The following is a 229,492-nucleotide window of genomic DNA, read 5'->3' as shown; positions in this document are numbered from 1 at the left end:
GGGGCCATGACTTCCGTCGTGAATATCTGCAACTGGGGCAATTGGCCGAGCTGTTTCCCGACGTGCCGCGCATCGCCCTGACCGCCACCGCCGACAAACGTACCCGCGAAGAAATCGTCGAGCGCCTGCACCTGCAGAACGCCGAGCGGTTCCTCTCCAGCTTCGACCGCCCGAACATTTTTTACCGCATCGTGCCCAAGGAACAGCCGCGCAAGCAACTGCTGGCGTTCCTCGCCGAGCGCCGCAGCGACGCGGGTATCGTCTATTGCCTGTCGCGCAAGAAAGTCGAGGAGGTGGCGGCGTTTCTCAGCGAGCAAGGTTTCCCGGCATTGCCCTACCATGCTGGGCTGCCCAACGATTTGCGGGCCTATCACCAGAAGCGCTTTCTCAACGAGGAAGGCCTGATCATGGTCGCCACCGTGGCGTTCGGCATGGGTATCGACAAGCCCAACGTACGGTTCGTCGCGCATTTGGATCTGCCCAAGTCCCTGGAGGCCTATTACCAGGAAACCGGCCGTGCCGGTCGTGACGGTTTGCCGGCCGATGCCTGGATGGCCTACGGCCTGCAGGACGTGGTGATGCTCAAGCAGATGCTGCAGAACTCCGAGGGCGATGAGCGCCACAAACGCCTGGAACAACACAAGCTCGACGCGATGCTATCGCTCTGCGAAGAAACCCGTTGCCGCCGCCAGACCTTGCTGGCCTATTTCGATGAGGACATGCCCGAACCTTGCGGGCACTGCGACAACTGCGTCGACGGCGTGGAGACCTGGGACGCCACCGAGCCGGCCCGCCAGGCGCTGTCGGCCATCTATCGCACGGGCCAGCGTTATGGCGTGGGGCATCTGGTGGACGTGCTGCTGGGCAAGGACAACGAAAAGGTCCGCAGCTTTGGCCATCAGCACCTTTCGGTGTTCGGCGTGGGCAAGGCCCGCACCGAGAGCGAATGGCGCTCGCTGTTCCGGCAACTGGTGGCGCGCGGCCTGGCCGACATCGACCTGGAAGGTTATGGCGGCCTGCGCCTGAGCGCGACCTGCCGGCCCTTGCTCAAAGGCGAGGTCAGCCTGGAACTGCGTCGCGACCTCAAGCCCGCAACAGCGATCAAGAGCAGCAAGAGCCAGGCCAGCCAACTGGTGCGTGGCGAGGAGCGCGATCAGTGGGAGGCCTTGCGCGCCTTGCGGCGCAAGCTGGCGGAGGAGCATGGCGTGCCGCCCTACGTCATTTTCCCCGACTCGACGTTGCTGGAAATGCTCCGCAGCCAACCGACTTCCCTCGCGGAAATGGCCCGGGTCAGTGGCGTTGGCGCGCGCAAGCTGGAGCGTTACGGCGAGGCTTTCCTCCAGGTGCTCGGCGGCGAAGCCGAAGCGCCAAAAGCCGTGGCCGATGTACGCCACGAACTGATCACGCTGGCTCGTGCCGGCATGACCCCGCTACAGATCGCCGGGCAACTGCAGTGTTCGGAAAAGAATGTCTACACGATGCTGGCCGAGGCGATCGGTCAACAGCAGCTATCCCTGGAGCAGGCGCTGGATTTGCCCGAAGAACTGATGGGCGAAATCCAGGACGCGTTTCTCGACGGCGAGGGTGAATTGCCCGCGGTATCTGACGTTGCCGCGCTGTTTGCAGGCCGCGTTCCGGAAGGCGTCCTGTATTGCGTAAGAGCTGCATTGCAATCGGAATTTGAAGTCTGATCAGACAGTTACGCTCCTTTAACGATTCACTACAGTGCCAGCCTTGCTTGAATCCGAAGCTCATGCTTAGCTGACTAATAATTAGTATTTCTCTATTTAGATTCTGATGAGTTTTTTATGCCTCTAACCGATCAACACCGCTTTGGCATGCAGTTGGCGCAAATGTCCCGGGGCTGGCGAGCCGAGCTGGACCGTCGCCTCGCCGGGCTGGGCCTGTCCCAGGCGCGTTGGCTGGTGCTGCTGCACCTGGCCCGCTTCGAACAGGCGCCGACCCAGCGTGAGCTGGCCCAGAGCGTCGCCGTTGAGGGCCCGACCCTGGCCCGCTTGCTCGATAGCCTGGAAACCCAGGGACTGGTGCAGCGCCAGGCCGTGGCCGAGGACCGCCGCGCCAAGAAAATCGTGCTCTGCGCGCCGGCCTTGCCGCTGATTGAACAGATCGAAACCATTGCCACGCAGCTGCGTCGGGAGTTGTTTGAAGGCGTTGACGAAGAGGATATGCGGGTGTGCATGCGGGTTCACGGCAGAATCCTGGCCAACCTGGAAAAATCCTGAGGCACATCCCTGACACCAGGTTTTTGAGATTCGCCGGTTAGCGAACTATAACCAGTAGTAAGCGTTCCTAATGGAAGCGTTTACGCCGAGGTTGGTTCTGGTAATCGAAAGGGATGCCCATGCTTGAAAGTCTGCAGTCCACGTTGCGCAACTGGGTCAACGTGTTGATAGTCGTGGGTGCCCTGGGCTTTCCGGCCCTGGCGTCGGCGCTGGGGCTGGGAGAGATCACGCTTCATTCCGCGCTGAACCAGCCGTTGCGCGCCGATATTGCTTTGGTCGATGCGGCCGGCCTGGGCGAGGGGGATTTGTCGGCCAGCCTGGCGAGTCCGGACGATTTCACTCGCGCCGGGGTGGAGCGGGTGTTTTTTCTCAACAGCTTGCGTTTCACGCCGGTGTTGCGCGGCGAGCGCAGCTTCATCCGGGTGACTTCCAGCAAGCCGGTGGAAGAACCCTTCCTCAATTTCCTGGTACAGCTCAACCAGCCTAACGGCCGGGTGCTGCGCGAATATACCGTGCTGATCGATCCGCCGGGCACGCCAGGGATTGTGCCGGCCGTGGACGAGCCTTCCGCTGCGGCCGAAGCGACACCCGCGATCAAGCCACCACCGGCCATACAAGGCAAGCGCTACACCGTCGTGCAGGGCGACAACCCCTGGATCATCGCCAAGCGCCTGCATGACGCCGGCAGCAATGCCTCTGTCAATGAGCTCATGCAGGGCATCCAGGCGCTGAACCCTGGCAGCGAGCGGCTTTCCATCGGTCAGCGCCTGTTGCTGCCCGACTCGGCCATATTGCCGCCTCCCGCCGCAACCCCTTCAACGCCGGCCTCTGTCGCCCCCGACAGCAACGCCGAGCAACTCGCCGCCACGGTGCTGCAAAACCAGCAACAACAGAAAACCATCGACGAACTTCAAGCCCGGCTTCAGGCCCAGGACGCGGAAATCGCCGGCCAGCGCCAGCAGATCAGCGAGTTGCAGGCGCAACTGGCCCAGGAGCCGCCGGATGCCGTTGCCGCGACAGCGGCGCCAGCGGAAGACGTCGAGCCCACTCCGGTGGTCGAGGCGACGCCGACCGACGAGGCAGAGGGCATCGATTGGGTGTGGGTGGCGGGGCTGGTGGGGCTGCTGGGGTTGCTCGTCGTGTTGCTGTTCCTTCGCCGTCGGCAACAGCAGGAGCTGGCGGATCCGCAGCCGATGTCCGAGCCTCGCGAATTGATCCTGGACGATGACGAACCCGAAACCTACGGGCAATCGGACGCCGAACGCCCTGAAGTCGCCGCGTCGTTCAATAACGGCGATGCGCCCCTCGGCGATGTGCTCGAAGGGGTGGGAATCTACCTGACCTATGGCCGCTTCACCGAAGCGGCGGGCTTGTTGCGCGCCGCGTTGCTGGCGGAGCCGGAGCGTACCGACCTGGGCCTCAAGTTGCTCGACGTGCTGGGCAAGCAGGGCGATGTCATCGGTTTCCAGGCCCAGGAGAACCACCTGCTGGCCCAGGGTATCGATCGCCAGGCGCTGGAAGAAGTCCGCGGGCGCTACCCGAGGATCTCCATGGTTACCGCGCCCGTTGAGACCTCCCTTGATACGCCGCGTGATACGCCGCGTGATACGCCACTTGATGCGCCTGCGCCGACAGAACCCCTGGCACGCATTCCAGAGCCCGAACCGCCCAGTCCCCCCAGCGACGAATTCGAGCTGAAGCTCGATAGCTTGTCCATGGAGAACAGCTGGGACCTGACCGACACCCCGCAGGCAGCCGCTGAACCGAAACCCCTGGAAACCTTCGAAACCGGCACCTTGTCGCTCTCGGGGTTCGATGAGCCCGACCTGCAATGGGGCGCGCCTCTGGAAACCGAGTCGTTGGACGATGATTTTCTCGACGGGTTTGCCGACGAAGAGCAGTCGCTGGAGTTGGAGCCGCTGACCGCCGAACCGGAATTCGACTCCCTGTCGCTCGAACCGGTGTCCTTTGAGGCGCAACCCTCGCAGCATTCGGAAAAGCTCGAAGAAGCCCAGAATCGTATCGATGAGGGTGACCTCAAGAGCGCCATCACGCTGCTGGAGGAACTGGTGGAAGAGGGCGACGAGCCGCTCAAGGAAACGGCCCGGGTGCTGCTGGCCGGGATTCGTTGATTACCCCTGTGGGAGCGAGCCTGCTCGCGAAATGGCGGTACAGGGGATCTCCATGGCTGAACCATCTCTTCGCGAGCAGGCTCGCTCCCACAGTTTGAACAGCGCTAGAACGTCTGCCCCAGATTCAGATACACCGCCTGCTCATCATCGTCGTTGAAGCCATAACTGAAGTTGAGTGGCCCCAGCGGCGTGTCGAACCCGAGGAAAATACTGGCGGCGTTGATGTAGCCGCTGTCGAATTCATTGTCGTTGTTCCAGGCCCGGCCGCGCTCCAGCGAACCGCCGACATACAACGGGAAATCCAGCGGCAGGTAGGCGCGCGGCGTGAGCCTGCGGTAGTACACGGCGCGCATCAGGCTCATGTTCTGGCCGGATACCCCGTCTTCACGAAAACCCGACAGCTGTCGGGCGCCGCCGAGGACGAAACTCGACGTCACGACCTCGGCGGTGTCCAGGGTCCGGCCATAACGACCGCCGAGGATGAGGGTATCCGGGCCGCTGCTCAGGGCCTTGTCCAACCTGAATTCCCACTGGCGATAACGCTGGTCGGAACCTAATCCGGGTTCGTACTGGCGCCAGGACAAGCCGATGTCTTCCCCTTCGTGGGGGAAGTAGACGTTGTCCAGCGAGTCGAATGAATACTTGAGCTCGTAGAAGCCTTCGTTGAAGTTTTCGCTGGGCTGGTCGTGATCGCCGATGCGCACGTCCGCCTTGCCCCAGGCCTGGCCGACACCGAAGCGGATTTCCCCGCTGTTGCCGATCTGGCGGCCCAGGTTCAGGCCGAAGCCATAGCGCTCGACCCGATACTGGGCGACCGGGTCGTTATCGAGGATCGACTCGACGTTGCGCGATTCGAATTGTCCGTAGGGCGCGATGAAGTAGCGCGAGCCGACGTCCAGCGGCTGGTAGAACTCGCTGTACAGCTCCTGCTTGTCGCCGATCTGCACCCGTGTCAGCCATTCGGCGCCGAGGCGATTGATACCATTGACCCGGTAGCTGGCACCGAGGTTGAAAGCGCTGTCGCCGCGCATGTCGTCCGACAGGCTCAGGCCCAGGCGCAGGTAGTCCGTGCCGGTGCGTCGGCCCCGGGCGCTGATCACCAGGGTGTTGTCCGCGCCCTTGTGTACTACGCGGTATTGCACCTGCTCGAAATAATCCAGGCCGTACAAGGTGCCCATGTCGGTTTGCAGCCGACCCAGGTCCAACGGCTCGCCGATCTGTTGACGAACGTAATAGCGGATCACGTCGTCGCCGACTTTCGAATCGTTTTCCACCCGTATCGCGGTGATGACCGGCGTGCGTTCGCTGGGGGTGCGCGCCGCCATCAGCTCGGCGTCGGCCGGTTCAGGGCGACGCAGGTGCGCCAGGCGCGCCTCGAGTATCCGGGTGGCGCGGTAACCGGCGTCGATTATTTCCGTGGCGCGGCCGAAATCGGTGGAGCCAAAGCTCGCCAGGGCGGGCTGGATCAGCACGTCGTTGTTTTTCAGCGTCGCCAGTTGTTCCTCCGAGTTGCGGCGGGTCATCAGGGTGGTCGACTGATTCAGCACATCCACCACCGTGACCAATTGCTTGCGGTTGCGCAGCGGCGTGCCGATATCGACGACGATGGCCATGTCCACGCCCATTTCCCGGGCCACGTCCAAGGGAATGTTGTCGCTCATGCCGCCGTCCACCAGCAGCCGCCCGTCCAGTTCCACCGGGGCGAACACCGCCGGGATCGACATGCTGGCACGGATCACCTTGGGCAGGTGGCCCTTGCGGAACACGACTTTTTCGCCAGTGGCGATGTCGGTCGCCACGGCGCGGAAGGGGATTGGCAGCTTGTCGAAATCCCGGGTATCGCTGGCGTGGGCCAGCAGGCTTTCCAGGAGCAGGGCCAGGTTCTGTCCCTGGATCACGCCCAATGGCAGGCCGAGGCTGCCGTCGTCGCGAAAGCTCAGCTTCTGCTTCACCAGAAAATCCCGGTCATCCTGCTTGCGCCGGAAGGGCACGTCCTTGCGCGGCGGGGCATCGGACAGCGCCTGCTGCCAGTCGATGCCCAGGGCAAGTTTCTCCAGCTCGTCGATCTTGTACCCGGAGGCGTATAGACCGCCGATCACCGCGCCCATGCTGGTGCCGGCGATCGCGTCGATCTTGATGCCTTGTTCTTCCAGGGCTTTGAGCACGCCAATATGCGCCAGCCCACGGGCCGCGCCGCCGGAAAGTACCAGGCCGATCTTCGGTCGCGGCGCTTCGACCGCGTCGGCGAACAGGGGCAGCAGTAACAGGAGCAGGCATGGCAGCAGGCGGCGCATTGTCAATCTCGGGGCAGGCGGTCAAAGGCGAGTAGTATAACGACGCCTTTGACCGCAGGAGCTCACCCGCAATGACCGCTCACAAACCGGAAGTCGTCATCACTTACTGCACGCAGTGCCAATGGTTGCTGCGCGCCGCCTGGCTGGCCCAGGAGTTGCTCAGCACGTTTGGCGACGATTTGGGCAAGGTGTCCCTGGTGCCGGGCACCGGCGGGGTGTTCCATATCAGCTGTGACGGTACGCAGGTCTGGGAGCGCAAGGCTGACGGCGGTTTTCCCGAGGCCAAGGTCCTCAAGCAGCGGGTCCGCGACCGGATCGACCCGGAGCGCGACCTGGGGCACAACGACCGGGTTCAGTGACTCGTTTCAGTCACCTGGCTCAGTGAGACGAGGCCTGGGCGCCGGCGCTGGATTTTTTCGTGCCGTCGAGCTGGCTCGACACCACAATCGCAACGATGATCAGCACGCCACCGAGCAGCATGCGCAGCGTCGGGTTTTCATCGAACAGCAGCCAGGCAATGGTAATGCCGTAGACTGGTTCCATGGCGAACACTACCGCCGCGGTGCGCGCCTTGATCACCGCGAGGCTGGCGACGAACAGGCTGTGGGCCAGGCCGGTGCAGAACACCCCGAGCAGGCCGATCCACAACCAGTCGATGGGGCGCACATCGCTCAGTTGTGGCGCGGCCATCGGCAACAGGCATAACCCCACGACCACGTTCTGGCACAGCGCGGCCTGCACCGGCGGTACGTGTGCGGAGCCGGCGCGATTGGTCAGCGACAACAGCGAGAACAATAGACCCGAAGCCACGGCCCAGAGCAAACCGGTGGTGGCGCCGCTGGCCAGTTCGAAATCCGGTGTGACCAGCACCAGGCCGACGCTCACCAGCACCACCAGGAGAATTTCGTTGGCGCGGATCCGCTCGCGGAAAATCAGCCCTTCGAGCAATACGGTGAAGGCCGGGAAACTGGCGAACCCCAGCGTGGCGATGGCCACCCCGGCGACTTTTACCGAGATGAAAAAACTGACCCAGTGTCCGGCCAGCAACAGCCCGCCGAGCAGCAACCGGCGAGCGTCGCGGCCGCGCAGTTTTTGCCAGCGGGTGCGGCTGGCGAACCGGGCAAACACCGCCAGGGCCAGCACGGCGAACACCGCACGGCCAAACACAATGACCGCCGGCGAGGCGGCGGCCAGTTTGCCGAACACGCCGGTCAGGCCAAACATGAGCGCGCCGATGTGCAAGGCGCCGAGGGCGGTACGGGGAGTCATTGCAATCCTTGTTGAGCGATTGAGCGTCCGGCTATTGAACCCTTTGCCAGCCGCTTCTGTCTGTCGCGAACCTAGCGATTTTTAGCGCGGATCTAGCGCCGAAGCTTGCCCGGCGAAACACCGAACTCGCGCAGCACCGCCGCCGCGAAGGCGCTTTGCGAACTGTAGCCAACCTGATGGGCGATTTCGCCGATAGGCAGGTTTGAGTCTCGCAACAGTCCCACGGCTTTGTGCAGGCGGCGGCTGCGGATGTATTCCATTGGCGTCTGCCCGCATTCAGCGACAAAACGCGCATGCAGGCGCGCGCTGGAAAGCCCGGCGACCCGCGCCAGGTCCGCCACTTGCAGCGGATAGGCCGCGTGCTGGTCGATATGAGCGTCCAGCGCGGCATAGGGCAGGCGCCGGCTGCCGCTCGTTTGCTGGCGGGCGCCGTTGAGGCTGGCCAACAGCAGCACCGCGCCTTGCTGGGCGATCAGCGGATCGTCCACCGGACTGCCCGCGAGCCAACTTACCAACTGGCTCTGCCCCGTATCCAGGGGCAAGCGGATATTGCGGTCGAGCAAGCGCCGGCTGGCATCGGCGTGATCGCCCAGGCATTGCCCGACCCAGTCATCATCAGGCACATCCAGCACCAGGCAACGGCTGCCCTGGGGGCTGCCGCAGGCGTGATGGGCGCCGGCGGGTACCACCACGAAACTCTGCTGCACCACCTGGCTGCCACGCCCTTCGACTTCGAAGTCCAGCGCGCCGGACAAGCCGAACACCAGCTGCGCATGGTCGTGGCTGTGGACAATCAGATCGTGGCTGTAGTGGCGTAGCGTGAGGATCGGTCTCATCGCGGTCTCCCGTGGCAGGCGGCCAGTCTACACCGAGGGCGCGCCGCCTCGCGCTGTCATGCAACCGACGCATTATTGTCATGGGCCATTAACCGCTGGGGTGCACTGTGGTGAAAATGATCAGAGGGTTGCCCAATGACCAGCGCCGAGCTCGCCAGGCCCAGCCGCAAACAGCGTGTCCGCACCCTGTGGATTTCCGACGTTCACCTGGGTACGCGAGATTGCCAGGCCGAGCACCTGTCGCACTTTCTCAAGGGCTATCACGCCGACAAGGTCTACCTGGTGGGCGATATCATCGACGGCTGGAAACTGCGCAGTGGCATGTATTGGCCCCAGGCCCATACCAACGTCATTCGTCGCTTGCTGACCATGAGCAAGCGCGGCACCGAGGTGATCTATGTCACCGGCAACCATGACGAATTCCTGCGACGCTATTCGAAGCTGATCCTGGGCAACATTCAATTGGTCGACGAAGCGGTGCATGTCACCGCCGATGGTCGACACCTGCTGGTGATCCATGGCGACCAGTTCGATGTGATTACCCGTTATCACCGTTGGTTGGCCTTTCTTGGGGATTCGGCCTACGAATTCACCCTGACGCTCAATCGCTGGCTCAATCATTGGCGGGCCCGTTACGGCTACGGTTACTGGTCGCTGTCGGCGTACCTCAAGCACAAGGTCAAGACCGCCGTCAGCTTCATCAGCGACTTTGAAGAAGCCATCGCCCATGAATGCGTGAAGCGTGAACTGCATGGCGTGGTGTGCGGGCACATCCACCATGCCGAGATTCGCACGGTGGGCGGGGTGGAGTACCTCAACTGCGGCGATTGGGTCGAGTCGTGCACGGCGCTGATCGAGCATTGGGACGGCTCGATCGAGCTCTATCGCCTGGCGGACGCCCAGGCGCGCGAAGCGCTGGTCAAGGCTGAGTTGAAAGTGACTGAGCCTGCCTGAATTTTAAACGTTTAGTGGAGAGGAGCTTTTGTGGCGAGGGGATTTATCCCCGCTGGGCTGCGAAGCAGTCCTGAAAATAGTCACTGGATCCGCGATCATTCAGGCACACCGAGAGGGGCTGCTGCGCAGCCCAGCGGGGATAAATCCCCTCGCCACGGAGGGTCCCCTGTCTTATCTCTCGGCCATCGCCGCCTTGTAGATCGATTGCTTCGGTGCCGCAAACAGTCTTTCCAGCATTGGCTCGAAGAAACTCAGCGGCAGCGTGTCGTACTCGGGATCGAACGCCGCGGCGTCGTATTCTGCACAGAAATCGATCGTCGCCTGGTACTGCGGGTGCTCCCTAAACTGCTCGCGCAGGTGCCGGTCCATGCCCAGGTGATGGAAGAAGTAGTAGCCCTGGAATATCCCGTGTTTTTCCACCATCCACAGGTTCTCGGCGCTGACGAACGGCTTGAGGATCGCCGCCGCGATGTCCGGATGGTTGTACGAACCCAGTGTGTCGCCAATATCGTGGAGCAGGGCGCAGACCACGTACTCCTCGTCTCGCCCGTCGCGGTAGGCACGGGTGGCGGTTTGCAGGGAGTGGGTCAGGCGATCCACGGGGAAACCGCCGAAGTCGCCATCGAGCAATCTCAGGTGGGTCAGAATCCGGCCCGGCAACTGCCGCGCGTAAGCGCTGAAGTCGGCGGCGATGATTGCCCAGTCTTCCCGGCTGCCGTCCTGCATGTGGGTGAAGCGCGCGTGAGACGTCATCGGCAATCTCCTTAGAACGCCACCTTGCCCAGCAGCATGTCGCGGTACATGACGAAGTCGCCGAGCAGACTGTAGAGAGGGTGTTGGAAAGTCGCAGGGCGGTTTTTTTCGAAGAAGAAGTGCCCGACCCAGGCGAAGCCGTAGCCGGCCACCGGCAGCGCAACCCACAGCCACCAGGCGCCGACGACGAGGGCCAGGGCGAAAACCAGGACGACCAGGGAGGTGCCGATGAAGTGCAGGCGCCGGCAGGTGCTGTTGCTGTGTTCGCTGAGGTAATACGGGTAGAACTCGGCGAACGTGTTGAATCGTTTGGTGTTTTCCAAGAATGCAGGCTCTTTGGTTATTGTTCTGATATTTGAAGTCTAGAGCTACCAAACGCAACAGCCAGTGACAATCAGCGCCACTTTAGTATCCTTCGCAAATCCAGCCGTACCCTGCGGCTCGTCATGCAAGCAAATGCCATGAGCGAACGAACGACTTCTTCAAGCTGGGCGATGGGGATTGTCAAGGCGTTGGAAATGGACGGCCTGGACTGTAGGGCGCTGTTCAAGCAACTGGCGCTGGATTTTGCTGCGCTGGAAGATCCCGACGCGCGCTTTACCCAGGACTCGATGACGCGGCTCTGGCAATTGGCGGTGGCTCGTTCCGGCAATCCGGCCATCGGCCTGAACATGGGCAAGGTGGTACGCCCGGCATCGTTCCATGTGGTCGGTTACGCATTGATGTCCAGTCGCACGCTGGTCGAAGGCTTCCAGCGGCTGGTGCGCTACCAGCGGATCATTGCCGAAAGCGCCGACTTGAGTTTTCGTCATCTGGAGGAGAGCTATGGGCTGATTCTCACCGTGCATGGCGATCACCTTCCGCCGACCCGGCAAAGTGCCGAAGCCTCCCTGGCCTGCGCGCTGTCCTTGTGCAGTTGGTTGACCGGACGCACCTTGCATCCGGTAAAGGTACTGTTCCAGGGTTCCGAACCCGTTGACCTGGCACCTTATCAACAGGCTTTTGGCGCGCCACTGGTGTTCGATGCTCCCTATGACGCGCTGATTTTCCAGCAGGAGGACATGGAGGCGCCGCTGCCCACGGCCAACGAGGCCATGGCGCAGCTCCACGATCGGTTTGCCGGCGAATACCTCGCGCGTTTTTCCGGAAGCCGCGTGACCCACCAGGCGCGGCAGGTGCTCTGCCGGCTGCTGCCCCGGGGCGAGCCCAAGCGGGACGTGGTCGCGCAGACCCTGCATTTGTCGCAACGTACCTTGCAGCGGCGCTTGCAGGATGAGGGCACGAGTTTCCAGAACTTGCTGGACGATACGCGCCGCGAACTGGCCGAGCAGTACCTGGCGCAGCCGACCATGACGCTGCTGGAAGTGGCTTATCTGTTGGGGTTTGCCGACCCGAGCAATTTTTTCCGGGCCTTTCGGCGCTGGTTCGGCACCACGCCCGGCGAATACCGGGCGCGGGCTGTAGCGACGCCGGTCAGTGACGCCAGAACGCCGGAATACACAGCACGAACACCGTAATGATCTCCAGCCGGCCGAGCAGCATGCCGCCGGAAAGAATCCACTTGGCCGCATCCGGCAGCGGAGCGAAGTTGCCGGCCGGGCCGATGGTCTCGCCAAGCCCCGGGCCGACGCCGGACACGGTACTGGCCGCGCCGGTCAGTGCCGTCATCCATTCGACGCCCAGCAGCGATAGCAGCAGCGCGATCACGCAGATGGTAATGGCGAAGAAGAACGAGAATGTCAGGATCGACCGGACGATTTCTTCGTCGAGGCGGTGACCGTTGTATTTCTGCTTGATCACCGCGCGCGGGTGAATCAGTTGGTTAAGGTTGGCCCGAAGCAGGATGTAGGCAACCTGGAAGCGGAAAATCTTGATCCCGCCGGCGGTCGAACCCGAGCAGCCGCCGACAAAACCCAGGTAGAAGAACAACATCAGCGAGAAATTGCCCCACAGGCTGTAGTCGCCCAAGGCAAAACCGGTGGTGGTGACGATGGACGTCACGTTCAGCGCCACGTGCCGCAGGGCGTCGAGCCAATGCAGGTCGGTGGTGGCCCAGTACCAGGTGCCGAGCACCAGCCAGGTGACCAGCAGCACGCCGATCAGCCCCTGGACTTGCTGGTCCTTGATCAGCGCCCGGCGGTTGCCGCGCAGGGTCGAGACGTAGAGGGCAAACGGCAGGCTGCCGAGGATCATGATGACAATGGCGACCCAATGCACGGCCGGTTGCGTCCATTTGGCCAGGGACAGGTCGGAGGTGGAAAAACCGCCGGTGGAAATGGCTGACATCGAATGGTTGATCGCATCGAACAGACTCATCCCGGCCCACCACAGTGCCAGCGTGCCGAGAATGGTGATGCCGACGTAGGAGGCCACGATCAGCCGCGCCACCATGTGCGAGCGAGGCATGACTTTCTCCGAGCGATCGGATGATTCGGTCTGGAACAGCCGCATGCCGCCGATGCGCAGCAACGGCAGAATCGCCACCGCCATGCCGATGAAGCCGATACCGCCGAGCCAGTGCAGCAGCGAGCGCCACATCAGGATCCCCGGCGACATCGTGTCCAGGCCGCTGAGGACCGTTGCGCCAGTGGCGGTGATGCCCGACATGCTTTCGAAAAAAGAATCGGTGTAGCTGATGTGCTGAGTTAGCAAGAACGGCAGCGCGGCAAAGACACACACCACCAGCCAACTGCTGACTGTCAGCAGGTACATGTCCCGGGGGCGCAGATGGATGTGCTCGGGGCGTCCGGGAAGAATCAACGCGAGGCCGGCGACAAAAGTAATCATGCTCGACCAGAGGAATGATGGCAGGTCGCTGGTGCGTTCGTAGATCAGCAACGTGGCCATCGGCACGATCATGAAGATCGCCAGGGTGATCAGGAAGATGCCGATGATGAAACCAATGATCCGCAGGGTCGGCAACGCCATGAAGTCCGCTCGGGCTGATAGGGGAAAGGGCGCCATTCTACCTGTGACAAGCGGCATGTAAACCGGCGCCCGGCGCTGCTTGCAACTGAATTTGCACTAACGAACTGGCGGCACAAGCCACTAGAATAGCCGAACATTTTTCCAGGAGGTCGCCGATGCAGGCTCTCGACGCTTTGCTCAACCGTGTTTCCGTTCCGCGTCTGGTGGACCCTGCGCCCACGCCCGAACAACGCCAGGTCATGTTCGCCGCAGCGATGCGTGCGCCGGATCATGGCCAACTGCGCCCGTGGCGTTTCCTGACCGTCGAAGGCGAAGCACGTCACCGCATGGGTGAGCTGCTGGCCGAGGCGGCACGCTTCAATGATCCGCTGGTGCCGGAAGCCGTGGTGGAGAAGGCCCTCAACGGCCCATTGCGCGCGCCCTTGGTCGTGGTGGTGATCGCGCGATTGCAGGACCATTTCAAGATTCCCAAGCCTGAGCAATTGCTGGCAGCCGGCTGCGCGGCCCATGGGATTTTGCTGGCCGCTTATGCCCAGGGCGTTGGCGGGGTGTGGCGTACCGGGGAATTGGCCTATTCGCCCCACGTCGCGCGGGGGCTGGGCTTGGAAGAAGGGGAGGAGGTTATCGGCTTCCTTTACCTGGGTACACCGCAGAAAGAGGCGCGCGCGGCGCCGCAGGAAGATATCGGGCCGTTTGTTCAGGAATGGACCGGCGCCTAGAAAACCAGCCTGGCCCTTGGCGGAGGGAATTTATCTGTGGCGAGGGGATTTATCCCCGTTGGGCTGCGAAGCAGCCCTTAAAGCTGACGCCTCGGGATATCAAGTGGCTCGATACAAAATCTTGGGGCTGCTACGCAACCCAGCGGGGATAAATCCCCTCGCCACAACGGATGTCTAGCCACAGACGTTGCTTACTTGCAAACATCCGCAATCGCCAGCGCCAGCGCATCCAGGCGCGTCGCGTCGATGCCGGCCACGTTGGCCCGGCCGGTGCCGACCATGTAGACGCTATGGCGCTCGCGCAGTTGCCCGACCTGTTCCGGCGAGAGTCCGGTGTAGGAAAACATACCGCGTTGCACCCCCATATGGGCGAAGCGTTCGCGCAGACCGTGGGGTTCGAGCGCTTCCAGCAGGCCGCTGCGCAACTGCGCGATGCGCAGGCGCATGGCTTCCACTTCGTCGGCCCACAGGCCTTTCAACTGCGGATCGCCAAGGATCGTCGCAACCACCGCCGCACCATGGTCCGGTGGCGTCGACCACAAGTTGCGAGCGATGTTCGCCAGTTGACTGCGGATGTCGATCAGTTTCTCCCCATCGCGCGCGCAGACGATCAGCGCACCGGTGCGGTCGCGATAAAGACCGAAGTTCTTCGAGCATGAGCTGGTGATCAGTACTTCGGGCAGCGCTTCGGCGAACAACCGCACAGCCCAGGCGTCCTGCTCCAGCCCGTCGCCAAAGCCCTGGTAGGCGAAGTCGATCAGCGGCAGCAGGTCGCGGCTGCGCATTACGTCGAGCACCTGGCGCCATTGCTCATGGGTCAGGTCGAAACCGGTGGGGTTGTGGCAACAGGCGTGCAGCAGTACCACGTCACCCTTTGGCACCTGGCTCAGGGTTGCCAGCATTGCCTCGAAATCCAGGCGGTTGTCGGCACCGACGTAGGGGTAGTGGCTGGCCTTGACGCCGGCGGCGGCGAAAATGGTCTCGTGGATCGGCCAGGTCGGGTTGCTCAGCCAGACGCCACGGCCCGGCAGGCACTGGGCGATGAAGTCGGCGCTCAAGCGCAGGGCGCCGGTACCGCCCGGCGTCTGGGTGGCGCCGGCGCGTTTATCGGCGAGCAGCGGCGAGTCTGCTCCGAGCACCAGTTCATTGATCAACCGGCCGAACGCGGCGTCACCATGGCCACCGATGTAAGTCTTGGTGAACTGACGGTCTACCAGTTGCTGTTCGGCCTGTTTCACTGACTGGAGAATCGGCGTCAGGCCCTGGGCATCCTTGTAGACACCCACGCCCAGGTCGAACTTGCCAGGATTGCTGTCCGCCCCGTAGGCCTCCATCAGGCCGAGGATCGGGTCGCCGGGCACGCGGCCGATGGCATCGAAATGCATTACTTGCGGCCCTCGGCGGTCTTGGCGACGTCGTCGGTACGGGCGGCCATGATGAAGTCGTTGCGGTGCAGACCCTTGATGGAGTGGCTCCACCAGGTCACGGTGACTTTGCCCCACTCGGTGAGCAGGCCGGGGTGATGCCCTTCAGCCTCGGAGATTTCGCCGACCGCGTTGGTGAACGCCAGGGCATGCTTGAAATTCTTGAACAGGAAAACCTTTTCCAGCTGCATCACGCCGTCGCGCACTTCGATGTTCCAGTCGGGGATCTGCTTGATCAGGATCGGCAGTTCTTCGTCGCTGACTTGCGGGGCATCGGCGCGGCAGGCTTCGCAATGGGCTTGGTTCAGAGTGTTCATGGTGTGTTCCCGGATCGAATATTTGGAAAACGTCGATGCGCCCACGCTAAAGCAAAGCCGCGTGGCGCAACAGACTCAATTGAAAGCAAAAGTAGCGGTTCACGCCGCTTTCGGTGGAAATTTCGGCGCGTGCAGGCCCAGTTCCCGGCCGCGCCCGACCATGCCCATGATGTCCTCGTGGGCCAGGTCGAACAGGCGCTTGAGCTCGGGCAGGACGAAATACACCGGCTGCAGGATGTCGATGCGATACGGCGTGCGCATGGCCTCCAGCGGGTCGAAGGCTTGATGCTCCGGCTCGTCCGACAGGCAATAAACGGTTTCCTTGGGGGACGACAGGATGCCGCCGCCGTAGATGCGCCGACCGTGCGGGGTGTCCACCAGGCCGAACTCGATGGTCATCCAATAGAGGCGCGCCAGGTAAACGCGTTCTTCCTTGGAAGCCTGTAGGCCAAGTTTGCCGTAGGTGTGGGTAAATTCAGCGAACCACGGGTTGGTCAGCAGCGGACAGTGGCCGAAGATCTCGTGGAAAATATCCGGCTCTTGCAGGTAATCGAGTTCTTCACGGGTACGAATAAACGTCGCGACCGGAAACTGTTTGCTGGCGAGCAGTTCGAAGAACGTCTGGAACGGAATCAGCGCCGGTACCCGGGCGACTTGCCAGCCCGTGGTTTCGCCGAGCACCTTGTTGATTTCCCCCAGTTGTGGAATGCGGTCGTGGGGCAGGCCAAGCTTGTCGATGCCGTCCAGGTATTCCTGGCACGCACGGCCTTCAATGACTTTCAGCTGGCGGGTGATCAGCGTGTTCCACACCGCGTGTTCTTCGGCGGGGTAGTCGATAAAACCTTGCGCATCGGGCTCGCGGGCCACGTATTGCGTCTGCTTCATGCTGCTCTCCTGCTGTTATCCCTCAAGGGAAGACTTGTTTTTTGTTATGTCCAGCGATGGATTAGAGATAACTCGAAGCAGGAGCGGGTGCAGCAGGTCGATTCAAGATTGAAGGGCTTATCTGCGGCAATTTTGTAAACTTTTCGTTACGTATTGGCGGGTATCGCCGCTTTGAAGGGATATCAGGCTATAAAAGCTCCTACAACTGTCACATAATCTTGACGACTATTTGCGCTGTTGCGCCGAAAAAACTTGTGGCGAGGGAGCTTGCTCCCGCTGGGGCGCGAAGCGGCCCCTGTTTTGGGTCTGCTGCGCAGCCCAGCGGGAGCAAGCTCCCTCGCCACAGAGGGGCTGGAATGGCGCGCTTTTCTACTCATATGCACCTGGGCCCTTTTATGCGCATCAAAGTCCACTGCCAGAATCGCATCGGCATCCTGCGGGACATCCTCAACCTGCTGGTGGAATACGGCATCAACGTCGCCCGTGGCGAAGTGGGGGGCGAGCACGGCAATGCGATCTACCTGCACTGTCCGAACCTGATCAATATCCAGTTTCAGGCGTTGCGTCCCAAGTTCGAAGGGATCGCCGGGGTATTCGGCGTCAAGCGGGTAGGGCTGATGCCCAGCGAGCGTCGGCACATGGAGCTCAACGCCTTGCTCGGCGCCCTCGAGTTTCCGGTGCTGTCCATCGACATGGGCGGCTCTATTGTCGCGGCCAACCGGGCGGCGGCGCAGTTGCTCGGGGTGCGGGTCGACGAAGTGCCCGGCATCCCGCTGTCCCGCTACGCCGAGGACTTCGACTTGCCGGAGCTGGTGCGCGCCAACCAGTCGCGTATCAACGGGCTGCGGGTCAAGGTCAAGGGCGATGTGTTCCTGGCCGACATCGCCCCGCTGCAATCGGAGCACGACGACAGCGAAGCCATGGCCGGTGCGGTACTGACCCTGCACCGCGCCGACCGGGTCGGCGAGCGTATCTACAATGTGCGCAAGCAGGAGCTGCGCGGCTTCGACAGTATTTTCCAGAGTTCGAAAGTGATGGCGGCAGTGGTTCGCGAGGCGCGGCGCATGGCCCCGCTGGACGCGCCGCTGTTGATAGAAGGCGAAACCGGTACCGGCAAGGAACTGCTGGCCCGCGCCTGTCACCTGGCCAGTCCGCGCGGGCAGTCACCGCTGATGGCGCTCAACTGCGCCGGGCTGCCGGAGTCCATGGCCGAGACCGAGTTGTTCGGCTACGGCCCCGGTGCCTTTGAAGGCGCCCGGGCCGAAGGCAAGCTCGGCCTGTTGGAGCTGACTGCGGGAGGCACGCTGTTCCTCGACGGCGTTGGGGAAATGAGCCCGCGCCTGCAAGTGAAGTTGCTGCGCTTTTTGCAGGACGGTTGCTTTCGTCGCGTCGGCAGTGACGAAGAGGTCTACCTGGATGTCCGGGTGATCTGCGCGACCCAGGTCGACTTGTCCGAACTCTGCGCCCGAGGGGAATTCCGTCAGGATCTGTACCACCGCTTGAACGTGCTTTCCTTGCATATCCCACCGTTGCGCGAATGCCTCGATGGGCTGGAGCCATTGGTGGAGCATTTTCTCGACCAGGCCAGCCGCCAGATCGGCTGTCCGCTGCCAAGGCTTGCCCCGGCGGCGATGGAACGTCTCAGCCACTACCATTGGCCGGGCAACGTCCGGCAGTTGGAAAACGTGCTGTTCCAGGCCGTTTCCCTGTGCGACGGCGCAAAGGTCAAGGCCGAGCACATCCGCCTGCCGGACTACGGCGTGCGCCAACCCCTTGGCGACTTTTCCCTGGAGGGTGGGCTGGACGAGATCGTCGGGCGTTTCGAGAAAGCGGTGCTGGAGCGCCTGTACTCCGAACACCCCAGCAGCCGGCAACTGGGCAAGCGGTTGGGGGTTTCCCATACGACTATTGCCAATAAGCTGCGCGAGTATGAAGTCGGTAAAACCGAGTCATAGCTATTTATCTATTGTGTTTGTGCCGGCCTCATCGCGAGCAAGCTCGCTCCCACTGGGTTTTCCAAATGCACCCCAACCCGCAGAGCGCTGAAGATCCAATGTGGGAGCGAGCTTGCTCGCGATGGCGGCAGTGGCCATCAGCCGGGGACAAGCATTGCCACCCACCGGCATGCCACCGCCGGTTTTTCGTCTCCGGTCTTGCTCCAGTATCCCTTCCACAATTCTCCAGCCCTTTGTTTACCGGGCCCGGGCCCGTCAGAAAAAAGTTGGTCTGCTAATTGCTTAAGGCTCTGCAACACAGCAGTGGACGGCAAACGTCCGGCATGCAGAGGAACGACAGTGGACAAGTACCTTTATGTGGCAATGACCGGCGCCAGCCAGAACGCACTGGCGCAGCGGGCCCATGCCAACAACCTGGCGAACATCTCCACCAACGGTTTTCAGAAAGACCTGGAGCAGGCACGTTCGATGCCGGTGTTCGGCGACAGCTTTCCGGCGCGGGCGTTTGCCATGTCCGAACGGCCTGCTACCGATTTCACCCCGGGTGCGCTGATTGAAACCGGCCGTGAACTGGACGTGGCGGTCAGCGGGCCGGGCTGGATGGCCGTGCAGAACCCCGACGGTGGCGAAAGCTACGTGCGCACCGGCAGCCTCAACGTCGACGCCCTAGGCGTGCTGCGCGCCGGCAACGGCATGCCGGTGATGGGCAACGGCGGTCCGATTGCCGTGCCGCCAGAGCAGAAAATCGAAATCGGCCAGGACGGCACCATCAGCATCCGCGCCATGGGTGAAGGCCCACGGGTGATGGCTGAGGTGGACCGCATCAAGCTGGTCAACCCGGACCTCAAGACCATGACCAAGGGCCTGGATGGCTCGATCCGTTCCAAGGACGGCCAGCCGGCGCCCATCGATGGCAACGTGCAGCTGGTGTCGGGGTTCCAGGAGGCGAGCAACGTCAATGCCGTGGATGAGATGACTTCGGTGCTGGCCCTGGCCAAGCAGTTCGAGCTTCACGTCAAGATGATGACCACCGCCAAAGAAGGCGATGAGGCCATGGCTCGGGTCTTGCAGATCTAATCATTAATTACAGCGCTGCGCCGAAAAACAGGCGTATGAGGAGAATCGAATGCTTCCGGCTCTTTGGGTTGCCAAAACAGGTCTGTCCGCCCAGGACACCAACCTTTCCACTATTTCCAACAACCTGGCGAACGTTTCGACCACGGGTTTCAAACGTGATCGCGCCGAGTTCCAGGACCTGCTCTATCAGGTAAAACGCCAGCCAGGCGCCCAGTCGACCCAGGACAGCGAATTGCCGTCGGGCCTGCAAGTGGGTACCGGTGTGCGCATTGTCGGCACCCAGAAGAACTTCAACGCCGGTAGCCTGCAAACCACCGAGCAGCCGCTGGACATGGCCATCGACGGTCGCGGTTTCTTCCAGATCCTGCAGCCGGACGGCACCACGTCCTACACCCGTGACGGTACCTTCCACCTCGACTCCAACGGCCAGATCGTCAACGCCAGCGGTTTCGCCCTGGAGCCGGCCATCGTCATCCCGAACGATGCGCAGACATTCACCGTGGGCCGTGACGGCACCGTGTCCATCACCATCGCGGGCAATCCGGCTGCGCAGGTGATCGGTAACCTGCAGACCGCTGACTTCATCAACCCGGCCGGCCTGCAGGCGGTGGGTAACAACCTGTTCCTGGAAACCGCCGCCAGCGGCGCGCCGCAAGTCGGCACCCCGGGCCTGAACGGTTTCGGCACTACGCTGCAGAACACCCTGGAAACCTCCAACGTGAGCACCGTCGAGGAAATGGTCAACATGATCACTACTCAGCGTGCCTACGAGATGAACTCCAAGGTGATCTCCACCGCCGACCAGATGCTCTCGTTCGTCACGCAGAACCTGTAATACGTCGCTAAATCCGTCATTAGGTAGATAGGGTGGCCCCAGGGTCGCCTGCAACACCAAGAGGTAGGGTCATGAATCGCTTTGTATCTGTTCTGGCATTGAGTGGGGTTACCGCGCTGGCGGGCTGTGTCGCGCCAACGCCCAAGCCCAATGACCCGTATTACGCTCCGGTGTTGCCACGCACGCCGTTGCCGGCTGCCGCCAATAACGGCTCGATCTACCAGGCTGGCTTCGAACAGAACCTGTACAGCGACCGCAAGGCTTTCCGGGTCGGTGACATCATCACCATCACCTTGAACGAGCGGACCCAGGCCAGCAAGAACGCCAACTCGCAGATCGACAAGACCAGCCAGACCAGCGTCGGCCTGACGTCGTTGTTCGGCTCCAGCCTGACCACCAACAACCCGATCGGTGGCGGCGACCTGAGCCTCAACGCCGGCTACGGTTCCGACCGCGCCTCCAAGGGCGACAGCCAGTCTGGCCAGAGCAACAGCCTGACCGGTTCGATCACCGTGACCGTCGCCGATGTACTGCCCAACGGCATCATCGCCGTGCGCGGCGAGAAGTGGCTGACGCTCAATACCGGTGACGAACTGGTGCGCATCGCTGGCATGGTCCGCGCCGATGACATCTCCACCGACAACACTGTTCCGTCGACCCGCGTGGCCGATGCGCGCATCACCTATTCGGGCACTGGTGCCTTTGCCGATGCGAGTCAGCCAGGTTGGTTCGACCGTTTCTTCCTCAGCCCGAAGTTCCCTTTCTAGGTGATCAAGTTGAATCTTAAACAGCTGTTGATCGGTGCCCTGGTGATGTCGGCAGCCTTCACCGCTCAAGCCGAGCGCCTGAAGGACATCGCCAGCATTTCCGGCGTGCGTTCCAACCAGTTGATCGGTTACGGCCTGGTCGTGGGCCTGAACGGTACCGGTGACCAGACCACCCAGACTCCGTTCACCCTGCAGACCTTCAACAACATGCTGTCGCAGTTCGGCATCAAGGTGCCGGCCGGCTCCGGCAACGTGCAGTTGAAGAACGTCGCGGCGGTGTCGATCAGTGCCGACCTGCCGCCGTTCGCCAAGCCCGGCCAGCAAGTGGATATCACTGTCTCGTCCATCGGTAACTCCAAGAGCCTGCGTGGCGGCACCTTGCTGCTGACCCCGCTCAAGGGTATCGACGGCAACGTCTACGCCATCGCCCAGGGCAACCTGGTGGTGGGCGGGTTCGATGCCGAGGGGCGTGACGGTTCGAAGATCACCGTCAACGTTCCGTCGGCCGGCCGTATTCCCGGCGGTGCGTCGGTTGAACGTGCCGTGCCGAGCGGCTTCAATCAGGGCAACAGCCTGACCTTGAACCTCAACCGTTCCGACTTCACCACGGCCAAGCGCATCGTCGACAAGATCAACGACATGCTCGGCCCAGGCGTGGCCCAGGCCATCGACGGTGGCTCGATTCGTGTCACCGCGCCACTGGACCCGAGCCAGCGCGTCGACTACCTGTCGATCCTCGAAAACCTTGAGGTCGATCCGGGCCAGGCGGTGGCGAAAGTCATCATCAATTCGCGCACCGGCACCATCGTGATCGGCCAGAACGTCAAGGTTTCGCCGGCCGCCGTGACCCACGGCAGCCTGACCGTGACCATCACCGAAGACCCGATCGTCAGCCAGCCGGGGCCATTGTCCAACGGCCAGACCGCCGTGGTTCCGCGCTCGCGGGTCAATGCCGAACAGGAAGCCAAGCCGATGTTCAAGTTCGGCCCGGGCACCACCCTGGATGAGATCGTCCGGGCGGTAAACCAGGTCGGCGCGGCACCGGGCGACCTGATGGCGATTCTCGAAGCCTTGAAGCAGGCCGGCGCGTTGCAAGCCGACCTGATCGTGATTTAAGGAACGAGCCATGGATATGCGCAAGGGCGCTTTGATCAGCGGCGATTCGGGGTCCTACTCGGACCTCAACCGCCTGAACCAGCTCAAGGTCGGCGACAAGAACAGCGACGGCAACCTGCGCAAGGTGGCGCAGGAGTTCGAGTCGCTGTTCCTTGGCGAGATGCTCAAGTCCATGCGTTCGGCCACCGAAGCGATGGGCAAGGACAATCCGATGAATACTGCCGAAGCCAAGCAGTATCAGGAAATGTACGACCAGCAGCTGGCCGTTTCGATGTCCCGCGAGGGCGGCGGTATCGGCCTGGCCGACGTGCTGCTGCGCCAGATGTCGAAGAACAAACCGACGGCGCCAGGTGAGGCGGCTACGTTGTCCGCCGCCAAGCAGCAAGAGGCGCTGGACAAGGTGACCAAGCCGGTTGTAACGCCGGTGGCCGCCGGAACGCTGCCCACCGACGGGCCTTTGTCGCGCACCAATGGCCAGCGCCCGCTGTGGGCTTCGCGAGCCGTGAACGCGCCGCAAGGTGCAGGCGAGGGCGTGCACCGCAACGATATGGAATTGCTCAACCAGCGTCGCCTGGCGCTGCCGCCGAAACTGGCCGACCGCCTGCTCGCCGGGCTGGTGCCTGCGGCTGCGGCCTCGACCGAGGCGCCCGCACAGAACATCCTGCCTGACCGCGCCGTTGCCGCCGTCAAGCCGGCCACCGGCGAATTGGGCAATGGTGACTGGCTGGCCGCGCTCAAGGATTCCGAGGCCAAAGGGCAGGTACAGGTTTATGGGCGCGCCGTGGCACAACCGCCACTGGCGCCGGCCCGCAAGGCGTTCCGCGATGCTGATGAATTCGTCAATGCGATGTTGCCGATGGCCAAGGAAGCCGCCGAGCGCATCGGTGTCGATCCGCGTTACCTGGTGGCCCAGGCCGCCCTGGAAACCGGTTGGGGTAAATCGGTCATGCGTCAGCCTGATGGCAGCAGCAGTCACAACCTGTTCGGCATCAAGGCCAGCAAGAACTGGACGGGCGATTCGGCGCGGGCAATCACCAGCGAATTCCGCAACGGTGAGATGGTCAAGGAAACCGCCGAGTTCCGCTCCTACGCATCGTACCGCGACAGCTTCCATGACCTGGTCAATCTGCTGCAAAGCAACAGTCGCTATCAAGCTGTGCTGAAGTCGGCCGATAACCCGGAACAGTTTGTACGCGAGTTGCAGAAGGCCGGTTACGCCACCGACCCGAACTACGCCAGCAAGATTTCGCAGATAGCTCGGCAGATGACGAGTCCACAAAACTTCGCTTCGGCAAGCGCTACCACGATTTTATAAGGATTGAACCATGAGTCTGCTCAACATAGGGATGTCGGGCCTGTCGGCCAGTCAGTTCGCCCTGTTAACCACGGGTAACAACATTGCCAACGTCGATACCGATGGGTATTCGCGCCAGCAGACCGTGCAGGGCACCAAGGCTTCCAATCAATACGGCAACGTGTTCATCGGTTCCGGCACCACCCTGGCCGACGTGCGGCGGGTATACAACGCCTATCTCGAAGCGCAGTTGAAGACCACCACCTCGCTCAACAGTGACGCGGCGGCCTACCAGTCGCAGATTTCCCCGCTCGATGCGCTGTTGTCGGACACCGGCACCGGTCTCAATGGTGCCCTGACCAAGTTCTTCGCCTCGGTGCAGAACGTCAACGCCAAGCCGGGCGACGATGCGTCCCGCCAGTTGCTGCTCAGCGATGCCCAGGCCATGAGCGCCCGGTTCAATTCCGTCGCCAGCGAGCTGAACAAACAGAGCGAGACCATCAACGGCAACCTCAAGACCATGGTCGAGCAGGTCAACAGCCTGGCTAACACCGTGGCTCAGTTGAACAAGAAAATCGCCGAGGTTTCCAACAGCGGTGGCGCACCCAACGACTTGCTCGATACCCGCGGCGAAGTCATTCGGCAGATTTCCAGCCTGACCGGTACCCAGGTCGTGGAAAATGGCAGCAGCCTGGACATCTACCTGGGCTCCGGCCAGCCCTTGGTGCTGGGCACCACGGTCAACAAGCTGGAAACCGTGCCGGACAAGAACGATCCGGGGCGCCTGGGCATCCAGCTCAACAGTGGTTCCAGTGTCATGGACCTCACTCAGGTCCTCTCGGGCGGCGAGATCGGCGGCCTGATGCGCTACCGCAGCACCGTGCTCGACCCGGCCATGAACGAGCTGGGGCGCGTGGCCCTGGTCGTTGCCGACCAGATGAATGCCATCCAGGCCTCGGGCATCGACCGCAACGGTGATTTTGGCTCCAACCTGTTCTCCAATATCAACAGCGCCGCGCAGGTAAGCCAGCGCAGCGTGGCGTCGCTGAACAACAGCACCGGGTCCGGCAACTTCGAAGTGGCCATCAAGGACACCGGCAAGCTGAGCACCAATGACTACAAGGTCACCTTCACCAGCGGCACCGACTACACCGTGCAGCGCCTGCCTGACGGCACGTCGATGGGCAGCTTCAGCACCACGACCAATCCGCCGCCGGAAATCGACGGTTTCTCGATGAAATTCGTCAACGGCACGGCGGCAACCGGCGACTCGTTCAAGCTGACCCCGACCCGCAACGCGGCGGCCAGCATCAAGACCGAGATGACCGACTCCAAGCGGCTGGCGATCGCCGCGCCGCTGGGCGCTGCCATCGCACCCGGCGGCAGCGGCACGCTGACCATTCCGGCCAGCGGCCAGCCGACCCTGACGACCAAGCTGGACATCTACGACGCCGCCACCACCACCATCATCCAGAATGGCATCAAGACGTCCACGCCGGTCAAGGTGGTGTTCGGTGATCCGTCCGCCGATGGCACCAGCCAGCCGTATCAGTTGCTCGATGCCCAGGGCAACGAGATCAGTACCGGTTCGATCAAGCCCGGCGAAAGCAACACCCTGAACCTGACCATTCCGCTCAAGGATGCCAATGGCAACCCGATCACGGATGGCGCGACCCCGCCGGTACAACGCACGGTCGCTTTTGAAATGAGCATCGCCGGCGCACCGACCAAAGGTGCCGCCATCAACGTCACGCTTACCCAGCCCGGCAGCCTGGACAACCGTAACGGCACCGCCCTGGCCGACCTGCAGACAGGCAAGACCGTCGACACCAACAGCAACAGCAAAGGTATTTCCCTGAGCGATGCCTACGGCAAGCTGGTCGAAGGCGTCGGTGCCAAGGCCGCTCAGGGCAAGCTCGACAGCGCCGCCACTGGCGCGATCCTGAAAAACGCCTCGGACGCCCGCGACTCGCTGTCCGGCGTGGACCTGGACGAAGAGACCGGGAACCTGGTGAAGTTCCAGCAGTACTACACCGCGTCCTCGCAGATCATCAAGGCGGCGCAGGAAATCTTCAGCACTTTGATCAACAGTCTTTAAGGAGTCGTAGCCCATGCGAATTTCCACCAATCAGTTTTATGACACCTCGGCTGCGAACTATCAGAAGAACTTCGCAAAAGTCCTCAAGACCATGGAAGAGAGCTCAAGCCAGGTTCGCGTGAACACCGCGGCCGATGATCCGGTGGGCGCTTCGCGTCTGCTGCAGTTGGGTACCCAGGCGGCGTTGCTCGACCAGTACGAAACCAACACCAAGACCATCAGGGCGACCCTGGGCACTACTGAAGCGGTCATGGAGAGCATTGGTAACGTGCTGCAGCGCGCCAGGGAACTGTCCGTGAGTGCCGGTAACGCCGGCTACACCGATGCTGACCGTCAAGCCACTGCCTCGGAGCTGGGCCAGATCGAAGAGCAGTTGCTGAGCCTGATGAACTCCAAGGACGAAAACGGCAAGTACATATTCGCCGGGTCCAAGGGCGACACCATCCCGTTCACCCGCAACGACGATGGCACCTACAGCTATAACGGTGATCAGGTCACCCTCGACCTGCCGATCGGCGATACCATGTCCATGGCCACCAACAGCACCGGCTGGGAAGTGTTCCAGCAAGCCGTCAATACCAGCCGCAGCCAGGTCACCATGACCGCGCCGGCAGTCAATGACGGTCGTGTCGTGCTGTCCGACGGCCAGGTGTCGTCCAGTGTCAGCTACAACAGCAAGTTTCGCAGCGGCGAGCCGTACACCGTGGAATTCGTCAGCGGTACGCAGCTGAAAATCACCGACTCGCTCGGTAATGACGTGACGGCGGAAGCCAGCCAGGGCGGCAGTTTCGACCCTGCCAGCAAGAGTGGTCAGGCAGTCAATTTCCGTGGCGTGGAGCTGACCCTGAACATCAATCTGCAAACGGGTGACGACCCCGCCACGGTGTTGCCAGGGCGCACCTTCACGCTGGCTGCCAAGCCGGACACCTTTGTTCCGACACGCAGCCCCGGCAACCCGACAGCGGTGCAGATCACCGGCAGTGAGATCACCGACCCGGTGGCGTACCACGCCAGTTTCCCTACCGGTTCGGCAGTGCTGAAGTTCACCAGCGCTACCGATTTCGAACTTTATGCCGCGCCGCTGACCGCTGACAGCCGGCCGGTTTCCAGCGGTACCCTCGCCGGTAACGTGGCAACAGCTTCGGGCGTCAGCTTCACCTTGAACGGCGCGCCCGCCGCGGACGATCAGTTCAGCGTCGCAATCAACACCCACGAAACCCAGAATATCCTGGACACCGTGAGCCAGTTGAAGAAGGCGTTGAACACCCCTACCAATGGTGACCCTCTCGAGGTACAGAAACTTCAGGCTTCGTTGGCTTCCGGTATCGGTAACCTGGCGAGCGGCACCGATCAACTCTCCAGTGCCCGGAGTTCGGTCGGCGGTCGGGGTCAGTCGCTGGATACCCAAAGCGGCACCAACCAGAGTCTGGTCCTGGCCAACAGCCAGACCCAATCGTCGATTCGTGATTCCGACTCAGCCGAAGTATTGATCCGCCTGACGATGCAAAGCACCATGCTGCAAGCCTCGCAACTGGCCTTCAGCAAAATCGCGCAGTTGGGTCTGTTCAACAAGATCTGAGCCGGTATCGACCGAGCCGCCAACCGTCTTTTTTAAGCGGTTTCGGGGCTCCGGCCTGAAAAGGCCGGAGCCCGCCGCTCGAGAGTTTTAACCGTGAATTCACTTCCGCTTGTAAGCATCGTCATCCCCGCGTACAACCCTCGGTTCTTCGACCAGGCACTGCTCAGCGCCTTGGCGCAGACTTACGAAAACATTGAGATCATCGTTTGCGACGATTCGCCTGGCGATGAAATCCGCCATATCGTCACATCCTTCACAGAACCGGCCCATCCGGTCCGTTATCTGAAAAACTCACAACGGCTGGGGCTTCAGGGCAACCTGTTGCGCTGTGTCGAAGAGGCGCAGGGCGAGTTCATCAAGGTGTTGTGCGATGACGATCGACTGTTTGCGCCGAGCATTGCGATGCAGGCTCAGGCGTTGGTGGACCATGCTGACGTGAGCGTTGTGTTCGCGCTTCGATTGTTGTGTGACGCAGGTAACTTCATCCTGCCACCCCGCGTGGACAATTGCCGTTTCTCGCCAAACGACGCTTTGCTCAAGGGCGACGACATGCTGGCGATTTTCGAGAGCACGCCAACCAATTTCATCGGCAATTTCAGTTCGGCCCTGATGCGTCGCGCCGATGTGCTGGAATTGTTGCCTGCGTTGATCCAGGACGGTGCTGGTTTTGTCGCGGTGCTCGATTTTGCCTTGTTTGTCTGCCTGATGCGCCGCGGCAATCTAATTGCCTTGAACACCGTGTTGAGTGTCGAACGTCTGTACCCGGAGCGTTTGAGCAAGACCCCGGAGATGCTCAAGGCCGCAAAAACAGAGTGGGAATGGCTGGCGCAGATGCTGGTTGCGCGCAGTGGTGAAGCGGCTCCGGCCTCGGGTTGGGTGCGCTGCATCGATTTGAATAAGATCACTGAACAGCCTCATGCGTGGCAGGAGCTCTGCGTAACCCGCGTATTGGGCAACCGCAATACCGTCGTCAATGGTCGAGTGGGCGCGCAAAGTGAGAGTTATGCGGACTTCTATCGCGAATGGCTGGCCGTGCGTCGGTTCAGTGAGGTGGAGCGACGCGTCATGCCCGCGCGGGTGGACAGTTGGCCGTTTCGGCCGAATATCGTGCCTTTGATCATCGACGCTCTCGGCGATGCGCCGTCAGTTGCGGCGACGTTACGTAGCATCAAGGACCAGTTATATCCAGCACAGGCCGTGGTAGTGCTTTCCGATGCCCATTGCGAAGTGGACGGGCGAGTGCTGCAACTGCCTTATCAGGCCGATTGGCCGAGCCAGTTCAATGCCATCGTTCCACAGCTGGAAGGTGCGCACTGGTTCTACGTGCTGCGAGCGGGCGACGTGCTGCGCGAGTCGGCGTTGCTGATCCTGGCCGAGCGCGTCGCCGGGAAACAGGGCATCCTATGCGTCTACAGTGATGAAGGCGCGTTGGTGGACGGCGAGTCCTTCGAACCGGTGTTCAAGCCGGATTTCAACCTGGACCTGATGCGCGCCTATCCCTATGTGGGTCGGACCCTGGCTTTCGAGCGTGAACGATTCATGGCCCTTGGTGGTTTTGAACCGGATCACGGTGAACTGGCGCCCCATGATCTGCTCTGGCGCCTGGTGGAAGAGGCTGGCCCTCAGACCATAGAACACATCGCGGAAATCCAGGTCGAGTCGGTCCTGAGCTTCGCTCAATGGTTATCGCTGCCCGAGGTCATCGAGGGCAATGCCCGATTGGTTGGCGCACATCTGAATCGTATCGGCATCGATCATCAGATTTCTCCGGACACATTGCCGTTGATCAACCGCATCAACTATCGACACGGTGGACGCCCGCTGGTATCGATTATCCTGCGTACCGGTGACTCGCTTGCAGCCTTGCAGCGTTGCGCCGAGAGCCTGATCGAACGCACGGCTTACACCCACTATGAAATCCTGATCGTGGACAGCGGCGTCCGGGATCCGGCCATGCTTGATTGGCTTGAGAACATGTCGCTGCTGGGCGCTAGCATGTTGCGGGTACTGCGTCATGTCGGTGAGGGAAATGATGCAGCGGTGTGTAATTTCGCCGCTGCTCAGGCCCGGGGCGAGTACCTTCTATTGCTGAGTCCGCACCTGGCTGTTTGCGAAAGTGACTGGCTGGACGAGATGGTCAATCATGCCCAGCGTCCTGAGGTGGCGGTGGTCGGTGCGAGGATTCTCAGTCCTCAAGGCACGATTGTTGCCGGGGGGCAGATTCTCGGGTTGGCTGGGCCTGTGGGCACGCCGTTCTACGGGGAGCCAGCGGCTTCGCGCGGCTACATGCAACGTTTGCATACGACCCAGAACTGGAGTTCAGTCAGCAGTGACTGTCTGATGGTGCGCAAGCAGGTTTTCGATGAGCTCGGCTGCCTGGACGATGCGTCTTTCACCTTCGGCCTCAGCGATGTCGACCTGTGCCTGCGCGCAGGCAAAAACGGCTATCTGGTGGTCTGGACGCCTTACGCCACGGTCATTAAAAATCACCCTCAATCGACCGCAGCCCAGCCAGAAGAAAACACGTTGGTAGAACGCGAGCGCGAAGTTTTCTTTCGCAAATGGCTGCCGCAGATCGCCCGGGATCCGGGCTACAACCCTGCGCTGAGCCTCGGGGCGTCCAGCTTCAGCCTGGAACCTTCGTTGCGCAACAATTGGAACCCGTTCTGCACCCGCGCCCTGCCATTGATACTTGGCTTGCCGGTCAACGCCACCGCAGTCGGTCATTATCGTGTTACGGCCCCGTTGGCCGAATTGGAGGCCGCGGGGCGGGTAATCGCCCGGGTCGCCTACGAGTCGCCTTCCACCGTTGAGATCGAGCGTCTGTCGCCGGACACGATCGTATTGCAGGGGCGCTACAGCGAAGGGGCCGCCGGCGATATTCTCAGAATGAAGAAATATTCCGGTGCGTTGCGGATTTTCGAACTCGACGATTACGTCGTCCAGGCGCCCAAGAAAAACACGCATGCGCGCAACAAGCCGGCCAACATTGAACAGATGCTGCGCGAAGGAATAGGATTGTGTGATCGCGTGGTGGTGACGACACCTTCGCTCGCGGATGCCTTGTCCAGCATGCACAATGAAATCCGCATCGTACCCAATATGTTGCCGCCCGAGCCGTGGGCGAAGCTGACCAGCCGGCGTGGCGCCTCCTCCAAGCCTCGGGTGGGCTGGGGGGGAGGGACCAGCCACAGTGGCGACCTGGAAATCATTGCAGACGTGGTTCGCGAGCTGGCAAATGAAGTGGAGTGGGTATTCTTCGGCATGTGCCCGGATGCGCTGCGGCCATACATCCATGAGTTCCACGGCTCGGTCGCCCTGAGTACCTATCCATTCAAGCTGGCCAGCTTGAACCTTGACCTGGCCCTGGCCCCGCTGGAGTTCCATATCTTCAACGATTGCAAGAGCAATCTGCGCTTGCTGGAATACGGAGCGTGTGGCTATCCGGTCATCTGCACCGACACCAAGGCCTACGACGGTTTTCTGCCTTGCACCAAAGTGCGCAGCAACAGCACCGAGGAATGGATCGCGGCAATCCGCATGCACCTGGCCGATCCGGACGCCAGCTACCGCATGGGTGACGAACTGCGCGAAGCGGTATTGCGCGACTACATGCTCAGCGGCAAAAACCTGCAGCATTGGTTGTGGGGGTGGTTGCCGGATTGACCCGGGCAAAAGGCGACTTCAGTAGCCTTTGTGTTCTTACCTGAATTGCCAAACTTATAGGCTGGTAAACGCTTTTTTTGATCACAAGTGGCGCTGAACTGTCGCTTGGACGGCACCCGCTTTCTAAACGGAGCAAGGAAGAGGCAAATGGCAGTGATTAATGGAACAAGCGGCGTAGATACGCTGGCCGGAACCAGCGGCGATGATGAAATTTATGGTTTAGGTTCGAATGATGTTCTCTTGAGCAGTGCTGGGGCGGACAAACTGGATGGGGGGACAGGAGTCGATACGGCGGATTATTCAGCGTCGACGGCTGCTATTAACATCGATATTCGCAACGGTGTCGGCAGGGCTGGCATCGGTGGCGACGCAGAAGGCGACACGTTATCGGCGGTGGAAAAGGTCATCGGGACGGCTTTCGATGACACTTTCACCAGCGCGATTGGTAACGTGACCTTTGAAGGCGGCTCCGGTAACGATATCTACAACGTTGCTACAACCGGTGTGAAGATCATCGAACAGGACAACGGCGGTTTCGACGAACTGCGCACCAGAGCCGCAACGACCACCATGGACGTGTTCGTCGAAAAAATGGTGTACACGGGCACGGGCTCTTTTACCGGTTACGGCAACGCCGGTGACAACATCATTATTGGCGGTGCAGGCAACGACGTTTTGTTTGGTGGTGACGGCGCTGATCAGTTCTTCGGCGGTGCGGGGCTTGATGTGGTCGGTTATATCGACAGTAAAGTGGCCGTGAACATCAATCTCAAAACTGGTGTCCATTCTGGTATCGCAGCAGGCGATACTTTCACCGACATTGAAGTCATTCGTGGCACAGGTGCTGCTGATACCGTGGTGGCTGATGACCGGGCCATCGGTTTTGATGGTGGGGCAGGTGTCGACACCATGGATTATTCTGCTTCTTCTGCCGCCATTGACATAGATATCCGCAACGGTGTGGGCAGGGCTGGCATCGGTGGTGACGCAGAGGGCGACACGTTATCGGCGGTGGAAAAGGTCATCGGGACGGCTTTCGATGACACTTTCACCAGCGCGATTGGTAACGTGACCTTTGAAGGCGGCTCCGGTAACGATATCTACAACGTTGCTACAACCGGTGTGAAGATCATCGAACAGGACAACGGCGGTTTCGACGAACTGCGCACCATAGCCGCAACGACCACCATGGACGTGTTCGTCGAAAAAATGGTGTACACGGGCACGGGCTCTTTTACCGGTTACGGCAACGCCGGTGACAACATCATTATTGGCGGTGCAGGCAACGACGTTTTGTTTGGTGGTGACGGCGCTGATCAGTTCTTCGGCGGTGCGGGGCTTGATGTGGTCGGTTATATCGACAGTAAAGTGGCCGTGAACATCAATCTCAAAACTGGTGTCCATTCTGGTATCGCAGCAGGCGATACTTTCACCGACATTGAAGTCATTCGTGGCACAGGTGCTGCTGATACCGTGGTGGCTGATGACCGGGCCATCGGTTTTGATGGTGGGGCAGGTGTCGACACCGTGGATTATTCTGCTTCTTCTGCCGCCATTGACATAGATATCCGCAACGGTGTGGGCAGGGCTGGCATCGGTGGTGACGCAGAGGGCGACACGTTATCGGCGGTGGAAAAGGTCATCGGGACGGCTTTCGATGACACTTTCACCAGCGCGATTGGTAACGTGACCTTTGAAGGCGGCTCCGGTAACGATATCTACAACGTTGCTACAACCGGTGTGAAGATCATCGAACAGGACAACGGCGGTTTCGACGAACTGCGCACCAGAGCCGCAACGACCACCATGGACGTGTTCGTCGAAAAAATGGTGTACACGGGCACGGGCTCTTTTACCGGTTACGGCAACGCCGGTGACAACATCATTATTGGCGGTGCAGGCAACGACGTTTTGTTTGGTGGTGACGGCGCTGATCAGTTCTTCGGCGGTGCGGGGCTTGATGTGGTCGGTTATATCGACAGTAAAGTGGCCGTGAACATCAATCTCAAAACTGGTGTCCATTCTGGTATCGCAGCAGGCGATACTTTCACCGACATTGAAGTCATTCGTGGCACAGGTGCTGCTGATACCGTGGTGGCTGATGACCGGGCCATCGGTTTTGATGGTGGGGCAGGTGTCGACACCATGGATTATTCTGCTTCTTCTGCCGCCATTGACATAGATATCCGCAACGGTGGGGGCAGGGCTGGCATCGGTGGTGACGCAGAGGGCGACACGTTATCGGCGGTGGAAAAGGTCATCGGGACGGCTTTCGATGACACTTTCACCAGCGCGATTGGTAACGTGACCTTTGAAGGCGGCTCCGGTAACGATATCTACAACGTTGCTACAACCGGTGTGAAGATCATCGAACAGGACAACGGCGGTTTCGACGAACTGCGCACCAGCGCCGCAACGACCACCATGGACATATTCGTCGAAAAAATGGTGTACACGGGCACGGGCTCTTTTACCGGTTACGGCAACGCCGGTGACAACATCATTAATGGCGGTGCAGGCAACGATGTTTTGTTTGGTGGTGACGGCGCTGATCAGTTCTTCGGCGGTGCGGGGCTTGATGTGGTCGGTTATATCGACAGTAAAGTGGCCGTGAACATCAATCTCAAGACTGGTGTCCATTCTGGTATCGCAGCAGGCGATACTTTCACCGACATTGAAGTCATTCGTGGCACAGGTGCTGCCGACACCTTCATCGGCGGCTCACAAGCGATGGGACTCGATGGAGCGCTGGGTACAGACTTGGCCAGCTATGAACAATCCACGAGCGCGGTGACCATCGACCTGACAACGAATGTGAACGCAGGTGATGCTGCGGGTGATACGTTTACCGCGATCGAGATATATCAGGGTTCTAGCTTCAATGACACGCTGTTGGGTTCTGCTAAAGCCGACATTTTTATCGGCGGTGCGGGTGCCGATGTCATTGATGGCCGCGATGGCGTGGACCAGGTTTGGTATGTCAACAGTGCCGCCGCTGTGGATATCAACCTTCATACGGGTGTTCACCAAGGAGGCGACGCCCAGGGTGATGTGCTGACTAACATCGAGCGGGTCATAGGCAGCCAGTTCAATGACTCCATGACTGGAGACGGCCAGGCTAACTGGTTGGAGGGTGGGTTGGGCGGCGACACCATTTATGGGGGCGATGGGGACGATTACATTTATGGCGGCTTGTACACGGCTACAGGTCCGATGCTTCTCGGTAGCTCTACCGACGTTACCCAGGCCGATCAGCTCTATGGTGGCCTCGGCAATGATTCGATCACCACGGCCAGCCTGGACACCGGAGCAGTGGCTTACGGCGAAGTTGGCAACGATGGTATTTTGGTGTTCAGCGGCACCGCTGATGGTGGGGTCGGTAACGATACTCTGTTGGGCAAAGGGGATGGTTTCCGCTTATTGGGCGGGGCAGGCAATGACACTTTGACTGTCGCCGAAGGTGGTCGGGGGTTCCTAAATGGAGGTCAGGATGATGATACCTACGTCATAGATACCTACGGCCAAGTCACGATCAAGGATGATGGTACAGGAGGATTTGACCGGGTTCTGCTTAAGAGCATGGAATCTATGGATACCATAACGACCGTGCGAAACGGCAATGACGCCTATATCTTCAATACCTCCAACTACCATTTAGGCCAGTCTCTGTCGGAGACGGGCGTGAAGCTGCAAGATTGGTACGCAGGTTCCAACACCATCGAGCAATTCCAAACCTCCAATGGGGATGTCTTTACGATTCCTGCATAACACTGCGCTGCGCCTTGTCCCGGGGAGCCCGGGCAAAAGGAGTGCTACAGAAAACGCCTCTGAGTCTCATTGAACCAGAGGCGTTTTTATGTGCCCCTAGGATGGGCACACCTTGCGGATGTAGGTCCGGCCGTAGGCAGAGTGTCTGGTGCGGAACTTGCAGCCCAACGTAAATCGCTTATTGAGCGTCAAGTTTCCATACGAATTCTGTCATCAAGTCAGTATTGACTGGCGACACGGATGTTCTGAAACCAAGGGATGGATACAGTTGAAAACCGACAACGCTGTCAGTGCGCCTGTTGTTGCGCCTTCATTAAAATCGCTGTTGCGCCGCGGGCTGATTGGCGCCGCGCTGTTCTCTGGGGTGATCAATATTCTGGCATTGATCGGCCCGGTGTTCATGCTGGAGGTCTACGACCGCGTCATTCCCAGCCAGAGCGTCCCGACCCTGGTCGCCCTGGGGCTGCTGGCGCTAGGGGTTTATGCGCTTTCGGGGCTGCTGGATATTATTCGTTCACGGGTCATGGTGCGCATTGCCTCCTCGCTGGACCTGGCGCTGTCATCCAAGGTCTTCAAAGTCATCGCCGGCGCATCACTGAAGACACCCATTACCGGCGACGCCTTGAAACCGGCCCAGGAGCTGGACCAGATTCGCGGTTTTATTGGCGGACCGGGCCTGGTGGCTTTTTTCGATTTGCCCTGGATGCCGGTCTATCTCGCCGTCTGCTTTTATATCCATCCGCTGTTTGGCCTTTTGACCGTCGGCCTGATGGTCATCCTTATCGGCCTGACCCTGATCACCGACCGCCAGACCCGCAAGCTGATGCAGGCTTCGGTCGATGCGTTGAACAAGCGCAACCACCTCGGTCAGCAAGCTCACCAGAACGCCGAAGCGCTGATGGCCATGGGCATGTTGGCCAACACGTCGAATATCTGGCAGAAGAGCCACGGTACCTTCATCACCCTGCAGCGACGCTCGATCGACATCGGCGGTTTTTACGGTGGTATCTCCAAGACCTTGCGCCAGATCGTGCAGTCGGCCGCCCTAGCCCTGGGGGCATGGCTGGTGATCAAAGGTGACTTGAGCGGTGGCACTATGATCGCGGCGTCGATCATCGTGGCGCGGACCCTGGCACCGGCTGAGCAAGTGATTGCCACGTGGCGCAGCCTGTTGGGTGCCCAGATTGCCTGGAAGAAGCTGGTGGAAGTGTTCGCCCTGTTCCCTGATGTCCAGAGCAAAACCGAGCTACCCGCTGCTCATCGCAGTTTGCAGGTCGAAAACGTTTTTGCGGCGCCGCCCGGCGCGCAGCGCCTGACTTTGCAAAATATCAACTTCATGGTCGCCGCGGGCACCGCCGTAGGCGTGGTAGGGCCGAGCGCATCGGGCAAGTCATCACTGGCGCGCGTGCTGGTCAACGCCTGGACGCCGGCCCGCGGGCATGTGCGGCTCGATGGTGCGCCGCTCGATCTGCTGACCGAACAGGCGCGAGGCAAGTTGATCGGCTACGTGCCTCAAAGCGTCGGTCTGTTCACTGGAACCGTCGCCCAGAACATCGCCCGGTTGGACCCTGCTGCACAGGACAGCGCAATTGTCAGCGCTGCGCAATTGGCCGGCGTGCATGAGCTGATCCTGCAATTGCCCCAGGGCTATGAAACCCAAGTGGGCGAGGGCGGGGTCAACCTCTCGGCAGGCCAACGGCAACGGGTGGCGCTGGCCAGGGCGCTGTTTGGTGATCCGTTCCTGGTGGTGTTGGACGAGCCGAATTCAAACCTCGATGCCGAAGGCGAGCAGGCGCTGGCCAAGGCCATCCTGGCGCTCAAGGCCCGGGGTGCAATCGTGATAGTGATTGCCCACCGCACCAATATCCTGTCGGTGATCGATCAGGTGCTGATCCTCGAACAGGGCGTGCAGGCCGCTTACGGCCCGAGGGATGTCGTCCTTAAGCGCCCTCCCGCAGCGCCTCCCCGGCCCTCCAGCAATGTTGTGGAACTGGGAGCGTCGAACTGATGCATACCGATCAAGAAGTCACTCTGACCGATTCCTTGTCCCGTCATCTGCGTTGGGGCGCTATCTCGTTGCTGGTGCTGCTCGGCGGAGGGCTGACCTGGGCGGTATTCACCAATCTGTCCGGCGCAGTCATTGCCACCGGTGTGGTAGCGGTGGAGGGCAGCGTCAAGACCGTCCAGCATCCTACCGGTGGCATCGTCGCCGAATTGCTGGTCAAGGAGGGACAGGCCGTCGCCGCCGGAGACGTGCTGTTGCGCCTCGATGCCACACTGCCCGCCGCCAGCCAGGCCATCGTCAGTAAATCATTGAACCAGGCCTGGGCTCGACTGGCTCGCCTGGAGGCCGAGCGCGACAATGCCGGCGAAGTCGCAATACCCAAAGAGTTGTTGACCCGCATGAGCCTGGAAGAGGCCAAGGCGGTCATGGCTATCGAGCAGCAATTGTTCTTCGACCGTCGAGCGTCCCGTGAAGGCCAGAAAAAACAGCTTCGCGAGCGCGTTCAGCAACTCAACGAAACCATTGCCGGCCATGACATCCAGCAGAAAACCAAGCTGGAAGAAATCGAGCTTATCGACTCGGAATATCAGGCGGTCAAGACGCTGTTCGACAAAGGCATGATGACCCTTGACCGGGTCAATGCCCTGGCTCGGGGGATTGCCCGGCTGCGCGGCGAACGCGGTCAATTGATGGCCTCCATCGCCGAGGCGCGGGGCAAGATCGCCGAAACCGAGTTGCAACGACTCCAGGTCGATCAGACTTTCCGCAGTGAAGTGTCCCAGGAACTGCGCGATCTGCTGGCCCGCCAGGGCGAACTGATCGAGCGGGAAATCACTGCCAGCGACCAACTCAAACGCATCGACATCACCGCGCCTATCGCCGGGCGCGTGCAGCAATTGGCGGTACATACCGTCGGTGGCGTCATCTCACCGGCCGAAGGGCTCATGCAGATCGTGCCGGCAGACGATGAATTGTTGGTGGAGGCGAAGATCAGTGCGCAGGACATTGATCAATTAACTGTCGGGCAATCCGCGACCTTGCGCTTGAGCGCGTTCAACCGCAGCACCACCCCAGAACTGACCGGCACTGTGGTGCGGCTGTCGGCGGATCTGATCGAGGATCAGCGTACCGGAGTGGGGTTTTATCGGGCAGGCATTCGTATCCCCAAAGAACAGGTCGAGCGGATATCCGGCCTTACACTGGTGCCGGGCATGCCGGTCGAGTCGCTTATAAAAACGGGCGACAGAACGGTGTTGTCTTATTTACTCAAGCCTATTGGAGATCATGCCCAGCGGGCATTCAGGGAAGGCTAGTTCTTTTACGGCCGAAGGGAGTAACAGGGTAACTCTCGCAAAGGGCGATGGACTTCGCCGTGTGCTGGCGCGTTTCCTGCAAGTCCCCCTCATATCGCCATAAAACGAGCGCTCGCGGCCCCGTCGCAGCGCCCGGATCGGCATCGCAGGTGTAATCCCGGCGCTCGCAAGCAAAACAACGCTTGGCCGAGCCCGGTGATGAACAAGAGGGGAGACGATGAAGGCAGTTATCTTGGCAGGTGGTCTCGGCACGCGGATCAGCGAGGAGTCGCACCTCAAGCCCAAGCCGATGATCGAAATCGGTGGCAAGCCAATTCTTTGGCACATCATGAAGCAGTATTCCGCCCATGGAATTCATGACTTCGTTATTTGCCTAGGCTACAAGGGCTATGCCATCAAGGATTTCTTCGCCAATTACTTCCTGCACACCTCCGATGTTACTTTCGATATGTGCAACAACCGCATGGACGTTCACCAGAACTACAGCGAGCCGTGGCGCGTGACCCTGATCGATACGGGCGAAGAGACCATGACCGGCGGACGGCTGCGTCGGGCGGCCCGTTACCTGGAAAATGAAGAGGCGTTCTGCTTCACCTATGGCGATGGTGTTTCGGACCTCAATATCGGTGCGCTGGTGGATTTTCACCTGGCGCACGGCAAGCTCGCCACGGTCACCGCAGTCCAGCCGCCGGGACGCTACGGCGCGCTAGAGCGCGATGGCGATACGGTCCTGGGTTTTACTGAAAAACCTCGGGGTGACGGTGGCTGGATCAACGGTGGTTTCTTTGTACTCTCGCCGCAGGTCCTGCCTTATATCGCTGACGACCAGACTTCCTGGGAAGCCGAGCCGCTGGCGGCATTGGCGACCGAGCAGCAGCTTCAGGCGTTTCAGCACGACGGTTTCTGGCATCCAATGGACACCCTGCGGGATAAAAACCACCTCGAAGCCCTGTGGCAAAGCGGGGAGGCCCCATGGAAGCAATGGGACTGAGCGCGGAATTCTGGCGCGGTAAGCGGGTGCTGGTTACCGGTCATACCGGTTTCAAGGGCAGTTGGCTGACGCTGTGGCTGCAAAGCCTGGGGGCCAAGGTCAGTGGTTTTTCCCTTGACCCGGCCACCCAGCCGAACCTGTACGAACTGGCCCGCGTGGGCGAGGGCATCGATGACCGACGCGGCGACTTGCGCGACCTCGGTGCCTTGCTGGAAATCCTGGCGGACGCGCAGCCGGAAATAGTCCTGCATCTGGCAGCCCAGCCGTTAGTGCGCGAAGGTTATCGAGACCCGTTGGGCACGTATTCCAGCAACGTCATGGGCACTCTCAACCTGCTGGAAGCGGTTCGCCAGGTGGGCGGCGTCAAGGCGTGCGTACTGGTTACTACCGACAAGGTCTACGCCAACCAGGAATGGTTATGGCCCTACCGCGAAAACGAGGCCCTGGGCGGTCACGATCCCTATAGCAGCAGCAAGGCCTGCTGCGAGTTGCTGGCACAATCTTACGCTGCCTCGTTCTTTTCGGTTGAGCGCTATGCCGAGCATGGTCTGGCCCTGGCCACTGCGCGGGCAGGCAACGTGCTGGGCGGCGGTGATTTCGCTCCCGAGCGCCTGATTCCTGATGTGCTTAAGGCCTGGTCGGCAGACGAGCCGGTGACGCTGCGTTATCCACAAGCCGTGCGTCCATGGCAGCACGCCCTCGAACCGTTGGCCGGTTACTTGCAGTTGGCTGAGTGCCTGTATCAGCAGGGACCAGAGTTCGCCGGGGCCTGGAACTTCGGCCCGGGTGAGGCTGACATGTGCAGCGTTGGCGAAGTAGTCCAGTTGCTGGCCGAGCGCTGGCCGCAAGCGCCGGGCTTGCGCATCGAGCCGAGCGACTTGCATGAGGCCGGCCTGTTGCGCCTGGACAGCAGCCGCGCCCGGCAACTGCTGGGCTGGCAGCCGCGCTGGTCGCTGCAACAGTGTCTGGGCCAGACCCTGGATTGGCACTTGGCATGGCAGAACGGTGACGACATGCGTCAAGTCACCCTCGGCCAACTGAACCTGTACCGAGGCGGGTTGTGAGCGAATTTTATTTGAAGACATTGCCGCTGGACGGTCTGTTCAGCGTCCAGCACAAACGCTTCGAAGACCAGCGCGGACATTTCGCCCGGCTGTTCTGTGAAGGTAGCTTGAGTGCCTTCGGCCAGCCGTTCCATATCCGCCAGATCAATCATTCCTGCACCCGTGAGCGGGGTAGTGTGCGCGGTTTGCATTATCAGAACGCAGCGCAGCCGGAAGCCAAACTGATCACCTGTCTGCGTGGCGAAGTCTGGGATGTGGCCGTGGATTTGCGACCCGAGTCCGAGACCTTCCTGCGATGGCATGCCGAGCACCTGAAGGCTGGTGATGGCCGCAGTCTGTTGATCCCGGCCGGGTTTGCCCATGGGTTCCAGACCCTGACCGACGACGCTGAGCTGCTTTACTTGCACAGTGCCGACTACGCTCCGGAGCATGAGGGTGGCCTGTCTGTGAATGACCCGCGGCTGGCGATTGCCTGGCCGCTGTCTGTCAATAATCTGTCGAGCCGGGATAGCAACCATCCTTTACTCGACGAACGTTTTGCTGGAGTGCGTCTATGAACTGCCGAGGTTGCGGGACTGCCCTGGCTTTGCCACTGATCGACCTCGGTACTTCGCCGCCGTCGAACGCATATGTGCGGGCCGAACAATTGGATCAGGCCGAGCAGTGGGTGCCGCTTAAAGTTGCAGTGTGCCAGCAATGCTGGCTGGTGCAGACCGAGGATTACACCAGCGCGGATGCGCTGTTCGACGCCGAGTACGCCTATTTCAGTTCTTTTTCCAGCACCTGGCTGGCCCACGCCGAGCGTTATGTTGCCGAGATGGTCGAGCGCTTCGACCTGAGCGCTGACAGTCGCGTGGTGGAAATTGCCGCCAACGACGGCTACCTGTTGCAGTTCGTGGCCAAGCGCGGTATCCCGTGCCTGGGGGTCGAGCCGACGCGCAGCACCGCCGAGGCCGCCCGTGCCAAAGGTCTGGAGATCCGCGAGTTGTTCTTTGGTCGCGAAACGGCCGCGCAGCTGGAGGGCGAAGGCTGGGCAGCGGATTTGATGGCGGCCAACAACGTATTGGCCCACGTGCCGGACATCAATGATTTCCTCGCCGGGTTTGCCACCCTGCTCAAGCCGACCGGTGTCGCCACGTTCGAGTTTCCGCAACTGCTCACATTAATGGCCGGGCAGCAGTTCGACACGCTCTATCACGAACATTTTTCTTACTTGTCGCTGACGTCCGTGCAAACCCTGTGCGAGCGCAATGGGCTTGAAGTCTTCGATGTCAGCCAGCTGTCGACCCATGGCGGTTCGTTGCGAGTCTTCGTCCAGCGTGTCGACGGCATTCGACGCCCGGTCCAGTCCTCGGTGCAACAACAGTTACAGGCCGAACTGGATGCCGGCGTGAAAACCGCCGCGTACTACGCCACCCTGGCGCCGGCTGCCGAAGCGATCAAGCATGGCCTGTTGCGCTTTTTGTTGCAGGCCAAGGCCGATGGTAAGCACGTGGTCGGTTACGGCGCGGCCGCCAAGGGCAACACCTTGCTCAACTACGCCGGGGTCAAGCCTGATCTGCTGGCGTGGGTGGCGGATGCCAATCCGCACAAGCAGGGTAAATATTTGCCGGGCAGTCGGATTCCTGTCGTGTCGCCTGAGCGTATCGCAATAGAGAAACCCGACTACGTTGTCGTCCTGCCCTGGAACTTGCTGAGCGAAGTCAGCCAGCAGCTGGTTGAGGTTCGTCAATGGGGCGGGCAATTCGTCATCGCGGTGCCTGAGCTGACGCTGCTATGAAGGTGTTAGTGACTGGCGCCACCGGGTTTGTCGGCCGTCATCTGGTCGCGGCCCTGCTCGCTCGCGGTTGTCAGGTCAGGGCCGTTGCGCGCCGGGAGGAGCCTGCCAAGGCATTGCCCTGGTTCGACCGGGTTGAATTCGTCGCGGCCGATGTCCATGCCGAAGAACTGGACGTTGCTGCATTGGTCGAGGATGTCGATGCCTTGGCGCATCTGGCGTGGCCGGGATTGCCGAATTACCAGGCACTGTTTCATTTCGAACATAACCTGATGGCCGATTATCAGTTCATCAAAAAGGCGGTCATGGCGGGAGTGGGCCAGGTGCTGGTCACGGGGACCTGTTTCGAATATGGCCTGCAGAGCGGACCGCTCGATGAGCAGACTGCGCCGCAACCGGCCAACCCTTACGGCTTGGCAAAAAACACCTTGCGCCTGTTCCTTGAACACCTGCAACGCGAGCACCCGTTCACCTTGCAGTGGGCACGTTTGTTCTATCTGCACGGCGCTGGTCAGAACCCCACCAGCCTGCTCGCGGCGCTGGACCGGGCCATTGATGCCCAGGCGCCGGTATTCGATATGTCGGGTGGCGAGCAGTTGCGCGATTACCTGGCAATCGAAACAGCGAGTGCTTATCTGGCGGGGCTGCTGTCGCGGCGCGAATTCAATGGTGTCGTCAATTGCTCAAGTGGCGAGCCGGTGTCGGTTCGTGCGCTGGTAGAAGCAAGGTTACGTGAGCGTGGCGCGGCCATTCGCCTGAACCTCGGTCATTATCCGTATCCGACTCACGAACCCATGGCGTTCTGGGGCGTGGCCGAACGTTTGCATACTTTGTTGGGAGCCGAACATGACGCGTGAGCTATACCGGGCCACCGGCCTTCCGGTTCTGCAGAACCGTACCTTCGCCAACGAGCAGTCGGCCAGAGCCTCGGCGAGCGCCGACATGGTGTTGGTCCAGGACGACGTGAGCGGGTTGGTTTTCAATCAGGCGTTCGATGCTGACAAGCTCAGCTATGACAGCGATTACCAGAATGAACAGGCCTATTCCGGTCAGTTCCAGAAGCATCTTGCTGACGTGGAAGGCATCATCGCCCGGCATTTCAGCGGCCAGGAATTGATCGAGGTCGGTTGCGGCAAAGGCTATTTTCTGGAACTGCTCAAGGAGCGTGGCTACACGATCACGGGTATCGATCCCGCCTATGAGGGCGACAGCGCAGGCGTGATCAAGGCGCCGTTCACTCGCGAACTGGGCCTGTCCGCCGATGCGGTGGTGTTGCGTCATGTGCTGGAGCATATCCAGGACCCGGTGGCTTTTCTTGCTGAGATCGCGGCGGCCAACCAGGGCGGACAGATTTACATCGAGGTGCCGTGCCTGGACTGGATCCTCGAACATCGTGCCTGGTTCGACCTGTTCTACGAACATGTCAACTATTTCCGCCTCGCTGACCTGCACCGGATGTTTGGCACGGTACATGAGGCCGGGCACCTGTTCGGCGGTCAGTACCTGTATATCGTTGCTGATCTGGCCACGTTGCGCCTGAAGCCGGATCAGCCCGTTCCAGCCTTGCAATTGCCCAACGGATTCACCGCCAGTCTCGGTCACGCCGTGCAGATTGTTCAGGCTGCGCCGCGGCAAGGCTCGGCGATCTGGGGGGCGTCGTCCAAGGGCGTGATCTACTCGCTATTCCTGCAACGAGCCGGTGTTGCAGTGGACTGCGTGGTGGATATCAACCCGGCCAAGCAGGGGCGATACCTGCCGTTGAGTGGGGTGCGGGTTTCCTCCCCCGAGGAGGCGATGGCTGCTCTACCTGAAGGGGCGCATGTATTTGTCATGAATTCTAATTACCTCGAAGAGATCAAGCGGATGACCGGTGGGCGCTACGTCTACCACGCCGTTGACAGCGCTTCGTTTCAATAACCACGAGATTCGAAAATGACCGACAACACTATCCATAAAGCATTCGAAGCCCAATGCCAGACCGAAATCGCCGGTCAAGGCCAAGATCAGAAACTCGTCGGCCTGGCCAAGGCGTTTTTCAACGAATCGGCCCGCCACAAGTACAGCTACCATTTTTCATGGATGGGGCGGCCGATCATCCAACTGCCACAGGACATGATGGCCATGCAGGAACTGATCTGGCAGATCAAGCCTGACCTGATCATTGAATGCGGTATCGCCCACGGCGGTTCGATCATCTATTACGCTTCGTTGCTGGAGTTGCAAGGCCACGGCGAAGTGCTGGGTATCGACCTGGATATTCGCCCGCACAATCGCGAAGCCATCGAGAGCCATCCGATGAGCAAACGCATCTCGATGATCGAAGGTTCGAGTATCGATCCGGCCATCGCCGAGCAGGTGCGTGCAGCGGCCAAAGGCAAGAAAGTCATTCTGGTACTCGATTCCAACCACACCCATGACCATGTACTTGAAGAGCTGCGTCTGTATGCGCCGTTGGTTTCGGTGGGCAGCTACTGCGTGGTGATGGACACGGTGGTGGAAGACATGCCGGCGGACTTCTTCCCGGATCGCCCATGGGGGCCGGGCGACAACCCTAAAACCGCGGTGTGGAAATACCTCGAAGAAAACGACAGCTTCGAAATCGACCAGCAACTGCAGAACAAACTCCTGATCACCGTTGCCCCGGATGGTTATCTGCGTCGGGTTCGTTAATCCATCCGTTTCAAGTCATTGGCGTCTGGCAGGTTGTGGGGACTAGGAAATATGCAGGTTCGAAATATGCTTCAAAACAACGTGGCACCGCTGAACGAGCGGTTCACCGTGGTGGTCATTTCCCACAACCGCAGCGCATTCCTGCGCCGCACATTGCATTACTACAGCAGCTATCCGTGCTCGGTGCTGGTGCTGGATTCCTCGGTGGAGCGGGATGATCAGATCGCCCGGGATTTTCCATCGGTCGATTACCGCCACTTGCCTCAATTCACCTACAAAGGGCTTCAGGAAAAATTGACCTATGGTGTCAACCAGGTCAAAACGCCTTATATGGTGTTCGCCGCCGATGACGATTTCCTGCTGCATGATGCCTTGACCGAGTCGGTGGAGTTTCTCGAAGCCAACCCCGACTACGGCCTTTGCCACGGCTACGGCATCATGTATTTGTCCTGCGCGACAGAAGTCTGCTACTTCCGCCGAGACCGCAAGGTGCACGAGGACTACGACAGCGAACTGGCCGAGGACCGGGTGATCCGCTTCATGGATCAGTTCCTGCCGCCGTTCTACGCCGTTACCCGCACTGACCTGCTGCAACAGTGGTACGGCATGCTGCCGCCAGGCACCAGTTTCGAGTGGCAGGAAATCGGCCATAGCTTTTACCTATTGGCTTGTGCCAAGGCACGGATCCTGCCGATTCCGTTCGCCGTGCGCGAACTCAACTACGGCGGCTCCGAACACAACACCAACGTGCTGACGGTGCTGAGTTACAAAGACGCCAAAAGCGTCGCCGAGCGTGAGCAGTTCGCCGAGTTCCTGGCGTCTCTCCCTACGCCTCTGCGCGAGCAGGCGCCGGGGCGCGTCAAGCAGATTGCCCTGGACAGCTTCGCGGCCATGGCTGACTGCCTGCTGCAGGGGCGCTCACTCAAAGGCACGCAGATCATCCGCTCGACATGGCTGGAGGCGGGGGGCGAGCCGGTCCGTTCGTTTGGCCCACAGCAATTTGTCGAAATGCCGTTCTACAATCAGCGGGTCTTCGACCTGCTCACTCAATTTGAGTTCCTGCTGCATGCAATGCCGGCCGGTCGCCTTCAGCTTCAGCAGTTGGAAGGCATCCTGCTGCGTCAGCATGAACTGATGCGGCTGCAACCTAACGACAACGAGCGCACGATACGCAGCCGGTTATGGGAGGCCCAGAGCCTTTACGCATTCAACCGCACAGTGGTCAAGCGCCTGGCCGAGTCGTTGAAAAACAGCGACGAACCAGACGAAGCGGTGAAATTGCAGGCCTGGGCCGAGCGGCTGGATTCGGTGCCGGGCCAGCAGGATCGCCGGTTGCTGGATAACATGCACTCCGGCCGTCTGTTGAGCTGGCTTGAAGCACGCAGCCCCAACGCCCAACAGCTCACATCCATTGCAGCCCATCTGGTCGAGCATCAGGGCGGACCGCGCTTTGGCATTCTGCTGCTGGACCTGGACGCTGACATGTTCAAGCTACAGGCCACCTTCGACAGTCTGGTCAATGGCCACTGCAAGGCGTTCAACGTGGTGGTCTTCACCACCGGCGACCTGCCGGCGACCACCACCGTGCGCGACACCGTGCACTTCGTCAAAGTCAGCACCTCCAATTATGTTGAGCGCGTCAATCAGATCATCGGGCAATCGACTGCTGACTGGATGGTGCTTGCCGAGACCGGTGACCAGTTCACCCCGAGTGGCCTGTTGCGCGCGAGCCTCGAGCTGATCGATGCCGACGGCGTTCGCGCGGTGGCCATGGATGAAATCCAGCGTAAGGCTGATGGCAGCCTCATCGATGTGTTCCGCCCTGGCGTCAATCTCGATTTCCTGCAATCGGTGCCTTCGCTGATGGCGCGGCATTGGCTGATTAATCGCCAAGTGCTGGCCCAGGCCCGAGGATTCACGCCCGAATACACCCAGGCCCTGGAGCAGGATCTGCTGTTGCGCCTGATTGAAGACGCAGGGCTGGCCGGCCTGGCGCACCTGGCCGAGCCGTTGCTGATCTGCGACGCCCCGCCGGAAGAGGAAAAGCCCCAGGAGCGTCAGGTACTGACGCGCCACCTGGCCGCCCGCGGCTATCGCGCCCAGGTCATCTCGGCGCTACCGCTGACATACCAGATCGATTACCAGCATGCCGAGCGGCCACTGGTGTCGATCATTCTCGAAAGTCGAGACAATTTCGAGCAGGTACAGCAGGCGCTGGTCAGCGTGCTGCAACGCACCCGCTACCATCGGCACGAAATATTGGTTGCCGATAACCACAGCCGATCCGAGGAACTGGCTCAGTGGCTCGATAGCCTGGAAGGCAAGGGCGAGCGGATCCGCGTTCTGCGCAGCGACAGTCGCCTCAGTGCGTCGGCTCTGTACAACTGGGCGAGCTCGCAAGCCAAGGGCGAGTATCTGGTGCTATTGTCGGCCGAAGTGCAGGTGATCAATGCCAACTGGCTCGACAGCCTGCTCAATCAGGCCCAGCGGCCCGAGGTGGGGATTGTCGGCAGTAAGCAAATGGATAACCGTGGTATCACTACCCAGGCAGGGCTGGTACTGAAGCCCGATGGGAGGGTGGCCTCGGTGTTCGTTGGCGAACGCAAGGACGCCAAGGGCTATCTTAACGGCCATCAGGCGGAACAGAACTACTCGGCGGTGTCCGGCGCGTGCCTGATGATCCGCAAAGACTTGTTCGAAGCCGTTGGCGGCCTGGACGAGGAACATTTCGGTGAAGCGTTTGCCGACGTCGACCTGTGCCTGAAAGCGGCGGATGCGGGTTATCTCACCGTCTGGACTCCCCAGGCCCAAATGCTGCACTCCGGTACGTTCCCTGATGCACCGGAGGCGACCAAGGTCTTGCGCAACAAGTGGGAGGCGCGCTTCAGCCATGACGCGGTGCGTAACCCAAACCTGGCCTTGACCGGAACCGGCTTTGCGCTGGGCACCGCTGCGGCAGTGGATTGGGCAAGGTTGCTCGCATAGGCCTGGTAATCAGGCAAAGGACTCAAGGTATGTTCAACGGTAAATCGATCTTCATCTCAGGCGGCACCGGCTCGTTCGGGCGTAATTTCATCCGCCGGTTGCTGGAGCAGTACCAGCCCAAGCGCGTGGTGGTGTTTTCCCGCGATGAGCTCAAGCAGTACGAGATGCAACAAACCTTCAATGCTCCCTGCATGCGTTATTTCCTGGGAGACGTGCGTGACGCCGATCGTCTGCGCCAGGCCATGCGCGGGATTGATTATGTGGTGCATGCAGCAGCGCTCAAACAAGTGCCCGCGGCTGAATACAATCCCACCGAATGCATTCGCACCAACGTCAATGGCGCAGAAAATATCATCGCAGCGGCGATCGAGAACGGTGTGAAAAAAGTCGTTGCACTGTCCACTGACAAAGCGGCCAGCCCAATCAACCTGTATGGCGCGACCAAGTTGCTGTCGGACAAATTGTTCGTGGCGGCCAACAATATCGCGGGTGAACAGCAGACCCGGTTCGCCGTCGTGCGCTATGGCAATGTTGCCGGCTCCCGGGGTTCGGTGGTGCCGTTCTTCAGCAAGCTCATCGCCGAGGGCGCGACGGAGCTGCCAATTACCGATGAACGTATGACTCGCTTCTGGATCACCCTCGATCACGGTGTGCAATTCGTGCTGGACAGCTTCGCCCGCATGCACGGCGGCGAAGTGTTCGTGCCGAAGATTCCATCGATTCGCATCATCGATTTGGCGTCGGGCATGGCTGGACATTTGCCGCGCAAGAACGTGGGCATACGCCCCGGTGAAAAACTACATGAGTTGATGGTGCCGCTGGATGATGCACGCATGACGATCGAGTTCACAGACCATTACACAATCCAGCCGTCGATTCGCTTCACCAACGTGGATGTGGATTTCGCTATGGACAACCTGGGCGAACGAGGCACTCCCGTCGCGGAGGACTTCGAGTATCGTTCTGACACCAATCCTCACTTTTTATCGGTGGAACAGATCGCCGATCTGCACGCCCGGCTATCGGTATGATTCCCTACGGTCGGCAAAGCCTCGATCAGGCTGACATCGATGCCGTCGTCGCCGTGTTGCAGTCCGATTGGCTGACGCAAGGGCCGGCGATTGAATGTTTTGAACAGGCCATGGCCCGTCGCTGCCGGGCCGGTTATGCCGTGGCGGTGTGCAACGCGACCGCCGCGCTGCACATCGCTTGCCTGGCTGCGGGGCTTGGGCCTGGGGATCGCTTGTGGACCACGCCAAACACTTTTCTGGCCTCAGCCAATTGCGGCCGTTATTGCGGCGCGCAGGTGGATTTCGTCGATATCGATCCGCTGACCTGGAATCTCGATGCCGTTGCCTTGGCCATAAAACTCGACAGGGCCGAGTGTGACGGGACCCTGCCAAAGGTCTTGGTGGCGGTAGCCTTCTCCGGGCAAAGCTGTGACATGCGTGAGATCTCTCGCCTGTCCGAGCGATACGGCTTCACGGTCATTGAGGACGCCTCTCATGCCGTGGGCGCGTCTTATGCCGACAGGCCAGTGGGGTGTGGCGAATTCGCGGACATGACGGTGTTCAGTTTCCATCCGGTGAAAATCATTACCAGCGCTGAAGGCGGGATGGTCCTGACCAATCGCCCGGAGCTGGCGCAGCGCCTGCAACGTCTGCGCAGCCATGGGATGACCCGTGACGCCGCGCAGATGAGCGAGCCCAGCCATGGGCCCTGGTACTATCAGCAGGTGGAGCTGGGTTTCAATTACCGTATCACGGATCTTCAAGCTGCCCTGGGGCTTTCCCAGTTGGACAAGCTCGATGGGTTTGTCGCCCGGCGTCGTGGTTTGGCGGCGCGCTATAATCAGTTGCTGGGTGGTTCGCCGCTGACCTTGCCCGGCGTGCAAGCCGACGCCGAATCGGCCTGGCATTTGTATGTGGTGCGCTTGCGACTTGATGAGATTTCCCTCAGTCATCGTCAGGTTTTCGAAGGCTTGCGCGCGGCCAAGATCGGCGTGAACCTGCATTACATACCGGTCCATTTGCAACCGTATTACCGCGATCTGGGATTTGCCCAAGGTGATTATCCACAGGCTGAACGTTATTACGCCGAGGCCATCAGCCTACCGATGTTTCCTTCCCTCAGCGACGAACAGCAGGACTATGTGGTTGGGCAACTGAAACGATTGCTTGAGGAGTAACGACGCGTGAGCGCAATCGCGATCATTCCTGCCCGTGGCGGCAGCAAGCGCATTCCCCGCAAGAACCTCAAGCCATTCGATGGCGTGCCGATGGTTGTCCGCTCGATTCGCACGGCGCTGGAGTCGACGTTGTTCGACGCGGTGTTCATCAGCACCGATGACGAAGAAATCGCCGAAGTGGCGAAGGCTCACGGTGCGCAGGTGCCATTCCTGCGACCGGCAGCGTTAGCGGATGATTTCACCGGAACGGCGACGGTGATTGTCCATGCCCTGAATGAATTGCGTGCGCGTTCGTTCGACTTTGTCTGTTGCATTTATGCCACCGCCCCCTTGTTGCAACCGCGGTTTCTACGTGAAGGTTTTGACTTACTGCGCGAGCATCCCGAGAAGTCGTTCGCGTTTTCCGTGACCGGTTTTGGCTTTCCGGTGCAACGTGCATTGACACTGGACGAACAGGGCGCGTTGACGCCTCTGTACCCGCAATTTCGCGACACCCGCTCCCAGGACCTGGCCGAAGCTTTTCAGGATGCTGGCCAATTCTATTGGGGGCGCCGGGACGCCTGGTTGCGTGGCGATGCATTGTTTTCGCCGAAAAGCCTGCCGGTAGTGCTGCCTCGTCATCTGGTGCAAGACATCGATACAGCCGAAGACTGGAAGCGCGCCGAGTATCTCTACGCCGCTTTGAAAGCAGGCGGTGAATTGCAATGAGAGTGCTGATCCGCGCCGACGCTTCACCCAGCATCGGCAGCGGGCACATCGCCCGTTGCCTGACCTTGGCGCGAGTCCTGCGCGGGCAGGGCGCGCACGTCGCGTTCGCCTGTCGGTTGCTCATCGGGCATCGTCTGCACGCCTTGGAGGCCGAGGGCTTCGAGACGTTCTCCCTGCCGGACTTTTATCCCGGAGAAGATCCGCAACAGTCCATCGAGTCATTGTTGCCCTGGCAAGCGGATATCGAGGCGTTGGAGCAGGCGCTGGCCGATAGGCCCGGTTTCGACTGGATCATCGTTGACCACTATGGTCTGGATCATAATTGGCAGACCGCTGCCCGGCGCCTTGCGCCAAGGATCATGGCGGTGGATGACCTGGCGACCCGGACTTATAGCGTCGACCTCCTGCTTAATCAGAATCTGTCCGGTACCCAAGCTGCGTATGAAGGGTTGCTGCCCGAGCATTGCCGTACGCTGCTGGGACCGCGTTACGCGTTGTTGCGCGATGAGTTTCGTTGCGGGGCGATCGAGATAAAACCGAAGGTCAGGCGCGTGCTTGTCAATTTCGGCGGTTTTGATGCGGCGATGCAGACTCATCACGCAATGCTGGCGCTGGCGGATTACCCTGAGCTGGAAGTGGATTTTGTTGCCGGTGCGGATAACCCGGCGTGGGCTCGCATGCAACGGATGGCGGCAAGTCGTCCCCATTGGCGATTGCACAGTTTCGTCAGTCATTTTCATCGGCTCATGCTGGAGGCCGACCTGTTCATTGGTGCCGGTGGTGGAACCAGTTGGGAGCGGGCCGCCATGGGGTTGCCCACGATTTGTATCGCGGTATCGAACAATCAGCAGGCCAACAGCGAGATGATGGCGACATTCGGGGCTCATGTTTATCTGGGACCCAAAGAGGACGTTACGATGGAGCAGTTGCGCCAAGCCATCGGATTCCTCGTCGGCAACCAAGGGTTGCGCCAAAGTTTGGCCCAGCGTTCCCTGCAGTTGGTCGATGGCTTGGGCGCATCCAGGGTCGCTGTAGCCATGGCCGGCGCGTTGCTGCAGGTTCGACCGGCCACGCAAGCTGACACCCATCTGCTTTTCGAGGGGCGTAATGCCGACGCCGTGCGCCGTGTATCGCTGGATCGTTCACCCGTCGACTGGGATCGCCATTGCCAATGGCTGCAAGGCAGCCTGGTCAATCCACAGCGTTTATTGCTGGTTGGCGATGCGTCCGACGGACCTGTCGGCGTATTGCGTTATGACCTGCAAGGCAGCGAAGCGCTGGTATCGATCTATTTATTCGAGAACCGCCTGGGGCTGGGGTGGGGCAGGGCATTGCTGGCCCATGGTGAGGCGTTTGCTACCGTCCACTGGCCGCAATTGAGCCGCTTTACCGCTCAGGTTCTGCCCGCTAACCAAGCGTCTCTGGACCTGTTCCGCCAAGCCGGTTTCAGTCAAGGCACATGCGTGTTCACGCGCGTATTGAAGGATCATCCTCATGAGTAGTTTCAAGATCGGTCAGCGCAGTATCGGGGCTGACGCGCCGCCTTTCATCATTGCGGAGATGAGCGGCAACCATAACCAATCGCTGGAAGTGGCCTTGCAGATCGTCGAAGCCGCCGCCCATGCCGGCGCTCACGCTTTGAAGCTGCAGACCTACACTGCCGATACCATGACGCTGGATCTGAGCGAAGGGGAATTCTTCATCAAGGACCCCAGCAGCCTTTGGGCGGGTACATCGCTCTATGACTTGTACGAAAAGGCCCATACGCCCTGGGAATGGCACGCTCCGATTTTCGCCCGGGCCAAGGCGCTGGGCATGCTCGCGTTCTCGACGCCGTTCGACGAGACCGCTGTGGATTTCCTCGAAAGCCTGGACGTGCCCGCCTATAAGATCGCCAGTTTTGAAAACACGGACTTGCCGCTGATTCGTCGGGTCGCTGCGACGGGCAAACCGCTGATCATTTCCACCGGCATGGCGAGCATCGCTGAGCTCGATGAAACCGTGCGTGCCGCCCGCGAGGCCGGTTGCAAGGATCTGGTGTTGCTCAAATGCACCAGTACGTATCCCGCCACACCAGCCAACAGCAACGTGCGCACCATCCCCCATCTGCGGGAGTTGTTTGGTTGCGAGGTGGGCTTGTCGGATCACTCCATGGGAGTCGGCGTGTCCGTTGCTGCGGTGGCGATAGGGGCGACTGTCGTTGAAAAACATTTCACCCTTGATCGCGCCGCTGGCGGGGTGGATGCCGGTTTTTCCCTGGAACCTGCAGAATTGGCAGCGCTGGTGATCGAAACCGAGCGTGCCTGGCAGGCCATGGGGCAGGTGCTTTACGGCGTGACCGAGGCCGAGCGCAAATCTTTGGTCTACCGTCGTTCGTTGTACGTAACGCAAGACATGGCCCCCGGCGAAGCGTTTACGTCGCAGAACGTCCGTGCCATCCGCCCGGGCCTTGGACTCGCGCCCAAACACCAGGATTCATTGATGGGCCGTCGCGCTCGGCAGGCTATCAAGCGTGGCACTCCGCTGTCCTGGTTGTTGGTTGAATAGCTTTTTGATGGGGCCTATTCAGCATTTAGCGTGACCTGCGAGTCATAACGCGCATCTTCACTGTATTGTATTGACCGGGAAGATGGCGCCTGGGCCTTATCAGGACCAGTGATAGCCCTTTACACTTCCCGTTTGTCGGCGCCCCTCGATTCCTTGCGAGCGGTGGTATTGGGCTGTTTTTGATTGGGAAGCCGTAATGATTGGCATAAAGAGCATTGCGAGCTACGTTCCTGTAGCCGGCGTGGACAATTACGCACAAGGTGCAAAATTTGAAAAGGATGAAGAATTCATCCTTGGCAAGATTGGTTCCGCCTTCTTGCCACGCAAGGATGACGGGCAGGAAACCTCCGATCTGTGCGTCGAAGCAGCTAATGCGCTGTTTGCCAATAATCCCGATCTGAAGCGCGAATCCATTGACGTGCTGATTGTCGTCACCCAGAACGGTGACGAAGAAGGCTTGCCCCACACTGCGGCAATCGTCCAGGACAAACTCGGCCTGCCCACCAGTGTGGCAGCGTTCGACATCTCCCTGGGTTGCTCGGGTTATGTCTACGGTATCTACGCCATCAAGGGTTTCATGGAAGCCGCCGGCCTGAAGAACGGCCTGCTGGTGACTGCCGACCCTTACTCGAAGATTGTCGATCCGGAAGACCGCAACACTACGATGCTGTTCGGCGACGCCGCCACCGTTACATGGATGGGCGAAGATGCGCCGTGGCAATTGGGCAAGGCCAAGTTCGGCACCGACGGTTCCGGTGCGCCGCACCTGAAGGTCAGTGATGGCGTATTCTTCATGAACGGTCGCCAGGTATTCAACTTCGCCTTGCTCAAGGTGCCGGCACATCTGCACGAGTTGCTTGCCGATTCCGACCTGCAACCCAGTGACATCGATGCGTTCTGCATCCATCAGGGCAGTGCCGCGATTGTCGACGCTGTGGCGCGTCGTTTCGAAGGCGAGCCGGAAAAGTTCATCAAGGATATGGTCGAGACCGGCAACACCGTGTCGTCGAGCATTCCACTGCTGCTGGAGAGACACGTGCTCAACTCCGAATGGAAGCGTGTGGCGTTGAGTGGCTTCGGCGTAGGTCTGTCATGGGGTTCGGCGATCATCTATCGCCCCTAAGCCCATAAAACCCGGGCACAAAAATAGCGTCCAAGGTGTAACCTTGAACGCTATTTTTTTGCCTGACGCAAAAGCGAGACGCCATGAGCGAGTACTTTGAACGCAACCTCCAGGTGATCCAGCATCGTTGGCCGGCCTTGGCCGAGCGTCTGTTGCTTGAGGATGTCAGTGAATTGCAGGCTGATCTTGTAGAGGGTCTTGGGTCGACACTGAGTGTCAATGGCATTCAACTGACCAGTCGACACGACCGTCTTGCCGAGGCCGGCCTGCAAGCCGCCACGCTTCCGCTGGACGCTCCCGTGGTGCATGTATACGGCACCGGGCTGGGCGATCTGCAGAACCGCTTGCTGGAGCGAGCAGGGCTCGAAAGGTTGTGCGTGCATATTCTCAACGGTTCGGTGTTTGCCCTGGTGTTGCAGGTGCTGGATCAATCACAGTGGCTGTGCGACCCGAGAGTGGTATTGCTTCATGCCGGTGATCTGGCGGAGATCCAGTTGCCATTTTTTGCATTGCCCGCCGAGCTGGTGTTGGCCGACGATTACAATGCCAAGATTCGTGATCGATTGATCAGTGAAATCCATCTGGCTTTCACTAATCGTGAGTTCGATCCGCAGTCCCCTGAGATTGTTGAACGCCTGCAATCTACCTTCAGCCTCGCGAGCGAAGATCGGGATGTCGCCGAGCTGTTCGGCGCCTTCACGGGCCGTAAGGCGTTCGTCTTGGCCACCGGCCCCAGCCTTGAGCGACATTTCGAAAGACTGCGCCACCTTAGCGAGCAAGCCGAGCGACCATTGTTGATTTGTGTCGATACGGCATACCGGCCGTTGATCAATCACGGCATTCGTCCCGACATCGTGGTCAGCATCGACCAGCGTATCTCGGCGCGTCATCTTCCCTCTGAAAACACCGACGGCATCGCGCTGGTTTATCTGCCGATGGCCGACCCCTTGGTGATTGAGGCGTGGCAAGGGCCTCGCTACGTCGCTTACTCCTCCAGCCCGGTCTATCGCCAGATGCGTGAGCAACTGCACCGGGCCGAACTCCATGTAGGCGGAAGCGTGATTCATCCGGCGGTCGACCTGGCGGTGCAAATGGGCGCTGCGCACATCACGCTTTTTGGTGCTGATTTTGCCTTTCCCAATGACAAGACCCATGCAGGATGGGGCGATGGCGACTTGGGACCGCAGTTAGGGGCGTCCAGGCATTGGGTGCTTGATGGGCACGGCCGGCGAGTCAAGACCCAGCTCAACTTCCGCAGCTACCTCTGTGAGCTGGAGCGTTTTATCGCCAGGCATCCCCAGGTGCGGTTCTATAACAGCAGTCGAGACGGAGCGTTGATTGTGGGCACCGATTTTGATCCGGAATATGTGCAATGACCGAGCTACAGGTAGTGATCGATGATGCCCGTGAGTGCGCGCGTCTGTTTCGCCTTGGACGAGATGTCGAGGCGGGGCTGGCGATGGTCGCGCTGATCGAATCGGTGCAGCCTTTAGTCGAATTGATGCCAGGCGACGTCCCTGCGTCGTGGAACAGGCTGCTTGCCTTGATGCTGGTTGATCAGCAGGCGCAGAACTGGATTTCGTTGGCCGATTATCTTGAGTATGAATGGGCTCAATTGTTGACTGCCGGTCGGCCGAAATAACCTCTTTCGCTCCACTCAACGCTGTCCTCCGCCTTCGGCTCCGTCACCGGCGTTTCCCTGACGTCATTTTTCCACCCTCCAGCCGCAGCCAAGTCCTTGATTTATGAGGGGTGGCACCCTGATGGCAAAATTTTTGAAAATTCTGCTAAAGCAAGTTCCAATTACGACGATAACTATTACGAAGGTTCTCTAGGCCACACCCGGCGGTTGCCAGGGCCGGAAGCCGCAGTACCCAACCAACGAGGAATTCGTCATGGCTTTAACAGTAAACACTAACGTCACATCGTTGAACGTTCAGAAGAACCTGAACAAGGCTTCCGATGCTCTGTCCACTTCGATGACCCGTCTGTCGTCCGGCCTGAAAATCAACAGCGCCAAAGACGACGCCGCCGGCCTGCAAATCTCCACTCGTATGACTTCGCAAATCCGCGGTCAGACTGTTGCGATCAAGAACGCCAACGATGGTATCTCCATCGCTCAGACCGCTGAAGGCGCTCTGCAGGAATCCACCAACATTCTGCAGCGTATGCGTGAACTGGCCGTACAGGCACGAAACGACAACAACGGTACAGCTGACCGTGATGCTCTGAACAAAGAATTTGCTCAGATGTCCGACGAGCTGACTCGTATCGCTGATTCGACCAACCTCAACGGCAAGAACCTGATCGACGGTTCCGCTGGCACCATGACCTTCCAGGTCGGTTCCAACACCGGTGCTACCAACCAGATCACTCTGACCCTGAGCGACAGCTTCGACGCTGCTACCCTGAGCGTTGACTCTGGTGCCATCGCGATCAGTGCTGCCGACAGCGCCGAAGCTGAAACCAACACCTCTGCTGCAATCGACGCGATCGACGCTGCTTTGGCGACCATCAACGCCAGTCGTGCGGACCTCGGTGCTGCCCAGAACCGTCTGACCAGCACTATCTCCAACCTGCAGAACATCAACGAAAACGCTGCTGCTGCACTGGGTCGCGTACAAGACACCGACTTCGCTGCTGAAACTGCACAACTGACCAAGCAGCAGACTCTGCAACAGGCTTCCACTTCGGTTCTGGCCCAGGCCAACCAACTGCCGTCCGCTGTACTGAAGCTGCTTCAGTAATAGCCGGATGAGTTTTAGCGGGGGAGTGCGCTTGCGTGCTCTCTCGCTTTTTCCGTTCAAGAGGTGATGGACATGGATATGAGCGTGAAGCTGAACTTGTCTTATCCAGCGGCGAAGCCGGCGCCTACAGTGGTCGACAAGCCAGTGGAGAAGCCTCAGGCTGACGTGGCTATTTTGACACCGGTCAAGGAAACTCCGAAAGACGCTGCCGCCGAACAGGACAAACTGAAGAAAGCTGTCCAAGAAATCGAGAAGTTCGTCCAGTCGGTCAAGCGTAACCTGGAGTTCTCTATTGATGAGCCTTCTGGCAAAGTAATCGTCAAAGTGATTGCCAGTGGTTCCGGTGAAGTGATTCGTCAGATCCCGAACGAAGAAGTTCTGAAACTGGCCCACAGCTTAAATGATGCAAACAGCTTGTTGTTCAGCGCTGAAGCCTGACAGCTGGCACGAATTTTGTTGCTCTATTCTTTTGGGCGTTGTATTGGCCAAAAGGCCGGCGACACACTGAAGGGAGTATCACAATGGCAAGTCCAATTCTTCCGGGTCTGGGTCTAGGCTCAGGCCTTGATACCGGTGCAATCGTCAAGGCGCTGGTGGATTCTGACAAAGCGGCCAAGCAAGGCCAGATTGACCGGGCAACCAAGACCAATGCCTCCAATATCTCCGGGATTGGCACCCTGAGATCCTTATTGGCTACCTTTCAGTCCACGCTGAAGGCCTTAGGCAGCACGACCACTCCCCAATTTACCGGCGTCGCCGCCACTTCCGCCAACACCAGTGCATTGACGGTGACGGCAGGCAACTCTGCAGTAGCTGGTATCTACACGGTAGACGTCACTCAACTGGCAACTTCTTCAAAAGTTGCGACGGCTGCTTTCGCCGGTGGAGCTTCCAGCGCTGTGGCGAGCGGTACGCTGACGATTAGTCAGGGTGGCACGGATTATGCCCTTGATATCCCGGCGGATTCGACGTTGCAGTCGGTGCGGGATGCCATTAACAGTAAGTACTCCTCCAGCGGACTCACCGCCAACATCGTGACCGACGGCTTCGGTTCACGCCTGGTGGTTGGCTCGACTAAAACCGGTGCGGGCAACGATATTTCCCTTAGTGGCATTGCCAGTCTTGCCGCTGATGGCTCCGTAGCGATGGCTTCGCCACCCACTGCGGCTTCTTCAGGTTCGCTGGGATTTGCCAAGGACGCCATTTTCAAAGTTGACGGCCTGGAAATGACCAGCGCAACCAATAAGCTGGACAACGTGGTCTCGGGCTTGAGCATGACGCTACTCGTTGCGGGCACAGGCCCGACAACCGTTACGGTCGCTACTAACACTGACGGTCTGAAGGCTTCGATCCAGAAGTTCGTCGATGCCTATAACGCCGTTGCGAAGGCTGTGACATCCCTGACCAAGCCATCGATAGACGCCGAGGGGAATTCGGTCCCTGCGGCATTGACGGGCGACTCGTTGCCTCGCTCGCTGTTGGCGGCCATTCGCACGCCTTTATCTGAGGCCGGTTCAGGCGACAAGCTGACCGTTCTTTCTCAGTTGGGGATCACCACCAACCAGACGACTGGCGCTCTGGATTTCGACAGTGGGAAATTTACTGCGGCACTCAATGACAAACAATTGGGTGGGGAAGTCCAGACGCTGTTCGCTGGTGAAAATGGCCTGCTTGAGCGCATGAATAATGCCATCAAGCCGTACACTGAAGGCAAGACTGGTGCGGGTGGTGTTGGAGGCTCAGAGGCCATCCTGACCACTCGCTCCAAGAACCTGGATCTTCTCAAGGCGAAACTGAGCGAAGAGCAGTTGGCCCTGGACCGTCGCATCGAAACCCTTACCGCGGTACTGACTAAAAAGTACAACGACATGGACACCCTGGTTGGCAAGTTGAAAGCCACCGCCAACAACATCACCTCCATGTTCGAAGCGATGACGGCACAGCAGAAAAACAGCTGATTGTCGACCGATACAAAAAGCCCGGCAACGTGTCGACTACGTTCCGGGCTTTTGGCTTTTCCGACCTAAAGTTTTCTGACGCAGCGTCGATATGCTGTTTATACGAACCGAAGTTTTTTTGATGAGGTAGAACATGAATCCGATGTTAGCCCTTCGCCAATACCAGAAGATTGGCGCCCAGGCGCAAACCTCCGAAGCAAGTCCCCATCGCCTTGTGCAAATGCTCATGGAAGGCGGGCTGGACCGTATCGCCCAAGCCAGAGGCGCGATGGAGCGCAAGGATATTCCAAACAAAGGCATTCTGATCGGCAAGGCCATCGGCATCGTCGGCGGTCTGCGTGAAGGCCTGGACCTGGAAAACCAGGCCGAGTCGGTCGCCGAGCTGGATGCGCTCTACACCTACATGATGAAACGCCTGGCCGAAGCCAACGCCAAGACCGATCCGAAGATCCTCGACGAAGTCGCCGATCTGCTTCGCACGGTCAAGGAAGGCTGGGATGCCATCGCCACGCCTGGTCCGCAATTCTAAGGAGTGCTCTCATGAGTCTTGTCCTGCAGCGAATCGAACAAACCCGTGATGCCCTGGTTGGCGCCTTGGCTGAGCGTAATTGGGAAGCCATTGGTCAACTGGACCTGGCGTGCCGTTCCTGCATGGAGGACGTCTTGAGCGAGTCCGAGGTGGACGAGGCGGCGTTGCGTAATAATCTGGAAGAGCTGCTGGGGGTCTATCGCCAGTTGCTGGAAGCGGCAACGGGCGAGCGTCAGGCAATCGTGAGCGAAATGTCGCAGATTCATCAGGCACAGAACGCGGCGAAGGTTTATCACTTGTTCGGCTGATTTAATTTTCAGTTAATCCGAACAAAGTGCGCCATAAATTTGACTGTGCACGATTTTTTGACTTAACTAGTGGCTGTTTACAGATTTCAGGCGTCTACAGGCATGACAAGTCTGCAAGCGTCTAGCTTGCCCCCAAATCCGGGCACTGAGTTGACTAGGGAAGTTGCTATTGCATGTGGCGTGAAACCAAAATTCTCCTGATCGATGACGATAGCGTCCGCCGCCGCGACCTGGCGGTGATCCTGAATTTTCTTGGCGAAGAAAATTTGCCCTGCGGTAGCCATGATTGGCAGCAGGCTGTCGGCTCTCTGTCGTCCAGTCGGGAAGTCATTTGCGTCCTTATCGGGACGGTAAATGCTCCCGCTTCGCTTTTGGGCTTGCTAAAGACACTCTCGACCTGGGATGAGTTCCTTCCAGTTTTGCTGATGGGCGAAAATTCTTCCCTCGACCTGCCGGAAGACCAGCGCCGCCGGGTGCTTTCCACCCTGGAAATGCCGCCGAGCTACAGCAAACTGCTCGATTCGCTGCACCGCGCCCAGGTTTATCGCGAAATGTACGACCAGGCGCGTGAGCGCGGCCGGCATCGCGAACCCAACCTTTTCCGCAGCCTCGTCGGCACCAGCCGTGCCATCCAGCACGTGCGCCAGATGATGCAGCAGGTGGCCGACACCGACGCCAGCGTGCTGATTCTCGGCGAATCCGGTACCGGCAAGGAAGTGGTCGCGCGCAACCTGCATTACCATTCCAAGCGCCGCGAAGCGCCATTCGTGCCGGTCAACTGCGGGGCGATTCCCGCCGAGCTGCTCGAAAGCGAATTGTTCGGTCACGAGAAGGGCGCGTTCACCGGTGCAATCACCAGCCGCGCCGGACGTTTCGAGTTGGCCAATGGCGGCACGCTGTTCCTCGATGAAATCGGCGACATGCCGCTGCCGATGCAGGTCAAGCTGCTGCGCGTCTTGCAGGAGCGTACCTTCGAGCGCGTGGGCAGCAACAAGACCCAGAGCGTCGACGTACGGATCATCGCCGCGACCCACAAGAACCTCGAGACCATGATCGAGGTCGGCAGCTTCCGCGAAGACCTTTATTACCGTCTCAATGTTTTCCCGATCGAAATGGCGCCGTTGCGCGAGCGGGTCGAAGACATCCCGCTGTTGATGAACGAGCTGATCTCGCGCATGGAGCATGAGAAGCGTGGTTCGATCCGCTTCAACTCGGCGGCGATCATGTCCCTCTGCCGTCACGGTTGGCCGGGCAACGTCCGCGAGCTGGCCAACCTGGTGGAGCGCATGGCGATCATGCACCCCTACGGTGTGATCGGCGTGAATGAGCTGCCGAAGAAATTCCGCTACGTCGATGACGAAGACGAGCAAATGGTCGACAGCCTGCGCAGCGACCTGGAAGAGCGGGTGGCGATCAACGGCCATACGCCGGATTTCACCACCAATGCCTTGCTGCCGCCGGAAGGCCTGGACCTCAAGGATTACCTGGGCGGCCTGGAGCAAGGGCTTATCCAGCAGGCGCTGGACGACGCCAATGGCATCGTCGCCCGCGCGGCAGAGCGCTTGCGCATTCGTCGAACCACCCTGGTGGAAAAGATGCGCAAGTACGGCATGAGCCGCCGTGAAGGAGATGAACAGGCGGATGATTGACGCCTGTTTTGCAACCGCCTGATTTTCAGGCGGTTTTTTTTCGGCACGGGTATTGCTACAGCTCTCGCAACGTTCCGTTTAACTGACGGTCAGCCAAGCGAGAGAGCACGATGACCCAAGCCGCCCTGATGTCTTCTGTCCCCGAGCCGGGACATATGCCGTCCGCCGAACAGGCTGGCCGGCTTGGACTTGAACAGGCGTTTTCGCTGTTCAGCCAGATGTCCAGCCAGTTGACCGACTCCTACAGCCTGCTTGAAGCGCGGGTTACCGAGCTCAAGGGTGAGCTGGCGGTGGTCAGTGCCCAACGCATGCAGGAGCTGGCGGAAAAAGAACGCCTGGCCAACCGGCTGCAGAACCTGCTCGACCTCCTGCCCGGCGGCGTCATTGTCATCGATGCCCACGGCTTTGTGCGCGAAGCCAACCCGGCGGCATGTGAGCTGCTTGGCCTGCCTCTGGAGGGCCAGCTCTGGCGGCACGTCATCGCTCGCTGCTTCGCGCCCCGCGAAGACGACGGCCACGAAGTTTCCCTGAAGGATGGTCGGCGGTTGTCCATTTCGACCCGTTCGCTGGATGCCGAGCCCGGACAGTTGGTGCTGCTCAACGACCTGACCGAAACCCGTCACTTGCAGGACCAGTTGGCCCGTCACGAGCGTCTGTCTTCCCTTGGGCGGATGGTCGCGTCGCTGGCCCATCAGATCCGTACGCCGCTGTCTGCCGCGTTGCTGTACGCCAGTCATCTGACCGAACAGCAACTGCCGATGGAGACCCAGCAGCGTTTTGCCGGCCGCTTGAAGGAGCGCTTGCATGAGCTGGAACACCAGGTGCGCGACATGCTGGTGTTCGCCCGTGGCGAGTTGCCGCTGACCGACCGCGTCGCGCCCAAGGTGCTGCTGCAGTCTTTGCAGGCTGCAGCACTGACCCATGTGCAGGGCGTGTCGATCCGCTGGCAGTGCGACAGCCATGCGGGCGAGGTGCTGTGCAACCGTGACACGCTGGTGGGCGCGGTATTAAATCTTATTGAAAACGCGATTCAGGCCAGTGACGTTGATGTCCGTCTGAAAGTGCACCTGTATACCCGCGACAACACCCTGCGCCTGTGTGTCAGCGACAGCGGCAGCGGTATCGAGCCGTCCGTGCTTGCACGTCTGGGCGAGCCATTTTTTACCACCAAGACCACTGGAACCGGCCTGGGCCTGACCGTGGTCAAGGCGGTGGCGCGTGCCCATCAGGGCGAATTGCGGCTGCGCTCGCGGCTGGGGCGCGGTACGTGCGCGACGGTGTGCTTGCCGCTGTTTTCCAGCGCGCCAGGGGTGGAGTGAGCAAATGGCGACCAAGGTTCTACTGGTTGAAGATGATCGCGCGCTACGCGAAGCACTCGCCGATACGCTGCTGTTGGCCGGGCATGATTATGCCGCTGTCGGTTCGGCGGAAGAGGCATTGCTCGCAGTGGCCCGTGAGCCATTCAGCCTGGTGGTCAGTGACGTCAATATGCCGGGCATGGACGGCCATCAATTGCTCGGCCTGCTGCGCGCACGCCAGCCGCAACTGCCAGTCCTGTTGATGACCGCCCACGGCGCCGTCGAGCGGGCGGTGGATGCCATGCGCCAAGGGGCGGCGGATTATCTGGTCAAGCCGTTCGAGCCCAAGGCCCTGTTGGATCTGGTGGCTCGCCACGCCTTGGGCAGCCCCGCGGTCGAGGGCGAGGGACCGGTGGCCCTCGAGCCGGCCAGCGCGCAGTTGCTGGAATTGGCCGCGCGGGTGGCTCGCAGCGATTCAACCGTGTTGATTTCCGGTGAGTCCGGCACGGGCAAGGAAGTCCTGGCCCGCTATATTCATCAGCAATCCCGGCGCGCCAGCGAACCGTTCGTTGCCATCAACTGCGCGGCGATTCCCGACAACATGCTCGAGGCGACTCTGTTCGGCCACGAGAAAGGTTCGTTTACCGGCGCCATCGCGGCCCAGCCTGGCAAGTTCGAGCAGGCTGATGGCGGGACCATTCTGCTGGATGAAATTTCCGAGATGCCGTTGGGCCTGCAAGCCAAGCTGCTGCGCGTATTGCAGGAGCGGGAAGTGGAGCGGGTGGGGGCGCGCAAGCCCATCAGCCTGGACATTCGCGTGGTGGCGACGACCAACCGCGACCTGGCCGGAGAAGTGGCGGCGGGGCGCTTTCGTGAAGACCTTTATTACCGGCTGTCGGTTTTCCCGCTGGCCTGGCGTCCACTTCGTGAGCGCACCGCCGATATCCTGCCGCTGGCCGAGCGCCTGCTGGCCAAACACGTCAATAAAATGAAGCACGCGGCGGCGCGGTTGTCCGCCGAGGCGCAGGCCTGCCTGATTGCCTATCCCTGGCCGGGCAATGTCCGGGAACTGGACAACGCTATCCAGCGGGCGTTGATCCTGCAGCAGGGCGGCTTGATCCAGCCGGAAGATTTCTGCCTGGCCGGCCCGGTGGCCTGCGCGCCTTTGCCGGTGTTGCAGTCCGCCCCGGCGCAGATTCCTCCCGGGGAAATGATGGGGGAAACCGCCGGCGCCCTGGAAGATGACCTGCGCCGTCGCGAATTCCAGATGATCATCGACACCCTGCGCGCCGAACGCGGCCGACGCAAGGAGGCGGCTGAACGCCTCGGTATCAGCCCGCGGACCCTGCGCTACAAACTGGCGCAGATGCGTGATGCCGGGATGGATGTAGAGGCTTATCTCTTCGCCAGTTGAAGTATTAAACAAACCCTGTGGGAGCGGGCCTGCTCGCGAAGACAATGGTCCTCGCGACGTGGGCGCCGGCTGACACACCGCTATCGCGAGCAGGCTTGCTTTCACAGAAGCCTGGAAGGATCCGCGCGCGCATTTGTTTCCGACGGCCACGGAGCTGGCACCCTTGTTGCTACTACCTACGTACCCGCTGAGTAAGTGTCAAAAAAATGCGGGCCGCCAGAGAGAATAGATCATGAGCCAAGGTATTGAATTTAATCGGTTGATGCTGGACATGCGCTCCATGCAGATGGACGCCATGGCCCAGCCTAAATCGGTCGCGGTGCCCCAAGTGGCCGGCAGCAGCTTTTCCGACATGCTCGGTCAGGCCGTCAATAAAGTGAACGATACCCAGCAGGCTTCGAACCAGTTGGCCAGTGCTTTCGAGATTGGCAAAAGTGGCGTCGACCTGACGGACGTAATGATCTCTTCGCAGAAAGCCAGTGTCTCGTTTCAGGCGTTGACCCAGGTACGCAACAAGCTGGTTCAAGCCTATCAAGACATCATGCAGATGCCGGTCTAAGGAAACTATTGAGTCATGGCAGAAGCAGCCGTTGATAACGTTCCAGCCAAGGCAACTCCGGTAGACGGCAAACCGCCGTTGTTCGGCCTGTCTTTCCTGGAAAACCTCTCCGAGATGACCATGCTGCGTCAGGTTGGCCTGTTGGTCGGCCTGGCTGCCAGCGTGGCGATTGGTTTTGCCGTGGTCCTCTGGTCCCAGCAGCCGGACTACCGTCCGCTGTACGGCAGCCTGGAGGGCATGGATGCCAAACAAGTCATGGAAACACTGGCTTCCGCCGACATTCCTTATACCGTCGAACCCAATTCCGGCGCCTTGCTGGTCAAGGCGGACGACGTCGCTCGCGCGCGCCTCAAGCTCGCTGCCGCCGGCGTGACGCCGACCGATGGCAACATCGGATTCGAGATCCTCGACAAGGACCAGGGCCTGGGCACCAGCCAGTTCATGGAAGCGACTCGTTATCGTCGCGGCCTGGAAGGCGAATTGGCGCGGACCATTTCCAGCCTCAACAACGTCAAGGGTGCCCGCGTGCACCTGGCGATTCCGAAAAGCTCGGTATTTGTGCGCGATGAGCGCAAGCCGAGTGCCTCGGTACTGGTCGAACTGTATTCCGGCCGCTCGCTTGAGCCAGGCCAGGTCGTTGCCATTATCAACCTGGTGGCGACCAGCGTTCCCGAGTTGAGCAAGTCGCAGATCACCGTGGTCGACCAGAAGGGCAACCTGTTGTCCGACCAGGCGGAAAATTCCGAACTGACCATGGCCGGCAAGCAATACGATTACAGCCGCCGCATGGAAGGCATGTTTACCCAGCGGGTGCACAACATCCTGCAACCGATCCTCGGCAACGGCCGCTACAAGGCCGAAGTTTCGGCGGACGTGGACTTCAGCGCCGTCGAATCGACTTCCGAGCAGTTCAACCCGGATCAACCGGCGTTGCGCAGCGAGCAGTCGGTGAACGAACAACGTACCGCCAGCAATGGCCCGCAAGGTGTGCCGGGTGCCCTGAGCAACCAGCCACCAGCACCGGCCAGCGCGCCGCAAACCACCGGTGGCGCTACCGCCGCCGCAGGCATGGTGCAGCCAGGCCAGCCGCTGATCGACGCCAATGGCCAGCAGATCATGGATCCGGCCACCGGCCAACCGATGCTTGCACCGTACCCGGCCGACAAGCGTCAACAATCGACCAAGAATTTCGAGCTCGACCGTTCCATCAGCCACACCAAGCAGCAGCAGGGCCGTTTGAATCGCCTGTCGGTCGCGGTGGTGGTGGACGATCAGGTCAAGGTCAACCCGGCCAACGGCGAAACCAGCCGCGCGCCATGGACCGCCGACGAATTGGCGCGCTTCACTCGCCTGGTGCAGGACGCCGTCGGTTTCGACGCCAGCCGTGGCGACAGCGTCAGCGTGATCAACGTACCGTTCTCCCTGGAGCGCGGTGAAGAAATCGCCGATATCCCGTTTTATTCGCAACCCTGGTTCTGGGATGTGGTCAAGCAGGTATTGGGTGTGTTGTTCATCCTGATACTGGTATTTGGAGTGCTGCGTCCGGTGCTCAACAACATCACCGGTGGCGGCAAGAACAAGCAGCTGGCAGGCTTGGGCGATGTAGAGCTGGGAGGCATGGGCGGCCTGGATGGCGAATTGGCCAACGATCGCGTCAGCCTCGGCGGGCCGCAGAGCATCCTGCTGCCAAGCCCGAGCGAAGGCTATGACGCTCAGTTGAACGCCATCAAGAGTCTGGTGGCAGAGGATCCGGGTCGTGTGGCCCAGGTCGTGAAAGAGTGGATTAACGCAGATGAGTGATAATCGAGCCGCTGTTGCCAAATTGTCCCGGGTCGACAAAGCCGCGATCCTGCTGCTGTCCCTGGGTTCGACGGACGCCGCCCAGGTGCTGCGCCACATGGGACCCAAAGAGGTCCAGCGCGTCGGCGTGGCCATGGCGCAGATGGGCAATGTGCACCGCGAGCAGGTCGAGCAGGTGATGAGCGAGTTCGTCGACATCGTCGGCGATCAGACCAGCCTGGGCGTCGGTTCCGACGACTACGTGCGCAAGATGCTCACCCAGGCCCTGGGCGAGGACAAGGCCAACGGCCTGATCGACCGGATTCTGCTGGGTGGCAACACCAGCGGCCTGGACAGCCTGAAGTGGATGGAGCCGCGCGCGGTCGCCGACGTGATCCGTTACGAGCACCCGCAGATCCAGGCGATCGTCGTCGCGTACCTCGATCCGGACCAGGCCGGTGAGGTGCTCGGCAACTTCGACCATAAAGTGCGCCTCGACATCATCCTGCGGGTTTCGTCGTTGAATACCGTGCAGCCGGCGGCCCTGAAAGAATTGAACCAGATTCTCGAGAAGCAGTTCTCGGGCAACTCCAATGCTTCGCGCACCACCCTGGGCGGTATCAAGCGCGCGGCGGACATCATGAACTTCCTCGACAGTTCGATCGAAGGTCAACTGATGGACTCGATCCGCGAAGTCGACGAAGACCTGTCCGGTCAGATCGAAGACCTCATGTTCGTGTTCAACAACCTGGCCGATGTCGACGACCGCGGTATCCAGGCACTGTTGCGCGAAGTGTCCTCCGATGTGCTGGTGCTGGCCCTCAAGGGTTCGGACGAAGGCGTCAAGGAGAAGATCTTCAAGAACATGTCCAAACGGGCGGCCGAACTGTTGCGCGACGACCTCGAGGCCAAGGGCCCGGTGCGCGTCAGCGATGTGGAAACCGCACAGAAGGAAATCCTCACCATCGCCCGCCGTATGGCCGAAGCCGGAGAAATCGTGCTCGGTGGCAAGGGCGGCGAAGAGATGATCTAAGGTCGTTATGTCTGCCAAGAGCGATGATTCACCCAGCGACCTGATCCGCGCCCGCGACGTCGGTGGTTTCGACGTCTGGTCGCTGCCCAGCTTCGATCCCCACGTGCCCGAGCCTGAGCCAGAACCGGTGGAAGAGTTGCCGGAGATGGAAGAGGTGCCGCTGGAGGAAGTCCAGCCGCTGACCCTCGAAGAAGTCGAGAGCATTCGCCAGGAGGCCTACAACGAAGGCTTCGCCATCGGCGAAAAGGAAGGCTTCCACAGCACCACGATCAAGGTCCGCCGGGAAGCCGACGTGGCGCTGACGGCCAAGCTGCGGGCGCTGGAATCGCTGATGCTGAACCTGTTCGAACCCATCGCCGAGCAGGACACCCAGATCGAGAAATCCCTGGTCGGGCTGGTGCAGCACATCACCCGACAAGTGATCCAGCGCGAGCTGGCCATCGATTCGAGCCAGATCGAGCACGTCATGCGCGAGGCCCTCAAGCTGCTGCCCCTGGGCGTCGGCAATGTGCGGCTGTACATCAATCCGCAGGACTTCGAGCTGGTCAAGGCCTTGCGCGAGCGTCATGAGGAAAGCTGGCGCATCGTCGAGGATGAGACCTTGCTGCCGGGCGGTTGCCGGGTGGAAACCGAGCACAGCCGCATTGATGCGACAATCGAAACACGCATCAGCCAGGTCATGGCCAAGCTGTTCGACCAATTGCACGAGCAGGCCCTGCATCCGGCTCCGGCCGACCTCAGCCTTGAGTTGCCGGACGAACCGGAGGCCGCCGTTATCGCCGATCCGGACGCGGCCGAACTGATTGCTGCCGAAGTGGAAGGTCGCAATGCGCCTTGACCGAACCAGCTTCGGCAAGCGCCTGGGCAGCTACGCCGAGGCCACTGAGCTGGCCGGCCAGCCGATCCTGGAAGGGCGCCTGTTGCGTATGGTTGGCCTGACCCTAGAAGCGGAAGGCCTGCGCGCCGCGATGGGCAGCCGGTGCCTGGTGATCAACGATGACAGTTATCACCCGGTGCAGGTCGAAGCCGAAGTGATGGGCTTCTCCGGCAGCAAAGTATTTCTGATGCCGGTGGGCAGTGTCGCCGGTATAGCCCCTGGTGCCCGCGTGGTTCCGCTGGCCGATACCGGTCGGCTGCCCATGGGCATGAGCATGCTCGGCCGTGTGCTGGACGGGGCCGGGCGGGCCTTGGACGGCAAGGGCGGAATGAAAGCTGAAGATTGGGTGCCGATGGACGGCCCGACAATCAACCCGCTCAAGCGCGACCCCATCAGCGTGCCGCTGGACGTCGGCATCCGTTGCATCAACGGGTTGTTGACGGTCGGTCGCGGTCAGCGCCTGGGCCTGTTCGCCGGTACCGGGGTGGGCAAGAGTGTGCTGCTGGGCATGATGACCCGCTTTACCGAAGCCGACATCATCGTGGTCGGGCTGATCGGCGAGCGGGGCCGCGAGGTGAAGGAATTCATCGAGCACATTCTCGGCGAAGAAGGGCTCAAGCGTTCCGTGGTGGTGGCTTCGCCCGCGGACGATGCGCCGTTGATGCGCCTGCGGGCCGCGATGTATTGCACGCGTATCGCCGAATATTTTCGCGACAAGGGCAAGAACGTCCTGTTGCTGATGGATTCGCTGACCCGTTTCGCCCAGGCCCAGCGGGAAATCGCCCTGGCCATCGGCGAGCCTCCGGCGACCAAGGGTTATCCGCCTTCGGTGTTTGCCAAGTTGCCGAAACTGGTGGAGCGGGCCGGTAACGCGGAGAAGGGTGGCGGTTCCATCACCGCTTTTTACACCGTGCTGTCCGAGGGTGACGATCAGCAAGACCCGATCGCCGACTCGGCCCGAGGCGTACTCGACGGTCACATCGTGCTGTCCCGGCGCCTGGCCGAAGAAGGGCATTATCCCGCCATTGATATCGAAGCGTCGATCAGCCGGGTCATGCCGTCGGTCATCAGCGCCGAGCACATGAAACGCGCCCAGCAATTCAAGCAATACTGGTCACGTTACCAGCAGAGTCGCGACCTGATCAGCGTGGGCGCCTACGTGCCCGGCGGTGATCGTGAGACCGACATGGCCATCAATCTTTATCCGGCCATGGCGGTCTACCTGCGCCAAGGCCTGAACGACAACATCGGCATGGGCGCGAGCGAAGCGCACCTGCAGACCATCTTCACCCCCGTCTCGGGCGGATAACCGGTCATGGCCACGAGTCGTGCGGCGCGCCTGGCGCCGGTGGTGGACATGGCGGAAAAAGCCGAGAAGACCGCCGTTCAGCGGCTGGCTTATTTCCAGGGACAAGTGGTCGTGGCCGAGAGCAAGCTGGCCGACCTGGAGAATTTTCGTCTCGAATACCAGGAGCAGTGGATCGCCCGCGGCAGCCATGGCGTTTCCGGGCAATGGCTGTTGGGCTACCAGGGGTTCCTCGCACAACTGGGCACCGCGATCGATCAGCAGCGCCAAAGCCTCGTCTGGCACCAGAACAACCTGGAAAAGGCCCGCCAGAGCTGGCAGGAAGCCTTCGCCCGGGTCGAAGGGCTGCGCAAACTTGTACAGCGTTATATCGATGAAGCTCGGCAGCTGGAAGACAAGCGCGAGCAGAAGTTGCTTGATGAACTGTCTCAGCGTCTGCCGCGCCATGATCCGTATTGATCATGAAAGCGGAATTCTGTCGGTTGGAGGGTTTGATTCCTTGCTCAGACCTCTACCTGATGCTACACCTTGTACACATATGTCCACGACAAGGAAGTGAATATGTCTGTCGTAACTGAAGTGTCCGAAGATGGGAAAAAATTGACGATTGCGATTGAAGGTCGCTTCGATTTCGGGCGGCATCAGGAGTTTCGTGAATCCTACGAGAGACTCGTTAGTAAGCCCGAGTCTATCGTGGTGGATTTGAAGAAGGCCACCTACCTCGACAGCTCTGCCTTGGGCATGCTCCTGCTGTTGCGCGATCATGCCGGTGGCGACGAGTCGGATATCCGTGTGGTCAACAGCAGCAGCGACGTCAAGAAAATCCTCGCGATTTCCAATTTCGACAAGTTGTTCGATATCAGTTGATTACCATGCAATCGTCGCCGGAGCCGCTGACGATCCTGATTGCCGAAGACAGCGCCGCCGACCGGCTGCTGTTGTCGACCATCGTCCGCCGTCAAGGCCATCAGGTGCTCACCGCAGCGGATGGCGCCGAGGCGGTCGAAGTCTACCGGGAGCAGCGTCCGCACCTGGTGCTGATGGACGCGATGATGCCGGTCATGGATGGCTTCGAAGCCGCGCAGCAGATCAAGCAACTGGCCGGGGACCAACTGGTTCCGATCATTTTCCTCACCTCGTTGACTGAAAGCGAAGGGCTGGCCCGTTGCCTGGAGGCTGGCGGTGACGATTTCCTCGCCAAGCCCTATAACCAAGTGATCCTGGCTGCCAAGATCAAGGCCATGGACCGCTTGCGTCGGTTGCAGGCCACGGTGGTCGAGCAACGTGACCAGATCGCCCGGCACCACGACTACCTGCTTAACGAGCAGCGGGTTGCCAAGGCGGTGTTCGACAAGATTGCCCACTCCGGTTGCCTGAGCGCGCCGAATATCCGTTACCTGCAATCGCCCTATGCCTTGTTCAATGGCGATCTGCTGCTGGCCGCCTTCAACCCGGCTGGTGACATGCACATCCTGCTTGGGGATTTTACCGGCCACGGCTTGCCGGCGGCTGTCGGGGCGATGCCACTGGCTGAAGTGTTCTACGGGATGACCGCGAAAGGCTACGGCCTGGCGCAGATCCTGCGAGAAATGAATGCCAAGCTCAAGCGCATCCTGCCAGTGGACATGTTCTGTTGCGCAACGCTGCTGTGCCTGAGCTTCCAGCGCTGCACTGTCGAAGTCTGGAACGGCGGCATGCCCGATGGTTACCTGCATGACAGCCTCAGCGGCGTGCGTACACCGTTGCCGGCGCGCCACTTGCCGTTGGGCGTGCTCACGCCGCAACTGTTTGATGATCGCACTGAGGTGCATCCGATGTCGGTGGGTGACCGGGTATTCCTGTTGTCTGACGGCGTCATCGAAGCCAGCGACCGCGATGATCAGCCGTTTGGCGTGGAAAGGTTGCAGCAGGTGTTTGCGGCCAACCGCGAGCCCGATCGACTGTTCGAAGATATCCAGCAGGCCCTCGGTGATTTTCGCGGCGAGGCCCGCGACGACTTCAGCATGGTCGAGGTGCGGCTGGTCGCGCCGACGCAACTCAGCCCGCCACCACCGGTCTATTCCGATAGCGGCCAGTCGAGCCCGCTGGATTGGTCGGTGAGCTTCGAGTTCCGTGGGCAGACGCTCAAGCGCTTCAACCCGATGCCTTACCTGTTGCAGTTATTGCTTGAGGTCCATGGGCTCAGGGGCCAGAGTGGCGCTTTGTACAGTGTCCTGACGGAGCTTTATTCCAACGCGCTGGAACACGGCGTACTGGGGCTCGATTCGAGTCTCAAGCGTGATGCGGCGGGGTTTGCCCGCTACTATACGGAGCGCGGCATCCGTCTGGATGAGCTGGACAGCGGCCATATCCGCGTGCATCTGCACGTGACTCCCCAAGGGGAGGGTGGGCGCCTGGTCATTGAGGTCGAGGACAGCGGCCAGGGGTTCGATGTCAGCCGGGTGCTGGCCCGGCCTGTGGATCGTGACCGGTTATCCGGGCGCGGTGTCAGCCTGGTGCGCCAGCTATGCCACGAGGCCAGTTGGTCCGACGATGGTCGTAGTGCGCGCGTGGAGTTTTTCTGGGAGGCTCTGGCATAATCGGGGCCATTCTTGATCAAGGAGCGAACAAGTGAGCGAGATTCATCTGGATCGGGACGTGCTCAGCACGTTGAAGGAAGTCATGGAGGAAGGGTATCCGGAATTGCTGGATACGTTCCTCAACGATTCCGAGGCACGCCTGCGTGTGTTGCTTGAGGCCAAGGACGCCGAGCAATTGAGCGCCACCGCCCACAGTTTCAAGGGCAGTAGCAGCAATATGGGCGCCATCCGCCTGGCTGAACTGTGCGGCGAGCTGGAACAACGCGCCAAGCAGCCCTCGCTGCGTGGAATCGAAAAATTGGTCAGCGAGATCAACAGCGAATTTACCTACGTTCGAAAGCTTTGCAAGGAAGAGCGCGAAGGCTTTCACTGTTAAAAAGGTTGTTGTTCGGCGCGTTGGCCCATCCCTTGCATTGTCCTGTCTCGACTGCATCAAAGATCCCAGTGCAGCGGAGACCATTTCATGCCCGTTACGCCTAATACACTCCTTCAGGCCGTTACCCAGTCCAAGCCGCAGGCCGCCGTCAATCCGTTGGCGGCTGGCCCGGACGCCGGGACTAAAGCCTCCAGTTTCGCCCAGGTCTTCGCCAAGCAGGCCCCCGTCAAACCCTCGACGGCCCTTGAGCCGGAGATTAAGCCTGTGCGCGACAAGGCTTCCGACAACACCGTCAAAAAGGATGCAGGCAGCGACACGGCTGCCGCTCCTGAGCCGGCGGTTGCCGATAGCGGCAAACCCTTGCCCGCCGACAAGCCGGCCACGGCCGACGACAAGCCCACGCAGGACGATAGCGATACGGCCGAGACGCCTGTAGCCGACGCCGCCCCAGTCGATCCGACACTCGACCCGGCTTTGCTGCCCGGGGTCATCGTGCCTGAAGTCATTGCCGAGGCGCTGCCCGCGCCTGTGGTGAGCCCGACCGAGGCGCCAGTCGTCGCGGCAGTCGCGGCGCCGGTGGTGGCCTCGGCCACGTCGGCTACGCCGACACCGGTGACCGATCCGGAATTCGACCCGCAGGCCGATCCGCTCGACGCCTTGCCGGCGTTGCGATTGGCGATGGAGCAGAGCGGCCATGTGTCCGCTTCCAGCCAGGCGCAGCCCAAGGCAACAGCGCCAGCGTCCGTCGATGGCGAGCCGACGTCGGCCCAGACGTTCGCGGCCGGCATGGCGAGCATGCTCAATGTACAAGCCGACCAGGACAGTACCAGTGCCGGCAGCCAGGGCGGTGAGAAGGCGTTCAGTGGCTTGCTCAACGAAGGCCTCAAGGATCTGACCGCCGCCTCCAGCGACACGCGGGTAGATGATTTCGCCAACCGCCTGGCGGCATTGACCCAGGCGGCTACGCCAAAAACCGCCAACGCGGTCCCGGTCAACCAGCCCATCGCCATGAACCAGAGCGGCTGGACCGAAGAAGTGGTCAACCGGGTGATGTACCTGTCGAGCGTCAATCTCAAGGCGGCTGATATCCAACTGCAGCCGGCCGAGCTGGGGCGCCTGGATATTCGCGTGAACATGGTCCCCGACCAGCAGACCCAGGTCACGTTCATGAGCGCCCATTCCGGCGTCCGTGAAGCCCTCGAAGGCCAGATGCATCGCCTGCGCGACAGCTTTGCCCAGCAGGGCATGGGCCAGGTCGACGTCAGCGTGTCGGATCAGTCGCGTGGCTCCCAGGGTCAGGAACAGCAAGCCCAGCAGCAGGCCCAGGCTGGTCGCACGAGCTCTTCCTCTGGCGGCCGAGTGGATTCGGTGGACGAAGAGTTGCCGGTCAGCGTTGCCGAAGTGGCGGCCAACACCACCAGCGTCATCGGCACCAGCGCGGTCGACTACTACGCCTGATCCAACGTGGTATTTTCCTGTGGGAGCGAGCCTGCTCGCGAAAGCGCACTGTCACCCACCCTTGCGGGGCTGACCCGGCGCCATCGCGAGCAGGCTCGCTCCCACATTGGTTTATGCGGTGCCGAAGAGCGCAAGCGACCATCATCCTTAGCCCTGACACACTTCTGGCATAACACTTGCTCCAGCCAAGCCGTGCAACAGTGAAACCCCCGATTAGCGACGGATTATTGGCATGGCGAAGAGTGAAGCAGCAGCTGTAAAAGACCCCGCAACCAAAGGCAAACTCAAGCTGATCATCATGATCGTGGTGGGTTTGCTCCTGGCGATGGGCGTTTCCGTGGGGGCGACCTGGTATTTCATGCACAGCGCTCAAAGCAAGCCGGCAGAAGTGGTGGAGACCGCGCCGGTGGGCAAGCAGCCGGCGATTTTCGAGCCGATGGCTCCCGCATTTGTGGCCAACTACACCCAGAACGGTCGCCAGCGCTACATGCAGGTGAGCATCACCCTGCTGGGCCGCAACCAGGCTGACCTGGAAGCGCTGCGGGTGCACATGCCGCTGATTCGCAATAACCTGGTGATGCTGTTCTCTGGACAGAGTTTCGACACCCTGGCCACTCCGGTCGGCCAGGAAATGCTGCGTCAGAAAGCCACGGCCAGCGTTCAGGAAGTGGCTCAGAAAGAGCTTGGCAAAGTGGTGATCGAACAGTTGCTCTTCACTAACTTCGTATTGCAGTAGGAACACGACATGGCCGTGCAGGACTTGTTGTCCCAGGACGAAATCGACGCGCTGTTGCATGGTGTCGACGACGGCCTGGTGCAGACCGAAAACGCTGCTGAACCGGGCAGCGTCAAAAGCTACGACCTGACCAGCCAGGATCGCATCGTTCGCGGACGCATGCCGACCCTGGAAATGATCAACGAGCGTTTTGCCCGTTACACCCGCATCAGCATGTTCAACATGCTGCGCCGTTCGGCCGACGTGGCCGTCGGTGGCGTGCAGGTGATGAAATTCGGCGAATATGTGCACTCGCTGTACGTGCCCACCAGTCTCAACCTGGTGAAGATCAAGCCGTTGCGCGGCACTGCACTGTTCATCCTTGACGCCAAGCTGGTGTTCAAGCTGGTGGATAACTTCTTCGGCGGTGACGGCCGTCACGCCAAGATCGAAGGCCGCGAATTCACGCCGACCGAGCTGCGCGTCGTGCGCATGGTGCTGGAGCAGGCTTTCATCGACTTGAAGGAAGCCTGGCAGGCGATCATGGAAGTCAACTTCGAGTACATCAACTCGGAAGTGAACCCGGCCATGGCCAACATCGTCGGTCCGAGCGAAGCCATTGTCGTGTCGACTTTCCACATCGAACTCGACGGTGGCGGCGGCGACCTGCACGTGACCATGCCGTACTCGATGATCGAGCCGGTGCGCGAAATGCTCGACGCCGGTTTCCAGTCGGACCTCGACGACCAGGACGAGCGCTGGATCAATGCGTTGCGCCAGGACGTGCTGGACGTCGACGTGCCGATCGGCGCGACGGTTGCCCGGCGCCAGCTGCGCCTGCGGGACATCCTGCATATGCAGCCGGGGGACATCATCCCCGTCGAGATGCCGGAAGACATGATCATGCGCGCCAATGGCGTGCCGGCCTTCAAGGTCAAGATGGGCTCTCACAAAGGCAACCTCGCGTTGCAAGTGATCGAGCCGATCGAACGCCGCTGAGTGCTGTCAATCGCTTAAGTTTGTAACGGATTTCTAGTTTTTTACCGCTTCTTGCCCGCCGAGGAAACATGATGGCTGACGATATGAATACCCAGGATGACCAGGCGCTGGCCGACGAATGGGCTGCGGCCCTGGAAGAAACCGGCGACGCCGGGCAGGCCGATATCGATGCGCTGCTGGCCGCCGATACCGGCAACCACGCTTCCAATCGCATGCAGATGGAAGAGTTTGGCAGCGTGCCGAAAAGCAATGAGCAAGTCACCCTCGACGGGCCGAACCTGGACGTGATTCTCGACATCCCGGTGTCGATTTCCATGGAAGTGGGCAGCACCGACATCAACATCCGCAACCTGTTGCAGCTCAACCAGGGCTCGGTGATCGAACTGGATCGCCTGGCCGGTGAACCGCTGGACGTACTGGTCAACGGTACCCTGATCGCCCATGGCGAAGTGGTGGTGGTCAACGAGAAGTTCGGCATTCGCCTGACGGACGTGATCAGCCCGAGCGAACGCATCAAGAAGCTGCGCTGAATGAAAGGCTTTCTCGCCGCAGCCTTGATGCTGCCGTTCAGCGTGCTGGCGGCCGAGCCCGCGGCCACGGCGGCGGTTGCGCCGGCAAGTGGCGGCAGCATGGCCGGGCAATTGGCGCAGTTGGTGCTGGGCCTGCTCGTGGTGCTCGGGTTGATTTTTTTCCTCGCGTGGATGCTGCGGCGGGTGCAACAGGCGGGGCCTGCCGGCAAAGGCCAGGTCATCGACATCATCAGTTCCCGCGCGCTCGGCCCGCGGGATCGGCTGGTGCTGGTGCAAGTTGGCAACGAGCAGATCCTGCTCGGCCTGAGCCCTGGCACGATCACCGCTTTGCACGTTCTCAAGGAGCCGGTGCAGGTGCCCGCCACCGAGCAGGCCGCCCCCGAATTTGCCCAGCGGCTCATGGAACTGCTGGGTAAAGATCAGAAGGATAAAAAGTAATGCCGTTGCGCATTCTGTTGGCGCTGGCCCTGTTGCTGGCTGCACCGTTGGCGTTTGCCGCCGACCCGTTGTCGATTCCGGCGATCACGTTGGGCACCAACGCCGAAGGGGCTCAGGAGTATTCGGTCAGCCTGCAGATTCTGCTGATCATGACCGCGCTGAGTTTCATCCCGGCGTTCGTCATGCTGATGACCAGTTTCACCCGGATCATCATTGTCTTTTCGATCCTGCGCCAGGCCCTGGGTTTGCAGCAGACGCCGTCGAACCAGATCCTCACGGGCATGGCGTTGTTCCTCACCATGTTCATCATGGCGCCAGTCTTCGACCGGGTGAACCGTGATGCGCTGCAACCCTACCTGGCCGAAACCCTCAGCGCCCAGGACGCGGTGGCCAGGGCCCAGGTGCCGATCAAGGATTTCATGCTCGCCCAGACTCGCAGCAGCGACTTGGAGTTGTTCATGCGCCTGTCCAAGCGCACCGACATCGCCAGCCCCGACCAGGCCCCATTGACCATCCTGGTGCCAGCGTTCGTGACGTCCGAGCTGAAAACGGCGTTCCAGATCGGTTTCATGATCTTCATCCCGTTCCTGATCATCGACCTGGTGGTCGCCAGTATCCTCATGGCGATGGGTATGATGATGCTGTCACCGCTGATCATTTCGCTGCCGTTCAAGATCATGCTGTTCGTGCTGGTGGATGGCTGGGCCTTGATCATCGGCACGCTGGCGGGCAGTTTCGGCGGTGTTTAGACCACTTGCGCGGGTAGCACGACATGACGCCTGAAGTAGCGGTAGACCTGTTCCGCGAAGCACTCTGGCTGACCACCGTGATGGTTGCCATCCTGGTGATTCCGAGCCTGCTGGTGGGCTTGCTGGTGGCGATGTTCCAGGCCGCCACGCAGATCAACGAACAGACCCTGAGCTTCCTGCCGCGCCTGCTGGTGATGCTGGTAACGCTGATCGTCGCCGGCCCGTGGCTGGTGCAAACCTTCATGGAATACATCCTGCAGCTGTACGGCAGTATTCCCCAGTTGATCGGCTGACCCGATGTCGATGCTCGAACTGACGGACACCCAGATCAGCAGCTGGGTGGCGTCGTTTATCCTGCCGCTGTTTCGCGTCACCGCCGTTCTGATGAGCATGCCGGTCTTCGGCACGACCCTGGTGCCAGGCCGTGTGCGCCTGTACCTGGCTGTGGCAATCACCGTGGTCATCGCGCCCGGACTGCCGCCGATGCCGCCGGTCAATGCCCTTGACCTCAGTGCGCTGATGCTGGTGGCCGAGCAGATCCTCATTGGTGTCCTGCTGGGGTTTTCACTGCAGCTGTTCTTCCAGGCGTTCGTGGTGGCCGGGCAAATCATTTCGATCCAGATGGGCATGGCGTTCGCCTCCATGATCGACCCCACCAACGGCGTCAACACCGCGGTCATCGGGCAGTTCCTGACGATGCTGGTGACGTTGCTGTTCCTCGCCATGAACGGGCATCTGGTGGTGTTTGAAGTGCTCACCGAGAGCTTCACCACAATGCCGGTGGGCAGTGCGATGCTGGTCAATCATTTCTGGGACATCGCCGGCAAGCTCGGCTGGGTCCTGGGGGCGGCGATGCTGCTGGTATTGCCAGCCATCACCGCGCTGCTGGTGGTCAACATCGCTTTTGGCGTGATGACCCGCGCGGCGCCGCAGCTGAACATTTTTTCCATCGGCTTCCCCCTCACGCTGGTGCTGGGCATGGTGATCTTCTGGGTCAGCCTGGGGGATATTCTCAACCAGTATCAGCCGTTGGCGACTCAGGCCTTGCAGCTGCTACGCGACATGGCACAGGCGCGCTGAACCATGGCTGAGAGCGAAAGCGGTCAGGACAAGACAGAAGACCCCACGGAGAAACGCACCAGGGAGTCCCGCGAGAAGGGTGAGATCGCCCGTTCCAAGGAGCTCAACACCCTGGCGATCATGCTCGCCGGCGCTGGCGGCTTGCTGATCTATGGCGGCGGGCTGGCGCTGGAACTGCTGGAAATCATGCGCCTGAATTTTTCCTTGCCTCGGGAAGTATTGCTGACCCCTGGCGCCATGACGCAGTACCTGCTGCATTCGGGCAAGATCGCGCTTCTGGCGATGCAGCCCGTGCTGATTTTTTTATTGTTGGCGGCATTCATCGGCCCGATTTCCCTGGGCGGATGGCTCTTCGCCGCCGGCAGCCTGGCACCTAAGTTCAGCCGGATGAACCCGGCCGCCGGCATCAAGCGCATGTTTTCCACCACGGCGCTGGTGGAGCTGCTCAAGGCTTTCGGCAAGTTCCTGCTGGTCCTGTCCGTCGCGTTGGTGGTGCTGGAGGGCGACATCGACGATCTGCTGCGCATCGCCCATCAACCGCTGGAACAGGCCATCATTCATAGCGTGCAGCTGGTGGGATGGAGCACGTTGTGGATGTCTTGCGGCCTGATCCTGATCGCTGCCATCGATGTGCCGATCCAGCTCTATCAGAGCAAGCAGAAGCTGATGATGACCAAGCAGGAAGTGCGCGACGAGCACAAGGACGCGGAGGGCAAGCCGGAGGTCAAGCAGCGGATTCGCCAATTGCAGCGCGACGCCTCCCAGCGGCGCATGATGGCGGCGATTCCCGATGCCGACGTGGTCATCACCAACCCGACCCACTATGCGGTGGCGCTCAAATACGATCCTGAAAAAGGCAATGCGCCGGTGCTGCTGGCCAAGGGCAGTGATTTCCTGGCGTTGAAAATCCGCGAAATCGCCGTTGCCAACGAAGTGATGCTGCTCGAATCGCCGGCGCTGGCGCGCTCGATCTACTACTCCACCGAACTCGATCAGGAAATTCCCGGAGGTCTGTACCTGGCTGTGGCCCAGGTGCTGGCCTACGTCTACCAGATCCGCCAGCACCGCGCCGGCAAGGGCAAGCGTCCCGAACCGCTCAAGGACCTGCCGATCCCGCCGGATTTGCGGCGTGACTCCTGAGTCAGGCGATGCTATTCCCTTAAGGCATCGACAAACCCGTGGCGAGCGAGCTTGCTCCCGCTGGGCCGCGAAGCGGCCCCAAAACCCGCCAGATGCGGGGCATCAGACACGCCGCACCCGCCGGTTTGCGACTGCTTCGCAGCCGAGCGGGAGCAAGCTCCCTCGCCACGGATACATCATTTCTCAATCGAACCGCATTTACCCTGTGGGAGCGAGCCTGCTCGCGAATGCGGCCATCCATTTGATACAGGCGTCGATTGACAAACCGCTTTCGCGAGCAGGCTCGCTCCTACAGGGTTGAAGTCGCTTCGGCCTTTCTATTTCAAGCTTTTGCAAAAGTTGGAAAGCTTCTTGCAATACCCCGTCTGCGCCCCCTCCGGGCGTCAAAAACTTGCTTCACAGGAACGGGGAATATTGGTGGATCGCTCTCAGTTATTCAGCACCGCACGCAGCAACGTAGCCGACCTCAGCCGGGGGAATCTGGGTGTGCCGCTGTTGCTGCTGGTCATGCTCGCCATGATGATGCTGCCGATACCCCCGTTCCTGCTCGACGTGTTCTTCACGTTCAACATTGCGCTGTCCATCGTGGTACTGCTGGTCTGCGTATACGCCTTGCGGCCGCTGGATTTCGCGGTGTTCCCGACCATCCTGCTGGTGGCGACGCTGATGCGCCTGGCGCTGAACGTGGCGTCCACTCGCGTGGTCATGCTCCACGGCCAGGACGGCCACGCTGCCGCCGGTAAGGTGATCCAGGCCTTCGGTGAAGTGGTGATCGGCGGTAACTACGTGGTCGGTATCGTGGTTTTCGCCATCCTGATGATCATCAACTTCGTCGTGGTGACCAAGGGTGCCGGGCGGATTTCCGAGGTGAGCGCACGTTTCACCCTCGATGCGATGCCCGGCAAGCAGATGGCGATCGACGCTGACCTCAACGCCGGCCTGATCGATCAGAACCAGGCCAAGGCTCGTCGTCTTGACGTGGCTCAGGAGGCCGAGTTCTACGGTTCCATGGACGGTGCGAGCAAGTTCGTGCGTGGCGACGCCATCGCCGGCCTGCTGATCCTGTTCATCAACCTCATCGGCGGCATGGCCGTCGGTATCTTCCAGCACGGTATGACGTTCGGTGACGCTGGCAGGGTTTACGCCTTGCTGACCATCGGTGACGGTTTGGTGGCGCAATTGCCATCACTGTTGTTATCCACAGCTGCCGCGATCATGGTGACCCGTGCTTCGGGCTCCGAAGACATGGGCAAGCAAATCAATCGCCAGATGTTCGCTTCGCCCAAGGCCCTGGCCGTGGCGGCCGGCCTGATGGCGGTGATGGGTATCGTGCCGGGCATGCCCCACGTGTCGTTCCTGAGCATGGCTGCCCTGGCTGCTGGTGGCGCCTACCTGTTCTGGAAAAAGCAGAACGGGCAAAAGGTCCAGGCGCTGGAGGAGGTCAAGCGTCAGCAGGAACTGCTGCCATCGCCGGCGCGGGCCATGGAAACCAAGGAGTTGGGTTGGGACGATGTGACGCCGATCGACATGATCGGCCTGGAAGTCGGCTACCGCCTGATCCCGCTGGTCGACCGCAACCAGGGTGGTCAACTGCTGGCCCGGATCAAGGGCGTGCGCAAGAAGCTGTCCCAGGACCTGGGCTTCCTGATGCCCACCGTGCATATCCGCGACAACCTCGATCTGGCCCCGAGCGCCTATCGCCTGACGCTCATGGGCGTGATCCTGGCCGAAGCGGAGATCTATCCCGACCGCGAGCTGGCGATCAACCCAGGACAGGTCTACGGTTCGCTCAACGGTATTACCGCCAAGGATCCGGCTTTCGGCCTGGAAGCGGTGTGGATCGAAATCAGCCAGCGGGCCCAGGCGCAATCGCTCGGTTATACCGTGGTAGACGCCAGCACCGTGGTGGCGACCCACTTGAACCAGATTTTGTACAAGCACTCCAGCGAGCTGATCGGTCACGAGGAAGTCCAGCAATTGCTGCAAGTACTGGCCAAAGGCTCGCCAAAACTGGCCGAGGAGCTGGTGCCGGGCGTGGTGTCGCTGTCGCAGTTGCTCAAGGTGTTGCAGGCGCTGTTGGCCGAACAGGTCCCGGTGCGCGACATTCGCAGTATCGCCGAAGCCATCGCCAACAACGCTTCGAAGAGTCAAGATACCGCCGCGTTGGTCGCTGCGGTGCGGGTCGGCGTATCCCGCGCAATCGTCCAAAGCATTGTAGGCACTGAGTCTGAGCTGCCTGTGATCACTCTGGAGCCAAGGTTGGAACAGATATTGCTCAATAGTCTGCAGAAGGCAGGACAAGGCTCGGAAGAGGGTGTTCTGCTGGAGCCAAGCATGGCCGAGAAGCTGCAGCGTTCGTTGATCGACGCAGCCCAGCGGCAAGAGATGCAAGGCCAACCGGTGATCCTGCTGGTGGCCGGTCCGATTCGCGCGATGCTCTCGCGATTCGGTCGCCTCGCGGTCCCGGGGCTGCATGTGCTGGCGTACCAGGAAATACCGGACAACAAGCAAGTGACCATCGTTGCGACAGTAGGGCCCAACGGCTGAGGTAGTGGTTTATGCAAGTGAAGCGTTTTTTTGCCGCCGATATGCGTCAGGCCATGAAGCTGGTACGTGACGAGCTGGGCGCTGAAGCAGCCATCATCGGTAATCGCCGGATCGCCGGCGGTGTCGAGCTGACGGCTGCCCTGGATTACAAATTGTCGGCGCTGGCCCCGCGGGTTCCGAACATGGAGCTTGAGGATGAGCTGCGCAAGACCCAGTCGCGCATCGCCAGCGCCCAGGCCGAACTGAGCCTGCGCAGCAGCGAAGGCGAAGGCAGCGCGGGGACCAATCGTCAATTGTTCGCCGGCCAGCCACTGACGGCCGGCCTGCCGCTGACCGCTGCCGAACCGCTGATCGAGCCAGCCCAGGCCGAGCCGCGTCGTCCGGCACCGGCGCCAGCCGCGCCAGCCGCGGGTGTCGACCCACGTGCCCTGGACTCGATGCGCTTTGAACTCAACAGCCTGCGTGAGCTGATGGAAGTCCAGCTTGGCTCGTTGGCCTGGAACCAGCTGCAAGGCAGCCGTCCGGCCCAGGCCAACCTGTGGCGTCGCCTGCAACGCATCGGCTTGTCCGGCCCGTTGTCCCGCGACCTGCTGGCACTGATCAACGATATCGAAGAGCCTCGCCAGGCCTGGCGCATGTTGTTGGCGCACCTGGCGCGGATGATCGCCACGCCGGAAGTCGAGCCGCTGGAAGAGGGCGGGGTAATTGCCATGGTCGGCCCGGCCGGCATGGGCAAGACCACCACCCTGGCCAAGCTCGCCGCCCGTTATGTACTCAAGTACGGCGCCCAGAGCATCGCCCTGGTGAGCATGGACAGTTTCCGCATCGGCGCCCAGGAGCAACTCAAGACCCTGGGCCGGATCCTCAATGTGTCGGTGACCCATGTGGATCCGGGCCAATCGCTGGCCCAGGCGCTGGAACCACTGCTGCGCAAGCGCGTCGTGCTGATCGACACCGCCGGCCTGCAAGCCAGCGATCCGGCCCTGCGCATGCAGCTGGAAAGCCTGGCCGGGCGTGGCATCAAGTCAAAAAATTATCTCGTGTTGGCAACCACCAGCCAGAAACAGGTTCTAACCGCCGCATACCACAGCTACAAACGCTGCGGGCTGGCCGGTTGCATCCTGACCAAGCTGGACGAAACGGCAAGCCTGGGCGAGGTGTTGAGCCTGGCGATCGGTCATGAACTACCGGTGGCCTACCTGACCGACGGGCCGCGGATCCCGGATGATTTGCATCTGCCGCGCCGTCATCAACTGGTCAGTCGTGCCGTGAGTGTGCAAATGCAGGAAGAACCCAGCGACGAAGCCATGGCTGACATGTTCGCTGACATCTACCACAGCCCGACCAAGCAGGTCGGCTGAGGTAATCATGAATATTTTTTGTACCTACATCGATGGTCTGCCATGCATTGTTCCGTATGCGAACGCGCAGCCAGTAATGTGGCCTCCGTCTAAGTAAGACAAGGTAAAGAACGAACATGGGCAGCATGCATCCCGTACAGGTGATCGCGGTGACCGGCGGCAAAGGTGGCGTCGGGAAGACTAACGTGTCAGTGAACTTGTCCCTGGCTCTGGCAGAGCTTGGCCGACGGGTCATGCTGCTGGACGCCGACCTGGGCCTGGCGAACGTCGACGTGCTGCTGGGGCTCACTCCCAAGCGCACGCTGGCGGACGTGATCGAAGGCCGCTGCGAACTGCGCGACGTGCTCCTGCAGGGGCCTGGCGGGATTCGCATCGTGCCGGCCGCCTCCGGTACCCAAAGCATGGTTCACCTGACGCCGGCGCAGCACGCCGGCCTGATCCAGGCTTTCAGCGACATCGGCGACAACCTCGATGTGCTGGTGATCGACACGGCCGCCGGTATCGGTGACTCGGTGGTCAGTTTTGTCCGCGCCGCCCAGGAAGTCCTGCTGGTGGTCTGTGACGAACCGACCTCCATCACCGATGCCTACGCCCTGATCAAACTGCTCAACCGCGACTATGGCATGAACCGCTTCCGCGTCCTGGCCAACATGGCCCAGAGCCCGCAGGAAGGACGCAACCTGTTCGCCAAGTTGACGAAGGTCACGGATCGCTTCCTGGACGTCGCCCTACAATATGTCGGCGCAGTGCCTTACGACGAAAGTGTACGCAAGGCTGTCCAGAAGCAACGTGCCGTCTATGAAGCTTTTCCACGTTCCAAATGCGCGCTGGCGTTCAAGGCTATCGCCCAGAAGGTCGATACCTGGCCGCTGCCGGCCAACCCTCGCGGGCATCTGGAATTTTTCGTCGAGCGTCTCGTGCAACAAACGGCAGGGCCCGTGTTATGACAGCCAGCGGTTACAACCATCTCTACAAAAAATCGGCACGGGACGCCCAGTACGAACTGATCGAGCGTTATGCGCCGTTGGTCAAGCGCATCGCCTATCACTTGCTGGCACGCTTGCCGGCCAGCGTCCAGGTCGAAGACTTGATCCAGGCGGGCATGATCGGCCTGCTCGAAGTGTCGAACAAATACGACGCGAGCAAGGGCGCCAGTTTCGAGACGTATGCCGGTATCCGGATTCGCGGAGCGATGCTCGATGAAGTCCGCAAGGGCGACTGGGCGCCGCGTTCGGTGCACCGCAATACCCGTATGGTCAGTGACGCGATCCGTGCGATTGAAGCTAAAACCGGGCGTGACGCTAAAGATCATGAAGTTGCGGCCGAACTCCAGTTGAGTCTCGATGATTATTACGGGATTTTGAACGATACCTTGGGCAGCCGCCTGTTCAGTTTCGACGACCTTTTGCAGGACGGCGAGCACGAAGGGCTGCACGAGGACAATGCGAGTGCTCACATGGAGCCGTCGCGTGACCTGGAAGACGAACGTTTCCAGAGCGCGCTGGCGGATGCGATTGCCAATTTGCCGGAGCGTGAGCGACTGGTCTTGGCGCTGTACTACGACGAAGAGCTGAATCTCAAGGAAATCGGTGAGGTCCTGGGGGTCAGCGAATCGCGGGTCAGCCAGTTACACAGCCAGTGCGCGGCCCGCTTGCGGGGGCGTTTGGGGGAGTGGCGAGCGCGCTGACAGGCAGTGTGGGGACGCTGCGAGCGGGGCTGGCATGGCATGTGCCGGGCCAGTCTCCATCCGTGGGACTCCATACAGTTGTCGAGTGTTGTGCCGGATTGATTGAAATGGCGCGTCCAGGTGCTGGGCGCGTTTAAGACTGCTTGGAGGTCGAATTGGACAAGAACATGAAAATCCTCATCGTTGATGACTTCTCAACGATGCGGCGGATCATAAAAAACCTGTTGCGTGACCTCGGGTTCACCAACACGGTCGAGGCTGACGATGGCACCACTGCCATTCCAGTCCTCAACAGCGGGAGCATCGACTTTCTGGTGACTGACTGGAACATGCCCGGCATGACCGGTATCGACTTGCTGCGCCACGTGCGCGCCGATGAAAAACTCAAGCACCTGCCGGTGCTGATGGTCACCGCCGAAGCCAAGCGCGAGCAGATCATCGAAGCGGCCCAGGCCGGTGTAAACGGCTATGTGGTCAAACCCTTCACGGCCCAGGCGTTGAAAGAGAAGATCGAAAAAATCTTCGAACGCATCGGTTAACGGCGCCACGGGGGAGCTATGGACAACGAATCTTCAATGGGCGATTTCGAATCGACCCTGAAAAAACATGCCCGCGAACTGGTCGACAGCCTTGAAAAGGGCCGCTTCGGTGACGCGGTTCAAATGATTCATGAGCTCAACCAGACCCGTGACCGCGGTCTGTACCAGGAAGTCGGCAAGCTCACCCGTGAACTGCACAGCGCGATCGTCAATTTCCAGATCGATCCTAACATGCCACAGGCCGAGGAAGTCTCGCAGATCACCGACGCCACCGAGCGCCTGGGGTATGTGGTCAAGCTGACCGAAGCCGCGGCCAACCGCACCATGGACCTGGTGGAAAGCGCTACGCCCCTGGTCAACGGCCTGAGCGAGGAAGCCCAGGCGTTGAGTACCGATTGGGGGCGCTTCATGCGTCGCGAAGTCGGTGCCGAGGAGTTTCGCGAGCTGGCCCGTCGGGTCGACGGTTTCCTGACGCGCAGCAGCAGCGAAAACCGCGCCGTGGCGAGCAATCTCAATGACATCCTGCTGGCCCAGGACTACCAGGACCTGACAGGCCAGGTGATCAAGCGCGTGACCCAGTTGGTCACCGAAGTGGAAAGCAATTTGCTCAAACTGGTGCTCATGGCCAGCCAGGTCGATCGCTTTGCCGGCATCGAACACGACCGTGAGGCGATGCTTGCTGAAAAAGATCCACAAAAACATCTCTCTCAGGGTGAAGGTCCGCAGATTCATGCCGATAAAAGAGAAGACGTTGTGTCCGGTCAGGACGATGTGGACGATTTGCTGTCCAGCCTTGGATTTTGAGTTTTAGCCCTATTTTAGGAGCAGCCATTAATGAGCTTCGGCGCCGATGAAGAGATCCTTCAGGATTTCCTGGTTGAGGCCGGCGAGATTCTAGAGCAACTGTCCGAACAGCTGGTCGAGCTGGAAAGCCGACCTGATGATGCGGATCTGCTCAATGCAATTTTTCGCGGTTTCCACACTGTAAAAGGAGGCGCCGGCTTCCTCCAGCTCAATGAGCTGGTGGAGTGCTGCCACATTGCCGAAAACGTGTTCGACATCCTGCGCAAGGGTGAGCGTCGCGTTGACTCGGAATTGATGGACGTCGTGCTCGAAGCGCTGGATGCGGTCAACAGCATGTTCAGCGAAGTGCGCGAGCGTTCGCCGATCACCCCCGCCACGCCTGAGCTGCTTGCTGCATTGGCGCGGCTGGCCGAGCCGCAGTCGGCTGACGAAGCCGCGCCGGTTGCCGAGGCTGTGGCTGAAGAGCCGGTTGCCGAGGAATCGGGTGACATTACCGACCACGAATTTGAATCGCTGCTGGACTCGCTGAGTGCCGTCAAGGCCCAGGCCGAGGCTCCGGCCGCACCCGCTGCGCCAGCCGCCGCTGCTGCCCCAGGCAGTGATGAAATCACCGACGCCGAGTTCGAGTCGTTGCTCGACCAGCTCCACGGCAAGGGCCAGTTCGCCCCTGATGCCGTTGCCGCCCCGGCGGCCCCGGCCGCGCCAAAGGCTGCGGGGGATAACTCCGACATCACCGACGACGAATTCGAAGCATTGCTCGACCAGTTGCACGGCAAGGGCACCTTTGCCGTCGATGCGCTGGATTCGGCCATCGCTGCTGCGCCAGCCCCGGCCAAGCCAACCGCGGCCGCCGCCGGTGGCGACCTGATCAGCGACCACGAATTCGAATCCCTGCTCGACGAATTGCACGGCAAGGGCAAGTTCAGCGAAGTCGGCACGGCCACCGCCGCGCCTGCCGCCGCCACTGCTGCGCCTGCCGCCAAAGCCGCGCCCAAGCCCGCTGCCAAGGCACCGGAGCCGAAGGCCGAGACACCCAAGCCTGCCGCCGCCGCAGCGCCGGCCCCAGCCCGTGCGCCGTCTGCGCCGCCTGCGGAGAAACCGGCCAGCGAAGCCGAGACCACCGTTCGGGTCGACACCGCGCGCCTGGACGAAATCATGAACATGGTTGGCGAACTGGTGCTGGTGCGTAACCGCCTGGTGCGCCTGGGCCTCAACAGCCAGGACGAAGCGATGTCCAAGGCCGTGTCGAACCTCGACGTGGTCACGGCTGACCTGCAGACCGCGGTCATGAAGACCCGGATGCAGCCGATCAAGAAAGTCTTCGGGCGCTTCCCGCGCCTGGTTCGTGACCTGGCTCGCCAGCTCAAGAAAGAAATCAACCTGGAGCTGGTGGGTGAAGAGACCGACCTCGACAAGAACCTTGTCGAGGCCCTGGCCGACCCGCTGGTCCACTTGGTGCGCAACGCGGTCGACCACGGCATCGAGTCGCCGGAAGAGCGCGAGGCCTCGGGCAAGGTCCGCAGCGGCAAGGTGATCCTGGCCGCCGAGCAGGAGGGCGACCACATCCTGCTGTCGATCTCCGACGACGGCAAGGGCATGGACCCGCACGTACTCCGGGCGATCGCGGTGAAACGCGGCGTGATGGACAAGGACGCGGCCGACCGCCTGAGCGACACCGAGTGCTACAACCTGATTTTCGCTCCGGGCTTCTCGACCAAGACCGAGATTTCCGACGTGTCGGGTCGTGGCGTGGGCATGGACGTGGTGAAAACCAAGATTTCCCAGCTCAACGGCTCGATCAACATCTACTCGACCAAGGGCCAGGGCTCGAAAATCGTCATCAAGGTCCCGTTGACCCTGGCGATCATGCCGACCCTGATGGTGATGCTGGGCAACCAGGCCTTCGCCTTCCCGCTGGTCAACGTCAACGAGATCTTCCACCTCGACCTGTCGCGCACCAACGTGGTCGACGGCCAGGAAGTGGTCATCGTACGGGACAAGGCGCTGCCGCTGTTCTACCTCAAGCGCTGGCTGGTCAGCTCCGCCGCTCATGTCGAGCAGGGCGAGGGCCACGTGGTGATCCTTTCGGTGGGCACCCAGCGGATCGGCTTCGTCGTCGACCAACTGGTGGGCCAGGAAGAAGTGGTCATCAAGCCGTTGGGCAAGATGCTCCAAGGCACCCCGGGCATGTCCGGCGCCACCATCACCGGCGACGGCCGCATCGCGTTGATTCTCGATGTGCCTAGCATGCTCAAGCGCTACGCCGCCCGGCGTATTTGATTCTGGAGGGGTGCGGCCTGGCGCCGCGCCTCGTCTAACGGAGTGTTTATGGTAGTTAAAGTCCTGGTGGTGGACGATTCGGGGTTCTTCCGCCGCCGCGTCTCGGAAATTCTTTCGGCGGACACCAGCATCCAGGTCGTCGGTACGGCGACCAACGGCAAAGAGGCGATCGATCAGGCGCTGGCGCTCAAGCCGGACGTGATCACCATGGACTATGAGATGCCGATGATGGACGGCATCACGGCGGTGCGGCATATCATGCAGCGCTGCCCGACCCCGGTGTTGATGTTCTCGTCCCTGACCCATGAAGGCGCCCGTGTCACCCTCGATGCGCTGGACGCCGGGGCGGTCGACTTCCTGCCGAAGAATTTCGAAGACATCTCGCGCAACCCGGACAAGGTCCGTCAGTTGCTGTGCGAGAAAGTCCACAGCATTTCCCGCAGCAACCGCCGGGTCAGTGCCTACAGCACACCGGCGCCCGCGCCGGTTGTTGCGCCGACGTCCGCGCCCGCGTCTTCATCCTCGTCAAGCAGCTTCAATCCGGCACCGGTTCGCAGCGCTCCGGCACCAGCGCCGGCGCGCTCGGCACCGGCCAGCGCAGCGTCGCCGGCACCCAAGCGCAAGGCCTACAAACTGGTTGCCATCGGTACGTCCACCGGCGGTCCGGTGGCGCTGCAGCGGGTCCTGACCCAACTGCCGGCGAATTTCCCGGCGCCCATCGTGCTGATCCAGCACATGCCCGCGGCATTTACCAAGGCATTTGCCGAGCGTCTGGACAAACTCTGTCGTATCAGCGTCAAGGAAGCCGAGGACGGCGACATCCTGCGGCCGGGCCTGGCGCTGTTGGCGCCGGGTGGCAAGCAGATGATGATCGACGGCCGTGGCGCGGTGAAAATCCTGCCAGGTGACGAGCGTCTGAACTACAAGCCTTGCGTGGACATTACCTTCGGTTCCGCGGCGAAATCCTACGGCGACAAAGTTCTGGCGGTGGTCCTCACCGGCATGGGCGCCGACGGTCGCGAGGGCGCGCGCCTGCTCAAGCAGGGCGGCAGCGCGATCTGGGCCCAGGACGAGGCCAGTTGCGTGATCTATGGCATGCCCATGGCAATCGTCAAGGCCGACCTGGCCGACGCGGTCTACAGCCTGGACGACATGGGTAAACATCTGGTCGAGGCGTGCCTGTAATGGACGTGCTCAGCCTGATCGGCATCATCATGGCGTTCGTCGCCATCATTGGTGGCAATTACCTGGAAGGCGGTCACCTCGGCGCGTTGGCCAACGGCCCGGCCGCGTTGATCGTGATCGGTGGCACCGTAGGCGCTGCGCTGTTGCAGTCGCCGATGAGCGCCTTCAAGCGCGCCATGCAGGTATTGGTGTGGATTCTGTTCCCGCCGCGGGTCGACCTGGCCGGCGGCATCGACCGCGTGGTGAACTGGAGCCTGACCGCCCGCAAGGAAGGTCTGCTGGGTCTGGAAGGGGTGGCCGACGCCGAACCCGACAGCTACTCGCGCAAGGGCCTGCAATTGCTGGTCGACGGCGCCGAGCCGGAAGCGATCCGCAGCATCCTGGAGGTGGATTTCTACACCCAGGAAAGTCGCGACATCGAAGCGGCGAAAGTCTTCGAAAGCATGGGTGGCTATGCGCCGACCATCGGCATCATCGGTGCGGTGATGGGCCTGATCCATGTGATGGGCAACCTGGCCGATCCGTCGCAACTGGGCAGCGGCATCGCCGTGGCCTTCGTCGCGACCATCTATGGTGTGGCGAGCGCCAACCTGGTGCTGCTGCCGATCGCGGCCAAGCTCAAGTCCATTGCCATGCGCCAGTCGCGCTATCGGGAAATGCTCCTGGAAGGCATCCTGTCTATCGCCGAAGGTGAAAACCCGCGCTCCATCGAATTGAAGCTCCAGGGCTTCATGGACTGATGGAGGATATGGAAGATGGCACGTCGCAGACATCGTGAAGAACACGTCAACCATGAACGCTGGCTGGTTTCCTACGCCGACTTCATCACGTTGCTGTTTGCCTTTTTTGTGGTCATGTATTCGATCTCCTCGGTCAACGAGGGCAAGTACAAGGTCATTTCCGAAGCGTTGATTGGCGTTTTCACTGATTCGGACCGTGCTCTCAAGCCGATTCCCATCGGCGACGAACGCCCGAAGACGACGACCCCGGCCAAGCCGTTGGTCAAGGACAGCGAGCAGGTCGATGCTGGCATTGCCGGTGGCAGCGATCCGTTGAAAAGCATTGCCGACGACATCAGCGCGGCGTTCGGCGACCTTATCAGCTCCAACCAGATGACCGTGCGCGGCAATGAGTTGTGGGTCGAGATCGAGCTCAACTCCAGCCTGCTGTTCGGTAGCGGCGACGCGATGCCTAGCGACATGGCGTTCAATATCATCGATAAGGTCGCGGCGATCCTGAAACCGTTCGACAACCCGATCCACGTCGAAGGTTTCACCGATGACCAGCCGATCCGCACCGCGCAGTACCCGACCAACTGGGAGCTGTCGTCGGCCCGTTCGGCGAGCATCGTGCGCATGCTTGCCATGCAGGGCGTCAATCCCGGACGCCTGGCCTCGGTGGGGTATGGCGAGTTCCAACCGGTGGCCAACAACGCCACCGCCGAAGGGCGCGCGCGCAACCGGCGGGTAGTGCTCGTGGTGTCGCGTAACCTTGATGTCCGGCGCAGCCTGACCGGTACCGGCACCGCCAATGCAAAACCCGATGCGGCATTGAAGCGGGCTGGCACACAAACTGCACCGACCCCGGTCAAGTCGCCGGAAAGACAGAACGCCGTCAATTCTCCGTCACCGGCTTTATAACCGAGCTATTTCTCGGTCGAACCCGTTTCGACCGGGAGGAACGATCCGAATGAGAGTCTGGGCAGTCGCCAATCAAAAAGGTGGTGTGGGCAAAACCACATCCTCCATCGCTTTAGCCGGTTTGCTGGCCGAGGCGGGCAAGCGCGTGGTCATCGTCGATCTGGACCCCCACGGCTCGATGACCAGCTATTTCGGCTACGATCCCGATAGCCTGGAGCACAGCAACTACGACTTGTTCCTGCACAAGGGCAGCGTGCCCGAGGGCCTGCCGGGCCAGTTGTTGCTGTCTACCAGTGACGAGCGGATTTCCCTGTTGCCATCGAGTACGGCCCTGGCCACCCTGGAGCGCCAGTCGCCCGGGCAGGGCGGCCTGGGCCTGGTGATCGCCAAGAGTCTGGCGCAGCTGTGGCAGGATTTCGATTACGCAATCATCGACAGCCCACCATTGCTCGGGCTACTGATGGTCAATGCCCTGGCCGCGAGCCAGCAACTGGTGATTCCGGTGCAGACCGAACACCTGGCTGTCAAAGGCCTGGAGCGCATGGTCAACACCCTGGCGATGGTCAACCGCTCGCGCAAGCAATCCCTGGCGTTCAACATCGTGCCGACCCTGTTCGACCGTCGCACCCAGGCGTCCCTCGGTACCCTGCGCGTGTTGCGCGATATGTACCCCGAGGACATCTGGCAAGGTTATATCCCGGTCGATACGCGTCTGCGAGACGCCAGCCGCGCCGGCGTGACCCCTTCGCAATTCGATGGCAAAAGCCGTGGCATCCTGGCCTATCGCGCGCTTCTCAAACATTTGCTGGCCCAGCAGCTCGTTCCGCAGCAGGTGGCTTGAAGTGACGAAGTTTTCCACAGCCGTTGTGCTTGCTTGCGGGCGCTCAAGTCCTGACGTATCCATGCCGATAACCTTTTCAAGTGGCGCACAGTTCTCATGAACCGCCCGATCAAGACAACCTCGCGTCCGCAACTGGCCTTGCAGTCCTACCTGGACGGGCTCTTGCAGGAAGCGACCGAAGAATTGCCAGCGCCGCCGAGCGCGGCCGAGGCGTTGCCCGAGCCCGTCGTCGAAGCCGAAGCTGAAGCTGTACTGGACGAGTTCCAGGCGGCCGTGCTCGAAGAGCAGGCTCGTGATGCACGGATTTCCATGACTGCCGCAGCGGTCGAGGCGCCGCTCGTCAAGCCGAAGGTGGCCGTGATGGAAGCGCCCGCGCCGATCCTGGCGCCGGTCTCGACCGTTGCACCGTTGTTGCAGGGCCTGGTGACGCCGGTAGTGGAAATCCACTTGCCGCCGCCGAGCAACACACCGCCGCCGGTGCAGGGCGACGACCGTCCGGCCTGGGCCGCCGAGCCGTTCGAGTGTCTGTTGTTCGATGTGGCCGGGTTGACCCTGGCGGTGCCGCTGGTGTGCCTGGGATCGATTTATTCCCTGGCGGGGCAGGAATTGACGCCGTTGTTCGGCCAGCCGGAATGGTTCCTCGGGATCCTGCCGAGCCAGGCCGGCAACCTGAAGGTGCTGGACACCGCGCGCTGGGTCATGCCGGACCGTTATCGCGATGATTTTCGCCAGGGCCTGCAATACGTGATTTCAGTGCAAGGCTACGAGTGGGGATTGGCGGTGCATCAGGTCAGCCGTTCGCTGCGCCTGGACCCGAACGAGATCAAATGGCGAAGCCATCGAGGACAACGGCCATGGCTGGCCGGTACGGTGATCGAACACATGTGCGCCTTGCTGGACGTTTCCGAACTGGCGGAGCTGATCGCCAGCGGCGGGGCAAAACACCTGGGCGGCAGCAAGCCGGTCCAGAAACCGAAATAAGACAACCGGGGGCGCAGGGCGCCGCCGGACAGAACACACACCGCCACAGGCGGTTTTTCGAGGGGTCAGGGTATGAATGATAAGGCGTCGTCTCAAAAGGGTTCTGAAGATCCGATTCTGCAGTGGGTGACCTTCAAGCTCGATAACGAAACCTACGGCATCAACGTGATGCGCGTTCAGGAAGTGCTGCGCTACACCGAGATCGCCCCGGTTCCAGGTGCGCCAAGCTATGTGCTGGGGATCATCAACCTGCGTGGCAACGTGGTCACCGTGATCGATACCCGTCAACGCTTCGGCCTGATGAACGCCGAGATCAGCGACAACACCCGGATCGTCATCATCGAAGCCGACAAACAAGTGGTTGGCATCATGGTCGACAGCGTCGCCGAAGTGGTTTACCTGCGTCAGTCGGAAATCGAAACCGCGCCGAACGTCGGTAACGAAGAGTCCGCCAAGTTCATTCAGGGCGTGTGCAACAAGAACAACGAGTTGCTGATCCTGGTTGAACTGGACAAGATGATGAGCGAAGAAGAGTGGTCGGAACTGGAGAGTATCTGATTTGATTCTTGAGGTAGCAGTCATTGTCCTGTTCCTTTTCTGGGCAGGCACGCTGGCAATGTTCGTGTCCTATATACGCGGCCAGCGGCAGATCGCCGCTCAGCAGGCCCAGGGCGATGCGCTGCGCGATCAGCGCATCCGCGACCTGGCCAAGCGCGTCGACGACTATCAGAACGGCACCGTGCGCATGGGCGAAGCGCTCCATGAGCTGCGTGCCGTGGTCGGGCCATTGCCGGACAAACTGGCGCAGCTGGAACAGCGCGACCCCTCCAGCCTGTCCTTCGCCCAGGCCGCCCGCCTGGTCGGCATGGGCGCCAGCGTCGACGAACTGACCCAGGCGTGTGGTCTGACCCAGGCCGAAGCGGAATTGATGAGCAAGTTGCACAAGGGCGGCTGAAGCTATTTCTCCCCCTGAACCCTGTGGGAGCGAGCCTGCTCGCGAAAGCGGCGTGACAGTCAATGGAGATGCTGACTGACCGGACGCCTTCGCGAGCAAGCTCGCTCCCACAGGTTTTTCTGGCGTTTAGAAATAGTCATTTCAACCCAGACCCCGTGGCGAGGGAGCTTGCTCCCACTGGGTCGCGCAGCGGCGCCAGGCTTTTGCGGCCGCCGCGCAGCCGAGCGGGAGCAAGCTCCCCCGCCGCCAGAGCAGTCCTTGCAGATTGAGATCAGTAATCGTCGCCGCGCTCGGTCACGTCCTTCTCGACACTTGGTGCATTCGGGTCATAACCTTGCGCAAACTTGCCCTTCAGGTTCCACGCAAACGCAATGATCTCGGCAATCGTGCGGTACAGCTCTTCCGGGATGCTGTCCTCTAGACCCATCCACTCCCGAATAGCTTTGGCTAGCGTTTCGTCATTTATTGTGGCGCCATTTGGTGAAGGTGCATTTCTAATGTTTTGAGCGTTTTTTGAAACTCAAAATCTTAGGTGTCGATATACTTCGGCCCACAGAGTTTTTTGAGTACTACTTGAATGCCGGGCATTAATAAAAATGTTGCGTTGCATGTACGTTCCAGGTCTGAAGGTGGAGGCGCTACTAGCTCAATCATTACAAAAAAACTACTCGCCACGTCGAACTCTTCTTCTGATTTGGTCAAGACTGGCTTGAAAACCCAATCGGGATTAAATTCGAGATCTGCAGCATCCGGCGTGTTGGACGAGAAGCCTGCTCAATTGATCAACAAACGTACCGCCAAAGCAGTGTTGGCTGAGTTGTTAAGGCAACCGCGGTCAGAGAGTAATTACGCCAATCGTCTCGCATGTTTGAGCGCAGATCGCTCAATTCAAACGTGGCAAGCGCTTACTCATGATCCAGAAACATTAAAAGTTTTAGAACAGACAACTCCAACTGCTCTGCCATCGCGTTTAGCTGAGCCAGCTGTATGGCTCCCAGAAGTCGAAAAAATACATACGAACGTTCTGATGAACCTGATGAGCAAGCTGGCGGGCGAATACTCGGTTTCATTCCAGTCATTGGCTCTAGGTAGAGAGGAGGCTGAGATAAAAGAGGTGTCTATCGTGCGCGGACCTCCTGGCGCGGGCAAAACGTTTTATTTGAAGGGTGGTTTTTCGCTAGGGGGGGATGAAGTAAAAAACTACCTACAGAACCGAATGCCCGGACTTACGATGTCTCAAGTACACCTGCAAGGATCTGTTTTGCTTGATCGATTTATGAGCTCTATGGAACGTAAGCTTGAGCAAAGCCTGACACGGGATGGGCTTTACTTAAATCCACTGATATTTGAACAGAAACTACAAGCAGTTGGCTTGCAGGACGGAAGGCAAAAAGCTGCAGTTCGCGACATTCACGTGGATTTAACGACATTATGTTGTCGGATGCTTAAGCGCTCTACAGATGAGGCGCTACTTGGCTTTGACTACTTAAGCCAATCTTTTCGCTTGTCTTTGGAGAATAGGGCAAGAACAATCGAGTTGGTTGGGGAGAAACATGGCAACATCAGCGACTACTTGCTATTGGCCTGGGATGGGAGCAAAAACATCAAAGTCGCGGAATGTCCAGCCGGTTTAAAGAACATTACGGTGTATGACCATTCTCTTTTCGACCAGCTTGTGATGCGCGATCCTGCGCTGATTGATGCGGAAATAGCGCGTGTGGGTGAAACGGTGATCGACGGGGCATTCATCTCCAGATTTACTGCTGGATTTGAGCCGACCATAGCGGCACTCTTTACCGAGGCACTGAGCACGTACGATGGGAAAACCATCGCTCATGCCCTAGCGTTGAACCTCGATAGGGGGCACGTAGCAACTTCAGTAGCTTCTCGGATTATCGCTAGAGCTGTCTCCGCTTAATTGTGTATTTAATGCGTCATTCTTCCCCGTGAGATTGGCGCTTTTAATCCTCTCCGCGGTCGGTCACGTCCTTCTCGACACTCGGTGCATTCGGGTCATAACCCCGCGGAAACTTGCCCTTCAGGTTCCAGGCAAAGGCAATGATCTCGGCGATCGTGCGGTACAGCTCCTCGGGGATGCTATCGCCCAACTCCAGCCGCGCCAGCAATTTCACCAATTCGGCGTTTTCATAGATCGGCACTTCGCTTTCGCGGGCGATGCGCAGGATTTCCTCGGCCAGGGCTTCGTCGCCCTTGGCGGTGAGGGTGGGGGCGTGGTGGCCGTCGTACTTGAGTGCGATGGCCTGGCGGGGTTCGGTATGGGTTGTCATGCGGTTTCGTCCACCCAGCGTTGATCCAGTCGGGTCTTGGGCCCCTGGGGCGGGGTGCCGAGGTGGCAATCCAGGTCGCCGACGTTCAGCCCGCATGTCACCAGGCGCTCGCGCAGGGCGGTCAGGTTGCTTTCGATCAGGCTTGCGGTGTACGGCCTTTGCGCCCACAGCTGGCTGGACAGGCTGCCGCCGAGCAACTGGGCCTGAATCTGCAACGGGCCCAGCGGCTCCATGTCGAACGCCAGCTCGACCTTCCACAGTTGCTGTTTCGCTTCGCGTGGTTCGCGGCGCTCGTCCGGCTGCTCCCGGGCAGGGGTTTCTTCGCGTTGGAACTTGACCTGCAATGGCACGATGTCCTGCAGGTTGCGCATCGGGATCTCCAACTGCCAGGTGCTCATCAGCCGGCCATCGTCGGTCAGCCCGGTCTGCTCCAGGCTCGACAACTGATGGCTTTGCAGGCGCGAGACAGCGGCTGCGGCCAGACGCAACAGGTGCTCCAGATCGCCTTCTTCGTCCTGGCCTTTGAGCAGGCGCGAGGGCAGCGGAAAACTCGTGGGCTGCGGCTTGGCGCTGACCTGGCCAAGCATCCCCAAGGCACTGCGCACGAAGTTGGGCAGCGCCTGGGCCAGGGTGTTGGCGGCGATGATGGCGCTGAGATTGGTGGACGCGGGCAGGGCCGGTGTCAGTTGGGCGATCAGTTTCAGCAGGTCGCCTTTCATGTCCGGGGCGAGGCTCGGCGGCTGCCCGGCGAGGAGTTTGCTCTCCAGGAACATGCCGCTGGCGACCATGGCCTGGGCCAGGCCCTTGGGTGTGCTCAGTTGCTGGACGTCTGGCAGACCGGCCAACAGGCGCGTTACCGCCGCGCGCAGCTCGGAGCCGGCGTCTTCGCTGGCGGGAAGGTTTTGCAGGGCGGTGAGCAAGCTGTCCAGCGAACCCTGGCGGCTCACCTGCGTAACCAGCTGCTGGCTGACCGCCAATTGTTCCTGGCGGTTGCTCAGGGGGACGAACTTCAAGGTCTGCACATCCTGCACCTGAGCGCTCAACAACGTGCCGATGCGCAGGGGCTGGGGGCTGTCGATGTCCAGGGTACTGCCGGCCTGGACGGTGTTGAGCAAACTCACCAGCGAGCGATATACCGCCGCTTGCCCTGGCAACTGCGGCAGCACCTGGCTGGTCAGCACCTTGCCTTGCAGCAACGTGCCCACCGGCAGCTGCGCGGTGTCGATGCGCGTCAAGGTGGCGACGCTGGAGGCGACGGCCTGTTGCACGGCAATCGCCAGGTTGCTGGCGGACGGCTGGGTCACGGCCAGGCTGGTGCCTTGCGGCAACGGCTGGGCGCTGGTGGCCTGCACCGTGGCCTGCCGGCCGCTTTCCAGGGTCAGCTTGAGCAACAGCTGGAAGGCCTGGTCCGCCTGCTTGAGTGACAACACCTCGGCCTTGGCTGTCTGGCCCGGGCCGATCAGCCCCTCGGCCGGCGCCAGCAACTTCAGCAGCTCGCCAGTCACTGCCGGCATACGTGTCGTTGCCGTGGGCTGGGGCAGCGGCGGGATGTTCATGTCGCCTGTCATCTGCGGTCTTACCTTGGGGAAATCAGCGCTCTTTGGAGCGAGGCTTCACATGTATAATGCCGCCCGCCTTCCAGAGAGCGGCGAAAATCTTGCATTTGTTTGACGCAGCTCTGTGGAACGGGCCGTCAATGCATCTATGCTGCATCACTTTAACGGCCGCTGCACTGCCGACTTGAACCGTATAAGGCCCGCGATCCCTTGACCAGTCCTCTCTTGCAAACCATCGGCCTCGCCTGCGAGCGAGACCTGCGGCTGCTTTTCGAAAATCTCGAATTGAGACTCTCGCGTGGCGATATGGTGCAAGTCAGTGGCCCCAACGGCAGCGGCAAGACCAGCCTGTTGCGCCTGCTGGCCGGGTTGATGCAACCCACCGCAGGCCAGGTGCTGCTCAACGGCCAGCCCCTCGACAGCCAGCGCAGCGAACTGGCCCGCAACCTGCTCTGGATCGGCCATGCCGCCGGTATCAAGGACCTGCTGACGCCGGAAGAAAACCTCAGCTGGCTGTGCGCCTTGCACCGGCCGGCCGGTCGCGAGGCGATCTGGCAGGCCCTGGCGGCGGTAGGTCTGAAGGGTTTCGAGGATGTGCCCAGCCACACACTGTCGGCCGGCCAGCAGCGCCGCGTGGCCCTGGCCCGGTTGTACCTGGACAGCCCGCCGCTGTGGATTCTCGACGAACCCTTCACCGCACTGGACAAGCAGGGCGTCGCCCAGCTCGAAGAACACCTGGCCCGGCATTGCGAGAGCGGCGGCATGGTGTTGTTGACGACCCATCACACGTTGACCCGGATGCCCGCCGGCTATCGCAGCATTGACCTGGGGAACTGGGCGGTATGAGCGTCTTTGGCCTGTTGCTTGCCCGTGAAGCACGCCTGCTATGTCGGCGTCCGGCTGAACTGGCCAATCCGCTGGTGTTTTTTGCGATCGTCATCGCGCTGTTCCCTCTGGCGGTCGGTCCGGAGACTCAATTGTTGCAAACCTTGTCGCCAGGGCTGGTCTGGGTGGCCGCGCTTTTGTCGGTCCTGCTCTCGCTGGACGGGCTTTTCCGCAGTGATTTCGAAGACGGTTCCCTGGAACAGTGGGTCCTTTCGTCGCACCCCCTGGCCCTTCTGGTTTTGGCCAAGGTACTGGCACACTGGGTTTTTTCCGGCCTGGCGCTGGTGCTGCTCTCGCCGCTGCTTGCGATGATGCTGGGCTTGCCCGCCGCGTGCATGCCGGTGCTGCTGCTGTCACTGTTGCTCGGCACGCCGGTGCTGAGCCTGCTCGGCGCGGTGGGTGCGGCGCTGACGGTAGGGCTCAAGCGTGGCGGCTTGTTGCTGGCGCTGCTGATCCTGCCGCTGTACATCCCGGTACTGATCCTCGGCAGTGGCGCCTTGCAAGCGGCGCTGCAAGGCCTGCCGGCAACCGGTTATCTGCTGTGGCTTGGGAGCCTGAGCGCCCTGGCGATAACCCTGACACCCTTTGCAATAGCCGCTGGCCTGAAGATCAGCGTCGGCGAATAATAATGCGGCCTGGTCAGGAATTGACCACTTCCACTGGAAGCGAAGGCTGACCTGGCGGCTCGTGAAGACGAGCCGCAACCGTGATGGAAACTGCAATGAACTGGACCTGGTTTCATAAGCTCGGCTCACCCAAGTGGTTCTACGGCATCAGCGGCAAGATGCTGCCCTGGTTGAGTATCGCCGCCCTGTTGCTGATCGGCATCGGCCTGGTCTGGGGCCTGGCTTTCGCGCCGCCGGACTACCAGCAGGGCAACAGCTTTCGCATTATCTATATCCATGTTCCGGCGGCGATGCTCGCCCAGTCGGTCTACGTGATGCTGGCAATCTGCGGTGTGGTCGGGCTGGTGTGGAAGATGAAGCTGGCCGACGTCGCGCTGCAATGCGCAGCGCCCATCGGTGCCTGGATGACCGCCGTGGCGCTGGTCACCGGGGCAATCTGGGGCAAGCCGACCTGGGGTTCATGGTGGGTCTGGGATGCACGACTGACGTCGATGCTGATCCTGCTGTTCCTGTACTTCGGTCTTATTGCGCTGGGCAACGCCATCAGCAATCGTGACAGCGCGGCCAAGGCCTGCGCGGTGCTGGCGATTGTCGGCGTGATCAACATCCCGATCATCAAGTACTCGGTGGAATGGTGGAACACCCTGCATCAGGGCGCGACCTTCACCCTCACCGAAAAACCGGCGATGCCGGTCGAGATGTGGCTGCCGCTGCTGCTGACCGTGCTGGGTTTCTACTGCTTCTTCGGCGCGGTGTTGCTGCTGCGCATGCGCCTCGAAGTACTCAAGCGCGAAGCCCGCGCCAGTTGGGTGAAAGCCGAAGTACAGAACAGCCTGGAGGCCGCTCGATGAGTTTTGCGTCATTCGGCGACTTCCTCGCCATGGGCCATCACGGCCTGTATGTCTGGTCAGCCTATGGCATCTGCCTGGCGGTGCTGGCCCTCAACGTGGCGGCGCCGATCCTGGCCCGCAAGCGGTATCTGCAACAAGAGGCGCGTCGTCTGCGTCGGGAGAACGGTCAGTGAATCCGCTGCGCAAAAAACGTCTTGTCATCATCCTGGCGATTCTGGTCGGCGTCGGTGCGGCGGTCGGCCTCGCCCTCAGCGCCTTGCAACAGAACATCAACCTGTTCTACACCCCGACCCAGATCGCCAATGGCGAAGCGCCCAAGGGTACGCGCATCCGCGCTGGCGGCATGGTGGAGCAGGGCTCGCTGGCGCGTTCCGGTGATTCGCTGGACGTGAAGTTCAACGTCACCGACTTCAACAAGACCGTGACCATCAGCTATCGCGGGATCCTCCCGGACCTGTTCCGCGAAGGGCAGGGCATCGTTGCCCTGGGCAAACTCAACGCCGACGGCGTGGTGGTGGCCGACGAGGTACTGGCCAAGCACGATGAGAAATACATGCCGCCGGAAGTGACCAAGGCCCTGAAAGACAGCGGCCAGTCGGCGCCCGCTCCCGCTCCCGTGAAGGAGGGTTGATCGATGAATGCCGGTCTGTTTATTCCTGAGCTGGGCCATCTGGCGATGATCCTGGCCCTGTGTTTTTCCCTGGTCCAGGCGGTTGTGCCGTTGCTCGGTGCCTGGCGTGGCGACCGCTTGTGGATGAGCCTCGCCCAGCCGGCGGCATGGGGGCAGTTTGCATTCATGCTGTTCGCGTTCGGCTGCCTGACCTACGCGTTCATGGCCGACGATTTTTCCGTGGCCTATGTCGCCAGCAACTCCAACAGCGCCTTGCCCTGGTACTACAAGTTCAGCGCGGTGTGGGGTGCCCACGAAGGTTCGTTGCTGCTCTGGGCGTTGATTCTTGCCGGCTGGACCTTCGCGGTGTCAGTGTTCTCCCGACAGTTGCCGCAAGTGATGCTGGCCCGGGTGCTGGCGGTGATGGGCATGATCAGCATCGGTTTCCTGCTGTTCCTCATCCTCACGTCAAACCCGTTCGAGCGCATCCTGCCGCAAGTGCCGATGGACGGCCGCGACCTCAACCCGTTGCTTCAGGACATCGGTCTGATCGTCCATCCGCCGATGCTCTACATGGGCTACGTCGGCTTTTCCGTGGCCTTCGCGTTCGCCATCGCCGCTTTGCTCGGTGGTCGCCTCGACGCCGCGTGGGCGCGCTGGTCGCGGCCATGGACCATTGTCGCCTGGGCCTTCCTCGGGATCGGCATCACACTCGGGTCGTGGTGGGCCTACTACGAACTCGGCTGGGGCGGCTGGTGGTTCTGGGACCCGGTGGAGAACGCCTCCTTCATGCCATGGCTGGTCGGCACGGCGCTGATCCACTCCCTGGCCGTCACCGAAAAACGCGGTGTGTTCAAGAGCTGGACCGTGCTGCTGGCGATCGCGGCGTTCTCGCTGAGCCTGCTCGGGACCTTCCTGGTGCGCTCCGGCGTGCTGACCTCGGTGCATGCCTTCGCCTCGGACCCCGAGCGTGGCGTATTCATCCTAATGTTCCTGCTGTTCGTGGTCGGCGGTTCGCTGACGCTGTTCGCCCTGCGTGCACCCGTGGTGAAAAGCCAGGTCGGCTTCAACCTCTGGTCCCGGGAGACCCTGTTGCTGGGCAATAACCTGGTGCTGGTGGTGGCGGCGTCGATGATCCTCCTCGGGACGTTGTATCCGCTGGTGCTCGATGCGTTGTCCGGCGCCAAGCTGTCGGTCGGCCCGCCATATTTCAACGCACTGTTCATTCCGTTGATGGCGATCCTGATGGTGGTGATGGCGATCGGTATGCTGGTGCGCTGGAAGGACACGCCGGTCAAATGGCTGCTGGGCATGCTCACGCCGGTGCTGCTCGGCACCGCCGCCCTGGCCGTGGTGGCGGGCATCGCTTATGGCGATTTCAACTGGGCGGTGCTGGCGACATTCGTGCTGGCGGCGTGGGTATTGCTGGCGGGCGTGCGGGATATTTTCGACAAGACCCGCCATAAAGGTCTTGTCAAAGGTCTGCCGACCCTGACCCGAAGTTACTGGGGCATGCAGCTCGCCCACCTGGGGATCGCCGTCTGCGCCCTCGGTGTGGTGCTGTCCAGCCAGAACAGCGCCGAACGCGACCTGCGCCTGGCACCGGGCGAGTCCATGGACCTGGGCGGTTATCAGTTCGTTTTCGAGGGCGCCAGGCATTTCGAAGGTCCGAACTTCACGTCCGACAAGGGCACCGTGCGGGTCATTCGCGACGGCCAGGAGATCACCGTGTTGCACCCGGAAAAACGCCTCTACACCGTACAGAACTCGGTGATGACCGAAGCCGGGATCGACGCCGGGTTCACCCGCGACCTCTACGTGGCGCTGGGCGAACCCCTCGGTGATGGCGCCTGGGCGGTACGCGTCCACGTCAAGCCGTTCGTACGCTGGATCTGGTTCGGTGGCCTGCTCACCGGCCTGGGCGGCGTATTGGCTGCGCTGGATCGACGCTATCGGGTCAAAGTGAAAACCCGGGTGCGCGAAGCCCTGGGCGTGACGGGAGCCACTGCATGAAACGTTGGTTGATGGTGTTGCCGCTGGCGCTGTTTCTGGTGATGGCGGTGTTCTTGTACCGCGGGCTTTACCTGAACCCGTCCGAATTGCCCTCGGCGATGATCGGCAAACCGTTTCCGGAGTTCTCCCTGCCATCGGTACAAGGCGACAAGACGCTGACTCGCGCCGACCTGCTGGGCAAGCCGGCGCTGGTCAACGTGTGGGGCACCTGGTGCATTTCCTGCCGGGTCGAACATCCGGTGCTGAACAAACTGGCCCAGAACGGCGTGGTGATCTACGGCGTCAACTACAAGGACGTCAATGCCGATGCCTTGAAGTGGCTTGCCGAGTTCCACAACCCGTATCAACTGGACATCCGTGATGAGGAGGGCACCCTCGGCCTGAACCTGGGCGTCTACGGTGCGCCGGAAACCTTCTTTATCGACGCCAAGGGCATCATCCGGGACAAGTTCATCGGGGTGGTCGACGAGCAGGTCTGGCGCGAGAAGCTGGCCGGCAAATATCAGGCACTGGTGGACGAGGCCAAGCCATGAGGCGCTGGTTAGCGGCTGCCGTCCTCGGCTTGAGCCTGGCGGGTGTGGCCCACGCCGCCATCGACACTTACGAATTTGCCAACGATGCCGAGCGCGAGCGGTTTCGCGAACTGACCAAGGAACTGCGCTGCCCCAAATGTCAGAACCAGGACATCGCCGACTCCAACGCGCCGATTGCCGCCGACCTGCGCAAGGAGATCTTCCGCATGCTCGGCGAGGGCAAGGACAACCAGCAGATCATCGACTTCATGGTTGATCGCTACGGTGAGTTCGTGCGCTACAACCCGGCGCTGTCTTCCAAGACCGCGCTGCTCTGGTTCGGCCCCGCCGGGCTGCTGCTCGGTGGTTTCGTCGTCATCGCGGTGATCGTGCGTCGCCGCCGGGTCCAGCGCACTGCCGCCCCGGACACGCTTTCTGTCGAAGAGCGCCAGCGCCTCGACCAACTGTTGGATAAAACCAAGCATGATTGATTTCTGGCTCGCCGCAGGTCTGCTTCTCCTGGTTGCCCTGAGTTTTCTGTTGATCCCCGTGTTGCGTGGCCGCCGCGCCCAATTGGAAGAAGACCGTACTGCGCTGAACGTGGCGCTGTACCAGGAGCGCGTCGCCGAACTGCAGGCCGAGCGGGAGGAGGGCGTGCTCAACGCCGCGCAACTGGACACCGGTCGCGCCGAGGCCGCCCGTGAATTGCTCGCCGACACCGAGGGCGCCGAGGCGCCGCGCGAATCGCGACTGGGCAAGCCGTTGCCGCTGCTCGCGGCGGTATTGGTGCCGGTATTGGGCCTGGCGCTGTACCTGCATTTCGGCGCAAGCGACAAGGTCGAGCTGACCCGTGAATTCGCCCAGGCGCCCAAGTCCATGGAAGAAATGACTTTGCGCCTGGAGCGCGCGGTGGCGGCACAACCGGATTCCGCCGAAGGTTTGTATTTCCTCGGGCGGACCTACATGGCGCAGGATCGGCCGGCGGATGCGGCAAAGATCTTCGAGCGCACCGTGGCACTGGCCGGCCGCCAGCCCGAGCTGCTCGGACAGTGGGCCCAGGCGCAGTATTTTGCCGACGGCAAGAAATGGTCGGACAAGGTCCAGGCCCTCACCGACGAGGCGCTGAAGCTCGATCCGAAGGAGGTCACCAGCCTCGGCCTGTTGGGCATCGCCGCGTTCGAAGGCGAGCGCTATCAGGAGGCGATCGATTACTGGGGCCGCCTGCTGGCGCAGTTGCCCGAAGGCGACAAGTCGCGGGAGGCGTTGCAGGGGGGCATCACTCGCGCCACCGAGAAGCTGCAAGCCAATGGCGGCAAGGTTGCCCAAGCGCCGGTCGCCAAGCCTGCGGCGCTGCTCAAGGTCCGTGTCGAGCTCGATCCGGCCCTCAAAGCCAAGGTGCAGCCGGGCGACAGCGTGTTCATTTTCGCGCGCGCCGTGTCCGGCCCGCCCGCGCCGTTGGCGGCCAGGCGCCTGACCGTCGCCGACCTGCCGGCCAGCGTCGAGCTGGGTGACGCTGATGCGATGATGCCGCAGCTGAAACTGTCGAACTTCCCTGAAGTCCAACTGGTGGCGCGCATCTCCCGAGCCGGCCAACCCACCGCCGGCGAGTGGATCGGTCGCAGCCAGCCCCTGGCGAGCAGCACCACGGCGCTACAACAATTGATTATCGACAGTCCGGACCAATGACAGGAATTCGCACCATGACCGCCATCGCTCGTATGACCCTGCTCACCCTCGTCCTGGGCCTGAGCGCTTGTGCGGTCCAGCGTCCACCGGAGCCTTCGGCGCCATTGCCACCGATTCCGCCTTCGACGCCGACCACCAAACCAGGCCCGTCGACCGCGCCCGGCAAACCCGTGACCCCGAACAAACCGGCCAAGCCGCTGCCGCGCACCTCCGCCAGTTTCGCTCCACCACCGGGCGGCAACAGCCACTGGGACGCCAAGCTCGGGGTCTATGTGCTGGACAAGCAGCCCAACACGTTCTATCGCCAGCGCACCTATTATCGTTGGAACAACGGCTGGAGCCGCTCCGTCAGCCCGAACGGCCCGTGGGAAGAAACCACTATCGAAGGCGTACCGGCGGGGCTCGGACAGAAGTTTCACTGAAGCCTGGGCCTTGGTGGCGAGGGAGCTTGCTCCCTCGCCACCAGAAGGTTCGACCTGTCATCCCCAGCGTCGTAGAATGCGCGCCTTTGCGAGCCTTAACTGGCCAACGCGTATTGATCGGAGCACCTGACCATGACGACCACCCCGACCGGCGACTACCTGGAAACCCTCTACGAAGGCTATGGCCAGCGTTTTCGCATGGACAAGCTGCTGCACGAAGTGCGCACCGAGCACCAGCACCTGGTGATTTTCGAAAACCCGCGCATGGGCCGGGTCATGGCCCTGGATGGTGTCATCCAGACCACCGAAGCCGATGAATTCATCTATCACGAGATGCTCACCCACGTACCCATCCTCGCTCATGGCGCCGTCAAGCGCGTGCTGATCATCGGTGGCGGTGACGGCGGCATGCTCCGTGAAGTGACCAAGCACGTCGGCATCGAGCACATCACCATGGTCGAGATCGATGGTACGGTGGTGGACATGTGCAAGGAGTTCCTGCCCAACCACTCCAAGGGTGCCTACGACGACCCGCGGCTGAACCTGGTGATCGACGATGGCATGCGTTTCGTCGCCACCACCCAGGAGAAATTCGACGTCATCATTTCCGACTCCACCGACCCGATCGGCCCGGGCGAAGTGCTGTTCTCGGAAAACTTCTACCAGGCTTGCCATCGCTGCCTGAACGAAGGCGGGATCCTGGTGACCCAGAACGGCACGCCGTTCATGCAACTGGGCGAAGTGCAGACCACCGCCGGACGCTTGCACGGCCTGTTCGCCGACTGGCATTTTTACCAGGCCGCTGTGCCGACCTACATCGGCGGCGCCATGACCTTCGCCTGGGGCTCGACTGATACCGCTCACCGCAAGCTTTCTCGCGAAACCCTGCGCGAGCGCTTCATTGGCAGCGGTATCGTGACGCGCTACTACAACCCCGAGATCCACCTGGGCGCGTTCGCCATGCCGCAATATGTGCTGCAGGCGATCAACAAGCCGAGCAACGACTGAGGCCTCGCAATTGAGGCGAGATCCTTCTGTGGCGAGGGAGCTTGCTCCCGCTGGGGCGCGAAGCGGCCCTCCTGGATCTACCTGACACACCCAGTTGCCTCAGCGTGTGTTGGGGGCCGCTTCGCAGCCCAGCGGGAGCAAGCTCCCTCGCCACAAGAGCGCTGGGGTGCTTTTGTGTTTCCAGATATTCATTGAACGAAATTTTCACCAAGTCTTGTCGACAATCCCCCGCGCTCTGTCGCCAGCGGTTATTTAATGGCAATGCCATGGCCGTTCGTGCGACATTCGCGCACTTGCGCAAGCCCCGGGCCTGATATCTGGCCAACAGAGGGCGCGCCGTTGTTCTATTTGTCACTCCAACTCCAATAGGTCCTCAAACGACATGGCAATCCCGGACGCCCTGAGTCAGCAGCGCACCACGCATCGCCTGCTGCAACCGACCGTCAAATCGCACCTGGCCTACACGTTGCTCTGTGCGTTGGTGATAATGGTCATGCTGAGCCTGCTGCGCGTTGCGCTGCTGGTCTACAACCGCGAGATGATCCTTGATACACCGGCCTCTACCTTCGTCGAAGCGTTCGCCAACGGCCTGCGTTTCGACGTGCGCCTGGTGGTCTACCTGTGCATCCCGCTGCTGCTGGCCCTGTTCAGCGCACGGGCGATGGCGGCACGTGGGTTCTTTCGTTTCTGGCTGACCGTCACGTCCAGCATCGCGCTGTTTCTCGGCTTGATGGAAATGGACTTCTACCGCGAGTTCCACCAGCGCCTCAACGGCCTGGTCTTCCAATATGTGCAGGAAGACCCGAAAACCGTCATGAGCATGCTCTGGTACGGTTTCCCAGTGGTGCGCTACCTGCTGGCCTGGGCCGGCGGCACGCTGATCCTGGCCCTGGCCTTCAAAGGTGCTGATCGCGCTACCCGGCCACGCGGGCCGTTCAGTGGCGGCAGCATCGGCACCCGCCAGATCGCCCCGTGGTATGGCCGCGTCGCGGTGTTCCTGGTCTGCCTGGTGGTGGCCGTCGCCGCCGCCCGTGGCACCTTGCGCCAAGGCCCGCCCCTGCGTTGGGGCGACGTCTATACCACCGATTCGAACTTCGCCAACCAGTTGGGCCTCAACGGTACTCTGTCGCTGGTGGCGGCGGCCAAGAGCCGAATGTCCGAACACCGTGACAATGTCTGGAAGGCCACCCTCGAATCGTCGCTGGCGCAGCAGACCGTGCGCGACATGCTGGTGATGCCCGACGACAAGCTCGTCGACGCCGGGACTGCCGCGGTAAGACGCGACTACACGCCGCCGGCCGACAAGACACTGCCGATCAAGAACGTGGTGGTGATCCTGATGGAAAGCATGGCCGGTCACTCGGTCGGCGCCCTGGGCGCGCCGGGTAACATCACGCCATACCTGGACAAGCTGTCCAAGGAAGGCCTGCTGTTCGACCGCTTCTTCTCCAACGGCACCCACACCCACCAGGGCATGTTTGCCACCATGGCGTGTTTCCCGAACCTGCCCGGTTTTGAATACCTGATGCAGACCCCGGAAGGCAGTCACAAGCTCTCGGGCCTGCCGCAACTGCTCAGCGCCCGGGACTACGACGATGTGTATGTCTACAACGGCGATTTCGCCTGGGACAACCAGTCGGGTTTCTTCAGCAACCAGGGCATGACCACGTTCATCGGACGCAATGACTATGTGAACCCGGTGTTCTCCGACCCGACCTGGGGCGTGTCCGACCAGGACATGTTCGACCGTGGCCTGATCGAGCTCAAGGCGCGCGAGAACGGCAAGCCGTTCTATGCGTTGTTGCAGACCCTGTCCAACCACACGCCTTACGCACTGCCGACGCCGTTGCCGGTCGAGCCGGTCACGGACCGTGGTCGCCTGAACGAACACTTGACCGCCATGCGTTACTCCGATTGGGCGCTGGGGCAGTTCTTCGAGAAAGCGCGCAAGGAGCCTTACTTCAAGGAAACCCTGTTTGTCGTGGTCGGCGACCATGGCTTCGGCAACGAGCGTCAGATCACCGAAATGGACCTTGGCCGCTTCAACGTGCCGATGTTGCTGATCGGCCCGGGCATCCAGGAAAAATTCGGCCAGCGCAGCCACACCGTGGGCACCCAGGTCGATATCGTCCCAACCATCATGGGACGGCTCGGCGGACAGGTGCGTAACCAGTGCTGGGGCCGTGACCTGTTGAACCTGCCGTCAGGCGACACCGGGTTTGGCGTGATCAAGCCGTCGGGCAGCGACCAGACCACCGCGATCATTCGCGACGACACGATCCTGGTACTGCCGGAAGAAAAGGCCATGCCAGCGAAGCTGTTCCGCTATCAGCTGGGGGCCAATCCGCATGCCGAGATCATTCCGGACGCACCTGACACCGCACAGATGAAACTCAAGCTCGAGGCGTTCCTGCAAACCGCGACCAAGAGCCTGCTGGATAACACCGCCGGTGTTGTTGACGGCAAGCCGGACTGATAATCGCGACGTATAAAAAAAGAGGCCTCAAAGGCCTCTTTTTTTACGCTTGGTGTTTTATATCTTGCCAAGTAACAACAAGATCAACAGCACGACCAGCACAACGCCGATGATACCGGACGGGCCATAACCCCAACTTCTGGAGTGCGGGAAGACCGGAAGGCCACCGATCAGCAGGAGGATCAGGATGATGATAAGAATAGTGCCCATTGTTGATTTCCTTATTGGTCAGTTCTGGAGTGATGTAACTTTCAACTGCCAGCGCGCGTGCGTTGAATCCGGGCGGCTTATTAAGTCCGACCGTAACGTCCTGTAAAAAATTCAATGTTTTTTGTTGTTAGTCTATTAGTGCCGGACGCTGCCTTTGGTGGCGAGGGGATTTATCCCCGTTGGGTCGCGTAGCGGCCCCCTTCCATTTTGGCCAGTTGGCTCATGCAAACAACGGGGATAAATCCCCTCGCCACGGAAGCGTTGGCAATCAAAACCCTCCACGGTTTGCCCTCGCCATTCAGCAATCTGATGGTGCATGGGTCTGTTCGGGTCCTTCGCTACACTCGGCGCATCTCTCCCGGAACAACAAGGCTGTTTCCCTATGCAAAATCGCATGATGATCACCGGTGCCGGCTCCGGCCTGGGCCGCGAAATCGCGCTGCGCTGGGCCCGTGAAGGCTGGCGCCTGGCCCTGTCCGATGTCAGCGAGCCCGGCCTTCAGGAAACCCTCAGGCTGGTGCGCGAGGTCGGTGGCGAGGGTTTCGTCCAGCGCTGTGACGTGCGCGACTACAGCCAGCTCACCGCATTCGCCCAGGCCTGCGAGGAGAAGCTTGGCGGCATCGACATCATCGTCAATAACGCTGGCGTGGCTTCGGGCGGGTTCTTCAGCGAGCTCTCGCTGGAGGATTGGGACTGGCAGATCGCAATCAACCTGATGGGGGTGGTCAAGGGCTGCAAGGCGTTCCTGCCACTGCTGGAAAAAAGCCGCGGCAAGATCATCAACATCGCCTCCATGGCGGCGCTGATGCAGGGGCCTGCCATGAGCAACTACAACGTGGCCAAGGCCGGCGTCGTGGCGCTGTCGGAAAGCCTGCTGGTCGAGCTGGCCCAGCAGGAAATCGGCGTACACGTGGTATGTCCGTCGTTCTTCCAGACCAACCTGCTGGACTCGTTCCGTGGCCCGACCCCGGCCATGAAGGCCCAGGTGGGCAAACTGCTGGAAAGCTCGCCGATCACCGCGGCGGACATTGCCGATTACATCTACCAGCATGTCGCCCAGGGTGAATTCATGATCCTGCCCCACGAGCAGGGGCGCATGGCCTGGGCCCTCAAACAGAAAAATCCGCAACTGCTGTACGACGAAATGACCGCCATGGCCGACAAGATGCGCGCCAAGGCACGGCAGGCCTGAGTTGACCTGATTGCCGGGTGTCCTCAGGATGGCGCCATTCGTGCCTTCCTGATGGACATAGCAATGCTCAATTACCTGTGGTTTTTTCTCGCCGCGCTGTTCGAGATCGCTGGCTGCTACGCCTTCTGGATGTGGTTGCGCCAGGGCAAGAGTGCCTGGTGGATCGTGCCGGCGCTGCTCAGCCTTGCGTTATTCGCCCTGTTGCTGACGCGCATCGAAGCCACTTATGCCGGTCGTGCCTACGCCGCCTACGGTGGCATTTACATCATCGCCTCGATCGGCTGGCTGGCCGTGGTGGAACGGGTGCGGCCGCTGGGTTCCGACTGGATCGGCGTGGCCCTCTGTGTCGTGGGGGCCAGCGTGATTCTGTTCGGTCCGCGTTTTTCGGGGCCATAAACTGCCGTTTCGGCGGGGTTTTGCAGGACGTTTCCTTCAGCCAACGGAAAGTTGTTCGTAGGGGTTTACTGAATTCCCGCCGGTATCTTGTGCTCGGAAAACAGGCCGTGCATGGTCAATGTCCAATCACTCTTAAGGACAAGACCATGCTCGTATTAAGCCGTACCGTAGGTGAGTTGATTTCCATCGGTGATGAGATTTCCGTCCGTGTGCTGTCGATCAGCGGCGGCACCGTGCGCTTTGGCGTAGAAGCGCCCCGGCATGTGGAGGTTCATCGTTCCGAGGTCTACGACAGGATCCAGAGAAAAAAGGCCGGGTCCGACCGCAAGGTCGGTTAATCGAACAGATGTCTGGGCACATCGTGCTTGAGCATCAATTGGCACTGTTCGCTTTCGGGATCGAAGACAATCATGGCCTGGCCTTTGGTCAGGGCCTGCCTGACCCGCAGGACGCGGGTTTCCAGCGGGGTATCGTCGCCATTGTCAGTACCGTCACGGGTGACGAAATCCTCGATCAGGCGGGTGAGCGTATCGACTTCGAGTTGGTCGTAGGGGATCAGCATGGTGGGGCTCCGCAAAACAATAGAGCGGATGCTACGGTGGATGCGCTGCTGCGGCTAGCCTGAGTTCTGTAGAGCCATGCGGGCCTCATCGCGAGCAGGCTCGCTCCCACCTCGATGGCGTAATTACCTTGTGGGAGCGAGCCTGCTCGCGAAAGCATCGTAAGAATCGATAAGGGCTTGGTTCAGCTATCCGAACGGTGCCCGATCAGGCTGTCCACCGACGGCACCCGGGTGTCGCTTTCCATCTGCGCATCGTGCTCGATCTGATGGCTGAAGCGATCCAGTGATCCCTGGGCCGGTTGGGCGTCGCTGGCAAATACCGGAGGGCTCAGGATGTAGGCACCGAGCAGGCGGCTCAGCGCGGCCAGGCTGTCGATGTGGGTGCGCTCGTAACCATGGGTCGCGTCGCAGCCGAAGGCGAGCAGGGCAGTCCGGATGTCGTGCCCGGCGGTAATCGCCGAATGGGCGTCGCTGAAGTAATAGCGAAACAGGTCGCGGCGCGCCGGTAGTTCGTGCTCCTTGGCCAGCTTCAGCAAATGTCGCGACAGATGATAGTCATACGGGCCTCCCGAGTCCTGCATGGCCACGCTTACCGCATGTTCGCTGGAGTGCTGGCCTGGCGCGACCGGTGCAATGTCTATCCCGACGAATTCGCTGACGTCCCAAGGCAGCGCGGCCGCCGCGCCGCTGCCGGTTTCCTCGGTGATGGTGAACAGCGGGTGGCAGTCGATCAACAGTTCCTCGCCGCTGTCGACAATCGCCTTGAGCGCCGCCAGCAACGCGGCGACCCCGGCCTTGTCATCCAGGTGACGGGCGCTGATATGGCCGCTTTCGGTGAACTCCGGCAAGGGGTCGAACGCCACATAGTCGCCGATGCCCACCCCCAACGTTTCGCAATCGGCGCGGGTGGCGCAGTAGGCGTCCAGGCGCAGTTCGATGTGGTCCCAACTGATGGGCATCTCATCCACGGCGGTGTTGAACGCGTGCCCGGAGGCCATCAGCGGCAGCACGCTGCCACGGATCACCCCGGTGTCGGTAAACAGGCTGACCCGGCTGCCCTCGGCAAAGCGGCTCGACCAGCAGCCCACCGGCGCCAGCGTCAGGCGGCCGTTGTCCTTGATGGCGCGAACGGAGGCGCCGATGGTGTCCAGGTGAGCCGATACGGCCCGGTCAGGGCTGCTCTTGCGGCCCTTGAGGGTGGCGCGGATCGTGCCGCGCCGGGTCATTTCGAAAGGGATGCCCAGCTCTTCGAGTCGCTCGGCAACGTACCGCACGATGGTATCGGTGAAGCCGGTCGGGCTGGGAATGGCGAGCATTTCCAACAGGACTTTCTGCAGGTATGCGAGATCCGGTTCGGGAATTTTGCTGATCATGGAAACTCCTCGCGGAACGTTAAGTTTTGCATAGGGGAACCTTGTGGCGAGGGAGCTTGCTCCCGCTGGGCCGCGAAGCGGTCCTTCTTTTCAGACCTCGGGGCCTGAGCGACCGCTTCGCGGCCGAGCGGGAGCAAGCTCCCTCGCCACGGAGAGATTTGAGTCAGACCACTGCCTGGCTATGGGGAAACAACAGATCCACAAAGCGCTCGGCAGTGGGTTGCGGTTCATGGTTGGCCAGGCCGGCGCGTTCGTTGGCTTCGATGAACACGTACTCCGGTTGATCGGCCGCCGGTACCAGCAGGTCGAGGCCGACCATCGGGATGTCCAGCGCCCGCGCGGCGCGCACCGCCGCATCGGCCAGGGTCGGATGCAGAATCGCGGTGACGTCTTCCAGCACGCCGCCGGTATGCAGGTTTGCGGTGCGCCGGACAAACAGATGCTCACCCGCCGGCAGCACGCTGTCATAGTCATACCCGGCCGCGCTCAGCGTTCGCTCGGTCTCGGCATCCATCGGGATCTTGCTTTCACCCCCGGTAGCCGCCTGCCGCCGCCGGCTCTGCGCCTCGATCAGCGCGCCAATGGTGTGCTGGCCGTCGCCGATCACTTCTGCCGGGCGCCGGATCGCCGCCGCCACCACTTCAAAACCGATCACCAGAATTCGCAAGTCGAGCCCTTCGTGGAAGCTCTCCAGCAGCACGCGGCTGTCGAAGCGTCGGGCTGTTTCGATGGCGTTCTGGACTTCCTCGATGGTCCGCAGGTCCACCGCCACGCCCTGGCCCTGTTCGCCGTCCAGCGGCTTGACCACCACGCGCTCGTGTTCATCTAGAAACGCCAGGTTGTCGTCGGCATTGCCCGCCAGCTGTTGCGCCGGCAGGTTCAGACCGGCATTTTTCAGCACCTTGTGGGTCAGGCTCTTGTTCTGGCACAGGGTCATGCTGATCGCACTGGTCAAGTCGCTCAGCGATTCCCGGCAGCGCACCCGCCGGCTGCCATGCACCAGGGTGAACAGCCCGGCCTCGGCGTCATCCACTTGCACTTCGATGCCACGCCGGTGCGCTTCCTCGACGATGATCCGCGCGTACGGGTTGAATTGCGCCTCGGGCCCCGGCCCGAGGAACAGCGGCTGGTTGATGCCGTTCTTGCGTTTGATGGCGAAGGTCGAAAGGTTGCGGAAACCGAGCTTGGCGTAGAGATTTTTCGCCAGGCGATTGTTGTGCAGCACCGACAGGTCCAGGTAGCTCAAGCCACGGCTCATGAAATGCTCGATGAGATGGCGCACCAGCACTTCGCCGACGCCGGGCCGCGAACATTGCGGGTCCACCGCCAGGCACCAGAGGCTGCTGCCGTTTTCCGGGTCGTTGAACGCTTTCTGGTGGTTGAGGCCCATGACGCTGCCGATCACCGCGCCGGTGTCGTCGTCTTCGGCCAGCCAGTACACCGGGCCGCCCTGGTGACGCGGGGTCAGGCGCTCGGGATCGATGGGCAGCATGCCGCGAGCCTGGTAGAGCTGGTTGATGGCTTGCCAGTCGCTCTCGCTCTGGGCCCGGCGGATCCGGAAGCCGCGAAACACTCGCGTGGCTTGGCGATAATCGCTGAACCACAGGCGCAGGGTATCCGACGGGTCAAGGAACAGATGCGCCGGTTCCAGCCCCAGCACTTGCTGCGGCGCGGCGACGTACAAGGCAATGTCACGCTCGCCGGGCTGCTCGTTGAGCAGCTCCTGGGCAAGAGTCGCCGGGTCCGGAAAGGTATGGCCGATGAGCAAGCGGCCCCAGCCGCAATGCACGGCGATCGGAGCGGCGCCCAGTTCGCTGCCATCTTCGGCCAGGCGCGCCTGTAAGCGTTCGTAGGACGGTGGCTGTCCACGCAAGAGACGTTGGTTGTGAAGGGTCGGGTGGGGTTTCATCAGTCAGATTCCTTGCTCGCTGAGCCACAGGTTCAGCGCCGCCAATTGCCATAACCGCGAGCCGCGCAAAGGCGTGAGCTGGCCGTTGGGATCGGTCAGCAAACGGTCGAGCATGGTCGGGTTGAACAAGCCGCGATCCTGGCTCGGGTCCAGCAGCAGTTCGCGAACCCAGGCCAGGGTGTTGCCTTCCAAGTGCTTGAGGCCCGGGACCGGGAAATAACCTTTCTTGCGATCGATGACCTCGCTCGGAATCACCCGGCGGGCCGCTTCCTTGAGTACCTGCTTGCCGCCATCGGGCAGCTTGAATTTCGCCGGCACCCGTGCCGAAAGCTCCACCAGCCGGTAGTCGAGGAACGGCGTGCGCGCTTCCAGGCCCCAGGCCATGGTCATGTTGTCGACGCGCTTGACCGGGTCGTCCACCAGCATCACGGTGCTGTCCAGGCGCAGGGCCTTGTCGACGGCCGCATCGGCGCCCGGCTGGGCGAAGTGCTCCTTGACGAAGTCGCCGGCGGCGTCGTTGGCCGTCAGCCATCCAGGCTGCACGGTCGCGGCATATTCTTCATAGCTGCGGTCGAAGAACGCGGCGCGATAGGCGGCGTACGGGTCGCTGGCGCCGTCCACTTGCGGATACCAGTGGTAACCGGCGAACAGCTCGTCGGCGCCCTGGCCGCTTTGTACCACTTTGCAGTGCTTGGCGACTTCCCGCGACAACAGGTAAAAGGCGATGCAGTCGTGGCTGACCATCGGCTCGCTCATGGCGCGAAACGCCGCTGGCAGCTGTTCGATGATTTCTTTCTCATCGATGCGCAACTGATGATGGCGGGTGCCGTAGTGCTTGGCGATCAGGTCCGAATACTGGAACTCGTCACCGCGCTCGCCGCCGGCGTCCTGGAAGCCGATGGAGAAGGTGGACAGGTCTTCCACGCCCACTTCGCGCAACAGGCCGACGAGCATGCTCGAATCGACGCCGCCCGAGAGCAGCACGCCCACGTCGACGGCGGCGCGCTGGCGAATGGCGACGGCTTCGCGGGTGCTGTCGAGCACGCGATCGATCCAGTCTTCCAGGTTGAGGTTCTGTTCATCGGACCGTGGGCCGTAGGGCAGCGTCCACCAGGTTTTCTGCTCGGTGCGACCGTCCGCTTCGATGCGCATCCAGGTCGCCGGTGGCAGTTTTTCAATGCCCGCCAACAAGGTGCGTGGCGCCGGGACGACCGCGTGGAAATTCAGATAGTGATTGAGGGCGATCGGGTCAAGCACCGGATTGATGTCGCCACCCTTGAGCAGGGCCGGCAGCGCCGAGGCAAAGCGCAGGCGCTGGCCGGTACGCGACAGGTACAGCGGCTTGACGCCGAGACGGTCGCGGGCGATGAACAGCCGCTTGGCGTCGCGTTCCCAGATGGCGAAGGCGAACATGCCATTGAGTTTGGGCAGCAGGGCTTCGCCCCAGGCGTGATAACCCTTGAGCAACACTTCGGTGTCGCCGCCAGAGTAGAAGGTGTAGCCCAGGCCTTCGAGTTCGCTGCGCAGTTCCGGGTAGTTGTAGATCGCGCCGTTGAACGCCAGGGACAGGCCCAGTTGATTGTCGATCATCGGCTGGGCCGAACCATCGGACAGGTCCATGATTTTCAGGCGCCGGTGGCCGAGGGCGATCGGCCCCTGGCTATGAAAGCCCCACGCGTCAGGGCCGCGAGGGGCCAGGTGGTGGGTGATGCGCTCTACGGCCGCAAGGTCCGCAGGTTGTTGATCGAAACGTAACTCACCAGCTAATCCGCACATAAGTCCTTACCGGTTTTTCCGTTGGGGAGGGGTCAATCCGTACACACCGAAATGGCGGGTACTCTGAAACTGACCGGAGGGATTGCTCTGAGTTTTATATCGATGCGTTATAAGCCGACGGGTGGGGATCGCAGGTCATTCAGACCGACGAACACCCCGTGGGAGCGAGCCTGCTCGCGAAAGCGTTGTGTCAGGCGCCCCGATGGTGGCTGATCTACCGCTTTCGCGAGCAGGCTCGCTCCCACAGGGGAAAGGATGGCCAGTCGTCAATTGGCCTTGCCGCGAATCACCGCCCGCAAGGCAAACCGGTTCGGGTGGCAGGCCTCGGCGACGCTTCGCGGCAGTGGCAGCGGTTCGTTGTCCAGCCAGGCGGCGATCAGTTCGCCCGACAGCGGCGCAGTGATCAGGCCCCGGGAGCCATGCCCGCTGTTGACGTACAGGCCGTCGAGCCAGGGACACGGCGTGTCCGGCACTTGGCGCGCATCCTTGCCCAGGGCCGCGTAGGTTTCGACGAACGCCCGGCTGTCAGCCAGCGGTCCGACAATCGGCAGGTAATCGGGGCTGGTGCAACGGAACGCCGCGCGGCCTTCGAGGCGCTGCGGATCGAGGGTATCGGCGTTCAGGCGGTCCACCAGATCGTGGGAGATTTCTTCGAGCATTTGCAGGTTGCCGGCGTGCTCGGCGGCGGTGGGGGTCAGGTCATCGCTGTGGAAATCGAAACTGGCGCCCAGGGTGTGCTCGGCCATTCGCGACGGCGCCACATAGCCTTCGGCGCAGACCACCGTCGCCAGGCTTTGGCTGCGGGTGGTTTGCGTCAGCCGCGTGATCTGCCCGCGAATGCGCTTGAGGGGTAACCCGGCGGCCGGTTCGAAGCGTTTGATCTCGGCGGCGCTGGCGAGGATTACCACCGGGGCGCTGGCCAGGCAACGTTCGCCGTCCCAAGCCTGCCATTGGCCGTCGACACGTCGCAGTTCAAGCACTTCGCGATGTGGCTGCACGGTAATCGCAGCAGCCGAGGCTTGCCAGCGGCACAGGGCTGGCGGGTGTACCCAGCCGCCTTCGGGATAGAACAGGCCGCCACAGGCCAGGCCGATACCAGACTGCGCCTCGGCTTCGGCGCGATCGACAATTCGCAGCAGACCCGCGGGAAACGCCTCGGCCAGTTGGCGCTGGCGTTGGCCTTCCTTCTCGTTGAAGGCCAGCTGCAAGACTCCGCATCCGTCCCAGTCGAGGCCCCGTTGCAGGTTTTCGAGCAAGCGCCGGGTGTAGCCGAAACCGCTGAGGATCATCTGCGACAACGCCGTGCCGTGGGCCGACAACTTGAGGTACAGCACGCCTTGGGGGTTGCCGGACGCTTCCTCGGCCAACCCGGCGTGACGCTCCAGCAAGGTCACTCGCCAGCCGCGGGCCGCGAGACTCGCCGCGCTGGCGCAACCGGCCAGGCCGCCGCCGATCACCAGCGCATGGCGTTCGCCAGCCGGCGGGGCGGGGCGGGCGTACCAGGGCTTGGCCGGGGCGGGTTTGGGCACCTGGTCCGGCCAGCCGAGAAATACCCCACGGAGAATTTCCCACTTGTGGCCGATGCCCGGGGTGCGCTTCATCTTGAAGCCCGCCGCATTGAGCAGCCTGCGCACCCAACCGGTGCTGGTAAAGGTGCTGAGGGTGGCGCCGGGCGCTGCCAGCCGCGCCAGTTCGGCGAACAGCTCGGCGGTCCACATCTCCGGGTTTTTCGCCGGGGCAAAACCGTCGAGGAACCAGGCGTCGATCTGTCCGTCCAGCTGCGGCAGTTGCTCCAGTGCATCGCCAATCAACAGGGTCAATGTCACTCGCCCGCCCGCCAGGGTCATGCGCTGGAAACCCTGGTGAATCGCGACGTACTGCTCAAGTAATTGATCAGCCTGGTACTTGAGCTCCGGCCACAGGGCAAGGGCCCGACGCAGGTCCTCGGGGCTCAGGGGAAATTTTTCGACGCTGACGAAATGCAAGCGCGCACCGGTCGGTGCGCATTCTTCGAACAGCTGCCAGGCGCAGAGAAAATTCAGCCCGGTGCCAAATCCGGTTTCGCCGATCACCAGTCGTCCGTGCTCCGCCAGCGCGGCGAAACGCTCGGCCAGGTTGTTCTGCGCAAGGAACACGTAGCGGGTTTCTTCCAGGCCCGACTGGTCGGAGAAATACACGTCGCCGAATACCCGGGAGCGGGGGCGACCCTGGTCATCCCAGTCGAGTTGGGCGTGGTGCTGGATGGGCGTCATGGCTGGCTCGGTCAAAACAAGGTCGCCATTCTAGCCGATCAGCGCCGCAATGCCTGATCCACGGCAAGCGTGGGCATGTCTGAAGGGAATCTGCTGCGCAGCGGCGTATCCAATCCGCTAGTCTTGCCCCATTCCTGGAAGGAGCTGTCCATGTTCGAATCCGCTGAAATCGGTCACGTCGTCGACAAAGAAACCTATGAAGCCGAGGTGCCGGCATTGCGTGAAGCATTGCTCGAAGCTCAGTACGAGTTGCATCAGCAAGGCCGCTTCCCGGTCATCATCCTGATCAACGGCATCGAAGGCGCGGGCAAAGGCGAGACGATAAAGCTGCTCAACGAATGGATGGATCCGCGGCTGATCGAGGTGCGCACCTTCGACCAGCAGACCGACGAGGAACTGGCGCGGCCGCCGGCCTGGCGCTATTGGCGGATGCTGCCAGCGAAGGGGCGGATGGGGATCTTTTTTGGCAACTGGTACAGCCAGATGCTCCAGGGGCGGGTGCACGGCGAGTTCAAGGACCCGCGGCTCGATCAGGCGATCAACGGCGCCGAGCGTCTGGAGAAGATGCTCTGCGATGAGGGCGCGCTGATCTTCAAGTTCTGGTTCCACCTCTCCAAGAAGCAGATGAAGGCCCGCCTGAAAAGTCTCAAGGACGACCCGCTGCACAGCTGGCGGATCAGCCCCTTGGACTGGCAGCAGTCCCAGACCTACGACAAGTTCGTCAAATACGGCGAGCGCGTGCTGCGCCGCACCAGTCGCGACTACGCACCCTGGCATGTGATCGAAGGCGTGAATGCCTGTTATCGCAGCCTCGCGGTCGGGCAGATTTTGCTCGAAGGCCTGCGCCAGGCCCTGGACCGACCGAAGATCAGCCCGGAAAAAGTCAACGTGGCAGCATTGCCGGCACTGGACGACCAAGTGACTTTGCTCGACAGCCTCGACATGACGCTGCGCCTGGACAAGGCCGATTATGAGGAGCAGTTGATCACCGAGCAGGCCCGCTTCGCCGGGCTGCTGCGGGACAAGCGCATGCGCCGGCACGCCTTGGTGGCGGTGTTCGAAGGTAACGACGCGGCCGGCAAGGGCGGGGCGATCCGCCGGGTCGCGGCGGCGCTCGACCCGCGTCAGTACAGCATCGTGCCGATTGCCGCGCCCACCGAGGAAGAACGCGCCCACCCCTACATGTGGCGTTTCTGGCGGCACATTCCGGCGCGGGGCAAGTTCACCATGTTCGACCGCTCCTGGTACGGGCGGGTATTGGTGGAGCGGGTCGAAGGTTTTTGCAGCCGTGCCGACTGGCTGCGAGCCTACGGTGAAATCAACGACTTCGAAGAACAACTGGCCGATGCCGGCGTGGTGGTGGTGAAGTTCTGGCTGGCCATTGACAAGGAGACCCAACTGGAGCGCTTCCAGGAACGCGAGGAAATCCCGTTCAAGCGGTTCAAGATCACCGAGGATGATTGGCGCAACCGTGACAAGTGGGATGCCTATCGGTCGGCGGTCTGCGACATGGTCGATCGCACCAGCACCGAAATATCACCGTGGACCCTGGTCGAGGCGAACGACAAGCGTTGGGCCCGGGTCAAGGTATTGCGTACGCTCAACGACGCGCTGGAGGCCGCGTTCGAACGTTCCGCCAGGCAGGCGCGCAAAAAGAAATAGGCCGATGGCGGCGCATACGCGGGGTGAATGATTGTCGCGTTCGGTTATGGGCTGGATTTATCCTCGAATCCACTCCTGAACCGATAACAACAATGAGGTAACCGCCATGCGTGAAGTGGTGATCGTCGACAGCGTACGGACCGGCCTGGCCAAGTCCTTTCGCGGCAAGTTCAACATGACCCGCCCGGACGACATGGCGGCCCATTGCGTCAACGCGTTGCTGGCGCGTAACGATATTGATCCGGCCAGCGTCGAGGACTGTATCGTCGGCGCCGGTTCCAACGAAGGCGCCCAAGGCTATAACATCGGGCGCAACGTGGCGGTGCTCTCGCAGCTGGGCATCGGCACGGCCGGGATGACACTGAACCGCTTCTGTTCCTCGGGCCTGCAAGCCATCGCCATCGCCGCCAACCAGATCGCCTCCGGCTGCAGCGAGATCATCGTCGCCGGTGGCGTGGAATCCATCAGCCTGACGATGAAAAGCGTCAACACTGACAACCTGATCAACCCCTTGCTCAAGGAGCAGGTGCCGGGGATCTACTTCCCCATGGGCCAGACCGCCGAGATCGTCGCGCGCCGTTACCAGGTCAGCCGCGATGAGCAGGACCGCTACGCCTTGCAGAGCCAGCAGCGCACTGCCCGGGCCCAGGCAGCCGGGCTGTTCGACGATGAAATCGTGCCGATGGCGGTGAAATACCGGGTCGAGGACAAGACCACCGGTGCGGTGCAGATCGTTGACGGGGTGGTTGATCGCGATGATTGCAACCGCCCCGATACCACGTATGAAAGCCTGGCCGGGCTGAAACCGGTGTTCGCCGAAGACGGTTCGGTGACGGCGGGCAACTCTTCGCAGTTATCCGACGGCGCCTCGATGACCCTGGTGATGAGCCTGGAAAAAGCCCTGGCGTTGGGGCTCAAGCCCAAGGCATTTTTCCGTGGCTTTACCGTGGCCGGCTGCGAGCCGGACGAGATGGGCATCGGCCCGGTGTTCTCGGTGCCTAGATTGCTCCAGGCCAAGGGTTTGCAGATCGGCGATATCGATTTGTGGGAGCTCAACGAAGCGTTTGCATCCCAGTGCCTGTACAGCCGCAATCGACTGGAGATAGATAACGAGAAATACAACGTCAACGGCGGCTCGATTTCCATCGGTCATCCGTTCGGCATGACCGGCTCGCGGCAGGTGGGGCATCTGGTGCGTGAGCTGCAACGGCGCAGTCTGCGCTACGGCGTCGTGACCATGTGCGTGGGCGGCGGGATGGGGGCAACGGGGTTGTTCGAGGCGGTTCGCTAACCGCCGCCCTAGTGGCAAGGATGGTTATGTGTGGCGAGGGGATTTATCCCCGCTGGGCTGCGCAGCAGCCCCGATATCAGCGACTGGGTATATCAGGCCCGATTGGATGACCTTGTGGGGCCGCTTCGCGGCCCAGCGGGGATAAATCCCCTCGCCACGGAAGCTTCTCTTCACCAGCTATCGAGCCCTCAGTTGGCAACCTGGTCAGCTGCAGCATCCGCTGGATATACGCCGCTATCTCCCGCTCCGCAGCCTCGCGGCTTTCGAACGGACCTTCCTGGGTGCCTTCGCGCGTATCGAAATAGAACTTGCCATTCTCCCGGACGATCCGATCGCTGCTGCGGTAAATCGTCTTGGGAGCATCTGTATCTTCGGCGCGCGTTCCAGGCATTTCGGTCTCCATTGGGGGCTGCGTGGTCGTTTCAATTGAGCATATGTGGTGCCGCCGTTTTGCGCCTGTCCAGCCGATCGACGGCTACGACCCTTACAATTCCATCAGCGTCGCAGCGCCAACTGTCCCTGTGTTGCCGAGCGATTCGGACCTAGAATACTCGTTCATGTCTTGGCTTCGAGGGTTGCATGCACATATCGTCCGGTCGCTGGGTCTACGGCCTGTTCCTCGCCCTGCTGACCGCCTTGTTGTGGGGAATCCTGCCGATCAAGCTCAAGCAAGTGCTGCAGGTGATGGATCCGGTGACGGTGACCTGGTTTCGGCTGACGGTGTCCGGTGGCCTGCTGTTCATCTACTTGGCGGCAACCCGACGCCTGCCCAGCCGCAAGGTGCTCGGGCCCCGTGGCGGTTGGCTGGTAGGCATGGCGGTGCTGGGGCTGGTGGGCAACTACGTGCTGTACCTGATGGGCCTGAACCGCCTGAGCCCCGGCACCGCCCAACTGGTGGTGCAGATGGGGCCGATCATGCTGCTGGTCGCCAGCCTGTTTGTATTCAAGGAGCGTTTCAGCGTGGGGCAGGGCATTGGTTTGCTGGTGCTGCTGATCGGTTTTGCGCTGTTCTTCAATCAGCGCCTCGTCGAATTGCTGACATCCCTGAGCGAGTACACCGCTGGCGTTCTGTTGGTATTGCTGGCCTCGACCGTCTGGACGTTCTATGCCCTGGGCCAGAAGCAATTGCTGACGGTGTGGAATTCACTGCAGGTGATGATGGTGATCTACCTGTTCTGCGCGCTGTTGCTCACGCCCTGGGTGCATCCACTGGAAGCCTTGCAATTGAGCCCGCTGCAAGGCTGGCTATTGTTGGCCTGCTGCCTCAATACGCTGATTGCCTATGGCGCGTTCGCCGAGGCGTTGGCGCATTGGGAGGCTTCGCGGGTCAGCGCGACGCTGGCGATCACGCCGCTGGTGACCTTCGCGGCCGTGGCGATGGCTGCCTGGTGGTGGCCCGACTATGTGCATGCCGAGCAGATCAATCTGCTGGGTTACGGTGGGGCAGTGTTGGTGGTATTGGGGTCGGCGCTGGTGGCGCTGGGGCCATCGCTCATCGCCGGGCTCAGGGCCCGGCGCGAACGCCTGGCGCTCGGGCGTTAGCCCCCCTGTGGGAGCGGGCTTGCTCGCGAAAGCGGACTGTCAGGCAACAGTGATGTCGAGCCTGCCGGCCTCATCGCGAGCAAGCTCGCTCCCACAGTGGAGCTTGGGTGGAGGCGATAGCGCGGTTCACACAAATTCCTTGTGGGAGCGAGCTTGCTCGCGATGGCGGGCTATTGATCAACGCACAACTCAGCCCTGGCCACCCGCCTCCAGCATGTTCTCCGGCCTGACCCAGGCGTCGAACTCTTCGTCGGTCAGGTACCCCAGCTGCACCGCTGCCTCCCGTAGCGTCAGCCCTTCGCCGTAGGCTTTCTTGGCGATCTCCGCCGACTTGTCGTAGCCGATATGCGGATTCAGCGCCGTCACCAGCATCAGGCCACGCTCCAGGTGCGCGGCCATCTGCTCGGCATCCGGTTCGAGGCCGGCGATGCAGTGCTGCTGGAAGTTGCTGCAGCCATCGGCCAGCAGGCGGATCGATTGCAGCAGGTTGTGGATGATCACCGGCTTGAACACGTTCAACTGCAAGTGTCCCTGACTGGCGGCAAAACCGATCGCCACGTCATTGCCCAATACCTGGCACGCCAGCATCGACAAGGCTTCACACTGGGTCGGGTTGACCTTGCCAGGCATGATGGAACTGCCCGGTTCGTTGGCCGGCAATTTCACTTCGGCAAATCCCGCCCGTGGCCCGGAGCCCAGCAGGCGCAGGTCATTGGCGATTTTCATCAGCGTCACGGCCAGGGTTTTCAACGCGCCGGACAACGTGGTCAACGGTTCATGACCTGCCAGTGCGGCGAACTTGTTCGGCGCCGTGACAAACGGCAGCCCGGACAGCGCCGCGAGTTCAGCGGCGATCGCTTCGCCGAAACCGTGCGGCGAATTGAGCCCGGTGCCCACCGCCGTGCCGCCCTGGGCCAGCTCGCAGACCGCCGGCAACGAAGCGCGGATCGCCCGCTCGGCGTAGTCGAGTTGGGCAATGAAGGCGGACAGTTCCTGGCCGAACGTGATCGGCGTGGCATCCATCATGTGGGTGCGGCCGGTCTTGACCAGTTTCATGTGGCGCGCCGCCAGTTCCGCGAGGCCGCCGGACAACTCGCTGATGGCCGGCAGCAATTGCTGGTACACGGCCTGGGCGGCGGCGATGTGCATGGCGGTGGGGAAGCAGTCGTTGGAGCTCTGGGACCGGTTGACATGGTCGTTGGGATGCACCGGGCTCTTGCCGCCACGGGGGTTGCCCGCCAGCTCGTTGGCGCGCCCGGCGATCACCTCGTTGACGTTCATGTTGCTCTGGGTTCCGCTGCCGGTCTGCCAGACCACCAGGGGAAACTGATCGTCATGCTGGCCGGCCAGCACCTCGTCGGCCGCCTGTTCGATCAGGCGGGCGATGTCGGCGGGCAAGTCACCGTTGCGGTCGTTGACCCGCGCGGCGGCTTTCTTGACCAGCGCCAGGGCATGCAGCACCGACAGCGGCATGCGTTCGTTGCCAATGGCAAAGTTGATCATCGAGCGCTGTGTCTGGGCGCCCCAATAGGCTTCATCCGGGACTTCAACCTGGCCAAGGCTGTCGGTTTCGATACGGCTCATCGGGTCAAACTCCTGTAGGGCTGAATGCGCAGTTTAGGCCCTGACGGGCGTCACCGGTTCCCTCAATCTAGGGCTGGCCGGTTCGGCCCGTCAATCAGTCGAGCCAAGTACAGGGTTGAGCCCCGGCGTTTTTTAGGCGCAGAATGGTCGCCCTTGGGGTTTTACCTCGCCTGTTAGAAAAGGAAACTCGATGACCCGTCTTCGTGCCATCTGTACCGCAGTTGCTCTGGTGTGTGCCAGCGGCCCTGTTCTTGCCGATACCGCCAGCCACAACGCCAGTGCCGAAGCGTTCCTGACCCTGGCGCACGCTGACAAGCTGGGTACTCCGGTGTACATGCAGGTACAGCAGATGTTTGCCCAGCGCTTTGAGCAGACCAAGGCTCCCGAGTCGAAAAAAGCCACCCTGGAAACCTACCAGGCCAAGGCCAATGCCGCCCTGGACCAGGCGATCGGCTGGAACAAGCTCAAGCCGGACATGGTCAAGCTCTACACCTCCAACTTCAGCGAATCGGAGCTCAAGGACCTGGTGTCCTTCTATCAGTCTCCCTTGGGCAAGAAGGTCCTGGAAAAAATGCCGCAGCTGACCCAGCAATCGGCGCAACTGACCCAGGCCAAGCTGGAAAGCGCGGTGCCGGTGGTCAACAAGCTGCTGGCCGACATGACCGCCGAGCTTGAGCCGAAAGCCGCCGCCCCGGCCAAGAAAAAGCCATAAGCGGAGCCCTGGCATGAGCATGCAACAACGCATTGAATCGACCCTCGGGCTGCTGCAGCCCGAGCACCTGCAAGTGCTCGATGAAAGCCACATGCACAGCCGTGGGCTTGAGACCCACTTCAAGGCAGTGGTGGTCAGCCAGCAGTTCGAGGGGCTCAATCGGGTCAAGCGACACCAGAAGGTCTACGGTACGTTGGGCGAGCTGATGGGCGAATTCCATGCGCTGGCGCTGCACACCTACACGCCTGAAGAATGGGCCCAGGTCGACGCAGCCCCGGCGTCGCCGACCTGTGCCGGCGGCAGTAAGCACTGATATTTGAGACAAAGGCTCTTGCTCCTAAAGCCACATGTTTTTTGCTAGAATCCGCAACGCGCCGCTCACCCCGGCGCGTTTTTTTTCGCATCCGGTTCACCCTTTGCGAGGGTAGCCACCTGGAGAGATACCCATGACACCACCGATTGTCGTGGCGGCACTGTATAAGTTCGTCACGCTGGAAGATTACGTCGAGCTGCGTGAGCCCCTGCTCAAGGCGATGCTCGACAACGGCATCAAAGGAACCTTGCTGATTGCCGAGGAAGGCATCAACGGCACCGTTTCCGGCACCCGCGAAGGCATCGACGGGCTGATGGCCTGGCTCAAGAACGATCCGCGCATGGACGACATCGACCACAAGGAGTCGTACTGTGACGAGCAGCCGTTCTACCGCACCAAGGTCAAGCTCAAGAAAGAGATCGTTACCCTCGGCGTAGAAGGCGTGGACCCGAACAAGCGGGTCGGCACCTATGTCGAACCGCAAGACTGGAACGCGCTGATCAGCGATCCGGAAGTGCTGCTGATCGACACGCGCAACGATTATGAAGTCTCCATTGGCACCTTCGAAGGCGCGATCGATCCCAAGACCGCCAGCTTCCGTGAGTTTCCCGAGTACATCAAAGCCAACTTCGACCCGGCCCGGCACAAGAAAGTCGCGATGTTCTGCACCGGTGGCATTCGCTGTGAAAAAGCCTCGAGCTTCATGCTCAATGAGGGTTTCGAAGAGGTCTACCACCTAAAGGGCGGGATTCTCAAATACCTCGAAGAGGTGCCCCAGGAAGAGACCAAATGGCGCGGTGACTGCTTTGTCTTCGACAACCGCGTGACCGTGCGCCACGATCTCAGCGAAGGCGACTACGATCAGTGCCATGCCTGTCGCACCCCGATCAGCGCAGAGGATCGTGCTTCGGAGCATTATTCGCCTGGCATCAGTTGCCCGCATTGCTGGGACAAACTGAGCGAAAAGACCCGTCGCAGCGCCATCGACCGGCAAAAGCAGATCGAACTGGCCAAGGCGCGCAACATGCCGCATCCGATCGGCTACAACTACAAGCAATCATCTTCCGAGGCTTGAGCCATGGCGTCGCGCCTGCTGTATGTGATGGACCCGATGTGTTCCTGGTGCTGGGGCTTCGCGCCAGTGGCCGAAGCGTTGGCCGAGCAGGCGCAGGCGGCGGGCGTGGAGTTGCACCTGGTGGTGGGCGGCTTGCGCACCGGCAGCGGTTCGGCTCTCGAGCCGACCACCCGACGCTACATTCTCGAGCACTGGCAGGCCGTTACCCAAGCCACCGGCCAGCCGTTCAAGCTTGAAGGCGCGTTGCCGGACGGTTTTGTCTACGACACCGAACCCGCATGCCGCGCCTTGGTGACGGCCCGCAGCCTGGCGCCGGACCTGGCCTGGCAGTTACTGAAGCTGATCCAGCAGGCGTTTTATGTGCAAGGCCGCGACGTGACCCACGCCAGCGTCCTGGTGGAACTGGCCGAACAGGCCGGGCTGCCCCGCATCGAGTTTGCCGCGGCATTCGACCGCGCCGACCAGCATGCCGCCACCGCCGCCGACTTCACCTGGGTGCAAGACCTTGGCATCGCCGGATTCCCTACGATGCTGGCCGAACGTGACGGCCAATTGGCCCTGCTGACCAACGGCTACCAACCGTTGGACCAGCTGTCGCCATTGCTGGGGCGCTGGCTGGAGCGTGCGGCCTGTGCCTGACCTGCCCGATGATGACGCATCGACCTCGCGGCGCATCGACCGGTTGAGCTGGACGGAAATCCGTCGTCTGGCCCTTACGCACAAAAAAGCCCTGTGGATCGCCAACGGCGTCGCCGTGCTGGCGACGCTGTGCAGCGTGCCGATTCCGTTGTTGCTGCCGCTGCTGGTGGACGAAGTGCTGCTGGGCCACGGCGACGCGGCATTGAAGGTCATGAATCAGGCGTTGCCGAGCGCTTGGCAGAGCGCTGCCGGCTACATCGGATTGATGTTGCTGGTGACCTTGGCCCTGCGCTGCGGCGCCTTGCTGTTCAACGTGTTGCAGGCGCGGCTGTTCGCCAGTCTCGCCAAGGACATCGTCTATCGCATCCGCATCCGGTTGATCGAGCGCCTCAAGCGGATTTCCCTTGGCGAATACGAAAGCCTGGGCAGCGGCACGGTGACGACGCACCTGGTCACCGACCTGGACACCCTCGACAAATTTGTTGGCGAAACCCTGAGCCGGTTCCTGGTGGCGATGCTGACCCTGGTAGGCACCGCGGGCATCCTGGTATGGATGCATTGGGAACTGGCGCTGCTGATCCTGCTGTTCAACCCGCTGGTGATCTACGCCACGGTGCAGTTGGGCAAACGGGTCAAGCACCTCAAGAAGCTGGAGAATGACAGCACCTCGCGCTTCACCCAGGCCCTGACCGAAACCCTGGATGCGATCCAGGAAGTGCGCGCCGGCAATCGCCAGGGGTTTTTCCTTGGACGCCTGGGCACGCGCGCCCGGGAAGTGCGCGACTACGCGGTGAGCTCGCAGTGGAAAACCGACGCCTCGAACCGCGCCAGTGGTTTGCTGTTCCAGTTCGGCATCGATATTTTTCGCGCGGCGGCCATGCTGACCGTGCTGTTCTCCGATCTGTCGATCGGCCAGATGCTCGCGGTGTTCAGCTACCTGTGGTTCATGATCGGCCCGGTCGAGCAACTGCTTAACTTGCAGTACGCCTACTACGCGGCGGGTGGGGCATTGAACCGTATCAACGAACTGCTGGCGCGCGCCGATGAGCCCCAGTACAGCGGTGGCGTCGATCCTTTCAAGGGGCGCGACACCGTGGGCATCGACATCCAGGGGCTCAGCTTCGGTTACGGCGAGGAAAAGGTGCTCGACCAATTGAACCTGTCCATTTCGCCGGGGGAAAAGGTCGCTATCGTCGGGGCCAGCGGGGGCGGCAAAAGTACCCTGGTGCAACTGCTGTTGGGGCTCTACACACCACAGTCCGGCAGCATCCGCTTCGGCGGTGCCACCCAAGAGGAAATCGGCTTGGAAACCATCCGCGAAAATGTCGCGGTGGTCCTGCAACATCCGGCGCTGTTCAACGACACGGTGCGCGCCAATCTGTCCATGGGCCGCGAGCGCAGCGACGAGGCGTGCTGGCGAGCCCTGGCGATTGCCCAACTGGACGAAACAGTGCGGGCGCTTCCGATGGGGCTGGAGAGCATCGTCGGGCGTTCCGGTGTGAGGCTGTCGGGCGGGCAACGCCAGCGACTGGCGATCGCCCGTATGGTCCTGGCCGATCCGCGCGTGGTGATTCTCGACGAAGCCACGTCCGCGCTGGACGCGGCTACGGAATACAACCTTCACCAGGCGTTGGCGCGGTTCCTGAGCGGGCGCACCACGTTGATCATCGCCCATCGGTTGTCGGCGGTGAAACAGGCTGACCGGGTATTGGTGTTCGACGGCGGGCAGATCGCCGAAGACGGCGACCACTTGCAGCTGATTGCCGAGGGTGGCCTGTACGCCCGGCTCTACGGTCATTTGCAACAAATACAGCGACCTTGAGTTTCGTGCACTTTTCTGTGCTTAGTATCGGAAAAAAATCAGCCAAATCCGTCGATTTTTCCAAATCTCCATCCTGAGCCGGGCGATCCGAACATCCAGTCCTTCGAAGGGTCGAAAACTAGCCTAGGCTGTTGAGTCAGGAACGGAATTCTCGCGGGTGCTCTATTGGCAATGCCTGTGCAAGGGACCTCATGAAGCAAAAGCGGACTCTCGGAACGCCTCGGTTGTTGGGCATCGTCTGGCCCTTTATCGCCGTCGTGCTATTTCAAGCATTGCTAGGAGGCGTCAGCCTTTATGTCCTGTCCGCAGTTCGCGGCTACGTGGCGGGGGAGAGCCTTTGGTCCAAGGGCCAGAAGGACGCTATCTATTACCTCAATCTTTACGCCGACAGCCGTGACGAGGCGATCTTTCGCAAATACCAGCAGGCCATCGCCGTGCCCGAGGGTGGACACGATCTACGCGTGGCCCTGGATCGCCAGCCGCCGGATCTCGAAGCGGCGCGGGTCGGGATTCTCCAGGGCGGCAATCATCCGGACGACGTGGCCAGCCTGATCTGGTTGTACCTCAACTTTCGCCATTTCAGTTATCTGGAAGAAGCCATCGATCTGTGGACGGTTGGCGATGGTTACCTGACCGAACTGGATAACGTCGCCCGGCAGATGCATCGCAGCATCACGGTGGGAGAAGCCTCCGAGGCCGATGTCCGCGGCTGGAAAGCGCAGATTTTCGCCATCAACGATTCCGTCACCCCTGCCGCCAAGGCATTCAGCGACGCGCTGGGCGAAGGATCGAGATTTATCCTGCGCCTGTTGCTGGTGACCAATTTCGCCACCGCGCTGGGATTGATCGTGCTGGCGCTGTTGCGCACGCACAAGTTACTGGCACAGCGGCAGGTCTTCGCCAATGCGCTGCAACTGGAGAAGGAACGGGCGCAGATCACCTTGCAATCGATTGGCGATGGCGTGATCACCACCGACGTCGAAGGCGCCATTGCGTACATGAATCCCGCTGCCGAAGCGATGACCCACTGGAAAGCCGAGCACGCCACGGGGCTGCCCCTGGCGGCGCTGTTCAATCTGCTTGACGACAATGCCCAGACCGAAGGCCTGACCTTGATCGAGCACATACTCAGCGGACGACTCGGCGGCGGCAGCGAGCATTCCAAGCTGATCCAGCGACTTGACGGCAGCACGGTGTCGGTGACCCTGGTGGGGGCGCCGATCCGTCATGCCGGCAAAGTCAGCGGCGCGGTGCTGGTGCTGCATGACATGACCCAGGAGCGCCAGTACATTGCCAACCTGTCATGGCAGGCTACCCACGACGCCCTGACCGGCCTGGCGAACCGCCGGGAATTCGAATACCGCCTCGAGCAGGCCCTGCACAACCTCACGCGCCAGGTCGGGCGCCACGCGTTGATGTTTCTCGACCTGGACCAATTCAAACTGGTCAACGACACCTGCGGCCACGCGGCGGGCGACGAGTTGCTGCGACACATCTGTGCCTTGCTGCAATCGGGGTTGCGGGAAAACGACACGCTTGCCCGGCTGGGCGGGGACGAGTTCGGCATCCTGCTGGAAAACTGCTCGCCCGAGGCGGCGGAAAAGATCGCCGAAGGCCTGCGCCAGACCGTGCAGAACCTGCATTTTGTCTGGAAAGGCCGGCCATTCGTGACCACTGTGAGCATCGGCCTGGTGCACATCGCCCAAAGCCCGACGACGCTGGAAGCCTCATTGCGTGCCGCCGACATGGCCTGCTATATGGCCAAGGAGAAAGGGCGCAACCGGGTCCAGGTCTACCATGCCGACGACTCGGAGTTGTCCCTGCGTTTTGGCGAAATGGCCTGGGTGCAGCGCTTGCACATGGCGCTGGAGGAAAACCGTTTCTGCCTCTACGCCCAGGAAATCGCCGCGTTGGGCCCGGGTGACCACGATGGCGGACATATCGAGATCCTGTTGCGCCTGCATGACGAGGCAGGGCGAATGATCCTGCCGGACAGCTTCATTCCGGCGGCGGAGCGTTACGGCTTGATGACCTCGCTGGACCGTTGGGTCGTGGAGAATGTGTTCAAGATCATTCGCCAATGCCTGAATGAGTCGCGGCAAGGTCCGTTGGCCATGTGTGCCATCAACCTGTCAGGCACCACCATTGGCGATCAGGCGTTCCTGGATTTCCTGCGTAAACAGTTCGCTGCCTACTCGATTCCCCCGGAAATGATTTGTTTTGAAATCACCGAGACCAGTGCCATTTCCAATCTGGGCAGCGCGATTCGTTTTATAAACGAACTCAAGAGCTTGGGTTGTTACTTCTCGCTGGATGACTTTTGTGCCGGAATGTCTTCATTCGCTTACTTGAAACATTTACCTGTAGACTTCCTGAAGATCGATGGGAGTTTCGTAAAGGATATGCTGGACGACCCGATTAACCGGGCAATGGTCGAGGTGATCAATCACATCGGCCATGTCATGGGGAAGCGCACCATTGCCGAGTTCGTGGAAACGACTCAGATCGAACAGGCATTGTTGGAAATCGGCGTGGATTTCGCCCAGGGTTATGTCATCGAGCGTCCACAACTGTTTACTTGTGACACGTTGCAATGCCGGCCGGCCAGGCCTCAGCCATTGTTGTTCAAGGCCCCCGGCACGTTTCGCTGAACCTCTTGTTGATCCGAAAAAATCACAATCAGAAGGAGCCCGACAGTGATCGACACATTCAACCGAACAGGCCCGCTCATGGACGCCGCCAGTTATCCACAATGGGCACAGCAGCTCATTGCCGACTGCAGCGAGAGCAAGCGCCGGGTTGTCGAACACGAACTGTATCAACGCATGCGCGACAACAAGCTCAGCGCCAAGACCATGCGCCACTACCTCATCGGTGGTTGGCCGGTCGTCGAACAGTTCGCCTTGTACATGGCACAGAACCTTACCAAGACCCGCTTCGCCCGCCACCCCGGCGAGGACATGGCGCGTCGTTGGTTGATGCGCAACATTCGTGTCGAGCTCAATCATGCCGATTATTGGGTCAACTGGAGCGCTGCTCACGGCGTGACGCTCGAAGACCTGCAGGCGCAGCAGGTGCCGCCTGAGCTTCATGCGTTGAGCCATTGGTGCTGGCACACCAGTTCGGCGGACTCGCTGATCGTGGCTATTGCCGCGACCAACTATGCCATCGAGGGGGCGACCGGGGAGTGGTCGGCACTGGTCTGCTCTACCGGTGTCTATGCGTCGGCGTTCGCCGAGGAAGACCGCAAGCGGGCCATGAAGTGGCTGAAGATGCATGCCCAGTATGACGATGCCCACCCGTGGGAAGCGCTGGAAATCATCTGTACGCTGGCGGGCATGAACCCGAGCAAGGCGTTGCAGATGGAACTGCGCCAGGCCGTTTGCAAGAGCTACGACTACATGTATCTGTTTCTCGAAAGGTGCATGCAGCTGGAACACTCGGGCGCCGGCGAAAAAGCCTCGGCTGGCCGTGAACGGCTGGCGCTGGCCAGTAACTGATACCCGACAGCTTCACCCTGTGGGAGCGAGCTTGCTCGCGATAGCGGTCTGCCTGACAACCTTGCGTTGGCTGGTCCGGCCCCTTCGCGAGCAGGCTCGCTCCCACATTGGTTTTGTGGTGCTGGCAAATCCCGAGGCCGCCATCACCCCCTGTGGGAGCGAGCTTGCTCGCGATAGCGGTCTGCCTGACAACCTTGCGTTGACTGGTCCGGCCCCTTCGCGAGCAGGCTCGCTCCCACATTGGTTTTGTGGAGTTGGGTGGGAGCGAGCCTGCTCGCGAAAGCGGTGTGTCGGCCAGCAGAGAAGCCTGGTTTCAGCCCGCCATCGTCAACCGGTTCCGCCCCTCGCGCTTGGCTACATACAGCGCATTGTCCGCCCGGCGCACGAGACTTTCAGCGGACTCGCCCGGCAGCAACGTCGCGCAGCCCAGGCTCACCGTCAATTCGATCCTCGTGCCGTCGGCAAAATAATCCTGGGCCTGGGCGGCATAACGCAGCCGTTCACCGACCATGGCCGCCGCTTCCCGGCTGGTGTTGGCCAGCAGGATCAGGAATTCCTCACCACCGAATCTGAACACCATATCCACATTGCGCAACTGGCCCTTGATCGAGTCGGCAACGGCCTTGAGTACTTCGTCGCCGACCCCATGCCCATGGCTGTCGTTGATGCGTTTGAAATGGTCGATGTCCAGCATCAGCAACGACAGCGGCTGCATGTGCCGCCTGGCCATGTCGATTTCCCGCTCCAGCGTCTGGTCCATGGCAATGCGGTTGCCGGTGCCGGTCAGTGGATCGCGCAGGGCGCTTTGGGTGGCGGCGCGGTAGAGCAATGCGTTACGCAGCGGGAAAAACAGCGCCGACAGGATTGACTCCAGGTCGCTTTGTTCCGCGCTGCTGAAGCGCTGGTTGCGCCGAAACACCAGCTCACCCAGATGCTCGCCCTCATGGCTGAGGTTGTAGCTGAGGTTGTGGTGCCCGCGCTGGCCAAACTCCAGGCGCAGGTCGCTGGGTTTGTGCTGGTAAACCAGTGCGTCCAGAGGCACCAGCCGCTGGATTTCACGGAAGAACAAACCGAGAATCCTTTGCGGCTCCAGGCTGGTCTGCAACTGCTGGCCCAATTGCTGGCGCAGCTGCGTCAGGCTGATCGGCCGCGTCACGAGCGCCGACGGCTGGGCGAGGCCCAGGCGCTGCAACTTGGCGCTGTCGAAATCAATAGCATTGGTCTGCGTGGGCGTTTTCATATGGCGTGAGCCCCTGAACTGAATCGGTCCTGACCGGCGGGGGTGAAGCGGCTCTGGGCTGCGCGTCGTACTGATCCATCAGTCCCGAAGGACACTGAGTTGAGTCTAGTCCGCTTCGCTGTGCTGGCGGAGGTCTCGTCCCAATGTCCCGACTCGCCGGACACGGCGTGTTTGAATGGATTAGAGCGAAAGTCGTGCCATTCAGTTCATAGTGATAAAACTTGTCGACGAATCAATAAGTTGCAGGCTCGTAGCGTGAGCAACGGGCGGCAGGGCTTTGGCGTTTCGCCTGGCCGGGGGATCAAGGAGAGGCACGCCGCGACGGCAAACCGCCGCGACGTCGAGTCTGGCGCTTACTGCGCGTTGAAAGCCTGGCCGTTGACGCCGGTACTGTCCGGGCCCATGAGGTACAGGTACACCGGCAGGATTTCTTCGGGCGTCGGGTTGTTCAGCGGATTTTCTCCCGGATAGGCCTGTGCGCGCATGCTGGTGCGGGTGGCGCCGGGGTTGATGCTGTTGGAGCGCACCGGGGCTACCGTGTCGACTTCGTCGGCCAGGGTCTGCATAAGCCCCTCTGTGGCGAACTTGGACACGCCATAAGCGCCCCAATAGGCCCGGCCCTTGCGACCGACGCTGCTGGACGTGAACACCACCGATGCATCCTTGGACAGTTTGAGCAACGGCAGCAAAGTGCTGGTGAGCATGAACATGGCGTTGACGTTCACTTGCATCACCCGCATGAAGTTCTCGCCGGAAAGCTGTTCCAGCGGCGTGCGCGGGCCGATGATCGAGGCGTTGTGCAGGAGGCCGTCCAGATGACCGAATTCGCTCTCGATCATCGCCGCCAGTTCATCGTATTGATGGGGCAGGGCGGTTTCGAGATTGAAGGGGATCACCGCTGGCTGCGGATGACCAGCCGCCTCGATTTCATCATAGACCTGGGTCAGGTTGGCTTCGGTCTTGCCCAGCAACAACACGGTGGCGCCATGGGCGGCATAGGCCTTGGCGGCAGCGGCGCCAATACCGCGACCGGCACCGGTGACCAGGATGATCCGGCCCTCGAGCAGGTCGGGGCGGGCGGAGTAGTCAAACATAAAAAACCTCAACAATTGAAAGCTGCACGAAACCGGCCTTTGTGGCGAGGGGATTTATCCCCGCTGGGTCGCGAAGCGGCCCGCCTCACAACTTGTTTGATGCAGTGCAGGGCAGATTTTGGGGGCGCTTCGCACCCCAGCGGGGATAAATCCCCTCACCACAAAAGCAACCTCGCCAGCATCAGATCAGCAACTGCACAACGCGTTATCCAGCACTTCGCGCAGCGCCAGGGGATGGTCGATTACCACATCCGCGCCCCAGTGCTTGGGGTTGTCGTCCGGGTGGATGTAGCCGTAGGTCACCGCGCAGGTCTTGGTCCCGGCGCTGCGGCCGGACTCGATGTCCCGCAGGTCGTCGCCGATGAACAGCACGCTGGCCGGATCGAGGTCGAGCATCTTGCAAGCGAGAATCAGCGGTTCGGGGTCCGGTTTGCTGTTTTTCACATGGTCGGGGCAGACCAGCACTTTCGACCGCTCGGCCAGGCCCAACTGCTGCATGATCGGCTCGGCGAAGCGCACCGGCTTGTTGGTGACCACGCCCCAGATGAGATTGGCCGCCTCGATATCGGCCAGTACTTCGGCCATCCCATCGAACAGATGGCTGTGGACCGCGCAACCCTTGAGATAGCGGTCGAGGAACTCCTGGCGCAGCTCCTCGAAACCCGGCGATTCAGGGTCCATGGAGAACGTCACTGCGACCATCGCCCGGGCGCCGCCGGAAATCTCGTCGCGGATGTGCTGGGTGTTCATCGGCGGCAGGCCACGGTCGGCGCGCATGGCCTGGCAGATGGCGATGAAGTCTGGCGCGGTGTCGAGCAGCGTGCCATCCATGTCGAAGAGAACCGCTTTGAGACGCATCGACTTATTCCTCGCGCAGAGTCTGGATCATGTAGTTGACGTCCACATCGGCAGCCAGCTTGTAGTGCTTGGTCAGCGGGTTGTAGGTCAGGCCGATGATGTCCTTGACGGTCAGCCCGGCCATGCGGCTCCAGGCGCCCAGCTCCGAAGGCCGGATGAATTTCTTGAAGTCGTGGGTGCCGCGTGGCAGCAGCTTCATGATGTATTCGGCGCCGATGATCGCGAACAGGTACGCCTTCGGGTTGCGGTTGATGGTGGAGAAGAACACCTGGCCGCCGGGCTTGACCATCTGGAAGCAGGCACGGATCACCGATGACGGGTCCGGTACGTGTTCGAGCATCTCCAGGCAGGTGACCACGTCGAACTGGCCGGGCATTTCCTCGGCCAGGGCTTCGGCGGTGATCTGCCGGTATTCGACGCTGACGCCGGACTCCAGCTGATGCAGTTGCGCCACTGCCAGCGGCGCCTCGCCCATGTCGATGCCCATTACGGTAGCGCCGCGCAGGGCCATGGCTTCACTGAGGATGCCGCCACCACAGCCGACGTCGAGGACTTTCTTGCCGGCCAGGCCGACGCGCTCGTCGATCCAGTTGACGCGCAGCGGGTTGATGTCGTGCAGCGGCTTGAATTCGCTTTCGCGGTCCCACCAGCGATGGGCCAGGGCCTCGAACTTGGCAATTTCAGCGTGGTCGACGTTGCTCATGTGCAGTTCCTCGAAAAACTTGAAAAATCATTTGCCCCGAGCCGTGGCTCAAGGGGTGTGCTATTCGTTCTGGCCGCTGACCCGACGGCCCCAGTCCTGGGCCGTGGCGATCAGTTGCGATTCGTCCATGCGCGTCAGGCGGCCATCCTCCAGCAACGGCTTGCCGGCCACCCAGAGGTGTTTCACGCAATGGCGGCCGGTGGCGTAGATCAGTTGCGACACCGGGTCATAGATCGGTTGCTGCGCCAGGCTGGACAGGTCGAAGGCCACCAGGTCGGCGGCCTTGCCGACTTCCAGAGAGCCGACGATCGCCTCGATGCCCAGCGCGCGGGCGCCATTGAGCGTGGCCATGCGCAACGCCCGGTGCGCGTCCAGGGCCGTGGCCGAACCGGCGACAGCCTTTGCCAGCAGGGCGGCGGTGCGGGTTTCGCCCAGCAGATCGAGGTCGTTGTTGCTCGCCGCGCCATCGGTGCCGACCGCGACGTTGACGCCGGCCTGCCACAGGCGTTCCACCGGGCAGAAACCGCTGGCCAGCTTCAGATTCGATTCCGGACAATGGATCACGCTGCAATTGTGTTCTACCAGCAGCGCCTGGTCCTCGTCGCTGACCTGGGTCATGTGCACCGCCTGGAAGCGCGGCCCCAGCAGGCCAACGCGCGCCAACCGGGCCATCGGCCGCTCGCCAGTGTTATCCACAGCCTGCTGCACTTCGAAGGCGGTTTCATGAACATGCATGTGGATGGCCGCGTCCAGTTCCTCGGCGATCACGCGGATCTTTTCCAGGTTGTCATCGCCGACGGTGTACGGGGCGTGAGGGCCGAATGCGACTTTGATCCGCGGATGGTGCTTGAGGTCGCCAAACAATTCGATGCCCTGACGAATGGCTTCGTCGGCGCTGGCGGCGCCGGGGATCGGAAAGTCGAGGATCGGAATGGCGATCTGCGCGCGGATGCCACTGTTATGCACGCGTTCGCTGGCCACCTTGGGATAGAAGTACATGTCGGAGAAACAGGTGATGCCGCCCTGGATCTGCTCGGCGATCGCCAGGTCAGTACCGTCGCGGACGAAGGCCTCGTCGACCCATTTACCCTCGGCGGGCCAGATGTGCTGTTCGAGCCAGGTCATCAGCGGCAGGTCGTCGGCCAGGCCACGGAACAATGTCATTGCCGCGTGACCGTGGGCATTGACCAGGCCCGGACTGAGCAGCATGCCGGGCAGTTCGCGAACCTCCGTGGCAGCGCATTGCATGGCTTCGGCCCGTGGCCCGATGAACACGATGCAACCGTCGCGAATGCCCAGGCCATGATCCTTGAGCACGATACCGGCGGGTTCGACAGGCACCAACCAGGTCGGCAGCAATAATAAGTCGAGCGCAACGGCAGGCTTGGGCATCGTGGAACGGTTCCATGGGTTATAAAGGATGACGAAGTATACCCGAGCGTCTTCGCGGAGGGATCGCTATAATCGGCGGCTTTTGTTCTTGAGTGCGGGGTGAGGGATGCGCGATCGACTGTTGGCTGCGGAGAAGGTGAAGGCCATCGATTGGCGCGATGGCGCTCTTTACCTGCTGGATCAGCGTGTTTTGCCGTTCGAGGAAAACTGGATCGCCTACACCAGCGTGGCCGGTGTGGCCGAGGCCATTCGTTCGATGGTGGTGCGCGGTGCGCCAGCCATCGGTATCAGCGCCGCTTATGGCGTGGTGCTGGCGGCGCGGGCGCGGATGGCCGAGGGCGGCGATTGGCAAGCGGCGCTGGAAGCGGATTTCGCCTTGCTGGCCGATTCCCGGCCGACGGCGGTCAATCTGTTCTGGGCGCTGGATCGCATGCGGGACCGGTTGGGACGCTTGAAGGAGCATGCCGAACCGCTAGCGGTGCTTGAGGCTGAGGCCATTGCGATCCATGAAAGTGACCGCGAAGCCAACCTGACCATGGCCCAGCTTGGCGTCGACCTGATCCGCAAGCACCAGGGCAACGCCCAGGCCATCTTGACCCATTGCAACACCGGGGCCCTGGCCACCGGCGGCTTCGGAACGGCCCTCGGGGTAATTCGCGGGGCGTTTCTGGAGGGCATGGTCGAACGGGTCTACGCCGACGAAACCCGTCCATGGCTGCAGGGTTCACGGTTGACGGCATGGGAGCTGGCGAACGAGGGCATTCCGGTGACGCTCAACGCCGATTCCGCCGCTGCCCACATCATGAAGACCAAGGGCGTGACCTGGGTCATCGTCGGCGCCGACCGCATCACGGCCAACGGCGACGTGGCGAACAAGATCGGCACCTACCAGCTGGCGGTCTGTGCCATGCACCACGGCGTACGTTTCATGGTGGTGGCGCCGAGCTCGACCATCGACATGAACCTGGCCAGCGGTGATGACATCCCGATCGAAGAGCGCGACGGGCGCGAGCTGCTGGAAGTCGGCGGCAAGCGGGTCGGGGCGGATGCCGATGCGTTCAACCCGGTGTTCGACGTGACCCCGGCGGACCTGATCGATGCGATCGTGACGGAGAAGGGCATCGTCGAGCGGCCGGATACGGCCAAGATGGCCCAATTGATGTGTCGCAAGCGGTTGCATTGAAGGCTTTCGGCGCCTGAGCTGGCCCCATCGCGAGCAAGCTCGCTCCCACATTTGATTGCGATATGGCTCCATTGTGGGAGCGAGCTTGCTCGCGATAGGGCCGGCAAAGTCAGAAAAAATCCAAATCCAGCCACAAAATCTGCGTTTCAGCGCCTCTGAGCCCCTCTCGTCCCGTTCCAGCCTGTCATCGGTCAACTAACTACGCACCATGCGCATCAGGGGGATAGGTGCGTGGCGGCTCTTGTGATAACATCCGGCGGTTTCCAAGGCTGCCTCGCGAGGTGGCCTTTACTGCGCAGATCCATGGCATAACTCGTTGATTTGTCGTAAGTCGCTGCACGGCACTTGTCCTGCAGCGGCGAGCTTCGTTCATCCCATCTGGATGTAGCGAGGTTTCACCAGAAAAAGGAATCAGGCTTCTCATGGGCGAACTGGCCAAAGAAATCCTCCCGGTCAATATCGAAGACGAGCTGAAACAGTCCTACCTCGACTACGCGATGAGCGTGATCGTCGGGCGGGCGCTGCCGGATGCGCGCGATGGCTTGAAGCCCGTGCACCGGCGCGTGCTGTTCGCGATGAGCGAACTGGGCAACGACTTCAACAAGCCGTACAAGAAATCCGCCCGTGTCGTCGGCGACGTGATCGGTAAGTATCACCCCCACGGCGACACTGCCGTGTACGACACCATCGTTCGGATGGCCCAGCCATTCTCCCTGCGCTACCTGCTGGTGGACGGCCAGGGCAACTTCGGTTCGGTGGACGGCGACAACGCCGCGGCCATGCGATACACCGAAGTGCGCATGACCAAGCTGGCCCACGAGCTGCTGGCCGACCTGCACAAGGAAACCGTGGACTGGGTGCCGAACTACGACGGCACCGAGATGATCCCGGCGGTCATGCCGACGCGTATCCCGAACCTGCTCGTCAACGGCTCCAGCGGTATCGCCGTGGGCATGGCGACCAACATCCCGCCGCACAACCTCGGTGAAGTCATCGACGGTTGCCTGGCCCTCATCGACAACCCCGAGCTGTCCGTCGATGAACTGATGCAATACATCCCCGGTCCGGACTTCCCGACGGCGGCGATCATCAACGGTCGCGCCGGCATCATCGAGGCCTATCGCACCGGTCGCGGCCGCATCTACATGCGCGCCCGCTCGACCGTCGAGGACATCGACAAGGTCGGTGGCCGCCAGCAGATCGTCATCACCGAGCTGCCGTACCAGCTGAACAAGGCCCGCCTGATCGAAAAGATCGCCGAGCTGGTGAAAGAAAAGAAACTCGAAGGCATCACCGAGCTGCGTGACGAGTCCGACAAGGACGGCATGCGCGTCGTGATCGAGCTGCGCCGTGGCGAAGTGCCGGAGGTGATCCTCAACAACCTCTACGCCCAGACCCAGCTGCAAAGCGTGTTCGGCATCAACATTGTCGCGCTGATCGACGGCCGTCCGCGGATCCTGAACCTCAAGGACCTGCTGGAAGCCTTCGTGCGTCACCGTCGCGAAGTGGTCACCCGGCGGACCGTATTCGAACTGCGTAAAGCTCGCGAACGCGGCCACATCCTTGAAGGCCAGGCCGTTGCCCTGTCGAACATCGACCCGGTCATCGCCCTGATCAAAGCCTCGCCAACCCCGTCGGAAGCCAAGGAAGCGCTGATCAGCACCCCTTGGGAATCCTCCGCGGTGGTGGCGATGGTCGAGCGCGCCGGCGCCGACTCGTGCCGTCCGGAAAACCTCGACCCGCAATACGGCCTGCGCGAAGGCAAGTACTTCCTGTCCCCGGAACAGGCGCAAGCCATCCTGGAACTGCGCCTGCACCGCCTGACCGGTCTGGAGCACGAGAAGCTGCTGGCCGAGTACCAGGAGATCCTCAACCAGATCGGCGAGCTGATCCGCATCCTCAACAGCGCCACGCGCCTGATGGAAGTGATCCGCGAAGAACTGGAAGTGATCCGCGCCGAGTACGGCGACGTGCGCCGCACCGAGATCCTCGATGCGCGCCTCGACCTGACCCTGGGCGACATGATTCCGGAAGAAGAGCGCGTGGTGACGATTTCCCACGGCGGCTACGCCAAGACCCAGCCGCTGGCCGCCTACCAGGCCCAGCGTCGCGGCGGCAAGGGCAAGTCGGCGACCGGCGTCAAGGACGAGGACTACATCGCTCACCTGCTGGTCGCCAACAGCCATACCACGCTGCTGCTGTTCTCCAGCAAGGGCAAGGTGTACTGGCTCAAGACCTACGAAATCCCTGAGGCGTCCCGTGCGGCTCGCGGTCGTCCGCTGGTGAACCTGCTGCCGCTGGACAGTGACGAATACATCACCACCATGCTGCCGGTGGAGGAATACACAGAAGGTCACTTTATCTTCATGGCGACCGCCAAGGGCACCGTGAAGAAGACCCCGCTGGAATCCTTCAGCCGTCAGCGCAGCGTCGGCCTGATCGCCCTGGAGCTGGACGAAGGCGACGTGCTGATTTCCGCTGCCATCACCGACGGTGCGCGTGAAGTCATGCTGTTCTCCGACGGCGGCAAGGTCACGCGCTTCAAGGAATCCGACGTCCGCGCCATGGGCCGTACCGCCCGTGGTGTTCGCGGCATGCGCCTGCCGGAAGGGCAGAAGCTGATTTCCATGCTGATTCCGGAAGAAGGCAGCCAGATCCTCACCGCTTCCGCGCGGGGCTACGGCAAGCGTACCGCCATCAGCGAGTTCCCCGAGTACAAGCGTGGCGGCCAGGGCGTGATCGCGATGGTCAGCAACGAGCGTAACGGCCGTCTGGTCGGCGCTGTCCAGGTGCTCGATGGCGAAGAGATCATGCTGATCTCCGACCAGGGCACCCTGGTGCGCACGCGCGTCGCCGAAGTGTCGAGCCTGGGTCGTAACACTCAGGGCGTGACGCTGATCAAACTCGCCAGCGACGAAACGCTGGTCGGGCTTGAACGGGTCCAGGAGCCGTCGGAAGTCGAAGGCGAGGAGCTGGAAGGCGAGGAAGGCGTGGCGTTCGACGGCACCCTCGGTGCCGATGTCGATGACGCCGTCGGCGATCAACAGCTCGATGCCGCCGCAGACGAAGAAGAACCGCAGGACTAAGCGGACACACAGGGGGCGGATGAAGATTCGCCCCCTTGTTGTTTGTTCCGTTTGAAAATTTGCGACACTGCACATTCCCTATGGGACTGCCCCTCTCTTGAGGCTTGTTTGATTTATCGTGGCGAGGGAGCTTGCTCCCGCTTGAGTGCGAAGCGCTCACAACAAAGAGGGGCCGCTGCGCAGCCCAGCGGGAGCAAGCTCCCTCGCCACGAATTCATCCATGCCTTGAGTGAGCGGTAGCCCTGTGGGATCGGTGCAAATCAGAAGATTTAAGTGACCACCAGATCAGAGCGAGATTGGATGTGAGCAAGAGAGCCTATAACTTCTGTGCCGGCCCGGCGGCGCTTCCTGAAGCGGTCCTGAAGCGCGCCCAGGGTGAACTTCTCGACTGGCATGGCAAGGGCCTGTCCGTCATGGAAATGAGCCATCGCAGCGATGAGTTCGTGTCCATCGCGACCAAGGCCGAGCAGGACCTGCGCGATCTGCTGAACATCCCGTCCAACTACAAAGTGCTGTTCCTGCAGGGCGGCGCCAGCCAGCAGTTCGCGCAGATTCCGTTGAACCTGTTGCCGGAAAGTGGCAAGGCCGACTACATCGACACCGGTATCTGGTCGCAGAAAGCCATCGAAGAAGCGTCGCGCTACGGCCACGTCAACGTTGCCGCCACCGCCAAGCCTTACGACTATTTCGCGATCCCCGGCCAGAACGAGTGGAACCTGTCCAAGGACGCGGCCTACGTGCACTACGCGCCGAACGAAACCATCGGTGGCCTGGAATTCAACTGGATCCCGGAAACCGGTGACGTGCCGCTGGTGGCCGACATGTCCTCGGACATCCTCTCGCGTCCTGTGGATATCTCCCGTTTCGGCATGATCTACGCCGGCGCCCAGAAAAACATCGGCCCGAGCGGCATCCTGGTCGCGATCATCCGCGAAGACCTGCTCGGTCGCGCCCGTTCCCTGTGCCCGACCATGCTCAACTACAAGGTCGCGGCCGACAACGGCTCGATGTACAACACCCCGCCGACCCTGGCCTGGTACCTGTCGGGCCTGGTATTCGAGTGGCTGAAAGAGCAGGGCGGTGTCGAAGCCATCGGCAAGCTCAACGAAGTGAAGCAGCGCACGCTGTATGACTTCATCGACGCCAGCGGCCTCTACAGCAACCCGATCAACAAGTCCGACCGCTCTTGGATGAACGTGCCGTTCCGCCTGGCGGACGACCGTCTCGACAAGCCGTTCCTGGCCGGCGCCGACGAGCGCGGCCTGCTGAACCTCAAGGGCCACCGCTCGGTCGGCGGCATGCGCGCCTCCATCTACAACGCCGTAGACATCAACGCCGTCAATGCGCTGGTCGCCTACATGACAGAGTTCGAGAAGGAACACGGCTGATGTCTGAGCAAGAACTCAAGGCGCTGCGCCTGCGCATCGACGCCCTGGACGAAAAAGTCCTGGAACTGATCAGCGAGCGTGCACGCTGCGCCCAAGAAGTCGCCCGGGTGAAGATGGCTTCCCTGGCTGAAGGCGAAGTGCCGGTGTTCTATCGGCCGGAGCGCGAAGCCCAGGTGCTCAAGCGCGTCATGGAGCGCAACAAGGGCCCGCTGGGCAACGAAGAGATGGCGCGGCTGTTTCGCGAAATCATGTCCTCCTGCCTGGCCCTTGAACAGCCGCTGAAAGTCGCGTACCTGGGGCCGGAAGGAACCTTCACCCAGGCTGCCGCCATGAAGCATTTCGGTCATGCGGTGATCAGCAAGCCGATGGCGGCCATCGACGAAGTCTTCCGCGAAGTGGCCGCTGGCGCGGTGAATTTCGGTGTGGTGCCGGTGGAAAACTCCACCGAAGGCGCGGTCAACCACACGCTGGACAGCTTCCTTGAGCATGACATGGTGATCTGTGGCGAAGTCGAGCTGCGGATCCACCACCACCTGCTGGTGGGCGAGAGCACCAAGACCGACAGCATCAGCCGCATCTATTCCCACGCCCAGTCCCTGGCCCAGTGCCGCAAATGGCTGGACGCGCATTATCCGAATGTCGAGCGCGTGGCAGTGTCGAGCAACGCCGAGGCGGCCAAGCGGGTCAAGGGCGAGTGGAACTCGGCGGCCATCGCCGGGGATATGGCGGCAGGCCTCTACGGCTTGACGCGCCTGGCCGAGAAAATCGAGGACCGTCCGGACAACTCCACCCGGTTCCTGATGATCGGCAGCCAGGAGGTCCCACCGACCGGTGACGACAAGACCTCGATCATCGTTTCCATGAGCAACAAGCCGGGCGCGCTGCACGAATTGCTGGTGCCGTTCCACGACAATGGGATCGACCTGACGCGGATCGAGACCCGTCCGTCGCGCAGCGGTAAATGGACCTACGTGTTCTTCATCGATTTTGTCGGCCACCACCGCGATCCGCTGGTCAAAGGTGTGCTGGAGAAAATCAGTCAGGAAGCAGTGGCACTCAAAGTGCTGGGTTCCTACCCCAAGGCAGTTCTTTAAGGGCGGATAGCAATGAGTGGCAACTTCCTCGCACTGGCGCAGCCAGGCGTGCAACAACTTTCGCCTTACGTTCCAGGCAAGCCTGTGGACGAACTGGCTCGCGAGCTGGATCTGGATCCGGCCAGCATCGTCAAGTTGGCGAGCAACGAAAACCCGCTGGGCGCGAGCCCTAAGGCATTGGCGGCGATCCGCGACGAGCTGGCCGAGCTGACCCGCTACCCCGACGGTAATGGCTTTGCCTTGAAAAGCCTGCTGGCCGAGCGCTGCGGCGTCGAGCTGAGCCAGGTGACCCTGGGTAACGGCTCCAACGACATTCTCGAGCTGGTCGCTCGTGCCTATCTGGCGCCGGGCCTCAACGCTGTGTTCAGCGAGCATGCGTTTGCGGTCTATCCGATTGCCACCCAAGCCGTTGGTGCCGATGCCCATGTGGTTGCGGCCAAGGATTGGGGACACGATCTGCCGGCCATGCTGGCCGCCATCGACGCCAATACCCGCGTGGTCTTCATCGCCAACCCGAACAATCCGACCGGCACCTGGTTCGATGCCCAGGCCCTAGACGACTTCCTGCAGGACGTGCCCGAGCACGTGCTGGTGGTGCTGGACGAGGCCTACATCGAGTACGCCGAGGGCAGCGACCTGCCCGACGGCCTGGATTTCCTCGCCGCGTACCCGAACCTGCTGGTGTCGCGCACGTTCTCCAAGGCCTATGGCCTGGCGTCGCTGCGGGTCGGTTACGGCCTCTCCACCGCAGTGGTGGCCGATGTGCTGAACCGCGTGCGCCAACCGTTCAACGTCAACAGCTTCGCCCTGGCCGCCGCCTGCGCCGCCTTGCAGGACGAGGCCTACCTGGCCGAGAGCCGCCGCTTGAACGAGGCCGGTATGCAGCAGTTGGAAGCCGGCTTCCGTGAGCTGGGGCTGAGCTGGATTCCTTCCAAGGGCAATTTCATCTGTGTCGACGTCGGCTGCGTCGCGGCGCCGGTGTTCCAGGGCTTGCTGCGCGAAGGCGTGATCGTCCGTCCGGTGGCCAATTACGGCATGCCGAATCACCTGCGGGTCACCGTCGGCCTGCCGGCGGAAAACAGCCGTTTCCTGGAGGCGCTGAGCAAGGTCCTGGCTCGTGGTTGATGTCACCTCGCTGCAACCTGCGACACCTATGATCGGTCGCCTGGTGGTGGTCGGCCTAGGGTTGATCGGCGGTTCATTCGCCAAGGGCCTGCGTGAAAGCGGGCTGTGCCGGGAAGTCGTGGGGGTCGACCTCGATCCGCAATCGCGCAGGCTCGCCGTCGAGCTGGGCGTGGTGGATCGCTGCGAGGATGACCTGCTGGTCGCCTGCCAAGGGGCTGACGTGATCCAGCTGGCGGTGCCGATCCTGGCCATGGAGAAACTGCTGGCCCGGTTGGCCGGCATGGACCTCGGGCAAGCGATTCTCACCGATGTCGGCAGCGCCAAGGGCAATGTCATACGGGCGGCGACCGAGGCGTTCGGCGGCATGCCGGCGCGCTTCGTGCCCGGTCATCCGATTGCCGGCTCCGAGCAGAGCGGGGTAGAGGCTTCCAACGCCGAGCTGTTCCGTCGTCATAAGGTCATTTTGACGCCGCTGGACCAGACCGATCCCGAGGCATTGTCGGTGGTGGATCGTCTGTGGCGCGAGCTGGGGGCCGATGTCGAGCACATGCAGGTCGAGCGACACGACGAAGTATTGGCCGCCACCAGCCATTTGCCGCACCTGTTGGCGTTCGGTCTGGTGGATTCATTGGCCAAACGCAATGAAAATCTTGAGATCTTCCGTTACGCTGCCGGCGGTTTCCGCGATTTCACGAGAATCGCGGGTAGCGACCCGGTCATGTGGCACGACATCTTCCTCGCCAACCGCGAAGCTGTCCTGCGCACACTCGATACATTTCGCAGCGACCTCGACGCCTTGCGCGACGCGGTCGATGCAGGGGACGGGCACCAATTGCTGGGCGTTTTCACACGCGCCAGGGTGGCCCGCGAGCATTTCAGTAAAATCCTGGCCCGTCGGGCCTATGTGGACGCTATGAACTCCAACGATCTGATTTTCCTGGCACAACCTGGTGGCTCCTTGAGTGGGCGGATTCGTGTACCGGGCGATAAATCGATTTCCCACCGCTCGATCATGCTCGGCTCCCTGGCTGAAGGCGTGACCGAGGTGGAAGGTTTCCTCGAGGGCGAAGACGCCCTGGCAACGCTGCAAGCGTTCCGCGACATGGGCGTGGTCATCGAGGGGCCGCACCACGGCCGCGTGACTATCCATGGTGTTGGCCTGCACGGTCTGAAGCCCGCTCCGGGCCCGATCTACCTGGGCAACTCCGGCACGTCGATGCGCCTGTTGTCCGGCCTGCTGGCTGCCCAGGATTTCGACAGCACCCTGACCGGTGATGCCTCGCTGTCCAAGCGTCCGATGAACCGCGTCGCCAACCCGCTGCGGGAAATGGGCGCAGTGATCGAGACCGCGGCCGACGGTCGCCCGCCGATGACCATTCGCGGCGGCAACAAGCTCAAGGGCCTGACCTACACCATGCCGATGGCCAGCGCCCAGGTTAAATCCTGCCTGCTGCTCGCCGGCCTTTATGCCGAAGGCAAGACCACCGTCACCGAGCCGGCACCGACCCGCGACCACACCGAGCGCATGCTGCGTGGCTTCGGTTATCCGGTCAGCGTTGACGGCGCCACCGCTTCTGTCGAATCGGGCAGCAAGCTGACCGCGACCCATATCGAAGTGCCGGGCGATATTTCCTCGTCGGCGTTCTTCCTCGTGGCCGCGTCGATCGCCGAAGGCTCCGACCTGGTACTCGAACACGTCGGGATCAACCCGACCCGTACCGGCGTGATCGACATCCTGCGCCTGATGGGCGCCGACATCACCCTGGAAAACCAGCGTGAAGTGGGCGGCGAGCCCGTTGCAGACTTACACGTAAGAGCGGCTAAACTCAAAGGCATCGAAATTCCCGAGGCGCTGGTTCCCCTGGCGATCGACGAGTTCCCGGTGCTGTTCGTGGCGGCGGCGTGCGCAGAAGGCCGCACAGTGCTGACCGGCGCTGAAGAGCTGCGGGTCAAGGAGTCGGATCGCATTCAGGTGATGGCCGACGGCCTGCTGGCCCTTGGCGTCAAATGCGAACCGACGCCGGACGGCATCGTCATTGATGGTGGCCAGATTGGCGGTGGCGAAGTCCATGGCCATGGCGACCATCGCATCGCCATGGCATTCAGTGTTGCGTCCCTGCGCGCCAGCGCGCCGATCCGCATCCATGACTGCGCCAACGTCGCCACGTCTTTCCCGAACTTCCTGGCGTTGTGCGCGCAGGTCGGTATTCGAGTAGCACAAGAGGCACAGTCGTGAACATCAAGGCACCGGTCATCACCATTGATGGCCCAAGCGGCTCGGGCAAGGGCACCATCGCCGGCATGCTGGCCAAGCAATTGGGCTGGAATCTGCTCGATTCCGGCGCCCTCTATCGCTTGCTGGCCTTCGCCGCCAAGAACCATGGCGTCGACCTGACCAACGAGGAACTGCTCAAGGCCCTGGCAGCCCATCTGGACGTGCAGTTCATCGCCGCCACCGATGGCCAGTTGCAGCGCATCATCCTGGAAGGTGACGAAGTCAGTGACGTCATCCGTACCGAAAGCGTTGGTGCCGGGGCCTCCCAGGTCGCCGCGCTGCCGGCGGTGCGCGAAGCGCTGCTGCAGCGTCAACGGGCGTTCCAGGAGCCGCCAGGACTGGTGGCCGATGGCCGCGACATGGGCACAGTGGTATTTCCGGATGCGCCGCTGAAGATATTCCTCACCGCCAGCGCGGAGGAGCGGGCTCGCCGCCGATATTTGCAGTTGAAGGGCAAAGGCGAGGATGTTAGTCTGTCGAGTCTGCTAGATGAGATCCGTGCACGCGACGAGCGTGATACCCAGCGCGCAGTAGCCCCGCTAAAGCCGGCGGCCGATGCGATTCAGCTGGATTCCACGGAGTTGTCCATTGATCAGGTGTTGCAACGCATCATGAGCGAGATCGCGCTTCGCGATATCGCCGGGTGACAGGAAGCTCCGCAGGGGACCAGTCATAGTCCTGCGGCGCTTCTTTTATATGAAACTAACCCACATCGTCTGGGGTGTGGAGATGGGCGTTTACTTCGCCCTAATCAACAGGAATTAAAATGAGCGAAAGCTTTGCGGAACTCTTTGAAGAAAGCTTGAAAACCCTGAACCTTCAGGCAGGCTCCATCATCACCGGCGTTATCGTTGATATCGATTACCAGGCTCGCTGGGTAACCGTTCACGCTGGTCTGAAGTCTGAAGCGCTGATCCCGCTTGAGCAGTTCTACAACGACGCTGGCGAACTGAACATCAACGTCGGTGACGAAGTTCACGTTGCGCTGGACTCGGTTGAAGATGGCTTTGGTGAAACCAAGCTGTCCCGTGAAAAAGCCAAGCGTGCTGAATGCTGGATCGTTCTGGAAGCGGCCTTCGCAGCTGAGGAAGTGGTCAAGGGCGTTATCAACGGTAAGGTTAAAGGCGGCTTCACTGTCGACGTTAACGGCATCCGTGCGTTCCTGCCAGGTTCCCTGGTTGACGTCCGTCCAGTGCGCGACACCACGCACCTGGAAGGCAAAGAGCTGGAATTCAAGGTCATCAAGCTGGACCAGAAGCGCAACAACGTTGTCGTTTCCCGTCGCAGTGTCCTGGAAGCCGAGAACTCCGCCGAGCGTGAAGCTCTGCTGGAATCGCTGCAGGAAGGCCAGCAGGTCAAGGGTATCGTCAAGAACCTCACCGATTACGGCGCATTCGTCGATCTGGGTGGCGTCGATGGCCTGCTGCACATCACCGACATGGCCTGGAAGCGTATCAAGCATCCTTCGGAAATCGTCAACGTTGGCGACGAGATCGATGTCAAGGTTCTGAAGTACGATCGCGAGCGCAATCGTGTTTCCCTGGGCCTCAAGCAACTGGGTGAAGATCCATGGGTCGCTATCAAAGCCCGTTACCCAGAAGGCACTCGCGTTACCGCTCGTGTTACCAACCTCACCGACTACGGCTGCTTCGCTGAGCTGGAAGAAGGCGTTGAAGGCCTGGTACACGTTTCCGAAATGGACTGGACCAACAAGAACATCCACCCTTCGAAAGTCGTACAAGTCGGCGACGAAGTGGAAGTCATGGTTCTGGACATCGACGAAGAGCGTCGTCGTATCTCCCTCGGCATCAAGCAGTGCAAGTCCAACCCATGGGAAGACTTCTCTGGCCAGTTCAACAAGGGCGATAAAATCTCCGGCACCATCAAGTCGATCACCGATTTCGGTATCTTCATTGGTCTGGACGGCGGCATCGACGGCCTGGTTCACCTGTCCGACATCTCCTGGAACGAAGTGGGCGAAGAAGCCGTACGCCGCTTCAAGAAGGGCGACGAGCTGGACACCGTTATCCTGTCGGTTGACCCAGAGCGCGAGCGCATCTCCCTGGGTATCAAGCAACTGGAAAGCGATCCGTTCTCCGAGTACGTTCAAGAGAACGACAAAGGCGCAATCGTTAAGGGCATCGTGAAAGAAGTTGACGCCAAAGGCGCCATCATCACCCTGGCCGACGATATCGAAGCGACTCTGAAAGCCTCCGAAATCAGCCGTGACCGCGTTGAAGACGCGCGTAACGTTCTGAAAGAAGGCGAAGAAGTAGAAGCCAAGATCATCAGCGTTGACCGCAAGAGCCGCGTAATCCAGCTCTCCATCAAGTCGAAAGACGATGCTGAAGAGAAAGAAGCAATCCAGAGCCTGCGCGAGAAGCCAGCTACTGATGCTCCTGGTCCTACCACTCTGGGCGACCTGCTGCGTGCACAGATGGAAAAGCAGAACTGAGTTCTGTCAGACCATAAAAAAGGGCGACTTCGGTCGCCCTTTTTTGTGGGTGAATTTTGGGCGCAAGCAACGGTGCTATTGTCCGGCCGGCTGCGAAACCAACTTGGCAGCTAAATTGTCTCTTCCTTAGGCGGATCGGCTAGCTCTTCCACTCTTGGCTTACTACTGGAGAGTGATAAGTGCTCGATGTAAGGGATATTAATGAATAGATTCTTGATCATGGTGACGATGCTGGCATTGGCTGCGTGCACCACAGCTGCCAAGCCTCATGCGGTGCGCGGCGTCAGTGGTATTCAAGTCGACTGTTCGGGCCTAGGGGCGGGGTGGGGGAAATGCCACGAGCGGGCAGTAAAGGAATGCAAAGGGGCGGGATACAAGGTCATCACCCGGTCCGATGATGCAAAAGATGAAGATCAGTATCCTTTCGGTTTTAATCCAGCAGGGTACCTGACCCGTACGATGTTGATCATGTGCCGATAAGCGCGAGTAGATCTTCCTGGTGTATCTTCGTTCTGGCCTGGAGCAGCAATAGCGTCAATGGATGCCGCCAATGCGACGGCATCCAAAAGGTTGTCAATCCGCTACGTTGTAGAAGTTCTTGTACCAGCTCACGAATTTATTAATGCCGCTTTCTATTGACGTGCTGGGGGCATAACCGGTATCGATCTTTAGCTGTTCAACGTCGGCATAAGTATGTTCAACATCCCCTGGCTGCAATGGCAGCAGTTCCTTCTGCGCGCTTCGCCCCAATGCATTTTCAATATGGCCGATATAGGTGAGCAGTTCTACCGGCTGGCTATTTCCGATGTTATAGATTTTCCACGGCGCACGACTGGATGCAGGATCTGGCGCCAGCCCTGACCAGTCGGTATTTGGCGTTGCCGTATGGTCGAGAGCCTGCAGCACGCCTTCGACAATATCGTCGATATAAGTAAAGTCGCGACGATGTTTCCCATAATTGAAGATTTTTAGCGGTTTACCTTGCAATATCGCCCTGACAAACAGGAACGGCGACATGTCAGGCCGCCCCCAAGGCCCGTACACCGTGAAGAAGCGCAACCCGGTAGTTGGCAAGCCATAAAGATGGCTATAGGAGTGAGCCATCAGTTCATTGGCTTTTTTAGTCGCTGCGTAAAGGGATACTGGGTGGTCGACATTGTCGTGCACCGAGAAGGGCATGCTCTCATTTGCTCCATAGACGGAGCTGGAGGAGGCATACACCAAATGCTGTATTTTCCCCTGACGACAGCCCTCCAGGATGTTCAAGAAACCGACAAGATTGCTGTCCGCATAGGCAAGAGGGTTTTCCAGTGAGTAACGGACTCCTGCTTGTGCCGCAAGGTGGACAACTTTGTCGAAACCTTCATTGGCAAAAAGAGCCGCCATTGTATTACGGTCGCCAATGTCCATCCGTATGAAGCGAAAGTTAGAATGAGGAGTCAGCAGCGCGAGCCGGGCTTCCTTGAGGGAAACCTCGTAATAATCATTCAGGTTATCGATGCCGATAACCTCGTCACCGCGGGCAAGCAGCGCCTGGCTCACATGAAAGCCGATAAAGCCAGCTGCCCCCGTCACTAAAACCTTCACAGGCGCGTTCCTTCCGGTTGTGGGGCATCACCACGGCCGATTGCGTAATACATCATCCCGGCTTCCTTGGCGGCAACCGGATCAAACAGGTTGCGCCCATCGATTAGCACTGGAAAATTAAGGCGGGTCTTGAGCCATTGGAAATCCACAGTACGGAACTGCTTCCATTCTGTACAAATGACCAGCGCATCGGCGCCTTCCAGGGCCTGCTCGCGATTATCCACCAGTTTCAGATCGCTACGTGATCCGTAGATCCGAGATGTTTCGTTCATTGCGGCCGGGTCGAATGCTTGGACTTTTCCCCCCGCTGCCCAGATCGCTTCCAATAAATTGCGGCTCGGAGCGGCGCGCATATCGTCAGTATTGGGTTTGAAGGAAAGCCCCCAGACTGCGATGGTCTTGTTGGTCAGCTCATGGTCGAAGGCGTGGGATAGCTTGCTGAACAGCACATTTTTTTGACGATTGTTTACCGACTCCACAGCGTTGAGCAGCTCGGCTTCATAACCGATTTCTTGCGCGGTGCGAGCCAGCGCCTGGACGTCTTTGGGGAAGCAGGAGCCGCCGTAGCCACAGCCCGGATAGATAAACTGAAAGCCGATTCGCGGATCTGAGCCGATACCCAGCCTGACGTGCTCGATGTCCGCCCCGAGGCGTTCTGCCATCTGAGCAATTTCGTTCATGAAGCTGATTTTCGTCGCGAGCATTGCATTGGCTGCGTATTTAGTGAGCTCGGCGGAGCGCACGTCCATAAAAATCAACTTGTCGCGATTGCGGCTGTAAGGGGCATAGCATTCACGCATGACTGTTCTGACCATTTCCGAGTCGGTCCCGACAATGATGCGTGCTGCCTTGGAAAAGTCCTCAATGGCTGAACCTTCCTTCAGGAACTCCGGATTTGAGCATACTGAGAAGTCCAACTCGACTTGCCTGGCTCTAAGCGTTTCCTTGATCGCATCGGTTACCTTATCGGCCGTTCCCACGGGAACGGTCGATTTGTTGACGATGATTTTTGGGTCACTCATATGCTGGCCAATGGTGCGGGCGACGGCCAGTACATGTTGGAGATCTGCGGAGCCGTCTTCGTTGGGGGGCGTCCCCACGGCTATTATCTGCAATTCTGCGAAGTCGACGCCTTCGTGCGGGGCGGTCGTGAAGTGCAATCGGCCCTGCAACTGATTCTGTTCGATCAGCGCATCCAACCCAGGCTCGTAGATGGGGATGATCCCGCGCTTGAGGCCTTCGATCTTTCCGGCGTCGATATCGACGCACATGACTTCATGGCCGGCATCGGCAAGGCATGCGCCAGTAACGAGACCTACGTAGCCCGTGCCGAAAATTGTAACTCTCATAATTATGATCCTGATAAATACGGGAGGTCTGTCGAGGCCTCTTAAAGAGTTTTGTTGGACGCCAAGGTGAACTTGATGCGGTTCACGATCTTCCTGACAACCAGGCGCATGCCTCCTTCAGCGTAGACGGTAGAAGCCCTTACCCATAGGGATTCAAGCTGGAGGAAGCGGGTGATGATAAACGACCTCAGCCTGTTGACTCGCAACGCTTTGATTTTGGTGCGCCTCATGTGTCGCTGCACATGTGTGAAATGGTCGGACCAGATCGTAGCTACTCGTTCAACGCTGTGCTTCTCGAATACGTCTTGATATGCATTGGCTGCGATGCTCTCTCGTAGCGGCTGGTCGGAGATCAGTCGACTGATGGCTGAGAACCACGCCTGCGTGGTGTGCTCGGCCAGGACGCCGGTTTCGCCGTTGGTGACGGAGCGTTGATACGGTGGCATATCGGAATAGATCCCAGCTATGCCGCACGCTGAATACTCCCGATACTTGTTATTGGTTTTGCAGCGATTCGAGTAGTTGTCGATAAGCGGCGCCAGACCGATTGCCCATTGACGGCCCTGCTTGAAATGGACGAAGTCCTCGTAATCTGCATTGTGCGGAAAGCTGCGGATGCGGCTATCAGGTTCTATGCCTGACGGCATCGCGCCGATAAACTCGAAAACGACGTGCGGATAGGTATCCAGGATGGGTTGAATGACCGGTTTGATGATATTCAGATCATCAACTCTGGATGGGCTCCCGGCAAATCCGATGCGCAGCTCGTCGTGGGAAATGTCCTGCACGGGTTTTAACAGGGAAAAATCGAAGAACGAAGGCAACACTTCTATTTTGCTGTTGAATTGGCAGAGAAACTCCGCCAATAAATCCGAGTTGGTCAGTACCCGGTAAGCCCCGCAGACGGCTGCTTCCAGAGTGTGACGAATTAGCGGATGCTGGTAATACAGGGCAATGGGAGAATTGCCTTCGATTTTCCAGAAATTATCATCCAGGTAATATATATAGGGATGATTGGCCCTGTGCAGCTTGTCAATCCAGAGACGCAGCGACGGGTCGCCGCTGCGGACGAATAACGGAATGGTGCTCTTCCGTATATCCGACGTCTTCAGAGCGGAAAGAAATACCTTGCGGTAAACGATCCGATAAGGTTTGCAGGCGGAGAGCATATGCTCAATCAAATGAGTCGTAGCAATCTCCCCCTCAATGACCAGCAGGATCTCTATATTCGGCGTTATCAAGCTGCGACCTTCCACCATTACTGTAATGCAGCAAAAGGGAAATATTTGTAGCGTTTCCTTATCAGCGAGTACTCGCTGACTTCATAAAGACCCACGGGGACGTCCGAGTCCTTTACGAAGATCCTCAGGTGCCAGTTTTGCTCCAGTGCGGTTGGTACCGGCAGTTCGAAATGTGTTGGTGCATCAGGGTCCACGCTAGCGAGCGGCAGGACGACTTGAGCGACCACCGCTTTATCCTTCGAGACAATTTCAATGCCAACCAGTCCTTGAGTTCCGCGCATCAGCGGACGGATCGCCAGGGTTACGCGGCATAGATCTTCCTGTTTGACTGGAATCAGATACTCGCGATACGGAATATTTCTCAGGTCGTCACTCAGCGCCAACTGTGGGCGGGAAGTGTTGAGGAGGTGTTTTTCCGTAAAGCTCCTGAGGGAGGAAAATGCTGGTGAAATCGAATCCCACAACGAGCCTTTGCTCTTGTACAGAGAGGCCAGTTGCAACGAGCGTGAAGCGCGATACCCGCTCACTTCCGCCTGAAGGTTGTCAATGACCTGCAGCGCCTCATGGCGGGAATGATGAGCGTGTTGCTGTGCGTTGTTCAGCGCCTGTTTCAAATGTTGTACTTCTTGCAGCAATGGAGACGACTGTCCCTGCGAAACCTGCTGCAGGGACAGTAGTTCCTGTTTGAATTTGTCCTGCTCGCCTTTCCAGGATCCCTCCTTGGTGCGATACCAATCAATAATGCCGTTGGCTGTCAAAAGTTCTGCCTTGAGCAGCGCAGCTTTTGCGTCAATTTTTGCGAGAGCTTCCAGCTTGCCGTGCAGTTCCTGGTTCGTCCGTAGCAGAACCAGGATCTCCTGGTTGGCCTCTACGGCATTTGCCTGGGCATGTGTCAGACGTTCCAACAACTCGTTGAGACGGCCAGACATTTGTTCAGCCTCGTCATGAAGACGCCTGTTTTGCTCGTTGAGATCAATGGTTTTCTCATCGAGTAACTGCTGCTGCAGCTCGGATTTCACCAGACGAGTATTGCTGTCCTGCAATTGAGTGCTGAGCAGTTCAGTTTTTTCAAACAGCCCCATGATTTGCAGGCGAAGTTGATGATTTTCCGTCCTGGCTTCATGAAGCAGCCGTTCGGATTGCGCACGGTCTTCCAACAGCTCACTGATTCGTTGCTCGACATTTCGATCAGGAGCATGAAGGGGGGCGGCCTTGCCGGCGAGTTGCGTCTCCAGATCTTCGATGCGCTGACGAAGCGATGTTTCGGTCTGAGTGAACTTCTGAATGATTTCTTCTTGCTCGTGCATCTTGAGGTGCCTGATGTAATGAGGTTCATAGGGGACGAATGCGCTGACGTGATCCGCAAAGCTTGCATCAGGCGAGCATTCATCACCCTTCCAAACAATCAGTTGGTACATGATCTGGTCACATACATTGAATCGTTCGTTACGAAACTTTCTCTTTTGATCGAGGGGTAAATGGCGGTATTCGGGAAAGTAGAAAAATTCAACGTTGATCAGACGGATGTCGAGCCCTGGGTTCGAATTGTCCGACTTTGAAAGACCCCATGGACGCTGTATCGGATCGGCATAGTCAAGTACGTCTACCGGAGTCTCGGGGTGATCCGTCCAGAAACGAGGCGTGTGTTCGTTGAACACCATAAGATGATAGGGGTTGGCGACGTTCAGCTTTTGTTCGTAGTAGGGCGCGATGATACATACTTGCGCGCCATGCTTACAAATCCGATAGATCTCGCGCATCGTGAACATCAAGTCCTTGGTATGTTCCAGGGCATGTGACGAGAACAATACGTCGACCGAGTTATCTTCTAGCGGCAGAACGGTATCGATATCTGCCAGGATATCGACTTCTGGCATGGGGAAACGGTCAATTCCGATGAAACCGTCCTGTTTGCGTTTGCCGCAACCGAGGTCGATTCTTACTGGTTCGTTTTCAGGTTTCATTATCCAGCGCTCTGCTCAATTGACTGATGTGTTTGCGCGTTTCAAAAAGTGTTTCGAGTAGCATGTCCTCGTGCGAGAGCATTGATAGCGTGTGTTCTGCGATCGTTGATGGCTGTGCGCCGGTCTTATGTTTGGAGAACTCGTCAAAGGCCTGATTGTACAAGTCCACCAGTTCGGAACGAACGTATGTAGGTTTGGCGAGAAATTGCATTGATCGCTGGGCCCGGTCAACGATTTCCAAACGCTGATCCGCCGACAGCTGCGCATATTCCGAAATCGCTGCGGCCAACGCTTCAGGGCTGTGATCCCGGGAGATGAAGCCACTGTAGCGATGCTTGATAATCTCAGCTACGCCGCCGACGTTGGTCGACACAACAGGGATGCCCATGGCCATGGCTTGTAGCATGGTTTGCGGCATCGATTCGTCGATGGCTGAAATCAGCAGAAGATCCGCCTTGTCATAAAAAGGTTTCGGGTCATCGATGAAACCGTAAATGGTGAATTTGTCTTTGAAGTCGCTGGCTGCGATCAATGACTTACACTGGCCCAAGTAGGCATCATTGAATACGTCATAGCCAATCAAATCCACCGATACATCCAGGCCCGCCTCATTCAAAAGTATCGCCGCCTGGATCGCGCCAAGCTGGTTTTTTCTTGGCTGGAGCGTACCTGAGACCAGTATTCGCAAGGTGTTCCGACTTTTTGCAACTCGCTCCCGATTTACTCGGAAAGAGTCGAAGTAGTCGCAAGAGACTGGACAGACGATTCGTCTGGCAGGGCTTTTCGACAGACGTGCCCATTTGAGCCCGTGGGTAAGCGAGGAGCAGTGGATCGAATCGGCGAAACGGTCGATAAAGCCTTCCGCCCCTTCATAATACTGGTGGACACTTGCGGTACACGGGATGCCCAAACGCTTGGCCAGCAGACTCATGGTGGGCGACCACGTCGCGAAGTGAAGAAGACCAATCTTCTGGTGGGCCAGGCGACGGGCAAGTTGATCGGCCGCCAACTCATCCTCGCGTTGAAATGGGCGCTGGGGCAGGGGGGGCTCAACGTAGCCTGAAGGCCAGCTCTCTTCAATGAGATTCGCCCTGTCAGTGGCGGCGTCCCAGCGAGATTTGAAAGCGGCGCTGTAGATGGGGTCTTTGGGAACGATCCCTACGACGCGAAAGCCAAGGGATACCAACAGGCTTGCATGTCTGATCAAGTGAAGCGTGGCGCCACCCAGGGCGGCTTCGTGAAATGCATAGGCGATTGTTTTATCGCCGAGCCTGGAGTGCAAGCGAACGGATTCGAACGTCGCCAGGAAGTCGTAGAACTGCGACTCGGTGGTATACCGGGACAGAACCAGTTCACGAGCATTTTCGAGCATTGTCGTTCGCTCTTGCTGGCCCATCTCATAGGCCTTTAGCAGTGCCTCCTCCCAAGCTGCCACGGTATTTTCAACCTTGAGACAACAAGCGTCTGGAATACTGGAGTAAGGGATGGTATCGGTGAAGATGCATATCGCGCCAGCGGCGACTGACTCCAGGAGCTTGACCGGGCTTTTGCTGCGTGCTGCCCGGGTACCGAAGTCCAGTGGGACCAGCGCTACGTCGAAGCTGCTCGTGCTCAGATCCCGAACATAGCTTTCATAGACGTGGGTGAACGGTTTGAAATGGACCGGACAGTCCAGGGGGCCGAATTTTTCCGGGTCCAGGCCCCAGAAATGAAACTCCACCGTCTCTGAATACCGGCGGGCAAAGTTCGCAAGGGCTGGCCAAAGCTCTCTCAGAATGTCTTCGCGCACCGCACCGGACATAACGGCGACTTTCAGGCGTTTAGCGCGATCATATTTCCGCTGCCGGACGAAACGAGCATTGATGTTGGTTTGGAGTCGCACGGTCTTGCTGTTGAGTTGTAGCAAGTCTTCATTGATCGCCTCGCTGTAGCCGATGCAGGTATCCACGTTCTTGATCTGATGAACGATTTCCTGATAAGCCGGTGTTCCAGGTGCAAGAAAACCGTGCTGCGGGCCCACAGCGTGAAAGTGCAGCATATTATCGTCCATCAGATAAGCCGTAGGCGTCTTACCTTTTTGGATGTTGACGAAGTGACTGGCCGCAGCACCAACGGTGCGGTAGAGCACAGCCACGTCGATACCGGTCACGTCGATAGTCAACAGCTCGTTCTCTTTGACGAATGTACTGCTGATTGCGCGTTGTGCCGGTAGCAACGCAAAGTTATTTATTGTGACGTCAATCGACGTGGAATAGTCCGGTTTGGCGGTCAGCAGATGAAGCTTGCGGCCGCGGGCACTTGCCGCCACAGCCATTTCGTCATCGCTGCAATAATCGTTGAATTTCGTCAGGAAGGGGATTGCCTCCATTCGGCGATACTCATCGATCTCCGCATCGGTAAATGCACCGGAGAACTGTGAAAGGTCAACGACGTCATAATTGTCGATCGCGGCAGGCGTCAACAGGTGATCACGGGGGATGGGTAGACTCTTGCGATAACGAGTGAAGAACAATGGAATCTCCTTACCCAAGGAGTCCGCCAGGTTGGCGCGCACGTGGGACGTCACTTCGTCGACCCAAATGATGTCGGCATGCTTGGCGAATCTCAGCCACAAGTCATAGTCTGAGTATCGGCGCATCATTACGTGAGCGTCATACATGCCAGCGACGTCGAACAGCGCTTTGTGATGCATCACCGTGTTGTTGGCGATGTAGTTACCGTTCATCAAGAGACCGTAATTGAAAGGGCCGCCCAGCGTCCTTGAAGTCGTCGTGCCATCAGCGAGGGCAATATCAACACTGGCATTCGCATACACTACTGCCGGTTTGTTGCATTTATCCAGTTGCTCTACACGTACCTGCAAACTGTGTTCAGTCCATTGATCATCGTCGAACTGATAGGCGATGTACTTGCCCTTCGCCCGTAGCGCCGCCTGATTGACCCGAAGAGCCGGCAGACCACTGTTCTTGTGGTAGGAGTGGACGATGATTCGCGGGTCTTTCTTCAGGTACTCTTGCAGCACGAGCGCGGTACCGTCCCGAGAACCATCATCGACGATGATCAGCTCGAAATCGCTGTAGTTTTGAGCCAAGACACTTTCGATGGCTTCCTGCAGCGGGCCATGACCACGAGAATAAGTTGGCAGGATCACGGTGACTTTGGGAGTCGATGGAGCTCTGGGACTGGCGTGGATTTTCAGATCAGTGGAAAAATCGCTAAATTTCATGGCTGTTCCAAAGGCTGCCTAATTGAGGCATAGAGCTGTAAAGAGAGAAGGCGTTCAACCATTGGCGGGATTTCCAGATAAAGCCAAGGTGTGAGCTTGCCAATGTTGACGTGGTGGGCCGTGCCAAAATCGTCATTAGCAGAGAGTTGAAAATGTCCGTGCTTCCCGCAGGGGGACGGTAAACACGGGTAACATGAGGGGGTGGGCTGATGCTGATGTCCTTTCCATTATTCTTCCTGATGCTTGGTGCTGTTCGTTAACGTTGAACTCACAGGCTATTCGTATGCGCTTCGTTGTAGCGTTTTACGATTTCGTCAGTAGGGCCGTCAGCCACTATCTGACCTTTATGCAGCCATATTGTCCTGTTGCAGAAATCGTTCAAAAGACTGAAGTTGTGGGTGGTAAAGACGAGAATTTTTCCCTGCTCCATAAACTCGAACATTCTGCGCTTGGCTTTTTCGGCAAAGGAAATGTCGCCGGCCCCCATCACCTCATCAATCAAAAGGATTTCCGGGTTGATACTGGTCGATACAGCGAATGCCAAGCGAATGAACATGCCAGAGGAATAGGTTCGAACCGGGTAGTCTAGGAAATCGCCCAATTCGGTAAACTTCGCGATCTCAGGAAGCTTTTCTTCGATCGCCTCCGGAGACATCCCCAGGAGCAGCCCGCGGATACGGATGTTGTCCCAGCCGGATTGATTCATTTCGAAGCCGGTAGCAAATTCGAACATTGGGCAGACATGGCCCTTGATCAAAACTGTTCCGGATGTCGGGGGGTAGATATCTGCCATCACTTTGAGCAGAGTACTTTTGCCCGCGCCATTGAGTCCGATCAGGCCGACGCGCTCTCCATGATTGATTTCAAGATTGATGTCTTGAAGCGCGGCGATACGATAGTTGGTGGCAGTTGCAGCTTTACGAGTGAGCAGCTTGCGTTTGACCCAGCTTTTCAATCCTTCTTCGCTACTCAATGCTCCTTCGAAGGTGATATCGACATTCTTCAAAACAAGCGATGCATGAGTCATAACAGGAAAACCACGCGAGAGTCGAGCTTGAGGGCTGCCAGCAGTGCCACTATCCAGGAGACCAGTACATAGACACCTGCCCAAAGATAATTTTCCGGCAGTGCCAATTCACCTTGGATGATGGGGTGGCGTACTACATCAATGAGATAGTAAAGCGGATTGAGCTGATAGATAAATCCGAGTCCTTTATCATGCAACATCTTGATTGGAAACATGATGGGAGTGACAAAAAACAACATTTGCAGCATGACCGCCATTGCGTGGGGGAAATCCCGAAAACGCGCGCCGAGGTAGGCGCTGATCGTGATATGACCCAATGCCGCCATAACAAGAAGCAACAAGCCTGGGATTGCGCATAGCCAACCGATTGCGCTTACTTCATTGAAGAAGAGTTGGACCGGTATCACTACGGCAATGCCGATCAGTAGTACGATCACGCTTGATATCAAGGTTCTGAGCAAATAAATCTGCTTGGGATAGGAGAATTGCTTTATGTATCCTTCAGCCCTGACGAATGTTGCACTGGCGTCAGTGATGGAGGCGACAATAAATCCCCACAGAGCGAAACCGCACGCGAGATAGGGCAGGAACTCATGTACGGGCTGGCCGAACAATAATCCGTAGATCAAGCCGACACCGATCACGAAGAAACCGGTCGTCAACACGATCCATAGAGGACCTATGAACGATCGATGAAATCTTGCCTTGATGTCCTGAACGCCTAGGTAAGTCCATACACGCCACATCTTTAATGCGCGGCCGCTATCGATAAACAGTCTTGTGACACTCGTCATTCAATTCCCGCCTGGTTCTTTCGGACGCCCATTCTAATCAGTCCCTCGTAGCGCTGCTCTTCACGAAAACCATGCCGGAGATAAAGGCGGATTGCACGTTCATTAGTCTCGATGACTTCAAGAAATACATACTCCAAGTCCAGTGCGTCCCAACAGATGTCCAGCAGGTGCCCGCAGGCTCGGCTGATATGGCCCCGTCCCGAGTGATCGGGATCGGCCAGGAATCGGCCAACTTCGGCTGAGCGCTGTTGCCAGTCAATCGCGTACACCGAGGCTTGTCCCACCAGCGCACCGTCTGCTTCGACTACAAACAGAAAGTCATTATCCTTCGGTTGGTAGTGATTGTGGAACCAGTTGGAATGCTGCTCATAGGTCAATAGGGCCGAAGTCTTGAACCAGACACGAGCCTCGTCCCGGTTTCGCCAGGACAAGGTCTCATGCAAGTCACTCTCTTCGATTAAGCGAAGACGCAACGCGTCGTCTCCAAACGAGGGGAGTGAACGCTTCATTTTGCGTAGCGGATCAGGAGTTCGCACACGGTATCGACGTCGGCGCGCGTGAGGCCGAGGTGCATTGGCAGCGACAGGATTTCCAGGCTGGCCTGTGCGGCTTTAGGGCAAGTGCCTGCACCAAATGAGTACATGGCATACTCGGTGTTGTCGCGGTAGTGGACGCCAGGATAGATCTGGTGCTCGTTCAGAGCCAGCATCAGTGCGTCGCGATCCTTGACTCGGATTTGAAGCAGGTGCGTCGATGACTCGCAACCTGGCGTCACGTCGACAATGCGAATCTTTGCATGACCCGCGAGATTCTGGCGATACCAAGTGGCAAGCTGACGGCGATAAGCGTTGTCCTGATCCAAATACTTGAGCTGTACCAGGCCCATGGCAGCCATGATCGAGTTGCCGTGATACTTGTAACCCAACTCTTCGACGTCATACATCCACTTGTAGGCGCCCTGTGCCGCGGTGCGCGCAAAGGTGTCCTTGTTGATGCCCAGCCAAGTCAGCTTGCGAACGCGTTCATCGTCTTCCTGATCCTTGAAGCAGATCATGCCAGAGTCGGCGGTTGGCAGGTTCTTGACCGCTTGGAAACTGAATACAACGCTGTCTGCTTCTTGACCGACATGCTTGCCGTTGAATCGAGTGCCAGCCATATGAGCCGCATCGAGAATCAACTTGATACCGCGATCTCTGCAGATTTCCACGATCTTCTGATACTGACCGATATTACCGCCGATACCGACGAAAATCAGTGCTTTGGTCTTTGCGGTGATTCGCTCAACCACGCTTTCCGGATCCAGGCACAGGGATTCGTCGACATCCGCGAACACTGGCTTCATTCCCGCGTACAGGATGGCATGGTTGGTGGAAATAAAGGTCAGTGGAGTGGTGATGACCTCATCGTCGTCGGCCCAGCCGAACTTGGTCTTGAACAGCTCGACGGCCAGGTGTAGGCCGACGGTGTTTGAGCTCAGGAAGTGGGCGTGCGGCAAACCTGTGTAGGTTTTCCATTCCTCTTCCATGGTGGCTGTCTTGAAGCCGAGGCCGGTCCAGCCTTTTTCAAGGCATTCGCGGATCGCAGCGAGGCATTCATCGATGCGGAATTTTGGAACGAACAGCTGAATCGACATGGGAATATCCTTATAGGTAGGTTGGCCAAAGATCTAAGGCGTTACGTACCGATCGGGTGTTGTGCAAGTGTTGGGTGAAGGCTTGGTGCCCGACGACGAAGGTCGATACCCAGGTTCTGTTTTTGTGGCGCGCGGGCCGGTCAAGCGGGGTGAAGTTCAAGGGGCTGAGCGCATTCTCCATCTCTCGTTTTGTGGGCAAGAGGTCTTTCTACCTCTGACGGTGTTTCCCACTTCTGCTACCTGCTGGGCACATCCAGAGACCTGAAGCGCAGCGTGGTCGTAGCAGGAGGATTTCGTGGGTGAAAACAATTCGTCATGTCAAGCCAAGTCCTGGTCGCCCAGGCACAGATTCGTGGTGGTGGAATCATGGCGAGTCAGTTGTTAAGTCGATTTTTCCGACAACTGCAGCTGAGTATCTCACCTGAGTATGTCCACTAATCCTACACGGGAGGAATGATAGTCATAAGTAGCTCCTGAAGCCATCCCTTTGGGAGGAGCGCAGGAATTCATCGCTTTTTTTCGAGGAAGACAGGCAGGGGCCAAGGCAGAATAATTCGCTACGACGAACATTTTGTAATGATTGGTGCTTACGCTCCGGTGTTGCAAAGCGGTAGCGAGCTGCATCGGGTCAGTCGCATTTTCGTCGACTGCCTTGTCCTGACATCGATCATATTCGCGTGTCCTCCAGAAGGAATCCGGCAATAGCCGTGGAGGGCGTTTCAGGGGCTTCGGTTGGCTAGGCCTTCACTCACGAAGGGGAGTGGGGCGATAAGTCAAGGCGGCGGGCTGTTCAAAAGCCTCCGAGCGTGCTAAAACCACTGAAGCGCTGGTCTAGCTGCTTGAAAAAGAAGGGAAAAATATGACGAAATCGGAGTTGATCGAACGAATTGTCACCCATCAAGGGCTGCTCTCGTCCAAGGATGTCGAGTTGGCCATCAAGACTATGCTTGAACAGATGTCACAATGCCTTGCAACTGGTGATCGAATAGAGATCCGCGGTTTTGGCAGCTTTTCCCTGCATTATCGCGCGCCACGTGTCGGCCGAAATCCCAAGACAGGCCAGTCTGTAAGTCTCGACGGAAAGTTCGTTCCTCATTTCAAGCCAGGCAAGGAGTTGCGAGATCGCGTGAATGAGGAGGAGGGACATTGACAGGAAGCAGATATCAAAAGAGTTCCATGCGCAACATGATGCGCACGCTACTGGCGTTGTTTGCTCTGTTGCTGGTTCTGGCGACCCTGACCTTTGTCCTGGAGAATCAGGAGCCGACATCGTTGCTCTTCCTTGGTTGGAAGGCGCCGGAACTCCCAATCTCAATGCTTATGGTCTTCGCGTTGCTGCTCGGTATGAGCATCGGGCCGCTCATCGGGTGGAACCTAGGGCGCAGATTCAGAGCTTCGCGTAATAAAGGAGGCTGAGAGCGACCACTGAAGTTGCCTGCCGATTTTTCGTTACGAGTTGTCTTATCCATTAGTAAATCCCTCGCTAAGCTGTAAAATGCTGCGCCTCTACGATCAGAAACGTTCCTGCATCGGTCAGATGATTTCCGCAGAAGATCCTGGCGATTTTGCTTGGCTTTTGCGTTCATGGATTTAGACAGTGCTCCGTTGAGGCCTGTCAGTAACTCAAGGGTATGGTTTCGAGTGAAAATTCTAGTAACCGGCGGCGCCGGGTTTATCGGGTCGGCAGTCATCCGTCATATCATTTCCAATACCACCGATTCTGTCATCAATGTCGATAAGCTTACGTATGCCGGTAACCTGGAGTCGCTTGCCGAAGCGAGCCTGAGCCCGCGATATGCGTTCGAGCACGTCGATATCTGCGATCGCAACCAGATGGACCGGGTACTGAATGAGTATCAACCTGATGCGATCATGCATTTGGCAGCTGAGTCGCATGTAGACCGCTCGATCACTGGCCCATCTGAATTCATCCAGACCAATATCATTGGTACCTACACATTACTGGAAGCTGCGCGCCACTATTGGGCGTCACTCGATACCGCGCGCAAGAAGGATTTTCGCTTTCATCATATTTCCACCGATGAAGTCTACGGAGATCTTGAAGGGCCGGAAGACCTGTTCACCGAAACTACTCCCTATCAGCCAAGCTCACCGTACTCTGCGAGCAAAGCCAGCTCCGACCACTTGGTCCGTGCATGGGCACGAACGTACGGACTGCCAACGCTGGTCACCAATTGTTCCAATAATTATGGTCCGTGCCATTTCCCTGAAAAGCTGATTCCGCTGATCATTCTTAACGCACTGGAAGGCAAGTCTCTGCCCGTCTATGGCAAGGGTGATCAGGTTCGTGATTGGCTATACGTCGAAGATCACGCTCGCGCCCTCTACTGCGTTGTGACCAAAGGTGCCGTAGGCGAAACCTACAACATCGGTGGACACAATGAAAAACAGAACATCGAAGTCGTGCGCGCGCTCTGCGAGCTCCTTGACGACCTGTGTCCGGACTCTGCTTTTCATCCACATGCCAGTCTTATCACCTACGTTGAGGACCGTCCGGGCCACGACCAGCGTTACGCCATCGACGCCAGCAAAATCCAGCGCGAGTTGGGTTGGGTGCCAGAGGAAACCTTTGAGACTGGCCTGCGTAAAACGGTCGAGTGGTATCTGAACAACCCGGAATGGGTGGCTCATGTGAAGAGCGGTAGCTACCAGCAATGGATTGATCAGAACTACGCGGGACGCCCTAACAGCGCATGAAAGTCCTCCTACTTGGTAAGAATGGACAGATTGGGTGGGAACTTCAGCGCTCACTCGCTCCGCTTGGAGAGTTGACCGCTCTCGCGCGTCATTCGGACGATGGCCCATATCTGGACGTATCCGACCTTGATGCGCTGCGTGCGATGATTCGCCAAGTCGAGCCGGACGTTATTGTCAATGCGGCAGCTTATACAGCGGTTGATAAAGCCGAGTCTGAAAAGGATTTGGCTGATCGCGTGAACAGGCAGGCAAGTGGGGTGATGGCCGAGGAGGCTTTACGCTTGGGCGCCTGGCTGGTCCATTACTCGAGCGACTACGTTTTTGGTGGCCAAGGGGTGGTTCCTTGGCAGGAAGCTGACAAGGTCGCGCCCGTAAATTATTACGGCATGAGTAAGTTGGCCGGCGAGCGGGCCATAATCGCGACAGGATGCAAATACCTGATTTTTCGTACTAGTTGGGTATACAGTGCTCGTGGTAATAATTTTGCCAAGACGATGCTGCGCTTGGCAGCGGAGCGCGAAACCTTGAGAGTGATTGCGGACCAGATTGGCGCCCCCACCAGTGCTGAATTAATCGCGGACGTGACGGCCCTGGTTCTTCGGCAGGCCATAGACCACCCTGAATTGGCGGGTCTCTACCATTTGGCGGCCAGGGGGGAAGTGTCATGGTACGGTTATGCTAATTATGTGATTGATTTTGCCAAGGCGAGCGGTGAGGCGCTTGCTGTCGAGTCGGTCGAACCGATCGAGGCAACTGCTTACCCCGCTACCGCTCGCCGTCCTTTGAATTCACGATTGAATACTCAGAAACTGCGCGACAGTTTTTCTTTACACTTGCCGGATTGGCAAAGTGGCGTAACCCGAATGCTTAGGGAAGTTTTAGACAAATGACCACGACAAATCGTAAGGGCATCATCCTCGCCGGTGGTTCAGGCACAAGACTGCACCCATTGACTCTCGGCGTGTCCAAGCAGATGTTGCCGATTTACGACAAGCCGATGATTTTCTATCCCTTGTCTGTACTGATGCTTGCAGGCATGCGTGAGATCCTGATTATTTCCACGCCTGAAGACCTGCCATGTTTTCGTAAGTTGCTGGGCGACGGCAGCCAGTACGGAATCAAACTGACCTATGCCGAGCAGCCTAGCCCGGATGGTCTGGCTCAGGCCTTCATTATTGGGGAAACGTTCATCGGCCAGGATCCCTGCTGTCTTATTCTCGGGGATAATATCTTCTACGGTCAGCATTTTTCGGAGAACCTGCGTTCTGCCTGCATGCAAGAGCAAGGCGCAACAGTATTCGGATATCACGTGTCGGACCCTGAGCGGTTTGGTGTGGTGGAGTTTGATGCGACCGGTCGCGCGTTGAGCATCGAAGAGAAGCCGGCCAATCCGAAATCCAGCTACGCAGTGACTGGTCTTTATTTTTACGACAATCAGGTTGTAGAGATAGCCAGGAATATCAAGCCTTCTGCGCGTGGAGAGCTGGAAATCACGGATGTCAACCGTGCTTATCTTGAGCAGAAGGAGCTTAATGTGGAAATGCTCGGGCGTGGCTTTGCATGGCTGGATACGGGTACCCACGATTCGCTGTTGGAAGCCAGTCACTTTGTGCATACGATCGAGCAGAGACAAGGCTTGAAAGTGGCGTGTCTGGAAGAGATTGCATACAACAATGACTGGATCACCGCCGAGCAGTTGGCTGTCCAGGCAGAGGCTCTGAAAAAAACCGGATACGGTCAGTATTTGCAGAAACTGCTGCGCTTGTCCAATCCCTGAGTCGCTTGTTCTATTCGTTTAGCCCAATGCATACAGGAATGGCATGTCGGTAAAGCTCCCCAAGATTGCAGTTTTGCTGGCTGCCTATAATGGTATGCGCTGGATTGAAGAGCAGTTGAATTCAATCCTCGGTCAGTTGACTGTGGATGTAACTGTTTTTATCAGCATTGATTCTTCCAGTGACGGCACTGAGGGATGGTGCGCGAGTTACGCCGAGGAGCGTTCCGGTATTGTCGTCCTGCCTTCCGCCGGTCGCTTCGGAGGGGCGTCGCGCAATTTTTTCAGGTTGGTCCGTGATGTTGATTTCAGTGATTATGATTTCATCGCTTTCGCTGATCAGGATGATATCTGGCAGCCTGATAAACTCCACCGCGCCACCCAAATCATGCGCACCCTTGATGTAGAAGGGTACTCCAGCAACGTAGTGGCGTTCTGGCCCGACGGCAAAACTCATTTGCTCGACAAGGCGCAGCCCCAGGTCGAATGGGATTTTCTATTTGAAGCAGCTGGGCCCGGCTGTACCTACGTGATGAGCAAGGGCCTGGCGGCTTCGCTCACGACTTCCGTTTGTGAAAACTGGCAACAACTGCAAAGCGTCAGCTTGCATGATTGGTATTGCTATGCGTACGCCCGTGCCCACGGTTATCGTTGGTACATTGATCCTCAACCATCAATGAGTTACCGCCAGCATGAAAGCAATCAGGTGGGTGCCAACAAGGGCTTGAGTTCTTTGCTGGCACGCTATAAGGCAATTCGCAGCGGCTGGTGGTTCAATCAGGTTCGGCTGATAGCCCAGTTAGTAGGGTGTTCAGACGAACCGTTTGTTAGAGGCTGGTTGGGATTGCAGCGTAAGCAACTAATAAGATTGTCGTTCAGCGCTCGGAAGTGCCGACGTTGCTTTCGAGACAGAGTGTTTTTCTTTCTGGTTTGCTGGGTAGTGGCTTTTAGAGAAAACACAGCCTGATGAGCGTTTCAAAGATCCTCGTGACAGGGGCGAACGGCTTTATTGGAAAAGCCTTGGTTTCCCGTTTGTTGGCGGATCGCCAATACGCCGTTATCGGGGCAACTCGTGACAAAACGCCGGCCAATGCGCAGTGTCAATTTGAGCGCCTCGATTTAACAGACCCTGACGTCTTGCCATCACTGCGGGACGTTCAAGTCATTGTCCATGCCGCCGCTCGTGTGCATGTCATGAATGACGTCGCAGTTGATGCGCTAGCTGAGTATCGCAAAGCCAACGTCGAAGGAACTCTGCGGCTGGCGAAGCTTGCAGCCGCCTCCGGCGTCAAGCGTTTTATCTTCATAAGTTCGATCAAGGTCAATGGTGAGCGAACTGGGCCGGGAAGGCCGTTCAGGGCCGACGACACGCCTGCTCCAGTGGATGCATATGGAATATCGAAACGGGAGGCAGAGGATGGTCTGATGAAGGTCAGCCGCGATACTGGGATCGAAATTGTGATCATCCGCCCGCCACTCGTGTATGGGCCCGGAGTAAAAGCCAACTTCCTGAATATGATGCGTTGGCTCAGCAGGGGAGTGCCGCTTCCGTTGGGTGGGCTGAACAACCGCCGCAGTTTGGTGGCGCTGGACAATCTCGTGGATCTGGTCATTACCTGTATTGCTCATCCTGCTGCCGCAAATCAAATTTTCCTCGTGAGCGATGGTGAGGATCTGTCTACGACGCAACTGCTCCTACGGATGGCTGAAGCGTTGAAGGTTCGCGTGTATTTGTTGCCGTTGCCGGAAACCGCGCTGCGCTTAGCTGCATCATTGCTGGGGAAGAAGGCGATGGCAGACAGATTGTGTGCTTCATTACAGGTCGATATTGAAAAGACATGCTCCTTGTTAGGTTGGTCTCCGCCAGTCAGCGTGGACGAGGCGCTTGAATTGGTTGCTAACCGCCCATCATAAGAGGCTACAAGCAGATTGCCTGAGGTGGAGGTCGCGAAGCAGAGATCCAAACGTAGACGCTTCGGGGCGGGACGCGTTCTCTAAATGAGGACGCTGGCTGCCTCTGGAAAAAGATTATGCTTGTGGGGTCTGGCGGTCGCACCGGAGATGGAATACGTCAGGGAGTCAAGCGCGCCCCCGGGATTGCGCCCAGTACGAATCAACTGGAAACCTGGGAGCAAGTAGGCTCCGCCGGATCGGCTTGTCCGAAGAGGATGGACCTTCATTAATGCATACGATATCTCGCTTATCCATGCATTGGCAGAGGGCCCGAATTGCAGTAATGGCATTACATAATGATGAATTTTTTGAGCCTGTGCAGAAAGGCAAGAGCGATTCATGAAGATCAAAATGGCCGTGGTCAGGCGGTTTTTGACGTAGCTTATTCTTCGAATATTTAGGTGTATTTAGTGCTAAATTTCCCCATGACGCCGAAGGAAGCTATCAACAGTTTCTGGCGAAATCGCAGTTTGATCAGTGCTTTGGTACAGCGAGAGGTGGTTGGACGATACCGGGGTTCGTTCATGGGTATTCTCTGGTCTTTTTTTAATCCTATATTCATGTTGGCCGTCTACACATTTGTATTTAGCGTCGTTTTCAAGGCTCGCTGGAGTGGTGGAAGTGATTCAAAAACGGAGTTTGCCTTGATTTTGTTTGCGGGCCTGATTGTGTTTAATCTGTTTGCGGAATGTTTCAATCGAAGTCCCACACTGATTATCGCCAATACGAATTATGTCAAGAAAGTTGTTTTTCCTCTGGAAATTCTACCGTGGGTGACTGTTGGCTCTGCACTGTTTCATATGGTAATCAGCTGGATCGTCTGGCTGGTCGCCTATATCCTGCTGTTTGGAGTGCCACAGATGACCGCCATACTTTTTCCCTTGGTAATATTGCCGCTGATATTTCTGGTGCTAGGGTTGATGTGGCTATTCGCCTCACTCGGTGTTTACTTGCGGGACGTAACACAAGTTATAGGTATATTAACCACCGTATTAATGTTTCTCTCACCCATTTTTTATCCTGTCAGTGCGTTGCCGGAGAGGTATCAGAGTTTCATGATTTTTAACCCACTCACTCCAGCCGTCGAGTATGCACGTGATGTGCTGTTTTGGGGGCGGTGGCCTGATTTTAAAGTATTGGCGATCTATATGGCTGGTTCGCTCACGGTGGCTTGGTTGGGCTTCGCATGGTTTCAGAAAACACGTAAGGGGTTTGCTGATGTCCTCTGAAATCGCCATTAAGGTTCAAAATCTCAGTAAGTGTTATGAGATTTATGACAAGCCAAGAGATCGATTGCTTCAAATGCTAAGCCGCGGAAAAAAACGCTACTGTCGGGAATTTTGGGCGCTCCGCGATATCTCTTTTGAAATACGTAAAGGAGAAACCGTAGGTATCGTCGGACGTAACGGCAGCGGTAAGTCGACCCTGTTACAAATTTTGTGTGGCACGCTTAATCCAACTGGCGGAACCGTAGAAACTCATGGTCGAATAGCAGCCTTGCTAGAGCTAGGGTCTGGTTTCAATCCGGACTTTACCGGGCGAGAGAACGTGTACCTGAACGCTTCGATTCTGGGGCTGAGTAAGGCGGAAATAGACAGTAAGTACGATGCCATTATAGGCTTCGCCGATATCGGCGACTTCATAAATCAGCCCGTAAAGACGTACTCGAGCGGCATGTTGGTACGTTTGGCTTTCTCCGTTCAGGCTCAGGTAGAACCTGACATTCTGATCGTTGACGAGGCCTTGGCCGTCGGGGATGCTAAATTCCAGGCGCGCTGTTTTGATCGCCTGAAAAAACTCAAGGAGAATGGCACCAGCATTCTCCTGGTTACCCATTCGAGTGAACAGATAGTTTCCCATTGCGATAAGGCGTTCCTGCTGGATTATGGCCTGCAGCTGGAGCAGGGAGAACCACGCCAGGTGGTCAATCGTTATCTGGACTTGCTTTTTGGCAAGACTCCGCATTCGGTAGCCACCATGGACGAATCGGTGAAGAGTGAGTCGCAGACGTACCTTGCGCCCGCTGGAGGTGCTGACGTTTTCGAATCGCATCCCAATTACAACCCAAACGAGTACCGCTGGGGCGATGGAGCCGCCACGATCATCGATTTTTATCTTGGTTGTGCCGGAGTCGATTATCCTGTTGCCGTCGATACGGGATCGAACATCAAGCTTGTGGTCTTTGTGAAGTTTGATACCGATTTGGTATGCCCTATCCTCGGTATGACAATCAAAACCAAGGAAGGTGTAACCGTATATGGTGTCAACAGTGAGACTCTGGAATGTCCGGATTTCCGGATGTTAGGTCGCAAGGGCGATATTGTTGAAGTTGAAATGCGAATCTCCTGCGATCTGGCGCCTGGTGACTATTTCATTTCCATAGGTGTCTCGACCAAGGAAGGAGAGGATGTCACGCCAAGGGATCGCCGCTACGACTCGATTCATATTCAGGTTCGTCCTACAGATAAATTTTTTGGGCTGGTGAATCTTGACTCCAGCATTCGTGCCAAGAAGGTTGTAAATTGAATACTCTATTGAGGCAAGCCGGCTATCGTTTTGATGAGAATCTCAAGATTTGGTCAAAACCAGGTTATTCGAGCATTAACTATAGTGATGGCGACAATACTGAGTTGCGCATAAAGTTTTTGCTTGATCAAGCCAGCGATGTCAGTGTTTTTTCCGATGAGTTGCGCCGCTCCTGCACAGATTGGCCGTCGATGTACTATCTATCCAGCAGTCGTTCGAATTTGCTTCGGGTTTTCGAGGCAGAGTTTTCGGGTGACGTGTTGGAGATTGGCGCTGGTTGCGGAGCTATCACTCGTTACCTGGGCGAACAGGGGGGGCGAGTTTTGGCGCTGGAAGGCAGTTACCGAAGGGCAAGTATTGCACGAACTCGAACCAGAGACCTTGAGAATGTCTCCGTGTTGGCTGAGTCATTTGAAGATTTTGATATTGATAAAAAGTTTGATGTCGTTACGTTGATTGGCGTGTTTGAATATGCCAATTTATTCATTTCCGGAGACAGCCCCGGACCGAAGATGCTGGAAAAGGTTCGTTCACTGCTAAAGCCGGATGGATTGTTGATCATCGCTATCGAGAACCAGCTCGGCTTGAAATATTTTGCGGGTGCTCCTGAAGATCACGTGAGCGCGCCAATGTTTGGCGTTGAAGGTCGTTACAGCAGCCATACCCCGCAAACCTATGGAAAAAAGGCGCTGAGTTCATTACTTGCCGATGCGGGTTTTTCAACGCGAGAGTTCATGGCGCCCTTTCCGGATTACAAACTGCCGGTTTCAGTTGTAACCGAGCGCGGGTTTAATGAATCCGTCTTTGATGCGTGTGCTTTCGCTACGCAAACCGTTAGACGCGATCCGCAGCTGCCAAAACTTACGACGTTTTCGCTTGAGTTGTCTTGGCCGCAAATAATCAGCAACGGCCTTGGGCTGGATATGGCCAATTCTTTCCTGATTGCTGCTTCGGCCGGGTCGCGGAAACGAGTAGAGCCTGAGGTCTTGGCTGTGCATTATAGTTGCGACCGTCGCGCTGTCTATTGTAAGCGTTCAGAATTCAGGATGAACCCGAACGATGGGATTCGCGTGCATTATGAGAAGCTCGGCAAGCTTGCAGCCAACGCCTCCGATGAGGGCACGATCGTCAAGTTCAGGCTGCCTGAGTCAGAGCCTTACATACAGGGTGAGGTTTTTGTAAACAAGCTGATCCACATAGTCAATGCCGAGGGCTGGACGTACGCCGATGTGGGGGCGTTTCTTAAGCAATATGTAACTGTTCTGGGACTCGTATCGGAAACAGCGGGAAATGAGCTGAATATATTGCCAGGGACTTTGATAGACGCAGTCCCGCAGAATATTATTGTCAACGGTGATAGCAGTCCTCAGCTAATCGACAAGGAGTGGGCGCTGAATTCGCCTGTACGACTTGAATTTCTGTTGTTCAAAACCTTGACGCAGTTGTTGTCATCGGTAACTCGCTTCGCTAAAGGTGCTGAATCGGGACCTGTCACGAGAAGAGGTTTTGTTTTCAAAAGTTGTGAGGCGGCCGGTTATCCAATTAGCGATAACGATGTTAAAGATTTTCTGCTCCTCGAAGCGTCAGTTCAAAACGTCATCAATGGTCGGGAGATCAGTGAGTTCCTGAGTTGGGACGGTGATCAGATCATTACTGAAGATAATCTGTTCTCAGCCTTCAACGTTTCCCAAACCTTACTGGCGCAAACCTCTCGAGGCCTGAACGTTGCAGAAGAGGAGATCGACAGATTATCCAAACAGCTGGTTGAACGAGAGGCGATTTATGGCGCTATCGTCAGTTCCAACTCCTGGCTCATAACAAAACCTCTCCGTTTTTTTGCGCGCTCCCTGCGTAAAGGTAGTGGTTGTCTTCAAAGGGGATTGGAGCATTCCAAAAAAACGCTGACCGCTTATCTACGGGGTCAAGAGATAAATGCTTCGATGTTGGAAGCCACTCATGGCGTCGTGGAGGAGCCTGTAAAGCGTGTGCGTTCCATAAGTGTCATCTTGCCTATCTACAGGGATGTGGAGATGACCAGGCGCTGCATTCTGGCCGCAATGCCAGGCATTATTGCCTGTGAGTCGAAACTCATTGCGCTTAATGACTACAGTCCAGACGCGGGCATGCAGGACATGCTGCTTGAGTTGCAGAAACAATGGCCTGATGTCCTCATGGTTCTGGAAAATCAGCAGAATCTTGGTTTCGTCAAAACCGTGAATCGCGGTATGCGCCATAGGCCTGAGGACGACATTGTCTTTTTGAACAGTGACGTCATCGTTCCGGTGGATTGGTTGGAGCGTTTGGCGTCGGAGGCATACATCGCACCCAACATCGGCACGGTCACCCCATTTTCCAACAATGCTACTATCTGTAGTTTCCCGGCTTTTCTGCTCGAGAACGAAGCGGCGTTCGGATTAAGCGTCGACGAGATCGACTCGGTGTTCTCTAATCCGCGTCTGCCAGTCGCCCAGGTGCCGACGGGTGTAGGCTTTTGCATGTATGTACGTCGGGATTGCCTGGAGCTTATCGGTCTACTGAATGAAGAGAAGTTCGGTAGAGGTTACGGCGAGGAAAACGATTTGTGTCAGCGCGGACTGAAAGCGGGCTGGCTTAACATCGTCACCCCTAACCTTTATGCTTTTCATGAGGGAGGGGTAAGCTTCTCTTCCTCCAAACAGGCTCTGACTGACCATGCCTCCAAGATGATCGCGGAGCTTCATCCAGATTATCACTTGGACATACAACGCTTCATCGTTGCAGATCCGCTAAAGAGCGTCCGTATCAGGCGTTTTGCTCAACTGATCGGGTCTTTGGATCGGCCAAAGGTGTTGCACATTTCTCATGAAGCAGGCGGTGGCGTTCGACAGCATCTGGAAGAGTTGGCCGAAGCGGTCGGGTCCAATGCGTGCTGCCTGTTCTTGGCGCCTCACAGGGGCACCGCTGCGATTACGTTGCGTATGGGACTTTTTACCGGAGCGGACGAACTGGTGTTCCAGCTGCCCAAGGATCACAGCGCCCTCGTAGCGCTCCTAAAAGCCTGCGGAGTCAACTTGGTGCATTTCCATCATTCGTTAGGGCTCAATCCTGCGCTGCTGGAACTGCCCGCAGAACTGGACGCCGCGTATGCTTTGACGGTTCATGACTATTATTGGCTTTGCGGTAATCCTACGTTGACAAATCAACGAGGTTTCTACCCTGGTGCTTACGCGGATAACATTGAAAATCCGAACTTCCCTTTACCTCGTGGCGTTTCCGCGCAGGACTGGCGCGAACAGCTAAGGGGATTTATAGAACATGCCCTGAAGGTGATTTTTCCTTCCAGCTATACGCTTTCGATCTATAAACGACATTATGAATTGGCTAACGCTGTAATCGCAGGGCACGTCGAGCATTTGCGTAACATTCACGCTGCGGTAACCCCATTGTTGACCAAATCACGGTACAACGTGGGGGTGATCGGTGCGTTGGGTAAGGAAAAGGGCGCAGATTATCTGGAGCAGATGGCGGCAGTCGCATTCTCCACGCAAACCCCTATCGACTTTAAATTGATCGGATTTGCTTACCGAGAACTGAACGGTATTAAGTGCACTGGCCATTATGAATCTGACGAACTGGCCGCCTTGATCAAGACTAACGATATCGATCTCTTCCTGTTTCCGAGTCAGTGCCCCGAAACGTACAGCTATACATTGAGTTTTGCGATGGAGTCAGGATTGCCCATCATCGCTCCCGATATTGGAGCTTTTCCGGAGCGGCTCAGTGGTCGAAACAGTACCCTGATCTATGAGTACGGGATGGAACCTGCCGTTTTGCTGTCAAAAGTCCAGATGTTCATTAAGGAACTGGCTGCCGGCCAAAGTTTACCCGCACCGTGTGTTGATAACTCGGCATGCCAGGATGATTTTTACAACACCGATTACCTCGCGTTATGCCATTGTGGATTCGACGGTGCCCGAGACAGTCAAGCTGTATTGCAACTACCGGTTAGGTCAGCTGTTTCGGCTGATATGGACAGTTTGTTGACCTATAAAGAGTTGATGCTGCTGGCTCTTTGGACTCTTTACCGTAAGCCTGGAATGCACAGGGTTCGGGATTCCGTTCCGTATGAGGTGCGTCAGAAGATCAAGAGGATGCTGACAAAACGGCCTTTATATGAAGTGGTCGGTGTCCATAAGAAATGAACAGTTATATGCACTTGGTGATTGTCGAATTTGATTGGCTTGCGGCGTGCCGGCGTTGTTTGTGGTCTCTACGGATTGGGATGGCGACTCTATGAACTGGTTCTGGTTTTTGCTGTTCAGTTTCACCAGCGCGTTTGTTTTGACGGCGCTGTTGCGGCGCTATGCATTATGCAAAAGTTTAATCGATATGCCCAACGACCGTAGCTCTCATTCTATACCTACGCCGCGGGGTGGGGGGGTCGCTGTCGTCGTGACGTTTCTGGTCGCGCTGTCGGTACTGTTGTTTAAGCAATTGATCCCCGTCGATTTATTTCTGTCTGCGATTGGAGCTGGAGCATTTGTTGCAGTAATAGGTTTCATGGATGATCATGGGCATATTGCTGCGCGATGGCGGTTACTGGGACATTTTGCAGCAGCGATATGGGCTCTTTGTTGGATCGGCGGTCTAGCTCCTATAAGTGTATTTGGCGAGCATGTCAACTTAGGTTGGCTGGGGTCGATATTGGCTGCATTCTTCCTTGTCTGGATGCTTAATCTGTTCAACTTCATGGACGGTATCGATGGCATTGCAAGCATCGAAGTGATTACTGCTTGCTTGGGTGCATGTGTGCTGTATGCATTGGGCGATGCGGATCACTTGGTTTGGCCTGCTCTTTTGCTGGCCTCTTCCACTGCCGGATTTCTGCTATGGAATTTTCCACAGGCCCGAATTTTCATGGGGGATGCTGGCAGCGGGTTCCTGGGTATTATCCTTGGTATCGTCACGCTTCATGCAGCCTGGACATCATTTATGTTTTTCTGGGGCTGGTTGATTCTTTTAGGGGTATTTATCGTCGATGCATCCCTCACTTTATTTCGGCGTTTGATTCGCGGCGAGAAGGTCTATGAGGCGCACCGCAGTCATGCCTATCAAGTTGCATCGCGTAGATACCGCAGGCACTGGCCTGTGACCGTTGTGGTCGGAGGAATCAACTTGCTGTGGCTGTTACCCATCGCGGTGTGCGTCACATGGTACGGGTTGGATGGGGTTATAGGTTTGTCCCTGGCCTATTTACCCTTGGTACTGCTTGCGATCAAATACGAAGCGGGGCAGGCTGAAGCCGGATGATTTTGTTCACGCGCTTAGGCGCAACTGGCTTGCGCACGCCTGGCTAGAAACGGCGTCGTTGCGTTATACAGGCGTTCAGATTTTATTAAGGCACGCGGCGAGAAAGAGGCTGACATTCCCTTTGCTCGTCTGTCGGTATATTCCGGCTTCCTTCATCAGGCGTAATCTAGGGAATAGGGCGCTTTGGCGCGCTTGTTCGAATTGTTCAAGTGCGCGTCGGTTTTCCGTTGTCAATGTCGGCTTGAATTCGGCCAATACATTGAGGTTCTGGTCGCTCCACTCTTTGAACCGTCCCGTACACATCTTGACCAAGCGAGTCAGTCGCGCCCTGAGGCCTGAGTTTGCTCCGATCAGGTTGCCGTCATGTTGCCGGTAATCGAGGGTGGGCGTCTGATCGAAAAAAACTTTGCCCCCACACCCGCTGACCAAGAGATACGTCAACCAATCGTGGGCGACAATTATTGACTCGTCGGGCGTTTTCGCCAATAACGCTCGGGCCTGACGATTTATCAGCATTGTGTTGGCCCCGGCTATACTTTGAACCAATGCGTTGCGAAAGTGAGGAGGCGCTGAAAAGCGCGGCGAAAGCCCGATGAACTGCCCGTCGGCAGAAACAAGACGGGTTCTGGAGCAGTAAAGCGCCGGCGTGTCTTGCAGGGGCTCGAGCTGGGCGATACTTCGTTCTAATTTGTCGGGAAACCAGACATCGTCCTGGTCACTGAATGCGAAGTAGTCCGCTTCAATGGATCGGTTTTTTATTAAAGACAGGAAATTTTTTGCAAAGCCCTGATGCGGGCCATTTAGAATGATTAAGCGGTCTTCTCCATTCTGGAGCTGGAAATTCTTGAGATGCTTTATGGTGTCGTCGCTTGAACCGTCATCGGATGCGTAGATTACCCAATCCTTATGGGTCTGGGTTGCAAATGAGCGCAATTGTTCCTGGATATAAGCAGCGCCATTATAGGTGCAAAGTAGAATACCAACTTTGCTGTGATGAGTTGTCAAGTCGATACCGGCTGCTGTGTGCAGATTCAATTCGGTGTGAGAAGGGCGCGTATTCATTCTTGATCTCAAACATTGCCAAATAGATGCGGTGCCGGCGCTGGCTTGCAGCTATAACGATTTCGTAATTCGAGCCAGACTGTCCTTGCGGACGGGAGCCATGGCCGAAGCCTCCTGCAGCACGTACCGGAGGGGTATTTTAAAGTGGATTCGTTAAAAAGTCTTTTCTACAGGCAGTTCGTCAGGAAAAAGTGATCTATTCGAAGCGCTGAGTCATCGTTCGTGTATTGGTTCGATTTTTTTCTGAACTGGGAGGAGCGCGATCGGCTCATGCAGAAAAATCACATCGCACCACTCGCGTGTGGTTTCGTCAGTTCATGAGTTCTTGATGTAACATTTGGGGGCTGAGCGTTGCTGTGGTGGCGTTACAGTGGCTTCATGAAAGCTCGTTCCGGGGTGATGGTTATAGGTTAGTTCGTCCGGGAGATGTGCTAAAACTGAACAGGCAGTACAATTCCAGCGCTGCGTCATTAAAAAAGGGAGTGAGCGACAGTGTTCGATGACGTTATGAAGGGGCTGAGGACGTTCCTCTTAGGCTTGCCGCGTCGGAAAAAACGCCTCATTCAAGTCGTTACAGATGTAGCCCTTGTGTGGTTGGCCCTCTGGCTGGCCTTCATCGTCCGCCTCGGCATAGATGACATGTATGATCCTTTGAAGGCTCATGTCTGGCTGTTCGCCTCCGCTCCTCTCATCGCCATTCCGTTATTCATCCGTTTCGGTATGTATCGAGCGGTCATGCGCTATTTTGGCAACGACGCTCTTGTAGCCATTATCAAGGCGGTCAGCCTTTCGTCGCTTGTTCTGGCGGTCGTTGTCTATTGGTACAGTAACCACCAAACGGTGATCCCACGATCGATCATCTTTAACTATTGGTGGCTGAGCCTTGTCATTATCGGCGGATTGCGGCTGTGTATGCGCCAGTATTTCATGGGGGATTGGTTTACGGCTGCCCAGCATGTGCCGTTTACCACTCGTGACGATGGCCTGACCAAGGTCGCCGTGTATGGGGCGGGCGTGGCTGGCAATCAGTTGGTTGCGGCGTTGCGCATGGGAAAGGTCATGCGTCCGGTCGCTTTTATTGATGACGACCCCGGCATTGCCGATCGTTCCATCTCGGGTCTTCAGGTTTACAAGCCCAAGCACATCCAGCAAATGATTGATGTAACGGGTGCGCAGGAAATTCTCCTTGCGTTGCCGTCGTCCACCCGTGCACGGCGCAGGGAGATCCTCAATCTGTTGGAGGGTTATCCGCTTCACATACGAAGCGTGCCGAACTTTACTGATCTGGCCAGTGGCCGGGTAAAAGTGGACGATATCCAGGAAGTCGACATCGCCGACCTGCTCGGTCGGGATGCCGTACCGGCTCGCCCTGACTTGCTCAGGCGTTGCGTCAAGGGTAAGACAGTGATGGTGACAGGCGCTGGGGGCTCAATCGGTTCGGAGCTGTGCCGGCAGATATTTTCCTTGGGGCCGACCACGCTTCTACTGTTCGATCACAGTGAGTTCAATCTCTACAGCATTCTGTCCGAGCTGCAGCAGCGTACTGATCGCGAGTCTACTTCGATCAAGTTGTTACCGATCCTGGGTTCTATCCGTCATCCGGAAAAATTGCTGGATGTGATGAAAACCTGGAAGGTGGACACCGTTTACCACGCGGCGGCGTATAAGCATGTGCCGATGGTAGAGCACAACATTGCCGAGGGCGTGTTGAACAACGTTATAGGTACGTTGAACACGGCGCAGGCTGCACTGCAGTCGGGGGTTTCCAATTTTGTTCTGATTTCCACCGACAAGGCGGTGCGGCCGACGAATGTCATGGGTAGCACCAAGCGTTTGGCTGAGTTGACGCTTCAGGCCTTGAGTCGGGAGGTTGCGCCTGTGTTGTTTGGCGACAGGGCTAATGTATCGCGGGTAAACAAGACCCGTTTCACGATGGTTCGCTTTGGCAACGTATTGGGTTCCTCGGGTTCGGTGATTCCTTTGTTTCACAGCCAGATCAAGTGTGGGGGGCCGCTGACGGTCACCCACCCGAAAATCACCCGTTATTTCATGACGATCCCCGAAGCTGCGCAGTTAGTGATCCAGGCGGGGTCCATGGGGCAGGGTGGGGATGTCTTCGTGTTGGATATGGGTGAACCGGTAAAGATTGTCGAGCTTGCGGAGAAGATGATTCATCTTTCCGGCTTGAGCATCCGTTCGGAGCGCAATCCCCAGGGTGACATTTCCATCGAGTTCACCGGCCTGCGGCCTGGTGAGAAGCTGTACGAGGAGTTGCTGATCGGCGACAACGTTGCGGCTACCGAGCATCCGATGATCATGACCGCCAACGAGGATCATTTGCCTTGGGACGTACTCAAGCTCAAGTTGGGCGAGTTGCTCGTCGCGGTCGAGGGAGATGATTACACTCGAGTGCGACAGCTGCTGCGCGAGACTGTCCACGGCTATACACCCGACGGCGAGATCGTCGACTGGGTGTACCAGCAGCGCCGTCTCGAACCCTGATTGTTACACAATTCGAAACGTACACATTTTTGACAGCCATCCATCATCGCCTAAGTTTGAGAAGCAGCTTCGGAAAAGCTGCTTTTCTATTAACGATGTCATGGAGCGTCACTTATGCGTACAAGCTACCTCTACTCGGTGATCTTTGCCTTGCTTACCAGCGCCTCGATCGTTGCTATCGCGGCCCCAGCGGCCAAGCCGGTGTCAATGGCTGCGCAACAAGCGGTGGAGCAACCGGTCACCACGCAAAGCGCCAAGGTCGATATCAATGGGGCAGATGCTGCGACATTGCAGCGCGAGCTGTCCGGCATAGGCAAGGGTAAGGCGGAGGCGATTGTTGCATATAGGGATAGTAATGGACCTTTCTCTTCAGTGGAGGAGCTGCTGGAGGTCAAAGGGATCGGAAAGGCGATCCTCGACAGAAACCGCGACAAACTGGAAGTGAATTGAGGTAACGAAGGAGGCCGGTCGAATCGACTGGCCTTTTTATATCTGGTCGATCTGGCACGATAAATGGTTGGTTGTTGGCAAACGATTGTTCAACAATCCCAGGCTTACCCATGACTAGCTCTCTCTCCCTGGCCGACCAGATCACCCTCGAACTGCGAGCCGATATTATCGGCGGTCGCCTGGTTCCAGGCATGGCGCTGATAGAAAACAACCTGGCATCCGCCTATAACGCATCACGCAATACCATCCGTGAAGCCTTGCATCGTCTCGGCCAGGAAGGGTTGACCCGTTACGTGCGTAACAAAGGGGTGATGGTCCGTAGGTTGGATGCCGATGACGTGCGGGATCTGTTCAAGGTCCGTCGTACCTTGGAGCTACAGGCCATCATGGCCAGCAAGCCCTTGAGCGACTATCAGTCCGACCGGATGCTCGAAACCCTTGAAGCGGCTGAGCTGGCTCGTGAGCGCGAGGACTGGCGCGCCGTCGGGACCCACGGCTTGGCGTTCCACCAGCACATCGTTGGGCTGATGCGCAGTCCTTTGCTTGATGAGTTTTTCACTAACGTGGTTGCCCAGATGCGCCTGGTGTTCTGTTCCGCTCCCGATGAGGCGCGCTTCCAGGCGCCTTGGCTCGCCCGAGATCGACAAATCCATGACTGGTTGGCTGAAGGCAACAAGCTCGCAGCCCTGGAGGGGATGAACCTTTATCTCGACGATTCCGAACAGTTGCTTCTGCACCTGTTGGTTTGCGCCACACCTCAATGAACAAAGGACCTCGCCATGTACAAAGACTACCCCGCTGCTTACCAGGTCAGCAAAGGCTCAGCCTTGCAAGTAGACCAACCCTTCTACGAGCGCATCCGCGCCGAGCAGGGCAAGCGCACGCTCATCGAGCAGTTCGAGGTGCCGATCCGCACCGGTCGCGCTTGGCATGTGCCAGCGGGGCATGTGTTTCGCGTCACCACACCGGTGGGGCCGCAGGTGGGAGACTTCAACGTCTGGAATGCCCATGATCCGCGAGAGCGCCTGTGGGCTGCGCGTACTCGGCAACTCCAGGGCGCGCATGTCAGCACCCACGATCGGTTGTGGTCGAATTTGCCGTTTCTACGTCCACTGGTGACGATCACTGATGACAGCCTGGCCGGCTACGGCATCGACGAGCATGGCGGGCGTCTACATGATCTGTTGGGGACGCGTTGTGATCCTTACGTGAACAAGATGCTGACCGGTGAGGATTTCCATCATCATTGCCACTCGAATCTGACCCGGGCGGTATTGCCTCATGGTTTGACCGAGTTCGATGTGCACGATGTGTTGAATATTTTCCAATGCACCGGGCTGAATCATGACGACATGTATTTCATGAAGGCGTGTCCGGCGCAGAAGGGTGATTACTTGGAATTCTTCGCAGAGATTGATTTGTTGTGCGCGTTATCGACCTGTCCTGGGGGGGATCTGTCGTTGGCCATGTGGGGGCCGGATGCCGAGGATCCTTTAAGCGTCTGTCGTCCGCTGGGGGTGGAGGTTTACCGGTTGGAGGATTCGTTGTTGCAGGGCTGGAGTCAACCGGAGCGGGCGGCTTACAAGGGGCTGCATGGGTTGCATATTGCCAAGGCGGATTGGGAGAAGTAATTGTGTTTGCTGGTTTGTTGTGGCGAGGGAGCTTGCTCCCTCGCCACAACAGCAGGTCAGCGGTCCTTGGCCTCTTTCGCATCCATTTCCGCATTGCGCTCGGCAACACGTTTGCGTTGCTCATCCGTCAGTTCCACCTTGTTGGCGGTGTCACGCAGCATCATCAGGCCGCCAACGATCGAGCCGATGGCGACGATCAGGATCAACCAGGCATACCAGGGCATAGGGTTCTCCTTGAGTGGGGCAGTAGCCAAGCGAGTATTTCGCCGGCCATTGCCTCTACCACTTATGAGCGAAGGCTGTTCGCAGTGGTTCCATACTACGCCGGTTATGCCGGGTCCACCTTATAGCCCGGTCAACATCGCATCGGCCGGCGCGTCTGCGCGCAGTTGTGCCGTGAGGAAGAAATAGACGAAGCCGACTGCCATGAAGCCGAGGAAGATCAGCCCGATCAGCGTGTTGAACCAGGCCATCGCCACCAGGCACACCACCGCCAGCGCCAGGGCGATCCCCGGTACGATCGGATAGCCGGGGGCGCGGAACGTACGTTCGAGATTCGGTTCGGTTTTGCGCAGTTTGAACAGGCTGAGCATGCTCATGATGTACATGACGATTGCGCCGAACACGGCCATGGTAATCATGGCCGCGGTCAAGGTCATGCCGCCGAGGTTGATCAGGCCGTCGCTGTAGATCGCCGCGATGCCGATCAGGCCGCCGGCGATGATGGCCCGGTGTGGGGTCTGGAAGCGTGACAGTTTGGCGAGGGACGCGGGAAGGTAACCGGCGCGGGCCAGGGCGAAGAACTGGCGTGAGTAGCCAAGGATGATCCCGTGGAAACTGGCTACCAGGCCGAACAGGCCGATCCACACCAGCATGTGCAACCAGCCGGAGCTTTCACCGACGACGGTTTTCATGGCTTGCGGCAGGGGATCGTTGATGTTTGACAGGGTGCGCCAGTCACCGACGCCACCGGCGAAGAACATCACGCCCATGGCCAGGAACACCAACGTCAGGATGCCGCTGATGTAGGCTTTGGGGATCGTGCGTTTCGGATCCTTGGCTTCTTCAGCGGCCATGGCCGCGCCTTCGATGGCGAGGAAGAACCAGATCGCGAAGGGAATGGCGGCGAACATTCCGGCAATGGCCGGTGCACCGAACACGTCGGAACCGGCCCAGCCGTTCAGGGCAAAGCTGCTGAAACTGAACGCGGGTGCGACCACGCCCATGAAGACCAGCAACTCGGCGACGGCAAGCACGCAGACGATCAGCTCGAAGGTCGCGGCCAGTTTCACCCCGAGGATGTTCAGGCCCATGAACACGATGTAGGCGCCGACGGCAGCGTGTTTCGGGTCGAGCGCCGGGAATTGCACATTCAGGTAGGCGCCGATGGCCAAGGCAATGGCCGGTGGTGCGAAGACAAATTCGATCAGGGTTGCCAGGCCGGCGATCAAGCCGCCTTTTTCGCCAAAGGCTCGACGGCTGTAAGCGAACGGTCCGCCAGCGTGGGGAATGGCGGTGGTCAGTTCGGTAAAGCTGAAGATGAAGCAGGTGTACATGGCCGCGACCATGAACGACGTCACCAGAAAGCCCAGCGTTCCGGCGACTCCCCAGCCGTAACTCCAGCCGAAATACTCACCGGAAATCACCAGGCCAACGGCGATGCCCCATAAGTGCAGGGTGCCCAGGGTGGGTTTGAGTTGTGTGTTCATCGGTGGCTCCCCTCGATAAATAGCAAAAGCGCTGGGGAGAGGGCAGTGCAGTGGACGTGCCACAGGGCTGGAACCGGTCGTAATAGGCGAAATCGTGTCGTATCGGGAATGTTCACTGCTGGATTGGCCGGATTTATGCCCCAGTTCGGAGCGTAGGTGCCTGGGCTGGCCTCATCGCGAGCAAGCTCGCTCCGACAGGGATCTTCGGTAGACGCAAAATCTCTGTTCACAACAGAGCCATTGTGGGAGCGAGCCTGCTCGCGAAGGGGCCCGCCCAGCCAACCATCAAGTCGATTTTTACAGATTCTTTATCCCCCACACCCTGCCTCGATCTCGCGCCTTTACACCCTCCCTGCCGACAATCCCCCCACACACGGCATGACGCCGTTCCACGGAGAAATCCCATGAGTGTTCTGGACGGGGTGTCATTGCTGCTGGCAGTGGCGCTGTTCATTTATCTGCTGGTTGCGCTGTTGCGCGCGGATCGGAACTAGGAGCGGTTATGCACGGTTATGACTTCGGGCTGATCCTCGGCTTTTTTGCTCTGGTGCTGATTCCGGCACCGTTTCTGGGACGGTTTTACTACCGGGTGATGGAGGGCCAGCGTACCTGGCTGTCGCCGATTCTTGGGCCGGTGGAGCGCGGTTGCTACAAGGTGGCCGGCATTGATCCGACTGCCGAGCAGAGTTGGCAGAAGTACACCCTGGCCTTGCTCGCATTCAATCTGGCGGGATTTGTGCTGTTGTTTGCGATCCTGTTGTTGCAGGGTCATTTGCCACTTAACCCGGAAAACCTGCCAGGCATGGAATGGACCCAGGCCTTCAATACGGCGGTCAGCTTCGTGACCAACACCAACTGGCAGTCCTACAGCGGGGAGGCGTCCCTCAGCTATTTGAGCCAGATGGTCGGTCTGACGGTGCAGAACTTCGTCAGCGCCGCCACCGGCTTGGCCGTGCTGGTGGCGCTGTGTCGTGGGATCGGGCGCAAGTCCGCGACGACGTTGGGCAATTTCTGGGTCGACATGACCCGTGCCACCCTCTATGGACTGTTGCCGCTGTGCCTGCTGCTGGCGCTGTTTCTGGTGTGGCAGGGCGTGCCGCAAACCTTCGCGCAGTATGTGCACGGGGTGACGATGCAGGGCGTCGACCAGGTGATTCCATTGGGCCCGGCCGCCAGCCAGATTGCAATCAAGCAACTGGGCACCAACGGCGGTGGTTTTTTCGGTGTCAACTCGGCGCACCCGTTCGAGAACCCGACGGCCTGGAGCAATCTGTTTGAAGTCGCGTCGATCATCCTGATCCCGGCGGCGCTGGTGTTCACGTTCGGCCATTACGTCAAGGACCTGCGCCAGAGTCGGGCAATCATCGCCTGCATGCTGGCGCTGTTCCTGATCGGCGGCGCGACGTCGCTGTGGGCGGAATTCCAACCCAACCCGGCCCTTGATAACGCGGCCGTTGAACAGGCCGCGCCGCTGGAAGGCAAGGAGTCACGTTTCGGCACCACGGCCACGGTGCTCTGGTCGGTGACCACCACGGCAGCCTCGAACGGCTCGGTCAACGCGATGCACGACAGCCTCAACCCGCTGAGCGGCATGATCGCGCTGGTGAACATGATGCTGGGCGAAGTAATTTTCGGCGGTGTTGGCGCCGGGCTCTACGGGATGCTGCTCAACGTGTTGATCGCGGTGTTCCTGGCCGGGTTGATGATCGGTCGTACGCCGGAATACCTGGGCAAGAAACTCGGCGCCCGGGAAGTGCAGTTGCTGGTGGTGACGCTGCTGGTGATGCCGGTGAGTGTGCTGGTGCTCGGCGCGATTGCCGCAGGCCTGCCCGGGCCCGCCGCGGCGGTGAGCAATCCTGGCGCTCATGGCTTCAGTCAGTTGCTCTACGCCTACACCTCGGCGGGGGCGAACAACGGTTCTGCGTTTGCCGGTTTCGGCGCGAACACGCCGTTCCATAACCTGATGCTGGGCCTGGGCATGTTGATTGGCCGTTTCGGCTACATCCTGCCGGTGCTGGCGTTGGCCGGCAGCCTGGCCCTGAAGAAAACCGCACCGATCGGCCAGAACAGCTTCCCGACCCACGGCCCGCTGTTCGTGACCCTGCTGACCGTGACCATCCTCCTGGTGGGTGGCCTGACGTTCTTGCCGACCCTGGCCCTGGGGCCGATCGCCGAACACCTGAGCATGGGTTTCTGAGGAATAGATGATGAATATGCCAATGAGCAAAACCGTCGTCGCCAAGGCGCCGGAACAACCGCAAACCCAGCTGTCGGCGCTGTGGCGGCCGGCGCTGGTGCAAGCCTTCGTCAAGCTCGATCCGCGCCAGTTGCACCGCGCCCCGGTAATGCTGGTGGTGGAGCTGACCGCAATCCTCACCACCGTGCTCTGCCTGGTTCCCGACGACGCCGTGCCGACTTTCGTCGCTGCCCAGATCGCCCTGTGGCTGTGGTTCACCGTGTTGTTTGCCAACTTCGCCGAAGCCTTGGCCGAAGGTCGTGGCAAGGCCCGTGCCGACAGTCTCAAGGCTGGCAGCGAAGGCCTGAGTGCTCGCCGCCAGACGGCGGACGGCTTTGAAGTGATTCCCGCCACCCGTTTGCGCAAAGGTGACGTGGTGCGTGTCGCCGCAGGGGAAATGATCCCTGGCGACGGGGAAGTGATCGAGGGCATCGCGGCCGTCAACGAAGCGGCGATCACCGGGGAGTCGGCACCGGTCATTCGCGAATCCGGCGGGGACCGTTCGGCCGTCACCGGCAACACTCGGCTGGTCTCCGACTGGTTGCTGGTACGCATCACCAGCAATCCCGGCGAATCCACCCTGGACCGCATGATTGCCTTGGTCGAAGGCGCCAAGCGCCAGAAAACCCCGAACGAAGTGGCGCTGGACATCCTGCTGATCGGCCTGACGCTGATCTTCCTGCTGGTGGTGGTGACGCTGCAGCCGTTCGCCCATTTCGCCAATGGCAGCCTGCCGCTGGTGTTTCTGGTAGCACTGTTGGTGACCTTGATTCCCACCACCATCGGCGGGCTGCTGTCGGCGATCGGCATCGCCGGGATGGACCGTCTGGTGCGCCTGAACGTCATCGCCAAATCCGGCCGTGCGGTGGAGGCGGCGGGCGATGTCCACGTGCTGATGCTGGACAAGACCGGCACCATCACCTTTGGCAACCGTCGCTGTGCGGCGATCTATGCCGCTCCTGGGGTGAGCGCCAGGGAACTGGCTGAAGGCGCGTTGTTCGCCTCGTTGGCCGATGATACGGCCGAGGGCAAATCCATCGTCGAGTATCTGCGCGGCTTGCATCCCCAACCCGAGCCTGCTTTGGACGCGCTGACGGCGGTGCCATTCAGCGCCGAGACGCGGTTGTCCGGCGTGGATCATCAGGGGCGCGTCTATCGCAAGGGCGCGGTGGATTCCTTGCTGAGTTTCATCGGCCTGCCACGCAACGAGCTGCCGCCGGTACTGGCGCGGGAAATCGACAAGATCGCCCAAAGCGGCGGCACGCCGTTGCTGGTCTGCGTGGACGGCAGATTGCTCGGTGCCATTCACCTCAAGGATGTGGTCAAGCCCGGCATCCGCGAGCGCTTTGCCGAGCTGCGCAAGCTGGGCATCCGCACCGTCATGGTCACCGGTGACAACCCGCTGACCGCTGCCGCGATTGCCGCCGAGGCGGGCGTCGATGATGTGCTGGCGGAGGCCACGCCGGAGAAAAAACTGGCGCGCATCCGTCACGAACAGAACGACGGCCGGCTGGTCGCCATGTGCGGCGACGGCGCCAACGACGCCCCGGCCCTGGCCCAGGCCGATGTCGGCATGGCGATGAACGACGGCACCCAGGCGGCGCGGGAGGCGGCCAACATGGTCGATCTCGACAGCGACCCGACCAAGTTGCTGGACGTGGTCCAGATCGGCAAGGAATTGCTGGTAACCCGCGGGGCCCTGACGACCTTTTCCATCGCCAATGACATCGCCAAGTACTTTGCGATTTTGCCGGCGCTGTTCGCCTCGATTTATCCACAGCTCGGCGTGTTGAACGTCATGCACCTGAACAGCCCACAGAGCGCGATCCTCTCGGCCATCGTCTTCAATGCCCTGATCATCGTCGTGCTGATTCCCTTGGCCTTGCGTGGCGTGCGAGTGCAGGCGGCAAGTGCGGCGGCGTTGCTGCGACGCAATCTGCTGATCTACGGCCTCGGCGGGATCGCGGTGCCGTTCGTGGGGATCAAGGCGATTGATCTGTTGCTGACGGGGTTGGGGTTGGTTTGAGCCTGAAGACATCCATCACAGATGTGTTTTCAACTGAGGATTTGAAATGTTCACCATGATTCGCCCGGCCCTGAGCCTGTTATTGCTGATGACCCTGATCACCGGCGTCGCCTACCCATTGTTCGTCACCGGCGTGGCACAAATCGCTTTTCCGGAGCAGGCCAACGGCAGTCTGATCCACGATGCCGACGGCAAGGTCCGCGGTTCCCGATTGATCGCCCAGGACTTCACCGGCGATGCCTGGTTTCATCCGCGCCCTTCGGCCGGCGCCTTCGCCACGGTCGCCAGCGGCGCGAGCAACTTTTCCCCGAGCAACCCGGCGCTGGCCGCCCGGGTCATCGATGACGCCGGCAAGCTGCAAGTGCCCGGCCAGGGACCGGTGCCCCTGGCGCTGCTGAGCACTTCCGGCAGCGGCCTGGATCCGCACTTGCCTCCGGCCGCGATTGCCTATCAACTGGCGCGTGTCGCCGCGGCGCGCAACTTGCCGGTGTCGACGTTGCAGCAGTTGCTTGACAGCCATATCGAGCGGTCCCTGGTGGGCCCGCCCGTGGTGAATGTGCTGGCGCTGAACCTGGCCCTGGAAAACCTGTAAACCCATGTGGGAGCGAGCCTGCTCGCGAATGCGGTAGCTCAGCCAACACTGTCGTTGACTGACCCACCGCATTCGCGAGCAGGCTCGCTCCCACAGGGTATCTTGATCAAATCTGAAAGAGACATAGCATGAGCGACTCCGGCCGCGCCGATGCACTATTAGCCAACCTGCCACGCAACGACCGTGGCCGCCTCAAGGTTTTCCTCGGCGCCGCCCCAGGCGTGGGCAAGACCTACGCCATGCTGCAAGCGGCCCATACCCGGTTGCGCCAAGGAACAAACGTCATCGCCGCGGTCGTCGAGACCCACGGGCGCGCCGAGACCGAAGCCTTGTTGAATGGCCTGGCGCAACAGCCGATGGTGCGTTCGGAATACCGCGGCGTGATGCTCGAGGAGATGGATCTCGACGGCCTGCTTGCCGCTCGCCCGAGCCTGGCGCTGGTGGACGAGCTGGCCCACAGCAACGCCCCCGGCAGCCGCCATGCCAAGCGCTGGCAAGACATCCAGGAACTGCTCGCCGCCGGTATCGACGTCTTCACCACGGTCAACGTCCAGCATCTGGAAAGCCTCAACGATCAGGTTCGTGGCATCACCGGAGTGCAGGTGCGCGAGACTTTGCCGGACTGGGTCTTGCAGGAAGCCGATGAGCTGCTGCTGATCGACCTGCCACCGCGCGAACTGCTGGAGCGTCTGCGCGACGGCAAGGTCTATGTGCCGGAACAGGCCCGCGCGGCGATCGATGCGTTTTTCACCCAGACCAATCTCACCGCCCTGCGTGAGCTGGCCATGCAGACCGCTGCCGCGCAAGTGGACAACGACCTGGCCCAGGGTTATCGGCAACTGGGCCAGTCGGCTCCAGCGGTCCAGGGCCGGTTGCTGGTGGGCGTGGACGCTGATCACCAGGCCGAACGGCTGGTGCGCCACGCCAGCCGGGTCGCCCAGCGCCGGCATCTGCCCTGGAGCGTGGTGCATGTAGACAACGGCACGGCACGGGACGAGTCCTCGCGCCAGCGTCTGCAGAGCGCCCAGCAACTGGCGGAACGCCTTGGCGGGGAGGTGGTGCTGCTGCGGGCGGGAGAGGTCGCCAGGACGCTCATCCAGCACGCGATGCAACGGCGTGCCACGTTGGTGTTGGTCGGCCAGTCCCGCCGGCGTTTGCGCAGGCGCCTGTTCGGCGGCGGCCTGGCTTCGCGATTGCTGCGCGATGCCCGTGGGCTGGAGATCAACGTGCTGGACGGCGATGAAACACCGCCGCCGCCCCGCCTGCGTCCGGGCACCGTCCAGACCGGGTTCGACTATGCGCTGGCGGTGGTGGCTACGCTGGCCGCCAGTGCCCTGGCCTGGGGGATTTCCGGGTTGCTTGCGTTGCCCAATATCTCCCTGGTATTCCTGATGGCGGTGTTGCTGGTGGCGGTGCGCAGCAGCCTCGGCCCGGCGCTGGCCTGTGCGGCGCTGTCGTTCCTGGCGTACGACTTTCTGTTCATCCCGCCGAATTTCTCCCTGACGATCCAGCGCGAAGAAGACGTACTGACGCTGGTGTTTTTCCTCTTGATGGCCGCCCTGACCGGCAATCTCGCGGCGCGCCAGCGTCGGCAATTGCAGGCGCTGCGCGACACCCAGCAGGAAACCGCTGAGCTGCTGGATCTGTCGCGCAAACTGACGGCCGCGACCGATCGCCAGGCCGTAATCAGCGCCGCCGTGCAACACCTCAACAGCGAGGGCGATCTGCAACTGTGCCTGCTCAAGCGCGACGCACAGCACGGCTGGCACGTCGAGACGGCAGAACCGTTGACCTTCACCGAGGCCGAGCGCGCTGCCGCCGACTGGTCCTGGCAGCACGATCAGCCGGCCGGCGCCGGCACCGCGACGCTGCCGTCCGGGCGCTGGTGGTGGTGGCCCTTGTCGTCCGAGGGTGGCCCGCTGGGCCTGTTGGGAGTCTGCCTGAAGGACGGCAAGCCGTTGAGCGGTCAGCGTCGCCGCTTGCTGGCGGCGCTCAGCCAGCCGCTGGCCCAGGCGCTGGCTCGGGCGCAGCTGGCGCAGGACCTGGAAGCGGCGCGGCTGCACGGCGAAACCGAGCAATTGCGCAGCGCCTTGCTGGCCTCCGTCTCCCATGATTTACGCACACCCTTGACTTCCATGCGCGGCAGCATCGACAGCCTGCTGGCGCTGGGCGAGGCGATCCCGCTGCAGGACCGTCGCGAATTGCTCGAAGGCACCCGCGACGAAGCCGAGCGCCTGGATCGTTATATCCAGAACCTGCTCGACATGACCCGCCTCGGCCACGGTGCGCTGAAGCTGGCGCGCGATTGGGTATCGCCGGCCGACATCGTTGCCAGTGCGTTGAACCGGTTGCGGGCGGTACTGGCGCCACTGGCGGTCAGCATCGAAGTGCCAACCGGCTTGCCGCTGTTGTATGTCCATGCGGCGCTGATCGAACAGGCGCTGGTCAACGTGCTGGAAAACGCCGCGCGGTTTTCGCCGGCCCATGGTCGGTTGCTGTTGAGCGCCGCAGCGACGACCGATGAAATATGCTTCGCCGTGGCCGATGAAGGGCCCGGAATTCCCGAGCCGGAGCGTGAGAAAATCTTCGACATGTTCTACACCGCTGCGCGCGGCGACCGTGGCGGGCAGGGCACCGGGCTGGGGCTGGCGATCTGTCAGGGCATGGTCGGCGCCCATGGCGGGCGGATCAGCGTCGACGAGGGGCTCGATGGGCGCGGCACCTGCATCACCTTGCACCTGCCCTTGCAGGCACAACCGGGCATGGACGATGAAGCCTGACTGGCGCTGCGTTATGCTCTCGCCACTTGATGGAAATGAACGGACCCCATGAGCCAGAACGCGACCCTTTTGGTCATCGATGACGAACCGCAGATCCGCAAGTTCCTGCGGATCAGCCTGACCTCGCAAGGCTACAAGGTGCTCGAAGCCGAGACCGGCGCAGCGGGCCTGGCCCAGGCGGCGTTGAACAAGCCTGATCTTCTGGTGCTCGACCTTGGCCTGCCGGACATGGACGGCCAGCAGGTACTGCGCGAGTTTCGCCAATGGTCTGCCGTGCCGGTGCTGGTCCTGTCAGTACGCGCCAGCGAAGCACAGAAGGTCGAGGCGCTGGACAACGGTGCGAATGACTACGTGACCAAGCCTTTCGGCATCCAGGAGTTCCTCGCCCGGGTGCGCGCGCTCCTGCGCCAGGCGCCAGCGGGCGAGGCACCGTCGGCGGCATTGACGTTCGGCCCGCTGACGGTCGACCTGGCTTACCGCCGGGTCCTGCTGGACGGCGCCGAAGTGGCCCTGACCCGCAAGGAATACGCGGTGCTGGCGCAACTGGCGCGGCATCCAGGGCGGGTCATCACCCAGCAACAATTGCTCAAGGACATCTGGGGCCCGACCCACGTCGAAGACAGCCATTACCTGCGCATCGTCATCGGTCACCTGCGGCAGAAACTCGCCGACGACCCGACTCGGCCGCGGTTCATCGTGACTGAGGCGGGCGTGGGGTATCGGTTGTTGGAGGAGGGTGGGTTTTAGTCTTGTCCTGCCTGGCTGGCCTCTTCGCGAGCAGGCTCGCTCCCACACTTGAGCGCATTTCATTGTGGGAGCGAGCCTGCTCGCGAAGGGGCCGAAACAGTCACTCGAAGCCTTCAGCTCTGCTCGCTCTCATACCGATCCAGCGTATCGCTGGCTATCTCCCGTCCCAGCGCGATCAGCTCCGGTGCCTTGTAGAACTCGAAGAATCGGCACACCCGTTTTGGCACGTTGATCAGCACATCCGGCGGGTAGCCGGCGATCTTGTATTGGGCCAGCGACGTCTGCATCACCTCGAAGCTCTGGTTGATCAGATCGAGCAACGAGGCCGGTCCGACGTTATCGATGATGAAAGATCCGGTGGCGGATTTCGGCGCGCCTTCGATTTCGGGCGCGGCGGCCGGTTGCTGGCCTTCCGGCTCGGCCGAATCGAGCCATGGGTTGATATCGGCCGCCTCGGCCTTCAGCGCTTCCTGTTCCAACAGCAACAGTTGCTCGGCTTGTTTGCGGCGAAACGGCAACCGTGAACCGAGGGAACTGACCAAGGTGTCGAAGCGCCGCCGGAACGCGGCGGGGCGCTGGATCACAGGCAACCGGTATTGTTTCTGGTTGGTGGCGTTGAGGTTGACCGCGATGATCAGGTCGCAATGGCTCGACACCACCGGCACGATCGGCAGCGGATTGAGCAAGCCGCCATCCACCAGCATGCGGTTGCCTTGCATCACCGGGGTGAACAGGCTGGGAATCGCCGCCGAGGCGCGCATCGCCTGGTGCAGGCAACCTTCCTGGAACCAGATTTCCTGCTGGTTGGTCAGGTCGGTGGCTACCGCCGTGTAAGGAATGCGCAGGTCTTCGATATTGAGCTCGCCGACGATCTTGCGGATCTGCCCGAAGACTTTTTCGCCGCGAATGGCCCCGAGGCGAAAGCTGACATCCACCAGCCGGAGCACATCCAGGTAGTCGAGGCTTTCGATCCAGTTGCGGTAGTCTTCGAGTTTGCCCGCCGCGTAGATCCCGCCTACGACCGCCCCCATGGAACAACCGGCGATACAGGCGATGTCATAGCCGCGTCGTTCGATTTCCTCGATCACTCCGATATGGGCATAGCCCCGGGCGCCGCCCGAGCCCAATACCAATGCGACACGTTTTGTCATGAGCAGGCCTCTTGTAGAACAGAGCTCAACAATGCACTCATCGACGGGCCGGCTCAATCGCTGTAGCGCAGGCGTCGTTTTTTGACACGTCGCAGCAGCATTTGCGTATGCTCGTGCCCACTTGAATATAGCGGCCGCGCCGAGGCACTTTTTGCCGGCGAAACCGTCTTACCAGCACGACTGTTGACCTGACTTGAGGTGTTATCGATGAAAGCCCGGATCTGCCTGCCCCTGGTGGCGTCCCTGATGGTTCTGGCCTTGGCCGGTTGTGCCGGCAAGACCGCTTACCGCGACAGTTGCGGCAGCCAGCTCGACAGCGCGTGGCGCGAACTTGACCTGGCCAAGGCCGAAGGCTTCGCTGGCACCGTCAGCTACTCCAAGGCTCTTTCATTGCTGACCGGGGCCAAGACCCAGCAGCAATTCGAAGCTTTCGAGGGCTGCGCCAAGAAAGCCGAGAAGGCGCGTTTCTACATTCGCGAATCCCGCGCGGGGCGATAAACACAGCGGCGAGCTGCAAGCTGTAAGCAGAAGCGAAACTGCTTTTTCTTGCGGCTTGTGGCTCGAAACTCGAAGCTGCGTACGGAGTACGCCCGATGATTGATCGGCTGGTGGCCCGTATTCTGGGCCTGGAAGTCCGCCTGCTGGCCTGTCAGGCCCGCTTGAATGCCCATACCGACAGCGAAGCTTTGCACGACCTGCGGACCACCGTTCGCCGTTTGCGCAGCCTGCTTCGTCCGTTGCGCGGATTGCCCGGCGTCGAGCAGTTGGAAACAGCCGCTTCGGCAGTTGGCAGCCTGACCACACCCTTGCGCGACCGTGAGGTGCTGGCAGCTTATCTTCAGCAGCACGGCAAGACCGAGGCCGCGCAGCGACGCCAGCTGCAAATGGCCGAGGCCTATCCCGCCGTGGCCAGCAGTCCGGAGTTGGCGCATTTGCTGATGATCCTCGATGCGTTCCCACGCTTCATCCGCGCTGCCCAGCGCCAGGGTCTGCTTGCAGGGTTGCGCAAACGTGTCGAAAAGCGCCTCGACAAACAATGGAAAAAGCTCGGCGAGGCCTTGCGCGATCCGGCTCACGACCGCCACCGACTGCGCCTGCTGATCAAGCGCGTGCGTTATGCCATCGAAGCCTATCCCGAACTCGACCGCTTGCCGGAAGCGGCCATGCCCCGACTCAAGGCCGCCCAAGGCGCGTTGGGCGATTGGCATGATTGCTGGCAATGGCTGGCGCGTGCCGAGCAGGAAGCCGACTTGCGGGCCTGCGTACCGGTCTGGCGGATCACCATGGAAAAGGCCGAGGCCAAGTCCGACCGGGTACTCGAAAAGCTAATCGTCAGCTGCTTCGGGAAATCCTGACTTTGCATTTTTTCCTGTGGGAGTGAGCCTGCTCGCGAATAGCGGGGTATCAGTCAACTTGTTCAGGCTGACACACCGCTATTCGCGAGCAGGCTCGCTCCCACAAAGGCTCGCCCTCGCAAGAGGATTGGTAGTGGATTCGAAGCCCACGGCTTTTCTGTCAGCCTCTTTGGCCGGAATGAGCGCTGTACTGCCCGCTCGGGATAGTTAATATCCATCATCGTTTCCCATCTCTTCGAGGTTGCCATGCGCTTTTCCGATTTGATCGATGCCGTGCGTCATCAGCCAGGCGCCGTCATCATTCCACCTGAGTGGGGTCAGGGCCGGGCCAGTTTTGGCGGCCTGGTGGCGGCGCTGCAATACGAGGCGATGCGTGCCCGGGTTCCGGCCGATCGCCCGGTGCGCTCGCTGGCGATCACCTTTGTCGGCCCGGTCGAACCGGATGTCCCGGTCAGTTTCGAGGTTGATATATTGCGTGAGGGCAAGGCTGTCAGCCAGGTGCTGGGGCGCGCTGTGCAGAAAGGCCAGGTGGTGACCGTGGTGCAAGGCAGCTTTGGCGCATCGCGAACCTCGGTGGTGGCGGTACAGGCTGATCCCGCGCCGCCGTTCAAGGACGTCGAGCAATGCCAGGAATTGCCCTACATCAAAGGCGGGACACCGGAATTCATGCGGCACCTGGCGATGCGCTGGAGCGTCGGCGGCCTGCCGTTTTCCGGTAACAAATCCCGAAGCATGGGTGGCTGGGTGCGCTTGCGCGGTGATGTGAAAGAGGAGGCGCTGGACGAAGGCCATATCCTGGCGTTGGTGGACGCCTGGCCGCCGGCGTTGTTGCCTCACCTGACGCAAATGGCACCGGGCAGCACGCTGACCTGGACCATCGAGTTCGTCCAACCATTGCTTGAGCTCACGACATTGGATTGGTGCCAGTACCTGGCCGAGATCGAGCACGCCCAGGATGGGTATGGCCATGTCGCGGCGAAGTTCTGGAGCGCCGATGGCCGCTTGATCGCCATGAGCCGGCAGACGGTGACGATTTTCGGCTGAGGCGTTACGGCGATTCAGTGACGGTGGCGATCCCGCCAGGCCCGCCACCATCCGCCGCTGAGGAAAAAGCGTGGGAAGGTCAGGAACTGTTCCACCAGCAGGCGCGACATGGCGTCCTTGCGATCGCTGAAAGGTTCTGAGGCCTGCGCCTCGAGACCGTGGCCGTGGCGCTGCAATCCGAGTGCGGCGAGTACACCGATCACGCCGATGGCGACATCGCCCAGGCTCAGGCTGAAGACGCCCGATACGATCAACAGAAACGCGACAATGAACAGCGGCACCGCGATCAGATGCAACACCAGGTTGGTCGGGTGGCGGTGATTCTCGGGATAGGCGCGCCATTGCCAGGCCGGAAGGTTGGGGTGACGTTTGCCCATGATGCTTTGTCCTTGAGTCCGTGAAATCCGAATAACCCAAGAATAGGCCGGGCCGGGCAGAGCGGCGAATCACGGTTGGCTATCGTAACGATAGGCGTCATAGGCATATGGCTGTTGGGATGAGGCCAGCCCTGATGATGAAGGCTTCCTTTGTGAGGAGAAGCTATGCAGAAGATCCGGAGTTAAAGCTTCAACTGCCCAATCGCCCTGTTCAACTCACCCGCCAGCGTCGCCAGCTCATCGCTGGTGGTGGCCGAATCCACGGTCTGGCGCACGGTATTTTCGGTCACGTCGCGGATGCTCACTACGGCGCGGTTCATGTCTTCGGCCACCTGGCTTTGCTGTTCGGCGGCGACCGCGATCTGCGTGTTGCTTTCGCGCATCTGCGCCACCGCCTCGGTGATCTGCAGCAACGCGTCGCCGGCCTCGCAAGCCTGTTGCACGCAGTCGTCAGCCTTGTGCGAGCTTTGCTGCATGAACTCCACCGCATCGCGGGTGCCTGCCTGCAAGGCCGACACCATGGCGGTGATCTCGTCGGTCGAGGTCTGGACCCGCTTGGCGAGGTTGCGGACTTCATCGGCCACGACTGCGAAACCCCGGCCCATTTCGCCGGCTCGCGCCGCTTCGATGGCGGCGTTGAGTGCCAGCAGGTTGGTCTGCTCGGCGATGCTGTGGATCACATTGACCACACCGTTGATCTTCTGGCTGTCTTCGGCCAGGCGCTGGATCATCTCGGCGGTCTGCTGCACGCCAGTGGACAGCCCGGTGATCGATTGCTGCACGCGACTGACCACTTGCCGTCCGTTACCCGCCAGGATATCCGTGGTTTTCGACAGGTCGCGGGTGGCGCCGGCGTGCTGGGCGATGTGATAGACCGTGGCGGTCATCTCATTGATGGCCGTGGCGGCCTGATCCGTTTCGCTCTGCTGGCCGAGCATACCCTGGCGCACATCGTTCATGCTCGAAGCCAGGCGCGTCGCACCGCTATCCAGCTGCCGAGCAGTGCTGGCAACGGTGTCCACCACCCGCTGGTAGCCAGCTTGCATGGCGTTGAACGCAGCGGCCATCTGGCCCACTTCGTCCTCGCAGGCCAAAGGCACGCGGGCGGAGAGGTCGCCGCTTTTTTCGACATGCAGCATCACGTCTTTCAACGTGTTGAGCTGACTGAGGAGAAAGCGGATCAATAGCTGCGATGCTCCCAACATCGCCAGCATCAGCACGAATACTGCCACGGCATACTGACTGAAGCGTTCGCCGAACACCTGGCCCAGGCTGACCCCTCGGACCTGCTGTTCAAGGTGCATGGCATAAAGCACCAACAGCAATGTGGTGACAAAGGCGACCGCATTGACCGCCCAGAATTTATACTTCAGCGAGATATTGCTAAGCCAGGCACCCATGGAAGGTCTTCTCTGATAGCGGAAACAGTTTTGGCAAGGTGCCAGTATTCTGCTGCTATGCAGGGGGCGAGGTTTTGATGTGGGTCAATGGATGTCACCAAGCCCTGGTGGGAGCGAGCCTGCTCGCGAAGGCGATCGATCTACTGCAGATAATCTGACTGACAGACCGCTTTCGCGAGCAGGCTCGCTCCCACAGGGGCCCATTCCGGTCAGGAAATCACCGGCAAGCCGAAAAACGCCCGCGCACACGCCGTGCTGTGGGCCGCCAGGTCTTCCTCGCTTTCGCCCCGGTGCAAGGCTACTTCACGCAATACGTCTGTCAGATAGGCCGGCTCATTGCGACCGTTCTTGGGCTTAGGGCGCAGGGTGCGGGGCAGCAGATACGGGGCGTCGCTTTCGAGCATGAGCCGGCCGCGGGGAATTTCCCGCACCAACGGATGCAGATGTGTGCCTCGGCGTTCATCGCAGATCCACCCGGTAATGCCGATGTGCAAGTCCAGGTCCAGGTAACTGAACAGCGCTTTTTTCTCACCGGTAAAACAATGCACCACAGCGGCGGGCAATCGGTCGCGAAAGTCCCGAAGAATCTCCAGCAGTCGCTGGTCGGCGTCGCGCTCATGGAGAAACACCGGCATTTGCAACTCCGCGGCAAGCGCGAGGTGTTCTTCGAGGACTTTTTCCTGCAGCGGGCGAGGAGAAAGATCACGATTGAAATCCAACCCGCATTCACCCACTGCGCGCACACGGTCCTGCTTGAGCAACTCGTGCAAATGCCTGGCGCTGTCAGCTGTCCAGTCGCTGGCGCTGTGGGGGTGGATGCCGGCGGTGGAAAACAGTCGCGTCCCGTCCTCGTCGAGCTGCTGGCATAGTTCGAAGGCCTGTTCGCTGCCCTCGATGCTGGTGCCGGTCAGCACCAACTGGCAGACCCCGGCGGCATAGGCGCGCTCAAGCACCGCCTGGTGTTTTTCGGCGAAACTGGGGTTGGTCAGGTTGACGCCGATATCGATGAGTTGCATGGTGCTACCTCGGCCCAAAGGCCGGAAAGCATACCAGAGCTGTAGATTTATAAAAAAAGCCAAGAACTACAATGAGTTGCGGCTGTCTGTTGAGGCCACGAGACAGGTCGGGGTGGTATCAATGCCATCGCTGTGCCAGTCTTTCGCACTTTTCAGCGCCCCACGGTGCTCTGTTTTGCCGAATCGACCACGGTTTGCCACCGGGTTGGCTCGGCAACATCCTTCCGGAGTGTGGATGGTTCGTCCCCAGGTATTGCTACTGCTGTGTTGCTCGCTGCTGTTGCCAATGGCGGCCGAAGCACGCCTGCCCGGACCGCTGCAAGTGGTAGCGCCGGGCACCGTGCGTGATCTGGCGCAGATCCGTAGCAGCCGGGTACTGAAGGTGTTGGTCAACCAGAGCCGCAACAGCTCCGGTGAAGTCCAGGGCCAGCCCATCGGTGTCGAATACCATCGCTTGCGGGCCTTCGAGCAGTACCTCAATGGTCATGCCCGGGATGGCCAGGAAATCACCCTCAAAATCATTCCCAAGGCCAAGGATCAATTGCTCGGCGCACTGCAGCGCGGGGAAGGGGATCTGGTGGCGCCAGGCGAACTGCTTGAGCCGCAAGCCGGCCATGCGGTGAGCGCCAGTGAGCCGATACGCACGGATGTGCCGTTGCTGCTGGTGGGGATCAAGGGCGAAAAGCGTTATTCGCGCGTGGAGCAATTGTCTGGCAAGACCCTGGCGCTGCCCAACGGCAGTGCGGCGGGGGATGCGGTCAGCCAGATCAACCAGAAGCTGGCGTTGCTCAAGTTGCCGCCGGTGAAAATCGAATGGGTCGATCCCACCCTGGCGGTGGAAGATGTGTTGGAGATGGTCCAGGGCGGGATCTTCCACCTCACCATCGTCGAACAGCCCATCGCCGAACGCTGGGGCAAGATCCTGCCCAAGTTGCGTTTCGACCGCCAGGTGCTCATCGGCGAGCCGAGCGATGAATATTGGTTCGTCCGCCGCGACGCCGCCATGCTGCGGGCGAGCATTGATCGATTCCTCACCACCTATAAAGTCCCCGACAACCAGGACGCTGCATTCCTGCGTATCTACCGACGCTTGTACCAGGTTCACTATCCGCTGGCCCGGGCCAATCGCCAACGCCTGGAAAAACTTCGGCCGGTGCTGCAAAAACATGCCCAGGCCCAGGGCATGGACTGGCTCAACCTGGCGGCCCTGGCGTTCAAGGAGTCAGCCTTGCAACCCAACGCGCGCAGCGGCAGCGGCCCAACCGGCCTGATGCAGATCACGCCGTCCGCGGCCCAGCGGGTCGGGGTCAACAACATCCAGGACCTGGATGCCAATGTGCAGGCCGGCGCCAAATACCTGGCCATGATCCGCCGCAAATTCTTCTCCAGCCCCAAGCTCAACGAGCGCGAACGCATGGCGTTTGTCCTGGCTGCGTACAACATGGGACCGGAGCGCGTCCAAGGCATGCGTGCCGAGGCCCGGCGGCGAGGCTTGAACCCTGACCAGTGGTTTTTCCAGGTCGAGCGAATAGCCATGGAGCAGGTGGGCATGGGCGCCGTCAGCTACGTTAACAGCGTGAACAAGTATTACCTGGCGTTTGATCGAGAGCGTGAATCCCTGGAGCCGCAAGAGCGGAAAGTGGCTTCGACTAAATAATCTAATTTATAGATTGGTTTGGTGGGTTTTTTGCGCTTTTTACTCAAGATTATTTGATTAATATGGCGCCCAACACACACATCTCCCAAGGAATGCACCTCATGAGCACTTTCATCAACAAGGTTCTGTTTTCCCGCGCCGGCTACGGCCTGACTGTCCTGCGCATCGTCGTCGGGGTCATTTTTGCCGCCCATGGCTCGCAGAAACTGTTCGGGCTGTTTGGCGGTTATGGGTTGGCGGGCACGGCGCAATGGATGGACAGCATCGGCCTGACGCCTGGCTACCTGATGGCAACCCTGGCCGGTGGCACCGAGTTTTTCGCCGGGCTGGCCTTGATCATCGGCCTGCTGACGCGCCCGGCGGCTTTGGGTCTGGCCTTCCTGTCACTGGTGGCGATTTTCTCCGTGCACATCGGCAACGGTCTGTTCATGGCCAACAACGGTTATGAGTTTGCCCTGGCCTTGCTGGCCGGCAGTATCGCGGTGTTGATCGAAGGTGCAGGCAAGCTGTCGGCGGATAACGCCATCGCCCGTTGATAACTTGCTCAAGACAACAAGGCCCGTCCAGTACGGGCCTTTTTTGTGCGCGTCGATTCTTGACACTGGCCAGTCAGCTTCTCTAGGATGCCGCTCATGCGCCGATTTAAACAGCTACTTGCGGGGCGCCAGGTGACTCATCCAGTCACCGACAGAAGCCGTGAAACAAGGCTTCGAAATACCGCTAAAGCGCTGGTTCGGTGTTGCCTCTCACCTGCCATGCAGACTTTTGAGGCAGAGACACGACACAATGAACGCACCCAGCCCCCTCGTACGTCTGGCGCCGATCACGGCGAACCTGCTGCAACGCAATCCGAAAATTCTCCTGGGCGGTACCCATCAGCCTACGCTGTTGCGTTATCTCGACGGCTGGCCGCGACGCAGCCATGGCCCCGCGGCCTTCCTGATCCAGTTTGTCGAAGACGGTGAGTCGCTGGCGCGTTTCGCCGATGACAGTTTCGACCTGGCGGTAATCCAGTCACCGACGGCGGCGGACGCTGCCGAAATGATCCGGCACTTGACCCGTGTTGCACGGCAGGGGCTGATCACTCGCCGTTGAGGCGAGTCGGGCTACGGATAGCTGATATCGACGATGTAGACGAGCTTTTCTCCGGTTGGCGCCTGGACCCTGACTTCAGCGTCCAGCGTCTTGCCAATCAGGGCGCGGGCCAGGGGCGAGTCGATACTGATCAGGTTCTGCTTCAGGTCCAGCTCGTCAGGCCCGACGATGCGATAGCGCGATTCCTTGCCGTCCTCATCCTCAACGGTGACCCAGGCGCCGAAATACACCTTGTTCGGGTCACTGGGTTTTTCGCTGACGACCTTGAGTGCTTCGAGGCGTTTGGTGAGGAAACGCACGCGACTGTCGATTTCCCTCAGCATCTTCTTGCCGTAGGTGTATTCGGCATTTTCCGAGCGATCACCCTGGGCCGCCGCTTCGCTGACCGACTGGGTCACCTGGGGGCGGCGGACATGCCACAGTTCATGGAGTTCAGCGCGCATCCGCGCTTCACCCTCGGGGGTGATCAGCGCGGTGCCGGCGGTACGGGGTGGACGATAGCGGCTCATGGCAACTTCTGGTGATGGCGAGGCCCGAAGTCTATCAACCCTCGCGCAACACTGTCAGTGGGCTGGCGTTGAGCGCCCGGCGAGTGCCAAATACGCCCGCCGCACCGATCAGCAACGCGCCCACCAGCGGCAATACCAGCAGCCATGGATGCGGATGCCACGGCAAGTCGAAGGCATAACGGTAGAGCACCAGGCTGACCAGTTCCGAACCCAGCGCCGCGAGCAAACCGCTGACCGCACCCAACAGGCCGAATTCGATGCGCCGGGCCTTGGTCAACAGCAACCGCTCGGCGCCCAGGGCACGCAGCAGCGCGCCTTGGCGGATCCTTTCGTCGAGGGTGGCCTGCAAGCCGGAGAACAGCACCGCCATCCCCGCCGCCAGCACAAACAGCAATACGTATTCCACGGCCAGGGTCACCTGGGCCAGGATGCTGCGCAGTTGTTCGAGCAACGCCTCGACCTGCAGGATCGTCACGGCCGGGAAGGCGCGCGACAGGTCGACGATCTGCTGGTCATGGCCGGGAGCCAGATAAAAGCTGGTGAGGTAGGTTGCCGGCAGGTCCTTCAGCGTACCGGGCTGGAAAATCATGAAGAAGTTCGGCTGGAAATTGTCCCAGTTGATTTCCCGCAGGCTGGTGACCTTGGCTTCCCGGTTGAGGCCGCCGACGTTGAACACCAGGCGGTCGCCCAGTTTGATCTTGAGATTCTCGGCCACCTTGCCTTCCACCGAAACCCCCGGGATATCGTCCGGTGGCTGTTGCGGCCACCAGTTCCCGGCCGTGACGACGTTGCCCGCCGGCAGCTCCGCCGCCCAGGTCAGGCTCAAGTCGCGTTGCAGCGCACGGTCACCGGCCGAGTCCTTGGTGACGAACTCCTTGGCCGGCTCGCCGTTGATGCTGATCAGCCGTCCCGGTACCACGGGGTAGAGCGGGGCCGACTGCGCCGACAACGCCATCAGCTTGTCGGTGAAGGCCTGCTTGTCGTTGGGCAGGATGTTCAAGGCGAAATAGTTCGGGGCGTTTTTTGGCAACTGGTTTTGCCAGGTGTCCAGCAACTCGCCGCGCAGCAGCGCGATCAAGGCCATGGACAACAGGATCAGGCCAAACGCCAGGGCTTGCCCGGCTGCCGCCAAGGGATGGCGCAACAGCTGACCGAGTCCCAACCGCCAGGGCAGCGAGGCCCGGGCCAGCATCCGGCGCAGGCTCTGCAGCACCAGCAACAGCAGTCCGCCGAGCACCAGCGCGGCAATCACCCCACCACCGAGCAGCGCGAAAGTCAGCACCAGGTCCAGGCTCAGGCGCCACATGATCAGCCCGAGCGCACCGAGGGCCGCACCGTAGACCACCCAGCTACTGGAGGGAATCGGCAACATGTCCCGACGCAGCACGCGCAACGGCGGCACCCGGCCCAGTGCGGCGAGCGGCGGCAAGGCAAAACCCGCCAGTGCCACCAGCCCGGTGCCGATCCCGGCGATCGCCGGCAACAGGCCACCCGGGGGGACGGTGGTGGGCAGCAAGTCATGCAGCAAGGCAAACAATCCCAACTGGGCCACCCAGCCCAGCAGCGCACCGCTGATGCTCGCCAACAGGCCCAGCACGGCCAGTTGCAGGCTGAACAGCACCATGGTTTCCCGGCGCGACAGGCCAAGGCAGCGCAGCAATGCACTGGCATCGAAGCGTCGAGTGGCAAAACGGTTGGCGGAGAGGGCCACGGCAACGCCGGACAGCAGCACCGCCACCAGGCTGGCCATGTTCAGGTAGCGCTCGGCCTTGCCCAAGGCGCCGCCGATCTGGCGATTGCCGTCGCGAGCGTCCTGCAGGCGCTGGTTCGGCTCAAGACCTGGCTTGACCAGGTCGCGATAGGTTTGCAGCGCCGACGCCGGGCCGCGCCACAGGTCGCGATAGCTGACGCGGCTGCCGGGTTGCACCACGCCCGTGGCGTCCAGGTCCTTGAGGTTGATCATGACGCGCGGGGTCAGGCTGTAGAAATTACCGGCGCGGTCCGGCTCATAAGTCAGCACGCGGCTGAGGCGAACGGTCTTGTTGCCGACATCGATGCTGTCACCGATCTTCAGGTCCAGCGCCGTCAGCAGCCGTGCTTCGACCCAGGCCTCCCCGGGGGCTGGTCGTCCACCGGTCTCTTCCGGAGCGAAGGGCGCCGGGGCGCTTTTCAGTTCCCCGCGCAAGGGATAGATGTCATCGGCTGCCTTGACGCTGGACAGCTGGATACCGTTGTCGGTGGCGACAACGCTGGAGAACTCCACCACTCGGGCATGTTCCAGGCCCAGTTCGGTGCCGCTGCGGATCTGCTCCGGGCGGGCAGGGGAGCTGCCCTCGAGCAGCAGGTCGGCGCCGAGAAATTCGGTCGCGCGCATCATCATCGCGCCATTCAGGCGGGCGCCGAAGTAACCGATGGCGGTGCTCGCCGCCACGGCCACCAGCAGGGCGAAGAACAGCACGCGCAACTCGCCGGCGCGGGCATCGCGCAGCAACTGGCGCAGGGCAAGGCTGAACAGGCGCAACAAGGGCAAGCGTGCCATCAAGGCTCCAGGGGCGCGACCATCAGGCCGGCTTCAAGTCGGATCAGGCGCCGGCAGCGATGGGCCAGGCGTTCGTCGTGGGTCACCAGCACCAGGGTGGTGCCGCGTTCCTTGTTCAGCTCGAACAGCAGATCGCTGATGCGTTCGCCGGTGTGGCTGTCGAGGTTGCCGGTCGGCTCGTCGGCGAACAGCACGTCGGGCTCGGCGGCAAAGGCGCGGGCAATCGCGACGCGTTGTTGTTCGCCGCCCGAGAGCTGGCGTGGCGAATGCGTCAGCCGTTGGCCGAGGCCGACCCGTTGCAGCAGTTGTGTAGCGCGTTCCCGGGCATCCTTGCGGCCGTCCAGTTCCAGCGGCAGCATGACGTTCTCCAGCGCGTTGAGGCTGTCGAGCAGTTGGAACGACTGGAAAACGAAACCGACGTGTTCGGCGCGAACCCGGGCGCGCTGGTCTTCGTCCAGTGCGCTGAGGGCTTGGCCTGCGAGGGTCACTTCACCGCTGCTGGGCAAGTCGAGGCCGGCCAGCAGCCCAAGGAGCGTGGATTTGCCGGAACCGGACGCGCCGACGATGGCCAGGCTGTCGCCCTTGTTCAGTTCCAGGCTGAGTTCGTGCAGGATGGTCAGTTCACCTTCCGCGCTGGGAACCACTTTGCTAAGGTCCTTCGCGGTGAGAATGCTTGAGCCCATGGAGAATCCGATGCGAGTGTGGTTTTTGAGTGCCGGCCTGGCCTTGATGTGCATGGTCCAGAACGCAGCGGCGGGTACAGTCCTGATCGTTGGCGATAGTATCAGCGCGGCTTTCGGCCTGGATACCCGCCAAGGCTGGGTGTCGTTGCTGGAACAACGGCTCAAGGCCGAGGGTTTCGACGATAAAGTGGTCAATGCATCGATCAGTGGCGACACCAGCGCAGGCGGCCTGGCGCGCCTGCCGACGCTGCTTGCAGCCCATAAGCCGGAGCTGGTGGTCCTGGAGTTGGGAGGCAACGATGGCCTGCGTGGACAGCCGCCAACACAATTGCAACAAAACCTTGCAGCGATGATCGACAGCTCCCGCGCCAGCGGTGCCAAGGTGCTTTTGCTGGGCATGCAGTTGCCGCCGAACTATGGGCGACGCTACACCGAGGCTTTCTCGAAGGTCTACAGCACCTTGGCCGAGGAGAAAAACGTCCCGCTGGTGCCGTTTTTCCTCAAGGATGTCGGCGGCGTTCAGGGAATGATGCAGGGCGACGGATTGCACCCGTCCGTCGCGGCCCAGGGCAAGTTGCTGGAAAATGTCTGGCCGACGCTGAAACCGCTGCTTTGACGCTTTTCTACAGGCGGTCTTTCGGCTAATGTGGCGCCCCCGATTTGGAGCCCCCGATGCCGCGTCCCGCCTGGTCCCTGTTTGCCTACCAACTGATCGAGCCTGACGAACAGCTGGATCTGTTCGCCTGCCAGGAAGTGCGGGTGCATCTGGTGACCCGGCAGCTGGAGCTCGGCGGCTCGGCCGACCGGACCCTTTGTGGCAGTCTTTTGCCGGCGCAGCCACGCTGGTCGGCCGTCGACCGCAGGATTTTCCAGGACCATCGCCTCTGTTCCTTGTGCCGGGCAATCCTGGAATCGCAGAAGCGCGGTACCTCGCCGATCTGGCCGGAGCTGCGGTTCGAGTTGTGATCCCCTGATCCGACGCCCTTGTGGGAGCGAGCCTGCTCGCGAAGACGGCCGCACGTCGGGCATCCATGCAAGCTGATCTGCCGCATTCGCGAGCAGGCTCGCTCCCACGGGATTGCGCTCCCGTCCAGAATGCTACACATCGGACGCTTCGGCGCCGCTCTCCCCGAAATAACGGGACGCAGTGTACAATCGCGTTTTCATACCCTCTGTTCGATCTGCGAAGGATTTCCCGGATGTTGCCGCGCTTGCCTGCCGTCGCCCGCTGCCTGTCTCTTGCCGCCCTGTGTATGGCGGGTCCCGTTGCTGCATTGGAGCTGCCTCTGCCGCCACCGGGTGAAGACATCATCGGCCAGGTGCAGGTCATCAAGGCCAAATACGAAGACACCTTCGCTGACCTGGGCACCACCTATGACCTGGGTTACACCGAGATGGTCGCCGCCAACCCGGGCGTTGATCCGTGGTTGCCGGGTGCTGGCACTGAAATCGTCTTGCCGACCCGTTTTATCCTGCCACCGGGCCCGCGCGAAGGCATCGTGATCAACCTCGCGGAATACCGTCTCTATTATTTCCCCAAGGGGCGGAACGTGGTTTACACCTTCCCGCTGGGAATCGGTCGCGAAGGTTGGGGCTCGCCCATCGCCCACACCAGCATCATCGCCAAGACGCCAAACCCGACGTGGACCCCGCCGGCCTCGATCAAGGCTGAACATGCCGCCGACGGCGATCCCTTGCCGAATGTGGTTCCGGCCGGCCCCGATAACCCGCTGGGCCCGTTCAAGTTCACGCTGGGAACGCCGGGTTACCTGATCCATGGCTCGAACAAGAAATTCGGCATCGGCATGCGTACCAGCCACGGCTGCTTCCGGATGTTCAACAACAACGTGCTGGAGATGGCCGGCATGGTGCCGGTGGGGACTTCGGTCCGGATCATCAACGACCCGTACAAACTGGGCCTGAGTGGCGGCAAGGTTTACCTGGAAGCCCACACTCCGCTGGACGACAAGGGCAACCCGTCGGTGGTGGACAAACACACCGCGGTCATCAACGCGATGCTCAAGCGTGAGGACATCACCAGCAACTTGCGCATGAACTGGGATGTGGTGCGTGACGTGGTGGCCGCTGAAGACGGCCTGCCGATAGAGATCGCTGTTCCGAGTGCCTCGGCACCGATGGTATCGAGCGCGCCGATCGACCTGACGCAATAGGGCGACGCGCCAACCTGACCCGCCCACATCCAAGGATGTCGGCGGGTTTTTTATCGCCGGGGAAAACGCCGGGCAATAAAAAAGCCGACCCAGTAATGGGTCGGCTCGATAACAATCCCGAAGGACTATTACTTGCGGCTAGCTTTTTCCAGCATGCGCAGAGCACGCTCGTTAGCTTCGTCAGCAGTCTGTTGTGCTTTTTGAGCAGCAGCCAGAGCTTCATCAGCTTTGCGGTAGGCTTCGTCTGCACGAGCTTGGGCGCGAGCTGCTGCGTCTTCGGTGGCAGTCAGACGTGCTTCGGTTTCTTTCGATGCGCTGCTGCAACCGGTAGCCAGAACTGCGGCCAGGGCCAGAGCAGAGAATTTCAGAACGTTGTTCATCGTGTTCCCCTTCAAAGGACTTTCTATTTAGTGACTGTCTCCCCAGAGTGAGGAGTTAGCCGGCGTACATACTACTCATTACTTGTAGTAAGTAAACTGACGTAGCGCAAGAAGCAAAAAAATTGTAGGCGGTGATTCTTTTTCAAGCAACTTTTCCGAGCGGTGTTTGAAAAATATCCAGCGCCAAGCCCCGGAATGGAGCACGGCGATGAAGAAAAGTTCCGTTGACGCGACAACTCACAGGCCTGCGCTAAAGTCGCTGTTTATTGATTCCCTTAGAGTTTTGTTCATTTTTTGTGCAATCGTCCCGGCATCTTTTTATTGCCGGTGACGGTGACTTTAACAATCGGCGCTCGTCCAAGACTCAACAACTGGCGATGTTCACCTATTGCGCCTTGGGCGACTACCGCGCGACCGTGTCGCTCAATCGATAAACCCGTCGAGGTTTAACACCTCGGTGACAGGCGTGCCTTGAGCATTTGCGTCATTGGTGCCTACTATTCACGACGTGCTCGGGTTTGAGCGATTGGTTTTTTGCGCTCGGTGACCAGGCAGGCACGGGGTGGCGTAGATGTTCCTTCGCCGGAAAAACATCGTAAGGTAGGGGTCGGCATTCAGACCCGCGAGGAGTAGTGATGAGCGAGGCGGTTTCCATCCACCATGACCAGGCTGGTCATCAGTTCGAGACCATTGTGGACGGTCATCGTGCCTATCTGACCTACATGGACCTGGGCAAACAGACCCTGGACATCTATCGCACCTTCGTGCCTAACGCGCTGCGTGGCAGGGGGATTGCTGCGAAGTTGACCGAAGAGGCGTTGAAGTACGCTGAAGAAATGGGCTACACGGTGATCCCGTCCTGCTCCTATGTGGAGCGCTACATGGAGCGGCACCAGCGGCACGCGGCGAAGCTCTGACGCAATGATTCCCGATAAAAAAACGCCGGACTGAGAAGCCCGGCGTTTTTTTATGTGTTGATGTTTGGTGGATAAAGCCCGATCAGCTGCGCTGACGCTTTGGCAGCACGTCCTTGAGTTTGGCGTGCATGCCGCGCAGGGTCTTCTCGGTGGCGCTCCAGTCGATGCAGGCATCGGTGATGGAGACGCCGTACTGCAAATCGGCAAGGTCCTTCGGAATCGCCTGGCAGCCCCAGTTCAAGTGGCTTTCGACCATCAGGCCGATGATCGACTGGTTGCCCTCGAGGATCTGGTTGGCGACGTTTTCCATCACCAGCGGCTGCAATGCCGGATCCTTGTTGGAGTTGGCGTGGCTGCAATCAACCATGATGTTCGGCTTGATGTTCGCCTTGTTCAGCGCCTGCTCGCACAGCGCGACGCTGACCGAGTCATAGTTCGGCTTGCCGTTGCCGCCACGCAGCACGACGTGGCCGTAGGCGTTGCCCTTGGTGGTGACGATCGAAACGCCGCCTTCCTGGTTGATGCCCAGGAAACGGTGAGGACTGGACACCGATTGCAAGGCGTTGATCGCCACGGTGAGGCCGCCGTCGGTGCCGTTCTTGAAGCCCACTGCCGATGACAGGCCGGAAGCCATTTCGCGGTGGGTCTGGGATTCGGTGGTGCGCGCGCCGATGGCCGACCAGCTGATCAGGTCCTGCAGGTATTGCGGGGAGATCGGGTCGAGGGCTTCGGTGGCGGTGGGCAAGCCCATTTCGGCCAGGTCCAGGAGCAACTGGCGACCGATGTGCAGGCCATCCTGGATCTTGAAGGAGTCGTCCAGGTAAGGGTCGTTGATCAGGCCTTTCCAGCCGACGGTGGTCCGGGGCTTTTCGAAATACACCCGCATCACCAGGTACAAGGTGTCGGAGACTTCCGCCGCGAGCACTTTCAGGCGCTCGGCATATTCATGGGCGGCCTTGATGTCATGGATCGAGCAGGGCCCGATGACCACGAACAGGCGATGGTCGGTGCCGTCGAGAATGTTGCGGATGACTTCCCGGCCCTTGGTCACGGTGCGCAGTGCAGCATCGCTCAGGGGGATATCGCGCTTGAGCTGGTCAGGCGTGATGAGGGTCTCGTTGGAGGCGACGTTAAGGTCATTGATCGGTAAATCAGCCATCGTGTTACTCGTCAGGTCACGGGTGCCGGCCGCCAGCGATCCCCGCGCGGCGGTGCACAGCGGATTTAAGCGCGGCGGGGAGCCGAACCTTAGCGCGTTAGGAGGTGGCTCGACAATGGGCAGGGGCGGGTTTACTCCCTATTTTCCGGGTAACCGTGATCGGGTCGGCCCGCGAAGGAATAGGCAACCGGGTGTAAGGACGTTTGCATGCCTGGCCGCTCGCGCTGATAGTGTGCAGGGATTGTTCACCAGAGGAGTCGTGTGATGCAGGCAGGCGGTAAACCGAGGATCGGGGTGATCGGCACAGGCGCGATTGGCGGGTTCTATGGCGTGATGCTGGCTCGTGCCGGCTACGACGTTCACTTTCTGCTGCGCAGCGAATTTGCCGCCGTGGCCGAGGCTGGCCTGCGGGTCGACAGCGCGGTGCATGGCGCGCTGACGCTCCAGCCGGCCCAGGCCTATCGCTCGGCGGCCGACATGCCGCCTTGCGACTGGCTGCTGGTCGGTGCCAAGACCACCAGCAATGCCGACCTGGCCCCAGCCATCATCCAGTCCGCGGCCGACGGCGCGAAAGTCCTGTTGCTGCAGAATGGCCTCGATGTCGAAGAGGAACTGCGACCACTGTTACCCGATTCACTGCACCTGCTTGGCGGCTTGTGCCTGATCTGCGTCAATCGGCTCGGCCCGGGCGTCATTGCCCACCAGGCGCTCGGGGCAATCAACATCGGTTACCACAGCGGTCCAGGGACGGATCAGGCCGCACGCATGGCGATCGTCGAGGAGGGAGCGGGGCTGTTCCGGGCAGCGGGCCTGGATTCCCAGGCCATGCCAGACCTCGGGCAGGCACGCTGGCAGAAACTGGTGTGGAACGTGCCCTATAACGGCCTTTCGGTTCTGCTCGGCGCGAGCACCACGCCGCTGATGGCCGACGACCACAGTCGTGGACTGATCCAGGCGCTGATGGCTGAAGTGGTGCGTGGCGCACAAGCCTGCGGTCATGAGATCGCGCCAGGCTACGCGGAATATCTGTTCACGATGACCGGAAAAATGCCCGACTATTGGCCCAGCATGTACCACGACTATTCCCAACGGCGCCCGTTGGAGCTGGAGGCGATCTACGCTCGGCCACTGGCGAGGGCCAGGGCGGCGGGGTGCGAGTTGCCGAAAATCGAAGCCTTGTATCAGGCGCTGGCGTTCATCGATCGACGCAACCGCTGATCGGACGAAACGGGGGAAGCATGGCAAACAATATCGATGACAGGCTGGTGCTGGCGATTTCGTCGCGAGCGCTGTTCGACCTGAGCGAAAGCCACAAGGTTTACCTGTCGGGGGGCGTCGAAGCCTATCGGCAATACCAGATCGAACACGAGGATGAAGTCCTTGAACCGGGGGATGCCTTCGCGCTCGTGCAGAAACTGCTCAACCTCAACGAGCACCTGGGCCGTGCCCGCGTCGAGGTCATCCTGGTTTCGCGTAACAGCGCCGACACCGGCCTGCGGGTCTTCAACTCGATTCACCACTATGGACTGGCGATTTCCCGTGCCGCGTTTGTCGGCGGTCGCAGCCCATACCCGTACCTCAAGGCGTTCGGCTGCGATCTGTTCCTGTCCACTCACGCTGAAGATGTACGCAGTGCCCTGGATGCCGGATTTGCCGCGGCGACGATCCTTTCGGGCGGTGCCAGCCGCGCCGCCAGCGAAGAGCTGCGCATTGCCTTTGACGGCGACGCGGTGTTGTTTTCCGACGACTCTGAGCGTGTCTACCAGGCTGGTGGCCTGGAGGCGTTCCAGGCCAGCGAACGCCAGGCCGCGCGCGAGCCGCTGCGAGGAGGGCCGTTCAAGGGGTTCCTGGCGGCGCTCAATGCGCTGCAACGCGAATTCCCCGAGGACGCCTGCCCGATCCGGACCGCGCTGGTCACCGCCCGTTCGGCGCCGGCCCATGAGCGGGTCATCCGCACGTTGCGCGAATGGGACATCCGCCTGGACGAGTCGCTGTTTCTCGGTGGTCTGACCAAGTCCGCCTTCCTCGAAGCCTTTGCCGCCGACGTGTTTTTCGACGACCAGACCGGGCACTGCGAGCTTGCCCGGGAAGTGGTCGCCACCGGGCATGTGCCCCACGGCATCAGTAACGAAGTGAAGCCCTGAGCGCCCGTTCCCCGGGGCGCTGCTAAGCTGAATCAATCTCCGCCATCCTGGCACTCGAGGAGGTCACATGATTCGTTCGATGCTGTATGCCACGGACCTGGGGCTGTACGCCCCGTATGTGATGCAGCATGCCTTGGCGTTGGCACGGACGTTTGAAGCCGAGTTGTATGTGGTGCATGCGGTAGAGCCGATGGGGCTGTTCGCCGAATCGGTGTTGCAGAGCTATCTCGACGAGCAGGCGTTGAACGAATTTCATCGCCAGGGTCTGAGTACGGTGATGGCTAACATCGAGCAGCGGGTCCTCGACAATTTTCGCGAAGAGTTGGGCGAGGGGCAGCAGGACCTGAAATTGATCAAGTCGGTTCGGGTGTTCCAGGGCGACCCCTCCCAGGTCATTCTTGAACAGGCTGCGAAACTCTCCGTCGATTTGCTGATCGTAGGCAGTCATTGCCAGGGGGCGAGCGGCGAAACGCCGTTGGGCAGGACCGCCGCGCGGGTATTGCAGTTATCCCGCGTGCCGGTCTACCTGGTGCCGCTGGTCCAGCGCAGGCGCCAGGGCGAAGCTTGAGGCTAAATGATGGCTTTTTATAAAAAGTTCTAGATTTATTGGTGCGACCATTCATATAGTTATATACACCGTCGCTGATGCCCGTGACGTCCAACTGCTTTGAGGGATACATATGAAGCTTCAACAACTGCGCTACATCTGGGAAGTGGCGCACCACGACCTCAACGTTTCCGCAACCGCTCAAAGCCTCTACACGTCGCAACCTGGCATCAGCAAGCAGATCCGCCTCCTGGAAGACGAGCTGGGCGTCGAAGTCTTCGCCCGCAGCGGCAAGCACCTGACTCGCGTCACTCCCGCCGGTGAACGCATCATCACCACCGCCGGCGAGATCCTGCGCAAGGTCGAAAGCATCAAGCAGATCGCCCAGGAATTCTCCAACGAGAAAAAAGGCACCCTGTCCATCGCGACCACCCACACCCAGGCGCGTTATGCCTTGCCGCCGGTTATCAGCAATTTCATCAAGCAATACCCTGACGTGGCGCTGCACATGCACCAGGGGTTGCCGATGCAGATCGCCGAAATGGCCGCTGACGGCACCGTCGATTTCGCCATTGCCACCGAGGCCCTGGAGCTGTTCGGGGACCTGGTGATGATGCCGTGCTATCGCTGGAACCGCTGCGTGGTCGTGCCTCAGGGGCACCCGCTGACCAAGCTGCCGAAGCTGACCCTCGAAGCGCTGGCCGAATACCCGATCGTGACTTATGTGTTCGGTTTCACCGGTCGCTCGAAACTCGACGAAGCCTTCAGCCATCGCGGCCTGACCCCGAAAGTGGTGTTCACCGCTGCCGACGCCGACGTCATCAAGACCTATGTGCGCCTCGGACTGGGCGTGGGTATCGTCGCGAAGATGGCGGTCGACACCAAGCTCGACAATGACCTGGTGGTTCTGGATGCGAGCGAGTTGTTCGAATCCAGCGTGACCAAGATCGGTTTCCGCCGCGGTACGTTCCTGCGCGGATTCATGTGCGATTTCATCGAGAAATTTGCCCCGCACCTGACCCGGGAAGTCATGGCCAAGGCCATCCAGTGCCACAACAAGCAGGAACTCGAAGAACTGTTCGACGGCGTCGAACTGCCGGTGCATTAAGCAGACCTCTAGATCGCCTCGGTGACAGCGAACTGTTGCCGGGCGCCTGCCACGACGATCTCCACTTCATCCCCTTCGAATTTGCCCAACAGGCCTCGGCCCAGTGGTGAGCGAGGGGTGATGACGGTAATCGGCTGCCCCACCAGCGAGACCTTCAGCCCCGCCGCGTCGGGTCCCAGGAACAGCCACTGCTGGCGACCCTCCTCATCTTCCAGCCCGATCAATGTGCCGACCTGGATGCCGCGTTCTTCATCGTAAGGTCTCAGCGCGAGGTTCTGGCAGAGCACCAGTGCCTGGCGGATTTCCTCCACGCGCCTGGCTTGCCCGGCCGCAAGGTACGAAGCCTCCAGGCCCAGGGTGTCGTATTTGTTTTCGGCGATGTTTTCCTCGTGGGTCGCGGTTTCGTAGGCGGTCTGCGCGGCGCGTTCGGCGATATCGAGGTCAATCCTGAGCTTGTCGAGAATCAGTTGGTGGACGGTCTGTTTGTTCATGTTCATTCGCAGAATTGCAGGACATTGGCGCGGCTTTTCTCGCTAGGCGCGTTCTGGTCCTGTTGGAGCCAGAATTGACACTTTGGGTTGGACAGGTTGCGAGGGTTGCTGCGGGCCTGGTCGAGGGCCTGGCGTTGCTCGTTCTTCTGCAGGTTCTGTTGATACTGCTCGAACATTGGGGTTGGCGTTGGGGTCGGCTCCGGGGCTGGCGGTGCTGCCGGCGGCTGCGCCAATTGATGAACCGCGGCGGCCACCGGGGCCAGTTGCTCATCGAACAGAAACCTGGACAGCAGCCATCCCGTCAGCACGATGGCAAGGAATCCCAGCCACAAGCCCAAGGCGATGCCCAGCGTCAGTTGCAACGTTGTGAGGCGGGGAGAGGAGTGGTCGGGCATGTCTGCTTCCTGGCGATGAACATGGAGGATGCGTTGATTGTCGCATGAAGATTAATCGCCGTCGGCCCTTCTGCTTCACGGCTTTAATGCGGGACAATCAGGCTTTGCCACAGGGAGTCGGGAATGACTGTGCGTTGGGATATTTTTTGCACCGTCGTCGATAACTATGGCGACATCGGCGTCACCTGGCGCCTGGCTCGGCAATTGGTCGCCGAGCATCAATGCGCGGTGCGGCTGTGGGTCGACGACCTGCGCGCCTTCGAGCGGTTATGTCCGTCTATCGATGTCACGCTGACCGAGCAATGGCAGCAAGGCGTACAGGTGCGTCACTGGCCCAAGGACTGGCAGCCCACCGAAGCTGCCGATGTAGTGATCGCCGCATTTGCCTGCCAGTTGCCCAGCGCCTACATGGACGCGATGGCCGAGCGTCCGGCGGCGCCTTTGTGGATGAACCTCGATTACCTGAGCGCCGAGGATTGGGTGATCGGTTGTCACGGTTTGCCGTCGGTGAAGTACAAACATGTGCAGAAATATTTCTTTTTTCCGGGCTTTCAGGAGGGCACGGGTGGCTTGCTGCGGGAGGCCGGTTTGTTGGGGCGTCGTCGAGAATTTCAGCAGGATGGCGAGGCACAAAGGGCTTTCCTGCAAGGACTGGGCGTCGAGCGCGAGTCCGGGGCGCGGCTGATTTCGTTGTTTGCCTATGAGAACGACGGTTTGGCCAGCTGGTTTGATGCGCTGGCGAGGGATGCTCGTCTGTCGCATGTGCTGGTTCCGGAAAGCCGCATCCTCGCCGATGTGGAGCGTTGGGTTGGTATCGACGGCCTGAAAGCCGGTGCCTTGCATCGCCGTGGCGCCCTGACCGTGCAGGTGCTGCCTTTCGTGCGCCAGGATGAATACGATCAACTGTTGTGGTGCTGTGATTTCAACGCCGTGCGTGGCGAAGACTCCTTCGTGCGCGCGCAGTGGGCCGGCCGGCCGCTGCTCTGGCATATCTATCAACAGGAAGAGGACGTCCACCTGGAAAAACTCGAGGCGTTTCTCCGCTTGTATACCGAGGGGCTCCCGGAGGCTGCGGAAAAAGCGATCAGCGGTCTCTGGCGGGCCTGGAACGCCGGCCAAGGCGTGGCAGAGCACTGGAGCGCCGCCTGCGAGCAACACCAGGTGCTCGCCGAACATGCCCAGGCGTGGTGCCAGAAACAGGCCTCTCGAGCCGATCTTGCCACGGCGCTGGTGAAGTTTTACCGAAATTGGATATGATACGCGGCCTAGATTTTTGTAAATCCCATCCAAATTCGGATATTCGCAATGAAAACTGGTAAAGAACTCAAACCCGGTACCGTGATTCGTATCGACAACGATCCTTGGCTGGTTCAGAAAGCTGAATTCACCAAGTCGGGTCGTAACAGCGCGATCATGAAGACCAAGCTGAAAAACCTGCTGACCGGCTACAAGACCGAAACCGTCTACGGTGCGGACGACAAGCTGGACGACGTGATCCTGGACCGTAAAGAGGCGACCCTGTCTTTCATCAGCGGCGATACCTACACGTTCATGGACACCACTGACTACACCATGTACGAACTGAACGCCGAAGACATCGAAAGCGTCCTGCCATTCGTTGAAGAAGGCATGACCGACGTCTGCGAAGCCGTATTCTTCGAAGAGCGCCTGGTTTCCGTGGAACTGCCGACCACTATCGTGCGTGTAGTTGACTACACTGAAGGTTCCGCTCGCGGCGACACTTCCGGCAAGGTCATGAAGCCTGCCAAGCTGAGCAACGGTACTGAGCTGCAAGTTGCTGATTTCATCGAAATCGGTGACAAAATCGAGATCGATACCCGCGAAGGCGGTTCCTACAAAGGCCGCGCTAAATAAGCGAAGCTTTCTGTATGAAAGAAAAGCCCGACCATTGAGTCGGGCTTTTTATTTCCTTCATTTTCGATCCGGGCTCTGTGGCTCCAATATTTACTTCAGGTGTTGCTTGAGTTCCTCGGACGCCTGCAGCATCGCCGAACGCACCGCCGGCACCTGGCTCACCACGTTAAGCAAGCCATAATCGTGGATCATGCCGTTGTAGCGCACGGCTGTAACCGGTACACCCGCCGCATCCAGTTTGCGAGCGTAGGCTTCACCTTCGTCGCGCAGCACATCAGCCTCGGCGGTCTGCACCAGCGCCGGCGGGAGGCCCTTGAGTTGTGCGGTAGTTGCCCGCAATGGCGAGGCATAGATCTCGTTACGCTGCCCCGCATCGGTGGTGTAGTTGTCCCAGAACCACTTCATCATGTTCTTGCTGAGGAAGTGCCCTTCGGCGAACTGGTTGTAGGACGCCGTCTCGAAGCTGGCGTCGGTCACCGGCCACAACAATGCCTGGAAGCGGATCGCCGGCGTACCCTTGTCCTTGGCCATCAGCGCGACGACCGCCGCCATGTTGCCGCCGACGCTGTTGCCCGCTACGGCCAGGCGCTTGCCATCGACGTTGATCTGTTTGCCATGCTCGGCCACCCACTTTGTCGCGGCGTAGGCCTGGTTGATCGCTACCGGGTAATGCGCCTCGGGCGATGGTGTGTAGTTGACGAACACCGCAACGGCACCCGAACCCGCCACCAGATCCCGAACCAGTCGTTCATGGGTGGGGAAATCGCCCAGTACCCAGCCACCGCCGTGAAAGAACATGAACGCGGGCAACTCACCCTTGACCCCGGCCGGACGAACGATGGTCAGACTGATCGACTGGCCATCGACCTGGATGGTTTTCTCGCTGACGTCGGCCTTGGGTAGCGTCAACTTCACCCCCGCCTGGGCGCCGACCAATACGGCACGGGCATCTTTTGGCGACAACTGCTCCAGCGGTTTGCCGGTGCCGGCATTCAGTGCGTCGAGGAACGCCTGGGTGTTGTGCTCGACGATGCCGTCGGCGAAGGCGTTGCTGATGCTCAGGGCGAGAAGGGTGCCGGTCAGGGCTTTGCTGAGGGTGTTCATGTGAATCTCCTTGAAGGTCGGTCCGGGGTAGGGGTTTAGACGGTTACGTGCAGGCGAACATCAACGTTGCCGCGGGTGGCGTTGGAGTACGGGCAAACCTGGTGAGCGGCTTCCACAAGGCTTTGGGCGTCGACCTGGTCAAGACCTGGCAGGCTGATGTGCAGGTCGATGTCGAGACCAAAACCACCGGGAATCTGGCCGATGCCGACGTGAGCAGTGATCGAGGCGTCGTCCGGGATCTTGCGTTTGCTCTGGCTGGCGACAAATTTCAGCGCGCCGATGAAGCAGGCCGAGTAGCCGGCGGCGAACAGTTGCTCTGGGTTGGTCGCAGCACCGCCCGCACCGCCGAGTTCCTTGGGCGTGGCAAGTTTGACGTCGAGGATGTTATCGCTGGAGATGGCACGACCGTCACGGCCGCCGGTGGAGGTTGCGATTGCGGTGTAGAGAGTTTTCATGGTGGACGCCTCGTTTTATGGTTGGTTTGCTGCGCTAATTATTTGCGCGCTAAGTAGGTGTGGGAAGAATGTAATACGCAAGTGTTTTGCGCGCAAGATAAAAATTCGAAATGAGTTTGGACAGACCAGTCCTGGATGGCTGAGAGCCTTGGTTTAGAGCGGTTTAGGGGGGCTGAATTTTTTTGATGTGCGAGGTCTGGCAGGCCGGCCGGCGCCTTCGCGAGCAGGCTCGCTCCCACAGGGGATCGGTGGTGGGCACTAATATTGTTGCCAGTGAGGGTCAATGTGGGAGCGAGCCTGCTCGCGAAAGCGGTGGTTCAGTTGGCGGCGATGCTGGAGGTGCCGGCGCCTTCGCGAGCAGGCTCGCTCCCACAGGGGATCGGTGGTGGGCACTAATATTGTGACCAGTGAGGGTCAATGTGGGAGCGAGCCTGCTCGCGAAAGCGGTGGTTCAGTTGGCGGCGATGCTGGAGATGCCGGCGCCTTCGCGAGCAGGCTCACTCCCACAGGATTGGTTGCGTCAGAAAAATCAAAGGCTGTCCTGCAAATGCCCGCGCAGTTCCTGCAGGTCATGTTGCAGTTTTTTCAGTTGTTCCAGCGTCTGGCCGCTCGCGGCGAGGATGCATTGGGGGATGTCGAGGGCCTTTTTCTGCAGGGCGCGGCCCTGTTCGGTCAGCTCGACAATGACCACGCGTTCATCTTCACGGCTGCGGGTGCGACTCAACAGGCCTTCGGCCTCCAGGCGCTTGAGCAGCGGGGTCAGGGAGCCAGGGTCGGTGAGCAGGCGGTTACTGATTTCGCCGACGGTCAGCCCGTCTTGTTCCCACAACACCATCATCGCCAGGTACTGCGGATAGGTCAGGCCCAACGCCTGGAGCAGGGGCTTGTAGACCTTGGTCATCAACAGCGACGTGGAGTGCAGGGCGAAGCAGACCTGGTTTTCCAGCAGCAGGGCTTCGCAAGGATCGGGGGTGTCGTGTTGGGTAGTCATGGCAAAACCTTTCATCAATGATCGTTACGAATCTAGCGGACAAGCCTTTAATGCACCAGATAATTCTGACGTATTGATCAGCCGTTACGTTTCCTGGTGACCGCCAACTGGGTAGGATAGGCGCCCTGATTAAGGGGAGAGTCGTCTGTGATCGAGGTCATGCTGTATTTGCTGTTGGGCGCCGCGCTGGGCACTTTGGGGGGATTGTTCGGCATTGGTGGCGGGCTGATCGCGATTCCAGTTCTGGGTGTATGGTTCGGCCTGGATCAGCATCTCGCCCAAGGTACGGCATTGGTGATGGTCGTCCCCAACGTGATGCTGGCGCTGTGGCGTTATCACCAGCGTAATCGTATCGAAATGCGCCATGTCCTGCCGCTGGCATCCATGGGCTTCTGCTTCGCGTGGCTTGGCTCCATCTGGGCCGTGGGCATTGACGCGCAAAGCATGCGGATTGGTTTTGTGGTGTTCCTGGTGGTCCTGGCGGCCTACAACCTGATCCGCATGTTCGCCGCGACGGCGCCGGCTTCGGCGCGGATGCGCCACGGCTGGCCTTGGCTCGCCGTGCTGGGCGCGGCATCGGGCACCATGGGCGGTCTGTTTGGGGTGGGCGGAGCGGTTGTCGCCACGCCAATACTGACCAGCGTGTTTGGCACTTCCCAGGTCGTCGCCCAAGGGTTGTCCCTGGCGCTGGCCTTGCCCAGCACGGGTGTGACCCTTGCCACCTATGCGTTTCACCATGAGGTGAACTGGTGGATCGGGCTGCCCCTGGCTGTCGGTGGGCTGATGAGCATCAGTTGGGGGGTGAAGGTCGCCCACGCGATGCCGGAGCGATTGCTGCGCGGGCTGTTCTGCGGCTTCCTGGTGCTGTGCGCGGTGTTGCTCCTGCTTAAAGTTTGAAACCTTCGACGATGTGTTCGGCCAGGCACTCGGTGATCGGCGACGGATTGTGCAGGTTGCGGATCAACATGATGCTGGCCTCGGGCAGCTCCGGCAGGTTCTCGGCCTCGCCTAGGACGCGCATGTCCGGGGTCAGCAGGCTCTCCAGTTGCGCGGTGATCGCCAGGCCCGCGCCGACCACCGCCATGATCGCTGACAGGCTTGAGCTGTTGTACGCCACGCGATAATCACGCCCCATGGCGTCCAGCGCATTGCACGCCCATTGCCGACAGAAACAATCACTGTTGAACATCGCCAGCGGCAGCGGTGTTTGTTCATGAGTGTTGAAGCAGGCCGCCTCGGCCCAGACAAAACGTTCCTTGCGCAGCAACTGACCGATCTCGTCGCCTGGTTTGCGAGTGACGATGGACAGGTCGAGATCCTGGCGCAGCAGCAGTTGCTTGGACGATTCGCAGTGCACTTCGATTTCGATCAGTGGATAGAACTGGGCGAAGCGCTGCAGGATTCCCGGCAAAAAGCGCATCACATAATCGTCCGGCGTGCCGATGCGGACCGTGCCGACCATGTGCGGTTCGCGCAGCGTGTTGAACACTTCACTGTGCAGCTTGAGGATCCGCCGGGCGTAACCCAGCAACACCTGGCCCTCGGCGGTGAGCTTGACCTGCCGCCCGTCGCGCTCGAACAGGCGGCGCTGCAAGACGTCCTCTTCCAGGCGCTTCATCTGCATGCTGACGGCCGATTGCGTACGGTTGACTAGCTCCCCGGCGCGAGTGAAGCCGCCCTGGTCGGCGATGGCGACGAAGGTCCGCAGCACTTCCGTATCAATGCTCGGGTAACTCGACAATTGATCAATCTCCGAGATGTATTGCATAAGAAACATTCGTTGGATTGATCTTAGCCCTGGCGCGAGACTAGAGCCATCCCCAACGGAGGACATCACGATGAAAGGTCAAAAAGGTTATTTGCTGATTGATAAATTCTCATCCCACGGTTTTTCGCTCAGCGCGCTGTTGCACAAGTTTAGCCGCTGGTACGAATTGCACCACGAGCGTGAACTGCTCGCCTCGATGAGCGATGAGGCGCTCAAGGACATAGGTGTCAGCCGTGCCGATGTTGAAAAGGAAGTGGTTCGGCCATTCTGGGATGACCCGATGCACAAATGAGCCATCCTTCCCTACACAAACCGCTTAATGGTGAGGTAGGTTGCGAGCAGACAAGGAGATCTCCATGCCCGCGACTGTATCCTTTACCCTCAGACAGGCCCGACGCCTGGCGTTGGCCGCCCAAGGATTCGATGGGCGACCATCGCCAGCTTCGGTGCAACCCGCGCGCCTCAACCGTCTGATCGAGCGCCTCGGCGTCGTGCAGATCGATTCAGTCAATGCCTTGGTGCGCTCGCATTACCTCCCGCTGTTCTCCCGCCTTGGTCACTACAATCGTGACTTGCTCGATCAGGCAGCCTGGAGCCAGGGGGGCCGCCGTACGTTGTTTGAATATTGGGGGCATGAAGCTTCGTTGATGCCGGTTGCGATGTATCCGCTGATGCGTTGGCGCATGGCGCGGGCGGCCCGTGGCGAAGGCATTTACCAGCAGTTGGCGCGGTTTGGTCGTGAGCGGCAGGACGTGATTCATCGGGTCCTTCAGGCGGTTCAGGAGCAGGGCGCGCTTGGCGCCGGCAGCTTGTCCACCCGTCAGGAGAAGGCCGGTCCCTGGTGGGACTGGAGCGCCGAGAAACATGCGCTGGAATGGCTGTTCGCCGCGGGCAAAGTCACCGTAGCCGGGCGGCGGGGGTTCGAGCGGCTCTATGATCTGCCTGAGCGGGTGCTGCCCGAGTCGGTCCTGCGCCAACCGCAGCTGGACGAAGCCCATGCCCAACGCGCGTTGCTCCTGCATGCGGCGCAGGCCTTGGGCGTCGGCACCGAGAAGGACCTGCGTGATTACTTCCGCCTGGATCCGGCCGACAGCCGCGCGCGACTGGCCGAGTTGGAGGAGGCGGGTGAGTTGTTGCGATGTCAGGTGCAGGGCTGGAAGCAGCCGGCCTGGTGCCAACCCACCGTGAAAATCCCCCGCAAGGTCGCTGCCAGTGCCTTGCTGTCGCCGTTCGACTCGCTGGTCTGGGAGCGCAGCCGCACCGAGCGCTTGTTCGACTTCCGCTATCGCCTGGAAATCTACACGCCGGTGCACAAGCGCGTGTATGGCTATTACGTCTTGCCGTTTTTGCACAATGAGCGGATTGCGGCGCGGGTCGATCTTCGTGCGGAGCGGGCCTTGGGGCGGCTGGCCGTGCATGCCGTGCATGAGGAAGAGCCGGGGCTTGACGAGGAGGGCATGCAGGCGCTGGCGATGAATCTGCGGCGCATGGCTGACTGGTTGGGACTGGAGCGGGTGCAGCTCAATTGCCAGCGGGAGGGTGGGGCGCGGTTGGCGGTGGCGTTGGCGCGGGTTGATGGTGGCTGAGCTGGCCCCTTCGCGAGCAGGCTCGCTCCCACAAGGTATTTATGGTGACCACGGCTTTTGTGTCCGCAGCCAGTCACCTGTGGGAGCGAGCCTGCTCGCGAAGCGATTGAGCAGGCGAAGAAGCCCCTACTGACTCACCGCCGTACCTGCTTCAGCGTCTCGGCAATCAAGAACGCCAGCTCCAGCGACTGATCGGCATTCATCCGCGGGTCGCAGTGCGTGTGGTAACGATCCGACAGCCCATCCTCGGTGATCGGTCGGGCGCCGCCGATGCATTCGGTGACGTTCTGCCCGGTCATCTCGATATGAATCCCGCCGGCGTAGGTCCCTTCGGCTTCATGCACCTGGAAGAACTGCTTCACCTCGCCAAGAATCTGCGCAAAATCCCGGGTCTTGTAGCCGCTGCTGGCCTTGATGGTATTGCCGTGCATCGGGTCGGAACTCCAGAGCACCTGCTTGCCTTCACGCTGCACGGCGCGCAACAGTTGCGGCAGGTGATCAGCGACCTTGTTGGCGCCCATCCGCGCGATCAGGTTCAGTCGACCGGGGTCGTTATCCGGGTTGAGCACGTCGATCAGGCGGATCAGGTCGTCAGGGTTCATGCTCGGGCCGACCTTGACCCCGATCGGGTTGTTCACCCCCCGCAGGAACTCCACATGCGCTCCGTCCAGCTGGCGGGTACGATCGCCGATCCACAGCATGTGGGCGGAGCAGTCGTAATAATCGTTGGTCAGGCTGTCACGGCGTACGAAGGCTTCTTCATAGTTGAGCAACAACGCTTCGTGGGCGGTGAAAAAACTGGTCTCGCGCAGTTGCGGCGAGCTGTCCATGCCGCAGGCGCGCATGAACGCCAGGGTTTCGTCGATGCGGTCGGCCAGGTGGCTGTACTTTTCCGCCAGGGCCGAGTTGGCGATGAAGTCCAGGTTCCACTTATGCACCTGGTGCAGATCGGCGAACCCGCCCTGGGCGAACGCCCGCAGCAGGTTGAGGGTTGCGGTGGACTGATGATAGGACTGCAAAAGCCGCTCCGGATCCGGCACGCGACTTTTCTCGTCGAAGCCGATGCCGTTGACGATGTCGCCCCGGTAGGCCGGTAGTGTCACGCCATCGATCGTCTCATCGTTGGCCGAGCGAGGTTTGGCGAACTGGCCCGCCATGCGCCCGACCTTGACCACCGGGCAACCGGCGGCGAAGGTCATGACGATCGCCATTTGCAGCAGCACCTTGAAGGTGTCGCGGATCTTGGCGGCGGAAAATTCGGCAAAGCTCTCGGCGCAATCGCCGCCCTGCAGCAGGAATGCCCGACCCTGGGTGACTTCGGCAAACTGACGACGCAATTCCCGGGCTTCACCGGCAAACACCAAGGGCGGATAACTGGCCAGGGTCTGCTCCACCTGCAGCAGATGCGCCGCGTCGGGGTAGCGAGGTTGTTGCTGGATCGGCAGGGCGCGCCAGCTGTCAGGGCTCCAGGGTTGGCTCATCATGATCTCTAGGTGATTTACGCTCGGGCGCTCATGTTATCAGCAAATTAGTGCGTGACCTGTTCCGCTCGCTTCGCCGACAATCGCGCCTTTGCCCCGTTTGCGCGGGCTTGAGCCAGCACGGCAACATCAGGAGAGGAAATGACAGAGGAGCGCGTCGAGCATTTGCTCGCCGAGGTGCACGACGAGTTCGGCATGATCCGCGTACTCGAAGTGGCCGATTACCGGTTTCTCGAATTTGGCGATGCGATCGAGCAGAGCTGCGTGTTCACGGCTGATCCGAGCTGGCTCGAATATGACTACACCCGCGCCATGCTCATCGGTGCGTTGTGCCACGAGCAACCGGAGAGCGCGCTGTTCCTCGGGCTGGGGGCCGGTACGCTGACCCAGGCCTGTCTCAAGTTCCTGCCGCTGGAGGATGTCGAGGCCATCGAACTGCGCCCCGACGTGCCGCGCCTGGCCATCGAATACCTCGGGCTGGACGATGATCCGCGCCTGTACATTCGTGTCGGTGATGCCTTGGAGCTGCTTGAAACGGCGGAGCCGGCGGACCTGATTTTCGTCGACCTCTATACCGATGTCGGTCCCGGCGTCGGTCACCTGGCCTGGGGATTTCTGGAAAACTGCCAGAAGCGCCTCAATCCCGGCGGCTGGCTGGTGATCAACCAGTGGGCCACCGACGATGGCAAGCCGCTGGGCGCGGCGCTCTTGCGCGGCTTGTATCACCGGCACTACTGGGAGTTGCCGGTGAAGGAGGGCAACGTCATCCTGATCGTGCCGGCGGACCTGGACCAGGCATTGGACATGCAAGGTCTGGTCGCCCGTGCCGAAGGGCTCGCGCCGCGGCTGGGTTATTCGTTGCAATCGTTGATCAAGGCAATCCGCCCGGCGACTTGATCAGGATCTGCAAGAGTTCTTTGGATGGGTTCCCCCCGTGGCGAGGGAGCTTGCTCCCGCTGGGCCGCGAAGCGGCCCCTTCGATTCCAGATATCAACCCAGGCGTCTGCTTCGCAGCCGAGCGGGAGCAAGCTCCCTCGCCACAGGGAGCTCATCACAGGGCTTAGCCATCCAAAGGTGAACCGTTTTAGCTAACGCCCTCAACGCCTGCTGCACAGAGCCCCACCACACCCTTCGTTGATAAAAAAATCTCCCTTTTTCAACGAATTCCGGTATAGTGCGCGCCGGCCTTTAGCCGGGCCGCGTCACGGTAGCGCAATTCCCCGGAGCCAGCTTCGGTTGCATGTCCGCACAACGGATGCTTCCACGACGTTCTTTTTCATTCATTCGTTTTCGCAAATCCCCGCCGACAAAGCAGCCAGGGCGACTCTTGAGTCTCAACACGGCATGCGCAGCTTTGGAGCATGGGTCTTTGCGGATGCACTTAGAGGCAGACCCATGACCCAGGAAACCGGCGGCTTCGCCGCTTTTAATCTCAACCCGAACATTCTTGCTGCCGTCATTGCGACTGGCTACGAAGAACCTTCGGCTATTCAGCAGCAATCGATCCCGATCATCATGGCCGGCCACGACATGATTGGCCAGGCGCAAACCGGTACGGGTAAAACCGCTGCGTTCGCCCTGCCGATCCTGCATCGCATCGATCCTGCCAAGCGCGAGCCGCAAGCCCTGATCCTGGCGCCAACCCGTGAGTTGGCGCTGCAAGTAGCAACCGCTTTCGAAACCTACTCCAAGCAGATGCCTGGCGTTACCGTTGTGGCCGTTTACGGCGGCGCCCCGATGGGCCCACAACTGAAAGCAATCCGTAATGGCGCGCAGATCGTTGTCGCCACCCCGGGCCGTCTCTGCGACCACCTGCGTCGTGACGAGAAAGTCCTCGCTACCGTGAACCACCTGGTTCTCGACGAAGCGGACGAAATGCTCAAGCTGGGCTTCATGGATGACCTGGAAGTCATCTTCAAGGCCCTGCCAGCGACTCGCCAGACTGTTTTGTTCTCGGCCACCCTGCCGCAATCGATCCGTGCCATTGCCGAGCGCCACCTGCGCGATCCGCAACACGTGAAGATCCAGACCAAGACCCAGACCGTTACCGCGATCGAGCAGGCTCACCTGCTGGTTCACGCTGACCAGAAGACTTCTGCCGTTCTCAGCTTGCTGGAAGTGGAAGACTTCGACGCCCTGATCATGTTCGTGCGCACCAAGCAAGCGACCCTGGACCTGGCCAGCGCCCTGGAAGCCAAAGGCTACAAAGCCGCTGCGCTGAACGGTGACATTGCCCAGAACCAGCGCGAGCGCGTGATCGATTCCCTCAAGGATGGCCGTCTGGACATCGTTGTGGCGACCGACGTTGCTGCCCGTGGTCTGGACGTTCCGCGCATCACCCACGTGTTCAACGTGGACATGCCATACGATCCGGAATCCTACGTCCACCGTATCGGCCGTACCGGCCGTGCCGGTCGCGAAGGTCGCGCGCTGCTGCTGGTGACTCCGCGTGAGCGCCGCATGCTGCAAGTGATCGAGCGTGTAACCGGTCAGAAGGTCGCGGAAGTTCGCCTGCCGGACGCCCAGGCCGTTCTCGATGCCCGCATCAAGAAACTGACCAACAGCCTGTCGCCGCTGGTGGCTGACGCCGAATCGACCCACGGTGATCTGCTCGATCGCCTGACCGCCGACATCGGTTGCACCCCGCGTGCCCTGGCCGCTGCCCTGCTGCGCAAGGCTACCAACGGTCAGGCGCTGACCCTGGCGGCGATCGAGAAGGAACGTCCACTGGTGCCGAACAGCGCGCCGCGTGGCGATCGTCCCGAGCGTACCGGTGATCGTCCGGACCGTGGTGATCGCGAGCGTCGCGCGCCGATCCCGCTGGGTGAAGGCCGTGCCCGCTGCCGTACCGCGCTGGGCGCTCGTGACGGCATTGCCGCCAAGAACCTGCTGGGCGCGATCCTCAACGAAGGCGGCCTGGCCCGCGAAGCGATCGGTCGCATCCAGGTGCGTGACAGCTTCAGCCTGGTGGAACTGCCGGAAGAAGGCCTGGAGAAGTTGCTGACCAAGCTCAAGGACACTCGCGTAGCTGGCAAGCAGCTCAAGCTGCGTCGCTACCGCGAGGATTGATCGGCCCGCAGGCTGATTGATCGAGCATGAAAAAATCCCCGACTGGTTCGGGGATTTTTTTTGCCTGTTATCTGGTGTTCCTGCCGGGGGAGCGGTGTTGAAGCCAATCGCGAGCAAGCTCGCTCCCACAGGGGATTTGTGAGGCCGAAAATCCAATGTGGGAGCGAGCTTGCTCGCGATTGGAGCGACTCGGTCTGCTGGTCAATCAAACCGATAAATGTCCATCCCCAACGTTCCCATCGTGAACCCTTCATGGGCAATGCTGAATTTCCCACCCGCACCCCGGGCAAAATACAGCGGCAGCAGGTGCTCGTCGCTGGGATGGCTACGCACCGCACTGGGGGCCTGGCGGCGGTAATCATGCAACGCGAACTCGTCGTTGGCCGCCAGTTGCGCCACTATCCAATCGCGGAATGCCTTGGCCCAGGGCTCGATGCTGTCAGGGCCGGCGTTCCAGTCCAGATCCCCCAGGTTATGCGTGATGCTGCCGGAACCGATCAGCAGGATGTCCTGTTCGCGCAGTCCTGCCAGGGCCCGGCCGACCTGCGTCTGCAGTGTCGGGCCGCGCTGGCTGGGCAGGGAAACCTGTACCACGGGAATATCGGCCTCGGGGTACATCAACGACAGCGGCACCCAGACGCCATGGTCCGATGGCCGCCCTGTCTCCAGGCGTACCGGCAATTGCGCTGCATTGAGCAGTTCGGCGACCTGCGTTGCCAGCAGGGGATCGCCTGGCGCCGGATATTGCACTTCGTACAACGCTTTCGGGAAGCCACCGAAGTCATGCCATGTACGCGGTCGCGGGTTGGCGCTGACCAGCAGTTCATTGCTCTCCCAATGGGCGGACACAATCACGATGGCCTTGGGCTTCGGCATTTGCGCGGCCAGGCGAGCCAAGGCCGGGCCGCTCTCGCCGGGTTCCAGAGCAAGCATCGGTGAACCATGGGAGATA

Annotated in this window: 205 protein-coding genes and 1 pseudogene (2 of these 206 running past the window's edge); 152 read left to right on the top strand and 54 right to left on the bottom strand. The window is 60.0% G+C overall.

Features of this window, described 5'->3' with window-relative positions:
• The 3 genes from recQ to J3P86_RS19045 all read left to right on the top strand — a co-directional run.
• On the top strand, positions 1-1,691 hold the 3' portion of the coding sequence (gene recQ, locus J3P86_RS19055) for a DNA helicase RecQ (protein ID WP_434629157.1). Its footprint begins 436 nt before the window's first position; the window shows 1,691 of its 2,127 coding nt (coding positions 437-2,127); its start codon lies beyond the left edge, outside the window; the stop codon is at positions 1,689-1,691.
• Positions 1,692-1,808: 117 nt separating this feature from the next.
• Positions 1,809-2,243, top strand: coding sequence for a MarR family transcriptional regulator (locus tag J3P86_RS19050; protein ID WP_305499533.1), 435 nt, complete (start codon positions 1,809-1,811; stop codon positions 2,241-2,243).
• 119 nt (positions 2,244-2,362) lie between these two features.
• Complete coding sequence (locus tag J3P86_RS19045) at positions 2,363-4,375, top strand: FimV/HubP family polar landmark protein (protein WP_434698636.1); 2,013 nt, start codon at positions 2,363-2,365, stop codon at positions 4,373-4,375.
• 104 nt (positions 4,376-4,479) lie between these two features.
• On the opposite strand, the gene J3P86_RS19040 is transcribed toward J3P86_RS19045, so the two are convergent.
• A complete protein-coding gene (locus J3P86_RS19040; protein ID WP_434698635.1) occupies positions 4,480-6,669 on the bottom strand; it encodes a patatin-like phospholipase family protein in 2,190 nt (729 codons plus the stop codon).
• 71 nt (positions 6,670-6,740) lie between these two features.
• On the opposite strand from J3P86_RS19040, the gene J3P86_RS19035 reads away from it, so the two are divergent.
• Positions 6,741-7,028 carry a SelT/SelW/SelH family protein gene (locus tag J3P86_RS19035; RefSeq protein WP_434572572.1) on the top strand — a complete coding sequence of 96 codons (288 nt, stop codon included), beginning with the start codon at positions 6,741-6,743 and terminating at the stop codon, positions 7,026-7,028.
• A 19-nt stretch (positions 7,029-7,047) separates the two neighbouring features.
• On the opposite strand, the gene J3P86_RS19030 is transcribed toward J3P86_RS19035, so the two are convergent.
• Positions 7,048-7,938, bottom strand: a complete 891-nt coding sequence (locus tag J3P86_RS19030) for a DMT family transporter (RefSeq protein WP_434698634.1) — start codon at positions 7,936-7,938, stop codon at positions 7,048-7,050.
• Positions 7,939-8,030: 92 nt separating this feature from the next.
• Complete coding sequence (locus J3P86_RS19025; RefSeq protein ID WP_434629166.1) at positions 8,031-8,774, bottom strand: AraC family transcriptional regulator; 744 nt, start codon at positions 8,772-8,774, stop codon at positions 8,031-8,033.
• 135 nt (positions 8,775-8,909) lie between these two features.
• On the opposite strand from J3P86_RS19025, the gene J3P86_RS19020 reads away from it, so the two are divergent.
• Positions 8,910-9,728 carry a UDP-2,3-diacylglucosamine diphosphatase gene (locus J3P86_RS19020; protein WP_434572576.1) on the top strand — a complete coding sequence of 273 codons (819 nt, stop codon included), beginning with the start codon at positions 8,910-8,912 and terminating at the stop codon, positions 9,726-9,728.
• A gap of 171 nt (positions 9,729-9,899) precedes the next feature.
• Here J3P86_RS19020 and J3P86_RS19015 read toward each other — a convergent pair whose 3' ends face one another.
• Both J3P86_RS19015 and J3P86_RS19010 read right to left on the bottom strand, forming a co-directional pair.
• Positions 9,900-10,481 (bottom strand): HD domain-containing protein, encoded by a 582-nt coding sequence (locus J3P86_RS19015; protein ID WP_434629168.1) that lies wholly within the window; start codon positions 10,479-10,481, stop codon positions 9,900-9,902.
• Positions 10,482-10,492: 11 nt separating this feature from the next.
• Entirely contained in the window at positions 10,493-10,804 is a 312-nt protein-coding gene (locus J3P86_RS19010; protein ID WP_434698633.1) for an Mpo1-like protein, read from the bottom strand.
• Positions 10,805-10,942: 138 nt separating this feature from the next.
• On the opposite strand from J3P86_RS19010, the gene J3P86_RS19005 reads away from it, so the two are divergent.
• Positions 10,943-11,998 carry an AraC family transcriptional regulator gene (locus J3P86_RS19005; protein ID WP_434629172.1) on the top strand — a complete coding sequence of 352 codons (1,056 nt, stop codon included), beginning with the start codon at positions 10,943-10,945 and terminating at the stop codon, positions 11,996-11,998.
• Here the strand turns inward: J3P86_RS19005 and J3P86_RS19000 are convergent.
• Positions 11,955-13,409 carry a TrkH family potassium uptake protein gene (locus J3P86_RS19000; protein WP_434601487.1) on the bottom strand — a complete coding sequence of 485 codons (1,455 nt, stop codon included), beginning with the start codon at positions 13,407-13,409 and terminating at the stop codon, positions 11,955-11,957. The genes J3P86_RS19005 and J3P86_RS19000 overlap by 44 nt on opposite strands.
• A gap of 155 nt (positions 13,410-13,564) precedes the next feature.
• On the opposite strand from J3P86_RS19000, the gene J3P86_RS18995 reads away from it, so the two are divergent.
• Positions 13,565-14,128 carry an NAD(P)H nitroreductase gene (locus J3P86_RS18995; protein ID WP_434698632.1) on the top strand — a complete coding sequence of 188 codons (564 nt, stop codon included), beginning with the start codon at positions 13,565-13,567 and terminating at the stop codon, positions 14,126-14,128.
• A gap of 191 nt (positions 14,129-14,319) precedes the next feature.
• On the opposite strand, the gene J3P86_RS18990 is transcribed toward J3P86_RS18995, so the two are convergent.
• The 3 genes from J3P86_RS18990 to phhA all read right to left on the bottom strand — a co-directional run bounded on the left by J3P86_RS18990 (position 14,320) and on the right by phhA (position 16,754).
• Complete coding sequence (locus tag J3P86_RS18990) at positions 14,320-15,513, bottom strand: amino acid aminotransferase (RefSeq protein WP_434698631.1); 1,194 nt, start codon at positions 15,511-15,513, stop codon at positions 14,320-14,322.
• A complete protein-coding gene (locus tag J3P86_RS18985; protein ID WP_055101412.1) occupies positions 15,513-15,869 on the bottom strand; it encodes a 4a-hydroxytetrahydrobiopterin dehydratase in 357 nt (118 codons plus the stop codon). The genes J3P86_RS18990 and J3P86_RS18985 overlap by 1 nt, the downstream gene beginning before the upstream one ends.
• Before the next feature lie 99 nt (positions 15,870-15,968).
• On the bottom strand, positions 15,969-16,754 hold the full coding sequence (gene phhA, locus J3P86_RS18980) for a phenylalanine 4-monooxygenase (RefSeq protein WP_434629180.1): 786 nt from the start codon (positions 16,752-16,754) through the stop codon (positions 15,969-15,971).
• A 395-nt stretch (positions 16,755-17,149) separates the two neighbouring features.
• On the opposite strand from phhA, the gene J3P86_RS18975 reads away from it, so the two are divergent.
• The 68 genes from J3P86_RS18975 (at position 17,150) to J3P86_RS18640 (ending at position 94,621) form a co-directional block, all read left to right on the top strand.
• Positions 17,150-18,709 (top strand): sigma-54-dependent transcriptional regulator, encoded by a 1,560-nt coding sequence (locus J3P86_RS18975; protein ID WP_434629182.1) that lies wholly within the window; start codon positions 17,150-17,152, stop codon positions 18,707-18,709.
• 339 nt (positions 18,710-19,048) lie between these two features.
• Positions 19,049-19,786, top strand: coding sequence for a flagellar basal body rod protein FlgF (locus J3P86_RS18970; RefSeq protein WP_305499560.1), 738 nt, complete (start codon positions 19,049-19,051; stop codon positions 19,784-19,786).
• Between the two features lie 49 nt (positions 19,787-19,835).
• The gene (gene flgG, locus J3P86_RS18965; protein ID WP_434572605.1) at positions 19,836-20,621 is read left to right on the top strand and encodes a flagellar basal-body rod protein FlgG; all 786 of its coding nucleotides are present in this window, start codon (positions 19,836-19,838) and stop codon (positions 20,619-20,621) included.
• Between the two features lie 71 nt (positions 20,622-20,692).
• Complete coding sequence (flgH, locus tag J3P86_RS18960; protein WP_434656453.1) at positions 20,693-21,388, top strand: flagellar basal body L-ring protein FlgH; 696 nt, start codon at positions 20,693-20,695, stop codon at positions 21,386-21,388.
• Positions 21,389-21,433: 45 nt separating this feature from the next.
• Positions 21,434-22,504 carry a flagellar basal body P-ring protein FlgI gene (locus tag J3P86_RS18955; protein WP_434574135.1) on the top strand — a complete coding sequence of 357 codons (1,071 nt, stop codon included), beginning with the start codon at positions 21,434-21,436 and terminating at the stop codon, positions 22,502-22,504.
• Positions 22,505-22,514: 10 nt separating this feature from the next.
• Positions 22,515-23,819, top strand: a complete 1,305-nt coding sequence (flgJ, locus tag J3P86_RS18950) for a flagellar assembly peptidoglycan hydrolase FlgJ (protein WP_434629186.1) — start codon at positions 22,515-22,517, stop codon at positions 23,817-23,819.
• 10 nt (positions 23,820-23,829) lie between these two features.
• Complete coding sequence (gene flgK, locus J3P86_RS18945) at positions 23,830-25,896, top strand: flagellar hook-associated protein FlgK (RefSeq protein ID WP_434698630.1); 2,067 nt, start codon at positions 23,830-23,832, stop codon at positions 25,894-25,896.
• 13 nt (positions 25,897-25,909) lie between these two features.
• Positions 25,910-27,475 (top strand): flagellar hook-associated protein 3, encoded by a 1,566-nt coding sequence (locus J3P86_RS18940; RefSeq protein ID WP_434698629.1) that lies wholly within the window; start codon positions 25,910-25,912, stop codon positions 27,473-27,475.
• A 93-nt stretch (positions 27,476-27,568) separates the two neighbouring features.
• Complete coding sequence (locus J3P86_RS18935) at positions 27,569-31,141, top strand: glycosyltransferase (RefSeq protein ID WP_434698628.1); 3,573 nt, start codon at positions 27,569-27,571, stop codon at positions 31,139-31,141.
• 147 nt (positions 31,142-31,288) lie between these two features.
• Positions 31,289-34,909, top strand: coding sequence for a beta strand repeat-containing protein (locus tag J3P86_RS18930; RefSeq protein ID WP_434698627.1), 3,621 nt, complete (start codon positions 31,289-31,291; stop codon positions 34,907-34,909).
• Positions 34,910-35,177: 268 nt separating this feature from the next.
• Positions 35,178-36,917, top strand: coding sequence for a type I secretion system permease/ATPase (locus J3P86_RS18925; RefSeq protein ID WP_434698626.1), 1,740 nt, complete (start codon positions 35,178-35,180; stop codon positions 36,915-36,917).
• Positions 36,917-38,227 carry an HlyD family type I secretion periplasmic adaptor subunit gene (locus J3P86_RS18920; protein WP_434698625.1) on the top strand — a complete coding sequence of 437 codons (1,311 nt, stop codon included), beginning with the start codon at positions 36,917-36,919 and terminating at the stop codon, positions 38,225-38,227. Before J3P86_RS18925 ends, J3P86_RS18920 begins: the two co-directional genes overlap by 1 nt.
• A gap of 217 nt (positions 38,228-38,444) precedes the next feature.
• Entirely contained in the window at positions 38,445-39,218 is a 774-nt protein-coding gene (rfbF, locus tag J3P86_RS18915; RefSeq protein WP_434698624.1) for a glucose-1-phosphate cytidylyltransferase, read from the top strand.
• Complete coding sequence (rfbG, locus tag J3P86_RS18910) at positions 39,200-40,282, top strand: CDP-glucose 4,6-dehydratase (RefSeq protein ID WP_434698623.1); 1,083 nt, start codon at positions 39,200-39,202, stop codon at positions 40,280-40,282. The genes rfbF and rfbG overlap by 19 nt, the downstream gene beginning before the upstream one ends.
• Complete coding sequence (gene rfbC, locus J3P86_RS18905) at positions 40,279-40,839, top strand: dTDP-4-dehydrorhamnose 3,5-epimerase (protein ID WP_434698622.1); 561 nt, start codon at positions 40,279-40,281, stop codon at positions 40,837-40,839. Before rfbG ends, rfbC begins: the two co-directional genes overlap by 4 nt.
• Positions 40,836-42,062 carry a methyltransferase domain-containing protein gene (locus tag J3P86_RS18900; protein WP_434698621.1) on the top strand — a complete coding sequence of 409 codons (1,227 nt, stop codon included), beginning with the start codon at positions 40,836-40,838 and terminating at the stop codon, positions 42,060-42,062. The genes rfbC and J3P86_RS18900 overlap by 4 nt, the downstream gene beginning before the upstream one ends.
• The gene (locus tag J3P86_RS18895) at positions 42,059-42,916 is read left to right on the top strand and encodes an NAD-dependent epimerase/dehydratase family protein (RefSeq protein ID WP_434698620.1); all 858 of its coding nucleotides are present in this window, start codon (positions 42,059-42,061) and stop codon (positions 42,914-42,916) included. Before J3P86_RS18900 ends, J3P86_RS18895 begins: the two co-directional genes overlap by 4 nt.
• Entirely contained in the window at positions 42,906-43,976 is a 1,071-nt protein-coding gene (locus J3P86_RS18890; protein WP_434698619.1) for a class I SAM-dependent methyltransferase, read from the top strand. Before J3P86_RS18895 ends, J3P86_RS18890 begins: the two co-directional genes overlap by 11 nt.
• A 15-nt stretch (positions 43,977-43,991) precedes the next feature.
• Positions 43,992-44,729 carry a cephalosporin hydroxylase family protein gene (locus tag J3P86_RS18885; protein WP_305499578.1) on the top strand — a complete coding sequence of 246 codons (738 nt, stop codon included), beginning with the start codon at positions 43,992-43,994 and terminating at the stop codon, positions 44,727-44,729.
• A 51-nt stretch (positions 44,730-44,780) separates the two neighbouring features.
• A complete protein-coding gene (locus J3P86_RS18880) occupies positions 44,781-47,714 on the top strand; it encodes a TIGR00180 family glycosyltransferase (RefSeq protein WP_434698618.1) in 2,934 nt (977 codons plus the stop codon).
• Positions 47,715-47,743: 29 nt separating this feature from the next.
• Positions 47,744-48,745 (top strand): UDP-N-acetylglucosamine 4,6-dehydratase (inverting), encoded by a 1,002-nt coding sequence (gene pseB / locus J3P86_RS18875; RefSeq protein WP_434698617.1) that lies wholly within the window; start codon positions 47,744-47,746, stop codon positions 48,743-48,745.
• Positions 48,742-49,902, top strand: coding sequence for a UDP-4-amino-4,6-dideoxy-N-acetyl-beta-L-altrosamine transaminase (gene pseC, locus J3P86_RS18870; RefSeq protein ID WP_434698616.1), 1,161 nt, complete (start codon positions 48,742-48,744; stop codon positions 49,900-49,902). Before pseB ends, pseC begins: the two co-directional genes overlap by 4 nt.
• Before the next feature lie 6 nt (positions 49,903-49,908).
• Positions 49,909-50,610, top strand: coding sequence for a pseudaminic acid cytidylyltransferase (gene pseF, locus J3P86_RS18865; RefSeq protein WP_434629208.1), 702 nt, complete (start codon positions 49,909-49,911; stop codon positions 50,608-50,610).
• On the top strand, positions 50,607-52,112 hold the full coding sequence (pseG, locus tag J3P86_RS18860; RefSeq protein ID WP_434698615.1) for a UDP-2,4-diacetamido-2,4,6-trideoxy-beta-L-altropyranose hydrolase: 1,506 nt from the start codon (positions 50,607-50,609) through the stop codon (positions 52,110-52,112). The genes pseF and pseG overlap by 4 nt, the downstream gene beginning before the upstream one ends.
• Complete coding sequence (pseI, locus tag J3P86_RS18855) at positions 52,105-53,157, top strand: pseudaminic acid synthase (protein ID WP_434698614.1); 1,053 nt, start codon at positions 52,105-52,107, stop codon at positions 53,155-53,157. Before pseG ends, pseI begins: the two co-directional genes overlap by 8 nt.
• A 196-nt stretch (positions 53,158-53,353) precedes the next feature.
• Positions 53,354-54,280 carry a ketoacyl-ACP synthase III gene (locus J3P86_RS18850; RefSeq protein WP_434698613.1) on the top strand — a complete coding sequence of 309 codons (927 nt, stop codon included), beginning with the start codon at positions 53,354-53,356 and terminating at the stop codon, positions 54,278-54,280.
• 83 nt (positions 54,281-54,363) lie between these two features.
• Positions 54,364-55,656 carry a motility associated factor glycosyltransferase family protein gene (locus tag J3P86_RS18845; protein WP_434698611.1) on the top strand — a complete coding sequence of 431 codons (1,293 nt, stop codon included), beginning with the start codon at positions 54,364-54,366 and terminating at the stop codon, positions 55,654-55,656.
• Positions 55,653-55,922 (top strand): hypothetical protein, encoded by a 270-nt coding sequence (locus tag J3P86_RS18840; protein WP_305499592.1) that lies wholly within the window; start codon positions 55,653-55,655, stop codon positions 55,920-55,922. The genes J3P86_RS18845 and J3P86_RS18840 overlap by 4 nt, the downstream gene beginning before the upstream one ends.
• 253 nt (positions 55,923-56,175) lie before the next feature.
• The gene (locus J3P86_RS18835) at positions 56,176-57,027 is read left to right on the top strand and encodes a flagellin domain-containing protein (protein ID WP_079305252.1); all 852 of its coding nucleotides are present in this window, start codon (positions 56,176-56,178) and stop codon (positions 57,025-57,027) included.
• Between the two features lie 72 nt (positions 57,028-57,099).
• Positions 57,100-57,465, top strand: a complete 366-nt coding sequence (locus J3P86_RS18830) for a flagellar protein FlaG (protein ID WP_434697166.1) — start codon at positions 57,100-57,102, stop codon at positions 57,463-57,465.
• A gap of 83 nt (positions 57,466-57,548) precedes the next feature.
• Positions 57,549-58,985, top strand: a complete 1,437-nt coding sequence (gene fliD / locus J3P86_RS18825) for a flagellar filament capping protein FliD (protein ID WP_434698610.1) — start codon at positions 57,549-57,551, stop codon at positions 58,983-58,985.
• Between the two features lie 133 nt (positions 58,986-59,118).
• Positions 59,119-59,514 carry a flagellar export chaperone FliS gene (fliS, locus tag J3P86_RS18820; RefSeq protein ID WP_305499598.1) on the top strand — a complete coding sequence of 132 codons (396 nt, stop codon included), beginning with the start codon at positions 59,119-59,121 and terminating at the stop codon, positions 59,512-59,514.
• Positions 59,515-59,525: 11 nt separating this feature from the next.
• The gene (locus tag J3P86_RS18815) at positions 59,526-59,822 is read left to right on the top strand and encodes a flagellar protein FliT (RefSeq protein ID WP_305499599.1); all 297 of its coding nucleotides are present in this window, start codon (positions 59,526-59,528) and stop codon (positions 59,820-59,822) included.
• Between the two features lie 173 nt (positions 59,823-59,995).
• Positions 59,996-61,471, top strand: a complete 1,476-nt coding sequence (locus J3P86_RS18810; protein WP_305499600.1) for a sigma-54 dependent transcriptional regulator — start codon at positions 59,996-59,998, stop codon at positions 61,469-61,471.
• 110 nt (positions 61,472-61,581) lie between these two features.
• Complete coding sequence (locus tag J3P86_RS18805) at positions 61,582-62,790, top strand: sensor histidine kinase (protein WP_434698609.1); 1,209 nt, start codon at positions 61,582-61,584, stop codon at positions 62,788-62,790.
• Positions 62,791-62,794: 4 nt separating this feature from the next.
• A complete protein-coding gene (gene fleR / locus J3P86_RS18800) occupies positions 62,795-64,183 on the top strand; it encodes a sigma-54-dependent response regulator transcription factor FleR (protein ID WP_434698608.1) in 1,389 nt (462 codons plus the stop codon).
• 232 nt (positions 64,184-64,415) lie between these two features.
• Entirely contained in the window at positions 64,416-64,742 is a 327-nt protein-coding gene (gene fliE, locus J3P86_RS18795) for a flagellar hook-basal body complex protein FliE (protein WP_305499603.1), read from the top strand.
• 15 nt (positions 64,743-64,757) lie between these two features.
• Positions 64,758-66,542, top strand: coding sequence for a flagellar basal-body MS-ring/collar protein FliF (fliF, locus tag J3P86_RS18790; protein ID WP_434629230.1), 1,785 nt, complete (start codon positions 64,758-64,760; stop codon positions 66,540-66,542).
• The gene (fliG, locus tag J3P86_RS18785) at positions 66,535-67,554 is read left to right on the top strand and encodes a flagellar motor switch protein FliG (protein WP_007958288.1); all 1,020 of its coding nucleotides are present in this window, start codon (positions 66,535-66,537) and stop codon (positions 67,552-67,554) included. The genes fliF and fliG overlap by 8 nt, the downstream gene beginning before the upstream one ends.
• Before the next feature lie 7 nt (positions 67,555-67,561).
• Entirely contained in the window at positions 67,562-68,392 is an 831-nt protein-coding gene (fliH, locus tag J3P86_RS18780; RefSeq protein ID WP_434698607.1) for a flagellar assembly protein FliH, read from the top strand.
• Positions 68,382-69,740 carry a flagellar protein export ATPase FliI gene (gene fliI / locus J3P86_RS18775; RefSeq protein ID WP_434698606.1) on the top strand — a complete coding sequence of 453 codons (1,359 nt, stop codon included), beginning with the start codon at positions 68,382-68,384 and terminating at the stop codon, positions 69,738-69,740. Before fliH ends, fliI begins: the two co-directional genes overlap by 11 nt.
• Positions 69,741-69,746: 6 nt before the next feature.
• Positions 69,747-70,196, top strand: a complete 450-nt coding sequence (gene fliJ, locus J3P86_RS18770) for a flagellar export protein FliJ (RefSeq protein WP_434629236.1) — start codon at positions 69,747-69,749, stop codon at positions 70,194-70,196.
• A 102-nt stretch (positions 70,197-70,298) separates the two neighbouring features.
• The gene (locus J3P86_RS18765; protein ID WP_434601464.1) at positions 70,299-70,604 is read left to right on the top strand and encodes an STAS domain-containing protein; all 306 of its coding nucleotides are present in this window, start codon (positions 70,299-70,301) and stop codon (positions 70,602-70,604) included.
• Between the two features lie 5 nt (positions 70,605-70,609).
• Complete coding sequence (locus J3P86_RS18760) at positions 70,610-72,316, top strand: ATP-binding SpoIIE family protein phosphatase (protein ID WP_434629239.1); 1,707 nt, start codon at positions 70,610-70,612, stop codon at positions 72,314-72,316.
• 31 nt (positions 72,317-72,347) lie between these two features.
• Positions 72,348-72,692: an Hpt domain-containing protein gene (locus J3P86_RS18755; RefSeq protein WP_434629241.1), complete on the top strand. Its 345-nt coding sequence runs from the start codon at positions 72,348-72,350 to the stop codon at positions 72,690-72,692.
• An 87-nt stretch (positions 72,693-72,779) separates the two neighbouring features.
• Positions 72,780-74,150 carry a flagellar hook-length control protein FliK gene (locus J3P86_RS18750; protein WP_434698605.1) on the top strand — a complete coding sequence of 457 codons (1,371 nt, stop codon included), beginning with the start codon at positions 72,780-72,782 and terminating at the stop codon, positions 74,148-74,150.
• Positions 74,151-74,382: 232 nt separating this feature from the next.
• Positions 74,383-74,886 carry a flagellar basal body-associated protein FliL gene (fliL, locus tag J3P86_RS18745; protein ID WP_434572638.1) on the top strand — a complete coding sequence of 168 codons (504 nt, stop codon included), beginning with the start codon at positions 74,383-74,385 and terminating at the stop codon, positions 74,884-74,886.
• 9 nt (positions 74,887-74,895) lie between these two features.
• A complete protein-coding gene (gene fliM / locus J3P86_RS18740; protein ID WP_053120288.1) occupies positions 74,896-75,864 on the top strand; it encodes a flagellar motor switch protein FliM in 969 nt (322 codons plus the stop codon).
• Positions 75,865-75,935: 71 nt separating this feature from the next.
• Complete coding sequence (fliN, locus tag J3P86_RS18735; RefSeq protein WP_305499620.1) at positions 75,936-76,394, top strand: flagellar motor switch protein FliN; 459 nt, start codon at positions 75,936-75,938, stop codon at positions 76,392-76,394.
• Entirely contained in the window at positions 76,395-76,832 is a 438-nt protein-coding gene (gene fliO, locus J3P86_RS18730) for a flagellar biosynthetic protein FliO (RefSeq protein ID WP_434629246.1), read from the top strand.
• The gene (gene fliP, locus J3P86_RS18725; RefSeq protein ID WP_434572641.1) at positions 76,832-77,581 is read left to right on the top strand and encodes a flagellar type III secretion system pore protein FliP; all 750 of its coding nucleotides are present in this window, start codon (positions 76,832-76,834) and stop codon (positions 77,579-77,581) included. Before fliO ends, fliP begins: the two co-directional genes overlap by 1 nt.
• Before the next feature lie 23 nt (positions 77,582-77,604).
• Complete coding sequence (fliQ, locus tag J3P86_RS18720) at positions 77,605-77,874, top strand: flagellar biosynthesis protein FliQ (protein WP_024618176.1); 270 nt, start codon at positions 77,605-77,607, stop codon at positions 77,872-77,874.
• 10 nt (positions 77,875-77,884) lie between these two features.
• A complete protein-coding gene (fliR, locus tag J3P86_RS18715) occupies positions 77,885-78,661 on the top strand; it encodes a flagellar biosynthetic protein FliR (protein WP_370871115.1) in 777 nt (258 codons plus the stop codon).
• A 3-nt stretch (positions 78,662-78,664) separates the two neighbouring features.
• Positions 78,665-79,801 (top strand): flagellar biosynthesis protein FlhB, encoded by a 1,137-nt coding sequence (gene flhB / locus J3P86_RS18710; protein WP_434629248.1) that lies wholly within the window; start codon positions 78,665-78,667, stop codon positions 79,799-79,801.
• Positions 79,802-80,218: 417 nt separating this feature from the next.
• Positions 80,219-82,348 (top strand): flagellar biosynthesis protein FlhA, encoded by a 2,130-nt coding sequence (gene flhA / locus J3P86_RS18705; protein WP_434656490.1) that lies wholly within the window; start codon positions 80,219-80,221, stop codon positions 82,346-82,348.
• An 11-nt stretch (positions 82,349-82,359) separates the two neighbouring features.
• Complete coding sequence (gene flhF / locus J3P86_RS18700; RefSeq protein WP_434629250.1) at positions 82,360-83,709, top strand: flagellar biosynthesis protein FlhF; 1,350 nt, start codon at positions 82,360-82,362, stop codon at positions 83,707-83,709.
• A gap of 116 nt (positions 83,710-83,825) precedes the next feature.
• Entirely contained in the window at positions 83,826-84,656 is an 831-nt protein-coding gene (gene fleN, locus J3P86_RS18695) for a flagellar synthesis regulator FleN (protein WP_003184001.1), read from the top strand.
• Complete coding sequence (gene fliA, locus J3P86_RS18690; RefSeq protein WP_014337177.1) at positions 84,653-85,396, top strand: RNA polymerase sigma factor FliA; 744 nt, start codon at positions 84,653-84,655, stop codon at positions 85,394-85,396. The genes fleN and fliA overlap by 4 nt, the downstream gene beginning before the upstream one ends.
• Before the next feature lie 167 nt (positions 85,397-85,563).
• Positions 85,564-85,935: a chemotaxis response regulator CheY gene (locus tag J3P86_RS18685; RefSeq protein ID WP_003183998.1), complete on the top strand. Its 372-nt coding sequence runs from the start codon at positions 85,564-85,566 to the stop codon at positions 85,933-85,935.
• An 18-nt stretch (positions 85,936-85,953) separates the two neighbouring features.
• Positions 85,954-86,739: a protein phosphatase CheZ gene (locus J3P86_RS18680; protein WP_434629252.1), complete on the top strand. Its 786-nt coding sequence runs from the start codon at positions 85,954-85,956 to the stop codon at positions 86,737-86,739.
• Between the two features lie 30 nt (positions 86,740-86,769).
• Complete coding sequence (locus tag J3P86_RS18675) at positions 86,770-89,019, top strand: chemotaxis protein CheA (protein WP_434698604.1); 2,250 nt, start codon at positions 86,770-86,772, stop codon at positions 89,017-89,019.
• A gap of 48 nt (positions 89,020-89,067) precedes the next feature.
• Complete coding sequence (locus tag J3P86_RS18670; protein WP_434698603.1) at positions 89,068-90,204, top strand: protein-glutamate methylesterase/protein-glutamine glutaminase; 1,137 nt, start codon at positions 89,068-89,070, stop codon at positions 90,202-90,204.
• Positions 90,204-90,944 (top strand): flagellar motor protein, encoded by a 741-nt coding sequence (locus J3P86_RS18665; protein ID WP_434572657.1) that lies wholly within the window; start codon positions 90,204-90,206, stop codon positions 90,942-90,944. The genes J3P86_RS18670 and J3P86_RS18665 overlap by 1 nt, the downstream gene beginning before the upstream one ends.
• 15 nt (positions 90,945-90,959) lie before the next feature.
• A complete protein-coding gene (motD, locus tag J3P86_RS18660; protein ID WP_434572659.1) occupies positions 90,960-91,844 on the top strand; it encodes a flagellar motor protein MotD in 885 nt (294 codons plus the stop codon).
• A gap of 49 nt (positions 91,845-91,893) precedes the next feature.
• Positions 91,894-92,685 carry a ParA family protein gene (locus J3P86_RS18655; RefSeq protein WP_434629259.1) on the top strand — a complete coding sequence of 264 codons (792 nt, stop codon included), beginning with the start codon at positions 91,894-91,896 and terminating at the stop codon, positions 92,683-92,685.
• A gap of 96 nt (positions 92,686-92,781) precedes the next feature.
• The gene (locus J3P86_RS18650; protein WP_434572663.1) at positions 92,782-93,666 is read left to right on the top strand and encodes a chemotaxis protein CheW; all 885 of its coding nucleotides are present in this window, start codon (positions 92,782-92,784) and stop codon (positions 93,664-93,666) included.
• A gap of 72 nt (positions 93,667-93,738) precedes the next feature.
• Positions 93,739-94,224: a chemotaxis protein CheW gene (locus J3P86_RS18645; RefSeq protein WP_003199144.1), complete on the top strand. Its 486-nt coding sequence runs from the start codon at positions 93,739-93,741 to the stop codon at positions 94,222-94,224.
• Position 94,225: 1 nt separating this feature from the next.
• Positions 94,226-94,621, top strand: coding sequence for a DUF2802 domain-containing protein (locus J3P86_RS18640; RefSeq protein WP_434601459.1), 396 nt, complete (start codon positions 94,226-94,228; stop codon positions 94,619-94,621).
• A gap of 271 nt (positions 94,622-94,892) precedes the next feature.
• Here J3P86_RS18640 and J3P86_RS18635 read toward each other — a convergent pair.
• Positions 94,893-95,048, bottom strand: a pseudogene (locus J3P86_RS18635) (EscU/YscU/HrcU family type III secretion system export apparatus switch protein); the annotation flags it as partial.
• 150 nt (positions 95,049-95,198) lie between these two features.
• Between J3P86_RS18635 and J3P86_RS18630 the strand changes: the two are divergent.
• A complete protein-coding gene (locus J3P86_RS18630; RefSeq protein ID WP_434698602.1) occupies positions 95,199-96,539 on the top strand; it encodes a hypothetical protein in 1,341 nt (446 codons plus the stop codon).
• Between the two features lie 43 nt (positions 96,540-96,582).
• Here the strand turns inward: J3P86_RS18630 and J3P86_RS18625 are convergent, their stop codons facing one another.
• Entirely contained in the window at positions 96,583-96,909 is a 327-nt protein-coding gene (locus J3P86_RS18625; protein ID WP_434698601.1) for an EscU/YscU/HrcU family type III secretion system export apparatus switch protein, read from the bottom strand.
• Entirely contained in the window at positions 96,906-98,477 is a 1,572-nt protein-coding gene (locus J3P86_RS18620; RefSeq protein ID WP_434656495.1) for a flagellar hook-length control protein FliK, read from the bottom strand. Before J3P86_RS18620 ends, J3P86_RS18625 begins: the two co-directional genes overlap by 4 nt.
• A gap of 198 nt (positions 98,478-98,675) precedes the next feature.
• Between J3P86_RS18620 and ccmA the strand changes: the two genes are divergently transcribed.
• From ccmA to J3P86_RS18560, 12 genes are all read left to right on the top strand, one after another.
• Complete coding sequence (gene ccmA, locus J3P86_RS18615; RefSeq protein ID WP_434629265.1) at positions 98,676-99,311, top strand: cytochrome c biogenesis heme-transporting ATPase CcmA; 636 nt, start codon at positions 98,676-98,678, stop codon at positions 99,309-99,311.
• Positions 99,308-99,976: a heme exporter protein CcmB gene (gene ccmB / locus J3P86_RS18610; RefSeq protein WP_434629267.1), complete on the top strand. Its 669-nt coding sequence runs from the start codon at positions 99,308-99,310 to the stop codon at positions 99,974-99,976. Before ccmA ends, ccmB begins: the two co-directional genes overlap by 4 nt.
• A gap of 95 nt (positions 99,977-100,071) precedes the next feature.
• On the top strand, positions 100,072-100,827 hold the full coding sequence (locus J3P86_RS18605; protein ID WP_434656498.1) for a heme ABC transporter permease: 756 nt from the start codon (positions 100,072-100,074) through the stop codon (positions 100,825-100,827).
• Positions 100,824-101,000 (top strand): heme exporter protein CcmD, encoded by a 177-nt coding sequence (gene ccmD / locus J3P86_RS18600; protein WP_007939192.1) that lies wholly within the window; start codon positions 100,824-100,826, stop codon positions 100,998-101,000. The genes J3P86_RS18605 and ccmD overlap by 4 nt, the downstream gene beginning before the upstream one ends.
• Complete coding sequence (gene ccmE, locus J3P86_RS18595) at positions 100,997-101,458, top strand: cytochrome c maturation protein CcmE (RefSeq protein WP_434629271.1); 462 nt, start codon at positions 100,997-100,999, stop codon at positions 101,456-101,458. Before ccmD ends, ccmE begins: the two co-directional genes overlap by 4 nt.
• A gap of 3 nt (positions 101,459-101,461) precedes the next feature.
• Entirely contained in the window at positions 101,462-103,450 is a 1,989-nt protein-coding gene (locus tag J3P86_RS18590) for a heme lyase CcmF/NrfE family subunit (RefSeq protein ID WP_434698600.1), read from the top strand.
• The gene (locus J3P86_RS18585; protein ID WP_434629274.1) at positions 103,447-103,983 is read left to right on the top strand and encodes a DsbE family thiol:disulfide interchange protein; all 537 of its coding nucleotides are present in this window, start codon (positions 103,447-103,449) and stop codon (positions 103,981-103,983) included. Before J3P86_RS18590 ends, J3P86_RS18585 begins: the two co-directional genes overlap by 4 nt.
• Positions 103,980-104,453, top strand: coding sequence for a cytochrome c-type biogenesis protein (locus tag J3P86_RS18580; protein ID WP_434572677.1), 474 nt, complete (start codon positions 103,980-103,982; stop codon positions 104,451-104,453). Before J3P86_RS18585 ends, J3P86_RS18580 begins: the two co-directional genes overlap by 4 nt.
• Positions 104,446-105,648 carry a c-type cytochrome biogenesis protein CcmI gene (ccmI, locus tag J3P86_RS18575; protein ID WP_434629277.1) on the top strand — a complete coding sequence of 401 codons (1,203 nt, stop codon included), beginning with the start codon at positions 104,446-104,448 and terminating at the stop codon, positions 105,646-105,648. The genes J3P86_RS18580 and ccmI overlap by 8 nt, the downstream gene beginning before the upstream one ends.
• A gap of 14 nt (positions 105,649-105,662) precedes the next feature.
• Entirely contained in the window at positions 105,663-106,070 is a 408-nt protein-coding gene (locus tag J3P86_RS18570) for a hypothetical protein (protein WP_305499657.1), read from the top strand.
• 132 nt (positions 106,071-106,202) lie between these two features.
• Positions 106,203-107,078, top strand: a complete 876-nt coding sequence (speE, locus tag J3P86_RS18565; RefSeq protein ID WP_305499658.1) for a polyamine aminopropyltransferase — start codon at positions 106,203-106,205, stop codon at positions 107,076-107,078.
• A gap of 382 nt (positions 107,079-107,460) precedes the next feature.
• Complete coding sequence (locus tag J3P86_RS18560; protein ID WP_434629279.1) at positions 107,461-109,554, top strand: LTA synthase family protein; 2,094 nt, start codon at positions 107,461-107,463, stop codon at positions 109,552-109,554.
• A 57-nt stretch (positions 109,555-109,611) separates the two neighbouring features.
• Here the strand turns inward: J3P86_RS18560 and J3P86_RS18555 are convergent, their stop codons facing one another.
• On the bottom strand, positions 109,612-109,764 hold the full coding sequence (locus J3P86_RS18555; RefSeq protein WP_018606531.1) for a DUF3309 family protein: 153 nt from the start codon (positions 109,762-109,764) through the stop codon (positions 109,612-109,614).
• A 382-nt stretch (positions 109,765-110,146) separates the two neighbouring features.
• Here J3P86_RS18555 and J3P86_RS18550 point away from each other — a divergent pair, with 382 nt between their 5' ends.
• The 3 genes from J3P86_RS18550 to csrA all read left to right on the top strand — a co-directional run bounded on the left by J3P86_RS18550 (position 110,147) and on the right by csrA (position 111,690).
• Positions 110,147-110,956 (top strand): SDR family oxidoreductase, encoded by an 810-nt coding sequence (locus tag J3P86_RS18550; protein ID WP_434629281.1) that lies wholly within the window; start codon positions 110,147-110,149, stop codon positions 110,954-110,956.
• A gap of 63 nt (positions 110,957-111,019) precedes the next feature.
• Positions 111,020-111,352 (top strand): YnfA family protein, encoded by a 333-nt coding sequence (locus tag J3P86_RS18545; RefSeq protein ID WP_434629283.1) that lies wholly within the window; start codon positions 111,020-111,022, stop codon positions 111,350-111,352.
• Positions 111,353-111,498: 146 nt separating this feature from the next.
• Positions 111,499-111,690, top strand: a complete 192-nt coding sequence (gene csrA, locus J3P86_RS18540) for a carbon storage regulator CsrA (protein WP_305499663.1) — start codon at positions 111,499-111,501, stop codon at positions 111,688-111,690.
• On the opposite strand, the gene J3P86_RS18535 is transcribed toward csrA, so the two are convergent.
• The 5 genes from J3P86_RS18535 to mnmC all read right to left on the bottom strand — a co-directional run bounded on the left by J3P86_RS18535 (position 111,687) and on the right by mnmC (position 119,224).
• A complete protein-coding gene (locus tag J3P86_RS18535) occupies positions 111,687-111,914 on the bottom strand; it encodes a YheU family protein (protein WP_305499664.1) in 228 nt (75 codons plus the stop codon). The two genes, csrA and J3P86_RS18535, sit on opposite strands and share 4 nt — an antisense overlap.
• Before the next feature lie 182 nt (positions 111,915-112,096).
• Complete coding sequence (locus J3P86_RS18530) at positions 112,097-113,287, bottom strand: osmoprotectant NAGGN system M42 family peptidase (RefSeq protein WP_434629286.1); 1,191 nt, start codon at positions 113,285-113,287, stop codon at positions 112,097-112,099.
• Between the two features lie 163 nt (positions 113,288-113,450).
• Entirely contained in the window at positions 113,451-115,196 is a 1,746-nt protein-coding gene (ngg, locus tag J3P86_RS18525; RefSeq protein WP_434629288.1) for an N-acetylglutaminylglutamine synthetase, read from the bottom strand.
• Positions 115,197-115,199: 3 nt separating this feature from the next.
• On the bottom strand, positions 115,200-116,972 hold the full coding sequence (locus J3P86_RS18520) for an N-acetylglutaminylglutamine amidotransferase (RefSeq protein WP_434629290.1): 1,773 nt from the start codon (positions 116,970-116,972) through the stop codon (positions 115,200-115,202).
• 266 nt (positions 116,973-117,238) lie between these two features.
• The gene (mnmC, locus tag J3P86_RS18515; RefSeq protein ID WP_434629292.1) at positions 117,239-119,224 is read right to left on the bottom strand and encodes a bifunctional tRNA (5-methylaminomethyl-2-thiouridine)(34)-methyltransferase MnmD/FAD-dependent 5-carboxymethylaminomethyl-2-thiouridine(34) oxidoreductase MnmC; all 1,986 of its coding nucleotides are present in this window, start codon (positions 119,222-119,224) and stop codon (positions 117,239-117,241) included.
• 150 nt (positions 119,225-119,374) lie between these two features.
• On the opposite strand from mnmC, the gene pap reads away from it, so the two are divergent.
• Together pap and J3P86_RS18505 are read left to right on the top strand one after the other, a co-directional pair.
• Positions 119,375-120,886 carry a polyphosphate:AMP phosphotransferase gene (pap, locus tag J3P86_RS18510; protein WP_434698599.1) on the top strand — a complete coding sequence of 504 codons (1,512 nt, stop codon included), beginning with the start codon at positions 119,375-119,377 and terminating at the stop codon, positions 120,884-120,886.
• A gap of 106 nt (positions 120,887-120,992) precedes the next feature.
• Positions 120,993-122,177: a thiolase family protein gene (locus J3P86_RS18505; RefSeq protein WP_434572700.1), complete on the top strand. Its 1,185-nt coding sequence runs from the start codon at positions 120,993-120,995 to the stop codon at positions 122,175-122,177.
• 76 nt (positions 122,178-122,253) lie between these two features.
• On the opposite strand, the gene J3P86_RS18500 is transcribed toward J3P86_RS18505, so the two are convergent.
• Positions 122,254-122,568: a DUF6316 family protein gene (locus J3P86_RS18500; protein ID WP_434629296.1), complete on the bottom strand. Its 315-nt coding sequence runs from the start codon at positions 122,566-122,568 to the stop codon at positions 122,254-122,256.
• A gap of 188 nt (positions 122,569-122,756) precedes the next feature.
• Between J3P86_RS18500 and J3P86_RS18495 the strand changes: the two genes are divergently transcribed.
• The gene (locus tag J3P86_RS18495; protein ID WP_305499672.1) at positions 122,757-123,719 is read left to right on the top strand and encodes a DMT family transporter; all 963 of its coding nucleotides are present in this window, start codon (positions 122,757-122,759) and stop codon (positions 123,717-123,719) included.
• Between the two features lie 189 nt (positions 123,720-123,908).
• Here the strand turns inward: J3P86_RS18495 and J3P86_RS18490 are convergent, their stop codons facing one another.
• Positions 123,909-125,303 (bottom strand): class II fumarate hydratase, encoded by a 1,395-nt coding sequence (locus J3P86_RS18490; protein WP_305499673.1) that lies wholly within the window; start codon positions 125,301-125,303, stop codon positions 123,909-123,911.
• A gap of 190 nt (positions 125,304-125,493) precedes the next feature.
• On the opposite strand from J3P86_RS18490, the gene J3P86_RS18485 reads away from it, so the two are divergent.
• From J3P86_RS18485 to J3P86_RS18455, 7 genes are all read left to right on the top strand, one after another.
• Positions 125,494-126,015 carry a DUF2059 domain-containing protein gene (locus J3P86_RS18485; protein WP_030141033.1) on the top strand — a complete coding sequence of 174 codons (522 nt, stop codon included), beginning with the start codon at positions 125,494-125,496 and terminating at the stop codon, positions 126,013-126,015.
• A 13-nt stretch (positions 126,016-126,028) separates the two neighbouring features.
• A complete protein-coding gene (locus J3P86_RS18480) occupies positions 126,029-126,328 on the top strand; it encodes a BolA family protein (protein WP_434601443.1) in 300 nt (99 codons plus the stop codon).
• Between the two features lie 133 nt (positions 126,329-126,461).
• Complete coding sequence (locus J3P86_RS18475; RefSeq protein WP_434572706.1) at positions 126,462-127,403, top strand: rhodanese-related sulfurtransferase; 942 nt, start codon at positions 126,462-126,464, stop codon at positions 127,401-127,403.
• A 3-nt stretch (positions 127,404-127,406) separates the two neighbouring features.
• Positions 127,407-128,042 (top strand): DsbA family protein, encoded by a 636-nt coding sequence (locus tag J3P86_RS18470; protein WP_434572708.1) that lies wholly within the window; start codon positions 127,407-127,409, stop codon positions 128,040-128,042.
• Positions 128,035-129,864 carry an ABC transporter ATP-binding protein gene (locus tag J3P86_RS18465; RefSeq protein WP_434698598.1) on the top strand — a complete coding sequence of 610 codons (1,830 nt, stop codon included), beginning with the start codon at positions 128,035-128,037 and terminating at the stop codon, positions 129,862-129,864. The genes J3P86_RS18470 and J3P86_RS18465 overlap by 8 nt, the downstream gene beginning before the upstream one ends.
• A 191-nt stretch (positions 129,865-130,055) precedes the next feature.
• Positions 130,056-132,515: an EAL domain-containing protein gene (locus J3P86_RS18460; protein WP_434698597.1), complete on the top strand. Its 2,460-nt coding sequence runs from the start codon at positions 130,056-130,058 to the stop codon at positions 132,513-132,515.
• Positions 132,516-132,593: 78 nt separating this feature from the next.
• Complete coding sequence (locus J3P86_RS18455) at positions 132,594-133,364, top strand: TenA family transcriptional regulator (RefSeq protein WP_434605177.1); 771 nt, start codon at positions 132,594-132,596, stop codon at positions 133,362-133,364.
• Positions 133,365-133,677: 313 nt separating this feature from the next.
• Here the strand turns inward: J3P86_RS18455 and J3P86_RS18450 are convergent, their stop codons facing one another.
• The 5 genes from J3P86_RS18450 to J3P86_RS18430 form a co-directional block, all read right to left on the bottom strand.
• Positions 133,678-134,604 (bottom strand): GGDEF domain-containing protein, encoded by a 927-nt coding sequence (locus J3P86_RS18450; RefSeq protein ID WP_434629309.1) that lies wholly within the window; start codon positions 134,602-134,604, stop codon positions 133,678-133,680.
• A gap of 353 nt (positions 134,605-134,957) precedes the next feature.
• Positions 134,958-135,698: a YciK family oxidoreductase gene (locus J3P86_RS18445; RefSeq protein ID WP_434698596.1), complete on the bottom strand. Its 741-nt coding sequence runs from the start codon at positions 135,696-135,698 to the stop codon at positions 134,958-134,960.
• A 186-nt stretch (positions 135,699-135,884) separates the two neighbouring features.
• Positions 135,885-136,556, bottom strand: a complete 672-nt coding sequence (gene mupP, locus J3P86_RS18440) for an N-acetylmuramic acid 6-phosphate phosphatase MupP (RefSeq protein ID WP_434601438.1) — start codon at positions 136,554-136,556, stop codon at positions 135,885-135,887.
• Positions 136,557-136,560: 4 nt separating this feature from the next.
• Positions 136,561-137,259, bottom strand: a complete 699-nt coding sequence (gene ubiG, locus J3P86_RS18435; RefSeq protein WP_305499685.1) for a bifunctional 2-polyprenyl-6-hydroxyphenol methylase/3-demethylubiquinol 3-O-methyltransferase UbiG — start codon at positions 137,257-137,259, stop codon at positions 136,561-136,563.
• Between the two features lie 60 nt (positions 137,260-137,319).
• A complete protein-coding gene (locus J3P86_RS18430) occupies positions 137,320-138,651 on the bottom strand; it encodes a TRZ/ATZ family hydrolase (RefSeq protein WP_434698595.1) in 1,332 nt (443 codons plus the stop codon).
• A gap of 106 nt (positions 138,652-138,757) precedes the next feature.
• On the opposite strand from J3P86_RS18430, the gene mtnA reads away from it, so the two are divergent.
• The 9 genes from mtnA (at position 138,758) to J3P86_RS18385 (ending at position 151,737) form a co-directional block, all read left to right on the top strand.
• The gene (mtnA, locus tag J3P86_RS18425; RefSeq protein ID WP_434629314.1) at positions 138,758-139,834 is read left to right on the top strand and encodes an S-methyl-5-thioribose-1-phosphate isomerase; all 1,077 of its coding nucleotides are present in this window, start codon (positions 138,758-138,760) and stop codon (positions 139,832-139,834) included.
• A gap of 422 nt (positions 139,835-140,256) precedes the next feature.
• Positions 140,257-142,920, top strand: a complete 2,664-nt coding sequence (gyrA, locus tag J3P86_RS18420; RefSeq protein ID WP_434629315.1) for a DNA gyrase subunit A — start codon at positions 140,257-140,259, stop codon at positions 142,918-142,920.
• A gap of 302 nt (positions 142,921-143,222) precedes the next feature.
• On the top strand, positions 143,223-144,308 hold the full coding sequence (gene serC / locus J3P86_RS18415) for a 3-phosphoserine/phosphohydroxythreonine transaminase (RefSeq protein ID WP_434601436.1): 1,086 nt from the start codon (positions 143,223-143,225) through the stop codon (positions 144,306-144,308).
• Positions 144,308-145,402, top strand: a complete 1,095-nt coding sequence (gene pheA, locus J3P86_RS18410) for a prephenate dehydratase (RefSeq protein WP_305499689.1) — start codon at positions 144,308-144,310, stop codon at positions 145,400-145,402. The genes serC and pheA overlap by 1 nt, the downstream gene beginning before the upstream one ends.
• Positions 145,403-145,414: 12 nt before the next feature.
• Positions 145,415-146,527: a histidinol-phosphate transaminase gene (hisC, locus tag J3P86_RS18405; RefSeq protein WP_434698594.1), complete on the top strand. Its 1,113-nt coding sequence runs from the start codon at positions 145,415-145,417 to the stop codon at positions 146,525-146,527.
• A 28-nt stretch (positions 146,528-146,555) separates the two neighbouring features.
• Positions 146,556-148,763: a bifunctional prephenate dehydrogenase/3-phosphoshikimate 1-carboxyvinyltransferase gene (locus J3P86_RS18400; protein ID WP_434700659.1), complete on the top strand. Its 2,208-nt coding sequence runs from the start codon at positions 146,556-146,558 to the stop codon at positions 148,761-148,763.
• Complete coding sequence (gene cmk / locus J3P86_RS18395; RefSeq protein WP_434572729.1) at positions 148,760-149,449, top strand: (d)CMP kinase; 690 nt, start codon at positions 148,760-148,762, stop codon at positions 149,447-149,449. The genes J3P86_RS18400 and cmk overlap by 4 nt, the downstream gene beginning before the upstream one ends.
• Positions 149,450-149,568: 119 nt before the next feature.
• Positions 149,569-151,257: a 30S ribosomal protein S1 gene (rpsA, locus tag J3P86_RS18390; protein WP_186704721.1), complete on the top strand. Its 1,689-nt coding sequence runs from the start codon at positions 149,569-149,571 to the stop codon at positions 151,255-151,257.
• Positions 151,258-151,458: 201 nt separating this feature from the next.
• Positions 151,459-151,737 carry a hypothetical protein gene (locus J3P86_RS18385; protein WP_434629320.1) on the top strand — a complete coding sequence of 93 codons (279 nt, stop codon included), beginning with the start codon at positions 151,459-151,461 and terminating at the stop codon, positions 151,735-151,737.
• Positions 151,738-151,830: 93 nt separating this feature from the next.
• Here the strand turns inward: J3P86_RS18385 and J3P86_RS18380 are convergent, their stop codons facing one another.
• The 9 genes from J3P86_RS18380 to J3P86_RS18340 form a co-directional block, all read right to left on the bottom strand.
• Complete coding sequence (locus J3P86_RS18380) at positions 151,831-152,844, bottom strand: NAD-dependent epimerase (protein WP_434629323.1); 1,014 nt, start codon at positions 152,842-152,844, stop codon at positions 151,831-151,833.
• Complete coding sequence (locus J3P86_RS18375; protein WP_434629325.1) at positions 152,841-154,193, bottom strand: UDP-glucose dehydrogenase family protein; 1,353 nt, start codon at positions 154,191-154,193, stop codon at positions 152,841-152,843. Before J3P86_RS18375 ends, J3P86_RS18380 begins: the two co-directional genes overlap by 4 nt.
• 41 nt (positions 154,194-154,234) lie before the next feature.
• The gene (locus tag J3P86_RS18370; protein ID WP_434629328.1) at positions 154,235-155,452 is read right to left on the bottom strand and encodes a glycosyltransferase family protein; all 1,218 of its coding nucleotides are present in this window, start codon (positions 155,450-155,452) and stop codon (positions 154,235-154,237) included.
• On the bottom strand, positions 155,452-157,398 hold the full coding sequence (locus J3P86_RS18365; protein ID WP_434698593.1) for a methyltransferase domain-containing protein: 1,947 nt from the start codon (positions 157,396-157,398) through the stop codon (positions 155,452-155,454). The genes J3P86_RS18370 and J3P86_RS18365 overlap by 1 nt, the downstream gene beginning before the upstream one ends.
• On the bottom strand, positions 157,388-160,624 hold the full coding sequence (locus J3P86_RS18360) for a glycosyltransferase (RefSeq protein ID WP_434629334.1): 3,237 nt from the start codon (positions 160,622-160,624) through the stop codon (positions 157,388-157,390). The genes J3P86_RS18365 and J3P86_RS18360 overlap by 11 nt, the downstream gene beginning before the upstream one ends.
• Before the next feature lie 268 nt (positions 160,625-160,892).
• A complete protein-coding gene (locus J3P86_RS18355) occupies positions 160,893-161,651 on the bottom strand; it encodes an ABC transporter ATP-binding protein (RefSeq protein ID WP_434629336.1) in 759 nt (252 codons plus the stop codon).
• A complete protein-coding gene (locus J3P86_RS18350) occupies positions 161,648-162,445 on the bottom strand; it encodes an ABC transporter permease (protein ID WP_434629338.1) in 798 nt (265 codons plus the stop codon). The genes J3P86_RS18355 and J3P86_RS18350 overlap by 4 nt, the downstream gene beginning before the upstream one ends.
• Entirely contained in the window at positions 162,442-162,888 is a 447-nt protein-coding gene (locus tag J3P86_RS18345) for a GNAT family N-acetyltransferase (RefSeq protein ID WP_434698592.1), read from the bottom strand. The genes J3P86_RS18350 and J3P86_RS18345 overlap by 4 nt, the downstream gene beginning before the upstream one ends.
• Before the next feature lie 62 nt (positions 162,889-162,950).
• A complete protein-coding gene (locus J3P86_RS18340) occupies positions 162,951-164,078 on the bottom strand; it encodes a DegT/DnrJ/EryC1/StrS family aminotransferase (protein ID WP_434629345.1) in 1,128 nt (375 codons plus the stop codon).
• Between the two features lie 859 nt (positions 164,079-164,937).
• Here J3P86_RS18340 and ihfB point away from each other — a divergent pair.
• From ihfB to J3P86_RS18285, 11 genes are all read left to right on the top strand, one after another.
• Positions 164,938-165,228: an integration host factor subunit beta gene (gene ihfB, locus J3P86_RS18335; RefSeq protein WP_434698591.1), complete on the top strand. Its 291-nt coding sequence runs from the start codon at positions 164,938-164,940 to the stop codon at positions 165,226-165,228.
• A gap of 26 nt (positions 165,229-165,254) precedes the next feature.
• Complete coding sequence (locus tag J3P86_RS18330; protein ID WP_434698590.1) at positions 165,255-165,494, top strand: DUF1049 domain-containing protein; 240 nt, start codon at positions 165,255-165,257, stop codon at positions 165,492-165,494.
• 225 nt (positions 165,495-165,719) lie between these two features.
• Positions 165,720-166,796, top strand: a complete 1,077-nt coding sequence (rfbB, locus tag J3P86_RS18325; protein WP_434698589.1) for a dTDP-glucose 4,6-dehydratase — start codon at positions 165,720-165,722, stop codon at positions 166,794-166,796.
• The gene (rfbD, locus tag J3P86_RS18320; RefSeq protein ID WP_434629357.1) at positions 166,793-167,686 is read left to right on the top strand and encodes a dTDP-4-dehydrorhamnose reductase; all 894 of its coding nucleotides are present in this window, start codon (positions 166,793-166,795) and stop codon (positions 167,684-167,686) included. Before rfbB ends, rfbD begins: the two co-directional genes overlap by 4 nt.
• A complete protein-coding gene (gene rfbA, locus J3P86_RS18315; protein WP_434629359.1) occupies positions 167,683-168,573 on the top strand; it encodes a glucose-1-phosphate thymidylyltransferase RfbA in 891 nt (296 codons plus the stop codon). The genes rfbD and rfbA overlap by 4 nt, the downstream gene beginning before the upstream one ends.
• A 43-nt stretch (positions 168,574-168,616) precedes the next feature.
• Positions 168,617-169,537, top strand: coding sequence for a glycosyltransferase (locus J3P86_RS18310; protein ID WP_434629361.1), 921 nt, complete (start codon positions 168,617-168,619; stop codon positions 169,535-169,537).
• A complete protein-coding gene (locus tag J3P86_RS18305; RefSeq protein ID WP_434698588.1) occupies positions 169,537-170,484 on the top strand; it encodes a UDP-glucose 4-epimerase family protein in 948 nt (315 codons plus the stop codon). The genes J3P86_RS18310 and J3P86_RS18305 overlap by 1 nt, the downstream gene beginning before the upstream one ends.
• Before the next feature lie 464 nt (positions 170,485-170,948).
• Positions 170,949-171,752, top strand: a complete 804-nt coding sequence (locus J3P86_RS18300; RefSeq protein WP_434698587.1) for an ABC transporter permease — start codon at positions 170,949-170,951, stop codon at positions 171,750-171,752.
• Positions 171,739-173,049 (top strand): ABC transporter ATP-binding protein, encoded by a 1,311-nt coding sequence (locus J3P86_RS18295; protein ID WP_434700658.1) that lies wholly within the window; start codon positions 171,739-171,741, stop codon positions 173,047-173,049. Before J3P86_RS18300 ends, J3P86_RS18295 begins: the two co-directional genes overlap by 14 nt.
• On the top strand, positions 173,046-177,230 hold the full coding sequence (locus tag J3P86_RS18290) for a methyltransferase (RefSeq protein ID WP_434698585.1): 4,185 nt from the start codon (positions 173,046-173,048) through the stop codon (positions 177,228-177,230). The genes J3P86_RS18295 and J3P86_RS18290 overlap by 4 nt, the downstream gene beginning before the upstream one ends.
• Before the next feature lie 91 nt (positions 177,231-177,321).
• A complete protein-coding gene (locus tag J3P86_RS18285) occupies positions 177,322-178,338 on the top strand; it encodes an MraY family glycosyltransferase (protein ID WP_434698584.1) in 1,017 nt (338 codons plus the stop codon).
• Between the two features lie 75 nt (positions 178,339-178,413).
• Here J3P86_RS18285 and J3P86_RS18280 read toward each other — a convergent pair whose 3' ends face one another.
• Positions 178,414-179,400: a glycosyltransferase family 2 protein gene (locus J3P86_RS18280; RefSeq protein WP_434698583.1), complete on the bottom strand. Its 987-nt coding sequence runs from the start codon at positions 179,398-179,400 to the stop codon at positions 178,414-178,416.
• A gap of 507 nt (positions 179,401-179,907) precedes the next feature.
• On the opposite strand from J3P86_RS18280, the gene J3P86_RS18275 reads away from it, so the two are divergent.
• The 4 genes from J3P86_RS18275 (at position 179,908) to J3P86_RS18260 (ending at position 183,983) form a co-directional block, all read left to right on the top strand.
• A complete protein-coding gene (locus tag J3P86_RS18275; RefSeq protein ID WP_434700657.1) occupies positions 179,908-181,902 on the top strand; it encodes a polysaccharide biosynthesis protein in 1,995 nt (664 codons plus the stop codon).
• Positions 181,903-182,016: 114 nt separating this feature from the next.
• Positions 182,017-182,352: a ComEA family DNA-binding protein gene (locus tag J3P86_RS18270; RefSeq protein WP_434698582.1), complete on the top strand. Its 336-nt coding sequence runs from the start codon at positions 182,017-182,019 to the stop codon at positions 182,350-182,352.
• Between the two features lie 110 nt (positions 182,353-182,462).
• Complete coding sequence (locus tag J3P86_RS18265; RefSeq protein WP_434629381.1) at positions 182,463-183,116, top strand: GntR family transcriptional regulator; 654 nt, start codon at positions 182,463-182,465, stop codon at positions 183,114-183,116.
• 15 nt (positions 183,117-183,131) lie between these two features.
• Positions 183,132-183,983, top strand: coding sequence for an urea carboxylase-associated family protein (locus J3P86_RS18260; RefSeq protein ID WP_434629384.1), 852 nt, complete (start codon positions 183,132-183,134; stop codon positions 183,981-183,983).
• Positions 183,984-184,039: 56 nt separating this feature from the next.
• On the opposite strand, the gene J3P86_RS18255 is transcribed toward J3P86_RS18260, so the two are convergent.
• Together J3P86_RS18255 and eat are read right to left on the bottom strand one after the other, a co-directional pair.
• Positions 184,040-184,207, bottom strand: coding sequence for a DUF2897 family protein (locus tag J3P86_RS18255; protein WP_003183831.1), 168 nt, complete (start codon positions 184,205-184,207; stop codon positions 184,040-184,042).
• A 120-nt stretch (positions 184,208-184,327) separates the two neighbouring features.
• A complete protein-coding gene (gene eat / locus J3P86_RS18250; RefSeq protein WP_434656546.1) occupies positions 184,328-185,692 on the bottom strand; it encodes an ethanolamine permease in 1,365 nt (454 codons plus the stop codon).
• Between the two features lie 404 nt (positions 185,693-186,096).
• On the opposite strand from eat, the gene kdpF reads away from it, so the two are divergent.
• From kdpF to J3P86_RS18220, 6 genes are all read left to right on the top strand, one after another.
• Positions 186,097-186,186: a K(+)-transporting ATPase subunit F gene (kdpF, locus tag J3P86_RS18245; RefSeq protein ID WP_003218754.1), complete on the top strand. Its 90-nt coding sequence runs from the start codon at positions 186,097-186,099 to the stop codon at positions 186,184-186,186.
• Between the two features lie 8 nt (positions 186,187-186,194).
• Positions 186,195-187,889: a potassium-transporting ATPase subunit KdpA gene (kdpA, locus tag J3P86_RS18240; RefSeq protein ID WP_434698581.1), complete on the top strand. Its 1,695-nt coding sequence runs from the start codon at positions 186,195-186,197 to the stop codon at positions 187,887-187,889.
• 10 nt (positions 187,890-187,899) lie between these two features.
• Positions 187,900-189,954, top strand: a complete 2,055-nt coding sequence (gene kdpB, locus J3P86_RS18235; RefSeq protein WP_434698579.1) for a potassium-transporting ATPase subunit KdpB — start codon at positions 187,900-187,902, stop codon at positions 189,952-189,954.
• 46 nt (positions 189,955-190,000) lie between these two features.
• Positions 190,001-190,546, top strand: a complete 546-nt coding sequence (gene kdpC / locus J3P86_RS18230) for a potassium-transporting ATPase subunit KdpC (RefSeq protein WP_434656550.1) — start codon at positions 190,001-190,003, stop codon at positions 190,544-190,546.
• A 128-nt stretch (positions 190,547-190,674) separates the two neighbouring features.
• Complete coding sequence (locus tag J3P86_RS18225) at positions 190,675-193,326, top strand: DUF4118 domain-containing protein (RefSeq protein WP_434697220.1); 2,652 nt, start codon at positions 190,675-190,677, stop codon at positions 193,324-193,326.
• Positions 193,327-193,374: 48 nt separating this feature from the next.
• A complete protein-coding gene (locus J3P86_RS18220; protein ID WP_434629402.1) occupies positions 193,375-194,073 on the top strand; it encodes a response regulator in 699 nt (232 codons plus the stop codon).
• A gap of 113 nt (positions 194,074-194,186) precedes the next feature.
• On the opposite strand, the gene J3P86_RS18215 is transcribed toward J3P86_RS18220, so the two are convergent.
• Positions 194,187-195,224 (bottom strand): patatin-like phospholipase family protein, encoded by a 1,038-nt coding sequence (locus tag J3P86_RS18215; protein ID WP_305499728.1) that lies wholly within the window; start codon positions 195,222-195,224, stop codon positions 194,187-194,189.
• Between the two features lie 207 nt (positions 195,225-195,431).
• On the opposite strand from J3P86_RS18215, the gene J3P86_RS18210 reads away from it, so the two are divergent.
• From J3P86_RS18210 to J3P86_RS18200, 3 genes are all read left to right on the top strand, one after another.
• Entirely contained in the window at positions 195,432-195,722 is a 291-nt protein-coding gene (locus tag J3P86_RS18210; protein WP_014337256.1) for a hypothetical protein, read from the top strand.
• Between the two features lie 95 nt (positions 195,723-195,817).
• The gene (locus J3P86_RS18205; RefSeq protein ID WP_434697222.1) at positions 195,818-196,579 is read left to right on the top strand and encodes a CHAD domain-containing protein; all 762 of its coding nucleotides are present in this window, start codon (positions 195,818-195,820) and stop codon (positions 196,577-196,579) included.
• Between the two features lie 246 nt (positions 196,580-196,825).
• Positions 196,826-197,623 (top strand): acyl-CoA thioesterase, encoded by a 798-nt coding sequence (locus J3P86_RS18200; protein WP_434698578.1) that lies wholly within the window; start codon positions 196,826-196,828, stop codon positions 197,621-197,623.
• 14 nt (positions 197,624-197,637) lie between these two features.
• Here J3P86_RS18200 and J3P86_RS18195 read toward each other — a convergent pair whose 3' ends face one another.
• From J3P86_RS18195 to J3P86_RS18185, 3 genes are all read right to left on the bottom strand, one after another.
• Positions 197,638-198,000: an Mpo1-like protein gene (locus J3P86_RS18195; protein ID WP_305499732.1), complete on the bottom strand. Its 363-nt coding sequence runs from the start codon at positions 197,998-198,000 to the stop codon at positions 197,638-197,640.
• Between the two features lie 182 nt (positions 198,001-198,182).
• Positions 198,183-199,400, bottom strand: coding sequence for a methyl-accepting chemotaxis protein (locus tag J3P86_RS18190; protein WP_434698577.1), 1,218 nt, complete (start codon positions 199,398-199,400; stop codon positions 198,183-198,185).
• 209 nt (positions 199,401-199,609) lie between these two features.
• The gene (locus J3P86_RS18185; RefSeq protein ID WP_434698576.1) at positions 199,610-200,416 is read right to left on the bottom strand and encodes a TatD family hydrolase; all 807 of its coding nucleotides are present in this window, start codon (positions 200,414-200,416) and stop codon (positions 199,610-199,612) included.
• A 235-nt stretch (positions 200,417-200,651) separates the two neighbouring features.
• Here J3P86_RS18185 and J3P86_RS18180 point away from each other — a divergent pair, with 235 nt between their 5' ends.
• The 3 genes from J3P86_RS18180 to J3P86_RS18170 all read left to right on the top strand — a co-directional run bounded on the left by J3P86_RS18180 (position 200,652) and on the right by J3P86_RS18170 (position 203,168).
• Complete coding sequence (locus tag J3P86_RS18180) at positions 200,652-202,073, top strand: transglycosylase SLT domain-containing protein (protein ID WP_434601407.1); 1,422 nt, start codon at positions 200,652-200,654, stop codon at positions 202,071-202,073.
• Between the two features lie 101 nt (positions 202,074-202,174).
• On the top strand, positions 202,175-202,609 hold the full coding sequence (locus J3P86_RS18175; protein ID WP_434629421.1) for a DoxX family protein: 435 nt from the start codon (positions 202,175-202,177) through the stop codon (positions 202,607-202,609).
• 250 nt (positions 202,610-202,859) lie between these two features.
• A complete protein-coding gene (locus J3P86_RS18170) occupies positions 202,860-203,168 on the top strand; it encodes a class I SAM-dependent methyltransferase (RefSeq protein WP_434629424.1) in 309 nt (102 codons plus the stop codon).
• An 11-nt stretch (positions 203,169-203,179) separates the two neighbouring features.
• Here the strand turns inward: J3P86_RS18170 and greB are convergent, their stop codons facing one another.
• From greB to J3P86_RS18155, 3 genes are read right to left on the bottom strand one after another with little or no spacing between them, the layout of a single operon-like run.
• Positions 203,180-203,677 (bottom strand): transcription elongation factor GreB, encoded by a 498-nt coding sequence (greB, locus tag J3P86_RS18165; protein WP_434572793.1) that lies wholly within the window; start codon positions 203,675-203,677, stop codon positions 203,180-203,182.
• A 34-nt stretch (positions 203,678-203,711) separates the two neighbouring features.
• The gene (locus J3P86_RS18160; protein WP_434698575.1) at positions 203,712-206,216 is read right to left on the bottom strand and encodes an ABC transporter permease; all 2,505 of its coding nucleotides are present in this window, start codon (positions 206,214-206,216) and stop codon (positions 203,712-203,714) included.
• The gene (locus tag J3P86_RS18155; protein WP_305499741.1) at positions 206,216-206,899 is read right to left on the bottom strand and encodes an ABC transporter ATP-binding protein; all 684 of its coding nucleotides are present in this window, start codon (positions 206,897-206,899) and stop codon (positions 206,216-206,218) included. Before J3P86_RS18155 ends, J3P86_RS18160 begins: the two co-directional genes overlap by 1 nt.
• Before the next feature lie 10 nt (positions 206,900-206,909).
• On the opposite strand from J3P86_RS18155, the gene J3P86_RS18150 reads away from it, so the two are divergent.
• The 3 genes from J3P86_RS18150 to J3P86_RS18140 all read left to right on the top strand — a co-directional run bounded on the left by J3P86_RS18150 (position 206,910) and on the right by J3P86_RS18140 (position 209,070).
• A complete protein-coding gene (locus J3P86_RS18150; RefSeq protein ID WP_434629432.1) occupies positions 206,910-207,515 on the top strand; it encodes an arylesterase in 606 nt (201 codons plus the stop codon).
• A 56-nt stretch (positions 207,516-207,571) separates the two neighbouring features.
• On the top strand, positions 207,572-207,865 hold the full coding sequence (locus J3P86_RS18145) for a hypothetical protein (RefSeq protein WP_024776677.1): 294 nt from the start codon (positions 207,572-207,574) through the stop codon (positions 207,863-207,865).
• A gap of 233 nt (positions 207,866-208,098) precedes the next feature.
• The gene (locus J3P86_RS18140) at positions 208,099-209,070 is read left to right on the top strand and encodes a L,D-transpeptidase family protein (RefSeq protein WP_305499745.1); all 972 of its coding nucleotides are present in this window, start codon (positions 208,099-208,101) and stop codon (positions 209,068-209,070) included.
• 128 nt (positions 209,071-209,198) lie between these two features.
• Here J3P86_RS18140 and oprI read toward each other — a convergent pair whose 3' ends face one another.
• Positions 209,199-209,450, bottom strand: a complete 252-nt coding sequence (gene oprI / locus J3P86_RS18135; RefSeq protein WP_011335311.1) for an outer membrane lipoprotei OprI — start codon at positions 209,448-209,450, stop codon at positions 209,199-209,201.
• 635 nt (positions 209,451-210,085) lie between these two features.
• Between oprI and J3P86_RS18130 the strand changes: the two genes are divergently transcribed.
• Positions 210,086-210,367, top strand: a complete 282-nt coding sequence (locus J3P86_RS18130) for a GNAT family N-acetyltransferase (RefSeq protein WP_186610534.1) — start codon at positions 210,086-210,088, stop codon at positions 210,365-210,367.
• Positions 210,368-210,449: 82 nt separating this feature from the next.
• On the opposite strand, the gene J3P86_RS18125 is transcribed toward J3P86_RS18130, so the two are convergent.
• A complete protein-coding gene (locus J3P86_RS18125; RefSeq protein ID WP_305499748.1) occupies positions 210,450-211,526 on the bottom strand; it encodes a 3-deoxy-7-phosphoheptulonate synthase in 1,077 nt (358 codons plus the stop codon).
• A 264-nt stretch (positions 211,527-211,790) separates the two neighbouring features.
• On the opposite strand from J3P86_RS18125, the gene J3P86_RS18120 reads away from it, so the two are divergent.
• The 4 genes from J3P86_RS18120 to cysB all read left to right on the top strand — a co-directional run bounded on the left by J3P86_RS18120 (position 211,791) and on the right by cysB (position 215,325).
• Positions 211,791-212,744 (top strand): putative 2-dehydropantoate 2-reductase, encoded by a 954-nt coding sequence (locus J3P86_RS18120; protein WP_434698574.1) that lies wholly within the window; start codon positions 211,791-211,793, stop codon positions 212,742-212,744.
• Between the two features lie 20 nt (positions 212,745-212,764).
• Entirely contained in the window at positions 212,765-213,670 is a 906-nt protein-coding gene (locus J3P86_RS18115) for a 5'-nucleotidase (RefSeq protein WP_434698573.1), read from the top strand.
• A gap of 67 nt (positions 213,671-213,737) precedes the next feature.
• On the top strand, positions 213,738-214,238 hold the full coding sequence (locus tag J3P86_RS18110) for a universal stress protein (RefSeq protein WP_305499752.1): 501 nt from the start codon (positions 213,738-213,740) through the stop codon (positions 214,236-214,238).
• Positions 214,239-214,350: 112 nt separating this feature from the next.
• On the top strand, positions 214,351-215,325 hold the full coding sequence (gene cysB, locus J3P86_RS18105; RefSeq protein ID WP_434698572.1) for an HTH-type transcriptional regulator CysB: 975 nt from the start codon (positions 214,351-214,353) through the stop codon (positions 215,323-215,325).
• Between the two features lie 8 nt (positions 215,326-215,333).
• On the opposite strand, the gene J3P86_RS18100 is transcribed toward cysB, so the two are convergent.
• Together J3P86_RS18100 and J3P86_RS18095 are read right to left on the bottom strand one after the other, a co-directional pair.
• Positions 215,334-215,816: a GreA/GreB family elongation factor gene (locus tag J3P86_RS18100; protein ID WP_305499756.1), complete on the bottom strand. Its 483-nt coding sequence runs from the start codon at positions 215,814-215,816 to the stop codon at positions 215,334-215,336.
• 2 nt (positions 215,817-215,818) lie between these two features.
• Entirely contained in the window at positions 215,819-216,211 is a 393-nt protein-coding gene (locus J3P86_RS18095) for a hypothetical protein (RefSeq protein WP_305499758.1), read from the bottom strand.
• A gap of 123 nt (positions 216,212-216,334) precedes the next feature.
• On the opposite strand from J3P86_RS18095, the gene earP reads away from it, so the two are divergent.
• Both earP and J3P86_RS18085 read left to right on the top strand, forming a co-directional pair.
• Positions 216,335-217,468, top strand: a complete 1,134-nt coding sequence (gene earP, locus J3P86_RS18090; protein ID WP_434698571.1) for an elongation factor P maturation arginine rhamnosyltransferase EarP — start codon at positions 216,335-216,337, stop codon at positions 217,466-217,468.
• A gap of 48 nt (positions 217,469-217,516) precedes the next feature.
• Positions 217,517-218,086: an elongation factor P gene (locus J3P86_RS18085; protein WP_025113141.1), complete on the top strand. Its 570-nt coding sequence runs from the start codon at positions 217,517-217,519 to the stop codon at positions 218,084-218,086.
• A 90-nt stretch (positions 218,087-218,176) separates the two neighbouring features.
• Here J3P86_RS18085 and J3P86_RS18080 read toward each other — a convergent pair whose 3' ends face one another.
• The 3 genes from J3P86_RS18080 to J3P86_RS18070 all read right to left on the bottom strand — a co-directional run bounded on the left by J3P86_RS18080 (position 218,177) and on the right by J3P86_RS18070 (position 220,636).
• The gene (locus J3P86_RS18080) at positions 218,177-219,190 is read right to left on the bottom strand and encodes an alpha/beta hydrolase (protein ID WP_434572808.1); all 1,014 of its coding nucleotides are present in this window, start codon (positions 219,188-219,190) and stop codon (positions 218,177-218,179) included.
• Positions 219,191-219,225: 35 nt separating this feature from the next.
• On the bottom strand, positions 219,226-219,645 hold the full coding sequence (locus tag J3P86_RS18075; RefSeq protein ID WP_434629447.1) for an organic hydroperoxide resistance protein: 420 nt from the start codon (positions 219,643-219,645) through the stop codon (positions 219,226-219,228).
• Positions 219,646-220,174: 529 nt separating this feature from the next.
• Complete coding sequence (locus J3P86_RS18070) at positions 220,175-220,636, bottom strand: MarR family winged helix-turn-helix transcriptional regulator (RefSeq protein ID WP_434572811.1); 462 nt, start codon at positions 220,634-220,636, stop codon at positions 220,175-220,177.
• A gap of 159 nt (positions 220,637-220,795) precedes the next feature.
• Here J3P86_RS18070 and J3P86_RS18065 point away from each other — a divergent pair, with 159 nt between their 5' ends.
• Positions 220,796-221,533 (top strand): sulfite exporter TauE/SafE family protein, encoded by a 738-nt coding sequence (locus tag J3P86_RS18065; protein WP_434631224.1) that lies wholly within the window; start codon positions 220,796-220,798, stop codon positions 221,531-221,533.
• On the opposite strand, the gene J3P86_RS18060 is transcribed toward J3P86_RS18065, so the two are convergent.
• Positions 221,523-222,377, bottom strand: coding sequence for a LysR substrate-binding domain-containing protein (locus J3P86_RS18060; protein WP_420764840.1), 855 nt, complete (start codon positions 222,375-222,377; stop codon positions 221,523-221,525). The two genes, J3P86_RS18065 and J3P86_RS18060, sit on opposite strands and share 11 nt — an antisense overlap.
• Before the next feature lie 97 nt (positions 222,378-222,474).
• Here J3P86_RS18060 and J3P86_RS18055 point away from each other — a divergent pair, with 97 nt between their 5' ends.
• Positions 222,475-222,696, top strand: coding sequence for a DUF1127 domain-containing protein (locus J3P86_RS18055; protein WP_305499769.1), 222 nt, complete (start codon positions 222,475-222,477; stop codon positions 222,694-222,696).
• Positions 222,697-222,760: 64 nt separating this feature from the next.
• Positions 222,761-223,990, top strand: a complete 1,230-nt coding sequence (locus J3P86_RS18050; protein WP_434698570.1) for a winged helix-turn-helix domain-containing protein — start codon at positions 222,761-222,763, stop codon at positions 223,988-223,990.
• 134 nt (positions 223,991-224,124) lie between these two features.
• On the opposite strand, the gene J3P86_RS18045 is transcribed toward J3P86_RS18050, so the two are convergent.
• Entirely contained in the window at positions 224,125-225,471 is a 1,347-nt protein-coding gene (locus J3P86_RS18045) for a class II 3-deoxy-7-phosphoheptulonate synthase (protein WP_305499772.1), read from the bottom strand.
• Positions 225,472-225,612: 141 nt separating this feature from the next.
• On the opposite strand from J3P86_RS18045, the gene J3P86_RS18040 reads away from it, so the two are divergent.
• Together J3P86_RS18040 and J3P86_RS18035 are read left to right on the top strand one after the other, a co-directional pair.
• Positions 225,613-226,368: a spermidine synthase gene (locus J3P86_RS18040; protein ID WP_305499774.1), complete on the top strand. Its 756-nt coding sequence runs from the start codon at positions 225,613-225,615 to the stop codon at positions 226,366-226,368.
• Between the two features lie 498 nt (positions 226,369-226,866).
• Positions 226,867-228,540: a DEAD/DEAH box helicase gene (locus J3P86_RS18035; protein WP_305499776.1), complete on the top strand. Its 1,674-nt coding sequence runs from the start codon at positions 226,867-226,869 to the stop codon at positions 228,538-228,540.
• A 201-nt stretch (positions 228,541-228,741) separates the two neighbouring features.
• Here J3P86_RS18035 and J3P86_RS18030 read toward each other — a convergent pair whose 3' ends face one another.
• Positions 228,742-229,492 carry the 3' portion of a DODA-type extradiol aromatic ring-opening family dioxygenase gene (locus tag J3P86_RS18030; RefSeq protein ID WP_434698569.1) on the bottom strand. 17 nt of this gene lie beyond the right edge of the window, so 751 of the gene's 768 nt are visible here — the last part of the coding sequence; its start codon lies off the right edge, out of view; the stop codon is at positions 228,742-228,744.

Origin of the sequence: Pseudomonas sp. D1-1, assembly GCF_051132225.1 — a bacterium.
Classification (GTDB): Bacteria; Pseudomonadota; Gammaproteobacteria; order Pseudomonadales; family Pseudomonadaceae; genus Aquipseudomonas.
Note: the sequence above shows the minus strand (reverse complement) of the source record. Positions and strands in the feature narration are given on the sequence as shown.

Bases quoted from the DNA above. Each gene is read 5' to 3' on its own strand.
- J3P86_RS18075 (WP_434629447.1), bottom strand. From the start codon at position 219,645: ATGAAAACTCTCTACACCGCAATCGCAACCTCCACCGGCGGCCGTGAC.
- J3P86_RS18185 (WP_434698576.1), bottom strand. From the start codon at position 200,416: ATGCAACTCATCGATATCGGCGTCAACCTGACCAACCCCAGTTTCGCC.
- speE (WP_305499658.1), top strand. From the start codon at position 106,203: ATGACGACCACCCCGACCGGCGACTACCTGGAAACCCTCTACGAAGGC.
- J3P86_RS18840 (WP_305499592.1), top strand. From the start codon at position 55,653: ATGACCGAGCTACAGGTAGTGATCGATGATGCCCGTGAGTGCGCGCGT.
- J3P86_RS18645 (WP_003199144.1), top strand. From the start codon at position 93,739: ATGAATGATAAGGCGTCGTCTCAAAAGGGTTCTGAAGATCCGATTCTG.
- pseB (WP_434698617.1), top strand. From the start codon at position 47,744: ATGTTCAACGGTAAATCGATCTTCATCTCAGGCGGCACCGGCTCGTTC.
- J3P86_RS19045 (WP_434698636.1), top strand. From the start codon at position 2,363: ATGCTTGAAAGTCTGCAGTCCACGTTGCGCAACTGGGTCAACGTGTTG.
- pseG (WP_434698615.1), top strand. From the start codon at position 50,607: ATGAGAGTGCTGATCCGCGCCGACGCTTCACCCAGCATCGGCAGCGGG.
- J3P86_RS18670 (WP_434698603.1), top strand. From the start codon at position 89,068: ATGGTAGTTAAAGTCCTGGTGGTGGACGATTCGGGGTTCTTCCGCCGC.
- pap (WP_434698599.1), top strand. From the start codon at position 119,375: ATGTTCGAATCCGCTGAAATCGGTCACGTCGTCGACAAAGAAACCTAT.
- J3P86_RS18545 (WP_434629283.1), top strand. From the start codon at position 111,020: ATGCTCAATTACCTGTGGTTTTTTCTCGCCGCGCTGTTCGAGATCGCT.
- J3P86_RS18085 (WP_025113141.1), top strand. From the start codon at position 217,517: ATGAAAACTGGTAAAGAACTCAAACCCGGTACCGTGATTCGTATCGAC.
- J3P86_RS18885 (WP_305499578.1), top strand. From the start codon at position 43,992: ATGACCGACAACACTATCCATAAAGCATTCGAAGCCCAATGCCAGACC.
- fliE (WP_305499603.1), top strand. From the start codon at position 64,416: ATGAGCCAAGGTATTGAATTTAATCGGTTGATGCTGGACATGCGCTCC.
- J3P86_RS18470 (WP_434572708.1), top strand. From the start codon at position 127,407: ATGGCGTCGCGCCTGCTGTATGTGATGGACCCGATGTGTTCCTGGTGC.
- ubiG (WP_305499685.1), bottom strand. From the start codon at position 137,259: ATGAGCAACGTCGACCACGCTGAAATTGCCAAGTTCGAGGCCCTGGCC.
- rfbD (WP_434629357.1), top strand. From the start codon at position 166,793: ATGAAAGTCCTCCTACTTGGTAAGAATGGACAGATTGGGTGGGAACTT.
- J3P86_RS18455 (WP_434605177.1), top strand. From the start codon at position 132,594: ATGGACGCCGCCAGTTATCCACAATGGGCACAGCAGCTCATTGCCGAC.
- J3P86_RS18460 (WP_434698597.1), top strand. From the start codon at position 130,056: ATGAAGCAAAAGCGGACTCTCGGAACGCCTCGGTTGTTGGGCATCGTC.
- J3P86_RS18850 (WP_434698613.1), top strand. From the start codon at position 53,354: ATGATTGGCATAAAGAGCATTGCGAGCTACGTTCCTGTAGCCGGCGTG.
- J3P86_RS18195 (WP_305499732.1), bottom strand. From the start codon at position 198,000: ATGGGCAAACGTCACCCCAACCTTCCGGCCTGGCAATGGCGCGCCTAT.
- J3P86_RS18520 (WP_434629290.1), bottom strand. From the start codon at position 116,972: ATGTGCGGATTAGCTGGTGAGTTACGTTTCGATCAACAACCTGCGGAC.
- J3P86_RS18080 (WP_434572808.1), bottom strand. From the start codon at position 219,190: ATGAACACCCTCAGCAAAGCCCTGACCGGCACCCTTCTCGCCCTGAGC.
- flgG (WP_434572605.1), top strand. From the start codon at position 19,836: ATGCTTCCGGCTCTTTGGGTTGCCAAAACAGGTCTGTCCGCCCAGGAC.
- J3P86_RS18205 (WP_434697222.1), top strand. From the start codon at position 195,818: ATGATTGATCGGCTGGTGGCCCGTATTCTGGGCCTGGAAGTCCGCCTG.
- J3P86_RS18365 (WP_434698593.1), bottom strand. From the start codon at position 157,398: ATGAAACCTGAAAACGAACCAGTAAGAATCGACCTCGGTTGCGGCAAA.
- kdpB (WP_434698579.1), top strand. From the start codon at position 187,900: ATGAATATGCCAATGAGCAAAACCGTCGTCGCCAAGGCGCCGGAACAA.
- J3P86_RS18215 (WP_305499728.1), bottom strand. From the start codon at position 195,224: ATGACAAAACGTGTCGCATTGGTATTGGGCTCGGGCGGCGCCCGGGGC.
- J3P86_RS18065 (WP_434631224.1), top strand. From the start codon at position 220,796: ATGCTGTATTTGCTGTTGGGCGCCGCGCTGGGCACTTTGGGGGGATTG.
- J3P86_RS18620 (WP_434656495.1), bottom strand. From the start codon at position 98,477: ATGACAGGCGACATGAACATCCCGCCGCTGCCCCAGCCCACGGCAACG.
- J3P86_RS19050 (WP_305499533.1), top strand. From the start codon at position 1,809: ATGCCTCTAACCGATCAACACCGCTTTGGCATGCAGTTGGCGCAAATG.
- fliL (WP_434572638.1), top strand. From the start codon at position 74,383: ATGGCGAAGAGTGAAGCAGCAGCTGTAAAAGACCCCGCAACCAAAGGC.
- fleN (WP_003184001.1), top strand. From the start codon at position 83,826: ATGGGCAGCATGCATCCCGTACAGGTGATCGCGGTGACCGGCGGCAAA.
- ccmB (WP_434629267.1), top strand. From the start codon at position 99,308: ATGAGCGTCTTTGGCCTGTTGCTTGCCCGTGAAGCACGCCTGCTATGT.
- J3P86_RS18535 (WP_305499664.1), bottom strand. From the start codon at position 111,914: ATGCTGATCCCCTACGACCAACTCGAAGTCGATACGCTCACCCGCCTG.
- J3P86_RS18280 (WP_434698583.1), bottom strand. From the start codon at position 179,400: ATGAATACGCGCCCTTCTCACACCGAATTGAATCTGCACACAGCAGCC.
- fliN (WP_305499620.1), top strand. From the start codon at position 75,936: ATGGCTGACGATATGAATACCCAGGATGACCAGGCGCTGGCCGACGAA.
- J3P86_RS18890 (WP_434698619.1), top strand. From the start codon at position 42,906: ATGACGCGTGAGCTATACCGGGCCACCGGCCTTCCGGTTCTGCAGAAC.
- hisC (WP_434698594.1), top strand. From the start codon at position 145,415: ATGAGTGGCAACTTCCTCGCACTGGCGCAGCCAGGCGTGCAACAACTT.
- J3P86_RS18830 (WP_434697166.1), top strand. From the start codon at position 57,100: ATGGATATGAGCGTGAAGCTGAACTTGTCTTATCCAGCGGCGAAGCCG.
- J3P86_RS18495 (WP_305499672.1), top strand. From the start codon at position 122,757: ATGCACATATCGTCCGGTCGCTGGGTCTACGGCCTGTTCCTCGCCCTG.
- J3P86_RS18175 (WP_434629421.1), top strand. From the start codon at position 202,175: ATGAGCACTTTCATCAACAAGGTTCTGTTTTCCCGCGCCGGCTACGGC.
- mnmC (WP_434629292.1), bottom strand. From the start codon at position 119,224: ATGACGCCCATCCAGCACCACGCCCAACTCGACTGGGATGACCAGGGT.
- J3P86_RS18190 (WP_434698577.1), bottom strand. From the start codon at position 199,400: ATGGGTGCCTGGCTTAGCAATATCTCGCTGAAGTATAAATTCTGGGCG.
- J3P86_RS18655 (WP_434629259.1), top strand. From the start codon at position 91,894: ATGAGAGTCTGGGCAGTCGCCAATCAAAAAGGTGGTGTGGGCAAAACC.
- J3P86_RS18275 (WP_434700657.1), top strand. From the start codon at position 179,908: ATGAAGGGGCTGAGGACGTTCCTCTTAGGCTTGCCGCGTCGGAAAAAA.
- J3P86_RS18070 (WP_434572811.1), bottom strand. From the start codon at position 220,636: ATGACTACCCAACACGACACCCCCGATCCTTGCGAAGCCCTGCTGCTG.
- J3P86_RS18385 (WP_434629320.1), top strand. From the start codon at position 151,459: ATGAATAGATTCTTGATCATGGTGACGATGCTGGCATTGGCTGCGTGC.
- J3P86_RS18115 (WP_434698573.1), top strand. From the start codon at position 212,765: ATGGCAAACAATATCGATGACAGGCTGGTGCTGGCGATTTCGTCGCGA.
- J3P86_RS18340 (WP_434629345.1), bottom strand. From the start codon at position 164,078: ATGTCGATTCAGCTGTTCGTTCCAAAATTCCGCATCGATGAATGCCTC.
- J3P86_RS18490 (WP_305499673.1), bottom strand. From the start codon at position 125,303: ATGAGCCGTATCGAAACCGACAGCCTTGGCCAGGTTGAAGTCCCGGAT.
- fliJ (WP_434629236.1), top strand. From the start codon at position 69,747: ATGGCCACGAGTCGTGCGGCGCGCCTGGCGCCGGTGGTGGACATGGCG.
- J3P86_RS18370 (WP_434629328.1), bottom strand. From the start codon at position 155,452: ATGGTGGAAGGTCGCAGCTTGATAACGCCGAATATAGAGATCCTGCTG.
- J3P86_RS18835 (WP_079305252.1), top strand. From the start codon at position 56,176: ATGGCTTTAACAGTAAACACTAACGTCACATCGTTGAACGTTCAGAAG.
- J3P86_RS18375 (WP_434629325.1), bottom strand. From the start codon at position 154,193: ATGAGAGTTACAATTTTCGGCACGGGCTACGTAGGTCTCGTTACTGGC.
- J3P86_RS18300 (WP_434698587.1), top strand. From the start codon at position 170,949: ATGACGCCGAAGGAAGCTATCAACAGTTTCTGGCGAAATCGCAGTTTG.
- J3P86_RS18045 (WP_305499772.1), bottom strand. From the start codon at position 225,471: ATGAGCCAACCCTGGAGCCCTGACAGCTGGCGCGCCCTGCCGATCCAG.
- J3P86_RS18560 (WP_434629279.1), top strand. From the start codon at position 107,461: ATGGCAATCCCGGACGCCCTGAGTCAGCAGCGCACCACGCATCGCCTG.
- pheA (WP_305499689.1), top strand. From the start codon at position 144,308: ATGTCTGAGCAAGAACTCAAGGCGCTGCGCCTGCGCATCGACGCCCTG.
- J3P86_RS18130 (WP_186610534.1), top strand. From the start codon at position 210,086: ATGAGCGAGGCGGTTTCCATCCACCATGACCAGGCTGGTCATCAGTTC.
- mupP (WP_434601438.1), bottom strand. From the start codon at position 136,556: ATGCGTCTCAAAGCGGTTCTCTTCGACATGGATGGCACGCTGCTCGAC.
- flhB (WP_434629248.1), top strand. From the start codon at position 78,665: ATGGCTGAGAGCGAAAGCGGTCAGGACAAGACAGAAGACCCCACGGAG.
- J3P86_RS18590 (WP_434698600.1), top strand. From the start codon at position 101,462: ATGAATGCCGGTCTGTTTATTCCTGAGCTGGGCCATCTGGCGATGATC.
- J3P86_RS18900 (WP_434698621.1), top strand. From the start codon at position 40,836: ATGAACTGCCGAGGTTGCGGGACTGCCCTGGCTTTGCCACTGATCGAC.
- phhA (WP_434629180.1), bottom strand. From the start codon at position 16,754: ATGAAGCAGACGCAATACGTGGCCCGCGAGCCCGATGCGCAAGGTTTT.
- J3P86_RS18555 (WP_018606531.1), bottom strand. From the start codon at position 109,764: ATGGGCACTATTCTTATCATCATCCTGATCCTCCTGCTGATCGGTGGC.
- fliP (WP_434572641.1), top strand. From the start codon at position 76,832: ATGCCGTTGCGCATTCTGTTGGCGCTGGCCCTGTTGCTGGCTGCACCG.
- J3P86_RS19035 (WP_434572572.1), top strand. From the start codon at position 6,741: ATGACCGCTCACAAACCGGAAGTCGTCATCACTTACTGCACGCAGTGC.
- fleR (WP_434698608.1), top strand. From the start codon at position 62,795: ATGGCGACCAAGGTTCTACTGGTTGAAGATGATCGCGCGCTACGCGAA.
- rfbA (WP_434629359.1), top strand. From the start codon at position 167,683: ATGACCACGACAAATCGTAAGGGCATCATCCTCGCCGGTGGTTCAGGC.
- J3P86_RS18605 (WP_434656498.1), top strand. From the start codon at position 100,072: ATGAACTGGACCTGGTTTCATAAGCTCGGCTCACCCAAGTGGTTCTAC.
- fliH (WP_434698607.1), top strand. From the start codon at position 67,562: ATGTCTGCCAAGAGCGATGATTCACCCAGCGACCTGATCCGCGCCCGC.
- J3P86_RS18220 (WP_434629402.1), top strand. From the start codon at position 193,375: ATGAGCCAGAACGCGACCCTTTTGGTCATCGATGACGAACCGCAGATC.
- J3P86_RS18500 (WP_434629296.1), bottom strand. From the start codon at position 122,568: ATGCCTGGAACGCGCGCCGAAGATACAGATGCTCCCAAGACGATTTAC.
- fliS (WP_305499598.1), top strand. From the start codon at position 59,119: ATGAATCCGATGTTAGCCCTTCGCCAATACCAGAAGATTGGCGCCCAG.
- J3P86_RS18665 (WP_434572657.1), top strand. From the start codon at position 90,204: ATGGACGTGCTCAGCCTGATCGGCATCATCATGGCGTTCGTCGCCATC.
- ngg (WP_434629288.1), bottom strand. From the start codon at position 115,196: ATGAAACCCCACCCGACCCTTCACAACCAACGTCTCTTGCGTGGACAG.
- J3P86_RS18880 (WP_434698618.1), top strand. From the start codon at position 44,781: ATGCAGGTTCGAAATATGCTTCAAAACAACGTGGCACCGCTGAACGAG.
- J3P86_RS18400 (WP_434700659.1), top strand. From the start codon at position 146,556: ATGATCGGTCGCCTGGTGGTGGTCGGCCTAGGGTTGATCGGCGGTTCA.
- J3P86_RS18095 (WP_305499758.1), bottom strand. From the start codon at position 216,211: ATGCCCGACCACTCCTCTCCCCGCCTCACAACGTTGCAACTGACGCTG.
- J3P86_RS18930 (WP_434698627.1), top strand. From the start codon at position 31,289: ATGGCAGTGATTAATGGAACAAGCGGCGTAGATACGCTGGCCGGAACC.
- eat (WP_434656546.1), bottom strand. From the start codon at position 185,692: ATGAACACACAACTCAAACCCACCCTGGGCACCCTGCACTTATGGGGC.
- fliI (WP_434698606.1), top strand. From the start codon at position 68,382: ATGCGCCTTGACCGAACCAGCTTCGGCAAGCGCCTGGGCAGCTACGCC.
- J3P86_RS18955 (WP_434574135.1), top strand. From the start codon at position 21,434: ATGTCGGCAGCCTTCACCGCTCAAGCCGAGCGCCTGAAGGACATCGCC.
- fliM (WP_053120288.1), top strand. From the start codon at position 74,896: ATGGCCGTGCAGGACTTGTTGTCCCAGGACGAAATCGACGCGCTGTTG.
- J3P86_RS18485 (WP_030141033.1), top strand. From the start codon at position 125,494: ATGACCCGTCTTCGTGCCATCTGTACCGCAGTTGCTCTGGTGTGTGCC.
- J3P86_RS18810 (WP_305499600.1), top strand. From the start codon at position 59,996: ATGTGGCGTGAAACCAAAATTCTCCTGATCGATGACGATAGCGTCCGC.
- J3P86_RS18585 (WP_434629274.1), top strand. From the start codon at position 103,447: ATGAAACGTTGGTTGATGGTGTTGCCGCTGGCGCTGTTTCTGGTGATG.
- kdpF (WP_003218754.1), top strand. From the start codon at position 186,097: ATGAGTGTTCTGGACGGGGTGTCATTGCTGCTGGCAGTGGCGCTGTTC.
- J3P86_RS19025 (WP_434629166.1), bottom strand. From the start codon at position 8,774: ATGAGACCGATCCTCACGCTACGCCACTACAGCCACGATCTGATTGTC.
- ihfB (WP_434698591.1), top strand. From the start codon at position 164,938: ATGACGAAATCGGAGTTGATCGAACGAATTGTCACCCATCAAGGGCTG.
- J3P86_RS18350 (WP_434629338.1), bottom strand. From the start codon at position 162,445: ATGACGAGTGTCACAAGACTGTTTATCGATAGCGGCCGCGCATTAAAG.
- J3P86_RS18940 (WP_434698629.1), top strand. From the start codon at position 25,910: ATGCGAATTTCCACCAATCAGTTTTATGACACCTCGGCTGCGAACTAT.
- oprI (WP_011335311.1), bottom strand. From the start codon at position 209,450: ATGAACAACGTTCTGAAATTCTCTGCTCTGGCCCTGGCCGCAGTTCTG.
- J3P86_RS18760 (WP_434629239.1), top strand. From the start codon at position 70,610: ATGCAATCGTCGCCGGAGCCGCTGACGATCCTGATTGCCGAAGACAGC.
- J3P86_RS18805 (WP_434698609.1), top strand. From the start codon at position 61,582: ATGACCCAAGCCGCCCTGATGTCTTCTGTCCCCGAGCCGGGACATATG.
- J3P86_RS18360 (WP_434629334.1), bottom strand. From the start codon at position 160,624: ATGAAATTTAGCGATTTTTCCACTGATCTGAAAATCCACGCCAGTCCC.
- cysB (WP_434698572.1), top strand. From the start codon at position 214,351: ATGAAGCTTCAACAACTGCGCTACATCTGGGAAGTGGCGCACCACGAC.
- J3P86_RS18355 (WP_434629336.1), bottom strand. From the start codon at position 161,651: ATGACTCATGCATCGCTTGTTTTGAAGAATGTCGATATCACCTTCGAA.
- J3P86_RS18625 (WP_434698601.1), bottom strand. From the start codon at position 96,909: ATGACAACCCATACCGAACCCCGCCAGGCCATCGCACTCAAGTACGAC.
- J3P86_RS19015 (WP_434629168.1), bottom strand. From the start codon at position 10,481: ATGACGTCTCACGCGCGCTTCACCCACATGCAGGACGGCAGCCGGGAA.
- fliF (WP_434629230.1), top strand. From the start codon at position 64,758: ATGGCAGAAGCAGCCGTTGATAACGTTCCAGCCAAGGCAACTCCGGTA.
- J3P86_RS18100 (WP_305499756.1), bottom strand. From the start codon at position 215,816: ATGAACAAACAGACCGTCCACCAACTGATTCTCGACAAGCTCAGGATT.
- J3P86_RS18270 (WP_434698582.1), top strand. From the start codon at position 182,017: ATGCGTACAAGCTACCTCTACTCGGTGATCTTTGCCTTGCTTACCAGC.
- J3P86_RS18210 (WP_014337256.1), top strand. From the start codon at position 195,432: ATGAAAGCCCGGATCTGCCTGCCCCTGGTGGCGTCCCTGATGGTTCTG.
- J3P86_RS18125 (WP_305499748.1), bottom strand. From the start codon at position 211,526: ATGGCTGATTTACCGATCAATGACCTTAACGTCGCCTCCAACGAGACC.
- J3P86_RS18155 (WP_305499741.1), bottom strand. From the start codon at position 206,899: ATGGGCTCAAGCATTCTCACCGCGAAGGACCTTAGCAAAGTGGTTCCC.
- mtnA (WP_434629314.1), top strand. From the start codon at position 138,758: ATGCGCGATCGACTGTTGGCTGCGGAGAAGGTGAAGGCCATCGATTGG.
- J3P86_RS18310 (WP_434629361.1), top strand. From the start codon at position 168,617: ATGTCGGTAAAGCTCCCCAAGATTGCAGTTTTGCTGGCTGCCTATAAT.
- J3P86_RS18580 (WP_434572677.1), top strand. From the start codon at position 103,980: ATGAGGCGCTGGTTAGCGGCTGCCGTCCTCGGCTTGAGCCTGGCGGGT.
- J3P86_RS18110 (WP_305499752.1), top strand. From the start codon at position 213,738: ATGATTCGTTCGATGCTGTATGCCACGGACCTGGGGCTGTACGCCCCG.
- J3P86_RS18445 (WP_434698596.1), bottom strand. From the start codon at position 135,698: ATGTTTGACTACTCCGCCCGCCCCGACCTGCTCGAGGGCCGGATCATC.
- J3P86_RS18475 (WP_434572706.1), top strand. From the start codon at position 126,462: ATGACACCACCGATTGTCGTGGCGGCACTGTATAAGTTCGTCACGCTG.
- J3P86_RS18630 (WP_434698602.1), top strand. From the start codon at position 95,199: ATGCCGGGCATTAATAAAAATGTTGCGTTGCATGTACGTTCCAGGTCT.
- J3P86_RS19040 (WP_434698635.1), bottom strand. From the start codon at position 6,669: ATGCGCCGCCTGCTGCCATGCCTGCTCCTGTTACTGCTGCCCCTGTTC.
- J3P86_RS18765 (WP_434601464.1), top strand. From the start codon at position 70,299: ATGTCTGTCGTAACTGAAGTGTCCGAAGATGGGAAAAAATTGACGATT.
- J3P86_RS18530 (WP_434629286.1), bottom strand. From the start codon at position 113,287: ATGATCAGCAAAATTCCCGAACCGGATCTCGCATACCTGCAGAAAGTC.
- fliR (WP_370871115.1), top strand. From the start codon at position 77,885: ATGCTCGAACTGACGGACACCCAGATCAGCAGCTGGGTGGCGTCGTTT.
- csrA (WP_305499663.1), top strand. From the start codon at position 111,499: ATGCTCGTATTAAGCCGTACCGTAGGTGAGTTGATTTCCATCGGTGAT.
- kdpA (WP_434698581.1), top strand. From the start codon at position 186,195: ATGCACGGTTATGACTTCGGGCTGATCCTCGGCTTTTTTGCTCTGGTG.
- J3P86_RS18990 (WP_434698631.1), bottom strand. From the start codon at position 15,513: ATGCATTTCGATGCCATCGGCCGCGTGCCCGGCGACCCGATCCTCGGC.
- J3P86_RS18150 (WP_434629432.1), top strand. From the start codon at position 206,910: ATGCGAGTGTGGTTTTTGAGTGCCGGCCTGGCCTTGATGTGCATGGTC.
- kdpC (WP_434656550.1), top strand. From the start codon at position 190,001: ATGTTCACCATGATTCGCCCGGCCCTGAGCCTGTTATTGCTGATGACC.
- J3P86_RS18040 (WP_305499774.1), top strand. From the start codon at position 225,613: ATGACAGAGGAGCGCGTCGAGCATTTGCTCGCCGAGGTGCACGACGAG.
- J3P86_RS19000 (WP_434601487.1), bottom strand. From the start codon at position 13,409: ATGGCGTTGCCGACCCTGCGGATCATTGGTTTCATCATCGGCATCTTC.
- J3P86_RS18480 (WP_434601443.1), top strand. From the start codon at position 126,029: ATGAGCATGCAACAACGCATTGAATCGACCCTCGGGCTGCTGCAGCCC.
- J3P86_RS18920 (WP_434698625.1), top strand. From the start codon at position 36,917: ATGCATACCGATCAAGAAGTCACTCTGACCGATTCCTTGTCCCGTCAT.
- flhF (WP_434629250.1), top strand. From the start codon at position 82,360: ATGCAAGTGAAGCGTTTTTTTGCCGCCGATATGCGTCAGGCCATGAAG.
- J3P86_RS18180 (WP_434601407.1), top strand. From the start codon at position 200,652: ATGGTTCGTCCCCAGGTATTGCTACTGCTGTGTTGCTCGCTGCTGTTG.
- fliA (WP_014337177.1), top strand. From the start codon at position 84,653: ATGACAGCCAGCGGTTACAACCATCTCTACAAAAAATCGGCACGGGAC.
- J3P86_RS18140 (WP_305499745.1), top strand. From the start codon at position 208,099: ATGTTGCCGCGCTTGCCTGCCGTCGCCCGCTGCCTGTCTCTTGCCGCC.
- J3P86_RS18680 (WP_434629252.1), top strand. From the start codon at position 85,954: ATGGACAACGAATCTTCAATGGGCGATTTCGAATCGACCCTGAAAAAA.
- J3P86_RS18145 (WP_024776677.1), top strand. From the start codon at position 207,572: ATGCCGCGTCCCGCCTGGTCCCTGTTTGCCTACCAACTGATCGAGCCT.
- flgH (WP_434656453.1), top strand. From the start codon at position 20,693: ATGAATCGCTTTGTATCTGTTCTGGCATTGAGTGGGGTTACCGCGCTG.
- J3P86_RS18050 (WP_434698570.1), top strand. From the start codon at position 222,761: ATGCCCGCGACTGTATCCTTTACCCTCAGACAGGCCCGACGCCTGGCG.
- fliD (WP_434698610.1), top strand. From the start codon at position 57,549: ATGGCAAGTCCAATTCTTCCGGGTCTGGGTCTAGGCTCAGGCCTTGAT.
- J3P86_RS18170 (WP_434629424.1), top strand. From the start codon at position 202,860: ATGAACGCACCCAGCCCCCTCGTACGTCTGGCGCCGATCACGGCGAAC.
- J3P86_RS18305 (WP_434698588.1), top strand. From the start codon at position 169,537: ATGAGCGTTTCAAAGATCCTCGTGACAGGGGCGAACGGCTTTATTGGA.
- greB (WP_434572793.1), bottom strand. From the start codon at position 203,677: ATGAGCCGCTATCGTCCACCCCGTACCGCCGGCACCGCGCTGATCACC.
- J3P86_RS18570 (WP_305499657.1), top strand. From the start codon at position 105,663: ATGACCGCCATCGCTCGTATGACCCTGCTCACCCTCGTCCTGGGCCTG.
- J3P86_RS18260 (WP_434629384.1), top strand. From the start codon at position 183,132: ATGTACAAAGACTACCCCGCTGCTTACCAGGTCAGCAAAGGCTCAGCC.
- J3P86_RS19020 (WP_434572576.1), top strand. From the start codon at position 8,910: ATGACCAGCGCCGAGCTCGCCAGGCCCAGCCGCAAACAGCGTGTCCGC.
- J3P86_RS18675 (WP_434698604.1), top strand. From the start codon at position 86,770: ATGAGCTTCGGCGCCGATGAAGAGATCCTTCAGGATTTCCTGGTTGAG.
- pseC (WP_434698616.1), top strand. From the start codon at position 48,742: ATGATTCCCTACGGTCGGCAAAGCCTCGATCAGGCTGACATCGATGCC.
- J3P86_RS18895 (WP_434698620.1), top strand. From the start codon at position 42,059: ATGAAGGTGTTAGTGACTGGCGCCACCGGGTTTGTCGGCCGTCATCTG.
- J3P86_RS19005 (WP_434629172.1), top strand. From the start codon at position 10,943: ATGAGCGAACGAACGACTTCTTCAAGCTGGGCGATGGGGATTGTCAAG.
- rpsA (WP_186704721.1), top strand. From the start codon at position 149,569: ATGAGCGAAAGCTTTGCGGAACTCTTTGAAGAAAGCTTGAAAACCCTG.
- J3P86_RS18225 (WP_434697220.1), top strand. From the start codon at position 190,675: ATGAGCGACTCCGGCCGCGCCGATGCACTATTAGCCAACCTGCCACGC.
- J3P86_RS18160 (WP_434698575.1), bottom strand. From the start codon at position 206,216: ATGGCACGCTTGCCCTTGTTGCGCCTGTTCAGCCTTGCCCTGCGCCAG.
- J3P86_RS18650 (WP_434572663.1), top strand. From the start codon at position 92,782: ATGAACCGCCCGATCAAGACAACCTCGCGTCCGCAACTGGCCTTGCAG.
- J3P86_RS18995 (WP_434698632.1), top strand. From the start codon at position 13,565: ATGCAGGCTCTCGACGCTTTGCTCAACCGTGTTTCCGTTCCGCGTCTG.
- ccmD (WP_007939192.1), top strand. From the start codon at position 100,824: ATGAGTTTTGCGTCATTCGGCGACTTCCTCGCCATGGGCCATCACGGC.
- J3P86_RS18430 (WP_434698595.1), bottom strand. From the start codon at position 138,651: ATGCCCAAGCCTGCCGTTGCGCTCGACTTATTATTGCTGCCGACCTGG.
- J3P86_RS18685 (WP_003183998.1), top strand. From the start codon at position 85,564: ATGAAAATCCTCATCGTTGATGACTTCTCAACGATGCGGCGGATCATA.
- J3P86_RS18285 (WP_434698584.1), top strand. From the start codon at position 177,322: ATGAACTGGTTCTGGTTTTTGCTGTTCAGTTTCACCAGCGCGTTTGTT.
- J3P86_RS18815 (WP_305499599.1), top strand. From the start codon at position 59,526: ATGAGTCTTGTCCTGCAGCGAATCGAACAAACCCGTGATGCCCTGGTT.
- J3P86_RS18265 (WP_434629381.1), top strand. From the start codon at position 182,463: ATGACTAGCTCTCTCTCCCTGGCCGACCAGATCACCCTCGAACTGCGA.
- J3P86_RS18550 (WP_434629281.1), top strand. From the start codon at position 110,147: ATGCAAAATCGCATGATGATCACCGGTGCCGGCTCCGGCCTGGGCCGC.
- J3P86_RS18055 (WP_305499769.1), top strand. From the start codon at position 222,475: ATGAAAGGTCAAAAAGGTTATTTGCTGATTGATAAATTCTCATCCCAC.
- rfbG (WP_434698623.1), top strand. From the start codon at position 39,200: ATGGAAGCAATGGGACTGAGCGCGGAATTCTGGCGCGGTAAGCGGGTG.
- J3P86_RS18845 (WP_434698611.1), top strand. From the start codon at position 54,364: ATGAGCGAGTACTTTGAACGCAACCTCCAGGTGATCCAGCATCGTTGG.
- fliO (WP_434629246.1), top strand. From the start codon at position 76,395: ATGAAAGGCTTTCTCGCCGCAGCCTTGATGCTGCCGTTCAGCGTGCTG.
- gyrA (WP_434629315.1), top strand. From the start codon at position 140,257: ATGGGCGAACTGGCCAAAGAAATCCTCCCGGTCAATATCGAAGACGAG.
- J3P86_RS18450 (WP_434629309.1), bottom strand. From the start codon at position 134,604: ATGAAAACGCCCACGCAGACCAATGCTATTGATTTCGACAGCGCCAAG.
- J3P86_RS18200 (WP_434698578.1), top strand. From the start codon at position 196,826: ATGCGCTTTTCCGATTTGATCGATGCCGTGCGTCATCAGCCAGGCGCC.
- fliQ (WP_024618176.1), top strand. From the start codon at position 77,605: ATGACGCCTGAAGTAGCGGTAGACCTGTTCCGCGAAGCACTCTGGCTG.
- J3P86_RS18330 (WP_434698590.1), top strand. From the start codon at position 165,255: ATGCGCAACATGATGCGCACGCTACTGGCGTTGTTTGCTCTGTTGCTG.
- J3P86_RS18505 (WP_434572700.1), top strand. From the start codon at position 120,993: ATGCGTGAAGTGGTGATCGTCGACAGCGTACGGACCGGCCTGGCCAAG.
- flgK (WP_434698630.1), top strand. From the start codon at position 23,830: ATGAGTCTGCTCAACATAGGGATGTCGGGCCTGTCGGCCAGTCAGTTC.
- earP (WP_434698571.1), top strand. From the start codon at position 216,335: ATGACTGTGCGTTGGGATATTTTTTGCACCGTCGTCGATAACTATGGC.
- J3P86_RS18985 (WP_055101412.1), bottom strand. From the start codon at position 15,869: ATGAACACTCTGAACCAAGCCCATTGCGAAGCCTGCCGCGCCGATGCC.
- flgJ (WP_434629186.1), top strand. From the start codon at position 22,515: ATGGATATGCGCAAGGGCGCTTTGATCAGCGGCGATTCGGGGTCCTAC.
- ccmI (WP_434629277.1), top strand. From the start codon at position 104,446: ATGATTGATTTCTGGCTCGCCGCAGGTCTGCTTCTCCTGGTTGCCCTG.
- motD (WP_434572659.1), top strand. From the start codon at position 90,960: ATGGCACGTCGCAGACATCGTGAAGAACACGTCAACCATGAACGCTGG.
- J3P86_RS19030 (WP_434698634.1), bottom strand. From the start codon at position 7,938: ATGACTCCCCGTACCGCCCTCGGCGCCTTGCACATCGGCGCGCTCATG.
- J3P86_RS18035 (WP_305499776.1), top strand. From the start codon at position 226,867: ATGACCCAGGAAACCGGCGGCTTCGCCGCTTTTAATCTCAACCCGAAC.
- rfbF (WP_434698624.1), top strand. From the start codon at position 38,445: ATGAAGGCAGTTATCTTGGCAGGTGGTCTCGGCACGCGGATCAGCGAG.
- J3P86_RS18975 (WP_434629182.1), top strand. From the start codon at position 17,150: ATGCGCATCAAAGTCCACTGCCAGAATCGCATCGGCATCCTGCGGGAC.
- fliG (WP_007958288.1), top strand. From the start codon at position 66,535: ATGAGTGATAATCGAGCCGCTGTTGCCAAATTGTCCCGGGTCGACAAA.
- J3P86_RS18255 (WP_003183831.1), bottom strand. From the start codon at position 184,207: ATGCCCTGGTATGCCTGGTTGATCCTGATCGTCGCCATCGGCTCGATC.
- pseI (WP_434698614.1), top strand. From the start codon at position 52,105: ATGAGTAGTTTCAAGATCGGTCAGCGCAGTATCGGGGCTGACGCGCCG.
- J3P86_RS18120 (WP_434698574.1), top strand. From the start codon at position 211,791: ATGCAGGCAGGCGGTAAACCGAGGATCGGGGTGATCGGCACAGGCGCG.
- J3P86_RS18750 (WP_434698605.1), top strand. From the start codon at position 72,780: ATGCCCGTTACGCCTAATACACTCCTTCAGGCCGTTACCCAGTCCAAG.